Origin of the sequence: Achromobacter sp. Root170 (assembly GCF_001428165.1) — a bacterium.
Classification (GTDB): domain Bacteria; phylum Pseudomonadota; class Gammaproteobacteria; order Burkholderiales; family Burkholderiaceae_B; genus Achromobacter; species Achromobacter mucicolens.
Genome location: NZ_LMHN01000001.1, coordinates 867,179 through 1,093,998, shown reverse-complemented (window position 1 = coordinate 1,093,998; position 226,820 = coordinate 867,179). Strand labels below are relative to the sequence as shown.

205 protein-coding genes, 1 pseudogene and 1 other annotated feature (2 of these 207 running past the window's edge) are annotated in these 226,820 nt (G+C 66.1%); of the genes and pseudogenes, 114 read left to right on the top strand and 92 right to left on the bottom strand.

The window, feature by feature from the left end:
* The 5 genes from ASD87_RS05010 to ribA all read left to right on the top strand — a co-directional run.
* Positions 1-410, top strand: the 3' portion of a protein-coding gene (locus tag ASD87_RS05010; protein ID WP_056317932.1) for a glycine zipper 2TM domain-containing protein. The gene continues 88 nt to the left of window position 1, outside the view; only the last 410 of its 498 coding nucleotides appear in the window; the start codon falls outside the window, past its left edge; it ends in the stop codon at positions 408-410.
* Between the two features lie 157 nt (positions 411-567).
* Entirely contained in the window at positions 568-1,224 is a 657-nt protein-coding gene (locus ASD87_RS05005) for a response regulator transcription factor (protein WP_056317929.1), read from the top strand.
* A gap of 1 nt (position 1,225) precedes the next feature.
* Positions 1,226-2,617 (top strand): ATP-binding protein, encoded by a 1,392-nt coding sequence (locus ASD87_RS05000; protein WP_056317927.1) that lies wholly within the window; start codon positions 1,226-1,228, stop codon positions 2,615-2,617.
* A gap of 106 nt (positions 2,618-2,723) precedes the next feature.
* Positions 2,724-3,143 carry a YgiW/YdeI family stress tolerance OB fold protein gene (locus ASD87_RS04995; RefSeq protein ID WP_056317924.1) on the top strand — a complete coding sequence of 140 codons (420 nt, stop codon included), beginning with the start codon at positions 2,724-2,726 and terminating at the stop codon, positions 3,141-3,143.
* 131 nt (positions 3,144-3,274) lie between these two features.
* Complete coding sequence (gene ribA, locus ASD87_RS04990; RefSeq protein WP_369818500.1) at positions 3,275-3,856, top strand: GTP cyclohydrolase II RibA; 582 nt, start codon at positions 3,275-3,277, stop codon at positions 3,854-3,856.
* A 203-nt stretch (positions 3,857-4,059) separates the two neighbouring features.
* Here the strand turns inward: ribA and ASD87_RS26845 are convergent, their stop codons facing one another.
* Positions 4,060-4,275, bottom strand: coding sequence for a hypothetical protein (locus ASD87_RS26845; RefSeq protein ID WP_142055212.1), 216 nt, complete (start codon positions 4,273-4,275; stop codon positions 4,060-4,062).
* A 556-nt stretch (positions 4,276-4,831) separates the two neighbouring features.
* On the opposite strand from ASD87_RS26845, the gene ASD87_RS04985 reads away from it, so the two are divergent.
* The 5 genes from ASD87_RS04985 to arsH all read left to right on the top strand — a co-directional run bounded on the left by ASD87_RS04985 (position 4,832) and on the right by arsH (position 8,814).
* The gene (locus ASD87_RS04985) at positions 4,832-5,797 is read left to right on the top strand and encodes a tripartite tricarboxylate transporter substrate binding protein (RefSeq protein ID WP_056317921.1); all 966 of its coding nucleotides are present in this window, start codon (positions 4,832-4,834) and stop codon (positions 5,795-5,797) included.
* Between the two features lie 416 nt (positions 5,798-6,213).
* Complete coding sequence (locus ASD87_RS04980; protein WP_056317918.1) at positions 6,214-6,540, top strand: helix-turn-helix transcriptional regulator; 327 nt, start codon at positions 6,214-6,216, stop codon at positions 6,538-6,540.
* Between the two features lie 20 nt (positions 6,541-6,560).
* The gene (gene arsB / locus ASD87_RS04975) at positions 6,561-7,640 is read left to right on the top strand and encodes an ACR3 family arsenite efflux transporter (protein WP_056317915.1); all 1,080 of its coding nucleotides are present in this window, start codon (positions 6,561-6,563) and stop codon (positions 7,638-7,640) included.
* A gap of 45 nt (positions 7,641-7,685) precedes the next feature.
* The gene (gene arsC, locus ASD87_RS04970; RefSeq protein ID WP_056317912.1) at positions 7,686-8,108 is read left to right on the top strand and encodes an arsenate reductase (glutaredoxin); all 423 of its coding nucleotides are present in this window, start codon (positions 7,686-7,688) and stop codon (positions 8,106-8,108) included.
* On the top strand, positions 8,101-8,814 hold the full coding sequence (gene arsH, locus ASD87_RS04965; RefSeq protein ID WP_056317910.1) for an arsenical resistance protein ArsH: 714 nt from the start codon (positions 8,101-8,103) through the stop codon (positions 8,812-8,814). Before arsC ends, arsH begins: the two co-directional genes overlap by 8 nt.
* Before the next feature lie 16 nt (positions 8,815-8,830).
* Here arsH and ASD87_RS04960 read toward each other — a convergent pair whose 3' ends face one another.
* On the bottom strand, positions 8,831-9,535 hold the full coding sequence (locus ASD87_RS04960) for a ribonuclease activity regulator RraA (RefSeq protein WP_056317907.1): 705 nt from the start codon (positions 9,533-9,535) through the stop codon (positions 8,831-8,833).
* Positions 9,536-9,619: 84 nt separating this feature from the next.
* Positions 9,620-10,816: a pyridoxal phosphate-dependent aminotransferase gene (locus ASD87_RS04955; protein WP_056317902.1), complete on the bottom strand. Its 1,197-nt coding sequence runs from the start codon at positions 10,814-10,816 to the stop codon at positions 9,620-9,622.
* A 316-nt stretch (positions 10,817-11,132) separates the two neighbouring features.
* On the opposite strand from ASD87_RS04955, the gene ASD87_RS04950 reads away from it, so the two are divergent.
* Both ASD87_RS04950 and ASD87_RS04945 read left to right on the top strand, forming a co-directional pair.
* The gene (locus tag ASD87_RS04950) at positions 11,133-11,591 is read left to right on the top strand and encodes a universal stress protein (RefSeq protein WP_056317900.1); all 459 of its coding nucleotides are present in this window, start codon (positions 11,133-11,135) and stop codon (positions 11,589-11,591) included.
* A 13-nt stretch (positions 11,592-11,604) separates the two neighbouring features.
* Positions 11,605-13,395: an adenosylcobalamin-dependent ribonucleoside-diphosphate reductase gene (locus ASD87_RS04945; protein WP_056317896.1), complete on the top strand. Its 1,791-nt coding sequence runs from the start codon at positions 11,605-11,607 to the stop codon at positions 13,393-13,395.
* A 32-nt stretch (positions 13,396-13,427) separates the two neighbouring features.
* On the opposite strand, the gene ASD87_RS04940 is transcribed toward ASD87_RS04945, so the two are convergent.
* The 3 genes from ASD87_RS04940 to ASD87_RS04930 are packed head-to-tail and all read right to left on the bottom strand — an operon-like array spanning position 13,428 to position 15,728.
* Positions 13,428-14,411: a zinc-binding alcohol dehydrogenase family protein gene (locus ASD87_RS04940; protein ID WP_056317894.1), complete on the bottom strand. Its 984-nt coding sequence runs from the start codon at positions 14,409-14,411 to the stop codon at positions 13,428-13,430.
* The gene (locus tag ASD87_RS04935; RefSeq protein WP_056317892.1) at positions 14,408-14,857 is read right to left on the bottom strand and encodes a universal stress protein; all 450 of its coding nucleotides are present in this window, start codon (positions 14,855-14,857) and stop codon (positions 14,408-14,410) included. The genes ASD87_RS04940 and ASD87_RS04935 overlap by 4 nt, the downstream gene beginning before the upstream one ends.
* Positions 14,858-14,888: 31 nt before the next feature.
* The gene (locus ASD87_RS04930; protein ID WP_056317890.1) at positions 14,889-15,728 is read right to left on the bottom strand and encodes a universal stress protein; all 840 of its coding nucleotides are present in this window, start codon (positions 15,726-15,728) and stop codon (positions 14,889-14,891) included.
* Between the two features lie 283 nt (positions 15,729-16,011).
* Between ASD87_RS04930 and ASD87_RS04925 the strand changes: the two genes are divergently transcribed.
* The gene (locus ASD87_RS04925; RefSeq protein ID WP_082586192.1) at positions 16,012-16,437 is read left to right on the top strand and encodes a universal stress protein; all 426 of its coding nucleotides are present in this window, start codon (positions 16,012-16,014) and stop codon (positions 16,435-16,437) included.
* A gap of 81 nt (positions 16,438-16,518) precedes the next feature.
* On the opposite strand, the gene ASD87_RS04920 is transcribed toward ASD87_RS04925, so the two are convergent.
* Positions 16,519-17,892: an MBL fold metallo-hydrolase RNA specificity domain-containing protein gene (locus ASD87_RS04920; RefSeq protein ID WP_056317888.1), complete on the bottom strand. Its 1,374-nt coding sequence runs from the start codon at positions 17,890-17,892 to the stop codon at positions 16,519-16,521.
* Positions 17,893-18,058: 166 nt separating this feature from the next.
* Here ASD87_RS04920 and ASD87_RS04915 point away from each other — a divergent pair, with 166 nt between their 5' ends.
* From ASD87_RS04915 to ASD87_RS04885, 7 genes are all read left to right on the top strand, one after another.
* Positions 18,059-18,514 carry a CBS domain-containing protein gene (locus tag ASD87_RS04915; protein WP_056317885.1) on the top strand — a complete coding sequence of 152 codons (456 nt, stop codon included), beginning with the start codon at positions 18,059-18,061 and terminating at the stop codon, positions 18,512-18,514.
* Between the two features lie 29 nt (positions 18,515-18,543).
* Positions 18,544-19,059 carry a flavodoxin family protein gene (locus tag ASD87_RS04910; protein ID WP_056317884.1) on the top strand — a complete coding sequence of 172 codons (516 nt, stop codon included), beginning with the start codon at positions 18,544-18,546 and terminating at the stop codon, positions 19,057-19,059.
* A 161-nt stretch (positions 19,060-19,220) separates the two neighbouring features.
* On the top strand, positions 19,221-20,309 hold the full coding sequence (locus tag ASD87_RS04905) for a PAS domain-containing sensor histidine kinase (RefSeq protein WP_056317882.1): 1,089 nt from the start codon (positions 19,221-19,223) through the stop codon (positions 20,307-20,309).
* Entirely contained in the window at positions 20,306-20,959 is a 654-nt protein-coding gene (locus tag ASD87_RS04900; protein ID WP_056318770.1) for a response regulator transcription factor, read from the top strand. Before ASD87_RS04905 ends, ASD87_RS04900 begins: the two co-directional genes overlap by 4 nt.
* 184 nt (positions 20,960-21,143) lie before the next feature.
* Positions 21,144-21,878 (top strand): helix-turn-helix domain-containing protein, encoded by a 735-nt coding sequence (locus ASD87_RS04895; RefSeq protein ID WP_056317880.1) that lies wholly within the window; start codon positions 21,144-21,146, stop codon positions 21,876-21,878.
* Positions 21,879-21,918: 40 nt separating this feature from the next.
* The gene (locus ASD87_RS04890) at positions 21,919-22,437 is read left to right on the top strand and encodes a hypothetical protein (RefSeq protein WP_156403377.1); all 519 of its coding nucleotides are present in this window, start codon (positions 21,919-21,921) and stop codon (positions 22,435-22,437) included.
* The gene (locus ASD87_RS04885; protein WP_056317876.1) at positions 22,434-24,236 is read left to right on the top strand and encodes an alpha/beta hydrolase; all 1,803 of its coding nucleotides are present in this window, start codon (positions 22,434-22,436) and stop codon (positions 24,234-24,236) included. Before ASD87_RS04890 ends, ASD87_RS04885 begins: the two co-directional genes overlap by 4 nt.
* Before the next feature lie 6 nt (positions 24,237-24,242).
* On the opposite strand, the gene ASD87_RS04880 is transcribed toward ASD87_RS04885, so the two are convergent.
* The 4 genes from ASD87_RS04880 to ASD87_RS04865 form a co-directional block, all read right to left on the bottom strand.
* Positions 24,243-25,268, bottom strand: a complete 1,026-nt coding sequence (locus ASD87_RS04880) for an HAD family phosphatase (RefSeq protein WP_056317873.1) — start codon at positions 25,266-25,268, stop codon at positions 24,243-24,245.
* Between the two features lie 90 nt (positions 25,269-25,358).
* Positions 25,359-26,501 carry a formylglycine-generating enzyme family protein gene (locus tag ASD87_RS04875; RefSeq protein ID WP_056317870.1) on the bottom strand — a complete coding sequence of 381 codons (1,143 nt, stop codon included), beginning with the start codon at positions 26,499-26,501 and terminating at the stop codon, positions 25,359-25,361.
* Between the two features lie 56 nt (positions 26,502-26,557).
* Positions 26,558-27,880, bottom strand: a complete 1,323-nt coding sequence (locus ASD87_RS04870) for a tetratricopeptide repeat protein (RefSeq protein WP_056318767.1) — start codon at positions 27,878-27,880, stop codon at positions 26,558-26,560.
* Between the two features lie 133 nt (positions 27,881-28,013).
* Positions 28,014-28,796: a hypothetical protein gene (locus ASD87_RS04865; RefSeq protein ID WP_056317866.1), complete on the bottom strand. Its 783-nt coding sequence runs from the start codon at positions 28,794-28,796 to the stop codon at positions 28,014-28,016.
* 371 nt (positions 28,797-29,167) lie between these two features.
* On the opposite strand from ASD87_RS04865, the gene ASD87_RS04860 reads away from it, so the two are divergent.
* Together ASD87_RS04860 and ASD87_RS04855 are read left to right on the top strand one after the other, a co-directional pair.
* Positions 29,168-30,829, top strand: coding sequence for an arylsulfatase (locus ASD87_RS04860; RefSeq protein ID WP_056317863.1), 1,662 nt, complete (start codon positions 29,168-29,170; stop codon positions 30,827-30,829).
* 119 nt (positions 30,830-30,948) lie between these two features.
* Complete coding sequence (locus ASD87_RS04855; protein WP_056317861.1) at positions 30,949-31,884, top strand: SMP-30/gluconolactonase/LRE family protein; 936 nt, start codon at positions 30,949-30,951, stop codon at positions 31,882-31,884.
* A 7-nt stretch (positions 31,885-31,891) separates the two neighbouring features.
* On the opposite strand, the gene ASD87_RS04850 is transcribed toward ASD87_RS04855, so the two are convergent.
* Positions 31,892-32,377 (bottom strand): DUF6644 family protein, encoded by a 486-nt coding sequence (locus tag ASD87_RS04850; RefSeq protein WP_056317859.1) that lies wholly within the window; start codon positions 32,375-32,377, stop codon positions 31,892-31,894.
* A 13-nt stretch (positions 32,378-32,390) separates the two neighbouring features.
* Entirely contained in the window at positions 32,391-32,777 is a 387-nt protein-coding gene (locus ASD87_RS04845) for a DUF6152 family protein (protein WP_056317856.1), read from the bottom strand.
* A gap of 537 nt (positions 32,778-33,314) precedes the next feature.
* Here ASD87_RS04845 and ASD87_RS04840 point away from each other — a divergent pair.
* The 3 genes from ASD87_RS04840 to ASD87_RS04830 all read left to right on the top strand — a co-directional run bounded on the left by ASD87_RS04840 (position 33,315) and on the right by ASD87_RS04830 (position 36,127).
* The gene (locus tag ASD87_RS04840) at positions 33,315-34,664 is read left to right on the top strand and encodes an APC family permease (protein ID WP_056317853.1); all 1,350 of its coding nucleotides are present in this window, start codon (positions 33,315-33,317) and stop codon (positions 34,662-34,664) included.
* A 108-nt stretch (positions 34,665-34,772) separates the two neighbouring features.
* The gene (locus ASD87_RS04835; protein WP_056318766.1) at positions 34,773-35,579 is read left to right on the top strand and encodes a methyltransferase domain-containing protein; all 807 of its coding nucleotides are present in this window, start codon (positions 34,773-34,775) and stop codon (positions 35,577-35,579) included.
* A gap of 83 nt (positions 35,580-35,662) precedes the next feature.
* Positions 35,663-36,127: an Rrf2 family transcriptional regulator gene (locus ASD87_RS04830; RefSeq protein ID WP_056317851.1), complete on the top strand. Its 465-nt coding sequence runs from the start codon at positions 35,663-35,665 to the stop codon at positions 36,125-36,127.
* A 6-nt stretch (positions 36,128-36,133) separates the two neighbouring features.
* On the opposite strand, the gene ASD87_RS04825 is transcribed toward ASD87_RS04830, so the two are convergent.
* The 7 genes from ASD87_RS04825 to ASD87_RS04795 all read right to left on the bottom strand — a co-directional run bounded on the left by ASD87_RS04825 (position 36,134) and on the right by ASD87_RS04795 (position 42,995).
* On the bottom strand, positions 36,134-37,441 hold the full coding sequence (locus tag ASD87_RS04825; RefSeq protein ID WP_235512598.1) for a type II toxin-antitoxin system HipA family toxin: 1,308 nt from the start codon (positions 37,439-37,441) through the stop codon (positions 36,134-36,136).
* 16 nt (positions 37,442-37,457) lie between these two features.
* Positions 37,458-37,802, bottom strand: a complete 345-nt coding sequence (locus tag ASD87_RS04820; protein ID WP_056317850.1) for a helix-turn-helix domain-containing protein — start codon at positions 37,800-37,802, stop codon at positions 37,458-37,460.
* Between the two features lie 123 nt (positions 37,803-37,925).
* Positions 37,926-38,879 carry an LD-carboxypeptidase gene (locus tag ASD87_RS04815; RefSeq protein WP_056318760.1) on the bottom strand — a complete coding sequence of 318 codons (954 nt, stop codon included), beginning with the start codon at positions 38,877-38,879 and terminating at the stop codon, positions 37,926-37,928.
* 245 nt (positions 38,880-39,124) lie between these two features.
* On the bottom strand, positions 39,125-39,991 hold the full coding sequence (locus tag ASD87_RS04810) for an RNA pseudouridine synthase (RefSeq protein WP_082586190.1): 867 nt from the start codon (positions 39,989-39,991) through the stop codon (positions 39,125-39,127).
* Between the two features lie 506 nt (positions 39,992-40,497).
* Positions 40,498-41,625, bottom strand: coding sequence for an AI-2E family transporter YdiK (ydiK, locus tag ASD87_RS04805; protein ID WP_255357242.1), 1,128 nt, complete (start codon positions 41,623-41,625; stop codon positions 40,498-40,500).
* Positions 41,626-41,757: 132 nt separating this feature from the next.
* The gene (locus tag ASD87_RS04800; RefSeq protein WP_056317848.1) at positions 41,758-42,114 is read right to left on the bottom strand and encodes a hypothetical protein; all 357 of its coding nucleotides are present in this window, start codon (positions 42,112-42,114) and stop codon (positions 41,758-41,760) included.
* Positions 42,115-42,227: 113 nt separating this feature from the next.
* A complete protein-coding gene (locus ASD87_RS04795; RefSeq protein WP_056317846.1) occupies positions 42,228-42,995 on the bottom strand; it encodes a hypothetical protein in 768 nt (255 codons plus the stop codon).
* A 137-nt stretch (positions 42,996-43,132) separates the two neighbouring features.
* On the opposite strand from ASD87_RS04795, the gene ASD87_RS04790 reads away from it, so the two are divergent.
* The 4 genes from ASD87_RS04790 to ASD87_RS04775 all read left to right on the top strand — a co-directional run bounded on the left by ASD87_RS04790 (position 43,133) and on the right by ASD87_RS04775 (position 51,457).
* Positions 43,133-45,973, top strand: a complete 2,841-nt coding sequence (locus tag ASD87_RS04790; RefSeq protein WP_200952113.1) for an ATP-binding protein — start codon at positions 43,133-43,135, stop codon at positions 45,971-45,973.
* Complete coding sequence (locus ASD87_RS04785) at positions 45,970-47,187, top strand: EAL domain-containing protein (RefSeq protein WP_056317844.1); 1,218 nt, start codon at positions 45,970-45,972, stop codon at positions 47,185-47,187. Before ASD87_RS04790 ends, ASD87_RS04785 begins: the two co-directional genes overlap by 4 nt.
* A gap of 8 nt (positions 47,188-47,195) precedes the next feature.
* Positions 47,196-50,465, top strand: a complete 3,270-nt coding sequence (locus ASD87_RS04780; protein WP_082586188.1) for a hybrid sensor histidine kinase/response regulator — start codon at positions 47,196-47,198, stop codon at positions 50,463-50,465.
* Between the two features lie 323 nt (positions 50,466-50,788).
* The gene (locus ASD87_RS04775; RefSeq protein ID WP_056317838.1) at positions 50,789-51,457 is read left to right on the top strand and encodes a response regulator transcription factor; all 669 of its coding nucleotides are present in this window, start codon (positions 50,789-50,791) and stop codon (positions 51,455-51,457) included.
* A 29-nt stretch (positions 51,458-51,486) separates the two neighbouring features.
* Here the strand turns inward: ASD87_RS04775 and ASD87_RS04770 are convergent, their stop codons facing one another.
* Both ASD87_RS04770 and poxB read right to left on the bottom strand, forming a co-directional pair.
* Positions 51,487-52,530 carry a DNA-binding protein gene (locus tag ASD87_RS04770; RefSeq protein ID WP_056317834.1) on the bottom strand — a complete coding sequence of 348 codons (1,044 nt, stop codon included), beginning with the start codon at positions 52,528-52,530 and terminating at the stop codon, positions 51,487-51,489.
* A 139-nt stretch (positions 52,531-52,669) separates the two neighbouring features.
* Positions 52,670-54,397: a ubiquinone-dependent pyruvate dehydrogenase gene (poxB, locus tag ASD87_RS04765; protein WP_056317831.1), complete on the bottom strand. Its 1,728-nt coding sequence runs from the start codon at positions 54,395-54,397 to the stop codon at positions 52,670-52,672.
* A 205-nt stretch (positions 54,398-54,602) separates the two neighbouring features.
* On the opposite strand from poxB, the gene ASD87_RS04760 reads away from it, so the two are divergent.
* From ASD87_RS04760 to ASD87_RS04750, 3 genes are all read left to right on the top strand, one after another.
* Positions 54,603-55,721, top strand: a complete 1,119-nt coding sequence (locus tag ASD87_RS04760; RefSeq protein ID WP_056317828.1) for a site-specific integrase — start codon at positions 54,603-54,605, stop codon at positions 55,719-55,721.
* A 114-nt stretch (positions 55,722-55,835) separates the two neighbouring features.
* Positions 55,836-57,386: a sensor domain-containing diguanylate cyclase gene (locus tag ASD87_RS04755; protein ID WP_056317825.1), complete on the top strand. Its 1,551-nt coding sequence runs from the start codon at positions 55,836-55,838 to the stop codon at positions 57,384-57,386.
* Between the two features lie 237 nt (positions 57,387-57,623).
* Positions 57,624-59,378, top strand: a complete 1,755-nt coding sequence (locus ASD87_RS04750) for a diguanylate cyclase (RefSeq protein ID WP_056317824.1) — start codon at positions 57,624-57,626, stop codon at positions 59,376-59,378.
* A 23-nt stretch (positions 59,379-59,401) separates the two neighbouring features.
* Here the strand turns inward: ASD87_RS04750 and ASD87_RS27175 are convergent, their stop codons facing one another.
* A complete protein-coding gene (locus ASD87_RS27175) occupies positions 59,402-59,554 on the bottom strand; it encodes a hypothetical protein (RefSeq protein ID WP_174245449.1) in 153 nt (50 codons plus the stop codon).
* 315 nt (positions 59,555-59,869) lie between these two features.
* On the opposite strand from ASD87_RS27175, the gene ASD87_RS04745 reads away from it, so the two are divergent.
* The 4 genes from ASD87_RS04745 to ASD87_RS04730 all read left to right on the top strand — a co-directional run bounded on the left by ASD87_RS04745 (position 59,870) and on the right by ASD87_RS04730 (position 63,256).
* Positions 59,870-60,460, top strand: coding sequence for a TetR/AcrR family transcriptional regulator (locus tag ASD87_RS04745; protein WP_056317821.1), 591 nt, complete (start codon positions 59,870-59,872; stop codon positions 60,458-60,460).
* A gap of 54 nt (positions 60,461-60,514) precedes the next feature.
* Complete coding sequence (locus ASD87_RS04740; RefSeq protein WP_056317820.1) at positions 60,515-60,994, top strand: nuclear transport factor 2 family protein; 480 nt, start codon at positions 60,515-60,517, stop codon at positions 60,992-60,994.
* 261 nt (positions 60,995-61,255) lie between these two features.
* Positions 61,256-61,726, top strand: coding sequence for a tripartite tricarboxylate transporter TctB family protein (locus ASD87_RS04735; protein ID WP_056317818.1), 471 nt, complete (start codon positions 61,256-61,258; stop codon positions 61,724-61,726).
* Between the two features lie 3 nt (positions 61,727-61,729).
* Entirely contained in the window at positions 61,730-63,256 is a 1,527-nt protein-coding gene (locus ASD87_RS04730) for a tripartite tricarboxylate transporter permease (protein ID WP_056317816.1), read from the top strand.
* 115 nt (positions 63,257-63,371) lie between these two features.
* Here ASD87_RS04730 and ASD87_RS04725 read toward each other — a convergent pair whose 3' ends face one another.
* Entirely contained in the window at positions 63,372-63,680 is a 309-nt protein-coding gene (locus ASD87_RS04725) for a SelT/SelW/SelH family protein (RefSeq protein WP_056317812.1), read from the bottom strand.
* 87 nt (positions 63,681-63,767) lie between these two features.
* On the opposite strand from ASD87_RS04725, the gene ASD87_RS04720 reads away from it, so the two are divergent.
* Positions 63,768-64,970: a multidrug effflux MFS transporter gene (locus tag ASD87_RS04720; RefSeq protein WP_056317810.1), complete on the top strand. Its 1,203-nt coding sequence runs from the start codon at positions 63,768-63,770 to the stop codon at positions 64,968-64,970.
* Between the two features lie 54 nt (positions 64,971-65,024).
* On the top strand, positions 65,025-65,819 hold the full coding sequence (locus ASD87_RS04715; RefSeq protein ID WP_056317806.1) for an enoyl-CoA hydratase: 795 nt from the start codon (positions 65,025-65,027) through the stop codon (positions 65,817-65,819).
* 28 nt (positions 65,820-65,847) lie between these two features.
* Here the strand turns inward: ASD87_RS04715 and chrA are convergent, their stop codons facing one another.
* Positions 65,848-67,104 (bottom strand): chromate efflux transporter, encoded by a 1,257-nt coding sequence (chrA, locus tag ASD87_RS04710; RefSeq protein ID WP_056317803.1) that lies wholly within the window; start codon positions 67,102-67,104, stop codon positions 65,848-65,850.
* A 242-nt stretch (positions 67,105-67,346) separates the two neighbouring features.
* On the opposite strand from chrA, the gene ASD87_RS04705 reads away from it, so the two are divergent.
* Positions 67,347-67,826, top strand: a complete 480-nt coding sequence (locus ASD87_RS04705) for a carboxymuconolactone decarboxylase family protein (RefSeq protein ID WP_056317802.1) — start codon at positions 67,347-67,349, stop codon at positions 67,824-67,826.
* A gap of 21 nt (positions 67,827-67,847) precedes the next feature.
* Here the strand turns inward: ASD87_RS04705 and ASD87_RS04700 are convergent, their stop codons facing one another.
* Positions 67,848-69,272, bottom strand: a complete 1,425-nt coding sequence (locus tag ASD87_RS04700; protein ID WP_056317799.1) for a PLP-dependent aminotransferase family protein — start codon at positions 69,270-69,272, stop codon at positions 67,848-67,850.
* Positions 69,273-69,384: 112 nt separating this feature from the next.
* Between ASD87_RS04700 and ASD87_RS04695 the strand changes: the two genes are divergently transcribed.
* The 3 genes from ASD87_RS04695 to ASD87_RS04685 all read left to right on the top strand — a co-directional run bounded on the left by ASD87_RS04695 (position 69,385) and on the right by ASD87_RS04685 (position 71,228).
* Positions 69,385-69,840 (top strand): GNAT family N-acetyltransferase, encoded by a 456-nt coding sequence (locus ASD87_RS04695; RefSeq protein WP_056317796.1) that lies wholly within the window; start codon positions 69,385-69,387, stop codon positions 69,838-69,840.
* The gene (locus ASD87_RS04690; protein WP_056317793.1) at positions 69,837-70,487 is read left to right on the top strand and encodes an FMN-dependent NADH-azoreductase; all 651 of its coding nucleotides are present in this window, start codon (positions 69,837-69,839) and stop codon (positions 70,485-70,487) included. Before ASD87_RS04695 ends, ASD87_RS04690 begins: the two co-directional genes overlap by 4 nt.
* A gap of 258 nt (positions 70,488-70,745) precedes the next feature.
* Positions 70,746-71,228 carry a hypothetical protein gene (locus ASD87_RS04685; protein ID WP_056317790.1) on the top strand — a complete coding sequence of 161 codons (483 nt, stop codon included), beginning with the start codon at positions 70,746-70,748 and terminating at the stop codon, positions 71,226-71,228.
* Positions 71,229-71,252: 24 nt separating this feature from the next.
* Here ASD87_RS04685 and ASD87_RS04680 read toward each other — a convergent pair whose 3' ends face one another.
* The gene (locus ASD87_RS04680; RefSeq protein WP_056317786.1) at positions 71,253-72,830 is read right to left on the bottom strand and encodes a TerC family protein; all 1,578 of its coding nucleotides are present in this window, start codon (positions 72,828-72,830) and stop codon (positions 71,253-71,255) included.
* A 395-nt stretch (positions 72,831-73,225) separates the two neighbouring features.
* Positions 73,226-73,648, bottom strand: coding sequence for a hypothetical protein (locus ASD87_RS04675; protein WP_156403376.1), 423 nt, complete (start codon positions 73,646-73,648; stop codon positions 73,226-73,228).
* Positions 73,649-73,762: 114 nt separating this feature from the next.
* Here ASD87_RS04675 and ASD87_RS04670 point away from each other — a divergent pair, with 114 nt between their 5' ends.
* From ASD87_RS04670 to ASD87_RS04630, 9 genes are all read left to right on the top strand, one after another.
* Positions 73,763-74,521 carry a gluconate 2-dehydrogenase subunit 3 family protein gene (locus ASD87_RS04670; RefSeq protein WP_056317780.1) on the top strand — a complete coding sequence of 253 codons (759 nt, stop codon included), beginning with the start codon at positions 73,763-73,765 and terminating at the stop codon, positions 74,519-74,521.
* On the top strand, positions 74,514-76,286 hold the full coding sequence (locus ASD87_RS04665; protein ID WP_056317776.1) for a GMC family oxidoreductase: 1,773 nt from the start codon (positions 74,514-74,516) through the stop codon (positions 76,284-76,286). Before ASD87_RS04670 ends, ASD87_RS04665 begins: the two co-directional genes overlap by 8 nt.
* Positions 76,283-77,263, top strand: coding sequence for a c-type cytochrome (locus tag ASD87_RS04660; protein ID WP_056317773.1), 981 nt, complete (start codon positions 76,283-76,285; stop codon positions 77,261-77,263). Before ASD87_RS04665 ends, ASD87_RS04660 begins: the two co-directional genes overlap by 4 nt.
* A 74-nt stretch (positions 77,264-77,337) precedes the next feature.
* Positions 77,338-77,390 (top strand) — a sequence feature (sul1 is cis-regulatory element that is thought to sense ions involved in sulfur or methionine metabolism; They are found in Alphaproteobacteria).
* A gap of 91 nt (positions 77,391-77,481) precedes the next feature.
* Positions 77,482-78,948 carry a SulP family inorganic anion transporter gene (locus tag ASD87_RS04655; RefSeq protein WP_056317769.1) on the top strand — a complete coding sequence of 489 codons (1,467 nt, stop codon included), beginning with the start codon at positions 77,482-77,484 and terminating at the stop codon, positions 78,946-78,948.
* A 111-nt stretch (positions 78,949-79,059) separates the two neighbouring features.
* Positions 79,060-79,827, top strand: coding sequence for an endonuclease/exonuclease/phosphatase family protein (locus ASD87_RS04650; protein ID WP_056317766.1), 768 nt, complete (start codon positions 79,060-79,062; stop codon positions 79,825-79,827).
* Positions 79,824-81,014 carry a cardiolipin synthase ClsB gene (gene clsB, locus ASD87_RS04645; protein ID WP_056317762.1) on the top strand — a complete coding sequence of 397 codons (1,191 nt, stop codon included), beginning with the start codon at positions 79,824-79,826 and terminating at the stop codon, positions 81,012-81,014. Before ASD87_RS04650 ends, clsB begins: the two co-directional genes overlap by 4 nt.
* Positions 81,011-82,012, top strand: coding sequence for a lysylphosphatidylglycerol synthase domain-containing protein (locus ASD87_RS04640; protein ID WP_082586187.1), 1,002 nt, complete (start codon positions 81,011-81,013; stop codon positions 82,010-82,012). Before clsB ends, ASD87_RS04640 begins: the two co-directional genes overlap by 4 nt.
* 8 nt (positions 82,013-82,020) lie before the next feature.
* On the top strand, positions 82,021-83,151 hold the full coding sequence (locus ASD87_RS04635) for a DUF3182 family protein (RefSeq protein WP_056317758.1): 1,131 nt from the start codon (positions 82,021-82,023) through the stop codon (positions 83,149-83,151).
* Positions 83,138-83,896, top strand: a complete 759-nt coding sequence (locus ASD87_RS04630) for a S9 family peptidase (protein WP_056317755.1) — start codon at positions 83,138-83,140, stop codon at positions 83,894-83,896. The genes ASD87_RS04635 and ASD87_RS04630 overlap by 14 nt, the downstream gene beginning before the upstream one ends.
* A 19-nt stretch (positions 83,897-83,915) precedes the next feature.
* Here ASD87_RS04630 and ASD87_RS04625 read toward each other — a convergent pair whose 3' ends face one another.
* The 6 genes from ASD87_RS04625 to ASD87_RS04600 form a co-directional block, all read right to left on the bottom strand.
* On the bottom strand, positions 83,916-85,025 hold the full coding sequence (locus ASD87_RS04625) for a DUF748 domain-containing protein (RefSeq protein WP_056317753.1): 1,110 nt from the start codon (positions 85,023-85,025) through the stop codon (positions 83,916-83,918).
* Between the two features lie 168 nt (positions 85,026-85,193).
* A complete protein-coding gene (locus ASD87_RS04620) occupies positions 85,194-85,880 on the bottom strand; it encodes a hypothetical protein (RefSeq protein ID WP_056317749.1) in 687 nt (228 codons plus the stop codon).
* 21 nt (positions 85,881-85,901) lie between these two features.
* Positions 85,902-86,330, bottom strand: coding sequence for a PRC-barrel domain-containing protein (locus tag ASD87_RS04615; protein ID WP_056317745.1), 429 nt, complete (start codon positions 86,328-86,330; stop codon positions 85,902-85,904).
* 232 nt (positions 86,331-86,562) lie between these two features.
* Positions 86,563-86,904 (bottom strand): YqjD family protein, encoded by a 342-nt coding sequence (locus ASD87_RS04610; protein ID WP_056317742.1) that lies wholly within the window; start codon positions 86,902-86,904, stop codon positions 86,563-86,565.
* 89 nt (positions 86,905-86,993) lie between these two features.
* A complete protein-coding gene (locus ASD87_RS04605) occupies positions 86,994-87,194 on the bottom strand; it encodes a hypothetical protein (protein ID WP_056317739.1) in 201 nt (66 codons plus the stop codon).
* A 39-nt stretch (positions 87,195-87,233) separates the two neighbouring features.
* Positions 87,234-89,006 (bottom strand): thiamine pyrophosphate-requiring protein, encoded by a 1,773-nt coding sequence (locus ASD87_RS04600; protein ID WP_056318750.1) that lies wholly within the window; start codon positions 89,004-89,006, stop codon positions 87,234-87,236.
* 251 nt (positions 89,007-89,257) lie between these two features.
* On the opposite strand from ASD87_RS04600, the gene glgA reads away from it, so the two are divergent.
* From glgA to treY, 8 genes are read left to right on the top strand one after another with little or no spacing between them, the layout of a single operon-like run.
* Positions 89,258-90,826: a glycogen synthase GlgA gene (gene glgA, locus ASD87_RS04595; protein WP_056317736.1), complete on the top strand. Its 1,569-nt coding sequence runs from the start codon at positions 89,258-89,260 to the stop codon at positions 90,824-90,826.
* A 12-nt stretch (positions 90,827-90,838) separates the two neighbouring features.
* On the top strand, positions 90,839-94,036 hold the full coding sequence (locus tag ASD87_RS04590) for an alpha-1,4-glucan--maltose-1-phosphate maltosyltransferase (RefSeq protein WP_056317732.1): 3,198 nt from the start codon (positions 90,839-90,841) through the stop codon (positions 94,034-94,036).
* On the top strand, positions 94,033-97,410 hold the full coding sequence (gene treS, locus ASD87_RS04585; protein ID WP_369818496.1) for a maltose alpha-D-glucosyltransferase: 3,378 nt from the start codon (positions 94,033-94,035) through the stop codon (positions 97,408-97,410). Before ASD87_RS04590 ends, treS begins: the two co-directional genes overlap by 4 nt.
* Positions 97,407-99,605 (top strand): 1,4-alpha-glucan branching protein GlgB, encoded by a 2,199-nt coding sequence (gene glgB, locus ASD87_RS04580; RefSeq protein ID WP_056317729.1) that lies wholly within the window; start codon positions 97,407-97,409, stop codon positions 99,603-99,605. The genes treS and glgB overlap by 4 nt, the downstream gene beginning before the upstream one ends.
* A gap of 4 nt (positions 99,606-99,609) precedes the next feature.
* Entirely contained in the window at positions 99,610-101,721 is a 2,112-nt protein-coding gene (glgX, locus tag ASD87_RS04575; protein ID WP_056317724.1) for a glycogen debranching protein GlgX, read from the top strand.
* Positions 101,718-103,505: a malto-oligosyltrehalose trehalohydrolase gene (treZ, locus tag ASD87_RS04570; protein ID WP_056317721.1), complete on the top strand. Its 1,788-nt coding sequence runs from the start codon at positions 101,718-101,720 to the stop codon at positions 103,503-103,505. Before glgX ends, treZ begins: the two co-directional genes overlap by 4 nt.
* Positions 103,502-105,622: a 4-alpha-glucanotransferase gene (gene malQ, locus ASD87_RS04565; protein WP_056317717.1), complete on the top strand. Its 2,121-nt coding sequence runs from the start codon at positions 103,502-103,504 to the stop codon at positions 105,620-105,622. The genes treZ and malQ overlap by 4 nt, the downstream gene beginning before the upstream one ends.
* The gene (treY, locus tag ASD87_RS04560; protein WP_056317715.1) at positions 105,619-108,246 is read left to right on the top strand and encodes a malto-oligosyltrehalose synthase; all 2,628 of its coding nucleotides are present in this window, start codon (positions 105,619-105,621) and stop codon (positions 108,244-108,246) included. The genes malQ and treY overlap by 4 nt, the downstream gene beginning before the upstream one ends.
* Before the next feature lie 123 nt (positions 108,247-108,369).
* Here the strand turns inward: treY and ASD87_RS04555 are convergent, their stop codons facing one another.
* Positions 108,370-108,549, bottom strand: coding sequence for a hypothetical protein (locus tag ASD87_RS04555; protein WP_056317712.1), 180 nt, complete (start codon positions 108,547-108,549; stop codon positions 108,370-108,372).
* A 177-nt stretch (positions 108,550-108,726) separates the two neighbouring features.
* Positions 108,727-109,638 (bottom strand): EAL domain-containing protein, encoded by a 912-nt coding sequence (locus tag ASD87_RS04550; RefSeq protein ID WP_056317711.1) that lies wholly within the window; start codon positions 109,636-109,638, stop codon positions 108,727-108,729.
* A gap of 258 nt (positions 109,639-109,896) precedes the next feature.
* Here ASD87_RS04550 and ASD87_RS04545 point away from each other — a divergent pair, with 258 nt between their 5' ends.
* Positions 109,897-112,020 carry an FUSC family protein gene (locus ASD87_RS04545; protein ID WP_056317709.1) on the top strand — a complete coding sequence of 708 codons (2,124 nt, stop codon included), beginning with the start codon at positions 109,897-109,899 and terminating at the stop codon, positions 112,018-112,020.
* Between the two features lie 115 nt (positions 112,021-112,135).
* Complete coding sequence (locus tag ASD87_RS04540) at positions 112,136-112,972, top strand: universal stress protein (protein ID WP_056317706.1); 837 nt, start codon at positions 112,136-112,138, stop codon at positions 112,970-112,972.
* 78 nt (positions 112,973-113,050) lie between these two features.
* Here ASD87_RS04540 and ASD87_RS04535 read toward each other — a convergent pair whose 3' ends face one another.
* The 3 genes from ASD87_RS04535 to ASD87_RS27170 form a co-directional block, all read right to left on the bottom strand.
* On the bottom strand, positions 113,051-114,007 hold the full coding sequence (locus tag ASD87_RS04535) for a 2-hydroxyacid dehydrogenase (RefSeq protein WP_056317703.1): 957 nt from the start codon (positions 114,005-114,007) through the stop codon (positions 113,051-113,053).
* Between the two features lie 149 nt (positions 114,008-114,156).
* Positions 114,157-114,309: a DUF3309 family protein gene (locus tag ASD87_RS26520; protein WP_076520934.1), complete on the bottom strand. Its 153-nt coding sequence runs from the start codon at positions 114,307-114,309 to the stop codon at positions 114,157-114,159.
* 47 nt (positions 114,310-114,356) lie between these two features.
* A complete protein-coding gene (locus tag ASD87_RS27170) occupies positions 114,357-114,521 on the bottom strand; it encodes a hypothetical protein (protein ID WP_167427925.1) in 165 nt (54 codons plus the stop codon).
* A gap of 182 nt (positions 114,522-114,703) precedes the next feature.
* On the opposite strand from ASD87_RS27170, the gene ASD87_RS04530 reads away from it, so the two are divergent.
* A complete protein-coding gene (locus tag ASD87_RS04530; protein WP_056317700.1) occupies positions 114,704-115,756 on the top strand; it encodes a DNA topoisomerase IB in 1,053 nt (350 codons plus the stop codon).
* On the opposite strand, the gene ASD87_RS04525 is transcribed toward ASD87_RS04530, so the two are convergent.
* The gene (locus ASD87_RS04525) at positions 115,757-116,038 is read right to left on the bottom strand and encodes a hypothetical protein (protein WP_226849307.1); all 282 of its coding nucleotides are present in this window, start codon (positions 116,036-116,038) and stop codon (positions 115,757-115,759) included.
* Positions 116,039-116,258: 220 nt separating this feature from the next.
* Between ASD87_RS04525 and ASD87_RS04520 the strand changes: the two genes are divergently transcribed.
* The 3 genes from ASD87_RS04520 (at position 116,259) to ASD87_RS04510 (ending at position 117,876) form a co-directional block, all read left to right on the top strand.
* Positions 116,259-116,486 (top strand): four-helix bundle copper-binding protein, encoded by a 228-nt coding sequence (locus ASD87_RS04520; RefSeq protein WP_369818495.1) that lies wholly within the window; start codon positions 116,259-116,261, stop codon positions 116,484-116,486.
* A gap of 74 nt (positions 116,487-116,560) precedes the next feature.
* Positions 116,561-116,902 carry a YqjD family protein gene (locus ASD87_RS04515; RefSeq protein WP_056317694.1) on the top strand — a complete coding sequence of 114 codons (342 nt, stop codon included), beginning with the start codon at positions 116,561-116,563 and terminating at the stop codon, positions 116,900-116,902.
* An 83-nt stretch (positions 116,903-116,985) separates the two neighbouring features.
* Positions 116,986-117,876, top strand: a complete 891-nt coding sequence (locus ASD87_RS04510) for an SDR family oxidoreductase (RefSeq protein WP_056317691.1) — start codon at positions 116,986-116,988, stop codon at positions 117,874-117,876.
* Between the two features lie 7 nt (positions 117,877-117,883).
* On the opposite strand, the gene ASD87_RS04505 is transcribed toward ASD87_RS04510, so the two are convergent.
* Positions 117,884-118,504: a DUF4142 domain-containing protein gene (locus tag ASD87_RS04505; RefSeq protein WP_056317688.1), complete on the bottom strand. Its 621-nt coding sequence runs from the start codon at positions 118,502-118,504 to the stop codon at positions 117,884-117,886.
* A 31-nt stretch (positions 118,505-118,535) separates the two neighbouring features.
* Positions 118,536-119,126 carry a hypothetical protein gene (locus ASD87_RS04500; RefSeq protein WP_056317684.1) on the bottom strand — a complete coding sequence of 197 codons (591 nt, stop codon included), beginning with the start codon at positions 119,124-119,126 and terminating at the stop codon, positions 118,536-118,538.
* Positions 119,127-119,296: 170 nt separating this feature from the next.
* Here ASD87_RS04500 and ASD87_RS04495 point away from each other — a divergent pair, with 170 nt between their 5' ends.
* Complete coding sequence (locus tag ASD87_RS04495) at positions 119,297-119,563, top strand: hypothetical protein (protein WP_056317678.1); 267 nt, start codon at positions 119,297-119,299, stop codon at positions 119,561-119,563.
* Between the two features lie 41 nt (positions 119,564-119,604).
* On the top strand, positions 119,605-119,913 hold the full coding sequence (locus tag ASD87_RS04490; protein ID WP_056317674.1) for a DUF378 domain-containing protein: 309 nt from the start codon (positions 119,605-119,607) through the stop codon (positions 119,911-119,913).
* A gap of 28 nt (positions 119,914-119,941) precedes the next feature.
* On the opposite strand, the gene ASD87_RS04485 is transcribed toward ASD87_RS04490, so the two are convergent.
* Entirely contained in the window at positions 119,942-120,157 is a 216-nt protein-coding gene (locus tag ASD87_RS04485) for a hypothetical protein (RefSeq protein ID WP_056317672.1), read from the bottom strand.
* 150 nt (positions 120,158-120,307) lie between these two features.
* Between ASD87_RS04485 and ASD87_RS04480 the strand changes: the two genes are divergently transcribed.
* A complete protein-coding gene (locus ASD87_RS04480; protein WP_056317667.1) occupies positions 120,308-120,682 on the top strand; it encodes a hypothetical protein in 375 nt (124 codons plus the stop codon).
* A gap of 6 nt (positions 120,683-120,688) precedes the next feature.
* On the opposite strand, the gene ASD87_RS04475 is transcribed toward ASD87_RS04480, so the two are convergent.
* On the bottom strand, positions 120,689-122,074 hold the full coding sequence (locus ASD87_RS04475) for a sigma-54 dependent transcriptional regulator (protein WP_056317664.1): 1,386 nt from the start codon (positions 122,072-122,074) through the stop codon (positions 120,689-120,691).
* Between the two features lie 175 nt (positions 122,075-122,249).
* On the opposite strand from ASD87_RS04475, the gene ASD87_RS04470 reads away from it, so the two are divergent.
* Entirely contained in the window at positions 122,250-123,254 is a 1,005-nt protein-coding gene (locus ASD87_RS04470; RefSeq protein ID WP_082586186.1) for a sigma-54-dependent Fis family transcriptional regulator, read from the top strand.
* Between the two features lie 157 nt (positions 123,255-123,411).
* Entirely contained in the window at positions 123,412-124,857 is a 1,446-nt protein-coding gene (locus tag ASD87_RS04465; RefSeq protein ID WP_056317661.1) for an RNA polymerase factor sigma-54, read from the top strand.
* A 55-nt stretch (positions 124,858-124,912) separates the two neighbouring features.
* Here ASD87_RS04465 and ASD87_RS04460 read toward each other — a convergent pair whose 3' ends face one another.
* From ASD87_RS04460 to ASD87_RS04450, 3 genes are all read right to left on the bottom strand, one after another.
* Positions 124,913-125,278: a hypothetical protein gene (locus ASD87_RS04460; RefSeq protein ID WP_056317659.1), complete on the bottom strand. Its 366-nt coding sequence runs from the start codon at positions 125,276-125,278 to the stop codon at positions 124,913-124,915.
* A gap of 133 nt (positions 125,279-125,411) precedes the next feature.
* Entirely contained in the window at positions 125,412-128,408 is a 2,997-nt protein-coding gene (locus tag ASD87_RS04455; RefSeq protein WP_056317657.1) for a GAF domain-containing protein, read from the bottom strand.
* A 97-nt stretch (positions 128,409-128,505) separates the two neighbouring features.
* Positions 128,506-129,786 carry an MFS transporter gene (locus ASD87_RS04450; protein WP_056317654.1) on the bottom strand — a complete coding sequence of 427 codons (1,281 nt, stop codon included), beginning with the start codon at positions 129,784-129,786 and terminating at the stop codon, positions 128,506-128,508.
* A gap of 106 nt (positions 129,787-129,892) precedes the next feature.
* On the opposite strand from ASD87_RS04450, the gene ASD87_RS04445 reads away from it, so the two are divergent.
* Both ASD87_RS04445 and ASD87_RS04440 read left to right on the top strand, forming a co-directional pair.
* Entirely contained in the window at positions 129,893-130,792 is a 900-nt protein-coding gene (locus tag ASD87_RS04445) for a LysR family transcriptional regulator (protein WP_056317651.1), read from the top strand.
* Between the two features lie 154 nt (positions 130,793-130,946).
* Entirely contained in the window at positions 130,947-132,599 is a 1,653-nt protein-coding gene (locus ASD87_RS04440) for a mucoidy inhibitor MuiA family protein (RefSeq protein WP_056317648.1), read from the top strand.
* 4 nt (positions 132,600-132,603) lie between these two features.
* Here the strand turns inward: ASD87_RS04440 and ASD87_RS04435 are convergent, their stop codons facing one another.
* Both ASD87_RS04435 and ASD87_RS04430 read right to left on the bottom strand, forming a co-directional pair.
* A complete protein-coding gene (locus ASD87_RS04435) occupies positions 132,604-133,914 on the bottom strand; it encodes a ferric reductase-like transmembrane domain-containing protein (protein ID WP_056317645.1) in 1,311 nt (436 codons plus the stop codon).
* A 153-nt stretch (positions 133,915-134,067) separates the two neighbouring features.
* Positions 134,068-135,294, bottom strand: coding sequence for an EAL domain-containing protein (locus tag ASD87_RS04430; RefSeq protein WP_056317642.1), 1,227 nt, complete (start codon positions 135,292-135,294; stop codon positions 134,068-134,070).
* Positions 135,295-135,607: 313 nt separating this feature from the next.
* Here ASD87_RS04430 and ASD87_RS04425 point away from each other — a divergent pair, with 313 nt between their 5' ends.
* The 8 genes from ASD87_RS04425 to ASD87_RS04390 all read left to right on the top strand — a co-directional run bounded on the left by ASD87_RS04425 (position 135,608) and on the right by ASD87_RS04390 (position 144,829).
* Positions 135,608-136,741, top strand: a complete 1,134-nt coding sequence (locus tag ASD87_RS04425; protein WP_056317640.1) for a 3-deoxy-7-phosphoheptulonate synthase — start codon at positions 135,608-135,610, stop codon at positions 136,739-136,741.
* Positions 136,742-136,854: 113 nt separating this feature from the next.
* Positions 136,855-137,346 carry a hypothetical protein gene (locus tag ASD87_RS04420; protein ID WP_056317637.1) on the top strand — a complete coding sequence of 164 codons (492 nt, stop codon included), beginning with the start codon at positions 136,855-136,857 and terminating at the stop codon, positions 137,344-137,346.
* A gap of 321 nt (positions 137,347-137,667) precedes the next feature.
* Positions 137,668-138,390, top strand: coding sequence for a response regulator transcription factor (locus ASD87_RS04415; RefSeq protein WP_056317634.1), 723 nt, complete (start codon positions 137,668-137,670; stop codon positions 138,388-138,390).
* Between the two features lie 7 nt (positions 138,391-138,397).
* On the top strand, positions 138,398-139,267 hold the full coding sequence (locus tag ASD87_RS04410; RefSeq protein ID WP_056317632.1) for a CoA ester lyase: 870 nt from the start codon (positions 138,398-138,400) through the stop codon (positions 139,265-139,267).
* A 327-nt stretch (positions 139,268-139,594) separates the two neighbouring features.
* Positions 139,595-141,226, top strand: a complete 1,632-nt coding sequence (locus ASD87_RS04405; RefSeq protein WP_056318739.1) for an ATP-binding cassette domain-containing protein — start codon at positions 139,595-139,597, stop codon at positions 141,224-141,226.
* 134 nt (positions 141,227-141,360) lie between these two features.
* Positions 141,361-142,230 carry an archaetidylserine decarboxylase gene (gene asd / locus ASD87_RS04400; protein WP_056317629.1) on the top strand — a complete coding sequence of 290 codons (870 nt, stop codon included), beginning with the start codon at positions 141,361-141,363 and terminating at the stop codon, positions 142,228-142,230.
* Between the two features lie 107 nt (positions 142,231-142,337).
* Positions 142,338-143,558 carry an alpha-hydroxy acid oxidase gene (locus tag ASD87_RS04395; RefSeq protein WP_056317628.1) on the top strand — a complete coding sequence of 407 codons (1,221 nt, stop codon included), beginning with the start codon at positions 142,338-142,340 and terminating at the stop codon, positions 143,556-143,558.
* Positions 143,559-143,659: 101 nt separating this feature from the next.
* Positions 143,660-144,829: a metallophosphoesterase gene (locus ASD87_RS04390; protein WP_056318737.1), complete on the top strand. Its 1,170-nt coding sequence runs from the start codon at positions 143,660-143,662 to the stop codon at positions 144,827-144,829.
* A 15-nt stretch (positions 144,830-144,844) separates the two neighbouring features.
* Here ASD87_RS04390 and ASD87_RS04385 read toward each other — a convergent pair whose 3' ends face one another.
* The gene (locus tag ASD87_RS04385) at positions 144,845-145,300 is read right to left on the bottom strand and encodes an Lrp/AsnC family transcriptional regulator (RefSeq protein WP_056317626.1); all 456 of its coding nucleotides are present in this window, start codon (positions 145,298-145,300) and stop codon (positions 144,845-144,847) included.
* Positions 145,301-145,312: 12 nt separating this feature from the next.
* Complete coding sequence (locus ASD87_RS04380; RefSeq protein WP_156403391.1) at positions 145,313-146,134, bottom strand: MetQ/NlpA family ABC transporter substrate-binding protein; 822 nt, start codon at positions 146,132-146,134, stop codon at positions 145,313-145,315.
* Positions 146,135-146,297: 163 nt separating this feature from the next.
* Between ASD87_RS04380 and rocD the strand changes: the two genes are divergently transcribed.
* Together rocD and rocF are read left to right on the top strand one after the other, a co-directional pair.
* Positions 146,298-147,533, top strand: coding sequence for an ornithine--oxo-acid transaminase (rocD, locus tag ASD87_RS04375; RefSeq protein ID WP_200952111.1), 1,236 nt, complete (start codon positions 146,298-146,300; stop codon positions 147,531-147,533).
* Positions 147,534-147,584: 51 nt separating this feature from the next.
* The gene (rocF, locus tag ASD87_RS04370; RefSeq protein WP_056317621.1) at positions 147,585-148,523 is read left to right on the top strand and encodes an arginase; all 939 of its coding nucleotides are present in this window, start codon (positions 147,585-147,587) and stop codon (positions 148,521-148,523) included.
* Positions 148,524-148,551: 28 nt separating this feature from the next.
* Here the strand turns inward: rocF and ASD87_RS04365 are convergent, their stop codons facing one another.
* On the bottom strand, positions 148,552-149,292 hold the full coding sequence (locus tag ASD87_RS04365) for an IclR family transcriptional regulator (protein ID WP_056317620.1): 741 nt from the start codon (positions 149,290-149,292) through the stop codon (positions 148,552-148,554).
* A 222-nt stretch (positions 149,293-149,514) separates the two neighbouring features.
* Here ASD87_RS04365 and ASD87_RS04360 point away from each other — a divergent pair, with 222 nt between their 5' ends.
* Entirely contained in the window at positions 149,515-150,723 is a 1,209-nt protein-coding gene (locus ASD87_RS04360) for an ABC transporter substrate-binding protein (protein ID WP_056317617.1), read from the top strand.
* A 13-nt stretch (positions 150,724-150,736) separates the two neighbouring features.
* Complete coding sequence (locus ASD87_RS04355; protein WP_056317615.1) at positions 150,737-151,798, top strand: alcohol dehydrogenase; 1,062 nt, start codon at positions 150,737-150,739, stop codon at positions 151,796-151,798.
* 59 nt (positions 151,799-151,857) lie between these two features.
* Here the strand turns inward: ASD87_RS04355 and ASD87_RS04350 are convergent, their stop codons facing one another.
* Together ASD87_RS04350 and ASD87_RS04345 are read right to left on the bottom strand one after the other, a co-directional pair.
* Complete coding sequence (locus ASD87_RS04350) at positions 151,858-152,370, bottom strand: RES family NAD+ phosphorylase (RefSeq protein WP_056317613.1); 513 nt, start codon at positions 152,368-152,370, stop codon at positions 151,858-151,860.
* Complete coding sequence (locus ASD87_RS04345; RefSeq protein ID WP_056318733.1) at positions 152,367-152,837, bottom strand: antitoxin Xre/MbcA/ParS toxin-binding domain-containing protein; 471 nt, start codon at positions 152,835-152,837, stop codon at positions 152,367-152,369. Before ASD87_RS04345 ends, ASD87_RS04350 begins: the two co-directional genes overlap by 4 nt.
* 266 nt (positions 152,838-153,103) lie before the next feature.
* On the opposite strand from ASD87_RS04345, the gene ASD87_RS04340 reads away from it, so the two are divergent.
* Both ASD87_RS04340 and ASD87_RS04335 read left to right on the top strand, forming a co-directional pair.
* On the top strand, positions 153,104-153,481 hold the full coding sequence (locus ASD87_RS04340; RefSeq protein ID WP_056317611.1) for a DUF423 domain-containing protein: 378 nt from the start codon (positions 153,104-153,106) through the stop codon (positions 153,479-153,481).
* 60 nt (positions 153,482-153,541) lie between these two features.
* A complete protein-coding gene (locus tag ASD87_RS04335; RefSeq protein ID WP_056317608.1) occupies positions 153,542-154,450 on the top strand; it encodes a DMT family transporter in 909 nt (302 codons plus the stop codon).
* Positions 154,451-154,471: 21 nt separating this feature from the next.
* Here ASD87_RS04335 and ASD87_RS04330 read toward each other — a convergent pair whose 3' ends face one another.
* Positions 154,472-155,110, bottom strand: coding sequence for a glutathione S-transferase family protein (locus tag ASD87_RS04330; protein ID WP_056318730.1), 639 nt, complete (start codon positions 155,108-155,110; stop codon positions 154,472-154,474).
* A gap of 5 nt (positions 155,111-155,115) precedes the next feature.
* The gene (locus ASD87_RS04325) at positions 155,116-156,279 is read right to left on the bottom strand and encodes a PQQ-dependent sugar dehydrogenase (protein WP_056317605.1); all 1,164 of its coding nucleotides are present in this window, start codon (positions 156,277-156,279) and stop codon (positions 155,116-155,118) included.
* Positions 156,280-156,430: 151 nt separating this feature from the next.
* Here ASD87_RS04325 and ASD87_RS04320 point away from each other — a divergent pair, with 151 nt between their 5' ends.
* Positions 156,431-157,042 carry a glutathione binding-like protein gene (locus tag ASD87_RS04320; RefSeq protein WP_056317602.1) on the top strand — a complete coding sequence of 204 codons (612 nt, stop codon included), beginning with the start codon at positions 156,431-156,433 and terminating at the stop codon, positions 157,040-157,042.
* A 22-nt stretch (positions 157,043-157,064) separates the two neighbouring features.
* Here the strand turns inward: ASD87_RS04320 and ASD87_RS04315 are convergent, their stop codons facing one another.
* A complete protein-coding gene (locus tag ASD87_RS04315) occupies positions 157,065-158,021 on the bottom strand; it encodes a LysR family transcriptional regulator (protein WP_056317600.1) in 957 nt (318 codons plus the stop codon).
* Between the two features lie 118 nt (positions 158,022-158,139).
* Between ASD87_RS04315 and ASD87_RS04310 the strand changes: the two genes are divergently transcribed.
* From ASD87_RS04310 to ASD87_RS04300, 3 genes are read left to right on the top strand one after another with little or no spacing between them, the layout of a single operon-like run.
* Positions 158,140-159,117 carry a tripartite tricarboxylate transporter substrate binding protein gene (locus ASD87_RS04310; RefSeq protein WP_056317597.1) on the top strand — a complete coding sequence of 326 codons (978 nt, stop codon included), beginning with the start codon at positions 158,140-158,142 and terminating at the stop codon, positions 159,115-159,117.
* A gap of 9 nt (positions 159,118-159,126) precedes the next feature.
* Positions 159,127-160,578, top strand: a complete 1,452-nt coding sequence (locus ASD87_RS04305; protein WP_056317595.1) for an amidohydrolase family protein — start codon at positions 159,127-159,129, stop codon at positions 160,576-160,578.
* Positions 160,579-160,594: 16 nt separating this feature from the next.
* Positions 160,595-161,338: an aspartate/glutamate racemase family protein gene (locus ASD87_RS04300; protein WP_056317591.1), complete on the top strand. Its 744-nt coding sequence runs from the start codon at positions 160,595-160,597 to the stop codon at positions 161,336-161,338.
* A gap of 57 nt (positions 161,339-161,395) precedes the next feature.
* Here ASD87_RS04300 and ASD87_RS04295 read toward each other — a convergent pair whose 3' ends face one another.
* From ASD87_RS04295 to ASD87_RS04270, 6 genes are all read right to left on the bottom strand, one after another.
* Complete coding sequence (locus tag ASD87_RS04295) at positions 161,396-162,097, bottom strand: ABC transporter ATP-binding protein (RefSeq protein ID WP_056317588.1); 702 nt, start codon at positions 162,095-162,097, stop codon at positions 161,396-161,398.
* On the bottom strand, positions 162,097-162,864 hold the full coding sequence (gene livG / locus ASD87_RS04290) for a high-affinity branched-chain amino acid ABC transporter ATP-binding protein LivG (protein ID WP_056317584.1): 768 nt from the start codon (positions 162,862-162,864) through the stop codon (positions 162,097-162,099). Before livG ends, ASD87_RS04295 begins: the two co-directional genes overlap by 1 nt.
* The gene (locus ASD87_RS04285) at positions 162,861-164,096 is read right to left on the bottom strand and encodes a high-affinity branched-chain amino acid ABC transporter permease LivM (RefSeq protein ID WP_056317580.1); all 1,236 of its coding nucleotides are present in this window, start codon (positions 164,094-164,096) and stop codon (positions 162,861-162,863) included. Before ASD87_RS04285 ends, livG begins: the two co-directional genes overlap by 4 nt.
* Positions 164,096-165,022, bottom strand: coding sequence for a high-affinity branched-chain amino acid ABC transporter permease LivH (livH, locus tag ASD87_RS04280; protein WP_056317577.1), 927 nt, complete (start codon positions 165,020-165,022; stop codon positions 164,096-164,098). Before livH ends, ASD87_RS04285 begins: the two co-directional genes overlap by 1 nt.
* Positions 165,023-165,213: 191 nt before the next feature.
* Entirely contained in the window at positions 165,214-166,329 is a 1,116-nt protein-coding gene (locus ASD87_RS04275) for a high-affinity branched-chain amino acid ABC transporter substrate-binding protein (protein ID WP_056317574.1), read from the bottom strand.
* A gap of 453 nt (positions 166,330-166,782) precedes the next feature.
* On the bottom strand, positions 166,783-167,337 hold the full coding sequence (locus tag ASD87_RS04270; RefSeq protein WP_056317572.1) for a queuosine precursor transporter: 555 nt from the start codon (positions 167,335-167,337) through the stop codon (positions 166,783-166,785).
* A 520-nt stretch (positions 167,338-167,857) separates the two neighbouring features.
* On the opposite strand from ASD87_RS04270, the gene ugpB reads away from it, so the two are divergent.
* The 4 genes from ugpB to ASD87_RS04250 all read left to right on the top strand — a co-directional run bounded on the left by ugpB (position 167,858) and on the right by ASD87_RS04250 (position 172,306).
* Positions 167,858-169,171: a sn-glycerol-3-phosphate ABC transporter substrate-binding protein UgpB gene (ugpB, locus tag ASD87_RS04265; protein WP_056317569.1), complete on the top strand. Its 1,314-nt coding sequence runs from the start codon at positions 167,858-167,860 to the stop codon at positions 169,169-169,171.
* Positions 169,172-169,412: 241 nt separating this feature from the next.
* Positions 169,413-170,294, top strand: coding sequence for a sn-glycerol-3-phosphate ABC transporter permease UgpA (gene ugpA / locus ASD87_RS04260; protein ID WP_056317567.1), 882 nt, complete (start codon positions 169,413-169,415; stop codon positions 170,292-170,294).
* A gap of 21 nt (positions 170,295-170,315) precedes the next feature.
* The gene (gene ugpE / locus ASD87_RS04255) at positions 170,316-171,167 is read left to right on the top strand and encodes a sn-glycerol-3-phosphate ABC transporter permease UgpE (protein WP_056317563.1); all 852 of its coding nucleotides are present in this window, start codon (positions 170,316-170,318) and stop codon (positions 171,165-171,167) included.
* A 50-nt stretch (positions 171,168-171,217) separates the two neighbouring features.
* Entirely contained in the window at positions 171,218-172,306 is a 1,089-nt protein-coding gene (locus ASD87_RS04250) for a sn-glycerol-3-phosphate import ATP-binding protein UgpC (protein WP_056317560.1), read from the top strand.
* A gap of 172 nt (positions 172,307-172,478) precedes the next feature.
* Here the strand turns inward: ASD87_RS04250 and ASD87_RS04245 are convergent, their stop codons facing one another.
* Positions 172,479-173,606, bottom strand: coding sequence for a branched-chain amino acid ABC transporter substrate-binding protein (locus ASD87_RS04245; RefSeq protein WP_056317555.1), 1,128 nt, complete (start codon positions 173,604-173,606; stop codon positions 172,479-172,481).
* 269 nt (positions 173,607-173,875) lie between these two features.
* Here ASD87_RS04245 and ASD87_RS04240 point away from each other — a divergent pair, with 269 nt between their 5' ends.
* Positions 173,876-174,469: an alpha/beta hydrolase gene (locus ASD87_RS04240; RefSeq protein WP_056317550.1), complete on the top strand. Its 594-nt coding sequence runs from the start codon at positions 173,876-173,878 to the stop codon at positions 174,467-174,469.
* Between the two features lie 103 nt (positions 174,470-174,572).
* On the opposite strand, the gene ASD87_RS04235 is transcribed toward ASD87_RS04240, so the two are convergent.
* The 5 genes from ASD87_RS04235 to ASD87_RS04215 form a co-directional block, all read right to left on the bottom strand.
* Complete coding sequence (locus ASD87_RS04235) at positions 174,573-175,073, bottom strand: Dps family protein (protein WP_056317547.1); 501 nt, start codon at positions 175,071-175,073, stop codon at positions 174,573-174,575.
* 144 nt (positions 175,074-175,217) lie between these two features.
* Positions 175,218-176,168, bottom strand: a complete 951-nt coding sequence (locus ASD87_RS04230; RefSeq protein WP_056317544.1) for a LysR substrate-binding domain-containing protein — start codon at positions 176,166-176,168, stop codon at positions 175,218-175,220.
* Positions 176,169-176,246: 78 nt separating this feature from the next.
* On the bottom strand, positions 176,247-178,337 hold the full coding sequence (gene recG, locus ASD87_RS04225; protein ID WP_056317541.1) for an ATP-dependent DNA helicase RecG: 2,091 nt from the start codon (positions 178,335-178,337) through the stop codon (positions 176,247-176,249).
* Between the two features lie 39 nt (positions 178,338-178,376).
* Positions 178,377-178,763 carry a Rid family detoxifying hydrolase gene (locus ASD87_RS04220; protein ID WP_056317538.1) on the bottom strand — a complete coding sequence of 129 codons (387 nt, stop codon included), beginning with the start codon at positions 178,761-178,763 and terminating at the stop codon, positions 178,377-178,379.
* A gap of 96 nt (positions 178,764-178,859) precedes the next feature.
* A complete protein-coding gene (locus ASD87_RS04215; RefSeq protein WP_056317535.1) occupies positions 178,860-179,786 on the bottom strand; it encodes a LysR family transcriptional regulator in 927 nt (308 codons plus the stop codon).
* Between the two features lie 94 nt (positions 179,787-179,880).
* Here ASD87_RS04215 and ASD87_RS04210 point away from each other — a divergent pair, with 94 nt between their 5' ends.
* From ASD87_RS04210 to ASD87_RS04200, 3 genes are read left to right on the top strand one after another with little or no spacing between them, the layout of a single operon-like run.
* On the top strand, positions 179,881-181,239 hold the full coding sequence (locus ASD87_RS04210) for an acyclic terpene utilization AtuA family protein (protein WP_056317534.1): 1,359 nt from the start codon (positions 179,881-179,883) through the stop codon (positions 181,237-181,239).
* Complete coding sequence (locus tag ASD87_RS04205) at positions 181,236-181,619, top strand: hypothetical protein (RefSeq protein WP_056317531.1); 384 nt, start codon at positions 181,236-181,238, stop codon at positions 181,617-181,619. The genes ASD87_RS04210 and ASD87_RS04205 overlap by 4 nt, the downstream gene beginning before the upstream one ends.
* Positions 181,620-181,656: 37 nt before the next feature.
* On the top strand, positions 181,657-182,619 hold the full coding sequence (locus ASD87_RS04200) for a tripartite tricarboxylate transporter substrate binding protein (RefSeq protein ID WP_056317529.1): 963 nt from the start codon (positions 181,657-181,659) through the stop codon (positions 182,617-182,619).
* A gap of 100 nt (positions 182,620-182,719) precedes the next feature.
* Here the strand turns inward: ASD87_RS04200 and ASD87_RS04195 are convergent, their stop codons facing one another.
* Complete coding sequence (locus ASD87_RS04195) at positions 182,720-183,496, bottom strand: ferredoxin--NADP reductase (RefSeq protein ID WP_056317527.1); 777 nt, start codon at positions 183,494-183,496, stop codon at positions 182,720-182,722.
* Positions 183,497-183,845: 349 nt separating this feature from the next.
* Between ASD87_RS04195 and ASD87_RS04190 the strand changes: the two genes are divergently transcribed.
* The 3 genes from ASD87_RS04190 to ASD87_RS04180 all read left to right on the top strand — a co-directional run bounded on the left by ASD87_RS04190 (position 183,846) and on the right by ASD87_RS04180 (position 187,485).
* Positions 183,846-184,889, top strand: coding sequence for a Fe(3+) ABC transporter substrate-binding protein (locus tag ASD87_RS04190; protein WP_056317526.1), 1,044 nt, complete (start codon positions 183,846-183,848; stop codon positions 184,887-184,889).
* Positions 184,890-185,033: 144 nt separating this feature from the next.
* Complete coding sequence (locus tag ASD87_RS04185; protein ID WP_056317523.1) at positions 185,034-186,704, top strand: iron ABC transporter permease; 1,671 nt, start codon at positions 185,034-185,036, stop codon at positions 186,702-186,704.
* A 4-nt stretch (positions 186,705-186,708) separates the two neighbouring features.
* The gene (locus ASD87_RS04180) at positions 186,709-187,485 is read left to right on the top strand and encodes an ABC transporter ATP-binding protein (protein ID WP_056317520.1); all 777 of its coding nucleotides are present in this window, start codon (positions 186,709-186,711) and stop codon (positions 187,483-187,485) included.
* A 52-nt stretch (positions 187,486-187,537) separates the two neighbouring features.
* Here the strand turns inward: ASD87_RS04180 and ASD87_RS04175 are convergent, their stop codons facing one another.
* Positions 187,538-188,515 carry a tripartite tricarboxylate transporter substrate binding protein gene (locus tag ASD87_RS04175; protein ID WP_056318727.1) on the bottom strand — a complete coding sequence of 326 codons (978 nt, stop codon included), beginning with the start codon at positions 188,513-188,515 and terminating at the stop codon, positions 187,538-187,540.
* A 207-nt stretch (positions 188,516-188,722) separates the two neighbouring features.
* Between ASD87_RS04175 and ASD87_RS04170 the strand changes: the two genes are divergently transcribed.
* Both ASD87_RS04170 and ASD87_RS04165 read left to right on the top strand, forming a co-directional pair.
* Positions 188,723-189,469 carry an SDR family NAD(P)-dependent oxidoreductase gene (locus ASD87_RS04170; protein ID WP_056317518.1) on the top strand — a complete coding sequence of 249 codons (747 nt, stop codon included), beginning with the start codon at positions 188,723-188,725 and terminating at the stop codon, positions 189,467-189,469.
* Between the two features lie 55 nt (positions 189,470-189,524).
* Positions 189,525-189,989, top strand: a complete 465-nt coding sequence (locus tag ASD87_RS04165) for a RidA family protein (RefSeq protein WP_056317515.1) — start codon at positions 189,525-189,527, stop codon at positions 189,987-189,989.
* 6 nt (positions 189,990-189,995) lie between these two features.
* Here the strand turns inward: ASD87_RS04165 and ASD87_RS04160 are convergent, their stop codons facing one another.
* The 5 genes from ASD87_RS04160 to ASD87_RS04140 all read right to left on the bottom strand — a co-directional run bounded on the left by ASD87_RS04160 (position 189,996) and on the right by ASD87_RS04140 (position 194,412).
* Positions 189,996-190,901: a LysR family transcriptional regulator gene (locus ASD87_RS04160; RefSeq protein WP_056317512.1), complete on the bottom strand. Its 906-nt coding sequence runs from the start codon at positions 190,899-190,901 to the stop codon at positions 189,996-189,998.
* 54 nt (positions 190,902-190,955) lie between these two features.
* The gene (locus ASD87_RS04155; protein ID WP_142055386.1) at positions 190,956-191,828 is read right to left on the bottom strand and encodes an alpha/beta fold hydrolase; all 873 of its coding nucleotides are present in this window, start codon (positions 191,826-191,828) and stop codon (positions 190,956-190,958) included.
* Positions 191,829-192,001: 173 nt separating this feature from the next.
* Entirely contained in the window at positions 192,002-192,592 is a 591-nt protein-coding gene (locus tag ASD87_RS04150) for an ABATE domain-containing protein (protein ID WP_056317508.1), read from the bottom strand.
* 102 nt (positions 192,593-192,694) lie between these two features.
* A complete protein-coding gene (locus ASD87_RS04145) occupies positions 192,695-193,600 on the bottom strand; it encodes a pirin family protein (protein WP_056317505.1) in 906 nt (301 codons plus the stop codon).
* Positions 193,601-193,713: 113 nt separating this feature from the next.
* Positions 193,714-194,412 carry a pirin family protein gene (locus tag ASD87_RS04140; RefSeq protein ID WP_056317502.1) on the bottom strand — a complete coding sequence of 233 codons (699 nt, stop codon included), beginning with the start codon at positions 194,410-194,412 and terminating at the stop codon, positions 193,714-193,716.
* 181 nt (positions 194,413-194,593) lie between these two features.
* Between ASD87_RS04140 and ASD87_RS04135 the strand changes: the two genes are divergently transcribed.
* On the top strand, positions 194,594-195,505 hold the full coding sequence (locus ASD87_RS04135; RefSeq protein WP_056317499.1) for a LysR family transcriptional regulator: 912 nt from the start codon (positions 194,594-194,596) through the stop codon (positions 195,503-195,505).
* A 30-nt stretch (positions 195,506-195,535) separates the two neighbouring features.
* Here the strand turns inward: ASD87_RS04135 and ntrC are convergent, their stop codons facing one another.
* From ntrC to rdgB, 5 genes are all read right to left on the bottom strand, one after another.
* Positions 195,536-197,041 carry a nitrogen regulation protein NR(I) gene (ntrC, locus tag ASD87_RS04130; protein WP_056317494.1) on the bottom strand — a complete coding sequence of 502 codons (1,506 nt, stop codon included), beginning with the start codon at positions 197,039-197,041 and terminating at the stop codon, positions 195,536-195,538.
* Entirely contained in the window at positions 197,041-198,105 is a 1,065-nt protein-coding gene (glnL, locus tag ASD87_RS04125) for a nitrogen regulation protein NR(II) (protein ID WP_056317491.1), read from the bottom strand. Before glnL ends, ntrC begins: the two co-directional genes overlap by 1 nt.
* A 187-nt stretch (positions 198,106-198,292) precedes the next feature.
* The gene (gene glnA, locus ASD87_RS04120; RefSeq protein WP_056317488.1) at positions 198,293-199,705 is read right to left on the bottom strand and encodes a type I glutamate--ammonia ligase; all 1,413 of its coding nucleotides are present in this window, start codon (positions 199,703-199,705) and stop codon (positions 198,293-198,295) included.
* A 183-nt stretch (positions 199,706-199,888) separates the two neighbouring features.
* A complete protein-coding gene (gene hemW, locus ASD87_RS04115) occupies positions 199,889-201,109 on the bottom strand; it encodes a radical SAM family heme chaperone HemW (protein ID WP_056317485.1) in 1,221 nt (406 codons plus the stop codon).
* A 34-nt stretch (positions 201,110-201,143) separates the two neighbouring features.
* Positions 201,144-201,767, bottom strand: coding sequence for an RdgB/HAM1 family non-canonical purine NTP pyrophosphatase (gene rdgB / locus ASD87_RS04110; protein WP_056317482.1), 624 nt, complete (start codon positions 201,765-201,767; stop codon positions 201,144-201,146).
* 203 nt (positions 201,768-201,970) lie between these two features.
* On the opposite strand from rdgB, the gene ASD87_RS04105 reads away from it, so the two are divergent.
* Positions 201,971-203,824, top strand: a complete 1,854-nt coding sequence (locus ASD87_RS04105; RefSeq protein ID WP_235512597.1) for an EAL domain-containing protein — start codon at positions 201,971-201,973, stop codon at positions 203,822-203,824.
* A gap of 150 nt (positions 203,825-203,974) precedes the next feature.
* Here the strand turns inward: ASD87_RS04105 and ASD87_RS26515 are convergent.
* Positions 203,975-205,408: pseudogene (locus ASD87_RS26515) on the bottom strand (methyl-accepting chemotaxis protein); the annotation flags it as partial.
* A 231-nt stretch (positions 205,409-205,639) separates the two neighbouring features.
* Between ASD87_RS26515 and ASD87_RS04100 the strand changes: the two are divergent.
* Positions 205,640-206,800, top strand: coding sequence for an acyl-CoA dehydrogenase family protein (locus ASD87_RS04100; RefSeq protein ID WP_056317477.1), 1,161 nt, complete (start codon positions 205,640-205,642; stop codon positions 206,798-206,800).
* A gap of 16 nt (positions 206,801-206,816) precedes the next feature.
* On the top strand, positions 206,817-208,190 hold the full coding sequence (locus tag ASD87_RS04095) for an MmgE/PrpD family protein (RefSeq protein WP_056317476.1): 1,374 nt from the start codon (positions 206,817-206,819) through the stop codon (positions 208,188-208,190).
* Positions 208,191-208,318: 128 nt separating this feature from the next.
* On the opposite strand, the gene rph is transcribed toward ASD87_RS04095, so the two are convergent.
* A complete protein-coding gene (rph, locus tag ASD87_RS04090) occupies positions 208,319-209,053 on the bottom strand; it encodes a ribonuclease PH (protein WP_056317474.1) in 735 nt (244 codons plus the stop codon).
* A 184-nt stretch (positions 209,054-209,237) separates the two neighbouring features.
* Here rph and ASD87_RS04085 point away from each other — a divergent pair, with 184 nt between their 5' ends.
* On the top strand, positions 209,238-210,170 hold the full coding sequence (locus ASD87_RS04085) for a YicC/YloC family endoribonuclease (protein WP_056317471.1): 933 nt from the start codon (positions 209,238-209,240) through the stop codon (positions 210,168-210,170).
* Positions 210,171-210,191: 21 nt separating this feature from the next.
* Here the strand turns inward: ASD87_RS04085 and ASD87_RS04080 are convergent, their stop codons facing one another.
* Together ASD87_RS04080 and ASD87_RS04075 are read right to left on the bottom strand one after the other, a co-directional pair.
* Positions 210,192-211,751 (bottom strand): amino acid permease, encoded by a 1,560-nt coding sequence (locus ASD87_RS04080; RefSeq protein WP_082586184.1) that lies wholly within the window; start codon positions 211,749-211,751, stop codon positions 210,192-210,194.
* 157 nt (positions 211,752-211,908) lie between these two features.
* The gene (locus ASD87_RS04075; protein WP_369818494.1) at positions 211,909-213,408 is read right to left on the bottom strand and encodes an AMP nucleosidase; all 1,500 of its coding nucleotides are present in this window, start codon (positions 213,406-213,408) and stop codon (positions 211,909-211,911) included.
* Here ASD87_RS04075 and ASD87_RS27080 point away from each other — a divergent pair.
* Positions 213,377-213,580 (top strand): hypothetical protein, encoded by a 204-nt coding sequence (locus ASD87_RS27080; RefSeq protein ID WP_056317467.1) that lies wholly within the window; start codon positions 213,377-213,379, stop codon positions 213,578-213,580. The two genes, ASD87_RS04075 and ASD87_RS27080, sit on opposite strands and share 32 nt — an antisense overlap.
* 201 nt (positions 213,581-213,781) lie before the next feature.
* The gene (locus tag ASD87_RS04065) at positions 213,782-214,378 is read left to right on the top strand and encodes a C40 family peptidase (protein WP_056317465.1); all 597 of its coding nucleotides are present in this window, start codon (positions 213,782-213,784) and stop codon (positions 214,376-214,378) included.
* 119 nt (positions 214,379-214,497) lie between these two features.
* Here ASD87_RS04065 and ASD87_RS04060 read toward each other — a convergent pair whose 3' ends face one another.
* Positions 214,498-215,268: an SDR family oxidoreductase gene (locus ASD87_RS04060; protein ID WP_056317463.1), complete on the bottom strand. Its 771-nt coding sequence runs from the start codon at positions 215,266-215,268 to the stop codon at positions 214,498-214,500.
* A gap of 166 nt (positions 215,269-215,434) precedes the next feature.
* Between ASD87_RS04060 and gmk the strand changes: the two genes are divergently transcribed.
* From gmk to ASD87_RS04045, 3 genes are read left to right on the top strand one after another with little or no spacing between them, the layout of a single operon-like run.
* Positions 215,435-216,067, top strand: coding sequence for a guanylate kinase (gene gmk / locus ASD87_RS04055; protein WP_081101052.1), 633 nt, complete (start codon positions 215,435-215,437; stop codon positions 216,065-216,067).
* 44 nt (positions 216,068-216,111) lie between these two features.
* Entirely contained in the window at positions 216,112-216,315 is a 204-nt protein-coding gene (gene rpoZ, locus ASD87_RS04050; protein WP_006219679.1) for a DNA-directed RNA polymerase subunit omega, read from the top strand.
* Positions 216,316-216,337: 22 nt separating this feature from the next.
* Positions 216,338-218,632, top strand: a complete 2,295-nt coding sequence (locus ASD87_RS04045; protein WP_056317456.1) for a bifunctional (p)ppGpp synthetase/guanosine-3',5'-bis(diphosphate) 3'-pyrophosphohydrolase — start codon at positions 216,338-216,340, stop codon at positions 218,630-218,632.
* A 54-nt stretch (positions 218,633-218,686) separates the two neighbouring features.
* On the opposite strand, the gene glnQ is transcribed toward ASD87_RS04045, so the two are convergent.
* The 3 genes from glnQ to glnH all read right to left on the bottom strand — a co-directional run bounded on the left by glnQ (position 218,687) and on the right by glnH (position 220,956).
* Entirely contained in the window at positions 218,687-219,415 is a 729-nt protein-coding gene (gene glnQ / locus ASD87_RS04040) for a glutamine ABC transporter ATP-binding protein GlnQ (RefSeq protein ID WP_056317453.1), read from the bottom strand.
* Positions 219,412-220,068, bottom strand: coding sequence for a glutamine ABC transporter permease GlnP (gene glnP / locus ASD87_RS04035; RefSeq protein WP_056317451.1), 657 nt, complete (start codon positions 220,066-220,068; stop codon positions 219,412-219,414). The genes glnQ and glnP overlap by 4 nt, the downstream gene beginning before the upstream one ends.
* Before the next feature lie 135 nt (positions 220,069-220,203).
* Positions 220,204-220,956, bottom strand: a complete 753-nt coding sequence (gene glnH, locus ASD87_RS04030) for a glutamine ABC transporter substrate-binding protein GlnH (RefSeq protein WP_056317448.1) — start codon at positions 220,954-220,956, stop codon at positions 220,204-220,206.
* A 168-nt stretch (positions 220,957-221,124) separates the two neighbouring features.
* Here glnH and ASD87_RS04025 point away from each other — a divergent pair, with 168 nt between their 5' ends.
* Entirely contained in the window at positions 221,125-222,159 is a 1,035-nt protein-coding gene (locus tag ASD87_RS04025) for a C45 family peptidase (RefSeq protein WP_056317447.1), read from the top strand.
* Positions 222,160-222,184: 25 nt separating this feature from the next.
* Here the strand turns inward: ASD87_RS04025 and ASD87_RS04020 are convergent, their stop codons facing one another.
* The 3 genes from ASD87_RS04020 to nudC all read right to left on the bottom strand — a co-directional run.
* Positions 222,185-225,808 (bottom strand): hydantoinase B/oxoprolinase family protein, encoded by a 3,624-nt coding sequence (locus tag ASD87_RS04020; protein ID WP_056317444.1) that lies wholly within the window; start codon positions 225,806-225,808, stop codon positions 222,185-222,187.
* Positions 225,809-225,896: 88 nt separating this feature from the next.
* Positions 225,897-226,406, bottom strand: coding sequence for a winged helix DNA-binding protein (locus ASD87_RS04015; RefSeq protein ID WP_056317441.1), 510 nt, complete (start codon positions 226,404-226,406; stop codon positions 225,897-225,899).
* A 137-nt stretch (positions 226,407-226,543) separates the two neighbouring features.
* Positions 226,544-226,820: the 3' portion of an NAD(+) diphosphatase gene (gene nudC, locus ASD87_RS04010; RefSeq protein WP_056317439.1), read on the bottom strand. 494 nt of this gene lie beyond the right edge of the window; only the last 277 of its 771 coding nucleotides appear in the window; its start codon lies off the right edge, out of view; the stop codon is at positions 226,544-226,546.

The window sequence follows — 226,820 nt, the reverse complement described above, 5'->3', positions numbered from 1 at the left end:
GCTGCGCCAATCCCTCCGCGTCCTCACGCGTCTACACCTTCGACCAGGCGCAGCGCGCCCAGACCGTCACCCTCGGCTACGTCATTGGCGTGCGGCCCGTCACCATCCAGGCCAGCCAGACCTCGGGCATGGGCATGATCGCGGGTGGCGCGCTGGGCGCCGTCGCCGGCAACGCCGTGGGCGGCGGCTCCGGACGGCGCATCACCACCGTCGGCGGCGCAGTCGGCGGCGCCATGGCGGGCAACGCAGTCGAAAACGCCAGCATGCGCCGCGCGGGCCTGGAAATCACCGTGCGCCTGGATTCAGGCGACGTGCGCGTCATCACACAGGAAGCGGACGTGCCAATCTCGACCGGCCAGCGCGTCCAGGTGGTCACCCAGGGCGGCGTCAGCCGCGTCGGCAGCATCTGACACATCGGGATCTTCGCATCCGGCTCGCGATTCGGGCCGGATGCGGAGGATATGGCATCTAATCTCCGCGTGGCATGCGGAGATTAATTGCGCGTGCCGAGAAAGCGCGCCATGGGCGTCTTAAGATTCTCTTCATCCTGTCGCGTATAGTCGGCGCATGCGTATCCTACTGGCCGAAGACGATGTATCCCTGGGCGAGTCGATCGAATCCTGGCTGGAGCTCGACGGCTATGTGGTCGACCGTGTGACACGCGGCGATCTTGCCGAAACGGCGCTGGCCGCCCACGACTACCACTGCGTGTTGATCGACCGCGGGCTGCCCGGCGTCTCGGGGGACGACCTGCTGCGGCGGCTGCGCGCGCGTCGCGACAACGTGCCAGCCATCATGATCACCGCCCGCGACGCAGTGCCCGACCGTATCGAAGGCCTGGACCTCGGCGCGGACGACTACCTCGTCAAGCCTTTCGACCTGGACGAACTGTCGGCGCGCATCCGCGCTGCGCTGCGCCGCCGCGACGGCCACGCCACCCCTGCGCTCGAGCACGGTGGCGTGTTGCTGGACGTGGCGGCCAAGCAGGTGCGCTTCAATGGGGCGCCGGTCGAGCTGACGGCGCGCGAATTCGCCATCCTGCACGCGCTCATCCGGCGGCCGGGCCATATCGTGTCCCGCGCGCAACTGGAAGAGGCGCTCTATGGCTGGGGCGACGAAGTCGAAAGCAACACGATCGAAGTGCACATCTACAACCTGCGGCGCAAGCTGTCTTCGGACCTGATCAAGACGGTGCGCCGCCAGGGCTATCGGCTGGCGGACTGAGATGCGCTGGCGCAACAAGACTCCCCGGGCCGAGCGCGGCTATTCCCTGCGCCGGCGCCTGATCGGCACGACGCTCGGATCCAGCATCCTGGTGGGGCTGGTCAGCACGGTGATCGTGCTGGCCATCGCGCGCAAGGAGGTCAACGACGCCTATGACGACTGGCTGGAAGAGGGCGCGAGGCTCGTCCTGGCACTGGGCGAGGGCAGCATCGGCCGGACGGCGGGCCAGCACGCCGCTGGCGACACGCAGCCGGCGCTTCGGCTGGACTATCAACTGGTCTCGCGCACGGGAGACGTTCTGCTGCGGGGCGAAGACGCGCCCAAGCGGCCGTTCGTGCCGCCGGACCGGCGCGGCGACCGCTATTACGACGTACGTGCCGACGGCGAGGACTGGCGCGTCTATGTGCGCCATCATGACTCCCTGGGTTTCTCGGCGCAGGTCGGTCAGGAGATGGACGAACGCACCGATCTCATCTGGGACATGCTCGAGTCCTTGGCATGGCCGCTGGTTGGCCTGTGGGTCCTGCTTGGACTGATCAACTGGTTCCTGATCTGGCGTCTGCTCAAGCCGCTTGCGCGCATGGCGCGCGGCATCGAGACCAAATCGCCGTCCGACCTGTCGCCGGTGGCCGAAGAGAGCAGGGCGCATGAAGTGCAGTCCATCACGGCAGCCTTGAACCGTCTGCTTGGCCGGTTGGACCACGCGCTTGAAGCCGAAAGGCGCTTCACGGCGGATGCGGCGCATGAGCTGCGCACGCCGCTCGCGGCCCTGGCGTCGCGGATCCAGGTCCTGCAACGCAGCCATCCGGCCGACGAGGCGCCGGCGCTGGCCGCGCAATTGCAGCGCCTGCGCGCCGACATGATGCGCACGACGAGCCTGGTCGAAAACCTGCTGCAACTTGCCCGGCTGGATCCGCAATCGGCCGACGCCATGCCGCGCGAGCGCATCGACGTCCCCGGCCTGCTGCAGGATGCGGTGGACGCCTGCGCGCCCGCGGCGACGGCGCGCGGCGCTACGATCACGATTGCGGCGCGCGAAAAGGAGTTGGTCGGCAACCGGGACGCGCTCTTTACCGCCTTGCGCAACCTCATCCATAACGCGGTGTCGTACGGCCGCGAGGGCGGACAGGTGCGGGTCGCGGCCGAACGCGCCGGGCAGCACGTCGAGCTCAGCGTGAAGGACGACGGGGAGGGCGTGGCCCCGGCCGATCTGGAGCGGCTGACGCAGCGCTTTTACCGCGTCCTGGGCACAAACGTGCCGGGCAACGGCCTGGGTCTGTCCATTGTGGCGCGCGTGGCCACCATGCATCGCGCAGAACTACGCTTCGGCCCGGGTCTGGATGGCCGCGGGTTGGGCGTCACGCTGCTGCTGCCGCTAGACATGAACGGGTGACGCAAGAATCCGCGTCCCCGCGCAGGGATAAGGTCTGCTTCATCTTCGGGGCGTCAAATGGCGCCATGTTCAACAGCGAAGCGCAATCCGCGCAAGGAGCCGCAGCATGACCCAGATCTCTCGTCGTTCCTCATTCATCCGCACGTTCCTGGCCAGTGCCATCCTCGCTGGCGCCACCGTGGCGGGCGTGGCGCACGCCCAGGGCTACACGGGCCCCAGCACCGGCAAACCCGCTGCCCAAGGCTACAGCGGCCCCAGCACGGTTGCCGTCACGACGGTCAAGGAACTCCTGGTCAATGGCCGGGACGACCAGAACGCCATCCTGCGCGGCCGCATCGTGTCGCACGACGGTGACGATCACTACACCTTTGACGACGGCACGGGCCAAATTCGGGTCGAAATCGATCACGAGGACTTCCCGGCGGGCCAGAAGATCGACGACAAGACCCAGGTCGAGTTGCGTGGCGAACTGGACCGTGACCGCAACAACGTCGAGTTCGACGTCGACAGCGTCCGCGTGATGTAAAGCGCGCGCGGCGGGCGCATACGTTATCCTGTCGACCTCCGTTTCGATACCCGTGCCCGTTTGTCGTGAATCCCGTAACGTCCCCCGCCGCGATCCAACTGCCCGAAGCCTCCATCCGCGCCACCGTCCGGTTGCCCATCCGCCTTGCCGATGGCACCGAGGCGCTGGCGCTGGCTTACAGCTTTCATGGCCTGGCCGACGCGCGCGATCACCTAGCCCTCAAATTCGGGCAACCCGGCCCGCGACCGCTCGTCCGGCTGCACTCCGAGTGCATGACGGGCGATGTCTTCGGATCGCTGCGCTGCGACTGCGGTCCCCAGCTTCAGGAAGCGTTGCGCCTCATGAGCCAGGAGGGCGGCTATCTGCTGTACCTGCGCCAGGAAGGGCGCGGCATCGGCCTGTATTCCAAGCTTGACGCCTACCGGCTGCAGGAACTGGGCTACGACACCTACACCGCCAACCTGGAACTGGGCCACGGCCTGGACGACCGCGACTACACGCCGGCCGCCCAGATGCTGCGGGCATTGGGCGTCGACAATCTTGAACTGCTGACAAACAATCCCGACAAGCGCACCCAGCTCGAACGCATGGGCATCCAGGTCAGCGGTTGCCGCCTGACGGGCGTATTTCCAAACGAGCACAACAAAGGCTATCTGCTGGCCAAGGCGCTGCGCACGCAGCACCGCATCGAACTCGGTCAGACCGAGGAGTGACGAAGCGATACGCCCGGCAGCCCCGCCCGGCATAAGGAGAAACCCTTATACTCTGGGCCGGTCGTTGGGCCGCACGCCGGCGGGGCGCGCAACTCGCCCGACCGTGGCGACTACGTGATCGCCTACGCATTGCCCGGCAAGGTGTAAGCCGCGCGGCAACGCAAGGATCTGGGCGCTCCGCGGAGCGCCCATTTTTTTGCAATCTAACCGCTGTGGCGATGCTTGCCGGTCTTGATGAACAAGTCGGAGAATGCCTCCCAGTCGTTCAGATAGACGAAAAGCTCTCCCTCATCGCCTTCGCACATCGCCGACCCTCGGCTGCTTTCCTCCCAGAATGTGTAGAACGGGAGGCGACGGATGTCTTCGAGACGCACCAGACGGTCTTTCACGACAGGCAAGCCAAAATAGGTTGTGGTCATTTCCCGGGCCTTGGTGATGTGCGCATTGGCCGCAAAGTCCAGCTGGCGATGGCGTGCGCGGTGGGCGGCTTTGGGGTCAACCGATCCTGGACAGACGGGATCGGCGACCGGCGAGGAAAAAGCTTATCCGGGAAGCGAATCGCCAAGAAGAGCTAAAGGCGGTAGTTCGGCCGCACTGCTTCAGGGCGTTCATCGCGAAACCTGGAACCAAACGACCATCGAACGCAATGGCCGGCATATGGCCACGCCGGTGCCGCCCGCTGCGCCGACTTACGCGATGGGCAGCAGATCCTTGTCCGGATCGTAGGGCAGGGAAGGGAGCACCATGGGATTCAGCAGCATCGCGGACAAGGGCGCGACCAGCGCAATCGGATTGCCCTTAGCTGAACCCGCAGATCAAAACGGCATGAATCGCAGGCGTCGCCGGCATCGCCGTGGGCAATGGCGATGCCTTTTTGCTTCATTTCTTGCAGAAGAGTTCTGCGGAATATGGCGGAGATCGGCGGCTGGGCGATCGATACACTTTCAGGCGGAGACAACTGAAAAAGAGCAACACATGCCTATCGTCACACGCCGCCGCATACTGCTGGGCAGCGCAGTCCTCAGCGTACTGTTTTCGTTCGGAGCTGCCGCGCAAACCGCTTATCCGTCGAAACCTGTCCGCCTCGTCGTCCCGTATCCACCGGGGGCCGCCACCGACGCCATCTCGCGCGCGTTCGCCCAACAACTGGGCACGATCATGGGCCAACCGGTCGTCGTCGAAAACCGGCCAGGCGCTGGCTCTGCCATCGGCATCATGGCCGTCAGGAACAGGCCCGCGGACGGATACACCTTGCTAGTCCACGCCGAAGGCTTCTACAGCGCAAAAATCACGACACCCGCCGCGGATTATGCGTTCTCCGACTTTGAAATCCTGGCGCCGCTGGGCCAGAGCAGCTACGCCTTCATCGTGCCGTCCGAGCGAGGCTGGAACCGCCTGGAAGACTTGAAGGGCATTAACCGGGAATTGGATATTGGCGTCGCCGACCTCGGCGTGGGCACATACTCCACGCTTGCGGCGAGGCTGGCTTCAGGGCTGCGGACGCAATACCGTCCGATTCCGTTCAAGGGCGGCGCGGAAGGGCTGACGGCGATTCTTGGCGGGCAGATCGACGGCTACTTCACCACGATCGGCACCACCCAAAGCGTCAAGGACAATCCGCACGTCAAGGTGCTGGCCTATACGGGCCGCGCAGGAAGCGTCAGTCATTTGCCCGGGGTGAAGACGTTTGCCGAGCTTGGCGTGCCGAACATGGTGTTCCACAGCAGCTACAGCGTTGCCGTGCGCAGCGAAACGCCAGAGCCCGTCAGGACGAAGCTGGCGGAGTTTGTGCGTCAGGCTGCCACGTCAGCGGCGATGGAAAAGGCGCGGCGGGATTTGTATTTGGACGGATATGAGGGGTCGTTGGACGACTACAAGCGAGAGCTCACGGGGTTGGCCGATGAGTTCGCGGCAAGCGCCAAGGGGCAGAAAAAGGAGTAGCCAGTGGTTGTTCTGGATGGGTTGGCGACGATGATGGCTCCGAGCTGCGCAGGTCCGTAACCAATGTGGTGCTCGCTCCAGGCTAAGTTCGCATAATGTGTATTATGTAAAGTCAAAGATATTGGTGGATAGAACGCTTGGCTTCCCTAAGTAGTCACGCAGCCCCAAACAATCTCCTGTTCCCATGTCTATCCGGTCTGCCAGCCCTGCGTTAGCCGCCGCGCCCCTGTTCGGCGCCAGCGCTTCCTTCGTAAAAGCTCTGGTCCACACACCCATCCTCATCGTCACGAACCGTCGACGCACACGCATCAGCACTTCCCGGATATTCACCACAGACATCCTCACGGTCGCGCAAGCAAGAAAGGAAGTTCACAGGGCTCTCGCTAATAGTTCAACAATCGTTGTATGATCGAACAATGAACGAAGAGCAAGCCATCTCCGCGCTAGGCGCCCTCGCCCATCCTCAACGGCTGCGGACCTTCCGCGCACTGGTCGTGGCGGGTCCGCCGGGACTGATGCCCAGTGTCCTCGCAGACCAACTGGGCGTTGCGCGCAATACCCTGTCCTTTCACCTGAAAGAACTGTCCACGTCGGGCCTGGTCACCGTCGAGCAACAGGGGCGCAACCTGATCTACCGAGCCGACTTCTCGAAGATGAGCGGACTGCTTGGCTATCTGACTGAGCACTGCTGCGCGGGCACGGCCTGCGAACCTTCCCTGCGTGCGGCTTGCACGACCTGCTGATCAAACCCGGAGTAAACCCGATGTCGTCCACCACACAGGCCGCGCCCGCTCAGCGCCCGCGGCCCGGGATGAATGTTTTCGAGCGCTATCTCACCCTATGGGTGTTTCTCTGCATCGTGCTCGGTGTGACGCTTGGGCAACTGATGCCCGCGTTGTTCCAGACGATTGGCCGCCTTGAAGTCGCTCAGGTCAACTTGCCGGTGGGGATTCTGATCTGGGTGATGATCATTCCCATGCTGCTCAAGGTGGACTTCGGCGCGCTCGGCCAGGTCAAGCAGCACTGGCGCGGCATTGGCGTGACGCTGTTCATCAACTGGGCCGTCAAGCCGTTTTCGATGGCCTTTCTGGGCTGGCTTTTCATCCGCCAGATTTTTTCGGCCTGGTTACCCGCCGACCAGCTGGATAGTTACATTGCCGGCTTGATCCTGCTGGCGGCGGCGCCGTGCACTGCCATGGTGTTCGTCTGGAGCCGCCTGACCGGAGGCGATCCGGTGTTCACGTTGTCCCAGGTCGCGTTGAACGACACCATCATGGTGTTTGCCTTCGCGCCCATGGTGGGCTTGCTGCTCGGGCTGTCGGCCATCACTGTGCCGTGGGACACGCTGCTGGTGTCCGTCGGGCTGTACATCGTGATTCCGGTGGTGCTTGCCCAGCTCTGGCGCCGCGCCCTGCTTCGCCGCGGTCAGGCGGCATTCGACGCCGCGCTGGCGCGCATCGGGCCGTTCTCGATGGCGGCGCTGCTGCTGACGCTGGTTCTGCTGTTCGCTTTTCAGGGCGAAGCCATCATTGGCCAACCTTTGATCATTGCGATGCTGGCGGTGCCGATTCTCATCCAGGTGTTTTTCAATTCGGGCCTGGCGTACTGGCTTAACCGCCGCGCGGGAGAAAAGCACAGCATTGCCTGCCCTTCCGCGCTGATCGGTGCATCCAATTTCTTCGAACTGGCCGTGGCGGCTGCGATCAGCCTGTTCGGATTCCACTCTGGCGCGGCATTGGCCACTGTGGTGGGCGTGCTCATCGAGGTGCCCGTAATGCTGCTCGTCGTGCGGATCGTCAATCGGACCAAGGGGTGGTACGAGGCCGGCGCCATCCGGCGCTGAGTGGTGGCCGCCGGCCTGCCCGACATTCCTTAGATAGAGGTTTTCATGAGTTCCATCACGATTTATCACAACCCGGCCTGCGGCACGTCTCGCAACGTCCTCGGGTTGATTCGCAACAGCGGCGAAACGCCCACGATCATTGAGTACCTGAAGACGCCGCCGGACGCCGCCACGCTGCGGTCGTTGATTGCCGATATGGGCATCCCCGTTCGCGAGCTGCTGCGCCCGAAAGGCACGCCTTACGACGAATTGGGGCTGTCCGATCCGAAGTGGACAGACGACCAACTGATCGGCTTCATGCTTGAGCACCCGATCCTGATAAATCGGCCGATCGTCGTGACCCCGCTGGGTACGCGGCTGTGCCGGCCGTCGGAGGCCGTGCTGGACATTCTGCCTCAGGCTCAACGCGGCGCCTTCACCAAAGAGGATGGAGAACCGCTGATCGATGCGGAGGGCAACCGTGTCTGACGTGTTTGCGGATCTGCCGAATATCGATCCCGCGTACTTCAAGGCGCCGGCTCCGGCCGCGCTGTTCCCGCCGGCGCGGGCCACGCATGCGCCGCGGTTCCTGCTCTTGTATGGATCGCTGCGCGAGCGCTCGTACAGCCGGTTGGTCGCCGAAGAAGCGGCGCGCTTGCTCGAAGCCCTGGGCGGCGAAACCCGGCTCTTCAATCCCGCCGGGCTGCCGCTGGTCGATGACGCCACCGAGAATCATCCCAAGGTCCGAGAGCTTCACGAGCTTGTCCAGTGGGCCGAAGGCATGATCTGGAGCTCGCCCGAGCGTCACGGCGCGATGACGGGATTGATGAAGACGCAGATCGACTGGATCCCGTTGTCGGTGGGCGCCGTGCGGCCCACCCAGGGCAAGACGCTGGCGGTCATGCAGGTTTCGGGCGGATCGCAGTCGTTCAACGCGGTGAACCAGATGCGTATCCTGGGCCGTTGGATGCGGATGTTGACCATTCCCAATCAATCGTCCGTCGCCAAGGCCTACCAGGAGTTCGACGACCGCGGGCGCATGAAGCCCTCCCCTTACTACGATCGGATCGTCGATGTGGTCGAAGAGCTGATGAAGTTCACGTTGCTCACGCGGGATACAAGCCCTTATCTGGTGGATCGCTACAGCGAACGCAAGGAAGCCGGCATGAAGAGCCGGCTTCCTTGCGTCGCTTAGACCGGAATTTCAGGCATTACCCCTTCTTGGACGCGGCATACTTCGCCCTGTTGGCTTCGTTCGGCGGATACAAGCCCGGCAGCACGGCGCCGTTGTTGACTTCGTCCATGATCCAGCCTTCAAAGCGCTCCTGCTCAACGGCTGCGTCGACCACGTCGGCCAGCAGCGCGGCTGGAATGACGACGGCGCCGTCCTGGTCGGCGACGATCACGTCATTGGGGAAGACGGCCACGCCACCGCAGGCGACGGGCTGCTGCCAGTCCACGAAGGTCAGGCCGGCCACCGAGGGCGGCGCTGCCGCTCCGCTCGCCCACACGGGCAGCTTCGTTCCCAGTACACCGGCCAGGTCGCGCACGACGCCGTCGGTTACCAGGCCAGCCACGCCGCGCTTTGCCATGCGGGCGCACAGGATGTCGCCCCAGATGCCGGCGTCTTTCACGCCCATGGCGTCGACCACCGCGATGCAGCCGGAGGGCATCTGCTCGATGGCGCCGCGGCTGGATTTGGGCGAGGACCAGGATTCCGGCGTGGCCAGGTCTTCGCGGGCGGGCACGAAGCGCACGGTGAACGCGCGGCCGACGATGCGGTCCAGGCCCTGGGCCAGCGGGAACGCGCCGCGGATCCAGACGTTGCGCAGCCCTTTCTTCAATAGGATGGTGGTCAGCGTGGCCGTCGTGACGCCGGAAAGCGCCTTGAAATAAACCTCATCGGAAACCGTCATGTATTTCTCCAGGTGAAATTGGAACTGGCGCTCAGCTTGAGCGCGCGCTTTCCCGTGATGCCCAAATCGATTGTTCCAGCCTTGTTAGTCAAGGGTGTCGCAAGTATCGCGCAGACGTTTGCACGCCTGCGCCAGCCGCTCGTCCGACGTCGCAAATGAAATGCGAAAGTAGCCTTCGGCGCCAAATGCGCTGCCCGGCACGACGGCAACATGCGCCGCTTCGAGAAAGAACTGGCTGACATCCACGTCGCTTTTGAGCACCCTGCCCTGCGGTGTCGTGCGGCCAATCAGCCCTTCGCAGGACGGAAACAAGTAAAACGCGCCTTCTGGCGTGCGGCAGTGAATGCCCTCGATCGCATTGAGCGCATCCAGGCAGTCGTCGCGCCGGCGCTGGAACGCCTGATTGCGCGGTATCAGGAATTCCAGTGGGCCATCCAGCGCCGCGGTTGCCGCCGCCTGAGCGACCGAGCATGGGTTGCTTGTGCTCTGCGATTGAATCGTCGCCATGGCCTGGATCAGCGGCCGGGGTCCCGCGGCATATCCGATGCGCCAACCCGTCATGGCATAGGCCTTGGAGACGCCATTGACGGTCAGTGTGCGGGGGTGGAGTTCAGGGTCCACAGACGCGATGGTCGAGAACTGCCAGCCTTCATAGCGGATGTGCTCGTACATGTCGTCCGTCATGATCCACACGTGCGGATGACGCGCCAGTTCAATGGCAAGCGCCGCCAGATCGGCGCGCGAGTAGCCGGCGCCCGTGGGATTGCTGGGCGAATTGAGAATGATCCATTTGGTCTTGGCCGTGATCGCGTGGCGCAGCTGTTCCGGCTTGATCTTGAAGTCCTGCGAGGCCGGGCAAGCGACCTCGACGGGCACGCCGCCCGCAAGCCGCACCATGTCCGGGTAGGACACCCAATAGGGAGCCGGGATGATGACCTCGTCTCCCGGATTGATGGTCGCCAGGAGCGCATTGAAGATGACCTGCTTTCCGCCCGTGCCCACGCTGATTTCCGCGGGATCGTAGGAAATGCTGTTGTCGCGCCAGAACTTGCGGGCGATCGCTTCCTTCAATTCGCGCGTTCCGTCGACGTCCGTGTAGCGGGTGGCGCCGGCGTCGATGGCCTCTTTCGCGGCGACGCGGATGTGCTCCGGGGTCGGGAAATCAGGCTCGCCCTGCGATAGGCCGATGACGTCGATGCCGCGCCGCCGCATGTCCCCCGCTATTTTGGTAATGACCAGTGTGGGGGAAGGCTTTACTGCGCCAAGGAGGTGGGAAAGCATCGTCGTCTCGCGGGTCTGGATCGATCAATGCAGGAAGTCTAGAACTGCGATTAGTCCATGAAAAGCGATATATTTCACAGCTGAGCATCAATTATTTCGATTAGATGCGGGCTGCCAGAGACAAAATCGCAGGCACGATACGCGCTGTCGCTGCCCCCGTGTCTGTGTCACGGGCGGGATCGCACCGCGTGCGGCGTCCCAGAGTCAGTCTCGAACCCTTCGGGTATCCGCTGGCGCTCACAACTTGACCGGAATCAATATTTTCGCCGCGCGTCCGCTGATACTGGTTTCGTGCCCAATTTTCACGGAGACCAGCATGTACGAGCGAATCCTTGTTCCCATCGACGGCAGCGCCACCTCGCAGATCGGCTTGAACGAGGCCATCCGGCTGGCCAAGCTGACCGGGGCGCGCATCCGTCTGATACACGTCATCGACGAGCTGTCCTTTGCCCTGACCACCGATGCCTATAGTTATCACGCGGGCGAACTCCTGGATCTGATGCGCCGCAACGGCGCGAAGATGCTGGAGACGGCGCAAGGCACCGTCCGCGATGCAGGCATCGAAGCGGATACCGCGCTCTACGAGAATCTGGACCGGACCGTCCAGCAGCGGGTGCTGGATGAGGCGGCAGCATGGAAAGCCGATCTGATCGTGATCGGCACGCACGGCCGCCGCGGCGCGCGGCGTCTGCTTCTGGGCAGCAGCGCCGAAGGCATCCTGCGCGGGGCGTCGGTGCCGGTCTTGCTGCTGCGGGCTCCCGAAGGCGTTTCCTGATCCGGGGCGTTTCATGCTCCTGCCGCAGCCGGCGTGCGTGAATGTGCTGCTTGACCGGTACGCGGCGTGCGCAGAGCACGATGCCGCGCAGGTGTACGCTCGCGTCGCCCTGGCGCTCGCCCAGGCGGAGACGCCGGCACGGCGGGCGTCCGCCGCCGCGGCGTTTCTTCAGAACATGCGGGACGGCGCGATCGGTGCGGGGCGGATCATGGCAAACGCCGGCACGCAGGCACACGCGACCATGGTCAATTGTTTCGTGCAGCCGGTGGGTGGCCCCGATGCCTCACTCTCCTTCCAGGCCGGTCTGCAGCAGGCGCTTGAGACATTGGCCATGGGCGGCGGGGTCGGGTACGATTTTTCGTCGCTGCCCCCGCTGGCGGCGGGATCCCCTGGGCGGGCAGACGCCCCGACGGTCCACGAAGCAATCGATCAGTACGACGCGGCGTGCGCCCGCCTGGCATTCGAGGGCAGCCGCCGCGGCGCCCAAATGGCGGTTCTATCCTGTGCGCATCCCGACATCCTCGATTTCGCCCGGGCCAAGCACGGCCGCCGGCGCTGGCGCACCTTCAATATTTCGGTCGCGGTCAGCGACGCGTTTCTTGCCGCGGTGCAGCGCGACGAGCCCTGGCCGCTGGTTCATCGCACCCCGCCCGGCCAAGCGGCGATCGACGCGGGCGCATTCCAGCGAACCGACGGCCTTTGGCAGTATCGCCAGGATTCGGCACGGCGCTTATGGGATGCCATCGCGCGCGAGGCCGTCCACAGCGCCGAACCGGGGTTGCTGTTCATCGACACCATCGCGCGCGCCAACAACCTGCACGCCCTCGAGACGATCCGGGCAACCAATCCGTGTGGCGAGCAGCCGCTGCCCGACTATGGATGCTGCGTGCTCGGCCCCATCAACCTGACACGCTTGGTCGAGCACCCATTTGGACTGGGCGGCCCCGCCAACGTGAACCTGGCAAAGCTGGCCAGCATGGTCCGCATACAGGTGCGCATGCTCGATAACGTGATCGCGTTGACGCATTGGCCCCTGCCCGCCCAACAGGCGCAGGCATTGTCCACGCGCAGGATAGGCGTGGGTGTGACCGGGCTGGCGGACATGCTAGCGATGCTGCAATTGCGGTACGACAGCGCCGCCGGCCGCCAGGCCGCAAGCGAAGTGGCCCGGTGCATCCGGGACAGCGCCTACGCGGCGTCGGCGGCACTGGCCCGGGAACGCGGGCCGTTTCCCCTTTACCGCGCAGCGGACTACCTGTCGGACGGCGCCATCGGCGATGCGCTTGCCGCCGAGGTACGCGTTGCCGTGCGCCGGCATGGGTTGCGAAACAGCCATCTGGTGTCGTATGCGCCCACCGGCAGCGTCAGCCTTGCCTTTGCGGACAATTGCTCCAGCGGGATCGAACCGGCTTTCGGCTGGACTTACCGCCGCCGCGTGATGCTGGGCGCCGCTGCGGTTGACGTGCCGCTTGAGAACCATGCGTGGCGCCAATGGAACCTGCATTTTGCCCGCAAGCCTTTGCCCGACTATTTCCGCACCGCGCAGCAGGTAGCGCCTGAAGACCACGTGGCGATGGTGGGCGTCTTGCAACCTTTCGTGGACGCCTCCATTTCGAAGACGGTGCCCGTGCCGTCCGACTGCAGCGTCGAACGCGCGCAGGCGTTGTTCATGTCAGCATTCAAGCTCGGGCTCAAGGGGATTACTCTCTTTCGGCCAGACCCCGCGCTTGCGGCGGTGCTGGGCACGGCAACCTCGGGGGCTGACGCCCTGGCAACGCCAAGCGCCTGCGAAGGGTGCGCATGAGAGCCCCCCCGGCACCCGGGATCCGCTGCGCCTCAGGGCAGCAGCACGGCCGTCGCCTGGATGCGCCCCGCCCGCAGGTCGTCCAACGCGCGATTTGCGTCCTCAAGCCGATACGTGCGGACATCGGCACCCAGATCCCACGCGTGCGCCTTGCCCAGAAATTCTCTTCCGTCCTCACGCGTCAGGTTGGCGACGGACGAGAGCGAACGTTCGCCCCAAAGCAGGCGGTAGGGAAATGCCGGGATGTCCGACATGTGGATGCCCGCGCACACCACGCATCCGCCCGGGCGCACCGCGCCCAGCGCTGACGGCACCAGCGCGCCGACCGGCGCGAACAAGATCGCCCCATCCAGGGGTACTGGCGCGGGTTCGCTGCTGTTGCCAGCCCAAGTCGCGCCCATCGCAAGCGCATGCGCTTGCGCTGCCACATCGCCGGTGCGGGTAAAGGCGTACACCTCGCGGTTCAGATGGCGGCAGGCCTGTGTCAGGAGCCGTGCCGCAGAACCGAAACCGTAAAGCCCCAGCCGCTGGGCATCGCCGGTTGCCCGCAATGCCCGCCAGCCAATCAGGCCGGCGCAGAGCCACGGCGCCATCCGCGCCGGGGCTCTGGCCGCTGGCAAGGGAAACAAATAGTCAGCATGCGCCAGCATGTGCGTGGCAAAGCCGCCGTCCTGTGTGTAGCCGGTAAACAGAGCCTCGCTGCAGAGATTTTCCAGGCCGGCGCGGCAGAACGTGCATTGTCCGCACGTGCGCGCCAGCCAGGCCGCACCCATGCGGCGCCCCAGCATCGCCGTGTCGACGCCAGCCCCGACCGATTCCACGACGCCTACGACTTCATGGCCCGGAATGATGGGATACCTGAGGTTGGGCAGCTCGCCGTCCAGGACATGCAGATCCGTGCGGCAGACCGCGCATGCCAATACGCGCAGTCTGACCTGGCCGGCGCCGGGCTGCGGCGTCTCGCGTGTTTCCAGCGTCAGGGGCAGCCCCGGCGCTTGCAGGACCATCGCCTTCATGGGGTGCGGACCAGCAAGACGGGGACAGGCGCCATCCGCACGACGCCTTCCGCGCTGCTGCCCAGCATCGCGCGGCGCAGGCCATGGTGGCCATGCGTGCCCAACACGATCAGGTCCGCGTTGAAGGCCTGCGCGGCCCGCAGGATGCGCGCGGGCGTCGGCATGGCGTCCTCATCCAGAAGCGTCGCCTCTGCGTTGACGCCGGCCGCCGCGGCGTCAGCCTTGGCGCGCTTCAGCAGGTTGGCGCCTGCTTCTTTCCGGCTGGCCTTCAGCGTGCGCAGGGCATCCTCGGCGTAGGGGTTGTCCTCCAGGACTGCCGGCGGATCCTCCAGCGCATGCACGACAAGGAGCGAGGCGCCGGCTTCCCGGCTGATCCGGATCGCCTCCTCCAATGCCCGGTCGGATGCGTGCGAGCCGTCGATGGCGGCAAGGATACGGCGGTACATGGGCTATCCAGATCGGCGGCGCAGCAATCGCCTAATGGGACAGAAGGACGGGAACCGTCATCGCGCTGAGCAGCGACCGCGTGGCTCCGCCCATCACAAGCTGCCGCATCCGGCTGTGCCCATATCCGCCCATCACGATGAGATCCGCACTGAAATCCGCGGCCGCCGTCAGAATCACGTCGCCGATGTCTCCGTGGCGGACGTCGCGCATCTGGTGGACGGGCTGGGGAAACCCGTGGCAGATGCAGTAGGCGACGAGGTCCTCGAAGGGAACGTCCGAAGGCTGCTGCAAGGGGAATCCCTCGTCCAGGGACAACACCTGCAAAGCCGCGGCATTGCGCAGCAGCGGCGCGGCGTCGGCGATGGCCCGCGCCGCCTCGCGGCCGCGGTCCCAGCAGTACAGCACCCGGCCGCCGATCGTGCTGAACGTCCCGGCGATGGGCAGCACGATGACGGGCCGGCCCGAGGTGAGGATCACCTGCTCGACGAAATCGTTGCCCGTGGCCGCTTCGAGATCCTTCAGGTTGTTCTGCCCCACCACGACGACATCCGAGGAACGCGCGTGCCGGGAAACGCACTCCGCGGGCGTGCCCCACTCGCCTTGCCGCCATGCCGCCGCAACGCCGGCGTGCTCGGCAGCCTCGCTGAACGCCTTCTGGACGGCAGTGCGCGCCTTTTCGTGGATCTGGACCGCCCGATCCATCCCCCTCACCCACAACCCGGCTTCGTCATAGAAATAGCCCGGCGCGACGTAGCTGGCGTATATCCCTGTCAGGTGGGCGTCATGGGCCTTGGCCAGACGCAGACAGAAATCGAGCCGGCGCGAACAATCGGCGCCCTGGTCCAGATGGACAGCGATTCGACGGAACATGGTGACCTCCGGTGGCAGTAAGTGGCTGAGGACTGCCTGCACGCGTCTCACACGCTGCGGCGCTCCCTTGACTGGCTGGCGGGGCAACGTCCTCTTGCATAGGCTTCATCTTGCGCGGGTGCGCCTGGCAAATATTGACCTTCGTCAACGCGCGAGCGGGGACGCCGCTGTCGGGGTGGGGCCGAAACCTTGATTCCAGTCAATGGCCGGGGCATCATTCGCGTCATGATGGTTGCAGGCAGCCGAGGCTGCGCCTTTCCTACCCCCAAATGTTGAGGCCACTGTGAAGAACGTACTCATTCCCATCGACGGCTCCGAAAACGCCTTGCGTGCCGTGAAGTACATGATCGATCACATCCGTGAGCATGGCGACTGCGCGATCCACCTGCTGAACGTGCAAATACCCATTGTGTCGGGCGCCGTCCGCGCGTTCGTCACGCCGGAAATGATCCGGGACTACTACGAGGATGAATCCAGCGCCGCGCTCGCCGAGGCGCGGTCGGTCCTGGATGCCGCCGGGGTCAGCTATCAAACGCAGATGCGCGTGGGGCCCGTGGCCGCAACGATCACCACCTATGCCGCCGAACAGCACTGCGACCACATCGTCATGGGTTCGCGGGGGCTAGGAGCCGCAGGCAGCCTGCTGCTCGGGTCGGTGGCGCTGAAAGTGCTGCACACCGCCCACATACCGGTCGTCATGATCAATTGACCAGGCGGGCCCGGCCTTGCCCGCCCGCTGTCCGGGCGGCCTGGGCCGGGCCCGCCCTTCCCTGCCGAGCGCCGCGCCGGATCAGTTCAACACGGCGGTTTCGGACGGCTCGACAGGATGGCAGCGCCAGCCAAGCTCGTCCTTGATGCGCAGGCGCAGCGCGTCGGCGGCCGCGGGTTCTCCGTGCACGATGTAGGTATGCCGGGGCGCGCTTGAGAATCCACGAAGCCAGCGCAGGATCTCGTCGGCGTCCGCATGCGCCGACAACATCGACAGGTTGTCCACCTCGGCGCGCACCGGCACATATTCTCCATGTATCTTGACTTGACGGGCGCCATCCAGCATGGCGGCCCCGCGCGTTCCCATCGCCTGGAAGCCGGCAAAGAGGATCGTGTTTCTAGGGTCTCTGGCGTAGTGCTTGAGATGGTGAATGACCCGTCCGCCCGTGGCCATGCCGCTGGCCGAAAGAATGATCTTGGGCATTGGCGAGCGGTCCAGCGCCTTGGATTGTTCGACGTCAGTGACGCAGGTGGCAACGCCGAACGCGGCCCTGGCATCCGCACGCGGCAATCGCTGATCGGCGGTATGCCGTAGATAGACGTCGACCGCGCTGCTGGCCATCGGACTATCCAGGTAGATGGGCAGATCGCGAGGGATGCTTCCGGCCAGCCTGAGCCGCCACAAATGAAACAACAGGAGCTGGGCTCGGCCGACGGCAAACGCCGGAATCACAAGGGAGCCCCCTCGCCGGATGGTGCGCTGGATGATGCCGGCCAGCGTGTCCGGCACGCTTTGCGTGCCGTGGCTGCGATTGCCGTAGGTCGATTCGACAATCAGATGATCCGCCTGCGTCACGGACGCGGGCGGCGGCATCAGCGGGTCGTCATAGCGGCCCAGGTCGCCGGAAAAAACCAGTCGTCCACCCGGGTAATCGAGTTCGACGATGGCGGCGCCCAGGATGTGGCCGGCGCGCGAGAACCGGACCTGCATTCCCCCCGGAAGCGGCGTCGGCGCATCGAACGGGACCGGGCGGAGCGCGGCGATCGCTCTGCGCGCGTCGGCTACCGTGTACAGCGGCAGCGCGGGACGATGGCGCGACAGGCCGTGGCGGTTCAGGTAATCGGCATCGGCTTCCTGCAAGTGGGCGCTATCCAGCAAAAGCAATTCGCACAGGTCGCGCGTCGCTTCGGAGCAATAGATCGGGCCGGCGAAACCCTCCCGCACGAGCCTGGGCAGATACCCCGAATGGTCCAGGTGCGCGTGCGACAGCAGCACGGCTTCGATTTTCGAGGGCGCCACGGGAAACGGCGCCCAGTTGAGCAGCCGTAGCGGCTTGAGTCCCTGGAACAACCCGCAATCCATCAGGATCAGCCGCCCGGACGCATCCAGCAGATGACGCGAGCCGGTCACGGTGCCGGCGGCCCCGCAAAAGTGTATGCGCAGCTTCTGTGTCATGGATCGACTCCTGACTGTCTGACCAAGTTTTCGCTAATAAGCAGCATTGATGTGGCAGGCCCATCCTTGCTTGACCAATATCAAGATAACCGCCGGGCGCGAGATCAACATAGGACCGACAAGCCAACAGGCGTGGGGCGTGCCCCCGCCACCCAGGAGAAATGCCATGAAAGCGCGCGACCTCATGACCGCGACCCCATACTGCGTATCCCCGCGTACCCCGGTTTCGCAGATTATGCGTGCCATGCTGGATCGAGACATTAGCGCCGTGATGGTGACGGGCGACGACGGCGCGTTGATCGGTGTGGTCAGCGAAGGCGATCTGGTGCGGCGCCAGGACAGCGCGCATCAGAGAAAGGTGAACCACTGGCTATCGCTCCTGGCAGAAGGCGAGGCACTGAATCTGGAATTTCTGCACAGCCTTCAACTGGGCGAGCAGACGGCATCGGCCGTGATGAGCAGCCCTGCCATCACGGTGGATGAGTCCGCCGACCTGTCCGAAATTGCAGATGTGCTGCTCAAGCGCGGGATCAAGCGGGTTCCCGTGGTCCGGCAGGGAAAACTGGTCGGCGTGGTCAGCCGCCGGGACATTCTTCAGGCGCTGCTGGCCCAGGAAGTCTGAGGCCGTCGTTGCGGCCAGGAGTGAACGCCATGCGGATCGGCATCGTCTTTTATTCACGCACCGGCACAGGACGCACCGTGGCCGAGCGGCTGGCATCGATCACGGGATGGGAGGTCCACGAAGTGCGGGACGCATCGCCACGCATCGGTCTTGCCGGCGACCTTCGCTGCGTCACCGATTGCCTCTTCAAGCGCCAACCCGAGATTCGCTATGCCGGCCCTGCCCTGGACCAGTTCGACCACGTGATCCTGATCGCGCCAGTCTGGCTGCGATCGCTCGCGGCCCCCATGCGCTCGTTCCTGATGACGCAGGGGCGGCTGATCAAGACCTACTCCGTCATTTGCGTGATGTCGGGCTATGGCGGATTCCGGGCTGTCGATGACATCGCCGCCGTCGTGGGCGCAAAGCCCCGCGGCATTCTTCTGCTCAAGCAGTACGACGTGCTGGCCGAAGAGTGCGACGCGTCCCTTTGCCGGTTCAAGGAAAGGACGCTCGCGGCCTGGGAATCGGACGGGAGCGACTCGCTGCTGTCGGCCGTTGACTAAGCGGCGCTCGGGCACCAGTCCAAGCCCCGCTGACCAGATCCGCCGCCTGCACTAGTGCACGTGGCGGTAGCCCACGCGCGACGCTCGCCGCTTGCGGAATTGTGTGTTGCAATGGACAAGTTCCCCCTGGAAGGGCGATCCCGGCACCCACATATCCAGCAATGAAGCTCTCCTCTGGCGCGCCTCCGCTGCTCGATATCATCCAGTCCGCCACAGAACCGATCATCACGATCGACGCGTTGCAACACATCGTGATGTTCAACGCTGCGGCGGAACGCGTGTTCATGCTTTCCGCCGACCAGGCCATCGGCGCCAGCGTGGACATCCTGATCCCGCTGCGCTTTCGAGCCGTTCATGCCAAGCATGTCGGCCGCTTCATGACCACCGGAATTTCCGATCGCCAGATGGGCCTGGGCGCGCCGCTATGGGGCCTTCGGTCCAACGGCGAAGAGTTTCCGATGGAGGCTTCGATATCGCAAACCTGCACCAGCGCCGGCGTGTACCTGTCGATCTTTCTGCGCGACATCACGGAGCGCCAGCGTATCGACCAGGCCTTGAGAGCGTCCCGGGACGAGCTGACCCGCCTGTCCAATGCCCTGCTTCACGTGCGCGAGCAGGAAAAGAAGCACATTGCGCGCGAGCTCCATGACGACCTGGGCCAAAGCCTGACGGCGCTGACGATGGAGCTGTCCCAACTTGAACCGATTCTGGCGTCCGACAACGTCGAGGCACGCGAGCGCGTGCGGTCCATGCGGCAGCTCATCAAGGCCACGTTCAAATCGCTGCGCCGCATCGCCTCTGACCTGCGGCCCGTCATGCTCGACGACCTTGGACTGGCAGCGGCGGTCGAATGGCTGGTGGCCAATTTCGTTTCGCGCTATGGCGTGGATACGGAATCGGACATCCGGATCGGCCCCGCCGAACCGGCAAAGCAGGTCGCCACCACCCTGTTCCGCGTCGTGCAGGAGGCGCTGACCAATATCGCCAAGCATGCGCAGGCCAGCGCCGTCCATGTGCGTCTTGTCTGTGACGACTCGCATTGCGCGCTGACCGTGTCCGACAACGGCGTTGGCGCCACACCGGAGAGTCTGGCCAAGAAGTTGCCCCTTTCGCTTGGCCTGCAGGGCATTCGCGAACGGGTCCGCCTGCTGGGCGGCGATGTTTCCGTTCATACCCGCAGGAAAGGCGGGTTTCGCCTGGAGGTGCGCATCCCGGTCCGCCCACCCGACTCGCAATGGGAGGCGACATGATCAACGTCATGCTTGCCGACGACCATACATTGCTGCGCGAAGGCCTGAGGCGGCTGCTCGAGCAGGCCGCAGATATCCGCGTCGGCGGCGAAGCCGGCAACGGCAACGAAGCGCTGAACCTTCTGGCCGAGGGGCAATGGGATCTTCTGGTGCTGGACATGTCGATGCCCGGGCGCGACGGCGTCGATCTGATCCGGCACATCAAAAACTCCCACCCGGACGTGCCCATCCTGGTGCTCACGATGCACGGCGAGCAGCAGTACGCCGTCCAGGCGATCAAGGCGGGTGCGGCGGGCTACCTGACCAAGGACAGCGCCAGCGAAGAGCTGGTGCAGGCGGTGCGCAAGGTGGCCGGTGGCGGGCGGTATCTGAGCCAGTCGCTGGCTGAAAGCATTGCATTTGACCGGTACGGGCATGCGGAATCGCTGCCCCACGCGCTCCTTTCCGATCGGGAATTGTCGGTTTTCCGCCATCTGGCGTCGGGCATGAACAATTCGGACATCGCGCAACTGCTGTTCGTGAGCGTCAAGACGGTCAGCACGTATAAAAGCCGGATACTGCTCAAGCTGCACTTGCGCAACCAGTCGGATCTGGTCCGTTACGCGATACGGCACCGGCTCGTCGACGATGACGACGCCCCTTCTCGCTAAGCACGCTGTAGGAATTTGCCTACATCTGTAGGCGTCGTCGGCCAAAACGTGGCGATCTGCGCTGATAGCGCACGGCAGCGCGGCATCCGATACTAGCCCCCAAAGCGATACCGACAAGGCGATACGGACAAGGCGATCGGCCTGCTGCCGCGTCACCGCCACATGCCCCCGAGGAGCCGCGGCCATGGACTCACCCATCGTTGTCACAAACTACACGGACAGTGCGCCAGGCGTGTCCGCCGATTGCGACCGTTGCGCCCTGGCCCGGATCTGCCGCGCAGGATCTGACGCGGCCAGGCCCCCCCTGAGCGACACGGTTCGCTGCCGGCGGCTGATTCACCGCGGCGAATCTGTCTACCGCGCGGGAGACGCGTTGCAGAACCTATATGTGCTGCGGTCAGGGTCGGTAAAGCTGCGCGCGACCAACCGGGCCGGCCTCGAGCAGATCATGGGCTTTCCGTCGGCGGGCGCGTTGCTGGGCCTGGATGCCATCGAGAGCGGCACCCATCGCTGCGATGCCATCGCGCTGGAGGATTCGCTCGTCTGCGTACTGCCTTTCTCGGACATCATGGGCAGATGCCGGAATGATTTCTCGTGCGCGCAGCAGTTCCACCGCTTGATCGCTCACGATATCGATCAGTACCGGCGGCTGTTGCTGACCCTGGGGTGCATGAAGACCGAGCAGCGGGTCGCCGATTTCCTGGTGGGAATGTCGGACCAGATGTCGGCCAATGGCTACTCTCCCCTCGCCTTCACCTTGAAGATGACGCGCGAGGACATCGCCAATCATCTGGGCATGAAAGTCGAGACGGTCTGCCGCGTGCTGGGCCGCCTGCAGGAGGCGTCGCTGGTCAACGTATCCCGGCGACAGCTCCAGATCCGCGACGTCGATGCGCTGCGGCAGATGAGCAGCGGGTAGGCGTGCCTGCGCCTTGCAGGATGTCGTTCGGAACTTGAGTTTGGTCAACATCCCGGTCGCGGGCAGGCCTATTCTGGCTGGAGCAAGCCGGTCGGCCGCCGAAGTGCCGCGTCGAGCGGTTACGCCTGACCTGGAGGATGACCTTATGCAACCCGACTATGAACCCTACGTGGCGCTATACAAATACGGAATTCATTCTGCGCTGGCCGCGGCCACCGGTTATTTCGAATTCGCGCGGCAACTGCGCTCGCTGCAGCTCAAGACCGACAAGGAAATGCTGGCATTCGCCCAGGAAGCCAATGCCCAGGTCAACGCTGCGACGTCTCTGACCGCCATGTGCGCCCTGCACCAAAAATTGATGACGGATCTGATGGGCCGCGAGTTCAGTTATCTGAAGGAAATGGAGAAGATCGCGCGCGAGACGTCCACCATGACCGCCGCAGCCCTGCGTGAGAGCAAGAATCCCTGGCAAGAAAGAATGTCGCAGATCGCGGAAAGCACGGCCAAATTCCTGGCCGACGGCAACGCCGTGGCCGCAATGACACGCGCCAGCCAATGACGCATGTGAGGGTCGCGAAGGCGCATCCGGCCGCGGAACCCGTTACCGACCCGTCGGCATCGGCGCCGCCTGGCGCGGACAACGCGCTGGCGGCGCTGGACTATTTCAGAGCGGCGCTCATCGCGCAGCTGACGGGCGGCATTTCACCAAGCGCCCTTGCGCTCGCGATGGCCGACTGGCTGATCCACCTGGGGGCCGCGCCTGGCAAGCAGATCGGATTGGCGCTGCAGGCGGGAAACGCCATCCAGGCGCTCAGCGCGCATGCCGCGATGGCCCTGGCGGGCCGCCCTCACGTCTGTCCCGAAGCTGCCCTTGACCGCAGGTGCGCCGCGCCGGCCTGGCGGGCTGAACCCTTCCAATATTGGCAGCATTGCTTTTCCGAAGCGCGCAAGTGGTGGGCCGAGGCCACGACCCATGTGCCGGGAGTCTCCGCCCATCACGCCGACGTCGTTTCCTTCTGCGCAAGCCAATGGTGCGACGTCTTTGCGCCGGCCAACTTTCCCTGGTCCAACCCCGAAGTGATTGAGCGTACGGTGACCGACAAGGGCCTGAACCTGGTTCAAGGGATGGGACATCTGGCAGAGGACGTGCGGCACAGGCTGTTGGGCCTGCCGGAGCCCGGCCTGGAACGGTTCGAGGTGGGCGTCAACGTGGCGGTGACCCCCGGCACGGTGGTGTACCGCAATCACTTGATCGAACTGATCCAGTACGCGCCCTCCACGCCTCAGGTCCGTCCGGAGCCCATTTTGATCACGCCGGCGTGGATCATGAAGTACTACGTGCTGGATCTGTCGCCCGAAAATTCCCTGATCCGCTACCTGGTGGCGCAAGGGTTCACGGTGTTCTGCATCTCATGGCGCAATGTCGATGCGCGCGACCGCGACCTCTGCCTGGACGACTACCGCCGCCTGGGCTTCATGGCGGCAATGGCGGCGGTCAATCGATGCGTGCCCGGCCAGCGCGTGCATGCCGTGGGGTACTGCCTGGGCGGCACGCTGCTGGCCATCGCGGCCGCGACCATGGCAGGCGACGCGGACGACCGCCTTGCCACGATCTCCCTGCTGGCGGCGCAGACCGACTTCACCGAGCCCGGTGGCCTGGGCTTGTACATCGACGCGAGCGAGGTGCATATGCTGGAAAGCGTCATGTGGGCGCAAGGCTACCTGTCCGCCGGGCAAATGGCTGCGGCCTTCCAGTCCTTGCGGCCCATCGAGGATGTCGCCAGCCGAGCGGTGCAGACCTATTTTCTGGGTCAGCGCATCCTTCCGAACGACCTCGTCGCCTGGAATGCGGATTCGACGCGCATGCCGTACCGGATGCATGCGGAGTATCTGCGCAAAATGTTTCTGAACAACGAACTGGCGGCCGGACGATTCGAGGTGAACGGCCGCACGATTGCCTTGCGCAACATCCGCACGCCCATCTTTGCGCTGGGTGCGGTCAACGATCACATCGCGCCCTGGCGTTCCGTATTCAAGATCCATTACCTGACGGACGCGGACATACGCTACGTCTTGACCAGCGGCGGCCATAATGCCGGCGTCGTGAGCGAGCCGGGGCATCCGGGCCGCTGGCACCGGCTTTCCGCAGGGCCGAAGGATGATCTGCGCGCGGGTCCGGACGAATGGCTGGCCACGACCATGCAATGCGGGGGGTCGTGGTGGCCGACGTGGACCGAGTGGCTGGCGCATCGCTCAGGGCCCTTGCGGCCCGCACGGTCCGGCGTTGCCGGGCGGCGGCCCGACGACGATCCTGGCGCGCCGATGGCCGCGCCGGGCAGCTACGTCATGCAGAAATGACGCGTCTCAAGGCCACGGTTGCGCGTAGATCCGTTTCCACTCCTTCTCCATGTCCACGACCGTCCAGCCTCTGGCGGGCGCCTCGTCCAGCGCCTTGTCGAGCCGGCCCACGCTGGAGTGCCGGTCGTAGGCCCACTCGCGCTTGGCGTCGGTGTGGTGCACGATGCCTCCGAAGCGTCTGCCTGGCCCGGTCGTCGTCCACTGCAGCATCTGCAAGTCGCCGTCGGAATTGCCGAACGCCATGATCGGACGCTTGCCGATGTGGCGCTGGATCGCCACGGGCTTGCCCGGGCCGTCGTTGTTGAAGTCCAGCTTAGGCAGCCGCATGAGTTCGAATCCACTGCCGTTCGTCACGAATTCGCTGCCAAACAGGGTGCCAATCACCTGCTCGGGCGGGATGCCGTAGGCCTGCGCGGTCCAGGCGCGCATGAACTCCGTTTCCCCGCCCGACACAATGTAGGTCGTGAAACCGTTGGCGCGCAGGTAGTCCAGCAGTTCGCGCATCGGCGCGTACGTCATGCTGTCGTAGGGCAGCTTGGTGCGCGGGTGGCGGGCGGTGTCCAGCCACTGGTCCACGCGCTGCGTGTACTGGCCCACCGGCATGCCGGTGTTGGTTGCCAGCAAGATCTCCATCATGCCGTGCACGCCCGATCGGGCCACGGCCTCGTGGTCGCCCTGCAGCACCGCCATGAAAGGCTGGCGGGTATACCAGTCCGGATGTGACGGCGCCAGCGCATGCACTTCATCCATCGAGAACATGACCTGGAAGTAGATGGGCTTCTCGCTCCACAGCGTGCCGTCGTTGTCGAACACCGCGATGCGGTCCTCGGCGGGCACGAATTCCGGGCTGGCCGGGTCGGTGACCGCCTTCACGAACGCCACGATCGCCGTGCGGGAGGGGCCATCGGTCCAGGACGACAACCCGGCTTGGCTCTCGCGGCCGGATGACGCGCACCCGGCCAGCAGGAAAAGAACCCACAGCCAGATCCAGGCCAGCCGCCGCGCATATTGGTGTTCGAATGAAGCGTGCATGATCTTCCCCCTGGAATGCGCGCAACGCGCGCGGGCCCTGCCAGACCGGCGGCAACTGCCTGCCCTGCCCGCTTCCTGCCTGGCGCACAATCAACGGCTGGCGATGCTGCCCTGCGCTGCCTGCGCCATCTTCCATTGCTGCGGCGTCATGACGGTCCGGAACCCGATGTGGGACATGGGATTGAGCGGGTCCGTGCCGCGCCGTGCGCTGGCGCGGTAGCTGATGCAATAGGTATCGCTGCACAGGAAGGACCCGCCCCGGGTCACCCGCTTGGGCGCCGATGCCGGCATGCCGGGTTCGTCAGGGTCGAAGCTGCTCGCCGGCCCGGCGGGGTCTTGCGGCGGCTGGCGATATTGCGCCTGAATCCTGAAAGCGTCCGCGCGGTACCAGTCCGACGTCCATTGCCAGACGTTCCCGGCCATGTCGTACAAGCCATAGCCATTGGGCGAAAAACTGCCCACGGGCGTGGTGCCGACCTGCACTTTTTCATCTTTCACGACCGGAAACGGTTGCGCCTGGCGCGTGTCCCAGATGTTTGCCATGGCCCGGCCTTGCGGCGACAGCTCGTTGCCCCACGTGTAGGTCGCCTGCGCGAGGCCGCCGCGCGCGGCGAACTCCCATTCGGCTTCGGTCGCAAGCCGCTTGCCCGCCCACTTGGCGTAGGCCTGCGCATCTTCATAAGACACCTGCACCACCGGATGGTCGTCCTTGCCGGCGATGGTGCTGTGCGGCCCCTCGGGATGCCGCCAATTCGCGCCGGGAACAAAACGCCACCAGCGCGAGTAGTCCCGCAGCGACACCTCGGTCTGCGTGCCGACGAACACCATGGCGCCCGCCTGCAACGCACTGTCGTCCGGGCGTGGCGTCCCCGCGGGAAGCTGGACGCGCAGGTCTTCCCAGCGCGGCTTTTTCTCGGCGGTCGTGACATAGCCGGTCGCCTCGACAAAGCGGCGGAATTGCGCGTTGGTGACATCATGAACGTCCATCCAGAACCCGCTCACGCGCACCTTGTGCGCCGGCCGCTCGTTCGGTTGCGACATCTGATGATCGTTGCCCATCAGGAACTCATGGCCGGGGATCCACGCCATTCCTGCCGGGCCTTGCTTGCCGTCTCCCAGCTTGACGACGGGAACGTCCTTCGCGGGCGCGGAGACCGCGACATAGGCGCCGATGACGCCTGCCGTGCAAAGGATGGCTGCCACTGCAATTCCAATACTGGCTCGTCTTTTCATGCGCTTTCTCCGTCAGGCGCGCATAGCCGGCACCAGGCCGCCGTGCGTGCCGCCACCTACAGCGCTGCGGCCCGCGCGGCAAGCGCGCGGTTGCCTGCGCTGCCGGGCTTGAGGGCCATGCGTTCGGCAGTCAGCACCTTGGCCAGAGAGCGCGCGCCGTCGCGCAACGCCGCTTCCACCAATGTCAGCGCCAGCACGTCGCGCTGCGCGTGGCTGCCGCCGAATCGATGCGCAACAAGACGCACGTCCCGCAGCAGGTTGACGGCAAGCGCGTAATCTTGCCGGGCGAACGCGGCCAGCGCGTGCGCCACGGGCAATCCCACATCCCGGGTCATCATCGCGTTCGTGCCCGTGCCGTCCGCCGCCGTTTCCATCGACTCGATGAGCGCCTGGGCGGCAGCGCCGTCACCCGCGCCCAGATACGCCATCAGCGCATGCACGTCATTGAAGGCGTAGAACCCGGCGCCGCCACGCGTCTGCCAGACATCGGCAAGTTGGCGCCATCGCGAGCCGGCATCCACGCCTCTCAAATGCAGACGCCACAGCATGGCGGAGGCGTCGATCAGATCCAGCACCTGGCCCGTGGAAGCTTCGCGCAGCCTGCTGTCGTACAACGCCAGCACGTCGCCAATCTCGTCGCGATCCAGCTGAAACAGAGCCAGATGCCACCAGTTGTGGATGGCCAGCATGTTGTCCTCGGACCAGTCGCCCCGTCTTCCGTTCAGCCAGGCGATACCCTCGTCGATCCGGCCCTGCATTTCCAGGACGTGAGCGACGGCGTGCACGGCCCAGGGATCGCGCGGGTTGAGCTCCAGCGCACGGCGCCCTTGCGCCTCGGCTGGCCCGTACAGGTTCGTCTCTTCCAAGCCGAACGCGTGCATGCCCAAGACGTAGCCGTAGTCGGGCATCGAGCGGTCCCAGGCGGGCAGGATGCCGGCGACGCGGTCGCGCAGCATGGTCGAGCGGCCGAGCAGGAAATCGCCAATGTGGCCAACCTGCAGCGCCAGCGTGTCGTGCGGATAGTCAGCAAGGATGTCGGCATAGCGCCGCAAGGATCGGGAGAATTCCCCGTCGAGCCAGGCGCGGGCCGCGGCGGCGTGGCGGCGTTCGCGATCGTTGGCAATGTCGTAGAGCGCTTCGGCGGCTTGCACGCTTTCGCGCAGCAGCGGTTCGACGCATTTGTCGCTGGCGGTGATCATCATTCCCGCGCGCAGCAGATGGCCCATCACGAAAACGGGGTCATCGGCCAAGGCCTCGTCAATGACGCCCAGCGGATCGCCGTAGTAGCCATGAAACAGGCTTTGCGCCCGCTCGTAGGCGGCCATTGATGCCGGTTCATCGCTGGAAACCGGGTTGCCCCGTACATCGCTCAGCGCCATGGTGGTCTCCCAGAGGCCGGCCCGCGACGGGCTGGGAAAATCTTCAAAAATATAAGCATGGTTGCGGCGTTCCGGCAAAACGCAGTTGCGCTAGTGCGGTTGCACCGGACGCGCGGGTCCCCGCCACCCGATGTCAGTGACTGCCGTCCGGATTGCCCATGCTTGCGCGCTGCGCGACCAGCAAGGCGTCGCTCTGGTCGATGCGTATCGTGCCGATCCGCGGAAATTCGAAGTCGACGATGATGTAGAGCGCCGCGGTCATCACCACGCCATAGATGCACTGATGCAGCAACGTTTGCCGCTTGGCGGCCGCCAGGTTCACGCCCACCAGAAACGCGCCCGTCAACGCCAGAAAGCCCAGGAACACGTACGCCGCGAGAGGTGGGTGCACCTTCTGGGCGGCGGACAGCGAGGTCGCGGCGTCGAACATGTCGTTCACGGCGGCGACGTACGACGCGGCCAGCGGCGGCGGTACGCCGTTTTTCGTCGCGGCGATCGACGCGCGCCAGATATCCTGTTGCATCGCGGACGCCTTGGCCGCGATGCCCACACGCTCCGTCAGGTCCGCGACACGGCGCTCATACCGTATCCGCTGGTCGACGTACGCGCGGAATTGTTCGCGCACGCCGGGCTGGTCGGTGGGGGCCAGCAGATCGATCCGCAGCCAGGCCGTGCCAATGGCGTTGACCTCCTGGATCACCAGATTGCGCCGCTCGGCCATGCGCTGCGCGGCGCCCGAAAAGGTAAACGCCACCAGCAGTCCCAGCAGCGCAAACACCGATGCCTCGATGGCGGCGACGCCTGCGCCACCCTGCTCTTGCAGCCTTCGGCCCAACCGCCTTCCGAAAGCGATGGCGCAAAACAGCGTCACGAAAAATGCCAAGGCCAGCCCCGCCAGCAGAAACGAGTAGTCCATATGATCCCCGCTTGTCCGGTCACCTAAATGCGCCCGCCGGCCGCACGCCCACGCGCGCCGGGACGCGACAACGATACGAGCTACCTGCCGTGCCTGGCAACGTTGTGGCGCTGGCCCAGAGTAAGCTCACTGCCCAGCTTTGGCCGCGTGGTGCGCGCGCTCCAGTCCGTGCGGATCATCGGAACGCCGCGATGCGCGCGCGGGCAAGAATTTCGTTGACACGCGCTGTTAGAGGATGAAAATTATTGCGGTTCAGCCCACCCGAAGTGCGTATCCGGGCATGAACGCTCCCCCAAGTACGTAGGCCAATGTGAACCGCACGGTTTGCAGCGTCGTGCGGTTGGTTTCACTCTCAAACAGCGGAGTTGAAAATGGCGACCAAACGAACTTTCACTTGTGGTGCCGCAGCGCTTTTCCTGGCCAGCGCGGTACTTTGCGCACCGGCTGTCGCGCAGGACCCGCGCAAACCCAACATCATCCTTCTCGTGTCGGACGACACCGGACTTGGCGATCTCGGTCCGTATGGCGGCGGCATCGGGCGCGGCATGCCGACGCCCAACATCGACCGGCTGTCGAGCGAAGGCATGACCTTCTTTTCGTTCTATGCGCAGCCCAGTTGCACCCCCGGCCGCGCGGCCATGCAGACTGGCCGCATTCCCAACCGCAGCGGCATGACGACCGTGGCGTTCCAAGGCCAGGGCGGCGGTTTGCCCGCAGCGGAGTGGACGCTGGGATCGGTGCTCAAGACCGCGGGCTACAAGACGTTCTTCACCGGCAAGTGGCACCTGGGCGAAGCCGACTATGCCCTGCCCAACGCGCAGGGATATGACGAGATGAAGTACGCCGGCCTCTATCACTTGAATGCCTACACCTACGCCGATCCCACCTGGTTTCCTGACATGCCCGCCGACGTGCGGGAAATGTTCCAGCGGGTCACCAAGGGTGCGCTGTCCGGCAACGCGGGAGAGAAAGCGCGCGAGGAATTCAAGATCAACGGCCAGTACGTCGACACGCCCATGGTGAACGGCCGTGAAGGCGTCGTCGGGATTCCGTTCTTCGACCGCTACGTGGAGAAGGCATCGCTCGACTACCTGGAGCGCAACGCGAAGTCCGAGCAGCCGTTCTTCATGAGCATCAACTTCATGAAGGTGCACCAGCCCAACATGCCGGATCCGGACTACATCCACAAGTCCCTGTCCAAGAGCAAGTACGCGGACTCGGTTGTGGAGCTGGATTCTCGCATCGGCCGCATCATGGACAAGATCCGCGAGCTGGGCTTGGACAAGAACACGCTGGTGTTCTACACGACGGACAACGGCGCCTGGCAGGATGTCTATCCCGACGCGGGCTACACGCCGCTGCGCGGCACCAAGGGCACGGTGCGAGAAGGCGGCAACCGGGTGCCGGCCATCGCCTGGATGCCGGGCAAGATCGCGGCGGGCGTCAAGGATCACAGCCTGGTGGGCGGCCTGGACCTGATGGCAACCTTTGCCGCGGTGGCGGGCGTGAAGCTGCCCACGAATGACCGCGAGGACAAGCCGATCATCTTCGACAGCTACGACATGTCGCCCGTGCTCTTCGGCACCGGAAAGTGCGATCGCAAGGCGTGGTTCTATTTCACGGAAAACGAACTGTCGCCGGGCGCCGTGCGCGTGGCCAACTACAAGGCGGTCTTCAACCTGCGCGGCGACGACGGCGCGGTGACCGGCGGACTGGCCGTGGACACGAACCTGGGCTGGAAAGGCGCAGAGTCCTACGTCGCGACGGTGCCCCAGGTATTCGATTTGTGGGCCGATCCGCAGGAGCGCTACGACATTTTCATGAGCAACGTCACCGAACGGACGTGGACGATGGTCATGATCAACGACGCCGTTGCCCCGCTGATGAAGACCTACATCGACTATCCGCCCCGCAAGATGCAGAGCGAAGGCTATACCGGTCCACTGACGCTGTCGGCCTACGAGCGGTTCCAGTACATCCGCGAAAGCCTGGCCAAGGACGGCTTCACCCTGTCATTGCCCAGCGGCAACTGACGCCCCGCGCCGCCCGCGCCGGGACGAGGGGCCGTCCAGGCAGGCGGCTTGCTGCTGACGATGGATGGGCACGGCGGCGCCACCCCGGCAAGCTGCCGCCTGCCTAAACAGGAGGCTTTATGTGGGAACCCACCGAGCGCTATCCCGATCCGGCCATTGAGGTCCTGGATCCCCGATTCCAGACGATCCGGCTCACCAACGCCGGCGTCGAGCGATTGGCGAGCGGCATCCGGTACGGCGAAGGCCCGGTGTGGTTCGGTGACGCGAGGTGCCTGGTCTGGAGCGACATCCCCAATAACCGTCTGATGCGCTGGGACGAGGAAACGGGCGCCGTATCGGTGCACCGCAAGCCCTCCGGGTACATCAACGGCAACACGCGCGACCGTCAAGGCCGGCTGGTCAGCTGCGAGCATGGCGGTCGACGCGTGGTCCGCACCGAATACGACGGCTCGCTGACCGTGCTGGCCGACCGTTTCGAGGGCAAGCGCTTGAACGCGCCGAACGACGTAGTCGTGCACAGCGATGGGTCGGTCTGGTTCTCCGACCCCCTATTCGGAATTCTCTCCAACTACGAAGGCTTTCAGGCGCAACCCGAGCTGCCGACGCATGTTTACCGCCTGGATCCGGACTCCGGCCGGCTGGACGCCGTGGTAAGCGGCATCCACAACCCCAACGGCTTGTGTTTTTCGCCGGACGAGCGCCTGCTGTATGTCGTGGACAACGGTTCGACGCCGAATCGCATCCTGGTCTACGCGGTGGGACAGGACGGGTCGCTGGACGACGGCCGCACGTTTGTCGAGGCAAGCACCGACGCGATTCCCGACGGCATACGCTGCGACACCGACGGCAATGTCTGGGCGGGCTGGGGCCCGGGCCCGGCCTTGAGCGGGGTGATGGTATTTGCGCCCGACGCCACGGCCATCGGCCGCATCGCCCTGCCCGATCGGTGCGCCAACCTTTGTTTTGGCGGGGCGCGCCGCAACCGGCTGTTCATGGTCACCGGGCAATGTCTCTTCGCGCTGTATGTGAATGCGCAGGGGGTCGGGTACTGCTGATGCCGGCCTACAGAAAGCCGATCCAGCGCCCCGCCACCAGACAACCCAGCCACAGCACCAGAGAGGCCGCCGCCTGAATGCGCAGCGCGGGCGACGGCGGACTTCCATTTGCTACGCTTGCCCAAGCCCTGCCCCGATTCACCAGCCAGGCGTTGACCACGCCTGCCGCCAGCAAGCCCATCTTGGTCAGGAATGCCGGGTTGTACAGGTAGTCGAGCGGCCGCACCGAGAACAGCAGCGCCCCCGTCAACACCGCCAATGCCAAGCCCGTTGCGGCCGTGCGCGCCAACACGGGCGCCAGGACGGCCAGCGCACCCGGCTTGAGTACTCCGAGCAGGCGCAGATCCAGCGGAACGATCGAACCGATCAGTAGACCAATGGCGCCGATATGGGCGGCGTTGATGAGCAGATAGAGAACGCCGGACCGGCGCAGCCACAGCGCTGGCGGCACGGATTGAAGCTGTTCGAGCGCAAGTCGTAGCAGGTCAGGCATCCACGGCCCGCGGTCAAGGCTTCTTGATGCGGCTGGGATAGATATCGTAGGTCTTGCCGCCAACGGTCACCTGGACCGCCTTCATGCGCTTGGCTGCGGCGTCCTGGTCTCGGTTGCCGACGGCGGTGATGGCATCGCCAGGTTTGGCGGAGCCTTCCACGAAACCGGCTTCCTTCGTCTGACTTGGATTGCCAAGCTCGACGGTCCAGACGCCATCCTTGGCCCGCACCTTGAGCGAGGGATGCGGTGGCGCGATCTGCACCTGCTCGACCGTGCCCTGCAGCGTCATCTGTTCGGATTCGGCCCACGACCAGCCGTGATGCGCCAAGGCCGATGGAGCAGCGCCGGTCATGGCGAACAGCGCCAAGGCGGCAAACAACGCGTGTCGGGAAAGCTTCATGTCGATGCTCCTGTGGTTGCGGTGGCATGCCATTCCCCGCGCCGCGACGCAGGGTTGAGCGCACGAAAAAGCAGGATAGCAGCGCGTTTCCAACGTGCGAGGAAATTTATTGAACGCGCGCGGACAAAAAAACGTGGGCCGTACTTAAGAAATTACTTTAGATATTCAACTTTAACTTCGAATTTTTCATTGGAGATATTTTCATTCAATATCAATAGCTTGAAGACTAAATATAAGATATTGCATGAATATTGAAATCTGGTGATCTCTGTTTTTGGATGACGCCCGGACCCAGGAAAACCCTGCGGAACTTTCCGCCGCCGGTCACGGTCGCTTTATGTTCAGGCAATTGTCAGCATATGCCGACATTTGCCCTGAGCATCCGTCCGCGCGTCCACCCCGGGAGAATTGCATGTCATCGCTCCGCTCGCGTTTGCCCGCGAATTTGTCCAACACTCTCACCACGCGCCCCCCGGATTTCCTGCTTGTCCCTCGCCTGCCGCTACGCGCCAATCCATGTCTGCGGCGCGCACTCCCATGAGCGCCGTCCCTGATACGGTGAACAGCCCCGCGCCCACTGGCCTGTCGGTCATGGACGCGACCATGGTCCTTGTGGGCGTGGTCATCGGCATCGGCATCTTCGGCTTTCCCCCTCTGGTCGCGCAGCACGCGCATTCGGAAGCGGTCTATATCGGCCTCTGGTGCGCGGGCGGACTTGTCATGCTGGTCGGCGCGCTTTGCTACGCGGAACTCGGCTCGGCGTATCCCGGCGCGGGTGGCGAATACCTTTATCTGACCCGCGCTTGGGGACGGCGCGTCGGGCTGATGTTCGCCTGGGCGCGATGCTCCGTCATCCAGACCGGCGCAATCGCAGTCGTGGCATTCATCTACGGGGATTACGCGCAGCGGCTTCTGCCCCTGGGATCCCTGGGCCCCGCTGTGCACGCGGCCATCTCCGTCGTCGTTCTGACGGGCCTGAACATGATCGGCACGCGTTATTCAAAACGGCTGCAATGGGTTTTCACGGTGCTGACCCTGATTGCGCTGGCCGCGGTGCTGATCGCCAGCCTGACCGCGTCGGGCGGCGAGTCTGTCGCTGCCGCGTCACCGGCCCCGCTGTCGGGCAATACCGCCGGGCTGCTCGGCATGGGGATGGTCTTCGTGCTGCTGACCTATGGCGGCTGGAACGAGGCCGCGTATCTCAGCGGCGAACTGCGCGATCCCGGGCGCAACATGAGCCGGGTGCTGCTCATCGGCACGGCGGTTGTCACCGCCGCCTACGTGCTGACCAACATCGCGCTGCTTGAGATCTTCGGACTACAGGGACTGCGGGACACGCCCGCCCTGGGTGCCGAGGTCATGCAGCTGGCCGCAGGACCCTATGCGGCGGCGCTGCTCAGCCTGACCATCTGCGCCACGGCGCTCAGCACCATCAACGGCACCATCATTACCGGCGCGCGGGTGTACTACGCGCTGGGCCGCGACGTGCCCCGGCTGCAGGCGCTGGCGGGCTGGAGCGCGCGCAACGAGACGCCTGTCAGCGCGCTAGTCGTTCAGGGCGTGATCACCCTTGCGCTGGTGGCGCTGGGCGCGTTCAGCCAGAACAGCGTGCAGACCATGGTGGCCTACACGGCGCCGGTGTTCTGGCTTTTCATGATGCTGGTCGCCGCCTCGGTCTGGCGCCTGCGCCGCCTGGACCCCGACCGCCCTCGTCCTTTTCGCGTTCCGCTCTTTCCGCTGCCGCCCTTGCTGCTGGCGCTGACCTGCGCCGGACTGGTCGTGTCCAGCGCCATGTATGCCGGCGCGGGCGCCCTGATCGGGCTGGCGGTGCTGGCGGCCGGCGCGCCACTGATGCGCCTGCTCAAGCCCGCCCAGGCCGCAAGCTGACTGGCTCTTCCCCTGTCCTCCACCGTCCAAGGAACCCTCACCATGCCACGCTCCCTCGACCATTCGAAAACCGCGTCCCAGGTATTCACCCCGCGCCTGCGCCTTGCGATGCTGGCCTCGGCGATGGCGTTCACGCTGCTGAGCGCGGGCGCCGCCATGGCGCAGACTGCCACTGCGCCCGCCAAGGCCGGCGCCCAGAAAGGCTACGTGCCCGACGTCGGCCAGGAAGGCAAGGACGTCATTTGGGTGCCTACCCCGCAGACCCTGGTGGACAAGATGCTGGACATGGCCAAGGTCACCCCCAAGGACCGGCTGATGGACCTGGGCTCGGGCGACGGCCGCACGGTCATCACGGCCGCACAGCGCGGACTAACCGCGCAAGGCATCGAATACAACCCCGACCTGGTCGAGCTGTCGCGCCAAAATGCCAAGCGCGCGGGCGTGGCCGACCGCGCCACGTTCGTGGCGCAAGACCTGTTCACCACCGATCTGTCCCAGGCGGACGTGATCACGATGTTCCTGCTCTCGACCATCAACGAGAAGCTGCGCCCTAAACTGCTGGAGCTGCCGGCCGGCACGCGCGTGGTGTCAAACACCTTCCGCATGGGCGATTGGGAGCCGGATGCCTCGGAAACCGTCACCGAGAACTGCCAGACTTATTGCACGGCGCTCCTGTGGATCGTGCCGGCCAAGGTGCAGGGCAAATGGGATCTGGGCGGGCAGACGCTGCAGCTTGACCAGCACTACCAGATGCTCTCGGGCAAGCTGGGGTCCGTGCCGATCTCCGACGCCCGGATGGACGGAAAGTCGATCACCTTCACCGCCAATGGCGTGCGCTACGCGGGCGAGGTGAACGGCCGCAGCATGAGCGGAAGCGCGGCCGGCAAGGGGGAATGGCAGGCCAAGCGGATCTGATCGATGCCCTTGCCGCGGGGCGCGGCTGTTCGGGTGCCGCGCCGCGTTGACCATGGCTGCCGTCATGCAATAGCATCTGTTGCATGAGAAGAGACAGCAAGCTTTCCGGCGTATTGCACGTTCTGCTGCATATGGCCGAGCGCCCCGGTCCCATGACCTCCGATGACCTGGGCCGCGTCATGCAGACCAATCCTGTCGTCATCCGCCGCATCATGGGCGGCCTGCGGCAACAGGGCCTGGTCCGGTCCGAAAAAGGTCATGGCGGCGGATGGACGATTTCGTGCGATTTCAAAGCGGTCACGCTGCGCGATATCTACGAAGCGCTGGGCGCGCCCGAGATCTTCGCCATGGGCAACCGCAGCGAATCGCCCGGATGCTTGGTCGAAGAGGCGGTCAATGCGTCGCTGGACGACGTGTTCGAACAGGCCCAGCAACTGCTTCTGGACCGGCTCGGCAAGGTCACGCTGGCCGAACTGAGCCGGGATTTTCACGCGCGCATGGTCGAGCGCGGTCAGGCGTACGACCCGCACGCCGTTCACGAGGTTTGAGCCGCCCTATTCCCACGGCTGGCGCCACGCCATCAATGAGGCCTCGACGTGTTCGATTTCGGCCTGTGACATGCCAGCTTCTTCGTAGAAACGCCTGCGCTCGCCCACCACGTCCCGCACGCGGTCGATGATCGACCTGGCGGCTCCTTCCGACCGGAGTCCGAAACGCCGGTACTCGGTCAGGCAATTGGCAAACGTGCTGTCGCGGCCGGCGGAGCCGATGTGAAGGTAGTGCCGCGCCGAACCTTCCTGGGTCACCACATCAAAAAGCGGCGACAGCCGGTAGGTGCGCGCATCTTCGTCTTTCAGAAATCCGACATTCTTCAGATGGTCGTCGGTGTTGTGGACCGCGACGTTCAGGATCATGCGCGCGTATAGTTCGAGCAGATCCTGCACGGGATTGGACGAGATACGGCGCGCCACGTCGGCCAGGCGCGCGTAGGAATACGTGGCCTTGCCGCGCGGGCCGTCGAGCTCGCGTTTGCCGATATTCACCGACGGGCTGATGAGCGATGCGCCGCTGAGGAAATGCCGCCGCGCGATGACCGGGTCCGCGCCCTGCCTGACCGGCAGCAGCTCGCGATCGAATCGGTGCGTCAGCAGCACGGCGCCCAGATGCGTTTGCGCCAGGCGGATCTGCGGCACGTTCAGGCCGATGGCCTTGGCCATCTGCAGGTTCGCGTATTCCACCCGCTGGCGGTCGTAGGATTCGCCCTTGCGCGGAAACTTGGCAATCCACATTTCGCCCGCCTCGTCCCGCACGATCGTCTTGGGCCGCGCCCCGCCGATATCCCATGAGCTGCCCAGGATGTCGCGATACAGCCCCTTGGGCTTGATGCCCTGGTCGATGTCGGTCAGCAGGTCGGCCAACGAATCCAACTGGCTGACTTCGGGCAGCCGATAGGTCTTGCGCATGTTGGGCGTCAATTGCCGGGCGCTGAAAAAAAGCGCCCCCACGCCCATGCCCCGCCCCTTGAGCAGCACTTCGTTCTCTGTCACGCGGGCGCCCGCGTTGTCCACGCGCATTACGTTGCGGCCCCAGGCATCCGGCGCGGCGTCGAAAATCGCGCCCAGCGTCTGGTACCGGCTTTCGGTCCGGAAGGTGGTGGCGGAGTCGGTTAGCGGCAGATTGAGCGGATCCAGCGAAAACGCCCGTGGATCGTTCACGTAGGACTGCACGTAGGTGAATTCGGCGAAGAAGTGATTCTCGTCGCTGTCATCCAGGGTCAGAACGCCAGCCAGCACGGCCTCGCCCCGGATGTCCACATAGACGAAAAGCTCGCTTTCGACGGTTTTGGTTTTCTTGGCAGGCACGATGTTGACCACCGCGTTACAGGCTGGACGGATCGGCGCGATGCGAATGCTGCGCCTTGCCGCTGCCCCGAGCGGGACGGCGCATGGCGTCAAGCCGTTTGCCCACGCCATCGAGGTCCGGGTCGCCCAATGCGAACACCTGGTCGCCAAAGCCGTACAGCAACAACGCTTCAACGGCGAGCGCCAGGGAAACGCCGCCATCGCCGCGTTCCAGCCGGTTGATGGTGGCGCGCGACACGCCCATGCGGCTGGCCAGCATGGCCTCGGTTTCATTGCGGCGAAGGCGCGCGGTGCGGATGTGCGCGCCCAGGCGAGCCAAAGCCTCGGCGGCCTCGAAACTGGGTCCGATTTTCTTTTTCATGCCGCAATAATAGCGCCATGATTGACTTTATGCACTATTAATGAGGCAATCCGTGGCCAATTCGTGACCAATTAATGGCGCATAAATATGACTTATGCGCCATTAATGAGGCATTTCAGCGCTTTAGCCAGCGGCTGCACGGATCACTGCCTGATCCAGCCGCAACCCTGCCCGCGCGGTGTCCAACGTGACGCGCGCCCCGAGCGGCAGGGTCAGGTTCGGATCGCCGTGTCCACTGGGCCAGCCAGCCAGCACCGGAATGCCTCGAGCGCCGAACTGTTCGAGTATCAGCGGATACAGCAGGCTCTGCGCCTGCGCGTCGTCCAGGTTCGTCCCGATGATGCGGGTGAAATTGCCCACGATCACACCTTGGACGCCGTCGAACTTGCCTGCGGCCGCCAGTTGGCTCAAGAGCCGGTCCACGCGCGGCAGCGCCTCGTTGACGTCTTCAAAAAACAGAATCGAATCGCGCGTGTCGATCTCGTGCCGGGAACCGATTAGCGCGGCAATAAGCGCCAGGTTGCCGCCCACCAGCCGCCCGCTTGCGGTGCCAGCCACCAGTTCCATGGCCCGGCCGTCCGGGGGCGGCTGGATCCACGCGCCTTCCCCGATCTGGCCGCTCAGCATCGCCAGCAGATGCGACTCGGTGGGTTCGCCCTTGCCTGCCACCAGATCCTGCGCCAGCATCGGCCCATGAAACGTGACAAAACCGGCGTGGCGCTGCATGGCCAGATGCAAGGCCGTGATGTCGCTGTAACCGATGAAGGGCTTGGGGTGTTGGCGCAGCAGCCCGTAATCGAGCCTGTCCAGCAAGCGCCATGAGCCAAAACCGCCTTGCAGACACCACACCGCGCCGATGTCCGGCGCGGCGAACGCCGCGTGCAGGTCATCCAGGCGCTGTACGTCGGTGCCCGCCAGGTATTCATACGGAGCGTCGAGCCGGGTGCGCGACGCCGGCATGATCACCGGAAAATAACCCCGGTCTTCGAGCCATTGCGCGGCAAGGTCGCTGGCGTTGGGCGCGGCGGATGCGGGCGCCACGATGGCGACCTTCGCACCCGGCCGCAACTCCGGCACGGGTGCTGCCGAGGGTTTCGCGTGCGACGGCGGCGGCGCGGGGGGGCGGTTCAGAGCACCCGGCGAGGACGTTTTCCGGCCGCCGGCGCAGCCCGCCAGGCCAAGCCCCGACAGGCACAGGGCGCCAGCATTGAACAGCATCCGCCGGCGTCTGACGTCCGGCAGACCGGCATCCTGGTGCGACCCGGATACCGGACTGGGCCGGTTCAGGAGATTGGCGAACGGGGGGCTGGTCGGTCCGCGCATCAGAATCGCTCGTACTCCAGCCGGTAGCGCCATTGCCCGGCCGCAAGGCCTGCCATCGGCAAGCGCCCGATCCGCAGCCGCCGCAGGGCCAGCAGGCGCAGGCCTGCCGCTTCGCACACCGCTTCAATAAACCCGGGCATCGGCGACTTCAGCGCAAAGCGCAGATGGGTTTCGTTTTGCCAGCTCACCTTCATCGGGGTGGCCGGGCGGCCCTCATAGGCCATGCCGCGCTGCATGCGGACCAGATCGGCCTCGCTGAGCTGGCCTTCGACCTGGGCGACGTACTCCTGCTCGACGTGTCGGCCTTCGTCAACCAGCTTGCGCGCCACCGCGAACTCCTGCGTGTACACGACCAGACCGCTTGCCGCGCGCTCAAGCGGCGTCACCAGCTTGAGTCCATTGAACATGCGCTTCAAGTAACGCTGCCCGGAACGGTCGCCGGGCATCAGGTTCTCGGGCAGGATCAGGTCGCGTGCCGAACCGGGCTGGTCGTCAGCGTACATGCCCGCTGGCTTGTGGATCAGGATGGTGACCGGACGGCCCTCTTCGAGCTTGGCGCCGGGCAGCAGGCTGACCGTCTGCGAGGCCGTGACCCGCAAACCGGGCTCTTCCTGCACCTTGCCGTTGACCGTGACCCAGCCTCCTTCGATGTAGCGCTCGGCATCTGCGCGTGAACACGGCAGCTCCGTGGCCAGCCGCTTGGCCAGCCGCTCGGAGTTCGCGGCAGCGGGGGCTTGGGCGGGACGCTGGCCACGCGATGGCCTCGCGCTGGCTTGAGGCGCGCGATCTTGAGGCGCGCGATCCGGTCGGCTGCCTTGCCGGCTATCCGCGCCGCCGGTGCCGGGCTTTGCGGCGCGGCGCTTCATCCCTGGCTCGACCGGCAGTTGCGCCCGGCCGGTCCCGCCGCTTGGGGCAGAACGAGCCGGCTTGGCCGGCGGGCTGGCGCGGCCGGTTGTGCCGCTTTGGGCAGGACGGGCCGGTGCGTTGCTTGCAGAACGCGCTGGCCGCGTCGACGCCGCCGGACGGGCGGGCCGATCGGCGGCGCGTTTCACGCCGGATTTGGCCTCGCTGGGGCTTGTGGCGGAAGGCTCGCGGCGGGGTGTTCCCGCCGCAGGGGCGGACGGCCCGGACCTGGGCGGACGAGCACTGCGGGTTCCCGTGGCGCGCTTGGCCGGACGGGACGACAGGCTGAGCGTGCCGGGCTTGGTGGGACGCAAGGTGCTGCTCATCGTCCCTCCTCCTGGCACAGCGAATTGAAGCGGTAAAGGAATGGGTCAGAAGCGCCTTTGGGCGCCGCGATCAGAAGCTTGGTCATCGGTATTGCCGGGTATTGCGAAAAGCGGGCCACATGGCCCGCACCTTGAGACGGATGTTACGCCCTTTTCTGCCCAAGTCCCTCGGGCGGCTCCGGCTCCAAGTCTGGCGCCTGCGCACCGGCCTGCACGGGCGGCGGCACCTCGTCGATCCAGGCCTTCAACAGCGTCGACGTCACCGCCAGGATGACCGGGCCAATGAACAACCCGACAATGCCGAAGGCGAACATGCCCCCCAGCACGCCGGACAGGATTAGCAGCATCGACAGATTCACGCCGCGCTTGATGAGCAGCGGCCGCAGCAGGTTGTCCAAGGTGCCCACCACGATGGCCCAGACCAGCAGCACGGCGGCAGCCAGCTTCATGTCGTTCTGGAACAGCCAGGCGACGCCGCCCAGCATGGGCAGGAAAGGTCCCAGTTGGGCCAGGCACAGCATCACCATGAGGGCAGTCAGGATCCCCGCCGCCGGCACCCCGGCAATCCACAGGCCAATGCCGCCCAGCGCCGATTGCACCACCGCCGTGACCACGATGCCCAGCGCCACCGCGCGGATCGCGGACGCGGCCAGCTTGATCGCCGCCACGCCACGCGGGCCGGCCAGCCGGTTGGAAAACCGCAGCGCAAAGTCCGCTGCGGCGTCGCCCTTGCTGTACAGAATGCCGGCGATGATCACCGTGATCAGCATGTGCATCACGAACACGCCGACGATCGCCGCATGGCCCAGCAACCAGTGCGCCGCGGTGGTCAGGTAGGGTTCGATGCGCGCCAGCAAGCCGCCGGCGCCGGCGTCGGAAAGCGCCTGCCATTCCTGGGCGATCCGTGGGCCCGCCAGCGGTATGCCGCGTACCCACGACGGAGGCGCCAGCAACGCATAATCGGGCAGGCGCTTGACCGCCGCCATGATGGTGCCGCCGTGCAGCGCCAGCGTCGAGATCGCCTGGTACAACGGCAGCACGATCACGAACAGCAGGATGAGAAGCATCGCCACCGTTGCCAGCCAGCGCCGGCCGCCGCAATGCCGCTGGATCGAGAGCAGCACCGGCCAGGTGGCGACCACGATGGTCGTGGCCCAGATGAGGCCCGGCAGGAAGGGCCTAAGGACGTACAGGCTGCCGATCATCAAAGCCAGCAGCATGACGATGACGAGCAGGATGCGGGCTATGTCGACGGACTGGCGTGGTATCACCCGAACCTCCTGGCGAGGCTGCCGCCCCGGTTGCGGTGGATGAGGACCGGCGGCGCCCATCCGTGCCAGCCAACGCGCTGAATCGAATGTATTCGAAAACGCGCAGAATCTGAATGGAAACGTGGGTAGACGCTACGAGGCGCCTAGCAACGCGCGAAACCGGCTGCGGATTGCGCCGGCGTATGCCCAGCACCAGACCGCGAGGGCCAGCATCGCCACCGTGAAATAGGCGCGTGCGCCCTCGGGCACGGGATTCAGTTGCGACAGCGTGGGGAATGGCTCGAAGCCGATGAAGTCGGTGGCGGCCAGGGTGCTGAAGATAAGCGCCAGCACGGATCCGGTAAACCGGGGGCGCTCTCCCCGTGTGTCGGGAGCGGCAAGAAAGCACCAATGAATCCAGCGCGCGAACTGGATGGCCACGGCAACCAGGGGAATGAGTAGCGCAAGCTGTAGCACCAGCAGCGCCAGAATGACTTGAGTGGGAAGCATGCGCGGATTTTATCGGATCCGGCGTGGGCTTGAGATTGGTTCCGCCGGGGCGCTTGAGCTCGAATCCGCGCGGGCTTGAGGCCCCTGCTCTACGGCGGAGTGATGGGGCGCGACTATGTCCCCAATTGGAATTCGCGCCAGTTGGAACCGGCGCTGGTCAGCCAATCCTGCACGTACTGCAGGCTGAGCGCGATGGATAGCGCCTCTCCCTGGAACAGCACGTCGGGCTGCGCGCGCAGCCAGTTGAAGTCTTCGATCCTGCGGATGTCCTGCGCCAGAACCTTCAGGCCTTGGCGGGACGCTTGCCCAAGCAGGCTGAAGAACCGCTCTTGCAGAGGACGGCGGGTGCAGATGCCTTCGGGAATGCCGACGCGCAGCCCCGTGGCGCGAAGCGTGCCGAACGATGCTTGCGCCGAGGGCAGCAAACGCACCCGCAGCGCGGGCCGCAGTTCCTGGTAACCATGAAAAAGCGTCGCGCCGTGCGCCAGGCGGTCGCTAAGGGGAACGTTGTATGTGACTTTGCCGCAGGGGTAGATCGGCAGGCTGGGATGGGATTCTTGTGGGGTTTCGCGTAGTTGATCGCCCGCGACGGCGCCAATGCGCAGGTCTTCGCATAGCTGGCGGGGCAGCAGGATGTCCGAGTTGACGTTCAGCGGATGGTCGATGGACAGTGGCGCCATGCAGCCTGCAGCCCGGAAAACCCGCCCCGCGCGGCGCAGGGCGTCGGCCGAGGCGGCGTTGGCAAGCAGCGCGGGACCGTGCCAGCTTTGGCCGCCGACCAGCGCCATTTCGCGAACGACGCCTTTGGCGTCCAGGACAGGTTGGATACGTAACGGCTCGCTGACGAGGGTGGCGGATTCGGCCAGGTTGATAGCGTTCATAAGTCGATGAGTCTATGGATGGCAAATTCATAAACCAATCGAAAAACTACGATTCAGGCAGCGATTGCGCCCCAGGCGTGGTGCATTTTCAAAATATTCTTATATCCGCCGTCTAGCGCGATGCCTACGATGGCCGCATGCCAATCAAGGATCCAAAGACCCCCGCGCCAGACGTCCAGCCAGTCCCCCGAGCTCCCACGCTGCTCCTGCATCTCTTCGCCGCCGCGCTGCTGGCCTGCATCGCGGCGGCGGCCGTGTTTCTGCTGTATTGGTCCTTTACCAGCACGGCTTCCACGTACCGCCGGCAAATGAACGCCGCCGCGTATAACGCGCAGATCTTCTTCGACCAGCGCGAGGCGCTGCTCCGGTCGCTGGCTTCCAGCCTGGTGCGCAACACCGATGCCGCGCCCGCCTCCGACACCCCATCGCACTTCGGCAACACGCGGCAGATCCAGGTCTTTCCGCTACACGAAGACCCGAACGTCTACGATTGGGCGCTGATCCTCACGCCCCGCGTCCTTGACGACATCGCCTTCGCACATACCCGTCTGCTGTTCACCTCCGGCCGCAACGGCCAGACCACGTACGTCGCGCCGCGCCCTCCCCGGCCCCCGGCGCGCGGGCCTGCCCGCATCCCCCAGCTGGGCGCCGACGAACAAACCTGGATCGCCCGGGCGCTGGCGGCGGCCGATCCAGGCGCGGCGCACGACCGGCGCACCGCCATCACCTGGTTGAAGCCATCCACGCACAACGCCAACCCGCTCTACCTGTACACCCCCATCGACCCCAACACACCGCGCGCCGGATGGATCGGCCTGGAGCTCGGCGACCTCGACGAGGCCATCGACCTGTCCTCGCTTCGCGGGGGCAACTACATCCTGCACGACCAGCACGACGCGCCTGTCCTGCACAGTCCCGCCGACCCGCAGGTGCTGGCGGGCCTTAGCCGTTACGGCGGCCGGGAAGACGCATTCGGCTGGTGGGGGCCGGGTCTGATGCCCCGCTTCGTCGTCCTCAGCAAATCCGTGGGTGAAGCGGGCTGGCGGCTTGTTTACTACACGCCCATCAGCCGCATCCTGGGCGACATGGCGTTCGCCATCCAGGCAGTACTTGGTGGCGCCTGTCTGCTCTTTGCGGCCGTCATTTTCGGCATCCGGCACATCCGCAAGAAACTCGTCGCCCCGGCCCTGCGGCAATACGAAGCCCTTGCCGATAGCGTGTCCCTGAATCGCAAGCTGGTCGAAGTCGCGCCCGTGGGACTGTGCCTGTTGCGCCGCGCCGATGGCGTGCCGCTACTGGCGAACGAACTTGCCAAGGACTGGCTGCTGGGCGATACCGGGCTGCTGTCCCGGCTGCTCTCAGAAAACGACTTCAGCGCAGACCGGGAATACGTCCTGAACGACGGGCGATGCTTGTACCTGACCTTCGCGCCAATCACTTATCACGCCGAGGACGTCATCCTCTGCGGCATCAACGATGTCACCGCGTTCAAGCGGGTCGAGCAATCCATCACCCAGGCCAAGCTGCACGCGGACGCCGCCAATCACGCCAAGACGGTGTTCCTGACCACCATGAGCCACGAGATCCGAACGCCCCTGTTCGGCATTCTCGGCACCCTCGAACTGCTGAGCCTGACCGCCATGGACAGACAGCAACAGCAATACCTGGAAACCATGCAGCAGTCCTCGGCAAGCCTGCTGAGCTCCATCAACGACACGCTCGACCTGTCGCGCATCGAGGCCGGCTACCTCACGCTCGAAACCGCGGAGTTCTCGCCCGTTCAGATGCTGGACAGCGTCATCGGCACCTACGGGGCGCGCGCCGAAGCCAAGGGTCTGCAGCTGTATGCCCTGGCCGACGTGACATCGCCGCCGCTGGTCCTGGGCGACGCGATGCGCGTACGCCAGATCCTGAACAACCTCGTTAACAACGCCATCAAGTACACCAGTTCGGGTCAGGTGGTGTTGCGCCTTCAGACGCTCAGCCAGGACGCGCATGGTGCGACGCTGAAGTTCCAGGTGGCCGATACCGGCATGGGCATCTCTGCAAAGCACCACGCGCGGCTCTTCGAACCCTACTTCCGCGCCGAAGGCGGACCCAACCAGAACGTACCCGGCACCGGCCTTGGACTTGCCATTTGCCGGCGGCTTTCAGAGATGATGAACGGCACACTCAGCGCCGTCAGCGAGCCAGGCCTGGGCACCAGCATGTCACTCGTCCTGACGCTTCCGCGCGTCGGCGGCGCGCAACCGGAAATGGGCGTCCGGCTGGATCCCCGGCCGGTATTCGTGCGGGGCGCCAACAACGAGGTGGTCACCAATCTGTGCCAGTGGCTGCGGCATTGCGGCGCCCTGGCCATGCCGTTCAAGGACGCGCTGCATGGACGGCGCGAAGGCAGCGTGCTGGTGGAAACATGGTCGCGGGACTTCATTCCAGCAGCCTGGCGCGGAGCCCGGGTCATTGCGCATCCGCCGGGCATCAAGCCGCAGCCGACGATCAACAGCTGGACCGCCGACAGTCATAGTCTGACCAGCATCGTCGGCGCGGTCCGCCTTGCACAGGACAGCGCCGCCACGAAGGCACCTCCTGCCCCCCCGGCATCCTGCGATTCGCTCGACATGCACCTGCTGGTCGTCGAGGACAACCCGGTCAGCCGGCAGATCCTTCGAGAACAGCTGGAACATCTGGGCTGCACCGTCGTCCTGGCGGCAGACGGCAACGACGCATTGGCGCTGCCCGAACTTCCTGATTTCGACGCCATCCTGACGGACCTGCAGATGCCCGAACTGGACGGCTACGCGCTCACCCGCACACTGCGCAGCCAGGGTTACACCCGGCCGATCGTGGGCATCACCGCCAGCGCATTCACCGAAGACCTGCGGCGCAGCGCTGAAGCCGGCATGACGACCGTGCTGCTCAAGCCGCTGCCCATTTCGGCGCTGTGCAAGGCGTTGATGACGCTGAAGGAAGCCGCATGACCAAAACGCTGTCCGAGTACAGGGTCCTGATCGTGGACGACCATCCGCTGCAATGCGTCCACCTGGCAGATCAGCTGGCAGCGGCCGGATTCGGGCAGGCGGACGTGGCATCGTGTGCCGAGACCGCCCTGGCCCAGACCGAGTTGCATGCGTACCACCTGGTCCTGATCGATCTGAACATGGCCGGCATGGATGGCGTGCAATTCATAGACCGGCTCGCCAGGCAGCGCCGCTCGCCCGCGCTGGCAATCGTATCGGCCTGCCTGCGGCGCATCATCGAAAGCGTCGCCTTGATGGCACGTGAAAAGGGCCTGGACGTGCTGGGCACCTTTTGCAAGCCTTTCACCGCGCAAGACGCCAGCCAATTGGCCAGCCAACTGTGCCGGGACCGTCAGCAGTCAATGCCGGGCCGCGCCGGGACCGGGCCCGCCTCGGACCGCACTGCCCTGGAACACGCGCTGCACCACGGACAGTTGCAGGCCTGGTTTCAGCCCAAGCAGTCGCTGGCCACTGGGCGCTTCGTGGGGACCGAGGCGCTGGCGCGATGGCTGCACCCCAAACTGGGTTGCCTGTCGCCCGGCGCCTTTCTTCCCGCCATCCGCCGCCTGGGCCTGGACAAGGCGCTGCTGCGGCAAATCCTGCAAGACGCGCTGCGCGGGCACTTGCAGTGGGGGCAGCAAGGCTTTCGCGTTCCGGTCTCGGTCAACCTGCCCACGCAGTTCCTGGACGACCCGGATCTACCCGACGAACTAGAGGAAATGGTGTTGACCCACGGGGTGGCGCCGTCGGAAGTCACATTCGAATTGCTCGAGGACGAGACAACGACGGCACAAGGCCAATACTATATGGGCGCCAGCCGGTTACGCCTGAAAGGTTTCGGGTTGGCACAAGACGACTTTGGCCGAGGTTACAGCTCCATGTACAGCCTGATTTCGACCCCGTTCACCGAACTGAAGATCGATCGCGCCTTTGTCAGTGGCGCCGCCAGCGACGAAAGCCAGGCGGCGGCCCTCAGGTCGTCCGTGCAGTTGGGCCGGCAATTGGGGCTTCAGGTCACGGCCGAGGGCGTCGAAACTGCCTCCGACCTCGAGTTCCTGCGCCAGATCGGTTGCCACTGCGCCCAAGGATTCCTCATTTCGGCCGCGGTGGACACCGACGGCTTCAGCCAGCTTCTCGCCCGAGAGCGGCGCGCCATGACTCCGCCCGCGCGGTAAGGCCGACCATGCGTAAGCCGGACACCCCGTTTGCCCGAATCACTCGCACCTCGCGCTGGTTGAACTTCGCCCTCTTCGGCATCCTTCCCTTTGCGCTGATCCTGATCGGCGCGCTCTATTGGGGTTTGAATCGCATCGTCGACCAAGAGCGTGACCGCCTGAAGCTCGATTTCTCCATACTGGTCGGGTACGTCCAGGCGCAGGAGCAATTCCTGGGCAGGCTGCGCGCGCATAACGCATCCCTTCCCGAAGAAAGCCTGTCGACGAACATCAATCTGCACGCGACCGAGGTGCCGGAACGCTTCGGCATGCAGATCTTCGAAGGCCAGCACACCTATGCGGAAATGGCGTTTTCGCTAGCGTGCGAGCAGGCCACGGACTGTCCCACGGCGGGCCGCCGGCTCGCCAACCTGGGCGAATTCCTGGCCGACTTCTACTCCAGCTTCTGGGCCGCATCCTACTACCCGGCTTCCACGGTATTTCTGGTCAACCAGGCGGACAGCATCAGCATGAGCGTGCCTGCCGTGGATGCCGTGTCGGGGTATGACCGGCTGAACGCCGCCGCATTCCTGGCGGTGACGGACGCGGTCAGGACGGAATTGCGCCGTCTTCAGACAGTGCGACAACGACTTATCGACCAGGACCTTCCCAGCCACCGCGAACTGCCAGGAACCGGCCGCGTGCATTGGTTCCGATCGGAAGCGCTGCCTGGCAGCATGCTGGGCATCATTTATGCCGACATGCCGCAGTCGGTCTGGTCCACGGCACAAGGCAGGACATCGGCCGTGTATGCCACCACGCAATTCAACCACCAGCGGATCAACATCTTTGAAAAGACGCTGCGCAAGCCGCTGCATGGCGGATTCTGGCTGACCCACCGCGATGAAGGCCTGCTGCTGGGCGAGGCGCCGGGCCCGGCGGCGTCCCGGGATGGCCTCGAATACACAGCGGACGGCATCGTGCTGCGCGTCACGGATCCTTCCGGCATGTGGACGGGCACCTACCGCATCAGCTATGGCGCGTTTTTCCAGGACAACTTGTGGCTGCCGGCCATCGCGGGCCTGCTGCTTCTGCTCAGTCTTGGCGCCGGCATCGTGTCCTCGCGCTGGTACAGCCGTCATGTCATTACGCCGGCGTCCAATGCGCAGCGCGACATCGTCGAAAAGGAAGAATTCAGCCGTACATTGATTGAAACCGCACCCGTGGCGCTGTGCGTGCTGGCGCGGCCGATGGGACAGGTGGTGTTCGGCAATAGTCTCGCGCTTCAATGGCTGGGCGCCGAGCCCGGCCGCGAACTGGACAATTCACCCAAGACCAACCTCTTCCTGCGGCAAGTCCTGGGCGCGACGGGACCGGGCACCATCGCCAGTTTCGAGGCCACGGACGGACGTCCGCTGTACGTCGCCTACGCACCCACGCGCTACAACCACCAGGACGTCGTGCTGTGCGCCTTTTCCGACATCAGCGCCCGGGCCGTGATCGAGCAGGCCCTGACGGAGGCCAAGCGCGAGGCGGACAAGGCCAACGAAGCCAAATCGACTTTCCTGGCCACCATGAGCCACGAGATCCGGACGCCGCTGTATGGCGTGCTGGGCACGCTGCAGCTCATGAGCCTTACCGCGCTGGACGAGGAACAGCGGCAGCACCTGGAACGCATGCAAAGCTCGTCCGCGATCCTCTTGCAGCTCATCAGCGATGTCCTGGACATCACCAAGATCGAAGCCGGGCAGCTCGCGCTGGAGTATTCGGACTTCAATCCGCGCGAGCTGGTCGAGGAATGCACCAACGCCTACGCGGCAATGGCCGAACAGAAGGGGCTGCTGCTGTTTTGCAGTGTGGACGTTGACGTGCCCGACTGGATGACCGGCGACCCCGTGCGCATCCGCCAGATCCTCAGCAACCTGCTCAGCAACGCCATCAAGTTCAGCGATTCCGGACACGTGATCGTCCGCCTGACGGTGGGTCAAGTACTGGACGGCAAGACGCATCTGCGGCTGCAAGTGGTCGACACAGGCATCGGAATTCCCAAGGAGGGCCAGGCGCAGCTGTTCGTTCCCTTCTATCAGATCGACAGCGGCTCGCACACGGTGCGCGGCGCCGGCATTGGCCTGTCGATATGCGCGCGGCTGGCCGGTCTGATGGGCACCAGCATCCGCGTCACCAGCGAACTTGGCCTGGGCAGCAGCTTTTCCCTGGACCTGCCGCTGTCTGTAGCCGCCGGCCAGGCTGCCAGCCCGCCCGACCTGAGCGGCATGAACGTGTACGTTCGCAGCCCGCACCACGAACTGTCCGACAACGTCTGCCAATGGCTCAAGCGCTGGGGCGCCGCCGCGGCCCCCGCGAGCGATCCCCTGCCCGCCGCCACGCCGGACGACATCCTGGTCGACGTGCTTTACACCGGGGGCGCCGACCTGGCGGACTGGCCCGGCCACCATGTGCTGGCCAGCGCAAGCGGCAAGCCGCCCACCGCGCGGACCGTCAAGGTGATCGCCAGCGTCGAGCACATCGCCGCCGGCATGTTGGCGGCGGTTCGCGGTGAAGTCGCCTTGCCCGGGGACGCCGACAGCGGCGCGTATACCCCGCTGGGGTTGTCCATTCTCGTCGCCGAAGACAACCCGATCAACCAGGCCACCCTGCAACATCAGCTGGAGCAGTTGGGCTGCGAGGTCACGCTGGCGTCCGACGGCGCCGAGGCGCTGATGCTGTGGGGGCTTGCCCGCTACGACGTCGTGCTGACCGACGTGAACATGCCGCGCATGAATGGCTATGAGCTCGTCCAGGCGTTGCGGGCCCAGGGCGCCACCGTTCCCGTCATCGGCGTGACCGCCAATGCCATGCGCGAAGAAGAGGAACGGTGCCTCGCGGCCGGCATGACGTCGTGGCTCGTCAAGCCCATCAGCCTTTCCACCCTGCGGCGGCATCTGCTGGGAAGCGGCGCGCAGCCGGCCGACGCGGCCGAAGCCGCTGCGCAGCCGCGCGCCACGCGCCAACCCGAACCCGAGCCTGCCGTGCCGGAAAAGTACCGCGCATTGTTTATCAGCACGATGGAAGCGGACGTCACGCAGATGGTGCGGGCCCTTGAAATCAACGACCAGCGTCTGCTGGGCCGCACCTTGCACCGCATGCGAGGCGCGCTGAGCGTCATGCAGATGACGGCGATCACGGAACGGCTGGAGGCACTGGAAGACTTGCTGCGCGGCACGGGTCTGGATGCCGTGGCGCAGGCCGAGGGTCACGCGGTGGTGCAACTGCTGCGCAACACCTTGGCGGAAATCTAGCCTTCATTCGGTCCGCTTATTGGCCTTGCGCCGGCTTGCTTTCGAAGCTTATCGATGTATCGGTTGACGATCCGAAGGTAGATTCAGCGGCTTTATCTCTTTCCCCGCCCGCCTGCCTCACGCCCATTCAGCCTGCAGCCCAACCGCTTCTGCTCGCCTTTTCAGTGGAGTTTGAACATAAAATGGTCACCGACGGAAGTATCGAAAGTCCTGGCGCCCTTAGCCTGGTGGGGCCAGCCAAGGAACGGCTTCCCCCTGCGGCATCGCAAGCCGGACACGAGGAATCACCAGGTGCATTCGAACATCAACGCGATGGCGGGTCCATGATGAAGCTTTCGTCTGACCAGGATGTGCGAATCATCGTCGCCGACGATCATCCCATCATTTCTCTTGCGCTTGCGGATTCCCTGAACGAGGTGCCCGGTTTCACGGTCGTCGCCACCGCGCGCTCGGGACTCGAACTGGTCACTGCGGTGCAGGACCATCCCTGCCATCTGATCGTCACCGACTTTTCAATGGCCGCCCGGTCCGGCGATGAAGACGGATTGCGGCTCATCGAACGTCTGCAACGCCTGTTTCCGGAAATTCCCATCGTCGTCTTCACGATGCTGTCCAACAGCGGCATCCTGAACCAGCTTCGCCAGGTGGGCGTAACGGGCATCGTCAGCAAGGAAGAGCCCATCGACGAGCTGGTGTCGATATGCATCCGCGCGCTGACTGAAAGCGGCCCCATCCTGTCCAACAGCATCGGCCAGCGGCTCAGCCAGAATGACGTGACGATGGGACGCGCCGGCAGAACAAAAGGGCTGTCGCCCAAAGAGCTCGAAGTGGTCCGAATGTTTGCGCAAGGCCTGTCCGTGACAGAGATCGCAAAGCGCCTTCACCGGTCGGTAGCCACCATCGGCACGCAAAAGCAATCGGCCATGCGCAAGCTGAACATCGAGACCAACGCCGAACTGCTCAGGTACGCGGACGAACAAGGGTTCTCTTGATGTAGTCGCGTCAAACGGCGCGCCATGAATCACTTGGGTTGAGCCGGCTCAGGTGTGTGCGCCGGCTGCGTGGGGTGTGACGACGCTTGCATCGCCAGCAAACGCGTCGTCAGTTCGCCGAACTGGACGTCCCGGGATTTCAGCTGCGCCATCAGACTATCCACCTGCGCGGATGCGCCCGCCAGGCGTTGCGCCAAATCCGATTCCCGCGCCTGGCTGGCTTGAAGCGCTTGGGCCGCCGCCACGGTCTCGGCATGCCGTTCGCGCTGGTCGGCCAGCGCCTGCGCCTGAAGGGCGGCAGCTCGCTGCTCGGCCGCACGTTGTTGCTCCTGGACGGCGGCAAGCGCGTCGCGTAGCTGGTCTGCCTGCTGTTGGGCGGCAACCAGGGATGCGTCCAGACGAGTCTGCAAGCGCTTAACCGCGCCCCGCTCCGCATCCAGCTCGTTCAGCCAGCGGCGCTCGTGGGCAGCGTGGCGCGCATCCAGGGCGGCAATTGCCTGCGCGTGCCGGTCGCGGTCCTGCTCGGCGTCGGCCAGCAAGGCCTTGTTGGCGGCGCGGACGTCCTCCAGACGGGTTTGCGTCGCGGCCAGCGCCGCGTCACGCTGGCGCAATTGCGCTTCGGCGGCTTGCAGACGGTTTTCTGTGGTGGCCAATTGCGCCCTGGCGACCTCCAGCGCTTCCTGCAGGTGCTTTTCGCGCTCGATCAGCTGCGCCTCGCGTAGTTCAAGCTGTTCGGCCTGCGCGGCAAACCGCTCCCCTTCCCGGGCCAATTCCTCCCATCGTTCCTCATATGCCCGTGCCTGCTCAGCCCTGGCCGCCGCCAGCGCGGCTTCCCAGAAATGCGTGGCGGCTTGAGCGATGGGGTCCGGTACTGCGGTGGGTGCGGCAAACGCACGCGGATCCTGGATGCGTGCGCCCAGCGCGCGGAACCAGGATTCCAGGTGCGGACTGACGGTATTGGGCGAGCCCCGGCCGATTTTCTGGCGAACCCGCTCGATGGTGGGCCGGGCGCCCTCCAGCAACAGCGCATCCGCAGCGCTCCAGACGTCCGATTCCGTAATGCCAGTGGCCATGATGATTTGCGTCGCCGAGGTGGGGTGGATTAGTCACGATAATGGAACCTTATCGTGATTTAACTTGCATATACGTTATATATCTTACAGCATACGTATTATTTAATACATAACGCGATTTGCGGCCTCCGCCCTTCCCTCAACGTCCAAGATTCGTCCGGGCAAGCTCAACGACCTCATCGCCGCGGCCGTTCATGATGGCTTTGAGCATGTACAGGCCAAATCCCTTGGCTTGCTCGAGCTTGATCTTGGGTGGCACGATCAGCTCTTGCGCCGAAACCACGACGTCGACCAGCGCGGGACCGGGGTGCGCCAGCGCTTCCGTCAGCGCGGCGTCCAGCATTTCCGACGACTCGACCCGGATGCCCCGGACGCCGACGGCTTCTGCCATCGCCGCGAAATTGGGGTTCTTGAGGTCTGTGCCGGTATCCAGGAAGCCCTCCGCTTTCATTTCCATGGAAACAAAGCCGAGCGCGCCGTTGTTGAAGACGACGATCTTCACAGGCAGCTGCAACTGGGACAGGGACAGGAAATCTCCCATCATCATGGTGAATCCGCCGTCGCCCGATAGCGAGATGACCTGCCTGCCTGGCGCGGCCGCCTGGGCGCCGATGGCCTGCAGCATGGCGTTGGCCATCGAGCCGTGGTTGAACGAGCCCAGCAACCGGCGCTTGCCGTTCATGGAGAGATATCGCGCAGCCCACACGGTGGGCGTGCCGACATCCACCGCGAAGATCGCGTCCTCGTTTGCGAGCGCGTTGACGCGGTGCGCCAGGTATTGCGGATGGAGCGGCCTGCCAGCCGGCGCGGGCACGGCGAGGCTATCGAGGTCTTTGCGTGCATGCCGGTAATGATCGAGGGCAGCGTCAAGGAATGTCTGGTCCTGACGCTCGTCAAGCTGATCGAGCAGCGCGGCAATGGTTTCGCCGACGTCGGCGGCAATGCCCAACGACAGCGGTGCGCGCCGGCCGAGGGCAGCGGGGTCGCGATCGATCTGGACGATCTTTGCGTGCTTGGGATAGAAAGGCCGGTACGGAAAGTCCGTGCCCAGCATCAGCAGAAGCTCGGCGTTTTCCATGGCTTGGTAACCGGACGAAAAGCCGATGAATCCGGTCATGCCGACATCGAACGGGTTGTCCCACTCGACGTGCTCCTTGCCGCGCAATGCGTGAATGATGGGCGCTTTGAGGCGCTGTGCCAGCGCGATCACGGCGTCGCGGCTGCCGGCGCAGCCGCTGCCCGCCAGAATCGACACCTTTCGCGCCCCGTTGAGCAGACCGGCCAGTTGCTGCACGGCCGCCGCGTCTGGACGCAAGTGCGCACGCGCGGGCGGCGCGGGCCAGAACGCGGGCGCATCCGCGGGCGCCGCAGCAAGCGCCACATCGCCCGGTATTACAAGGACCGCCACGCCCTGCCTGCCGACCGCCGTGTTGATAGCGCGTGCCAGCACCCCTGGCAATTGCGCAGGGTTCGATACCAGCTCGACGAAGTCGGCGCATTCCTTGAAGAGTTCCTGGGGATGCGTCTCCTGGAAATACCCCAACCCGATTTCAGAGGACGGAATGTGGGCTGCAATGGCCAGGACCGGAAGGCGGCTGCGTTGGCAGTCAAACAATCCGTTGATCAGATGCAGATTGCCCGGTCCGCAACTGCCTGCGCATACGGCCAGCGATCCGGTGACGGCTGCTTCCGCGCCTGCGGCGAATGCGGCGGTCTCTTCGTGCCGGGTGTGCATCCATTCGATTCCGCCAAGCCGCCGAAGACTATCGTTCAGTCCATTGAGACTGTCGCCAGTCACACCCCAAATGCGGCGTACCCCGACGTCGGTAAGCACTTTGACAAGAAAATCTGCAACGGTTGCGGCCATGGAAGGCTCCTTGAAGAACCGCCGCCGGGAACGCTACCGCTACTGACTGCCCTCAGCGCCGGAAGTTGACTTGCGTGCGGGAAATCGTAGCACCGCGCACCACGCCTGGCCGATGGCGGCCGCAGGCGCCTCCACCGGCTAACATGACGGGATTGTTCAACTGATCCCTCACCCAGGAGACGGCATCTGCCGTGCGCGCGGAAACATGAATGACCTGCCAGGCGCGGCGCCGGCGCTGACACGCGCCCTGGCGCGGTTGGATCCGGATAGCCTTGACCGCCACGCGGACGCCGCGGTGCGCGACCTGTTGCGCGAAGGCAGTTCCCCCAACACGGCTGCCAGCTATCGCACGGCGATCCGTTACTGGTCGGCCTGGTTCGGGCTGCGTTATGGCCGGTCGTTCGCCTTGCCTGTGTCAGAGGCCGCGGTCATTCAATTTGTGGTGGACCACGCGCAGCGGTCTTCCGGGGACGGTCTTGAATGGGAGTTGCCGCTGGAGCTGGACCGGGAACTGGTGCGCCTGAAGGCAAAGGGACGGTTGGGCGCGCCCAGCCTGAACACGCTGCTGCAACGCCTGTCGGTGTTGTCCAAGGCGCATGAGTTGCTGGGCCACCCGAACCCCTGCCGCGCCGCCGCCGTGCGCGAGCTGGTGTCCAAGACGCGCCGCGCGTACGCCCGCCGCGGCGTCGCGCCCGCGCGCAAGGAAGCCCTGACGCGCGAGCCGCTTCAAGCCATGCTGGACACCTGCGACGACTCGTTGCGCGGCAAACGCGACCGCGCCCTGCTCCTTTTTGCCTGGGCAAGCGGCGGCCGGCGCCGGTCCGAAGTGGTGCAGGCCACCGTGGAGAACACGCGCCGCGCGGGCGATGGCTATCTGTATACGATGGCGCATTCCAAGACGAACCAGACGGGCGCCCTTCGGGCGCAGGACCAGAAGCCGATATTGGGCAAGGCCGCGCAGGCGCTGGCGGACTGGCTGGCCGCAAGCGGCATCCGCCAAGGGCCGATCTTCCGGCGCGTGCGGCGCGGCGATGTGGTGGGCGAGCCGCTGGCCGCCGCGGCGGTGCGCGACATTGTTCTGGAACGCAGCCGGCTGGCCGGACTGGACGGCGCGTATTCGGCACACAGCCTGCGGTCCGGGTTTGTCACGGAGGCCGGGCGGCGCAACGTGCCGTTGGGCGACACGATGGCGATGACCGGCCACGCCAGCGTGGCGACGGTGATGGGATATTTCCGGGCTGGCGCCGCGGCGCAATCTCCGGCCGCACGCCTGCTGGACGACCCGCAGGGGCCAGACCTACAGGATCCCCCCGGCCTGCCGTAATGGTGGGAGTGACCGTACAATCACCGCGCCCCGGCCTTTACGCCGATCGATGCCCATCGGATCGGATGCAACCGCCCAAGGCACCGGCTTGTCCCCTGCCCGTCCCAGACCCCCATGCAAATCAATCTTCGCGGGCTTGTGCTTGCGCTTACCGTCTTCAGCGCCATCGCGGCCACGGCCAATGCCCTGTATGCAAGCTATCTGGTGCAGCGTGAGCAGTTGATCGAGAACACCCTCGAATCGAACCGCGTCTACGCCACGAAGCTGGCGGAAAGTGCGGCCAGCTTCCTGCGGTCCGCACAGCAGCAATTGGGCTACAGCGCCCGGCACATGCCCGAGCTGATGGGATCGCCGGATCGCCTTGCCGCCGAAGTGATGCGCGTGCAGCAACAGACCGATAGCTTCAACTCGGTAGGTGTCGTGGGGGTGGACGGCACTGTCCTGGCGACCACGCAGACCTTCCGGAGCTTTCTGGGCGTGCAGATCGACAGTCCGGGCAGCCGCGCCGCCCTGCGGGCCCGCCAGCCCATGATCAGCAAGCCCTATGTGTCGGTTGCGGGCAATCTGCTCGTCAATGTGTCGCATCCCATCTTTTCGAACGACGGCCAGTACCTGGGATACGTGGGGGGCACGATTTACCTGCGCAATGAAAGCGCCTTGCATGAGCTGCTGGGCAATCACCATTACCACGATGGATCGTATCTGTACGTGGTCGATGGCGACGGGCAGCTTATCTATCACACCGATGCCTCTCGCGTGGGCGAGACGGTGCTGTCCAATCCGGTGGTGGCATCGGTGGTCAAAGGCAACGCCGGGGCAATGCGCGTCATCAATACCAAGGGCGTGGACATGCTGGCCGGGTATGCGCCGGTGCCCATCAGCGGCTGGGGCGTGGTGGCGCAGCGCCCTGCGCAGGTCACATTGGAGCCGATCCACGATCTTATCTGGGCGCTGTTGGGCTATGCCGCGCCGCTAGCGGTGGCGTTCCTGCTGGCCATCTGGTGGTGCGCCCGCATGATTTCGCTACCGCTGTCGCAACTGGCGACGAACGTGGAGCATCAGGACGTCAGCGAGGCGATGCAGCGAGTGCATTCCGTCAAGGCGTGGTACTTCGAGGCCGAGCGCCTCAAGCGCGCCGTGATCGCCAGCTTCACCAGTCTGCAGGACAAGATTGGCAAGCTGAACCTGGCCAGCATCACCGATCCGTTGACCGGCCTGCGCAACCGCCGCGGCACCCAGGATGCGGTGGACCAGATGCAGGCCGGCGGCACGCCGTTTTCGGTGGTGGCGCTAGATATCGACCATTTCAAGCGAATCAACGATACCTACGGCCACAACGTGGGCGACGAGGTGATTCGAGACATGGCGCAGATCATGCGCGAATGCTCGCGTCCGTCCGACGTGCTGTGCCGCAACGGCGGCGAGGAGTTCCTGATCCTGTTGCCCGGCGTGGCCGCGCGGGAAGCGGTCCATGTCGCCGAACGGCTGCGCACGCATATCGCCGAGCGCCCCTTGCACGGCGACAATCGCGTCACCGTGTCGGCCGGCGTGGCGCAATGGCCATCGAGCGGGCCGGATGTGGACGAAGCGTTCCGTGCTGCCGATGCCGCGTTGTATGTGGCCAAACAGCAGGGCCGCAACCGGGTGGTGATGCACGAGGCGTGATGCCTGGGAATGCGAGGCGGCAGGTCGCCGGCACGCGTGCCCTGTCTGCGCGCGGCACGGCGCGACGAAAAGTCGATGGCGCAAGTTTTCGCAGATAAACGCAATTAACTGCGTTGGAACGAAATAATCTTGCCCCCATAAACTGAAATAAGCCATCTCCTGCCAAAACCCCGGTCTTCAAAGGGGCAATTACAGTATCCTGCGCAGCTTCCACTTTGCCTGGACCTGCACGCCGAGATGTTGCGCCCTGCCGTCGCGCCAAAATCCCTGGAATGTCATTTCATCGCGCTGGCCGTCGGCGTGCTGCTGCTGGTGTCGGTGCTTGCCGGCATCCTGCTTTATCAGAATTGGCGATCGTATGGGGCGGCTGCGGACGCGCGGCAGGCATTCTCGTCGGTGCGCGCGACGATCCGCGTCATGGAGCATGCCTCGGCGGAGCGCGGCCCCATGAACGCAGCGCTGGGGTCCGCCCTGCCCGTGCCGCAGCACGTCATGGATTCCCTGTCAGCGGCCCGCGCGCGCACGGACGCCCTGATTGACGCGCTGCTGGCGCTGCATGCCGGCGCCGACGGCGCCGCAAAGCGCGGCGAGATTCAGCAAATTCGCCAGGCGCTGGCCACCGCGCGGCAGGACATCGACCAGCTCATCGCCACGCCGCGCGATCAGTTGTCGGGACAAATGTTGTGGGACGCGGTCAGCGGCATGGTTCGCATCATTCCGCAGTGGCAGGCCAGCCTGGCCGCCAACGCGGGATGCGTCATGCGCAGTGAAGCCAATGCACCCAGTTTGCTGACGCTGGCACTACTGGCCAGCGAGCTGCGCGAACAGGCAGGACTGCTGGGATCCACCTATACGCCCGCGCTGAGCCGCCACCGGAAGCTGACGGCCGAGGAGCAGTTCCGCATTGAACGCGTCCTGGGCCGGATCGACGAGCTGCGCGCGCTCATTGAAGCCCGCATGGCGACGCAGCCCGATGTGCGGGCCTCCGAGGTCTATGCCCGCATGCAGCAGCGCTACTTCGGCGACGGCCTGGCCTATCTGGCGCGTGTGCGCGGGCAGGCATCGCGCCAGTCCGACGAGCCGGCCGTGTCGACCGCCGCGCTGGCGGCAGCCTATGTGCCGCTGATGGGCGCCATCACGGAATTTCGCGACGTGCTGCTGGACGAGATGGGACGCCATATCGAGGCGCATCGCATGGCCGCTGCGCGGCTGCTTGCCGTGACGCTGGCGGCCACCGCGCTGCTGGTGGCCGCCCTTGCCGTGGCGCTGGTGCAATTTCGCACGCGCGTGATACAGCCCTTTGCGCAGGCCACGCGCATCATCGGATCCATTGCCAGCGGCTCGGCGCCCGCCAACATTGCGCACGGCAATCATCATGGCGAAGTGCAAGACATGTTCAATGCGCTGCGCGTGCTCAAGGAAAAGTCCGCCGCGCAGAAGCAGCTTGAAGCCGAGCGCGACCGGTTGATTGCGGATCTGGCGCACTCCGCCGAAACGGACTATCTGACCGGGCTGCTGAATCGGCGAGCCTTTGAAAAGCGCTTTGAGGCGGCGCGCGCGCATTGGGACGAGAGCCAGCCGATACTGGCTTTCATCCTGTTCGACATAGACCACTTCAAGACCATCAACGACACGCACGGGCATGCCAGCGGCGACCTGGCGCTCAAGGCCGTGGCGCAGCTGTGCCACACGACGTGGCGTCAGTCGGATGTCGTTGCGCGGGTGGGCGGGGAGGAATTCGCGGTGCTCTGCCGCACGCGTAGCGCACAGCAGGCGATGGAGATGGCGCAGCGGATGCGAGACCGCATCCGGACCTGCTCAGTCACGTCGGCGACCGGCGTCCCGTTCGGGCTGACGGCCAGTTTTGGGGTGGCGTGTATTTCGTGGAGCCATGCAGAAAGCGTCAGCGGCCTTTTTCGGGCCGCTGACGAACTGCTTTATCTGGCGAAATTGAACGGGCGCGATCAAGTCCAGCAACGCACCCTGGGGTGAAAGCAGGGTCCGGGCTTACAGGCTTAGTTCTTCACGCGCGAGACGTCGGCCTTTTTGGGCGTGTCGGCGTGGGACGGCGTGTCGTGCCGGTCGGACTGCTTGTTGGCCTCGGGGGCCTTCCAATTCAACGGGGGGATCTCGAAGCTTCCCTTCTTGGCAGTCAATTGATGAGACATAAGCATGCTCCTGGACAGGCGCATGGCTTCCCCCGCCGAGCATTGCGCACAGATTCAGGCGGGCCATGAATGCCGCGGGTGCGGGGGAGCATTCAGGAGCAGGCGTCGCCGGGATTCGAAACTACTGGCTTGTTCTTATAATTTTGCCGATAGATAAAAGATTTTAGCAGAATTTTGGCAGAAATAGCAAGCTAAATTGCGGGGCGTCGCCCTGCGAGCGCGTTCGGCTTTCGGAACCGGGACCGAAAAATCGCGTTGACGACGGAGAATGATCGTTCTACTATCTGCCCATTGCAGATAGAACGATCATTCTCCATGACTGAAGCTCATACCGATTCCCATACCGAATCCCGCGCCGACGTGCAGGAAAAGTTGTTGCGCGCCACCGAGTCCCTGATCTATGCCGGGGGCATCAACGCCACCGGCATGGACCTCATCGTCAAGACGTCCGGCGTGGCACGCAAGAGCATCTACAAGCACTACGGCACCAAGGAAGTCCTGGTGGCCGCGGCGCTGTCGGCCCGCGATGAGCGCTGGATGCAGTGGTTCATCGATGCGACGACGCGCGCGCCCTCGCCGCGCGATCGCGTGCTGTCGATCTTCGATGCGTTGCGCGAGTGGTTCGCCTCGGAAGGCTTTCACGGCTGCGCCTTCATCAATGCCGCCGGCGAAATCGGCGACCCCGACAGCCCCATCCGCGCGGTGGCGCGGCGCCACAAGGAGCGTCTGCTTGCGCATGTGCAATCGCTGGTGCAAGCGGCTGGCGTGGCGCAGCCCGAGGAGTGCGCGCGCCAGTTGCTGGTGCTGATCGACGGCGCGATTGCCGTGGCCATGGTCACGGGCGATGCATCGATCACGGACAGCGCCGAGCGCGCGGCCGCAGCGCTTCTTAAGGCCAACGCCTGACCCCATCCACGTTTCCTTCCTGATTCCCTCCCCCCCGACCATGAGGCTCACGCCATGACATCGTCCCCTGAAGTCCGTCCGCCCCTTCCTCCCTTTACGCTCGAAAGCGCCATCCTGAAAGTGCGCCTGGCCGAAGACGGCTGGAACACCCGCGACGCGGACAAAGTTGCCCAGGCCTACAGCCTGGACACCCGCTGGCGTAACCGCGCCGAGTTCGTGCATAGCCGCGAAGAAGCGCGCGAATTTCTTTCGCGCAAATGGGCGCGCGAACTTGAGTACCGGTTGATCAAGGAACTGTGGGCCTACACCGGCAATCGCATCGCAGTGCGCTATGCATACGAGTGGCGCGACGACTCGCGAAACTGGTTCCGCTCGTACGGCAACGAGAACTGGGAATTCGGCGAGGACGGCTTGATGATCCACCGCCATTCCAGCATCAACGACCTTCCCATCAAGGAAGCCGACCGCAAATTTCACTGGCCGCTGGGACGCCGTCCGGACGATCATCCCAGCCTGTCCGACCTGGGCATGTAAACGCCCTGCACGGCTCTCGCGCGGGCCTGCAGCGCCTGGGCGGCCCGCGTGCCGCGCAGGCGCTTGACGCGCGCATTTCCCTTCAAGAAAGCCTAGGGATTTCCCCCGTTTTTTTGTGGCTATCGCGACACCCGCGCGCAACTTTCGCACGCCTTGAAAGGTGAACGGAAGTTTGGATTTTTAGACTCCCGCATTCATTGCAGTGTCAGCTTTTGTTCAGACCTCAGTCAGGCAAAAGCACAACAACGGGAGGAAAAGACCATGCAATCAAAACGCAGCGCCGTGCGGCGCGAGGCGTGGGCTGCGGGCACGATGATCGTGCTGGGCCTGGGCGCCATCGCGCAGGCGTCAACCTACACATTGGGAACCCTGGACCGCATGGGCCCGGGCATGTTCCCGGCCATTCTGGGCGTGCTGCTGGTGCTTCTTGGCTTGGCCATCGCCAAGATGGCGGCTTCGCCCGTGGCCGCCGAGGAAGATGCCGAAGAAGTCGCGCCGCCCGAATGGCGCGGCTGGGGCTGCATCATCGGCGGCCTGCTTTCCTTCATCCTCATCGGCAAGTTCGGCGGCCTGGTGCCGGCGACGTTCGTGCTGGTCTTCATCTCTGCCATGGGCGACCGCCAGCATACCTGGCGCTCCGCAGCCATCCTTGCCGCCGGCGTCACGGTGCTTGGCGTGGCCGTGTTCTCCTGGGCGCTGCAACTGCAGTTTCCGTTGTTCCGCTGGGGTTGATCCATGGAAATCTTCAATAACCTGATGCACGGGTTTTCGGTCGCTTTCGCGCTGGACAACCTGATGTGGGCCATCTTTGGCGTGTTCATGGGCAACCTGATCGGCGTGCTGCCGGGCATGGGCGTGCTGGCCGCCATTTCGATTCTGCTGCCCCTGACCTACACGATGACGCCCACCGCGGCGCTGGTGATGCTGTCCGGCATCTACTACGGCTCGCAGTACGGCGGCGGCATCACGTCGATCATGTTGAACCTGCCCGGCACGGCGTCGCACGCGGTGGCCTGCCTGGACGGCAATCCGCTCGCGCGCAACGGCAAGGCGGGCTCGGCCCTTTTCATGCTGATGTTCTCGTCGTTCTGCGGCGCGTCTGTCGGCATCCTGGCAATGATCCTGTTCTCGCCGCTGCTGGTCGACGTCGCGTTCAAGTTCGGTCCCGCCGAGTACTTCTCTATGATGATGCTGGGCCTGCTGGCCGGCGCAACGCTGGCCAAGGGTTCGGCGATCAAGGGCGTGGCGATGGTGGTGGTCGGCCTGCTGCTGGGCGTGGTGGGCACGGACGTGAACACCGGCACAATGCGCTTTCACTTCGGCATTCTGGAACTGTCCGACGGGCTGCAGATCGTGGCGCTGGCCATGGGGCTGTTCGGCGTGGCGGATTTCCTGAAGAACATCAATCGCATCGGCGGCGACAGCAAGGTCACCTCGACGAAGGTGAGCATGAAGTCCATGCGTCCGGAAGCCGGCGACATCAAGCAGTCGCGCGGCGCGCTGGTGCGCGGTACGGCGATCGGTGCGGCGTTCGGCATCCTGCCGGGCACGGGTCCGACCATCGCGTCGTTCATCTCGTACGCCACGGAAAAGAAGGTTGCCCGTGAACCGCGCCGCTTTGGCCGCGGGGCCATCGAAGGCATCGCCGGTCCGGAAGCCGCAACCAGCGCTTCGACGCAGACCAGCTTCATTCCGACGATGAGCCTGGGCATCCCTGGCGATCCCGTCATGGCGCTGATGCTGGGCGCGCTGATCATTCACGGCATCCAGCCGGGTCCGCAGATGATGGTCGAGCACGCCGACATGTTCTGGGGGCTGATCGCCAGCTTCTGGGTCGGCAACGTGCTGCTGCTGCTCCTGAACCTGCCGCTCATCGGCATGTGGGTGCGTCTGTTGACGGTTCCCTTCCGCTATCTGTTCCCTGCCGCACTGTTCTTCGTCTGCGTGGGGGTGTACAGCACGAACAACAACCTCTTCGACGTGGGGATGGTGACCTTGTTCGGCGCCGCGGGCTACGCGTTGATCCGGCTGCGGTTCGAACCGGCGCCGCTGCTGCTCGGCTTCGTGCTCGGGCCCATGGTGGAAGAGAACTTCCGCCGCGCCCTGCTGCTGTCGCGCGGTGAGCTGTCGATCTTCGTGACGCGGCCCATCAGCCTGGGCTTCATCCTGGCCTGCGTGGGGCTGATCGCCCTGCTGGCCGTGTCGGCGCTGCGCCAGCGCAAGGCGCGCGAAGCGCTCAGGCACGCGGAGTCTGCCGCGTAGACGCAAATCAAGAATCGGGGTAGTGCTGCTTTGGCCGGTCTCAAAAGGACCGGCCTTTTTTTGCCTGGCTGCCCGGTCAGCGATGCGGCTCAGCGATGCGTGCACGCGTTCCGGGTCAGCTTTCCGGCGCGGCGGTATGGCCGTCGATGTGGCCAAGCGGGCGGCCCGGATCCAGGCGGTCGCGCACGCGCTGCTTCAGCACCTTGGCGTCGGGGAAGCCGCCGTCGCGCTTGCGGTCCCAGATCAGATCGCCGTCGTAGGTGATCTGGAAAATTCCGCCGGTGCCGGGCTGCAGCGCCACCTCGCCCAGATCCGTCGAAAACGTGGAAAGCAATTCCTGCGCCATCCAGCCCGCGCGCAGCAGCCATTGGCACTGCGTGCAATACAGGATGACGATGCGAGGGCGCAAGGCAGACGGGTTCATGGGTACGGCATTCTACGCCTGCGCGGGCGGAGGCGATCATGGATAATGTCGGGTTTTCCCGGGTCTGCAATGGGCCCAGAGCCTCGTATGAAGTCTGCCTTGACGCCCCGAGGCCAGCGCTGGCTGATCGGTCTTTTGATGGGACTGGTCACGCTCACGCCGATGGCCATCGACATCTACCTGCCTTCCCTGCCCGCCATGGCATTGGCGTTTGGCGAGCCCATCGGCGCCTTGCAATCCAGCATCACCCTGTTCATTTTTGCGGTGGGCGTGGGCCAGGTGCTGATCGGCCCGCTGGCCGACCGCTATGGCCGCCGGCCCGTGGCCCTGTGCGGCGCCGTGGCATATCTGGCAGGCTCGGCGCTGGGCGCGTCGGCAACGTCCCTCGAGGTGTTTTACGCGGCGCGCGTCATCCAGGGACTAGGCGCGTGTTCGGCATCGCTGGTCGCGTTTGCCGCCGTGCGGGATTGCTTTACCCCGGCCGTCGGCGCGCGCGTCTACAGCTATCTGAACGGCGCGCTATGTTCCGTGCCCGCGCTGGCGCCGATGGTGGGCGGCGTGCTGGCCCTGCATGCAGGCTGGCGCAGCACGTTCGTCTTCATGACGGTGTTCGCGCTGGCATTGGCGGCGCTGCTGGCCGTGCGCTTCGAGGAAACCCGGGCCAAGCTGGCGCACCGGCCAGGCGCGCTGTACAGCCTGCCCCGCTATGCGTCCATCGTCACCAGCGGACGGTTCCTCTACTTTGCGTGCTTCGGCATGGCGGGCATGGCGATGATCCTGGTGTTCGTGTCGGCTGCGCCCGTCGTGCTGGTCGAGCAGCTTGGGTACAGCGAGCTGGGCTTTTCGGCATGGTTTGGGGCGAATGCAACCATCAACATCGCGGCGTTTTTCCTGGCGCCCGCCTTCATCGCGCGCCATGGCCGCTACACCATGGTGCGCGTCGGCATGGCCGCCCTCCTGCTGGCGTCGGTCCTGCAGGTCAGCGCGTGGCTGTGGATGCCCCTGTCGGCCTGGGTCTTCATGCTGCCGGTCACGGTGTTTACCGTCGGATTCTCGCTGGCGCTGGGATCGGGGCTGAGCCTGGCGCTCGAGCCTTTTGCCGACCGGGCGGGCACTGCCGCCGCCGTGTATGGCCTCTTCCAGATGAGCGGGTCGGCGGTGATCGCCACCCTGCTGCTGGACAGCGGCATGGCGCCTCAGGCGGCCATGGCGCTGGTCGGCGCGGTCATCGTGGCGCCGCTGCTGCTGCTCTCGCCGGCGTTGGGCCGGCGCCTGGCCGCCGGTTCCTGAGCCAGTGGGTGCGGGGCGTGCGCTAGTATCCAGGAACAACCACCTGGAGGCGACATGTCCATCGAAAAACCCGCGGACGAACCGGTGCTGCTGCGCAGCGCCGAAGGCGGCGTCGTCACGCTGCGCCTGAACCGCCCATCCCAGTTCAACGCCTTGTCCGAGGCGATGCTGGCCGCGTTGCAACAGGCAATCGACACACTGGCATGCGATGCCGACGTCCGCTGCGTGGTGCTGGAGTCGGCCGGCCGCGCGTTCTGCGCGGGCCATGACTTGCGCGAGATGCGCAGCCAGCCGGGCCTTGATTACTACCGGGCGCTCTTTGCCCGATGCGGCAGCGTCATGCAAGGCTTGCAGGCGCTGCCCGTCCCGGTGATTGCCAAGGTGCGCGGCATTGCAACCGCCGCGGGATGCCAACTGGTCGCGAGCTGCGATCTGGCGGTGGCCGCCGACACGGCGAAGTTCGCCGTGTCCGGCATCAATGTCGGTCTGTTCTGCGCCACGCCTGCAGTGGCCCTGACCCGCAACGTGTCTGCCAAGCGCGCCTTCGAGATGCTGATGACTGCGCGCTTTATCGATGCTTCCCAGGCTGTGGACTGGGGGCTGATCAACGCGGCGGCGCCCGAGAGCGAATTGGATGCCCGTGTGCGCACGCTGGTGGACGACATCCTGGCCAAGAGCCCGGCGGCCGTGCGTTACGGCAAGCGGATGTTCTACAAGCAGCGGCAGATGGCCCTGGCCGATGCCTATGATTACGCGGGCGACGTGATGGCCCGCAACATGATGGAGGCGGACGCGTGCGAAGGCATCGACGCCTTCCTGCAGAAACGCCCGCCGCGCTGGACGTCGTGACGACGCGCCGGCGGCTGGCGCCGGCGCGTTAGACCAGCCAGCCGAGCGACCAGCCGCTGACGGCCGCCAGCAGCACCACCCATAACGGCGACCAGCGGGCATAGACCAGCAACGCGAACAGCAACAGCGCGAGGCCAAAGTCGGCCTTGCCCAGGATTGCGCTGGTCCAGACGGGGTCATACAGCGCGCCGAGCAGGATGCCGACGACGCTGGCATTGACGCCGGCCACCATGTTGCGCACACCTGGCCGGCGCCGCAGCGTGTCCCAAAACGGCAGCGCCGCGGTAAGCAGCAAGGCGCCCGGCACGAAGATGACACAGAGAAGCAGCAAGCCGCCCGCCCATCCGGACAAGGGGCCGGACGACATCGCGCCCAGGAAGGCCGCGAAGGTGAACAAGGGCCCGGGCATGGCCTGGGCCGCACCGTAACCGGCCAGGAAATCCGCGCTGGACACCATGCCGGTGGAGACCGACGCCGTCTCCAGCAGCGGCAGCACCACGTGCCCGCCGCCAAAGACCAGCGCGCCGGCGCGATAGAAGCCGTCGATCTGGCCCGCCAGCGCGCCGCTGGAGATGAGCGCCCAGAGCGGCAGCCCCGCCATCAGCACGGCAAAGAGCACCAGCGAGGCCACGCCCGCCGCGCGCGATACGCCGGAAGGCGCGTGGGACAGGACGGGACGGGCCGGCAATTGCAGGAAGGCCGCACCGATCACCGCGCCCAGCACCACGGCGCCGATCTGCGCCAGCGCGGCCGGCAGCACCACCGTGAGTAATGCGGCGGCGACCGCCAGCGCGGCGCGGGATCGGTCCGGGCACAGCGAACGGCCCATTCCCCAAACCGCCTGCGCAACGATGGCCACGGCCGCCACTTTCAGCCCATGAATGGCCGCCGACCCGGAAAGCCAGCCGTAGTGGGCAAGCCCCATCGCAAATCCGATCAGGGCGAGCGCCGAAGGCAGCGTAAAGGCGACCCAAGCGGCCAGCATGCCGGCCCACCCGGCGCGGCGCAGGCCGATCGCCATGCCGACCTGACTGCTGGCCGGGCCCGGCAGAAACTGGCACAGCGCGACCAGGTCCGAAAAGGTGTAATCGTCGAGCCATCGGCGCCGATCGACAAATTCGGTGCGGAAGTAACCCAGATGCGCGACCGGTCCGCCAAAGGACGTCAGGCCCAGGCGCAGGAACACCAGAAACACTTCAAGACAGGACCCTCGGTCCGTCTGGGCGCGCGCGCCGGTGGCCGGCTTGCTGTCGACATGTTCGTCATGGGGGGATGGGTGCGGCATCGGCTCGGGCTTCGTGGGGAATCGGGGCGGCGATTTTATAAAAGGCCCCAGCACCAAGCTTATAGCCGGGCCACGGCCGGGATTCAATCGGATAAATGTCAGGAATTGGCGCTTGGCGGGCGCACCGCCCAACGCATCATGGCCCATATCAAAAATGGGTTCTTGGCACTTCAGCGGTAGGCCAATCGGCGCCATCATTTGCCGGTCATTCCCCCATCCCATTGCAATAGAAAGGTCTGAACATGAGCCAACGGTTGAATTATTTCCAGGTGTCCGAAGTCCTGTCGAAGAAGTATCTGGACTTCAGCATGGCGCTGAAGAAGACGCCTGTGGTCCAGGAGCTTGGCTCGCTGGTCGATATCCGTGCCTCGCAGATCAACGGCTGCGGATTCTGCCTGGACATGCACGTCAAGGAAGCCACGATCAAGGGCGAGCGAGCGCTGCGCCTGCATCACGTCGCCATCTGGCGCGAATCGCCCCTTTTCTCGCCGCGCGAACGCGCCGCGCTGGAATGGACCGAGGCGCTTACGACGCTGCCGCCGCACGGCGTGCCGGACGAGATCTACGATGCCGTGCGGGCGCAGTTCACGGAAACCGAACTGTCGGACCTGACCTTCCTGGTGGTCGGCATCAATGGCTGGAACCGGCTGAACGTCGCATTTCGCACCGAGCCCGGGTCCGCGGACAAGGCCTATGGCCTGGACAAGGCCGGCTTGAACTGACCGGCGCTCTCCTGCCGCGACTCACATGAGCTGCAGGATGCGGCGCGCCAGTTGCTCCGCCTGCTCGGCCGAGACGATATTGGTGAAGCTCATGAGCAGGCCGGCGCGTGCGTCCGGCGCCGCCGACCAGTGCGACAAGGCATGGGCGTACAGGCCCTGCCGCAGCATGCGCGCCGCAAGTTCGCGATCGGTCTGATGGCCGTCCAGCCGCGCCACCAGGTGCATGCCGCCCGGCTGCGGATCGATGCGCAACCGGTTGCCCAGCACGCTGGACAGCGCCGCGGCCGTGGCCTCGCGCCGTTCGCTGTACAGCCGGCGCATACGCTGGATATGGCGCGCGAAGTGTCCTTCGTTGATGAACGAGGCCAGCACGGCCTGCGTCAACGCCGGCGCGCCGCCCGCCAGCAGCATGCACAGACGCTCGAAGCGCGGCGCCTGCTCCTCGGGCACCACCAGGTAGGCGAGCCGCATGCCGGGAAACAGCACCTTGCTGAAGGTGCCCGAATACAGCACGCGACCCTGGCGGTCCAGGCTTTTCAGGGCCGGCAGCGGACGGCCGACGTAGCGGTATTCGCCGTCGTAATCGTCCTCCACGATCCACGCGCTGCTGCGTTCAGCCCAGTCCAGCAGCGCCTGGCGCCGGGGCAGCGACAGCGACAGGCATAGCGGACTTTGGTGTGCGGGCGTCACGACCGCCGCCCGGGCCCGCGGCTCCTGCGCAATGCCCGCCTCCACGACCAGCCCTTCCCCGTCCACCCGCACCGGCACGGCCTGCATCCCAGCCTGCGCCAGCAGCGCCCGCGTGGGCGGATAGCCGGGGTCTTCCACCCAGACCGAATCGCCGGGCTTGAACAACGCCTGCATGATGAGCTGCAGGGTGTTGTTGTAGCCCGACGTGATGAACACCTGGCTGGGCGTGCACTGGATGCCGCGCGCCACCTGCAGGTAGGCGGCCGTCGCGGTCCTGAGCGCGAGCAAGCCCGAGGGATCGGGGTACGCAAGGTCCGGCGGCTGCATGCCGCGCAGATGGCGCGCGCCCAGACGCGCCCAGATCTTGCGCGGAAAGGCGTCGAGCGCGGGCAGCCCCATCTGAAAAGGCAACGGTGCGGCCGGACGTTGCCAGCCGTCTTCCGGCGCCTCAGCGGGCCGGGCCTTTGCGGCGGGCGCGGAGCGCGCAACCGGTTGCAGGTTGGGAGCGACCACGGTGCCGGCCTGGCCGCGCGCCTGGATGTAGCCCTCGGACGCCAGCAGCGAATAGGCGACCTCGATGGTGCCGCGCGCCACGCCGATTTCCTTGGCTAGCGCGCGTGCCGACGGGATGCGGTCGCCGGGTTTGAGGGTGCCCTCGGCGATGGCGCCCCGGAACCGCTCATAGATCTGGCGGTAGAGCGGATGACCGGCGGCGTCAGAGACGGTTTGCAGACCGTCGGGGGTTGCAGGAATCATGGCATAGTCCGTAAGCGCATTTATGGCCCTTCAAATTATGGCATGTGGTTTTTAAGATTCTTACTCACGGTGGGCGTACGCTTCGCGCCCTGAACTTCGAACTACTGATCCCATGCACACATCCACGGAACCGTCCTTGCGCCATCTGGAGACCCCGGAAGAATGGCAGGCCTGCCTGCCGCTGATGCGCGAGCTGCGACCCCATCTTGCCCACGACGACGCGTTTGTCGAACGACTGGCCCGCATGCACCAGCAGAACTATCGCCTGCTCGCCGTCATGCGCGACGGCGAGGCGCTGGCGCTGGCGGGATACCGGTATCAGGAAAACCTGATCTACGGGCGGTTCCTGTACGTGGACGACCTGGTGGTGGCGCCGTCGGCGCGCGGCAGCCGCTGGGGCGCCCGGCTGATCGCCGAGCTGGATCACCTGGCGCGCGGCGCGGACTGCGACAAGCTGGTGCTGGACACCGGGCTGGGCAACGCGCTGGCGCAACGCTTCTACTTCCGGCAGGGCCTGTTGACCAGCGCCATCCGGTTCAGCAAATCCTTGAAAGGAAACACCCAATGAGCATTCTTCGTATCCGCTGCAGCCCGCGGGGGCTCGATTCCGAGAGCTATCGCCTGTCCCAGCGCATCGTCGACCGCCTCGTGCGTTCGGCGCCGGCCGGCGGCCTGGAGGTCGTGGAGTTCGACGCCACCACCCTCACCCATGCGGACAGCGACTATGCCGCGGCGCTGGCCGCGCCGGCGGATCCTGCCGCCGACGTGCTCGGGCGCGGTTCGCTGCACGCGTCGGGCGCGCTGATCCGGATGCTGGAAAACGCCAGCCACGTCGTGCTGGCCACGCCCATGCACAACTTCACCGTCCCCTCCGCGTTGAAGGCATGGCTGGACCTTGTCGTCCGGGTGCGCAATACGTTTCACATCACGCCGCAGGGCAAGGTCGGATTGCTGGCGGACCGCCCCGTGTTTGTCGCGATCTCGTCGGGCGGGACCTTCAGCGGCGAAGAGGCCCGTCAGCCGGACTTCCTGACGCCATACCTGCGGCACGTGCTGGCGACCATCGGGTTGAAACAGGTGACGTTTGTATCGGTGGAGGGAACGGCCCGTGGGCCGGCTTATCTTGCTGCTGCTCGCAAGCAGGCCGAACGCGCCGTCGATGACATTTCTTTCGCGCGTGTAGTGGCTGGAGCGCCTTTCCCGGTGCCCGCGTGAACACCCAGTTCTGCGCGGATGCGCTGAAACGCCTGATCCGGCTTCGGCCGGATACCGGCCGGATGGCGCCTGTCCGGCCCGCCGGCGGCCGGTGGCGCAATCCCTTCGGGCGATCCGATCGGGCCGCATTGACACGCTTGATTTAGCCGCTCTACGCTAGCCCGCACTTGTGGTCCAACTTGGGCGTGGTCCTGCCCCGGCGCACCAAGGTGCGGGAGGCGCAACATGACGCTATGCAGGCCTGGAGCAATCGCATGCGTGCTGCTGTGGCTGAGTGTCCTCGCGCCAGCCGGTGCGCAGGCGGCATGCAGCGACAAGACCTTGCGCGGGATGTCGGACGCGGGACGCAGCGTGGCGACGATTGCCAAACGCTGCGGGATGAGCGCGGCAGCGGTGAAGGAACGCCTGGGCGCGGGCGAAACCAAATCGAACCGCGCGCCGCCCGAGGCCGCTGCGCCCGCCGCCGCGGGGGCAGCCGACGCCGGATCCGCGGCATCCCCGGCCGCGCCAGCCGCGACCTCCGCCGCCAACACCACAAAGACCGCCAAGCCGGCAAAGGCGCCCGCCGAGCCGCCAAAACACCCGCCGGGCACCATCCTGGAATTGTGCGGATGCTACGGCAGCATGGAATACGGCTTCACAGAGCCGAACGCGCAATGCGTGAGCGGCAAGGCCGTGGCGACGCGGTGTCCGGGCTATTGCCCGGTGAACCGGTCGCCATGGCGCCGCATCTGCAGTTGAGGCGGTGGCGAGCCGCCCTGTGCGTCAGTCGGCCGCGCTGACTTCGGGCTGGTGCGGACGCGCATGCACCTGGTCGATTCGCAGGCCGTCCCGCCGCGTCACTTCGAACCCCCAGTCACGCAGCATTACGGTGTCGCCCGTTTCGGGGATCCGGCCGCCCGCGCGCAGCAGGCATCCGGCCAGCGTTGCATCGGGATAGTCGTCGGCAAGCGCCGGCGCTTCCAGGAGACGTGCGGCTTCGTCGACGGACAAGCGGCCGCCCAGCAGCCACGAGCCATCGGAAAGCTGCAGGGCGTCCGGGTGGTCTTCCTGGTGTTCAGGCAAGTCGCCCGCCACCGCTTCCAGCACGTCCAGCGGCGTGACCAGGCCTTCGCACACGCCGTGTTCATCGACGACGATCAGCATGTGATCGCGCGAGGCGCGCAGTTCATCCAGCACCTTCAGCACCGGCGTGGTTTCCATCACGTAGCGCGGTTCGCGCGCCAGTTCCACCAGGTCGATCGGGCCGGGGTTCTGCAGCAGCGGCAGGACCTCCTTGAAGTGAAGCACGCCCAGTACATTGGCCGGATCCCCCGCGCACAGCGGCAAGCGCGAGTGACCGGTGGCGAACTTGCGAATGATCACGTCGGGCGTGTCGGACACATCCAGCCACGTCATGTCGCCGCGCGGGACCATGATGGAGCGGATGTCGCGCGTGCCGATGGACAGCACGCGCTCGATCATCGAGCTTTCCTCGGGCGCGAAGGCCGGCTCGTCCCCGGCGCCGTCCACCAGCGCGACCACTTCATCGGCTTGAGACACCGGCTGGCCGGCACGGCCGCCGCGCAAGAGGCGCAGCACGGCCTGCGCCGTGCGCTGCCGGCGGCCAAGCGCATGCGTGCCTCGGGCGCGGTTGCGGCGGGCCAGCTGGTTGCACAGCTCGATCAGGATCGAGAAGCCAATGGCCGCATACAGGTAACCCTTGGGAACGTGGAAGCCCAGGCCTTCGGCGACCAGGCTGAAACCGATCATCAGCAACAGGCCCAAACACAGGATCACGACCGTCGGGTGACGGCCAACGAATGCCATCAGCGGGCGGCTGGCGATCATCATGACGGCCATTGCGAGCACCACGGCGATCATCATGATGCTCAGTTCCTGCACCATGCCCACGGCGGTGATGACGGAGTCCAGCGAGAACACGGCGTCCAGCACCACGATCTGCAGAATGACCTGCCAGAAGACGGCGTGCTGCGGCTTTTGCCCCTGGTCGTGGCTGGCGCTGCCTTCCACGCGTTCGTGCAGTTCCATCGTGCCTTTGAACAGCAGGAACAGGCCGCCCAGGATCAATATCAGGTCGCGTCCGGAGATTTCGGCGCCCAGCACGGTGAAAAGCGGCGCGGTCAGCGTGACCACCCAGGCAATACTGGCCAGCAGGCCCAAACGCATCACCAGCGCGAGCGTCAGGCCAATGAGGCGTGCGCGGTTGCGCTGTTCGGGCGGCAACTTGTCCGCCAGGATGGCAATGAACACCAGGTTGTCGATGCCCAGCACAATTTCAAGAATGACCAGCGTCGCCAGGCCAAGCCAGGCGGTGGGGTCGGACATCCAGTCGAAAATCATCAGGTTTCCACGGAAAGCGTAAGCGAGCGCGCGTTCGGGGCGCGCCGACGGGAAGGGAGTGCATCAAGAGCGCACCGCGATCGTTGCAGAGGTGCGCGATTGGACGTGACCCGGCGAGGCGGCGCGCGGCCGCCCAGACGCGGCGTTGCCGCGGTGGCGATCAGGGAGGCGGCGCGCGGGCAGACAAGCCTTGCCGCGGCAGTGTGAGGAGAAGATGTCGGGCGCCGGCAGAAGTGCGGCGCCCTGCTAGGAGGAGGGTCTTCGTTCATAGAAGGCGGATGGCTCCAGGCTGCCGGGGCAGCGACGCATCGGAATATCCGCCGGGCTCTCTTTCTTACAGGATCCTGAATCTTACCTGAAACACGGCATTGCGCGAATGGGGGCCGCTACTACGCTCATTGGCCGCGCAGGTCAGCCGTGCCGCCAGAGCCCGACGACGCGCCGGAGCCCGGCATGCCGCCGTGCCCTGTCGAGCCGGTGTTGCTGCCCGGCGTGCCCTTGGCGCCTCGCGTGTCCGCGCCGGCGTCGTCTTGCCGCGGACTCGTTCCGGCCCGCGCGGGCTCGTCCCGGCTGGGGTCGCGCTGTTTCTGTTTTGCGTCCTTATGGTTTGCGCCCTTGTCTTGCGCGCCCTGCGTTTGCGCGGGCGGCTGTTGCGCGCCGGACGGCTGGTCCCGCTTGGACTGGCCGGTGGCGCTCATGCCGGGCGTCGTCATCTGCGCCTGCGCAACCAACGTTTTTTCAACGCGCTGCGCCGACGCGCCGGTGGCAAGCAAGCCGCTCATGACGGTAGCGCACAGATACAGAATCGGGTGTTTCATGGTTGCTCCTTGGTCGACAGCGGTGACACACTGAGCCCCAGGCCAATAAGCTGACGCGGGATCTCTGTTCATCCAGGGGCAAGTGGCGTGCCTGCCCCACCGAGGGAGCGATACATGCGTGATCAACCAGTACCCGGCCGGCGGGGGCTGCTCAAGGCCCTTGCCGTCGGCGTCCCCGGCGCCGCCTGGGCGCCCCGCGCAATCAGCGCACCGGACCATCCCCCTTCTGCCCCCCAGCCGGACGCTGCCGCGACCGGCGCCGCGCCCAACCGGACGCTCAAATTTTTCAATGCGCAGGAAGCCTTGACGATGGACGCCATCGCCGCGCGGCTGATTCCGGCCGACGATCTGGGTCCGGGCGCCAAGGAAGCGGGGGTGACGCTGTTTCTTGACGGCCAGCTTGCCGGCGCCTGGGGCGCGGGCAGCCAACTCTACCGCCAGGGTCCTTTCGAACCGGGCACGCCGGAACAGGGCTACCAGCTTTCGTTCACACCGGCCGAGATGTTCCGGCGCGGTCTGGCCGCGCTGGACGCGGCGGCGCGCAAAGCGGACGGCAAGCCGTTCGCGGAATTGGATGCGGTCCGCCAGGACGCCTGGCTGCGCGACATGCAGGAAGGCAAACCCGACTTCTCGCCCCTGCCCTCTGGTGTGTTCTTCCAGGCGTTGCTGGAAGGCACGATCGAAGGGTTCTTTTCGGACCCGCTCTATGGCGGCAATGCGGACATGGTGGGGTGGAAGCTCGTGGGGTTTCCGGGCGCGTTTGCCTCGTTTTCCAACGACATCGAGCGCCACGGCGTGATCTGGGCCGGCCAGCCGGTGTCCATTGCCAACGCCACGAGCCACAAGATGACGCCCGGAGGCAAGCATGGCTAAAACGCTACCGGCGGTCGACGTGGCAATCATTGGAGGCGGATGGACCGGTTCCATCATCGGCAAGGAGCTTGCCGCCGCCAAGCAACGGGTCGTGGTGCTGGAACGCGGCGAGGCACGGTGGCCGTCGCCTGACTTTCAGGGGCCCAACGTCCACGACGAACTCAAGTACACGCGCCGCCACGAACTGCACCAGGACGCCGCGACCGAAACCTACACGTTCCGCAACAACACGGACCAGAAGGCGCTGCCGATGCGCCGGTGGCAATTTGCCTACCCCGGCACGCATCTGGGCGGCGCGGGCAATCATTGGTCGGGCGCCTACTACCGCTTCGATCCCACCGACTTCGTCATGCGCAGCCATTACAACGAGCGCTATGGCAAGGACATCTTCGACAAGGAACTGACCTGTCAGGACTGGGGCATCACCTATGACGAGCTGGAGCCGTACTTTGATCGCTTCGATTACCTGATCGGCGCTTCCGGCCAGGCGGGCAACATCAAGGGCGAGAAACAGGAAGGCGGCAACCCGTTCGAGCCGTGGCGCTCGCGCCCCTACCCCAACCCGCCCATGAAGGTGCCCTACGCGCCGGCGCTCTTTGGGCAAGCCGCACGCAAGCTGGGCTATCACCCTTACGTGCAGCCGTCCGCGCTTTGTACGCGGCCCTATGTGAACACCGAAGGCCTGCACATGAGCGCGTGCGTGTACTGCGGATTCTGTTCCAACTTTGGTTGCGAGCACTTCGCCAAGGCCTCGCCGCAGGTGTGCATCCTGCCGGTGGCCATGAAGATGGAGAATTTCGAGATCCGCACCGGCGCGCATGTGCTGCGCGTGGAGCTGACGCCGGACAAGAAGCGCGCCCGGGGCGTGACGTACGTGGATGCCGGTGGCGAAGAAGTCTTCCAGCCGGCCGAAATCGTCGTGCTGTCCGCGTTCGGCATCAACAACGTGCGGCTGCTGTTGCTCTCGGGAATCGGCAAGCCCTTCGATCCGGCAACCAACACCGGCGTCGTGGGCCGCAACTACACGCACCAGACCACCTCGGGCGTGAACCTGTTTTTTGATGAGTCGGTCAACATCAACCCGTTCATGGGCGCCGGCGCGGTGGCGGTGACGATGGACGACTTCAGCGCCGACAACTTCGACCATGGGCCCGTGGGCTTCGTCGGCGGCGGCTATCTGCAGATTCAGGTCGTCAGCGGCGCGCCGATCGGCTTTCATCCCACGCCCAAGGGCACGCCGTCGTGGGGCTCTGAATGGAAGAAGGCAGTCGCGCGCTACTACAACCATGCGGCCAACATCACCATCACCGGCTCGGCGCAGCCCTGGCGCGGCGGCTACCTGAGCCTGGATCCCACCTACAAGGATGCGTGGGGCCTGCCGCTGTTGCGGGTGACCTACGATTTTCCCGACAACGACATCCGCATGTCGGCCTTTCTGACGGAAAAAGGCGACGAGATCGCACGCGCCATGAAGGGCATCGTCCGCACCGAACCGGGCCCGCGCAAGCGGCCGTTTTCGGCGACCGCGTATCAGTCGACCCACCTGACGGGCGGCGCGGCGATGGGCGACGATCCCAACACCAGCGTCGTCAACCGCTACGGTCAGTCGTGGGACGTGCCCAACGTGTTCGTCACGGGCGCCGCGCTCTTTCCGCAGAACTCGGGCTACAACCCGACAGGCACCGTGGGCGCCACCGCCTACTGGATCGTAGAGAAAATCAAGGCGGACTATCTGCGTTCGCCGGGCCCGCTGGTGTCATCATGATCGAACATCGCAAAGGCATCATCTTCACTGTCGGGTTGATGGTCGCGGTGCCGGCCATCACGCTCATCGCGACCGTGCACCAGATGATGGGCGCGGGCGGCGACGAGGCGATCCGGGCCTCGGCCGTGCCGCAACCGCCACCGCCCGCCGCGAGTCCGGCGCCGCAGGCGGCCGCGCCGGCGGGGCAAGCGGCGGCTCCGGCTGCACCGGGCGCCGCGCCGGCCTCGCCGGGTCCCGCCGCGGGATCGGGCGCGGCGGCGCCTGCCGCCGTATCGGGCGCGACGGCGCCTGCCGCCGTATCGGGCGCCCAGCCGCCTGCCCCCCTGAAACCCGTGCCCGGACGCAGCGCCACCGATTTCACTGCGTCGCGCCCGGATTGGGAAAAATGGCTGCGCGAGGCCGATCCCGAAGCAGGCAAACAGCTGGCCGCGAACGGCAAGCCCGGTGCGGGGGTGCAGGCCTGTGTGGCCTGCCATGGCCCGGCCGGCATCACACCCACTGGCGGCATCTTCCCCAACCTGGCGGGCCTGCGTAGCGAGTATCTGGCCAAGCAATTGGGCGACTTCCGATCCGGCACGCGGGTGCAACCGCTGATGAACACCATCGCGCGCGCGCTGACCGAAGAGGAAATCGGGCAGGTGGCGGCCTACTACGGCACTCTCGCCGGCCCGCCGCTGCACGTGGGCGAGTTCGGCGGCGAGGCGGCGCGCAAGCTGGATGTCGAAGGCGACGGCGCGCGCGCCCTGCCCGCCTGTGCCAATTGCCATGGTCTGCGCGGCATGGGCGAGGGCCCGTTGCTGCCGCGGCTGGCCGGGCAGTCTCGGGAATATTTCACCGACCAGATGAACGCGTTTCGGAATGGATCGCGCCAGAACGACGATGTCGGCGTGATGCGGGCGTTTTCGCAGCGCCTGACCGACGCGGAGATCCAGGCGCTGGCGCAATACTACGCCGGCCCGGCGCCCGCGCCGCGGTAGGCGCCGGTTAGGCAGTACAATTCCGTCCGCCGCACCCGCAACGGGTGCGCGGCCGCGACGCTGTCGCGATCCCAGATGGACCCGGCTTGCCGGGTGGCTCGGCCGGGCGCCTATCCCTCGGACAACCTGCAAGCCCAACGGGCGTTCGCCCTTGACCTGCCGCACACGCTGCGGCGCGACCCACGCCCGGCGCTTGCTCAAATCTGCTTAGCCAATCAATGTCAGTTCTTTCCAAGCTTCGCCGCGACTGGATGGCCAATCCGCGCGCGGACGTTCTGTCGGGGGTGCTCGTCGCCCTTGCCCTGATTCCAGAAGCCATCGGCTTTTCCATCATCGCCGGGGTCGACCCCAGCGTTGGCCTGTATGCCTCGTTTTCCATCGCGTTCATCATCGCGTTCATGGGCGGGCGGCCGGGCATGATCTCGGCCGCGACCGCCGCGGTCGCGGTCCTGGTCGCGCCGCTGGTGCGCGAGCACGGCGTCGGCTACCTGTTCGCCGCGACCGTGCTGATGGGCCTGCTGCAGATCGCCGCCGGATTCCTGCGGCTGGACCTGCTGATGCAGTATGTGTCGCGATCGGTCGTGACCGGCTTCGTCAATGCGCTGGCCATCCTGATCTTCGTGGCGCAGCTGCCGCAATTGATCGGGGTGACATGGGTCACGTACGCCATGGTGGCCGCCGCGCTTGCCATCATCTATCTGCTGCCCCGGCTCACCACGGCCATCCCATCGCCGCTGATCGCCATCATCGTCATGACGGCCGTCTCCATCCAGGCGGGCCTGGACGTCAACACGGTGGGCGACATGGGCGCGCTGCCCTCTGCCCTGCCGTCGTTCATGGTTCCCGATGTGCCCTTCACGCTGGAAACCCTGCGCATCATCCTGCCGTACTCGTTGACGATGGCCGCGGTGGGACTGCTGGAATCGATGATGACCGCGCAGATCGTGGACGACATGACCGACACCGCCAGCGACAAGCGCCGCGAATGCAAGGGCCAGGGCATTGCCAACCTGGTCACGGGCTTTCTGGGCGGCATGGGCGGCTGCGCCATGATCGGCCAGTCCGTCATCAACGTGCGCGCCGGCGGCCGCACGCGTCTGTCCACCTGCGTGGCGGGCGTCTTTCTCTTGTTCCTGATCGTGGCGCTGGGCCCCCTTGTGGCGCAGATCCCGATGCCGGCCCTGGTGGCCGTGATGATCATGGTGTCGATTGGCACCTTCAACTGGCGCTCCTTGCGCAACCTCGGCTCGCATCCCTGGCAGTCGTCGGTCGTCATGCTGGCGACGGTCGCCGTGGTGGTCTGGACGCACGACCTGGCACGCGGCGTGCTGGTGGGCGTGGTGCTGAGCGGTCTGTTCTTTGCCGGCAAGGTCAAGGGGCTGCTGCACGTGTCCACGTCGCTGTCCGAGGATGGGCGCACGCGTATCTACCGCTATTCGGGGCAGATCTTTTTCGCCTCGGCGTCGCGGTTCTCGGCGGCGGTCGACTTTCATGAAGCCGTGGAGCGCGTGGTGATCGATCTGACGGGCGCGCACTTCTGGGACATTTCGGCCGTTGGCGAACTGGACAAGGTGACGCTCAAGCTGCGCCGCGCGGGCCATCAGGTCGAGGTCATGGGACTGAACGAGGCCAGCGCAACGCTGGTCGGGCGTTATGCCCAACCCGGGGCGCAGTCGGGCCACTAGCGCGCCGTCGCGGCCGATGCCTTCACGGCCTCGGCCCCGGATCAACACGTTTGGTTACTTCCCGGGCACGCCGCTTGCTCACTCCGCCAGATCGCATCTGCCGGAGTTTTCATGCCCGCTTCGCATTCCCTCGACGCCACGACGCTGACGGTGTTGACGGTCAACACCCATAAGGGCTTTACCAGTTTCAACCGCCGCTTCATGCTGCACGACCTGCGTGAGGCGCTGCGCACCGCCTCCCCGGACGTGGTCTTTCTGCAGGAAGTCCTGGGCGAACACCAGACGCACGCCGGGCGCCACGATTCCTGGCCGGCGCAGTCGCAGTATGAATTTCTTGCCGACACGTTGTGGACGGACTTCGCCTATGGCCGCAACGCGGTCTACCCCGAAGGACATCATGGCAACGCGATCCTGTCGCGCTACCCGATCGAAAGCCACGAGAACCATGACGTGAGCGTCGACGGCCATGAGGGACGGGGCCTGTTGCACTGCGTCTTGCGGCCCCCTTCCCTTGCGTCGCCCGTGCACGCCATCTGCGTGCATCTGGGGCTGCTCGAGCGCCACCGGGGCGAGCAATTGCGCCGGCTGTGCGAGCTGGTGTCCCACGGCGTGCCCGCCGACGAGCCGCTACTGATTGCAGGCGACTTCAACGACTGGCGGCTGCGCGCGGACACGCTGATGCGCGATTGCGGCACGCAAGAGGTATTCACGTCGCGTCTGGGCCGGCCCGCGCGGACCTTCCCGGCGCGCTGGCCGTTGCTGCGGCTGGACCGCATCTATGTACGCAGTGTGCGCGACTGGAAGCCGGTGCCGCTGGCATCGCGCGTCTGGTCGCGCCTTTCCGATCATGTGCCGATTTGTGCGGAGATTGCGCTATGAACCTGGGCTGGCGCGAAAACAACCAATATACCCTGCTGGAAAACGGCACGGAATACTTTCCCGCCGTCGTCGAGGCCATCGACGCGGCCAAGAGCGAAGTGCTGGTGGAAACCTTCATCCTGTTCGACGACACCGTCGGCCGGGATATCCAGCAGGTTCTGATCCGCGCCGCCAAGCGCGGCGTCAGCGTGGACCTGCTGGTCGACGGCTACGGGTCCGACGAGCTGAGCGAAGAATTCATCGGCGCGATGACCGAGGCCGGCGTGCGCTTTCACGTATTCGATCCGCGCCCGCGCTTTCTGGGCGTGCGTACGAACGTGTTCCGGCGCATGCACCGCAAGATCGTGGGCATCGACCGCGAGCGCGCGTTCATCGGCGGCATCAATTTTTCCGCGGACCATTTGCCCGACTATGGGCCGGAAGCGAAGCAGGACTACGCCGTTCTGGTTGAAGGGCCGCTGGCGGCCGACATTGCCGACTACGCGCGCGCGCAGCTGGGCAACGGCAAGCGGCGGCTGCGGCGCCGCCCCGCCCGGATGGATCCCCTGCCCGCCGGCGACGGCGGCGGGCGGCTGGTGGTGCGCGACAACATCAGCCATCGCAGCGACATCGAACGCTACTACCGGGCGGGCGTGCGCTCGGCGCGCTCGGACGTGCTGATCGCCAATGCCTACTTCTTTCCGGGATACCACCTGCTGCGCGACCTGGTGAAGGCCGCCCGCCGCGGCGTGCGCGTGCGGCTGCTGCTGCAGGGCGAGCCGGATGTCCTGGTCGCCCGCCTGGCCGCGTCGATGCTGTACGACTACCTGATCGATTCGGGCGTGGAGATCCATGAGTACTGCAAGCAACCGCTGCACGGCAAGGTCGCGTGCGTGGACGATGACTGGTCGACGATTGGTTCGAGCAACCTGGATCCGCTGAGTCTGGCGCTGAACCTGGAGGCCAACGTCGTGGTGCGGGACGCGTCGCTGAACGCAGCCCTGCGCAAGAGCCTGGACCGGCTGATTGCCGAAGACTGCCGGCCGGTCGAGATGGCCAAGAACTCGCGGCGCCGGCTGCGCCGCCTGTGGCTGGGCGTGGTGGTGTTCCACTTTTTGCGGCGGTTCCCCGCCTGGGCGGGCAGCTTGCCGGCCCACAAGCCGCGCCTGCAATCCATGACGGCGGATACCGGAAGGGAGACCGCATGAAGATCCTGCATTCGTCACCCATGCGGGCGTTGAGGCGCCGCTGGCCCCGGATCAAACGCGTGCTGCCCGTGCTGGTGCTGATCGTGGTCGCCGGGCTGCTGTACTACTTCGGCCGCTCCGTGGACTGGCCCCAGGTGTGGGTCGCCATGCGCAAGATTCCCGGCCAGGCCATCGCCATCGCGGCCGGACTGGTGGTTGCGGGCTACCTTGCGTACGGCAGCCTGGACCTCCTGGGCAAGAAATACACGCGCCACCACCTGCCCGCGCCCAAGGCGCTGGGCGTGGCGATGCTCAGCTACGCGCTGAACCTGAACCTGGGCGTGCTGGTGGGCGGCCTGGGAGCACGGCTGCGGCTTTACACGCGGCTGGGCTGCCGCAAGTCTGTCGCGACCCGCGTCGCCTTGTTTGCGGCGGCATCGAACTGGATCGGCTATGCGTGGCTGGCGGGCATCGTGTTCGCATTGGGCGTGGTGCCGGTGCCGGCGGGCTGGGAAATCGGCTCCGGCATGCTGCGCATCCTGGGACTTGCGCTGCTGGCGTTGGGCATTGCGTACGTCGTGACGTGCGCACGGGCCCGGCGCCGCAGCGTCACGTGGATGGGCCACCACATCACGCTGCCGCGCGCCCGCATGGCCGTGGCGCAATGCGCCCTGGCGGCGCTGTCCTGGTCCCTGATGGGCGCCATCTGCTACGTGCTGCTGCAGGGCAAGGCAAGCTACCCGGCGGTGCTGGGCATCCTGCTTTGCACGAGCTTCGCGTCGGTCATCACCCGCGTGCCCGGCGGGTTGGGCACCACCGAGGCCATCTTCGTGGCCGCGCTGGGATCCCAGATTCCGCCCACCGAAGTGCTGGGCGCGGCCTTGGCCTACCGGGCCGTCTATGCGTTGGCGCCGCTGTGCCTGGCGCTGATCGCGTATCCCCTGATCGAGCTGAAATTGGGCATGCGTCGGCGCAAGGCGGACGCCGCTCCCCCAGGCCAAGCAAGCCGCGTGCAATGAGGACCGCCATGAGTAGACCCCGACCCGACTCCGCAGGAACCGTCGCCGCCTATCCGCGGCGCGCCGCTGCGTCCGAACACGATATCGCCTCGCAGGAGGCGCTGGCGTTGCGCGTTGCCGCCTTGCTGGGACGGCGGTTCGCCCCGGACTTCCGGCCGACCCGCAATCGCGGCGAACCACCGCCCTACTACGTGCCGGATCGCAGCATCACCAGCCTGGCCCGCGCGGCAAAGCTGGGCATCACGCGCGCGGCCGACCTGTTCGGCGGCGTGACGCCGCATGCCTTCGTCGCCACCAAATCCATCACCCATGGCGTCGTCGACGCCCAGGCGCGGGTGCCGCAGGGGTGGGCGCGATCATTGGCCGGCGCGCTCGAGGAGGTCGTGCTTCGCGGCTTCACCGCCTTCACGCTGGAGGACGCCTACCGGGCCGGGGAACGGCTGCTGCAGGAAGGCGCATTCCGCGTCAAGCCAGCCGACGCCACTGCGGGCCGCGGGCAGATCGTCGTGCGCAACGCGCAGGAATTGCGAGCCGCGCTGAGCGAACAGGACGCCGCATCCGTGCGCCGCCTGGGCCTCGTGCTGGAGGAGGACCTGGCGCAGATCGAGACCTACAGCGTGGGCTGGGTGCGCGTGGGCAAGCTGGAAGCGTCGTACGTGGGCACGCAGTGCCTGACGCCCGACAACAATGGCGTCTCCGTGTACGGCGGCTCGAATCTCACCGTTGCCCGCGGGGGCTTCGACGAGTTGCGGGCGCTGAACCTGACCGACGAAGAACGGCAGGCGGTGGACTTGAGCTGCCGCTATGACACGGCGGTATCCACCGCCTATCCTGATTTCTTCGCGTCCCGGCGCAACTACGACGTGGGCGTGGGCCGCAATGCCCGAGGCGAACCGCGCGCCGGCGTGCTGGAGCAATCGTGGCGGGCGGGCGGCGCCAGCATTGCGGAACTGTCCGCGCTGCAGGCGTTCATGCTGTCCCCGTCGCTCAAGTCCGTGTCCGCCTTCACGCGCGAGCGCTACGGCACGGACGAGCCGCCGCCCACGTCCGAGCAATATGTGTATCGCGGCGAAGATTCCGCCGTCGGTATGATCACCAAATCCGGGGGCATTCTGGAGGACGACGATGGCCGCCTTTAGCGACCCAATCGAAATCGACGTGGCGGACCAGCAGCTGGCCGGCACGTTTCTGACGCCCGAGAGCAAGGTGCCGGGCGTGCTGTTCATTCACGGCTGGGGCGGCGACCAGAAGTTCGACCTGGCCCGCGCCAAGGGCATCGCCGCGCTGGGATGCGTGTGCCTGACGTTCGACCTGCGCGGCCATGCCGCCACGCAGGCGCAGCAGATGCAGGTGTCGCGCGACGACAACCTGCGCGACGTCATGGCGGCCTACGACCGGCTTGCGGCGCACCCGTCGCTGGACAGCGGCTCGGTCGCGGTAGTGGGCAGCAGCTACGGCGGCTACCTGGCCGCCATTCTGAGCGGACTGCGCCGCGTGCGCTGGCTGGCCCTGCACGTGCCCGCGCTGTACCGCGACGACGAATGGATGCTGCCCAAGAACCAGCTCAACCGCGAAACCCTGCGGGCGTATCGCAACACCCATATCGAGCCCGAAAGCAACCGCGCGCTGGCCTCTTGCGCCACCTTCACCGGCGACGTGCTGATCGTGGAAGCCGAGCACGACGTGTACATTCCGCACTCGACGATCATGAACTACCGTTCGGCCTTCCGGCGGTCCCATTCGATGACGCACCGCATCCTGGATGGCGCGGATCACGCCCTCAGCGACAAGGCCTCGCAGCAGGCCTATACGTCGATCCTGGTGAATTGGGTGACCGAAATGGTCATGGGCGCGCGGGTCGGCCGGCCGCGCCCGCTGCCTTAGGCGGCTACCCGGCGACGGCTCAGGGCTTGGCGGGGCTGAGCAGGTCCGACAACGCGTTGCCCAATTCCTTGACGGCGCCCGCGACCCCTTCCGCGGCGCCTTCGGCGCCCACCCCAATGGCGTGTCCGAAGCCTTGCGCCACCTGCGCCGCAAAGCCGCGCGTGACCGAGAACTTCGGATTATCCAGGCTCCCCGCCAACGCGAAGTCGAACCGGACCGTGCCGCTCTTGTCCTTCATGGCCGCCAGCACTGCCTTGCGCGGCAACGAGAACAGGCTGCCGTCGCCGCTGAACTTCAGGTTGTGCAAGGCCACGGCACCCGAGGCCTTCAGCTCATGGCGGGCAATCGACGTCTTCATGTCCAGGTCCATCGAACCGCCCGACAGCGAGCCGGCGCCGTTCTCGGCCAGATAAGGCGCGGCATGGCGCACGTCCATGTTGCGCGCCGCGACCGTGATGTCGGCGTCCGTGCCGCCGATCACCACTTTGCCCCGCGCGCGCACCGTCGACTCGCCATTTCGGTTGTCCTCGACCTTGCCGGTAAATTCCATGTCGCTGGACGTGCCATCGCCAGGAATGACCACCGGCTGCAGCCGCGCCTGCACGTCCTTGAAGGGAATGCGATGCGGCGGCTTTGAGACAGCCCCGTCCAGGTATTCCAGCCGGCCATCGCGCAGGATCAGCTCGGCGACGCGGATCGGCCCGTTGCGCCGCGTCTTGCCATCCCCCACGCCCGCCCGCAGCGCCGCCTGCAGCGCGGGAGAGATCTGCATGTCGCCGTCCGGACTGCGCACCACGGCGAAATCGAACCCGTCAATGATGATGCGCTTGAACACGGCTTCGCGGCGCAGAAAGGCGGTCCACTCCGGTTCAAGTTCAACGCGCTGGGCGCGCGCGCCGGGCTGGCCAGATGCGCCGGGTACGGTGACGTCGGTCAGCACTACCTGCCGCAGGCCGACCTGCACGTTGCCGACCTGGCTGCGGGGGCCCAGAATGCTGGCGATGCGCTGTTCGACCACGCGGGTGGCGGCCAGCGCCAGCACCGCAAGGACGGCTACGATCAGAAGCAGTATCGCCAGGGCGGTGCCCCAGCCTGACCGGCCACGCGCGTCGGCTGCGTTCGAACTCATCTTGGTTTCCGAAGTTGTACAAATCACCGGCGCCGCCGGCGCCACACCCCTTGCACCATAGCGAGGCGCGGCGGCCTGCGCAACCTAGAGCATCGTCCGGGATGCGGAATCATTCATCAATGCTCGAAAAGGATGAGACGGCGCCTGGCCTCACCGTCTCGATGCTGGTCAAACGAGCTCGCGCCGCCAGGACAGGCGCCAGTAGCGTTCGGGACGGGATGGCAAAGCGCCAAGCTGCCCCGCCTGCACGTCTGCCGCCAGGCTGTTGCGCGCAGCCAGGGCGCGCTGACGGGCACGCGTGACGTCGCCCTCGGCGCAAGCGTCGAACGGCGAAGCCAGGATCCGATGGCGAAGCAGACTGGCCAGCCGCTCCTGGACCGCGCCCGGCTCGGCGTCCGCGACCTCTTCATAGGCGATCCACTCCACGCGCAGAAACAGCGCGCGCGCGGTCAGGCATGCATCCGACACTTGCAGCTGCGCCGGCCCGCAAAGCCCCAGCGGCATCAGGATCACCCGCGGCCGCAGCGCGGACAGCGCCGATGCCAGGGCGCCCGTCAACCGCCCGGCCCTGCCGCTGTCCGGGTGCGGATCTTCCACCATATCCATCTGCACGCCGCGCACGCCCAGCAGCGACAGCGCCCGCGCGCTGCTGGCCTGGCGGGCAAGGACGGCGTCGCGGACGCTTGCAAGACGGTCGGCGCTATCCTTGCCTTTGGCGCAACCAGCGGGCAGCGGCAGGCCCGAATACACCGTGAGCACGGTGCTGTCCGCACGCGCCGCCAACAGGCCTGCGCAGCCGCAGACGGCGTCGTTAAAGCAGGGAGAAACCGCAATCAGTCTGCCTTCCCGGAGCATGGTTTCCTCTGGGACGACGGCTTACCAATACGGGGGCTGGTTGTAATACTGATGAATGCCTCTGGCCCAGGTTTCGTCCGCCATGCTTGGCCAATTGTCCTTGTCGAACCCGTCGGCGTTCTTGAGCACCTCCTTGTCCACGTTCAGCACGAAGCACTTGCGGTCGGTATCCAGCGTCAGCGCGCTCCACGGAATGGCGTACAGCTTGTCGCCAATGCCCAGGATGCCGCCACGCGAAAGGACGGCATACGCCACGCGCCCGTGCGGCACGTCCAGCATGATTTCCTGGATGCTGCCCAGCGATTCGCCGGCCGGGTTGTAGACGTCGTTCCCTTCAAGTGTGCTGGCCGCCATGATCTGCGGACCGGGGCCGCTGGGATCGTTTTTCGGACCGCCCACGATCTTGGTTTCGCTTTGCGCCTGGCCGGCGCCTGTCAACGGATGGTTCATGGTGAGTCTCCTTCAGTGAAGCGTCTTGCATGGCGAACGGTTCGGCATGCAGGTCACCCTCCAAGCAAGCCCTGTGCCACACCGCCGTGCGGCTTGGCGCCCCGGCCTTGCGCCGGTCCGGCCTGGACAAGATGGCAGTTCTTACATGCGGCCCCACAAAAATGCCGGGGCCGGCCCTGCGTGAGCAGGATCGGCCCCGGCCGGCGCGCGGGTCGAGCGGCGCGGGTTGGCGTCAGCGCCGGTTGCCGCGGTCCGACATCATGCAGATGCCGGCCAGCACGCCCAGCAGCACGGCGCCTGCGATGCTCTTCCAGGCGTTTTCATGCACGTATTCATCTGTGGCGTGCGACACCACGCGCGCCCGGTCCCAGGCCGCGCGCTCCCATCCGCGGGCCTGATCGCGTGCGGCGTCCAGCTGATGCTTGAGCTTGTCGCGGGCGGATTCGATCTCCGACCCGCTGTAGCTGGCGGTGCTTCGCAGCAAATCCTCGGTGCCTGATATCAGGTCGCGCATCGTCCGCGAAGACGAGTCCGAGGTGTGGAACATGTCGCGCAGCCTATCTCGTTTGTTCATGTGTACTCCTTTGAAAAGTGCGGATCGCTCCCCCCGCGGCACGGCGCACGCGAGGCGCGGCCCGCAAGCCGCAAGCCGTGCGGGACCGGTCACAGCCGGTCGATACCCGGCGTCTGCTGGGGGTCGACCCCCGGCATGGGATTGGGAATGCTGTCCGGAGGCCAGTGCCCCTTCTCATCCTTGCCCGAGCCGGGCGCGTCGGGCTGGGGTTGTTCGGCGGGCGCCTGTTCCGGGGTCTTCTGTCCGCCCTGTCCGGGCGGTGGGGAACGCGTCCCCTCGGTGTTTGCCATGATGTGCTCCTGAAATGAAAAGACTGATGCAATCGGCTGTCAACTTGCCCACCATTGCTTGATCGTCGCGCGCAGCGCCGCGCCGCCCGTGGCGGCGTCTTCCTGGCGCAGCGCCTTGAAATACGCGCCGATCTGCTTGGCCGGGATGTGAGGCGGCAACGGCGGCATCTCGGGATCGGTCACCATCTCCAGCACGACAGGACGTCCCGCCGCCAAGGCGCGGTCCCACGCCGGTCCGACGTCGTCGGGACTGTCCACCCGGATGCCCTCCAGGCCCAGCATCCGGCCGTATTCCGCGTAAGAAAACTTCGGCAACCACTGCGAGTCCGGAAAACGCGGGTCCCCGCCCATCACTCGCTGTTCCCACGTCACCAGGTTCAAATCGCCGTTGTTCAGCACCATGACGATCAGAGTGGGATTGCTCCAGTCCTGCCACCGGTGGGCAATGGTGATGAGCTCGTTGATGCCCAGCATCTGCATCGCGCCGTCGCCTACCAAGGCGATGACAGGGCGATCCGGGTAGGCAAGCTTTGCCGCCACCGCATAGGGCACGCCGCAACCCATCGTGGCCAGCCCGCCCGACACCGAACCCATCATGCCGGCCTGAATGTCGACGTTGCGCGCATACCAGTTGGCGGCCGAGCCCGAGTCGCAGGTCAGGATGGCCCGCGCAGGCAACCGCTTGGACAACTCCAGGAACGGGCGCTGAGGATTGATCGGCTTGGCATCGACCATCGCTCGGGCATGCACCGTTTCGCGCCAGGCGGAAACCTGCTTCTCGATACGCTCGCGCCAGCGCCGCGTTTTCTTGGGTTCCAGCAGCGGTATCAGCGCTTCCAGCGTCAACCGGCTGTCGCCCACCAGCCCGATCTCCACGGGATAGCGCAGGCTGAGCTTGCGGCCGTCGCGATCGATCTGCACGGCGCGCGCCTGGCCTTCCTGCGGCAGGAATTCCGCATACGGGAACGAGGTGCCCACCATCAGCAGCGTGTCGCACTCGTTCATCATGTCCCAGCTTGGCTGCGTGCCGAGCAGTCCGATGGCGCCCGTCACGTAAGGCAGGCAGTCCGGCAGCACCGCCTTGCCCAGCAGCGCCTTGGCCACGCCCGCGCCCAGCAGCTCGGCGACCTGGCCGACCTGTTCGCCCGCCTGCAGCGCGCCCGCGCCCACCAGGATTGCCACCTTCTCGCCGCGATTCAGGATGTCGGCGGCGTTGCGCAGCGCGTCCGGGCCGGGCACGGCGGCGTGGGAGGTCACGCCGATGCCTGTGTGCACCGTGCCATGCTCGCGGGGCGGCGCCGGCACGGCCGGCAAATCCTGCACGTCGTTGGGAAAGATGACGCAGGTCACGCTGCGGCGCTCCAGGGCAATGCGCATGGCGCGGTCCACCATATGGCGCGCTTGCTCGGCCGTCGTCGCCATCTGCACGTAATCGTGCGCGACGTCCTTGAACAGGCTGATCAGGTCCACTTCCTGCTGGTAGTCGCCGCCCAGCGCGCTGCGGGCCTGTTGGCCCACCAGCGCCACGACCGGCTGATGATCCAGCTTGGCGTCATACAGACCGTTAAGCAGATGGATGGCGCCGGGCCCCGAGGTCGCCAGGCATACACCGACCTGCCCCGTGAATTTGGCATGGGCGCACGCCATGAAAGCGGCGCTTTCTTCGTGGCGGGCCTGTACGAATTCCAGCGGCTCCTGCGTGCGGCCAAAGGCGCCGATGAGCCCGTTGATGCCGTCGCCGGGATACCCGTACACCGTGCGCACGCCCCACTGCGACAGCCGCTTCAACACGAAGTCCGACACTGTTTCCATACGTTTCTCCATGCGGTCGTCGTTGAAAGCGTCTCCATGCAGCAACCGCCGTTCCTGCCCCGGATTGGAATTTGGGCGCAGGGGCGCAGATAAAAATTACAAACCGGCCGTAGCGGGCGTCCGGCCGGCGTCGTCGTTCCATCGTTTGGATGACCCGCATTTGTGCTGCATTGCGCAATTTTTCTGGTGCCTGCGGGTTTGGGCACACGGCTTGCGTAAGGGAAGGCCTCGGCGTATCAACTGGAGCAAGCATGGCGAAGACAAGAACCCTGATTGTGGCGGGAGAAGCTTTTCCGCTGGCCAAAACGGGCGGACTGGGAGATGCCATTACCGGCATGGCCCGCGCGTTGATGGAGGCGCGAATGCCTCTGAGCGTGCTGCTGCCTGCCTATCGGGGCGTGCGCGCCAAGCTGAACCGCGTGCGCGAAGTGGCCACGCTTGATGATCTGCCTGGCGGTCCGGCCGTCCTGCTGGAAGGCAAATGCCCCCAATCCGGCATCGACTATCTGGTGCTTGAGAACGATGCCCTGTACGACCGTGGCGGCCTCTACGCCGACGAGAACGGGCGCGAGCACCCCGACAACGGCTTGCGCTATGCAGCGCTTGCGCACGCCGCCGTGCGCGTGGCGGCGGGCTTGCCGGGCGTTGCACGCCCCACGCTGGTGCACGCGCACGACTGGCATGCCGGCCTGGTGCCGCTGCTGCTGCGCGCGGCCGACCTGCGCGACGTGAAAAGCGTGATGACCATTCACAACCTGGCGTTCCAGGGGCTGTTCCCGATGGCATGCGCCGACGAGTTTGGCGTGCCCGAATGGGCCCGCACCGACGACGGCGCTCAGGCCTGGGGGCAGCTTAACTTCCTGAAGGCCGGCATCCGCTACGCGGACCGCGTCACCACGGTCAGCCACACCTACGCCCGCGAAATCATGACGCCGCAGTTCGGGTGCGGCCTGGAAGCGCTGCTGCGCAGCCGTGCAGACGATCTGCTGCCGATCCCGAACGGCATCGACGACGTGCTGTGGAACCCTGCCCACGATCCGTATCTGCGCAGCCATCGCTATTCGGTGCGAGACCTGACCAACAAGATTCATTGCAAGGCGGCGCTGCAACGGGAGTTTGGCTTGCGCCCGGATCTGGGCGCGACGGTGATGGGGATGGGCAACCGCCTGACGGAACAGAAGATGGCGGACGTGGCGGTGCATGCGCTTCCCGACGCGCTGGACCGTCACCCCAATCTGCAGATCGCCATCCTGGGTCAAGGCGATCACCGGCTGGAAGAAGCCTTGCAGGACATCGCGCGCCGCTATCCGGGACGCTGCGCCACGCATATCGGCTACGACGAGGGCATCGCCCACCGTCTGCACGCCGGCTCCGACATCCTGCTGCATGCCAGCCGCTTCGAGCCCTTTGGCCTGACGCCGCTGTATGCGATGCGCTACGGCACCCTGCCGATCGGCTCGCGGGTAGGCGGCATGGCCGATACGATCCAGGATCCCGGTCCGCGCGCCCCGCTGTCGGCCATGGCATCGGCCACCGGCGTACTCTTTGAAGGCGACACGCCGCAGGCCATGAGCGCCGCGATCGATCGCGCCATCGACCTGCGCGGCCACGGCATTCTCTGGCGGCTGATGCAGCGCAACGCGATGAGCAGCGATTTCGGCTGGCGCGCCGCGGTCAGCCTGTACGCCAGCCTGTACCGCTCGCTTGTGGAACCCGAGTATCGCGATGCGGCGCCCGCCTCGGCCCTGCAACCCGAAGACGTTGCCGCCGTCAGCCGCCGCCAGCCGCGAGCGGGTGGCGCACTGCCAGCCGCCATCTAAGGAGCCAGCCCGGTGCCCCGTTCCACCGTCCCCGCGCCGTCCCGCGCCCCGCTACGTCTTTATCACGCCCGCTCTGGCCTGCCGGAGGGCCACTCCGACCTCCAGGCCCTGTGCCAACGCCTCGCGCAACGCGGGTTCAATGCCGTGCTGGCGCCGGCGCCGTGGCTGACCGGGCCAGAGCCGGGCTCGAATGCCGCGCGCGATGCGGACACCGCGCGCGTGGACGGTAAGGACACGCCGATCACTCAGTGGTACACCGAGGTCGCGGCGCAGTTGACGGCCCACGGGTTGTCGCTGTTCGTCGACGTGATCCTGGACCGCAGTGCGCGGCATGCCGTGGCGACCACCGCCGAACCCGGGTGGTACCGGTCACTTCATGAAGAACCCGCGCGCGATCCGCGACTGACGCCAGAGGAGCGCGGGGTGCTGCACCTGCCTGAAGGCCCCCTGCCGCCCGGCTTTCTGCCGGCGTGGACGGCGCGTCTGCTCGGCTGGACCCGCAGCGGGGTCAAGGGCCTCGTGTTCCAGGCGCCTCACCGGCTGCCGGCAGAGGCGTGGCGGGAACTGGGGGCCGCGTTGCGCGCGCAGAATCCGGATGTGCGCCTGTTGGCCTGGACACCCGGCCTGTCGCCCGCCGACCTGGCGGGCCTGCGGGACGCGGCGTTCGACGCCGCGTTTTCTTCCCTGCCCTGGTGGGACTTCAAGTCGTCGTGGCTGGCGGAAGAGGACGCGCGCCTGCGCGCCATTGGCGACGTCATTGCGGCGCCGCCGCAATCCGGCGCGCAGTGGCCGTCTGAATACGGGCTCAGCGCGCTCTGGAGCGCGGCGGTGTCGGGCGATGGACTCATGCTGACGGACGAGGACGAACACCGCCTGCCGGACGTGCAAGCCGTGAACGCCTGGTTCGACGGCTCCCGGCTCAAGGGCCCGTTGTGCCTGCTGGGCGGCCGGGACGGCAGCTGCACCGTGATGCTGCGCGATGCGGGCGACGGCGCGACACTGGCGCTCGCCATCAATCCGTCGCCCACGCAGCACGCGGGCGTGGATTGGGATGCCCTGGCGCCGATGTTGCCGCCGGCCGATCTCGTCCCCTTTACTCCACCGGCCGGTTTGCAGAGGCAGGCCGATTCCCTGGCCGCGGGCGACTGCGCGCTGCTGATGTTCCAACCCACCCAGCCGGTCCGCGACGCCGTGCGTCACCACCGGACCCGCGCCGACGACCTCGCCAACCAGCGCGTAGCGCTGGAGAACATCAGCCCTGCCGTCGATGGCGGCCTCTATCCGGTCAAGACCATACCGCACGCGCGAGTCGCCGTGCAGGCCGACATCTTCATGGACGGGCACGACCAACTCGCGGCCGAGGTGCGCTGGCGGGCCAAGGACGAGGCGCGCTGGCACACCGTCCCGATGACGCGCGGCCTGAACGACCGCTGGGAAGGCGCATTCCGCCCTCGCCGCATTGGGGCCCATGAATTCGTGGTGGCCGCCTGGTTCGACGCCTGGCATACGTTTACCCATGACATCGAGGTCAAGCACCAGGCGGGCCGCGATATCAGCCTGGAGATCCACGAAGGCCTCGCACTGCTGCGCGACGCCCTGGCGCGCGCCGACGCCGGCTCGCCCGCCGGCGCGGACGCCGAGCCCGTGCGCCGTGCGCTGGCGGCCTTCGCGGACGCCGACCTGGCCCATCCCGTCCCGCCGACGCAAGCGCAGGTCGACGTGCTGCTGGACCCGGCGTTGGCGCATGCCATGCACGCGCTTGACGACCACCCGTTCGAAGCGGTCACCGCCACGGCCTACCCAGTCTGGGTGGACCGCAGCCAGGCCGTCCATTCCAGCTGGTACGAGCTTTTCCCGCGGTCTCAGGCGGCCGAGCCCGGGCGCCACGGCACGTTCGACGACGTGGTCGCGCGGCTGCCGGACATCCGCGAGATGGGCTTTGACGTGTTGTACATGCCGCCCATCCACCCGATCGGCCAGCGCAACCGCAAAGGCCGCAACAACAGCCTGCGCGCCGAGCCCGGCGACGTGGGCAGTCCCTACGCAATCGGTGCGCAGAGCGGCGGCCACGACGCCATCGAGCCCGCGCTGGGCACCCTGTCCGACTTCCTGAACCTGGTGGATGCGGCCGCTCAGCATGGCATGGAGATTGCGCTGGACTTCGCCATCCAGTGTTCGCCGGATCATCCGTGGCTGACGCAGCATCCGGACTGGTTTTCGTGGCGGCCGGACGGGTCGATGCGCTACGCCGAGAATCCGCCGAAAAAGTACGAGGACATCGTCAACGTGTCCTTCTACGGCGGCCAGAACCGCCGCGGCCGCAAGCTGGGATTGTGGCGCGCGCTGCGCGATGTGGTGCTGTTCTGGGTGAACCACGGCGTGCGCATCTTTCGGGTCGACAATCCCCACACCAAGCCCCTGCCGTTCTGGCAGTGGCTGATCTGCGAAGTCCACGCGCAGCATCCGGACGTGATCTTCCTGTCCGAGGCCTTCACGCGCCCCAAGATGATGTACCGGCTGGCCAAGATCGGCTTCACGCAGTCGTACACGTACTTCACGTGGCGCAACGAGCGGGCCGAGCTGGAAGCCTACCTGCAAGAGATTTCGTCGCCGCCGGCGGCCGACTTCTTCCGTCCGCACTTCTTTGTGAACACCCCGGACATCAACCCGTTCTTCCTGCAGACCTCTGGACGCCCGGGCTTTCTGATCCGCTCGGCGCTGGCCGCGTTGGGCTCGGGACTGTGGGGCGTGTACAGCGGGTTTGAACTCTGCGAAGGCGCGCCGCTGCCGGGCAAGGAAGAGTACCTGGACTCCGAGAAGTACGAATTGCGCCAGCGCGACTGGCACGCCCCGGGCAACATCCGGGCCGAGATCACACGGCTGAACCAGATCCGGCGCGCCAACCCGGCGTTGCAGACGCATCGCGGCCTGACGCTGGCCGCCAGCAGCAACAACCGGGTGCTGGCCTTCTACAAATCCACGCCCGGCCACGGCAACGTGGTGCTGGCCGTCATCAGCCTGGATCCGTTCCAGGCGCAGGAGACGCGCGTCGAGGCGCCATTCTGGCTGTTCGGCGAATCGGACGCCGGTCAGCTGTCCGCCGAAGACCTGCTGACCGAAACCCGCGAGACCTGGCATCAGAAGCACCGCAGCCTGACGCTGACCCCCGACCAACCCTATCGCGTGTGGCGGCTTTCGCTGCATGGATGAAGCCCGCGTCCAACGCCATGATGAGTAAAGCCCAACCCATTCAGGATGATCCCCTCTGGTACAAGGACGCCGTCATTTACCAGCTTCACGTCAAGTCGTTCTTCGACTCGAACGGCGACGGCGTTGGCGACCTGCCCGGCCTGATTTCCAAGCTGGACTACATCGCCAGCCTGGGCGTGAACACCATCTGGCTGCTGCCCTTCTACCCGTCGCCCCGCCGCGACGACGGCTACGACATCGCGGACTACCGCGGCGTGCACCCGGACTACGGCACCATCGCCGACGTGCGCAAGCTGATCCGGGCCGCGCATGCCCGGGGCCTGCGCATCATCACCGAACTGGTGGTCAACCACACGTCGGACCAGCACCCGTGGTTCCAGCGCGCCCGTGCGGCCAAGCCCGGTTCGGCGGCGCGCAACTTCTATGTCTGGTCCGACAACGACAAGGCGTACGCCGGTACGCGCATCATCTTCTGCGATACCGAAAAGTCGAACTGGACCTGGGATCCAGTGGCCAACGCCTACTTCTGGCACCGCTTCTATTCGCACCAGCCCGACCTGAACTACGACAATCCGCAAGTGCTCAAGGAAGTGCTGTCCGTCATGCGCTATTGGCTGGACATGGGCGTGGACGGGCTGCGCCTGGACGCGGTGCCCTACCTGGTGGAGCGCGAAGGCACCAACAACGAGAACCTGCCCGAGACGCATGACGTGCTCAAGCAGATCCGGGCAGTGATCGAGGCCGAGTACCCCGGCCGCCTGCTGCTGGCCGAAGCCAACCAATGGCCCGAGGACGCGCAGGAGTATTTCGGCGCGGGCGACGAATGCCACATGTCCTTTCACTTCCCGCTGATGCCGCGGATGTACATGGCCATCGCGCAGGAAGACCGCTTTCCGATCACCGACATCATCCGCCAGACGCCCGATATTCCGCCGACCTGCCAGTGGGCCATCTTCCTGCGCAATCATGATGAGCTGACGCTGGAGATGGTGACGAGCCGCGAGCGCGACTATCTGTGGAACGTCTACGCGGCCGAGCCGCGCGCCCGCATCAACCTCGGCATCCGCCGCCGGCTGGCGCCGCTGCTGGAACGCGACCGGCGCCGCGTCGAGCTGATGAACAGCCTGCTGCTGTCGATGCCCGGCACGCCGGTTCTTTACTACGGCGACGAACTGGGCATGGGCGACAACGTCCACCTGGGCGACCGCGATGGGGTGCGCACGCCGATGCAATGGTCGCCCGACCGCAATGGCGGCTTTTCGCGCGCCGATCCCGAGCGGCTGCCATTGCCCGTGCTGATGGGCCCGCTGTACGGCTACGAGGCCGTCAACGTCGAGGCGCAGCAGCGCGACCCGCATTCGCTGCTGAACTGGACGCGGCGCATGCTGGCCCAACGCGGACAGAGCCGAGCCTTTGGGCGCGGCACGCTGCGCTTCATCTACGCCGGCAACCGCAAAATACTGGCCTATCTGCGGCAGTTCGAAAGCACCACGATCCTGTGCGTGGCGAACCTGTCGAATGCGGCCCAACCGGTCGAGCTGCACATGCAGGAGTTCTCGGGCCGGGTCCCCGTGGAAATGCTGGGCGGCACGCCCTTCCCCGCAATCGGCGAACTGCCCTATCTGCTGACGCTGCCGCCCTACGGCTTTTACTGGATGGACCTGAGCCAGGACGCCGCGCCGCCCGGATGGCACGCGACGGCGCCCGCCCAGATGCCCGAACTGATTACCCTGGTGCTCAAGAACCGGGGCGGCGCGGCGCTGACCGACGCGTCCCGCGCCACGCTGGAGCGCGAGATCCTGCCGCAGTATCTGGCGCGCCAGCGCTGGTATCCGGGGTCGGAGGCGCCAGCCCGCGCACGTCTGGCCTACGCCACGCCGTTCGCCTCGGCCGAGGGGGAATTCTATTGGGCCGAGATCGAGCCGGAGGACGGCACGACGGGCATGCGCGCTCAAGCGCCCTTTGTCCTGGTCTGGGACGAGACCGCCGTCATCCAGTACGCCATCGCCCGTGTGCGCCGCGGCGCCGAAGTGGGCGTCCTGGCCGACGCCTTCCTGCAGCCGGGCTTCGTGCGCAGTACGCTCCGCGCGATGCAGGCGAGCGCGGAACTTGACGGACGCAGCAGCGGCAAGCCGGGCGACAAGCCGGGCGTGATCCGCTTTCTGCCCGAGGCGGGGCTGGCCGGCATGGATTTCGACGGCGACCTCGACATGCACTGGCTGTCGGGCGAACAGTCCAACAGCTCGGTCATCGTCGGCAATGCCGTCATCCTGAAGCTGATCCGCAGCGTGCAGCCGGGCCTGTCGCCTGAAGCCGAGATGACCCGCTACCTGACGCGGGCCGGCTACGGGAACATTCCGCCGCTGCTGGGCGAGGTGCAACGCGTCGACGCCGAGGGCGTCGTGCACACGCTGGCGGTCGCGCACGGCTACGTCTCCAATGAGGGCGATGCCTGGAGCTGGACGCTGGACTACCTGAAGCGCACGCTGGCCAACGCCCTGCTGGTTGGCAGCTCGCCCGAGGAGTTCGAGGAAACCCTGGAAGGCTACGCCGTCATGGCCGGCACCATCGGAGAACGGCTGGGCCAGATGCACACGCTGCTGGCCGCGCCAACCGATGATGCGGACTTCCAGTCGCGAGCCGCCAGCCAGACGGATGCGGACAAGCGGGCCGAGCAGGTGCTCGCGCTGCTGGACCGCGCCGAAAAGAACCTGCGCGCGACGCTGGACAAGCTTGAAGAGCCGTCGCATGCCTGCGCGGAGTGGTTCTTCGAGCATCACGAGCGCCTGGCCAAGCGCGTCACCGAGATGGCGCAGGCCGAGGTGGGCGCGCCGTGGCTGCGCATACACGGCGACTTCCACCTGGGCCAGGTGCTGGTCGCGCAGACCGACGCATACCTGATCGATTTCGAAGGTGAGCCGATCAGCAGCCTGGAAGTGCGGCGATCGCTCGCTTCTCCGTACAAGGACGTGGCCGGCATGTTGCGCTCGTTTGACTATGCGGCGGCGTCGATTGCGCGGACGGACCTGATCGGCGGCGCGCATCTGGACGCCAATGCGGGTGCGGACGACGTGCCCGCGCCGCCCGTCGCGCCGGCCGAACAGCGCGACGCCCTGCTGGCGCGTTTCCGCCAGCGGGCCTCGGACGCGTTCCTGCAGGGGTACACCAGTGTGCGCGGCGGCGACCTTGCCGCCACGGGGGATCGCGAGGAGACGCTGCTGATCCTGGCGCAACTGGAGAAAGCCGCCTACGAGGTCAGCTACGAAGCGGCCCACCGGCCCGACTGGATTTCGATTCCCCTGTGCGCCCTGACCGAACTGGCGCGCGGCGTCCTGCTGTCGGCCGCCATCGATGCCGAAGGAAAAACGTCATGACCGCAGGCTTTGCCTCTCCCGCCGCTGCCACCGACGGCCACATCGACGCGCAGGAGCTGACCGCGCTGGCCCATGGGCTGCACGACAACCCTTTCGGGGTGCTGGGACCGCACGACGGCTGGGTACGCGTCTTCGTTCCTGGGGCTTCAGCCGTGGCGGTCCTGGATCAGGATGGTGATCGCACGCCCCTGGAGGAACAGGCGCAGGGACTCTACGTCGGCCGCGTGACGTACGCGCAGGCCGGCGACGGGGCTTCCTACCGGCTGGCGATCCGCTGGCCTGCCGCCGAACAGGTCACCGCCGATCCGTATGCCTTCGGCGCCCTGCTGGATGACGCCACGCTGCAACGCCTGGCCCAAGGCGCGTGGCGCGAGGCCGGCGAGGCCCTGGGCGCGCACTTGGTTGAAGTGGACGGCGTCAGCGGCCTGCGCTGCGCAGTCTGGGCGCCCAACGCCCGGCGGGTTGCGGTGGCGGGCGATTTCAATGGCTGGGATGCGCGCCGCCACGGCATGCGTCTGCGCCACGCTGCCGGGGTGTGGGAAATCTTCATTCCCGGCGTACGCCCCGGCGACCGCTACAAATTCGCCATCACCGACCGCAACGGCAATCAGTTCATGAAGGCCGATCCGATGGCGCGCCGCAGCGAGATGGCGCCGGCCACGGCCTCGATCGTGGACGACCCCGCGCCCTACGCCTGGTCCGACGACGACTGGATGCAGTCGCGCGGGGCGCGCCAGTCTCCCGGCGCGCCCGTGTCGATCTACGAGGTCCACGCCGGATCGTGGAGCAGTGTCGAAGCGGGCCCCTGCGCCTGGGACCAGATGGCGGACAAGCTGCCGGGCTATGCCCGCGCCATGGGCTTCACGCATCTGGAATTGATGCCGATCATGGAGCATCCGTTCGGCGGCTCGTGGGGCTATCAACCGCTGGGCATGTTCGCGCCAACGGCGCGCTACGGGCCGCCCGAGGCCTTCGCCCGGTTCGTCGACCGCTGCCACGCCGCCGGGATCGGCGTCATCCTGGATTGGGTGCCCGCGCACTTTCCCGACGACGCGCATGGCCTGGCCACCTTCGACGGGACCTCGCTGTACGAATACGAAGATCCGCGCGAGGGCTATCACCCCGACTGGCACACCATGGTCTACAACCTGGGGCGCAACGAGGTGAAGGCGTTCATGATCGCCAGCGCCATGCACTGGCTACGCCGGTTCCACATCGACGGGTTGCGTGTGGACGCGGTGGCGTCGATGCTTTACCGCGACTACAGCCGCCGGCCCGGTGAATGGATCCCCAACCGCTATGGCGGCCGCGAGAACCTTGAGGCCGTCCAGTTTCTGCAGGAGCTGAACGACACCGTGCGCCACGAGGTGCCGGACGCCATCATGGTTGCGGAAGAGTCCACCGCGTGGCCGGGCGTGACTGCGCCCGTGTCCGAAGGCGGTCTAGGATTCCACTACAAATGGAACATGGGCTGGATGCACGACACCCTGCGCTATCTGGCGCAGGATCCGATCCATCGCCGTTACCACCACCACGACATCACGTTCGGCATGGTGTACGCGTACAGCGAGCGCTTCATCCTGCCGCTGTCGCACGACGAGGTGGTGCACGGCAAGGGGTCGCTGCTGGGCAAGATGCCCGGCGACAAGCAGGCGCGGCTGGCCAACCTGCGCGCGTACTTCGGCTTCATGTGGGCGCATCCCGGCAAGAAGCTGCTGTTCATGGGCGGCGAGCTGGCCCAGCCCACCGAATGGAACCACGACGCCACGCTGGACTGGAACCTGCTGGACGACGCGGGCCATCTGGGCATGCAGCGTCTCGTGGCGGACCTGAACCGCCTGTATCGCGACCTCCCGGCGCTCCACGCGCGAGACGCGGACCCCTCGGGGTTCGCATGGACGATCATGGACGACCAGGACAACAGCGTCGTCGCCTTCATCCGCACCGACGGCCAGCAGCACGTGCTGGCCGTGTCGAATTTCACGCCGGTCACCCGGCACGATTACCGCATCGGGGTTCCTCGGGCCGGCCGCTGGGCTGAACTGCTGAACACCGATGCGTCCCAGTACGGCGGGTCCGGCCAGGGCAACCAGGGCGGGGCCAACACCGGCGACATGGCTGCCCACGGGCAGCCGCAGGCCCTGTCGCTCACCCTGCCGCCCCTCTCGACTCTCTTCCTGATGCACGAAGGCTGAATCCATGGATCCGTCCCAACTGACCCGAATCACCGGCGGCCAGCCCCAACCGCTGGGCGCCACCAGCGATGGCCTGGGCGTGAACTTCGCGGTGTTTTCCGCGCACGCCACCCGTATCGAGCTGTGCATTTTCGATCCCAAGGGGCGCAAGGAATTGCGCCGCTTCGACCTGCCGGAGTGCACGGACGAAATCTGGCACGGCTATCTGCCGGATGCCCAGCCCGGCCTGCTGTACGGCTACCGCGCCCACGGCCCGTACGATCCGCAAAATGGGCACCGCTTCAACCCGAACAAGCTTCTGCTCGACCCTTATGCGCGCCAGCTGAGCGGCCCGCTGCACTGGAGCAATGCGCTCTTTGGCTACCGCATGAATCACTCGCGGCAGGACCTGAGCTTCGACCGCCGCGACAGCGCCCCCGCCATGCCCAAGGCCATCGTGGCCGATGAGGTGCCGTTCAACTGGGGCAACAGCAAGGCCCCGGACACGCCCTGGAACGACACGACGATCTACGAAGTTCACTTGCGCGGCGTGTCGATGCAGCGCGAGGACCTGCGCCAGCCGCTGCGGGGCACCTGCGCGGCCCTGGCCGATCCGCATTTCATCGAGCATCTGCAGCGTCTGGGCGTGACGGCGGTGGAACTCTTGCCGGTGTATGCCTTCCTGCAGGACCACTTCCTGACCGAGCGCGGGCTGCGCAACTACTGGGGCTACAGCACCCTGTCCTACTTCGCGCCGGAACCGGCGTACCTGATGCAGCACCCCAACGAACTGCGGCTGGCGATCCGCCGTCTGCACGCGGCGGGCATCGAGGTGATCCTGGACGTGGTCTACAACCACACCTGCGAAGGCAACGAAATGGGCCCGACGCTCTCCTGGCGCGGCCTGGACAACGCCAGCTACTACCGCCTCATGCCGGGGCAAGAGCGCTACTACATCAACGACACGGGCTGCGGCAACACGGTCAACATGTCGCATCCGCGGGTGCTGCAGATGGTGACCGACTCGCTGCGGTACTGGGCCACCTCTTACGGGGTGGACGGCTTTCGCTTCGACCTGGGCGTGACGCTGGGCCGCGAGGGCAACGGCTACGACCCCGGCTCGGGATTCTTCGACGTGATCCTGCAGGATCCGGTGCTGTCCAGGCTCAAGCTCATCTCCGAACCGTGGGACATCGGCCCGGACGGCTACCAGCTGGGCAACCACCCGCCCGGGTTCGCGGAATGGAACGACAAGTTCCGCGACACCACGCGCCGCTTCTGGCGCGGGGATGAAGGCATGCGCGGCGAGATGGCGGCGCGGCTGTGCGGGTCGCGCGACATCTTCGACCGCCGCCATCGCCGCCCTTGGTCCAGCGTCAACTACGTGGCCTCGCACGACGGCTTCACGCTGGCCGACATCGTCAGCTACGACGGCCGCCACAATGAGGCCAATGGCGAGGACGGCAATGACGGCCACTCCGAGAACTTCAGCCACAACTGGGGCGCCGAAGGGCCCACCGACGATCCGCAGATCCTGGAGACGCGCGGCCGCGTCCAACGTGCGCTGCTGGGATCGGCCATGCTGTCCGACGGCACGCCGATGCTGCTGGCGGGAGATGAATTCGGCAACAGCCAGGAAGGCAACAACAACGCCTACTGCCAGGACAACGCCATTTCCTGGCTGGACTGGACGCAGGCGCAAAGCGATGCCGGCCGGGCGCTCAGCCGCTATGTGGGACGCCTGACGGCCCTGCGCCGCGCGCATCCCAGCGTGCGCAGCGCCCGCTATGGCGATGCGGGCCAGGAGGTCCTGCCGGGCGTCCCGGCCATTTCCTGGTTCGACGCATCGGGCGCGCCGCTTGAGGGCCCGGCGTGGGACGCCGAACAGGAGCGCGTCATGGGCTTGCGCCGTGCCGCGCTGCGCCCCGAGGGCGGCGCCGACGTGACGCTGTTGCTGATGAACCCCACGCACGAAGCCGTGACCTTCACGCTGCCAGAAGCCGGATTCGCCTGGTCGTTGGAACTGGACTCGGACAAGCCAGCCGAGCCCGCGCCATGGGACGAGCCAACGGTGACGGTGGCGCCCCATAGCCTTGTCTTGATGGGACAGCGGGCGGAATCTGGAGACGCGACATGACGCATCCGTACTCATTCGGCGCCTTGCCGCTGGAAAGCGGCGTCACCCGCTTTCGGCTGTGGGCGCCGAGCGCCCCGCCCGGTCTCTTGCTGGAGGTCGAGGGCCATCCCCCGATTCCGATGCGGCCCGGCCCGGACGGCTTTGCGCAAGCCGATGTGGACTGCCCGGCGGGCGCCCGCTACCACTATCGGCTGGACGACGGCACCGTCATGCCCGATCCCGCCTCGCGTCTGCAGGACGGCGACGTGCATGGCGACAGCATTGTCGTGGCGCCCGGCGCGTACCGCTGGCGCCACCCGCAATGGACCGGCCGCCCGTGGGAAGACACCGTCATCTACGAAGTCCACGCGGGACTGGCCGGCGGCTACGCGGGCCTGATCGCGCGGTTGCCCGAATTGGCCGACATGGGCATCACCATGCTGGAGCTCATGCCCATCGCCGATTTTCCGGGAGAGCGGAACTGGGGCTATGACGGCGTGCTGGCCTATGCGCCCGACACCGCGTACGGTTCGCCCGACGATCTGAAGAACCTGATCGACACCGCGCATGGATTGGGCATGGGCGTGATGCTGGACGTGGTCTACAACCACTTCGGCCCGGACGGCAATTACCTGTCGGCCTATGCCGCGCCCTTCTTTCGCACCGATATCGACACGCCGTGGGGGGCCGCCATCGACTTCCGGCAGGAGGCCGTCAGCGCCTTCTTCAAGGAAAACGCGCTGTACTGGCTGACCGAATACCGCTTTGACGGCCTGCGCCTGGACGCTGTCCATGCCATCGCCGGACACGAGTGGCTGCACGAGCTGGCCGGCTTCGTGCGCGACAACGTCTCGGCCGAGCGCCACGTGCATCTCGTCGTCGAAAACGACGACAACCGCGCCAGTCTGCTGCGCGGCGATTTCGAGGCGCAATGGAACGACGATGCGCACCATGTGCTGCACCATCTGCTGACCGGCGAATCGCGCGGTTACTATTCCGACTACGCCGAAGCGCCCGCGCAGGCGCTGGCGCGCTGCCTGGCTGAAGGCTGGGTGTATCAAGGCCAACCCTCCGCCTATCGGGGCAACCAGCCGCGTGGCGAGCGCAGCGCCGACCTGCCGCCCACCGCCTTCGTGCTGTTCCTGCAGAACCATGACCAGACCGGCAACCGCGCGCGCGGCGAACGCCTGACCGAGCTGGTGGACAACCCCCAGCGTCTGCGTGCGGCCGTCGCGCTGCAATTGCTGGCGCCGCAGATCCCGTTGATCTTCATGGGCGAGGAACGCGGATCGCGCGCGCCGTTCCTGTATTTCACGAGCCACACCGATCCCGAACTGGCGCAGGCGGTGCGCGACGGCCGGCAACGCGAATTTTCGGCCTTTCCCGAGTTCGCCGGCGATACTCCCGCCGCGCAGTTGCCCGATCCGAACGACGAGTCCACCTACCACGCCAGCTATCCCTGGCAGGACGAGCCAGATGCCGCCCAGTGGATGCGCGACTACACGGCGCTCTTGCAATTGCGCGCGCGCATGATCGCGCCGCGGCTGGCGGGCGCGGTCAGCCTGGGCGCCGCGGCGGTGGGCGACCGTAGCGTGTTTGCGCGCTGGGAATTGGCCGATGGCGCCCGCCTGACGGTCTACGCGAACCTGGGCCCCAATCCTCAGACCGTGCCCGATTCGCTCATGCCCGGTCCGGACGTGTTCGCGACCCTGCTGTTCGAATCGCCCGCGGGCGGTCGGGACCGGCTCGCGCAAGGCGAACTGTGCCCGGACAGCACCGTCTGGCTGCTGGAGGACGCGGCATGAAGCGCACCAGTGCCGAGCCGGATGGCCTGTCCGCGCTGGCCGCCGAGGCCGGCATCGCGGAGCATTGGACCGATGCGCGCCAGCGCCCGCAGCGCGTCGCGCCGGAAACCTTGCGCGCGCTGCTGGCTGCGATGGACCTGCCGGCAGAGACGTCCCGGGACATCGCCGACAGCCGCCAGCGCTTGGCGGAACAGGCGGCGGACGCGCTGCCGCCCATGCTGGTGACGCGGTGCAACGCCCGCACGCCGCTACCCAAGACTGCGCGCGGCCCCTATCGCATCCTGTGCGAATCCGGCCACATCCTGAACGGCCATATTCAGGCGGGCGCGGACGGTATCCCGTTCCTGGTCGCACCTGACGAGCCTGGCTACCACCGTCTGCTGTTGACGTCAGCGCAGGCCACGCTGGCAGTGGCGCCGCGCGAGGCGCCGAGCCTGGCCGATCTGACCGGCGCGGCCAGCCCGCGCTGTTGGGGTCTGGCCGCACAGGTCTACAGCCTGCGCCAGGACGCGCGCGCCGACATGCCGCGCACGCACGGTTTCGGCGATTTTGGGGCGCTGCGCGAACTGGCGGTGGCCGCTGGCGAGCAAGGCGCGGACATGCTTGCCATCAGCCCGGTTCACGCGATGTACGCCGCGCAACCCGAGCGGTCCAGCCCGTATTCGCCGTCCAACCGCCTGTTCCTGAACGTGCTGTTCGCCGATCCCGCCCCCGTGCTGGGCCAGGATGCGCTGCAGCGCGCGCTGGCCGGCGTCGCCCCCGCGGCGTTGACCGCGCTGGACGAATTGGCGCGCATCGACTGGCCGGCCGCTGCGTCGATCCGCTTGCAAGGGCTGCGGTCGCTGCATGCCGAATTCGCCACCCACGGCGGCGTCAGTGAGCGGGCGCGCTATGCGCAGTTTTGCGCCGAGCGCGGCCAGGCCCTGCGCGACCACGCGATCTTTGAAGCGCTGCATGCGGCGCAACGCGCGCCCGGCGGGACGATCCCCGCGTGGCAGCGCTGGCCTGCCGCCCTGCGCGATCCCGCCTCGTCGCAGGTTAAACGCTTTGCCGAGGACCATGCGCCGGACGTGGACTTTCACCAATTCGCGCAGTGGCTGGCGGCAGAGAGCCTGGCGGCGGCGCACGCCGCGGGCCGCGAGGCCGGCATGCGGCTCGGCTTGCTCGCCGATCTGGCCGTGGGCGCCAGTCCGGACGGCAGCCACGCCTGGAGCCGTCAGGCCGACCTCATGCGCGGCATGTCCGTGGGCGCGCCGCCCGACATCTACAACCCCCTCGGACAGTACTGGGGCCTGACCGCCTTGTCGCCGCGCGCGCTGCACACCCAGGGCTACGCCGCCTTCATCGATATGCTGCGCGCCGTGCTGGCGCATACCGGCGGCGTGCGCATCGACCACATCCTTGGAATGGCGCGTCTGTGGCTTGTTCCGGAGGGCGCGTCGCCCGCCGATGGCGCCTACCTGCGCTATCCGCTGGACGACATGCTTGCGCTGATCTCGTTGGAGGCCTGGCGCCACCGCGCCTGCGCCATCGGCGAAAACCTGGGCACCGTGCCGGAGGGCTTTGACGACCGGCTCAAGGACAACGGCGTGCTCGGCATGAACGTGCTCTGGTTCATGCGTCAGGCGCCGGACGCCCAGCCGGGTCCCGACGCCCCGGCCGGTTTCACGGCGCCCGCCGAGTGGCCGCGCAACGCCGTCGCCATGACGACGACGCACGACTTGCCCACCCTACGCGGCTGGTGGGACGAGCGCGACATCGACTGGCGCGTGAAACTGGGTCTGCTCGGCGCCGACGACAGCGAGGAAAGTCTTCGCGCCGGACGGGCGTTGGACCGCGAACTGCTCTCGCGGGCGCTGGACCCAAGCCTGGCAACGCCGCCCGCCGAAGCGCCGGTGCCCGCGCTTCTGCAGTTCGTGTCCTCCAGCCCGTGTCCCCTGATGTTGATTCCGATGGAAGACGTTGCCGGCGTGCTGGACCAGCCAAACCTGCCCGGCACCATCGACACCCACCCCAATTGGTGCCAAAGGTTGCCGCTAAGCATCCGCGCGACCTTTGCCGATCCCGACACGCAGGCCCGCCTGGATGCCGCGCGCGCCGGAAGGAGACAATCTTGAGCACACCGCAAGCCACCGCCCGGCTGCAACTGCACGCAGGCTTCACGCTCGACGACGCGTGCGCCCAGGTGGATTACTACGCGGACCTGGGGGTCAGCCATCTGTATCTGTCGCCCATCACCCGCGCGCGAGCGGGCTCCACGCACGGCTACGATGTCATCGACCACGCCGTAGTCAGCCCGGAACTGGGCGGCGAACCCGCCCTGCTCCGGCTGGCCAGCGCCGCGAGGGCACGCGGCCTGGGCCTCATCGCGGATATCGTGCCCAACCACATGGCGGCCCATCCCACCAACGCGTGGTGGCGCGACGTGCTCGCCAACGGCGCGGCAAGCGCGTGGTCCGCCTACTTCGATATCGACTGGAATCGTCCCGCGCCGGCGCTGCGCAACAAGGTCCTGCTGCCCGTGCTGGGCGACCCGTACGGCGCGTCCTTGGAACGCGGCGCGATCACGCCGCAATGGGACCCGGATGCCGCCGCCCCCGAGCTGGACGTGCATGGCCAGCGCTATCCGCTGACCCCGTCGTCCGTGCCGCGCGGCGCCGCACGCGAAGCGTGGCTGCGCGAACACGACCCCGCCGAGGCGCCCGGCCGCCAGCGTCTGCATGAACTCCTGGAACGCCAGCACTACCGCCTTGCGTGGTGGCGCACCGCGCCCGACCAGATCAACTGGCGGCGCTTCTTCGAAATCAGCGAACTGGTCGGCGTGCGTGTCGAGGACGAGGCGGTCTTTGACGCCGTCCATGCGCTTGTCCTGCGCCTGTACGCCCAAGGCGTGCTGGACGGCCTGCGCATCGACCACATCGACGGGCTGGCGTCGCCCGGCGGCTACTTGCGGCGGCTGTCGGCGCGTCTGGCGCAAGCCAACGCCAGCCGGCCCGCTGCGCTGCGCCAGGACCAGCCGTATCTGGTCGTGGAGAAGATCCTGGCGCATGACGAGGCGCTGGATCCTCGCTGGCAGACCGACGGCACCACGGGCTACGACTTCATGGACCAGGTGAGCGCCGTGCTGCATGACCCGCAGGGCGAGGCGCCGCTGCGCACATTCTGGCAAGAATTGACAGGCGACGACCGCGACGCCGCCGAGCAGCTGCGCGCGGCGCGCGTGCGCATGCTGGTGCGGCACTTCCCCGCCGAACGGCAGGCGCTGGTCGGCTGCCTTGAACAGATCGCCAGCCAGGACGTGCGCACGCGCGACTGGACCGCAACAGCGATCGACCGCGCGCTGAGCGCCCTGCTGGCGGCCTTTCCCGTCTACCGCACTTACGCCGAGGACGAGGGCAGCAACCCCGCGGACGCGCATCGGCGCAACACCGCAGTTCAGGGCGCCGCGTTGGCGCTGGCGGCTCGCGAGGGTTCGGCGGACGCCACGCTGCTGGCGCAGATCGCCGAATGGTTCAATGGCCAGCCGGAGCACGCCACTGCACTACGACGCTTTCAGCAACTGACGCCGCCCCTGGCCGCGAAGGCGCTGGAGGACACCCTTTTCTACCGTTACGGGCCGCTGCTGTCTCGCAACGAGGTCGGCGCGTCGCCCGCGCGCTTCTGCCTGTCCGGCGACGAGTTCTTTCAGGCCTGTGCCGCCCGAGCCCGCACGCATCCCCGCGCCATGCTGGCCACCGCCACGCATGATCACAAGCGCGGCGAAGACACGCGGGCCCGTCTGGCCGTCCTGACGGAAATGCCGCAGCGCTGGCTGGAAGCGGCGCGTGGCTGGAACGACGCCATGCCTGCCGGCATGACGCGTGCCGACCGCTACATGCTCATCCAGACCCTGGTCGGCGCCTGGCCCTGCGACTGGCGCGCCGATCCGTCCGATTGGCCGGCCGACCGCCTGCAACCCTGGCTGGACCGTGTCGCCCAATGGCAGGAAAAGGCGCTGCGCGAAGCCAAGCTGCACACCAGCTGGACCGACCAGGACCCGGCGTACGAAGCGGCCGCAAAGGCATGTCTGAACTGGCTGGGCCACGACGCTGACGGCCGCGCCGTGCTGGCCAGCATTGCGGCCTTTGCGCTGGAAATCGCACCCGCCGGCATGGTGAATAGCTTTACCCAGACGCTGCTGCGCTGCACGTTGCCGGGCGTGCCGGACCTCTATCAGGGTACGGAACTCTGGGATTTCAGCCTCGTCGACCCGGACAATCGCAGGCCGGTCGACTACGGCCTGCGCGCCCGGCTGCTGGCCGAAGGGTCGCGCGACGTGGCAATGGACCTGTCGGAATCGGCTTGGCGCATGGGCGCGGTCAAGCAGGCCCTGATTCACCGCCTGCTCCTTGCCCGCCAGCGTACCCCCGCGCCGTTTGCGGCAGGCACCTTGCACGCCCTGCAAGCCGAAGGCAGCCAGGCGGACCACGTGCTGGCCTACGTGCGCCAACATGAGGGGCAGACGGCCCTTATCGTCGGGGCGCGCACCTGCGCGTTGCAGTTGACTGGCTATGTAAACGGGGATCCGGGCGCGGCGCGGGCGTTCTGGGGCGATACGGCACTGCGGCTGCCTGCGGCAAGCCCGGTGTTGTCCTGGCACGACCCGCTAACCGGGCGCCGGGTGCGCGCGGGCGCCGATGGCCTGCTGCCGGTATCGGAAGTGCTGCGCGATGGCCCGGCGGCGTTGTGCCTGTCTGCGTGAGCGCGAGACGGCCTTTCAAACGCAATTCGGCCCCGGATACGCCACGGAGGAGGCGCGGCCGGGGCCGTCAGGCACTACGCAGACAACCACGCGCTGGTCACGCGGCTGGCGTAGCCAGCACGTTTAGCGCTGGGTCCTGTTCTGCTGGCCTGAAGTCTGACCTTGTTGATTCCGGTCTTTCTCCATTTGCTGACCCGATTGCCCAGGCTGTTGGCCCGGCGACTGATTGCGGTCCCGCGGATTTTCCTGGGACTGTTGCTTTTGCGGTTGCTTCTGCTGGTCGGGTTGGTTCTGGTTGGCCATTACAAGTCTCCTAGTAAGCGGAGATATTCCGCCCAGATACCAGAGCAACCGGCGTGCCCAACGCAGGCGCGGCGGGCGGGTCCAGGGCAGGCATTTTCAGGGGACGGGGCCGGGGCTGGGCAATTCCCGCGCCGGTCGGTAAAAACTACGCTCGCGCAGGACGACGGCAGGCGGCGACTACGCCACCGTGCGCATGACAACGGGGCGTGTGGACTCACTTTCCTGGCTGGGACCATCGAAAGCATCCAGCCACGACGACGCATAAGCGGCGGGCGCGGCCAGCGGCTCGCCGCCGTCGCGTTGCGTGCGCAGGCGCAAGATCAGTTCGTCCAGCGGCATGGGCCGGCCCAGCGAAAAGCCCTGCCCGTAGCGGCATCCGGCCGCACGCAGCGCGGGAATGTCGGCCACGTTTTCCACCCCTTCGGCAACCACGCGCCAGCCCAGCCGGGTAGCCAGCTCCGCGGCGGTGCGCAGCACCTCGAAAGCCACGGCGCTGCGGCGCATCCGCGTCACGAAATACTGGTCGATCTTCACCTCCGACAGCGGAAGCGCCGACAGCAGCTTGAGCGACGCATGGCCGGTGCCGAAATCGTCCAGGCTGACTTCGCAACCCGCCTCTTCCAGCCGAAGCAGCGACGCGCGCAGCACGTCCAGATCATGGATGGGTTGGTCTTCGGTCAATTCCACGCGCACCAGCGAGGGTGGCAATTCAGCGGACCGCACGCGATCCAGCAGGAAATCGATGCAGCGCGCCTCGGAAAGCGTGGTGGCCGGCGCATTGATCGCCAGCGGCACCGCCAACCCCAGGCGGCGCAGTGTCTGGAGCGCATCGATGACCCGCACGCAGACGCGCTCGAACAGCACGCAGTCCAGCCCTAGCCGGTTCACGGCCGGGATGAAGTCCGACGGCATCACGATGCCCAGTTGCGGATGCTGCCATCGGACCAATGCTTCGGCCGATACGATCCGGCCCGTCAGCAGGTCCACTTGCGGCTGCAGGAGCACGCGCAGCCCGTCCCGGCTGGTGATCATGGCGGTAATTTCCGCATCGCTGACCACGGAATTTTGGCAAGGCTCAGTGTTGATCATGGCTTGCTCCAGATGCGCTCCGACGTGACGCCTGCGCTGTCCGGGCGCAGATCGGGACACGATATTCGGGCATTCTGCGCTCACTCCGCCATAAAGTCACACACATGTAACCAGAGGTGTTAAGGTGCGGAAATTCATGTTTCACGCGGCGTTGCGGGCCCCCTGCAACATACGCCTGACGGTGTCTTGTCGACATGGTAGGGTTGCCGTCTTCGGGCCCGGCCCGCGTTCCATTTCCGCTGTATTTCCCCTCTTCGCGTGACTAGTCTGCTTACCCGTTGGCGCGCTTCCCTGCGCAATGTGCTGTGGCTCGACGCCCTGCAAGCCGCCGCCATCAGCGCGGCCCCCGTCATCCTTGCCGTGCTGGTGCACGAACCGCGGTTGGGCTGGACCGCCATCGCGGCGTTCTGGGCCTGCTTCGGCGACCCCGGCGGCCCCTTGCGCAAGCGCGCGGGATCGATGCTGGCGCTGGGCCTGATCGGCGCCTTGTTCTGCCTGCTGGCCAGCGCCAGCGCGGCGCACCTCTGGCTGCTGTTGCCTCTTACGTTTGTCTGCTGCACGTTCGGCGGGCTGCTCCGCGTGCTGGGACCGGCCGCCGCCATCGTGGGAACCCTGCTGTCGGCCGGCTTCGTCGTGGCCGCCGAGCTGCCCGCGCCGACGCTGATGGAAAGCCTCTGGTACACGCTCTTCTTCCTGGCGGGCGCGGTCTGGGCCATCCTGATGACGGCGCTCGTCTGGCGCCGCCGTCCCTGGAAGGACGCGACCCATGCGGTCGCGCACTGCTACCGGGGGCTGGCCGATTTTTCCGACGCGCTGGCTCGCATGTATTCGGGCCTCGCACCCGCCGCGGGGCAACAAGCCTGGACCGCCGTCGTCAAGCCCCAGCGCAGCGCCCAGCGCGCCGCGCTGGAAGCCGCCCGCGTCCGCATTCGCGAAGTGCTCGATGCCCGGCCATCGCGCCGGGCCCGCGCGCATCAATTGATGTATCTGCTGGACAGCGCCGAGGACAGTTTCATCGCACTGGTCGCGGCCGCCGACCTGCTGGAATCGAACGCCCCGCGCTGGCTAGGCCGTAGCGCCGGCGCCCACTTGTCGCACGCCCTGCACCGCTACGGCAGCGTCTGCGACGCCATCGCCAGCACCTCCGATGTCAGCGATGCCAAGCAGGCCGATTGCCTGCGCGAGCGCCTGGCCCACTACAACGCCGGGCTGCGCGATCTGCGCGGCGGCGCAATGGCCTACGCGCCCGACCTGGCCACCGTGGTGCCGGTACTGGACCGCCTGCTGCATACCGCTCAGGCGGTCTCCCACACCCTTTTCGACCAGGGCGCCGCACCCGCCGCGCCCGCCCAACGCGCCCGAGACGCAAGCGGCGCGCGCCAGGCCTGGCAAACGTTGCGCCAGAACCTGCGGTTCGAATCCGATGCTTTCCGCCATGCGTTTCGCGTCGGCGTGGGCGCCACCATTGCCGTCGCGCTGTCCAAGACCTTTGCCGTCAACCACGGCTACTGGATGTCGCTGACGCTGGTCTTCATCCTGCAGCCGTATTTCGCGACGACGTGGCAACGCACCGTCGAGCGCGTTATCGGCAGCGTGGCGGGCGCCATCGGCGCCTCGTTGCTGGGACTTCTGCTCAGCACGCCGCTGTCGGTGGCGCTGGCGGTGCTGCCGATCGCGCTGGGCACGTTTGCCGCGCGCACCATCCATTACGCGCTCTTCACCTTTTTCCTCACCTCGCAGTTCGTGCTGGTCAGCCACATCCAGCAGCCCGAGATCTACGAGCCCATGCTGGCCGCGCTGCGCGCTTTCAACAGCGTGCTGGGCGGCATCCTGGCGCTGCTGGTGGGCTTTCTGGTCTGGCCCGAGAAGGAACCGCGGCAGCTTGCCGGCGCCCTCGCGCGAGCGCTGCAGCGGCACGCGGACTACGCGTTGTCCCTCACGCAGGAAAAGAGCGGCGACGCGTCTTCGCAGGACATCGTCGGCCTGCGCAGGCTTGCCTGCCTGTCGGCCGACAATGCCGAGGCTTCCCTACAGCGGCTTCAGCAGAATCCGGTGCATCGCGAGCGCAACGTGGACACCGCGGTGAACCTGCTCAACGCCATGCGCCGCATCACGGCGGCGGGCACGGTGCTGGAAATTCAGCCAGCGCTGCCCCCGGCGTCAGCGGCGGCCGCCGCGCTGCGCGACTACGGCGCGGTGCTTGCGCACGTGCTGCACCCCGAAGGCCCCACCCCACCCGGAGACGCACGCCGCATCGGCGTCCCGCCGGTCATCGCCGACGCCGAACCGGCGCTCGCCGCCCCGCTGGACCGCATCGCCCAGCAGGCGCGCCAGATCCGGCAACTGCGCGAACGCGTGCAGCGCGACGAAACGGCGCAATAACGGCCTCTCATTGCGCCGGCGAGGCCAAACTCAGACAGGTTTGACGCACATCAATGGAGCCTGCGGGCGAAACGGCAACCATACGGTGGCACGCTTTTAACCAAGGAGGCCCACCATGTACCGCCGCATTACCGTCCACCTGGACCACGGGTTTGACTGCGCCCGCCGCACCGCGCTGGCGCTGGGACTGGCCAAGCGCCACAAGGCCGAACTGGTAGGGGTCTACGCCAGCTCCGCGCCGCCGCAGTACTACTACGGCGAATCCGTCATGATGTCGCGCACGCTGAACATCATGAAAAACCTGCAGGCACAGAATCGGGGTGCGGTACAGAACGCCTTTCTGGAAGCGGCAGCGGCCGCCGACGTGCCGGCCGTCGTCCGGGCCGGCGAATCCTCGCCCAGCGCCACCGTTGCCCTGCACGGCCGGGCCAGCGACCTCATCATCGTCAGCCAGCAAAACCGCGACGACGTCGAAGCCGCGCACGAAAACGAATTCGTTGAACAAACCTTGCTGACCGCCGGCCGCCCCGTCATGGTGCTGCCGTCCAGCGGTGATTTTCCGGTGGTCGGCGATCGCGTCCTCTTGTGCTGGGACGGCAGCCGCGAAGCCGCCCGCGCGCTGGCCGATGCGGCACCGCTGCTACAGGGCGCCTCGCATGTGGTCGTGCTGACCATGGACGAAGGGGCCGCCACGCGCAACGTCGAATCCATCCCCTTCGAAGACCTGGCCACCTATTGCGTCGCGCATGGCATCCCCGCGCCCGATCACGTGCGCCGCGACATCAAGGGCGTCGGCGTGGGCAGCACCATCCTGAATGCCGCCGCGGATTACAGCGCGGACCTGATCGTCATGGGCGCGTACGGCCACAGCAAGTTCCGGGAATGGGCCATGGGCGGCGCCACCGCTTCCATCCTCAAAAGCATGACCGTGCCCATCATGTTCTCGCACTAACGCGCATCCCCTGCCCGTCCACACGAAGCCGCGCCCCTCACCGGGCGCGGCTTCGGTGCATTCCGGAGCGGAGCAGTATCAGGCCGCCTCGGGCTGCGCGTCGCGAACCGGCGTTAGCACCGGCTTGCCCGCAAAATGCGCCGTGGCGTTTTCCAAAAACAGCGCAACCGTGGCGGCCACGGCTTCGGGCGAGCGGCCCGCGCTGTGCGGCGTCAGCACCACGTTGTCCAGTTGCTTGAGCGCATCGGGTATGGACGGCTCGCCGTCCACCACGTCCAGGCCGGCGCCCGCGATGCGCCGCTCGGCCAGCGCCGCGATCAGCGCGTTGGTATCGACCACGCTGCCCCGCGCGATATTGATCAGATACCCATCCGGACCCAGCGCCTCCAGCACACTGGCATCAACCAGGTGATGCGTGCCGGCGCCGCCCGGGGTGGCCACCACCAGAAAGTCCGATTCCGCGGCCAGCGCGCGGGGGTTGTCGAAATAGGTGTAGCCCGACTCCGGCCGGGCGCGGCGGTTGTAATACCCGACGCTCATGCCGAACCCATTCGCGCCCCGGCGGGCGATTTCCAGGCCGATGGTGCCCAGGCCCAAAATGCCCAGCCGCTTGCCGCTGACCTGCGGCCCCATGAAGCCGCTCCAGTGGCCCTGCCGGACCCAGGCGTCCGCCTGCGGCAGCCGGCGCGCCGCGCCCAGCAGCAGCGCCATTGCGTGATCGGCGACAGAAACCGCATTGGCGCCCGGACCGTTCGTCACGACAATGCCGCGCGCATGCGCCGCCAAGAGATCGATGTTTTCATAGCCGACGCCCAGCGAACAAACGATGCTCAAGTTCGGCAGCGCGGCCATTTCGTCGGCCCGCAGGCCAGTGGCGCCACGCGTCAGGACGGCGCGGATCTGCCCGCCATGCGCCTGGATGGCTTGCGCGCGGGTCTGGTCGGTGGTGGCGAGAATCGGGCGAAAGCCCTGGGATTCGATGACGGGAAGATAGTCCTGAACGCTGTCGATCAGGATGAGTAAGGGGATGCTCATGGGGCTGCGGGATCTAGGTGGGTTGCTGCTGAAACCCGCAGATCTTACGCCCGACGCGGCGCGCGCGCCAGGACGGCAGGGCCGCCCCGGGCCCTGCTGGCGGCCCGCCAGACGCGCTGGCGTCCGGCGGCCATCGGCGTGTCATGGCGCTATATGCGTCCCATCAACAGCAGCACGATGAGCACGATCACAACGATGCCCAAGAGGCCGCTCGGGTAGTAGCCCCAGCTACGGCTATGAGGCCAGGCGGGGACGGCGCCGATGAGCAACAGGATCAGGATGATCAGCAGGATGGTCGACATAATGACTCCTTGGATTTATTGATTTGAGTTGTGGAAGGGGCGAAGGATCAGGCGTCTTTCGGCGGCACGATTTCCTTGACGGGCGGGGACAGCGGCGGCAAGTCCACGTCCGGCTCATCGGTATCCGGGTCTACCGGCAAGTCCCCGGGCGGCGAGCCGGGCGGGATCGGATCCGGCTTCGGCGGCACATGTAGTTGCAGGACGGTTTGCATTGCACTCTCCTCTGAAGATTCTCTCGCGGGCAGCGCGGCCGGTCGGCGGGCGTTTCCGGCGGCGCGATTGCCGACAAGGCATTCAGCAAGCGGCGTGCCCAAAGCCTTCCACGCCCGCGATCGCCGCCGCCGGGAACGCGGCATGCTGTAGCCCAGCGCTACCGCGCGCACCCGGAGATTGAATGAGCACCCGCACGCAAAAGGACCCGGATCCGTTGCCCGTCGAAGAGGCATCGCTGACCTATGTGGACGACACGCAGCCCGGCTATACCCGCGTGCGCGTCAACGCCCATACGTTTCACTATCTGGACGAGAAAGGCGCGCGCATTACCGACGAGGCGCAGATCCAGCGCATCAACGCCCTGGCCATCCCGCCCGCGTACGAAAACGTATGGATCTGCCCGCTGGCGGACGGGCATCTTCAGGCCACGGCGCGCGATGCGCGCGGCCGCAAGCAATATCGCTATCACCCCGGCTGGACGGCGGTGCGCGACGCCACCAAATACAAGAATCTGCTGTCCTTCGGCCACGCGTTGCCCCGAATCCGGCGTCACGTCGAGCGCGACATGAAGATACCGGGTCTCACGCAGGACAAGGTGGTCGCGACCCTGGTCCGCCTGCTGGAGATCACCCTGATCCGCGTTGGCGGGCGCGAATACGCGCGTGCCAACAAGTCTTACGGCCTGACAACGCTCAAGCGCCGTCACACGACCGTGGCCGGCAGCCGTTTCCGGTTCAGATTCCAGGGCAAGAGCGGCGTGGCCCACGACGTCACGGTCACGGACCGGCGCGTGGCGCGCATCATCAAGCAATGCCTGGACATCCCGGGCCAGCAGCTGTTTCAGTATCTGGATGCCGACGGCGACAAGCGCCCTGTCGATTCGGGCGCGGTCAACGCCTACCTGCGTAACGCCGGCGGCGGCGAATACACCGCCAAGCACTATCGCACCTGGGCCGGCTCCGTGATGGCCTTTGCCGCGCTGCAGGCGCGCCCGTTCGAAGACGAGCGCCGCGCCAAGCAGGAGGCGGTGGATGTGATCAAAGCCGTGTCAAAACGGCTGGCGAATACGCCCGCCGTGTGCCGCGCGTGCTACGTGCACCCGGCCATTATGGAGGCCTACCTGACCGGCACGCTGCCCGCGCGCACGGCCGCCCCAGCAGGGCCCCGCGGGCTCAGCGCCGACGAGCGGCGCCTCCTCGCCTTTCTTCATGAGCAGGACGCCGGCGATGCGTAATCAGAGAATCGAGGAGCGCGCGTTCTTGGCGCGGGGCTGCGGGGCGGAGCCGTCGGCCCAATTGGATTCGGTCTTGTTGTCGACCACCTCGCGCTTGTCGCGCGCGGCCTCGTCGGGTGTATCGGCATCGGGTTTATCCGGTAGATTTGGCACGTCGACGGGACCGCTCGGCGGCAGTATCTTAGCGTTGTCCTGCGCGGATTTGCCGGCGCGCGCCGGCGAGGTGGTTTTGGATGTGGACGAAGGTTTCACGGTGTTCTCCCGCCAGTTGCGAACCTTCATCCTACGGCCCCTCGCCCGCAGGAAAAACTGTCAAGACCTTCAAATTGCAAGCGGATGTGCCGCCGCGCCAGCCGCGCCTGTGTGGCCGGGCGGCCGCGGCCGCTCACAAGGAGATGCAATGCGAGACCCAAACTTCGAACAATGTGTGCAAGCCTGCTATGAATGCGCGGTAGCGTGCGATCAATGCGCGGCCGCGTGCCTGCGGCAGAATCCGGCGCAGATGCGCGCAAGCATCGCCTTGTGCACCGATTGCGCCGAAGTCTGCCGTTTGTGCGCGGCCATGCTGGCCCGCGGCGGAGAATTCGCCCAGGCGCTCTGCACCTTGTGCGCGCTGGTCTGCGATGCCTGTGCGCGGCAATGTTCCACGCACGACGCCGAGCACTGCCAGATCTGCGCGGGCGCCTGCATCGCCTGCACGCTGGCATGCCGAGACATGGTCGAGGCGTAAGCCTCGCCCCGCCGCGCGGCCGCCCGGGCCGGCCGCAACGGCGCATTTTTCCGCCCGACAGTCAGGAGCTTTCGATGGCCACCACGAATACCCCCATGCCTTCCGACTTCCCCGAGAACGGCCCCGACAATCGTGGCGCCTACAGGCGCTCGCGGCATCCGGAAAGCTGGATCGACGAGTTGGAAGCCACGCTCAGCGACACTTCGGCAACGGACCTTGAAGCCCTGAAGGCGCGCTTGAACGACCAGCTGCAAGCCACGCGCCAGAGCCTGCGCGAGGCGTCCGACAACGCCCATGACCTCATGCGCGAGACCCTGGACTGCACCGAGGACTACATCCACGCGCGTCCCTGGCAGGCAGTCGGCCTGGTGGCGGGCGCGGCTTTTCTGCTGGGCGTCATCGTCGGCCGCCAGTAGGCCGTTCCCGTGCGGTCGCCGGGAACGGCGTTTGCTCGACTTCCACTGCAAGGCGCATCCCGCGCCGCCCAATGGGAGAACACATGAGCACCCCCAAAAGCGCCCAGACCGGCGACCGCCCTCACCCCACCCCGCCCATGCCGGCGCAGCACCTGGACGAACAGCCAGGCGTTGAAGCCGACATGGTGCTCAAGCCCCAGTATCAGGCGCCCGGCTACAAAGGCAGCGGCAAGCTGCAAGACAAGGTTGCGATCATCACCGGCGCCGACTCCGGCATCGGCCGGGCCGTCGCCGTCCTGTTTGCCCGCGAAGGCGCGGACGTCGCGGTGATGTACCTCGATGAACACGAGGACGCCCGGGAGACCAGCCGCGCCGTGCAGGCTGAAGGCCGCCAGTGCCTGCTGATCCCGGGCGACGTCCAGGATTCTGCCTTCTGCAACGAGGCCGTCGCGCAGGTGGTCAAGCACTTCGGCAAGCTCGACATCCTGGTCAACAACGCGGCCTACCAGCGACACACCGAGACGCTGCCGGAAATCAGCGACGAAAAATGGGACAAGACGCTGCGCACCAACATCAGCGCCTATTTCTACATGGCGCGCGCCGCGCTGGAACACCTGAAGCCCGGCAGCGCCATCATCAATACGGGATCAGTCACGGGTCTGAATGGCAGCGGCCAGTTGCTGGACTACTCATCGACCAAAGGCGCCATCCACGCGTTCACCCGTTCGTTGGCCTCGAACCTGGCCGAAAAGGGTATTCGTGTGAACGCGGTCGCGCCCGGTCCCGTCTGGACGCCGCTCAATCCGGCCGACCGAAGCGCCGAAGACATCAAGTCATTTGGTGAAAAGACCGATCTGGGACGCCCCGCTCAGCCGGAGGAAATCTCGCCCGCCTACGTCTTTCTGGCATCGCCCGAATGCTCGAGCTATATCACGGGCATCGTGCTGCCCATCACGGGCAGCGCGGGCGACTGAGCGATCCTCACTTCTCCGGCACCACCGACGCCGGCGCGGCGCGCGACGCCGGGGAAACCGGCGGCGCTTCGCCCTTCGGCGCCGGATGGATCTTGTCGCCATTGACGGCGGGCTCGCGACCCAACGCGCGGCTCATCGCGTAGTGATCGCTCAACATCGGCAAGGTGCGCGTCGCAAAGTCGCGCACCTGCGCATCTTCCGACTCCTTGGCGGCTGTTTCGAATAGGCGATTGGCTGTCGCGTGCGCGTCCACGGCAGCCTTCTTGATATACACCTGGTCGAACTCGGCGCCAGTCTTTTCCCGCAATTCATGCAGCGTGGCGCGATCGGGCTCGGCCGGCTGATCGGGCAGCGAGATGTTCTTGGCCGCTGCCAACGCGTGGATCTCCTTGTTCACCGCCGTGTGCTGTTCAAGCATCTTGGCCGCAAACGCGCGCACCTGCGCGTCCTTGGCGCGCTTGCCTGCCAGTTCGGCGGCCTGCACTTCGAAAATTCCCGAACCCGAGGCAGCCTGCAGGAAGCGCGCGTCCGAGGCGTCCAGTTCCGCGGCGTGCGATAGCGGGCCCGCGCCCGCAAGCACAACCGCCGCGGCAAGCGCGGCGAATGACGTTTTAGTGAATGGCTTCATGGTGCTGTCTCCGTGCGTGACTGGGCGGGGCTCAATTGGCGGTGGTCGGCGCTTCCACCCGGCGCGGCGGATCCAGCGGATCAAAATCCTGCCACTTGCCGTCCTGCCATCGGCCATTGGCCCGTTCGATGTCGGTGCCACCCGCGGCGCGCAAGATCTGGCGGGCTTGCTGCTCGCGCCCAAGGTCCACGTGCAGCGCCAGCATGACACCGGCCTGGCGCACGGGCGGGTGCGATTTCTCGGGCTCTCCGGGCGCGGTGCGAACCCGCTTCTTGCGGCCGATCACCCACATGGCGCCCGCCAACGCCCCGATGTAGGCACCCACCCCGGCGGCGGCAATCGTGATGAAGATCGAGGCGGCCAGTTGCGCGGCGATCAGCCCCGCCACCAACGCAAACACCAGCCCCAGCAACGACGCACCGGCCACCGCGCCAAAATGCCCGCCTTTGGCATCGGGGTCCGCGACCCGATCGCCCCCCAGCGGAAAGCGCCCATGCTCGCCAGCAATGCTGACGTAAAAAGTGTGGATGTCATCCTCGGTATAGCCCTCGGCGAACAACTTCTGGGCGGCCAGCGTGGCTTCGTCGAAGGTCTGGAACCGTGCAGCGACAATCAAGGACATGACAATCTCCCGGGGAAAAATTTTCAATCAAGGAGCAACTTCCATACCTGCGCTGCCGAAACCGCCCTGCCCCTCGCGACCTCGGCATGGCGCTTGCTGCCTGCTCCGCACCCGCTGCCGCGCGCACCGCCTGTTCCGATCCCGCGCGCGCCCTTATCCGGAGAATGCCCATGCCCCGTGTACCCGACACCGATATAAACCTTGACGAAAGCGGCCGTCCCGATCTGGGTCCCAGCGATTCTTCAGACTCGGCTAGCGACCTGCCGCGCGACCTCAGGCATACCGATAGCGACTCCCAGGCCACGGGCGAACGCGAGAGCGTCGAGCCGGACTTTCAGGACGACGACGGCGCGGATGTGGCGACCGACCGCGTCACCGACGCGGACGAAGCCGGCCTCTCGCACGACGCGCCCGATCCGGTCCGCAACGGTGGCTGAGGCCAAACCGGCCCCGGCGCCGCACTCCCTGAGGAACGACGATGGAAATATCCCGTACTGAGGAATTGCTACCCGGGTCCGAGCCCGGCGAGGGACTGCCGGCGCCCGAGCCTGCCCGCGGCGAAGCGCGGCGCTGCCTGTCCGTGGTGGATTGGATGGCGCTGATCGCCGTCGTGGCCGGTGGTTTGAACAGCGGTTTGATCGCCGCCGTCAATCTGGATGTGATCGAGAAAATTTTCCCGCACATGGCGGCGGCGCGCACCGTCTACGGCGTGATCGGCATCGCGGCGTTGTATTGCGTCGTGATGCTTTTTCGTCTGGCCGACGAATTGGGCGAACCGGCCCGCTGACAGCAAGCCGTTTCGTCCGCCAAGCGCATTAATTGCCGTCAGGCCGCTTGCCCGGATACTGCCCGCCCTCTTCAAATTCCGGCCCCTTGCGGTTCGGCGTTTTATCCGAATGCCGTTTATAAGGCTGATCGTTTTCGGTCGGCTTATCCGCGCCAAACTGACCGCTCTGGTTTGCCGCTTCCGTATCGTCCTTGGGGGTGTTGGCCTTGGACTTGGCGGGCTGCTGATCGTGTGGGGTCGTCATGAATCATCTCCTTGATACGCGCCATCCGTGAATCGCGCATGGCCTCGCCCCTTCTGCGCAAGTGCCATGCCTGGAAATCCTGGGCACGTTACTTGCTCTAGGGGTAGTCGGGTCCGCCAACTACCGGATCACTTACCCAAGGAGTCAGTCATGAATCTGTCCAAAACGATTTGCCCCGCTTTTGCCCTGTGCTTTTCCGTCCTGGCTTTCCAAGCCTCCGCGCAAACGGGCACGACCGGCGTTCGCACGAACGATCAGATCGACAACCAATACAAAATGGACAAAAAGCAATGCGACGGCATGAAGGGCAATGCCAAGGACGTCTGCCAGAAGCAGGCCGAAGCCACGCGCGACAAGGCCAAGGCCGACGCCAAGGCCGCGAAGGAGAAGGCCGAAGCCTCCCACGACGCGGCCAAGACGCGCAACGATGCCGACTACAAGGTCGGCAAGGAAAAGTGCGATGCCATGTCCGGCAACGCCAAGGACGCCTGCATGGCTGACCTGAAGACCCGCTTCAACAAGTAAGCGGCGTCAGGCGGATTCCCGGGACGGTCCACCCGTCCGGGAATTCTCGCCGGGCAGCACGTAGCCTGCTGCCGCGTATTCCTCAAGACGGTTGTAGAGCGTCTTGGGACTGATCCCCAACACTGCAGCCGCCTGTTTCTTGACCCCATTGCATCGCTCGAGGGTGGCCAGGATCAGACGACGATCGGCTTCGGCCAAGGTCTCGCCAACCGGCACGCTGACTTGCCCGCCGGCCGACTCGCCCGCTGGCGATACCTGCGGCACAAGCATGTCCAGATCCAGCACATCCCCATCGGCCATGATGAACGCGCGCCGCACGAAGTTCTTCAGCTCGCGGACGTTGCCTGGCCATTCATACTGCGCGAGTGCGGCCGCCGCCTCGGGCGAGAAATCCTTGTTCTTGCCGGATTCCTCGTTGAGCGCATGCAGAAAGCGCTGCGCCAGAAAGAGGATGTCGCTGCCGCGGTCGCGTAGCGCCGGCAGCTCGATGGGAAAAACGCTCAGCCGGTAGTACAGGTCTTCACGCAGCTTGCCCTCTTGCACGGCCTGTTCCGGATTCCGGTTGGTCGCAGCCACCACGCGAATGTCGCAGGCAATTTCCCGGTTGGTGCCCACGCGCATGAATTGGCCGGTTTCCAGCACGCGAAGCAGCTTGACCTGCAGGTCAAGCGGCATTTCGGTGACTTCGTCCAGGAACAACGTGCCTCCGTCGGCGCGCTCGAAGTACCCCTTGTGCTGGCGGTCCGCGCCGGTGAAACTGCCGCGCTCGTGCCCGAACATTTCACTTTCGATCAGGTTGGGCGAGATCGCGCCGCAATTGACCGCGATGAACGGCCGCTGCCGGCGGGGGCTGAGTTCGTGGATGGCGTGAGCGGCCAGCTCCTTGCCGGTGCCGCTTTCGCCGATCAGCAAGGTGGTGACCGTGGTGGGCGCCACGCGCCCGATCTGACGATACAGCGTCTGCATGCGTTCGGACTTGCCATACAGCTTGCCGAACCGGCCCGGTTCTTCGAACGGGGTGCCGGGCATTTCGCCGCCCGAATTGGTCATGATCCGCTTCAGGATCTCTTCGAGGCGCTCCATGCAGATGGGCTTGACCAGATAGTCGGTCGCACCCAGACGCAGGGCCTGCACGGCGTTGTCGACAGTACCGTGGCCGGTCATCACCACCACTTCTGCACTGTGCACGGCAACGTTCTTGAAAATGTCCATGCCGCTGCCGCCCGGCAGCCGGACGTCCGTCAACACCAGGTCGGGCGCTTGCCGTTCGAGCTGGATGAGGGCGTCCTTGACGCTGGCCGCCAGGGCCACCGAAAACCCGCTTTCTCGGCCGATTTCGGCCAGTGTTTCCCGTATGGCATCGTCGTCATCGACGATAAGCAGGTGAGGCATGCTATCTCCGTATCCCTTCCATAACCGTCAGAATAGTCACTATGAGGTCGGCCGGCGCAAATATCTGCCAGTTTCCAACAACGTTTTCCAATACTTGCAACTCGTCGCAATCAGACAGCGGACCGCCCTCTACGATGCGATTATTGCAGGCCCGCTTTCGGGACTAGGAATCAGCATGGCCAGTCGAAATACCGCTACACGCGCCAACGCGCCTTCCCCCACTTCCGTTTTTGCGGACACCAGCGGCATGTCGCCGCAAATGCGCAAACTGGGAAACCAGATCGCACTTGCCGCGGCTACCGATGCAAGCGTGTTCATTATCGGCGAAAGTGGGGCCGGCAAGGAAATCGTTGCCCGCGCCATCCACGAGGCGAGCGAACGCCGCGACCAACCCTTCGTCGCCGTCAATTGCGGCGCGATCAGCGGATCGCTGGCGCATGCCGAGTTGTTCGGCCATGAGAAAGGCAGCTTCACGGGCGCCGTGTCGCAAAATGCCGGGTACTTCGAGTACGCAAGCGGCGGCACGCTGTTTCTGGATGAAGTGACGGAAATGCCGCCGGACATGCAGGTGCATTTCCTGCGGGTGCTTGAAGTGGGCACGTATCAGCGCGTGGGCGGCACGGACCTGCTGCGCGCCAATGTGCGCGTCATCTGCGCCAGCAACCGGGACCCGGCCGCCTCCGTTGCGGATGGCCGCCTACGCCAGGACTTCCTGCACCGTCTGCTGGTGATTCCGCTGCGCGTGCCGCCGCTGCGCGAGCGCGGCGACGACGCCCTGCTGCTGGCGCACCAATTCCTGGATACGCTCAATGCGCAGCACGGCACGCAAAAGACGTTTTCGCCGGCCATGCTAGAGGCGATCAAGGCGCACGACTGGCCGGGCAACGTGCGCGAACTGCGCAACGTGGTTCAGCGCGCGTACATCATGGCCGATGCCCAGCTGGACGCTGACTTGGCGACGCGAAACCGCGGGCCCAGCCAGGCACAGGTCCGCGACGGCTCGCTGAACTTTCCGGTGGGCATGCCGCTGGGCCGCGCCCAACGCGAATTCATCCTGGCCACGCTGGCCCACCATGCGGGCGACAAACGCCTGGCCGCCGAGACGCTCGGGGTCAGCCTGAAAACGCTCTACAACCGGCTGGACGTCTATGAAAAGGACGAGCCCGAAAAAGCTGCCTGAGCAGTTCTTACCACCGGCTTTGTAATACTGGCTCAGCATGCCGCGTTCCCGGGGCGCCTTCGCCCCTTGAACGAGGCTGGCACGATCTTTGCGTATAGAAGGTGAATGAGCCGCCTTCCGGCGGCTGCCCCTTCAGGAGACTCGATTGGGCCACCCCATGCAAGAACTTCGCCTGCGCCAGCAAATGACGCTCGCGCCGCGTCTGCAACAGTCCGTCAAGCTGCTTCAGATGTCGGCGCTTGAATTCACCACGGCCGTGCAGCACGCGCTGGCCTCAAACCCTTTTCTCGAAGATCCGGACGATTCGGACCCCGAGTCGGCGGCCCCGGCTGCGCCTGGCGTCCGCGGCGAGACGGCGGACATGGAAGGACAGCCCGCCCCGGAGCCCGTTGCGGCCTCAGACAGCCCGGAGGGCGACGAGCCTCCGCCCGACGCGCCCGCCTATTCCGGCGACTACCCCACCCACACGTCCTCCGGCGGCGACAGCGATCTGGGCCAATGGGCCTGCGCCAACGTGTCGATGCGCGATCGGCTGTCCTTCGAACTGGGCAACTATCACCTGCAGCCGCGTGATCGCCTGCTGGCGGAGTTCATCATCGACGCGCTGGACGACGATGGCTACCTGCGCACCCCGCTCTCCGCGCTTTGCACCTCCGCGGATGCGGACATCAGCCCGCTTCCGGAGGAATCCGAATGGATGGCGGCGCTGCGCCTGGTGCAGCAGCTGGACGCCCCCGGCATTGCCGCGCGCGACTTGCGCGAGTGCCTGATCCTGCAACTTGCCGCGCTGCCGGACGAAGACGACGACACGCGCGCACTGGCCCAGAAAATCGTCCAGGAACATCTGGAGCGGCTGGGCAAGAACGATTACGTCGGTCTGCGCCGCGCGCTGGGATGTGGCGATGACGCCCTGCGCGACGCCTGCGCGCTGATCCGCCGGCTGGACCCCAAGCCCGGCGGCCGCTACAGCGGCGACACGCCGGTGTACGTGGTGCCGGATGTGTTCGTGGACAAATGGCAGGGACGCTGGCGCGTGCTGCCCAACCGCAGCGCCATGCCGCGCGCGCGGTTGCACAGCGCCTATGCGGATCTCTTTCGCCGCGCCCGCCTGGACGACCGCAGCCCCATGGCGCAGGAACTCCAGGAAGCGCGTTGGCTGGTGCGCAATGTGGAACAGCGCTACACCACGATCCAGCGCGTGGCCGAGGCCATCGTGAAGCGCCAGCAGATGTTCTTCGAATATGGCGAAGTGGCGCTGCGCCCGCTCATGCTGCGCGAAGTGGCGGACGACCTGAACATGCACGAGTCCACCGTCTCGCGCGCGACCGTGAGCAAGTACATGACCACGCCGCGCGGCGTTTTCGAATTCCGCCACTTCTTCTCGCGTGAATTGGCCACGGAGTCGGGCGGATCGTGTTCCGCAGCCGCAGTGCGTGCGCTCATCAAGGAAATGGTGGACGCCGAAGATCCGGCAATGCCCCTGTCCGACGTGGCACTGACGCAGCAACTGGCCTCCAATGGCATCCTGCTGGCCCGCCGCACCGTGTCGAAGTACCGCGGCCAATTGCGCGTGCCGCCCGCCGAGCTGCGCCGCCAGCACTGATCAGCCCTGCGGCCATAAAAAAGGCTTCCTTGCGGAAGCCTTTTTGTTGGGCTGCTTACTTGCTGCCGCCCGTGTTCGGATATCCCGGAGGAGGCGTAGCGCCAGCGGCCGGGGTCTTCGGCACGTTGTCATTGGCCTCGCGCTTGCGATTGGGCATTTCCGACCCATGCTTGTCCGACTTCATGTGACCGCTCTTGTCCAGGTTCGGCGGCGTCGTGCCCGTATTGGGCGCGGCGTTCGGAGCGGGGGGAATCTGTCCCGGGGGCACCTTGGTATTGGGCGGCACGGCAGCCCCGTCGTTCGGCGTCGTGGACGGCGAAGTCGGGGGGGTGCTGCGGCCCGTGGACTGGGCATAGGCACCGCCAGCGGTGGCAACGCCGGCAATCAAAGCAAACGCGCAGGTCATGGCACGGTATTTCATAGCGTAGCTCCTTCCTTGGTTGAAATGCACCGGCCTAGTCGCAAGCCCCGTGCCTGACCCCCTGCCCGCCTTCTCCCCTATTGGTAGTCCTCCATGCGGGGCATTTTTTACCTGCGTTTGCAACACTTGACCCTCAGCCTGCCCGTTGCGGCCCCGCGCTCTCCTCCAGCATGCGCTGCACGCGCTCGCCCAGCGCATCCAGCGAGAACGGCTTGACGATGAGTTCCATGCCTTCTTCCAGGAACCCGCCCGCGCTGGCCGCGCTTTCGGCGTAACCCGTCATGAGCAGAACCCGCAGGCCGGGATGCGCGACGCGCGCGGCGTCGGCCAGTTGGCGGCCGTTCAAATTGGGCAGGCCCACGTCGGTCACCAGCAGGCTCAGGTTGCGCGTGGCGGTCACCAGCTCAAGGCCGGCTTCGCCATCGCCGGCCGTCAACACATGCAGCCCCATGTCCACCAGCGACTCCCGCACCATTTCCCGCACGTTCATATCGTCTTCCACGACGATAACGAAGGCCTGGCCCGCCGACGCCGCCTTCGCGCCCGTCGCCCGCGGCGTTTCGGCCGCCATTTCCGGCACGCCCTGATGGCGCGGCAGATAGAGGCGAACCGACGTGCCGACGCCTTCGGCGCTTTCCAGCACGGCACTGCCGCCCGCCTGCTTGGCAAAACCGTAGGTCATCGACAGACCCAGACCCGTGCCCTCGCCGAGCGGCTTGGTCGTGAAGAACGGATCGAAGGCGTGCGCCAGCACGTCGGGCGACATGCCGCACCCCACGTCCGACACCGTGACCTCGACGAACGCGCCGGGATTGACGCCCGGGTTCTGGCGCAGTGACGCGGCGTCCAGGTGCGTATTCGCCGCGGCAATGGTCAATACGCCGCCGTTCGGCATCGAGTCGCAGGCATTGATCACCAGGTTGAGCATTGCGTTCTCGAACTGGTTCCGGTCGCAGTTCACAGGCCACAGACCCGGCTCCAGATCGAAGACCAGGTTCACACGCTCGCCGGTGTAGCGATGGAACAGGTCCGTCATGGAATGCAGCGTGGCTTCCACACTGAACGGCTTGGGGTCGATCGGCTGGCGCCGCGAGAACGTCAGCAGCCGCTGCGTCAGATGCGCGGCCCGGTTCGCGGAATCCATGGCCACGGTGATGAAACGCTGCGCCTGTTCCGGCACGCCGGCCGTCAGCTTGCGCTGCACCAGATACAGCGCGCCCGTGATCCCTTGGAGCATGTTGTTGAAATCGTGCGCGATACCGCCCGTCAAGCGACCCACCGCTTCCATCTTCTGCGCCTGGCGCAGCGCATTCTCGGTGTCGGCCAAGGCTTCCGCCTGCGCCTTCAGGTCCGAATCGTCGCGGCCGGCCACATACAGGCTGTCCTCGGACCACGACATGCTCCACGTGATCCAGCTGTAGCCCCCTTCGCGCCGCAACACCCGGTTTTCCACGTGCCGGGCAGGTTGCGCACCGTTCGCCTTGGCGTGCGGCGACCAGGCGGCGCGGGTCGCCTCCAGGTCATCGGGGTGGATCAGCTCTGACAGACCCATCGACAGGAACTGGTCGGGGTTCCAGCCCAGGATGGTTTGCACCGCGGGATTCACGCTGGCAAACCTGCCGCGGCCATCGATGACCGCAAGCAGCTCGGGCGACATCCGCCAGATGCGGTCCCGCTCCGCGATGGCGTGCTCGACCCGCTGCTCCAGCATGCGCGCATACTGAGACCGCTCGACGGCATCGCACATCCGTTCGGCCACTTCCTCGATGAAGGCCAGATCCGCGGGCTTGAGCCGGCTGCTGGACAAGGGGCGGACCACCATCGCCCCGCCCTGCCGCGCCCATCGGCGCATCGGCACCACGATGGCCGACGGCCGGACGTCGCCGCCCTCTTGCGCCACCAGCGGCTGCAGGTAGGTTGTGCGCCCATTGCGCACCGCCTCGAAAAAGTCGTCGCCCAGTTGTTCTGTCGCCAGCGGCTCCTGGCGCGCCACGTACACGTCGGACTGCCAGGACGTGGACACGACGGGCGCCGCGCCGTCGCCGGCCCAATCCAGAACTGCCACCAGGCCCAGCGACAGGTGCTGCCCCAGCCCCGCGCAGGCGGTCTCCTCGATCGCGGCCTGGAGGTGCAGCTCACGCATGCGGTCGCCCAGCGCCAGCAGGAAATTCTTGCGATGCTGGCCTTCCCACAACTCGGTCTCGGCAGCCTTGCGCGCGGAGACGTCCAGGAAAAGCGCCATGATCCGGTCGGGCCCTTCCTTGCGCGCCCGCGCTTCGTACCATGCATCGTTGGGCGCGGGAACGGCAAATTCGAACTGGGTCGGCTCGCCTGTTTCCACGACCTGGGCGAACGTATCCAGGATCTGGCTGGGCACGCCCGGAATCATTTCACGCAGCGTATGGCCCAGCGTGTCGCCTTCCCGCATGCCGCTCTGGCGTTCGAAGGCCGGGTTCACTTCAAGAAAGCGGAAGTCGGCAATGCGGCCATCCTCGCCGCGCAAGGCCTCGGCCAGGAAGAATGCCTCCTGCATGCCCTCGAACATGGCGCGCCAGCGGTCGCCGCTGCGGCGCAAGGCCACGTCGAGCAGATGCCGTTCGATGGCCAGGGCGGCGCTACGCGTGACGAGCGCAATGGCGTCGATGTCGTGTGCCGACGGCAGTCGGCTTTCGTCGTAATAGTTGGAGAACACGCCCAGCAGCCGCCCGTCCGGCGCCTTGATCGGGGTCGACCAACAGGCACGCAGGCCGTGCGCCGCCGCCACGTCGCGCCATGCGGCCCAGCGAGGATCCCGGGAAATGTCTTCCACGTAGACCGGGCTGCCCGAATGCGCCGCAGCGCCCCAGGGGCCGGCCTCCGGTCCGATCATCACCCCGCTTACCGCAGCGTTGAATTCATCCGGCAGGCTGGGCGCGGCGCCATGCACCAGCCTGCCCCCCTTGTCGTCCACCAGCGCGATGGACGCGCGAAGTTTCACGCTCGATTGGGCCTCGATGGCGTGAAGCACATGTTCTAGCACCTGCTGGAGCGGCACGCCGGCAGCGATTCGCTCCAGCATGATGCGTTCGTCTTCAAGACGAGCTAGCGTGTCGGTCCATGGCAGGGACACGCGGTCTTGCTTGGTCAGCATGTTTCCCCCTATCGCAATACGGAATGTACGCGATAGGGACGCGCGTGGGGCAACCCAGCGTAACGCGACGCTACCCTTCCTGGAAAAAAAGAGGCGGTCAGGCGGGCCCCGCCACCCCTGCCGCCGGGTCACGGCGCCCCGTGCGCCAGGCAAGGCCCGCGCTGATCGTCAGTGCGGCCGCCAGCAGGCCGCCGGCCATCGCCGCCACGCCGTGCCAACCGCCAACCGTCCAAAATTGGCCGCCCAGCGCGCCCAGGACGCTGGACCCAACGTAATAGACCAGCAGATATAGCGAGGCGGCTAGCGCCTTGTAGCCTCGAGCCATCTGACCCACCCAGCCGCTCGCGACGGCATGGGCCGCAAAAAAGCCGAACGTGAAGACCACGATGCCCGCGACCAGCACAGGCAGCGAATCCGAGAGCGTCAGCACCAGGCCGGCCAGCGCAAGCCCCGACGCGGCGGACAGCATCGCGCCGCGCCCATGACGGTCGGCCAGGCGGCCGAACCACGTAGACGCGAAGATGCCTACCAGGTAGACGACGAAGATGAAGCCGATGAAGGTCTGGCTAAGCGAGAACGGCGGGAGCAACAGCCGGAAGCCGACATAGTTGTAGACGGCCACAAAGGCCCCCATCAGCAGCCCGCCCATGGCGAACAGTGCGCACAGCGGCCCATTCTTCAAGTGCGCGCCGGCGCCGGCCCGCACGTCCGACCAGACGCCTGCCCACCCTTGGCCGCGCCGCGGCGTGAAGCGGCGCGAGGCCGGCAGGAGCCACAGGAACAGCACGGCCGCGACGATGCCCAGCAGTCCCAGCGTTCCCATCGCCGCGCGCCACCCGAAGTGATCGGACACCAGGCCGGTGATCACCCGTCCCGACAGCCCGCCAAACGCGCTGCCGCTAATGTAAAGCCCCATCGCGAAGCCCAGCGTGCCCGGTTCGACCTCCTCGGCCAGATAGGCCATCGCGACAGCCGGCACCCCGCCCATCGCCACCCCTTGCAAGGCGCGCAGGGCCAGCAGGCTCTGCCAGTCCGGCGCGACCGCCGCGACGGTGCCAAGAATGGCGGACGCGAACAGCGACCACGCCATGACGCGCTTGCGCGGCAGCGCGGCCGAAAACAGGCCGACAAAGAAAATGGCGATCGCCAGCAAACCCGTGCACAGCGACAGCACCAGGCTGCTCTGCGCGGGCGAAACCTGGAAAGCCTGGGTGAACAGCGGCATCAGCGGCTGCACGCAATACAACAGCGAAAACGTGGAAAAGCCGGCGGCGAAGAGCGCCCATTGGGCGCGGCGCAGACCCGGCGTGCCGCGCGCCAGATACGCCGGCGCCGAAACGCCGGGGTCTGTTGCGTGACTTGCAGAAGGGGTAGACATCAGGATTCTCGAAAAACACCCGGGCAGGAGCCCGTGGAGAACAAGGTAGACATTTCCCCTGCATATGTCCAATATATGAAACCGCTCCTGTCTATATTTAAAACCGATGGAACTGCGTCACTTGCGGTATTTCACCGCCGTCGCCGAGGAACTGCACTTCACGCGGGCGGCCGCCCGCCTGGGCATCGGCCAGCCCCCGCTCAGCCAGCAGATCCAGCAATTGGAGCGCGAGATCGGCACGCCGCTCTTTCTGCGCCTGCCCCGCGGCATCGCGCTGACCGAAGCCGGCGTGCAATTTTTGGACGACGCCCGCGCCATCCTGGCCAGCGCCGACCGCGCCGTCGATATGGCCAGGCGGCTGGGGCGCGGCGAACGCGGCGCCATCACGGTCGGCTTTACCGCGTCGGCCGTCTTTCATCCCTACCTGCCCCGGGCCATCCGCGCTTTTCGCGACCGCTATCCGGACGTGCGCATCACGCTGACCGAAAGCAATACCGTCACGCTGCTGCGGGGCCTGCGCGCGGGCGACGTGGACGTGGCGTTTGTCCGCCCGCCCTATGTGCTGGACGCCGAATTCGAATCGGAGCGGGTGCTCGATGAGCCCATGCTGATCGCCCTCCCGCCGGACCATCCGCTCAGCAGGAAGCGCGCGGTCCCGATCGCCGCGCTGGCCGAGGAGGACTTCGTGCTTTATCCGCGGCCCATCGGCGCGGGCCTGTACGACGCCATCCAGTCCGCCTGCCAGCGCGCCGGCTTTGCCCCGCGCGTCATCCAGGAAGCGCCGCAGATGGCGTCGATCGTGAGCCTGGTGGCGGCTGGCGTGGGTATCTCCATCGTGCCCGCCGCGATGCGGCACATGGGCGCGCAGGGCATCGAGTACCGTCCCATCAAGGGCGATGCGCCCCATGCGCTGCTGGACATGGCCTACCGGCGCCATGACCGCTCGGTAGCCGCCGAAAACGCCGTTGGCATGCTGCGCCGGCTGGCGCATCCAGAACGGGAGTGAAGCCGAACTCCGGGCGTGGCCGTATCGGCCTGTCGCGTTTGTCATTTTCTGTAAACCTGCGGCGCGGGGCTGCGACTAGACTCTCGCGCTTGCGGGCGATGCGTCCCCTGGAATCCGCGATGCCGGCCGCGCCCAACTTTTCAAAGGTGACCCCGTGAAACGTACCCTTCTGGCCCTGGCCTTTGCAACGATTCCCGGCTTCGCCGCTGCCGCCGCGCTGCCCTCCGCCATCGGCGCGGTCACCGTCTATCAGGACCGTGCGGTCGTCACCCGCGCCGCCAGCAGCGACCTGGCCGCCGGCGAACACGAACTGATCCTGGACAACCTGCCCGCCTCGCTGCAGGAAAACTCGCTGCAGGTGTCCGCCAAGAGCACCGGCCAGGCGACCCTGCTGGACGTCAAGGTCAGCGACGTCTACCAGACCGACACCGCCAACGAACGCGTGCGGTCGATCGAAGCGCAACTCGACAAATTAACTGCCCGGCAAGCCGCGCTCGACGACGAAGCCGCCGTGCTCGACAACCAGCGCGAACTCATCCTGATGATGCAGCGCGGCGCCACGGAACCTGCCAAGGATGGCGCCCGAATCACCCTGGATGAACTGAAGGCGATCCAGACGCTCAGCGCCGAGTCGCTGGCCACGACGCTGGCTGGCCTGCGCCGCGTCACCGAACAGAAGACCGCGCTGGAGCGCGAAATGACGGCACTGCAAACCCAGCTTGGCCAGGTCCGCGGCGACGCCGGCCGGCGCACCAAGAAGGTGGCGTTGCGCGTCGGCATGGCACGCGCCGGCAAGCTGGACCTTGCGCTGTCGTATGCCGTGGCGGGCGCGCGCTGGACGCCCGCCTACGATGCGCGCCTGCGTCCGGCCGATCGCCAGGTGGACCTGGGCTATTTCGGTGTCATCCGTCAGAACACGGGCGAAGACTGGAACAACGTGAAGCTGACGCTGTCCACGGCCCGGCCGTCGCTGGGCGGCGGCGCGCCCACGCTGCGCCCGTGGATCATCGACGTGGCCGCCCCTCCCCCGCCCCCGCCGCCCCGTCCCGCCGCCGCGCCGGCCCCTGCTGCCGTCCAGGCCGAGATGCACGCCAAGCGCGCGCCGCGCGCCCGCGAGATGGAAGACAGCGCCATGTTGCCGGAGCCGCAACCCGAGGCCATCGAGCTGTCAACGGCCCAGGTCCAGAATGCGGCAACCAGCGCGTCGTTCCAGATCCAGAACCCGGCAACGCTGCTGTCGGACAACACCACGCAGCGCGTTGCCATCGCCACGGCCAAGCTGCCGGCCACCTTGCAATACCAATCCACGCCCGCACTGCGCGAAACCGTCTACCTGACCGCGCAAGCCAGCAACAACACCGACTTTCCGTTCCTGGCGGGTCCGCTCAATACCTTCCTGGACGATGCCTTTGTCGCCACGGGCGCCATGAAAGCGGTCATGCCCGGCGAAAAGCTGGAACTGGCGCTGGGCGCGGACGAGGGCATCTCCATCAAGCGCCAGCTGGTCAACCGCTACACCGAGAGCACCGGCTTTTCGGGCAGCGGCAAGCGTGTCACCTACGAGTACAAGATCACCGTCAAGAACAACAAGTCGACCAAGGAACAGGTGACCTTCAAGGATCACCTGCCCATCTCGCGCAACGAGAAAATCGTGGTCAAGCTGCTGTCGCCCGCCGACCGCGACATCAAGCGCGAAGAGGACGGCAAGCTGGTGTGGGACTGGGAGCTCGAGCCGGGCAAGTCGCGCGAGACGGTGTTGAAGTTCTCGGTGGACTACCCGGGTGATATCGACGTGTCCGGCCTCTGACGCGCTAGCGCATCTGGAAGGCTTCCTGGTGGAACAGTTGCCGCACCGGCATGCCCCGCCGGTGCAAGCCGTCTTTCAGCGCGTCGGCAAAGCCCGTCGGACCGCAGAACCAGACACTTGGCCAGGGCGTCCCTTCCTGTCTGGCCTGCGCCAGCTCGGCGGCCGTCAAGGGCCGGTGCTCGTCGCTGTAGCGCACGTCCAATTTCACGCTTGGAACGCGCGCGCACAACTGGCGCAACCGGTCGGCGAAAGGCGCATCGGTCGCATTGCGGGCGCAGTAATACAAGGTGGCGTCGGGCGCGTCCGCGGGCCGCGTCTGCAAGGCCTCAAGCCATGAAATGAAGGGCGTCACGCCGATGCCAGCGCCCACCCAGATCTGCCGGCGGCCCTCGTCCCGGCGAAAGTCGAAACAGCCGTATGGCCCTTCAATGGTCACCGCCTGCCCGGCCGCCAGGCTCTTCTGCAGGCGCCGCGTGTAATCGCCGAGCGCCTTGATCGAAAACTGCACCCTGCCCGAGCCATCGTCGGCGCCCGACACCGTGAAGGGGTGCGCGCCTTCCTTGCGATCCGCGGTCAGGAAGGCAAACTGCCCGGCGCGGTGATGCCAATCGCCCTCGACACGACAGGTCACGCGCAGGATGTCATCCGACAGATGCTGCACCTCCAGCACGGTGCCCTTGTAGCGGCGCGCCCGCCCGATGCGGCCCGTCAGCGCCATGACAGCGCAGATGGATCCGACCGCGGTCGCAAGGCCAACCAGCCACCCCGCCGGCTGCGACCACCACGCGGCGGGCGTGAGCACGACGCCATGAAACGCCGCCACCAGGAAGATCACGGCGGCAATGCGATGGACCTGGCGCCACACGTGGTACGGGAACCGGCGCCACAGCGTTAACAGCACCATCGCCACCAGGATCCAGACGGCGTATTCGCCCAGATCCTTGGCCGATCCCCGGAACATGTCCAGCATGGCCGCGGCGCGGGGCGTCTTGGGAACCGGATCGAAGATGGCCAGCAGCAGCGGCTTGGCGAGTTTGATGAGGTAGTGCGCCGCCGCCAGCGCGGTGGCCAGGATGCCGCACCACTTGTGCAGCCGGTACATCTTGTCCAGGCCATCCAGCCGCTTTTCCAGCCAGACCGGCCTGACCGACAGCAGCATGATGAGCGCCATCAGCACATAAGCCGCCAGACCTGTCAGCAAAATCAGTTGGTCGCGCCACGTCCATACGTTGAAGGCGGCGGGCGGCTGCAGCCGCAAGGCAAGCGCCCAGGCCAGGACGCTGACGGCAAGGATCGTGAAAAGGATTCGGCGCATTGGCATCGCTCCCAGTAAATCGGCGGCCGTGCCGAACCGAGACAGGCCGCAGACATAATGGTAGTTTCGCCCAGCGCCGCTATTTCGCGTACCTGAGCCGTTCTTTGACGGGAATCAAGCCCATCCCGGCAAAAAATGCCGCGCCGCCCGCGCTCAATGCGCCCGGCAATACTCGATGAATTCGTCCGCGGACAACGGCATCGAAATCCCATAGCCCTGCGCCAGGTCGCATCCCAGTTCGCGAAGCAACTGCACGTCGCGGTCCTGCTCCACCCCTTCGGCAACCACGCGCCGCCCCAGCACCCGCCCCATTTCGATCGCCGCCGCCACGACGGCACGCGAGGCTGGCTCGCGGTGCATGTGGACGATGAAGTCCCGGTCGATCTTCAGTTCGTTGAACGGCATGGCCGAGAACAGGCGCATGGAGGCGATGCCCGCGCCAAAATCGTCCATCGCCAGCTCGAAGCCCCGCACGCGCAACAGGTTCAGCGTGGACGACAGCGCCAGCCAGTCGGTCACGGGCTCATCTTCGGTAAGTTCGACCTTGATCAGACGGGCCGGCAGCCCCGCCTGCCCCACCTTCTGCTCCAGCAGGCCGGGCAGGTCGCGCGAGCAAAGCGTGGAGGCCGACGCGTTGATCGCGATCGGCACCGCGACATCCGCGTCCTGCAGCCGGCGCAACACCTCCAGCACGCGGTCGGTGACGCGGCTGAACAACATGCGGTCCATGCCCAGCCGATGCGCCGCAGGAACGAAGTCCGCCGCGGAGATCGCGCCCAGCTTCGGATCCACCCAGCGCGACAACGCTTCGGCCGCCACCACGCGCCCGGTCGACAGGCTGATCTGGGGTTGCAGCACCACGCTCATGTTGGTGCCCGAGAGCAGCGCCTGGCTCAGCGCCGCCTCCATCACCTCGCGCCGCACGGACTTGGGTTTGTCCGGCGAGGCCGACTCGTCGTCGATGCTGCGCAGCGCGTTCTTGATGGCCTGCTGCATCGCCACGCGCGACACGGGCTTTGAAAGCGCCTGCGCGGAAGGGCAACCGGCCTGCAGGGCCAGCCGCACATGCGACTGGAGCAATTCGTCGCTCAGGCTGCTGATCCAGATGATCGGCGGCATGCTCTTCAAGCGCCCGGCGTCCACCAGCCGCCGCAGGTCGTTGGGAAGGCGCGTGCCGTCGCCCTCGCCCATCACGATGTCGCTGATGAGCACGTCATGGTATTGGCGCGTGATCGCGCCCACCGCCTCGATGCTGCTTCCCAAGCCCGCCACGCGGCGGTAGCCCAATGCCAGCAACATGTTCTGCAGATAGGCGCGTTCGACGGGATGGTCTTCTACAAGAAGAATCCGTCGGGACGATCCGGCATCGGGTTTTGGCATTGCTGACCGTCCTGAACTGTGCCTACGGAAAGAAGCCATGCGCGGCCCCCGCCTGCGCCTGCCGCTGGCCGGCAGCGCCGGCCTGCTGAGAGCGTGCATCAATGCTAAAACATCCGCGCGAAAAGTGTCCTTATCGATAACGGGTTAATTCAGTTCGCCGCCGATAGACGTAGCCGCCGGATTATCCGCCGTCCGGCTCCATACATTGGGGCCTGTCCCCGCAAGCGGACATGGCGATGGCACCCATCCGCCTCCACCGTCCGCGGGTGCGATAATGGCGGACTTTCCCGCATCTACGGCACGGAGCTTTCCCTTGACCCGCATTGACGACCCCCTGCACGACCGCGAGGTCGGCGCCGCCGACGCCACCCAGGACAACACCCGCACCGACGACACCCGCATCAGCGCGGTGCGCCCGCTGATCTCGCCTGCGCTGCTGCAGGACGAACTGCCGGTGTCGCCCAGCATCCAGAACCTCGTCGAGCAAAGCCGCGCCGAGATCGCGGACGTGCTGCACGGCCGGGACGACCGCCTGGTGCTGGTCGTGGGCCCATGTTCCATCCACGATCACGCGCAGGCCATGGAGTACGCGCGCAAGCTGCGCGCCGCCGCCGACGAGCACAAGAAGGATTTGCTGATCGTCATGCGGGTGTATTTCGAAAAGCCCCGCACCACCGTCGGTTGGAAGGGCTACATCAACGACCCGCGCCTGGACGGCAGCTTCCGCATCAATGAAGGCCTGCGCCGCGCCCGCGAGCTGCTGCTGGACATCGGCGGCCTGGGTCTGCCGATTGCCACCGAATTTCTCGACCTGCTCAGCCCGCAGTACATCGCCGACCTGATCGCGTGGGGCGCCATCGGCGCGCGCACGACCGAAAGCCCCAGCCATCGCCAGCTCAGCTCCGGCCTGAGCTGCCCGCTGGGCTTCAAGAACGGCACCGACGGCGGCGTGCAGATCGCAGCCGACGCCATGGTCGCCGCCAGCGCCAAGCATGCGTTCATGGGCATGACCAAGATGGGCATGGCCGCCATCTTCGAAACCCGCGGCAATCAGGATACCCACGTCATCCTGCGCGGCGGCAAGCAAGGCCCCAACTACGATGCCGCCAGCGTGGACGCGTGTTGCGCCGCCCTGCGCAAGGCGGGCCAGCGCGAACAGGTCATGATCGACTGTTCGCACGCCAACTCCAACAAGTCGCACGTGCGCCAGATCGACGTGGCCAACGACATCGCCGCCCAGGTCGCCCAGGGCGACAGCCGCATCACCGGCGTCATGATCGAAAGCCACCTCGAGGAAGGCCGCCAGGACCTCAAGCCCGGCGAACCGCTGCGTCACGGCGTCTCCATTACCGATGCATGCCTGGGCTGGACCCAGACCGAGCCCGTGCTGGCGGCGCTGGCGCTGGCCGTGCGCCAGCGCCGCGAAAAACTGGCCGCCCGCGGCTGATCCTGTCGCCGGGCAGCGGCCGCCCGCCGCTGTTACAGCACATTCCTGAAACAATTGGTATCATGCGGGGCTTCGGGGTCTCTCGACCCCTCCCCGCTTCCCTTCGCTCAGGTATGGATCGTTCTCGCCTTGTCGCGGCCGCGCCGGCCGCATCGCCCCCCGTGCGCCACAGCATTTTCATCTACACCGAAGAACAACGCGGCAACCAGATGGTTGAGTCGCGCATCCTCGGCATGATGTCCGACGTTTCCGGGTCGGAAAAACTCATCGTCGTGCAGGATCCGTTTCACGGCTTCAAGTACGTCTACCGGATTGACCACGAAAGCAACAATCTCGACGCGGCCGCCATCACCGAAATCGACGAATCGCTGTTCAACGGCAAATCCTCGATCGAGATCAACGCCATGTCCTACCGCCTGGGCACGGCCGAGAACGCGGTGAAGCTGTTGCGCGGCAAGACGCGATGGATCCAGGACAAGGGTTCGGTGCTGTCGGTGCTGCTGCAAAATGCTGCTGCGCGCAAGACGCGCTTTGCACCGGGCCGGATCGAACGCGATCGGATGCGCAAAGTGCCCGATGGCGTGCCGGTCGAATTACTCCCTTAGTCGGCCAGGACGGTATCCGCGCTGTTTTTCTTATCCACAGAATTTGTGGATAAGAAAAACGCAAACGCACGGCTGATGGCCTTTCGGGCGATGCGCACCGGGCTGCGCAATTTTTGACCAGCCCCTTTTTGCCCACGGACTGGATCGCATCCTTGATCCATGACGCGCCGCCGCAACGGCGGGGATGATATTCTGCGCGCAAGCACGCGGGATACGCACACCGTCATCCCCTGATTTCCGCGCGCACGCGGCCCCCTATCGAATTCAAAGCATGACGAGAACATCCCTGTTCGCCCGAGGAGCGCGCAAGCGCGCCGCGCCGTGACGATCATCGTCGTCGACGACCACGGAGATTGGCGCGATTCCATCGCCGAGTACATCCAGGACCTGGGCCTGGACAAAGCCATCCTCACCGCGGGCTCGCTGGCCGAGCTGGACAGCCTGTTGCTTACCGTCACCCCCGCCATCCTCGTGCTGGACGCCATGCTGCCGGACGGCGACGGGCTTGCGCGGGTATCGCACCTGCGCACCACGTATCCGTCGATGGGCATCATCATGCTCACCGGGCGCCTCTTGAGCGAAGACAAGGTATCGGGCCTGAGCCTGGGCGCCGACCACTACCTGACCAAGCCCGTGAATCTGGCCGAGCTGGGGGCCACCCTGGTGGCGCTGTCCCGGCGCCTGCGCGTCGTGCCGGCCGCCGACACCGAGGACGCGCAGTCGGACGCCTGGCGTTTTGACCCGGCGCGCCGCACGTTGACCACGCCCAGCCAGATAAGCGTCGACATCACCGACACCGAAAGCCGGCTGATCGGCGCGCTGATCCAGGCCGCGCCGCTGCCGCTGACGCGCGCGCGCCTCGTCGAAGCACTGGGCGCAAGCGTCGAGGCCTACGACACGCATCGGCTGGATGCCCACATGCACCGGCTGCGGCGCAAGCTGCGCGCGCTGGCCGGCGGCGACCTGGGCATACGCACCGTCTATGGCGTGGGCTATGTCTGCACCACGCCCGTTACCATCGTGGGCAGCCTGCCCAAATCCTGAGACCGCCATGACCGCCCCGCTCCGCCCCCGCCGTTCCGTTCTCTACATGCCCGGCGCCAACGCGCGCGCGCTCGACAAGGCGCGCACGCTCGATGCGGACGCGCTGATCCTGGACCTGGAAGACGCGGTGGCGCCCGATGCCAAGGAGCAGGCCCGGACACAGGTTGCCGCGGCGCTCCGGGAAGGCGGCTACGGGCGGCGCGAGTGCATCGTGCGCGTCAACGCACTGGATACGCCCTGGGGCCTGGACGACGTGCACGCCATTGCGCAGGCCGGCGCCCATGCCGTGCTGCTGCCCAAGGTCGAGAGTCCGGCCCAGTTGGCGGCGCTGGCGCAAGCGCTGGACGCGGCCGGCGCGCCCGCCGGCCTGCCGCTGTGGGCCATGGCCGAAACGCCGCTTGGCTTTCTGCGTCTGGACGCCATTGCAGGCGGCCACGCACGGCTGGCCGCCATCGTCGTCGGCACATCGGATCTGGTCAAGGACCTGCACGCGCGTCACACGCCTTCGCGCGACGAGACGCTGCTGGCACGCTCGCTTGCCGTCATGGCCGCCCGCGCGCACGGCCTGGCCGTGCTGGACGGCGTGCACCTGGACCTGAACGACGACGCCGGGCTGCAAGACGCATGCCGGCAAGGCCGCGATCAAGGCTTTGACGGCAAGACGCTGATCCATCCCCGCCAGATCGCCGCCGCGAACGCGGCCTTCGCGCCGACGCCCGAGGAACTGGACACCGCACGCCGGCGCCTCGAGGCATGGACTGCGGCGCAGGCCGAGGGCAAGGGCGTGGCGGTCGTCGACGGCGCATTGGTCGAGAACCTGCACGCGCAAGAGGCCGAGCGCGTGCTGGCGCTGGCGCAGGCGATCGGCGCGGCTTAAACGCGGCCTTGCGGCAACGCCGGCTGCGCGGCGCGGCCTACGGGGCCGAAGGTGCGCGCCCGGAGCTTCCCGCCCGGAGCGCTGTCCGCCCGAGGCTCCCCGCCCGGAGCTTCCCGCCCAGAGCTGCCCGCCCGGAGCTGTCCGCCCGAGGCTCCCCGCCCGGGTACAATCCCCCCTCGCGTTCGGAGTTGGGTTGCTTCCATTCCGTTCATGCTTCGCGCCGGCGCGCATGTTGCGCGCGCCCGCCCGCCCCGCTTTCCGCCCTTTGCACCGCGCCGCTGGCCGGCGCCTTGCCGCGCGCCCGTCGCGCCATCCCGTTTCGTAGTCATGATCCGCTTCCAACAAGTTTCACTCATGCGCGGCGTCAAGCCGTTGCTCGACAAGGTCGACCTGCTTCTGAACCCCGGCGACAAGATCGGCCTCATCGGCGCCAATGGCGCGGGCAAGTCGAGCCTGTTCGGCCTGTTGCGCGGCACGCTGCACGCCGACCAGGGCGACCTGGACTATCCCGCGTCGTGGCGTGTGGCGCACGTCGCGCAGGAGACGCCCGCGCTGGATCGCCCCGCCATCGAATACGCCATTGACGGCGACACCACGCTGCGCAAGCTGGAAGCGGAACTGGCCGCGCTGGAAGCCGAGCCGGAAAGCGCGGAGAACGGTCTGCGCATGGGCGAGATCTATGCCGCGCTGGCCGACGCCGATGCCTACACGGTGCATTCACGCGCCGAGCAGTTGCTGACCGGCCTGGGCTTCACGCAGGCGCAGATGCACCTGCCGCTCACGAGTTTTTCAGGCGGCTGGCGCATGCGCCTGAACCTCGCGCAGGCGCTGATGTGTCCGTCCGACCTGCTGCTGCTCGACGAGCCCACCAACCACTTGGACCTGGACGCCATCATCTGGCTGGAAGACTGGCTCAAGCGCTATCCCGGCACGCTCATCGTCATTTCGCACGACCGGGACTTCCTGGACGGCGTGGTGAACGTGATCGTCCACATCGACGAACGCAAGCTCAAGCGCTACTCCGGCCATTACTCGTCGTTCGAGCGCCAGCGCGCCGCGCAGCTTGAACTGGCGCAAGGCATGATGGAAAAGCAGATGCGCCAGCGCGCGCACCTGCAATCGTTCATCGACCGCTTCAAGGCGCAGGCCAGCAAGGCGCGGCAGGCGCAGAGCCGGATCAAGGCCCTGGCGCGCATGGAAGAAGTGGCGCCGCTGCGCGCCGCCGCCGAATTCTCGTTCGAGTTCCGCGAGCCGCTGCGCGCCCCCAATCCGCTGCTGACGATGGACAAGGTCAGCGCGGGCTACCGCATCGAGGACGAAGCGACCGAAGCCGTGTCCGACAAGATCATCGTGTCGGGCATCAACTTTTCGTTGCAGGCGGGCCAGCGCATCGGTCTCTTGGGCATCAACGGCGCGGGCAAATCGACCTTTATCAAGACCATTGCCGGCGAGATCGAGTCGCTCGCCGGCGAAACGCAGTTCAACAAGGGGCTGTCCATCGGCTACTTCGCCCAGCACCAGGTCGAGATGCTGCGCCACGATGAATCGCCGCTGTGGCACATGACCAAGATCGCACCCACCGTGCGCGAACAGGAACTGCGCAACTTCCTGGGCAGCTTCAACTTCAACGGCACGATGGCCACCAGTTCCATCGCCCCCTTCTCCGGCGGCGAAAAAGCGCGCCTGGCGCTCGCGCTCATCGTGTGGCAACGCCCCAACCTGCTGTTGCTGGACGAACCCACCAACCACCTGGACCTGGAAACCCGCGAGGCCCTGACCGACGCGCTGGCGCAGTTCGAAGGCACGCTGGTGCTTGTCTCGCACGATCGCCACCTGCTGCGCGCCACCACCGACCAGTTCATCATCGTGGCCGACGGCAAGGTCAACCCGTTCGATGGCGACCTGGACGACTACAAGGACTGGCTCTACAAGACCAAGCTGGCCGCCAAGGCCGCCTGAGCGCTTTTTGCGCGCCGCGCCCGGCCAACCGCGTTACAATCGCGCCGAATTGCCGGACTCCAGCTTCAACCTGGCCCGCGCGGCACCTTCAACCACGTCCCGCTGCATGCGGGACGCGTTTTTTAGCGCCCTAGATGCCTATCAAAGACCAACTTTTTCTTGCCAGCCAGTATCTCGCGCCGCACCACCTGGTGTCGCGCTTCTTCGGATACGCATCGGACTGCCGCGAACCCGCGGTGAAGAACTGGATGATCTCGCGTTTCGTCCGCAAGTACGGCGTGAACATGAGCGAGGCGCTGCAAGAAGACCCCTTGGCCTACGACTGCTTCAATGACTTCTTCACGCGTGCGCTGAAAGACGGCTCGCGGCCGCTGGACGAAGAGCCGGGCGCGGTGGTGTGCCCGGCCGACGGCGCCATCAGCCAGATGGGCGCCATCGAACAGGGCCGCATTTTCCAGGCCAAGGGCCACAGCTACGGGCTTGCCGACCTGCTGGGCGGCGACACCGAGCGCGCCGCGCCCTTTCAGGGCGGACAGTTCGCCACCATCTACCTGTCGCCCAAGGACTATCACCGCGTCCACATGCCCGTCGCCGGCACGCTGCGCGAAATGATCCATGTGCCGGGCCGTCTGTTTTCCGTCAATCCGCTGACCGCCCGCAACGTGCCGCGCCTGTTCGCGCGAAACGAGCGCGTGGTGTGCATCTTCGACACCGAACACGGTCCCATGGCGGTCGTGCTGGTGGGCGCGATGATCGTGGCGTCCATCGAAACCGTGTGGGCGGGTCTGGTCACCCCGCACAAGCGCCGCATCAAGTCCGTGCGCTACGACGCGGCCGCCCGCGCGCCCATCCATCTTGAGAAAGGCGCCGAGATGGGCCGCTTCAAGCTGGGCTCCACGGCCATCGTGCTGTTCGGGCCGGACAAGATCCGTTGGGCCGATACGCCCTCCGTGCTGGGTCCGGTACGCATGGGCGAACTGCTGGCGCTGCCCGTCCAGGTGTAAATCACCCCGATGCCGCTTTTTCGCCTAGAGCGAACAAGCTGCTTTGGTTTTATTCGCTTTCAGCCGCAAACGGGCGTTGTTAGATTACGGGCTTTTACCGGCCCGCCATGACCACAACCGCCCTGCCCGCCGCCGCGCCTCGCGCCACTGCCCGTCCGCTGTCCCGCGCACTGGGGCGCATGCTTTCCCTGGACGATTTCGAGACTGCGGCGCGCCGCCGCCTGCCGCGACCCATCTTCGGCTACATCGCTGGCGCGGCCGAAGACAACCAATCCCTCAAAGGCAACCGCGACGCGTTCGCCCAGTACGCGTTCACCCCGCGCGTCCTGGTCGATGTCTCGCGCCGCACGCAGCAGACGGAACTGTTCGGCCGCACCTACGCGTCGCCCTTTGGCATCGCGCCCATGGGCATCAGCGCGCTGTCGGCCTACCGGGGCGACATCGTGCTGGCCCGCGCGGCGCGCGAGCAGAACGTCCCCGCAATCCTGAGCGGCACGTCGCTGATCCCGCTTGAAGCCGTCATTGAAGAAGCGCCCGGCACCTGGTTCCAGGCCTATCTGCCCGGCGATCCCGCCAAGATCGATGCGCTGATCGAACGCGCGCGGCGCGCGGGCTTCGAGACGCTGGTGCTGACCGTCGACATCCCCGTGTCCGCCAACCGCGAGAACAACGTGCGCACGGGGTTTTCCACGCCGCTCAAGCCCAGCCTGCGCCTCGCGCTGGACGGCCTGGCGCGCCCGCGCTGGCTGGCCGGCACGTTCCTGCGCACGCTGCTGGCGCACGGCATGCCGCACTTTGAAAATTCCTTTGCCACGCGCGGCGCACCCATCGTCTCGGCGTCGGTGCTGCGCGACTTCACGGCGCGCGACCACCTCAGCTGGGAGCATGTCGCGCGCATCCGCAGGCAATGGCCGGGCACGCTCATCATCAAGGGCATCCTGCATCCACGCGATGCGGCGCTGGCCCGCCAGCACGGCGCGGACGGCATCATCGTGTCCAACCACGGCGCGCGCCAGCTTGATGGCGCGATCTCGCCGCTGCGCGCGCTGCCGGGCGTGGTGGCGCAAGCAGGCGCGATGACGGTGATGATGGACAGCGGCGTGCGGCGCGGCACGGATGTGCTCAAGGCGCTGGCGCTAGGCGCGCGCTGCGTGTTCGTCGGCCGCCCGTTCAACTACGCCGCGGCGGTGGGCGGACAGGCGGGCGTCGCGCACGCCATCGGATTGCTGCGCGCCGAGGTCGACCGCAACATGGCGATGCTGGGCATCAACCGGCTTGATGAAATGGACGCCAGCCTCATCTGCCGGGAAGGCGAGCTGCCGGCCTGACCAGACCGGCGCGCGGTGCAACGCGCCACGCGCCGGCGGGGCATAGAATGGCGGTTCCCTGGTTTTCTGCGCGTCGTTCCGCGGCGCGCCTGCCCGCTGCCGTGTCCCTGCGCCAATCCTCATTCTTCCTGCGGTTCCTGACCCTGGGCGCCCTCGCCCATGTGTACGTCGGCGCCCGCCTGATTCCCGATCTGCTGCTTGGCCGCGAAGGCGACGCCGCCGCCATTCTTTTCCTGGTGCTGTCGTGCGTGCTGATCCCGATGGGCATGCTGGCGCGTTCGTCCGTCAATCCGCCATGGGGGGACCGCATCGCCTGGGTCGGCCTTTTGGCAATGGGGCTGTTCTCGTCGCTGTTCGTGCTGACGGTGCTGCGCGACGCGCTTCTACTGATCCTGTGGCTGGGCAACCTGGCGGCGGGCGCCAGCCTGCCCTGGACCGAACTGCGGCGCGCCAGCGCATGGACGGTCATCGTGCTTGCGCTGGCCGGCACGCTGGCGGGCTTTTACAACGCGCGGCGGCGCGCACGCGTGGTCGACGTGGACGTGCCCATTGCCGGCCTGCCGCAGGACCTTGACGGCTTCACCATCGTGCAGATCAGCGACATCCACGTCGGTCCGACCATCAAGCGCCGCTATGTCCAGGCCATCGTCGACGCGGTCAACGAACAGCTGCCAGACATGATCGCCATCACGGGCGACGTGGTGGACGGCAGCGTCGAGCAGCTTGCCGCGCAGTCCCGGCCGCTGGGCGATCTGCGCGCGCCTTTCGGCGTGTACCTGGTCACCGGCAACCATGAATACTATTCGGGCGCGGCCCCGTGGATTGCGGAATTCCGACGCCTCGGCCTGCGCGTCCTGCTGAACGAACACGCCGTGATCCATCCGTCGGGCCTGCCCGTGGTGGTGGCGGGCGTCACGGATTACAGCGCCGGGGCCTACGATCCGCATCAGCGCAGCAATCCAAGGGCGGCGCTGGCCGGCGCGCCCGCCGACGCCGCCGTCCGAATCCTGCTTGCGCACCAGCCGCGCAGCGGGGCCGCGGCCGAGCCGGCGGGCTACACGCTGCAGCTCTCCGGCCATACCCATGGCGGGCAGTTCTTTCCGTGGGGATTCTTCGTGCGCTTCCAGCAGCCCTTCACCGCCGGGCTGCACCGGCTGGGAAAGATGTGGGTCTACACGAGCCGCGGCACCGGTTACTGGGGGCCGCCGAAGCGCCTGTGGGCGCCGTCTGAGATAACGCGGCTGCGGCTGCGCACCGCTACGTCGCGCTGACCGCAAGGCGGTCGCTCAGGCCGCCTCGGGCAGCGGCCCGCGTTCCAGATAGCTGGTCAGCGCGATGTCGCTGGTGGTGTTGCTGATGCCTTCGATCTGATGGATGCGGGCCAACAGCAGTTCCAGCGCCTGGGTGTCGCGCACCCTTACCTTCAGCAGCATGGCGCTCTTGCCCGTAATGGTGTGTATCTCTTCGACTTCGTTCAGTTCGGCCAGACCCAGCACCTGTTGGGTGATGGTCCAGTTGATCGTGTCCACATGCACGAAGGCCAGCAGCGGCCGGCCCATCTTCGCGCCATCGAGCTTGGCGGCAATGCCCTTGATGAGGCCATCGCGCTTGAGCCGCTTGACCCGCTCGTGCACGGCGGGCGCCGACAGGTTGAGCAGCTTGCCCAGCTCCGCATAGCTGGGCGTGGCGTCGTCGGCCAACAGCGTCAAGAGTTTCCGGTCGCGGTCATCGAGGTCAGACATGGGAATGCCCCCTTACCAGGGGAAGGAAATGAGGTCGCCGTAAAGACGCTTGAGCGTGGCCTTCACTTCGGGCGAGTTCTGATAAATGGCAATGAACTTCAAAAGGCGCGGATCCTGCGCTTTTTCGGGCTTGGCCACCCAGCGGATGGCGTAGCGCCGGATGCTGTCCGGGTCGGTATTGTCAAAGGCCAGGCCGTCCTTTTCGTTCAGGCCCGCCTGCTTGGCGAAGGTCGTGTAGGTGACCGACGCGGTCACATCGTCGAACGTGCGGGCCGACTGCGAACCTTCGATCTGCACGAACTTGAGCTTCTTCGGATTGGCCACCACGTCCTCCAGGCTGGCCTGATGCGCCACACCCGGCTTGAGCGTGATGAGCCCCATCGACTGCAGCAGCAGCAAGGCGCGGCCGGTGTTGACCGGGTCGTTGGGCACTGCGATCGTGGCGCCCTCGGGCACCGGATCGCCCTTTTTCAGCTTCTTCGAAAAGAGCCCGATGGTCGTGGAATAGCCGTACGCAATGGGTTGCAGGTTGGCGCCGCGCCGCTGGTTGAAGAGTTCAAGAAACGGCGCATGCTGAAAGAAGTTGGCGTCCACCGAACCATCGGCCACCGCGATGTTGGGCAGCACCCAGTCGTTGAACTCCACCAGCTTGACGTCCAGACCCTGCTGCTTTGCCTGCGCAATGGCCAATTCGGTGGCTTCGTTGGCCACGCTGGCGATGACGCCGATGCGCAGAGGCTGTTCCTGCGCGGCTGCGGGCGCAATCACAGCAAATCCCAGCGCCGCCACCGCGGCCCCCCGCGTCAATTTCTTAAGCAATTGGTGCACAAGCATGTCAGCCATCCACAGATTCGGAACGCCGGACGACGGTCCGGCACAGGCGCTATTGTGCAGCACCTGGCGCCCCAGGCCCCGGAAAGGCCTTTGTCACGCAATGGCAATGCCAAGCCGCCCTGGCGGCGCTAAGATGGCCTGAGTACGCCCTTGGGAGACGTTCATGAGTGCCGTGATGACCCCCCAGCCCAGCGCGCAGTCAGCGGCCAGCCGCCGCGACCGCATCGAAGACCAGTTGGGCGCGCACAACTACCATCCGCTGGATGTCGTGCTGGCGCGCGGCAGCGGCGTCTGGGTCCATGACGTCGACGGCCGCCGATATATGGACTGCCTGGCCGCGTACTCCGCCGTCAACCAGGGCCACTGCCACCCGCGCATCCTGGCCGCCATGACCGAGCAGGCGCAAAAGCTCACGCTGACCTCGCGCGCGTTCCGCCATGACCAGATGGCGAGCTTTTACGAAGACCTGGCGCGCCTGACGGGCGCCCACAAGATCCTGCCGATGAACAGCGGCGCCGAGGCCGTCGAAACCGCCATCAAGGCGGTGCGCAAGTGGGGCTACGAGGTGCGAGGCGTGCCCGAGGGCCAGGCCGAGATCATCGTGTGCGCCAACAATTTCCATGGGCGCACGCTGGGCATCGTGGGGTTTTCAACCGATCCCGACGCCTACGGCCATTACGGTCCGTTCGCGCCCGGGTTCAAGGTCGTGCCGTTCGGCGATTTTGAGGCCTTTGACGCCGCCATCAGCGACCGCACCGTCGCTTTCCTGGTCGAGCCGATCCAGGGCGAAGCCGGCGTCGTCCTGCCGCCACCGGGTTATTTCAGCCGCGTGCGCCAGCGCTGCACGGAGCGCGGCATCACGTTGATCCTGGACGAGATCCAGACCGGTCTGGGGCGCACGGGCAAATTGCTGGCCGAGGAACACGAAGGCATCGAGGCCGACGTCACCCTCATCGGCAAGGCGCTGTCGGGCGGCTTCTATCCCGTATCCGCCGTGCTGTCCAACGCGGAGGTGCTTGGCGTGTTCCAGCCCGGGCAGCACGGCAGCACCTTCGGCGGCAATCCGCTGGCGTGCGCCATCGCGCGCGCCGCGTTGCGGGTGCTGACCGAGGAAGGCATGATCGAGAACGCGGCCGTGGTTGGCGCCCACTTCCTGGAGCGCCTGCGCGCCCTGCCCGGTCCGGTGCGCGAGGTCCGCGGACGCGGCCTGATGCTGGCCGTCGAACTGGAGCCGGACGCGGGCGGCGCCCGACTGTGGTGCGAACGCTTGCAGGCGCGGGGCTTGCTGGTCAAGGACACCCACGGCCATACCCTGCGCCTGTCGCCGCCGCTCATCGTCACGCGCGACGAGGTGGACTGGGCGTGCGATCAACTGGCGGCGGTGCTGTCGGCCGCCTGACGTTCACGCCCGCGCACGGCAAGTCTTGAACCGCAACACGGAGCACGCGAATTGACGAACACCCCCACCCTGCCCACCGACGTCACCCTGATCGGCGCGCCGACCGACATCGGCGCCGGCGCCCGCGGCGCCTCGATGGGCCCGGAAGCGCTGCGCGTCGCGGACCTGGGCCCGGTCATCGAAGCGCTGGGTTTTCAGGTCCGCGACCGCGGCAACCTGTACGGACCCGCCAACCCCTGGCTGCCTCCCGTGGACGGATACCGGCATCTGGAGGAAGTGACGGCGTGGAACCGCGCCGTGCACGATGCGGTCCACGAGGAACTGGCGCTTGGCCGCCTGCCGGTGCTGCTGGGTGGCGACCACAGCCTGGGAATCGGTTCGGTCAGCGCCGTCGCGCGCCATTGCCGCGCCGCGGGCAAAAAACTGCGCGTGCTGTGGCTGGACGCCCACGCCGACTTCAACACCCATGCCCTCACGCCCACCGGCAACCTGCATGGCATGCCCGTGGCCTGCCTGTGCGGCAACGGGCCGGCGCCGCTGATCGGCATGTCCGGTGAATGCCCGGACATCGAGCCGTCCTGCGTGCGCCAGATCGGCATCCGCAGCGTCGACCCGGGCGAAAAACGCCTGCTGCACGAGGCTGGCCTCGAGGTCTTCGACATGCGCTACCTGGACGAGATGGGCATGCGCGCCACCATGCAGGCTGCGTTGGCCGGCCTGGACGCCGATACGCATCTGCACGTGAGCTTCGACGTGGACTTTCTGGACCCCGAGATCGCGCCGGGCGTGGGCACCACGGTCATGGGCGGCCCCACCTATCGCGAAGCGCAGCTTTGCATGGAGATGATTGCCGACACCGGTCTCATGCGTTCGCTGGACGTGGTGGAACTGAATCCCGCGCTCGACGTGCGCAACCGGACGGCCGAGCTGGCGGTGGACCTCATCGAAAGCCTGTTCGGCAAATCCACGCTGGTGCGCCGGGGGCCCTGAAGGGCCGCGAGCGCGCTGGACCGGCGCGCTACCCCTCGCGGTCGCGGCGGATGGCCTCTGCCGCCTCGCGCAGGTGCAGCAGGTTTTCCTCGCGCTGCGCCCACACGCGCGGCGTGGGGCCCGCCACGCATAGCGCATACCATTCGCCCCCAAGATCCAGCGCCACCGCCAGACCGGTCAGGTCGACGACGCTCTCACCCACGTTCGACGCCCAGCCTTGCTCGGCCGCGCGCTCCACATCGGCCAGCAGGGTTTCGCGCGTGGTCAGCGTGTGGTCCGTGTAGCGGGTGTATTGCGCCGCGGCCAGCACCTGCGCGCGCTCGGCGGCGGGCAAGCGCGCCAGAATGGCCTTGGCGACCGAGCTGGTGTGCAGCGGCCGCCGCTCGCCCGCACGCGCGGCATAGTGCACCGGCTGGGTGGATTCCACGACGTCCAGGAACACGACGGCGCCATCCTGGATCTTGCCCAGCATCACGGTCTCGTTCGCGGCGTCGCGCAGCGCGGCAAGACGCGGACGCACCAGGTCGAGCCACGGATCGCCCGTGAGGATCTGCGCGGCCAGGCCGTGCAGCTTGGCCGTCGGGTAATACCCGGCGCGGCGCCGGACCTCGTACAGATAGCCTCGGGCCACCAGCGTGCGCACAAGGGCCAGACAGCTGGACATCGGCGCGCCCAGGCCCTGCGCCAGTTCGGTGAGCGGCATGGGACGCCGGGTCTGCGCAAACAACTCCAGCAGCTCCAGTGTGCGGGCAACCAGCTTGACTTCCACGGCGTCTCCCTCCTTCGCGGCAACGGATTCTGTCCACGCGGACTAGGGTGTTCCACCGTGTTGACTTTTCATGGACAGGTACCTAAATTCTTGCACAGGAATTTACATTCACCAATATGAAATAAATTTCAGCCGGCTGGAGCACCGGCGCCGCCTTCCCGAGTTACCGCGTCATCCGACAGATCAATAAAACGGCCCATTCCAGGGTTGGGAGACAGACAGATGCGTATCAAACCCGTGTTGGCGGCCTTGGCCGCCACTTTGGCCGCCTGCGCGGCGCAGGCCCAGTCCGACGTCGTGCGGCTTGGCGTATCCAACGATCGTTCCGGCATCTATTCCGACCTGGGCGGGCTCGGGTCCGAGACGGCCGTACGCATGGCCGTGGAAGACTTCGGCGGCAAGGTCGCCGGCAAGACCGTCGAGGTGGTCGGCGCGGACAACCAGAACAAGGCCGACGTGGCCTCCGCCCTGGTGCGACGCTGGTTCGACACCCAGAACCTGGTCGCGGTGGTTGACGGCGGCGCCAGCTCGGCCGGACTCGCGGCCCAGGGCGTCGCCCGGGAAAAAGGCGGCACCGCGCTCATCAGCGGCGGCTTTGCCGGCGATTTCAGCGGCAAGCAATGCAGCAACCTCAGCACGCAATGGGCGCCGGACACCTACGCGCTGGCCAACGCCGTGGTCAAGAGCGTGGTCGAGGACGGCGGCAAGAGCTGGTATTTCATCACCACCGACTACGTGTTCGGCAAATCGCTGGAAAGCAATGCATCGCGCTTTGTCGAGCGCGCCGGCGGCAAGGTCGTGGGCAGCACGCGACACCCGCTGGGCGCCATGGACTTTGCCTCGTTCCTGGTCCAGGCCCAGTCGTCCAAGGCCGACGTCGTGGGCCTGGCCAGCGCCGGCGGCGACCTGGTCAACCTCATCAAGCAGGCGCAGGAGTTCGGGCTGGCGGGCGGCAAGCAACGCATGCTGACGTTCCTGACGTTCATCAACGACGTCCACGCGATGGGCCTGCCGGTCGCGCAGGGCCTCACCTTTCCCACCGGCTTCTACTGGGACGCGGACGAGGACACTCGCGCGTGGACGCAGCGCTGGCAGAAGAAGATGGGCGTCACCCGCGCGCCGTCCATCGTCCAAGCCCTGAGCTACGTGGCCACCACCCACTACCTGCAGGCCGCGCAGGCTGCGGGCAGCTTCGACGGCGCGGCGGTCAACCAGAAGATGCGGGAATTGCCCATCACGACCAAATTGATAAAGAATGCCCGGGTGCGCCCCGAAGACGGCCGCGTCATCATGGACCTGTATCTGGTCGAGGTGAAAAAGCCCGCCGAGTCCAAATACCCGAACGACTACTACCGCATCCTGTCCACGGTGCCCGGCGAAAAGGTCTTCGTGTCACTCGCCGACAGCGAATGCCCCCTGGTCAAGAAATAGAAAGGAGACAACCATGAAGTGCTATTGCGTCGTCAATTTCCGCGAGCCCTTGCAGGAAATGGATCAGCCCACGCCCACCCCGCAGGGGACGCAGGTGCTGCTAAAGGTGCGCGCGGCCGGCGTATGCCACAGCGATATCCACCTGTGGGAAGGCGGCTACGACCTCGGCCAGGGACGCACCCTGTCGCTCAAGGACCGCGGCGTGTCGCTGCCGCTGACGATGGGCCACGAAACGGTCGGCGCCGTCGTGGCGGCCGGGCCCGACGCGCAAGGGCTTGCCACCGACCGCAACTACCTCGTCTATCCGTGGATCGGTTGCGGCAAGTGCGCCTCGTGCGCGGCCGGCATGGAAAACCACTGCACCGCGCCGGCCTGCCTGGGTGTGCATCGCGCCGGCGGATACGCCGACCACATCGTGGTGCCGCATCCCCGCTACCTCATCGACATCGGCGGCCTCGATCCCGCGCAGATCGCGCCGTACGCCTGCTCGGGCCTGACAACGTATTCCGCATTGAAAAAGATCGGCGCAGACGTCTACCGCGAACATCCCGTGGTGATTTTCGGCGCGGGCGGACTGGGCCTGATGAGCCTGACCCTCATCAAGGCACTGGGCGGCGCGGGCGCCATCGTCGTCGACATCGACCCGGCCAAGCGGCAGGCGGCGCTGGACGCGGGCGCGCTGGCGGCCATTGACGGCGCCGCGCCAGACGCCGCGCAGCAGATCATGAAGGCCGCGGGCGGCAAGCCGGTGCAGGCCGCGATCGACCTGGTCGGCGCACCCGCCACCACCTCGCTCGCGTTCGACTTCCTGACCAAGGGCGGCAAGCTCATCATCGTGGGCCTGTTCGGCGGCGGCTCGACGTGGCCGATCGCGCTGATTCCGATGAAGGCGCTGTCGATCATCGGCAGCTACGTGGGCAACCTGACCGAACTGAAGGAACTGATGGAACTGGTGCGGGCGGGCAAGGTGCCGCCCATGCCAGTCCACCGCCATGCGCTGGCCGAGGCGGACAGCGTGCTGACCTCGCTGCGCGAAGGCAAGGTCGTGGGACGCGCCGTGCTGACGGTCGATTGACACATCCGCGGTCATTCCCATGCGGCGCGCCCGGCATCGGGCGCGTCGTCTGTTGAAAGCTATGCGGGCCGCAGGCGCGGATCGTAGATGAAGCGTTCGCGCCGCACCACCACGATGTGCTCGGCATCCGGATGCGCCGGGTTGACGAGAAAATTGCAGTCCGGCACGCCGCGATACGGGACGATGGCGCTGGGCAGTTCCAGCAGCGCCGACACGCCCGACGCCACCCAGTTATCGCCCACGGCCTGCGAGGCCTCCGCGAAAGGCACCGCATCCCAGAACGGATAGTCGTCCTGAAGCTGCGCCAGCGACAGCGACTGGCGCGCTTCGAAGACGGCAGCGGGCACGGCCAGTTCGATCAGGTAGCGGTTCGCCTGCTGGGACGCGCGCGCGGCAAAGTGCACCACCGTTTCCAGCACCGACAGCGCGACGCTGGCCGAGGCATACACGACGGGCGTGCCCGGGCTGTTGTAGCGTCCGCCCACGGCGGCAGCGCCCGCCCCGCTCAGGTCGTCCGCCCGGTATTTGCCCGCCGTGGTGCCGATGCGCCAGAGCGAAACGTAGTCCGTCATGCGTAGACGCCCGCTGCGGCACGGGCAAGCGTGTCTTCGACGATGCGGCTGCTGGCGTCCGAGGTCAGAAGCGACAGCGGCTTGACGTTGCCCAGCGCGGGCACGGGCGTATTCAGCCACAGCACCGCTTCCTCGTCGCTGCCCAGCACCTGGCGCGCAACGCGCACCACGCGGGCGACGCGGGCAAGCCGGTCGGATTCGCCCAGCGGGAGCGCCTGGCCTTCACGCGTCCACCGCGACAGCGACGCCGCCTTGACCTCCGTGATGGCCATGATCTCGGACTTGGGGACCTGCAGATAATCGGCCGCATCGTCGACCATCTGCGCAGGCAGGCCGCGATGCACGTCGCGCGCGATGTCGGTCAGGGGGCTGTCGACCAGGCCGCGGAACAGCTGGCGGGCGCGCGGCGGACGCTTGGCGGTGGCGCCGCGCTTGGTCGGCGATTTATCGGCAAGGGCGATGGTCATGGTCTGCTCCGGGCGCCGCGCATGGGCGGCAAACCGGGGGACCGGCCACGCCATGAGCGGCTGAATTACCAAATTGAATTTATAATATCCCATTTGGAAATGCCCGCGCAAGGCGCTGCCGGGGCCGCCGCCACGAGACAAACCCGGCATCGGCGTGCCAGGCGGCGGCGCTTCCGTTGGACGCGGCGCGCCGCCCGTCACTCCCCCTGTTTCGGCCTATCATAGGCGGCAAATTTCCCCCCTCGCATTTCTCTCAAGGACAGGCAATGACGGACCGGCAGCTCACGATACTCGCGGCGCTCAATCTCATGGTGGCGGTGGGCGCCGGTGCCTTCGGCGCGCATGGCCTCAAACGCATCCTGACGCCAGAAATGCTGGCTGTCTGGCAGACCGGGGTGATGTACCACCTGGTCCACGCCCTCGGTCTTTTCGTCATCGCGCTGCTCGGCGCGCGTTTCGGCTCGCCCCTGCTGTCGGCGGCAGGCGTCGTGATGTTTGTCGGCATCGTGCTGTTTTCGGGCAGCCTGTATGTGCTGACGCTGACCGGCAAAGGCTGGCTGGGCGCCGTCACGCCGTTTGGCGGAACGGCATTCCTGGCCGCGTGGGCCATGGTCGCCTGGGCTGCCTACCGCGCGCACCCCTGAACCGATACTTCCCCGTGATTCGTTCCCGGCGGCAGGAACCGCCGCTCTTGCAGATCTCTGATGTCAACAACCGCCGCATTACCCGCCGTCCGTGAACACTCCGCCGCCGCAGGCATCGCCTGTGTGGCGGGCGGCATCTTCTTTCTGACCCTCAGCGATGCCAGCGCCAAATGGCTGGGCGCAACGTACAACCCGCTGCAGATCCTCTTCATGCGCGCGCTGATCGCGCTGCCTTTCGTGACCGCCCTGGCGTTGTGGCTGGGCGGCCGCCGCGTGCTGCGCACGATGCATCCCGGACTGCACCTGACGCGCGGCGCCATCAACGTTATCTCGGCCAGTTGCTTCTACCTGGGATTGCAGGCGCTGCCGCTGGCCGAGACCACCGCCATCGCGTTCGCCGCGCCGTTGTTCGTCACGGCGCTTTCCGTGCTGATCCTGAAGGAACGCGTGGACGGCAAGCGCTGGCTGGCCGTGCTGGCGGGTTTTGCGGGCGTGCTGATCGTGGTGCGTCCCGGCACGCAGGCCTTTCAGGCGGCCACATTGCTGCCGCTGACCACCGCCCTGCTCTACGCGGTCATGATGATCACGGCGCGCGGCATCAACCGCGCCGAAGGCATGCTGACCATCACCTTCTACATCGTGCTGGGCCAACTGGTGTGGAGCTCGCTGGGGCTGGCGTGGGTTTGGCGCGCGCCGGCCGCCGAAGACCTGCCGTACTTCGGCGCGGTGGCCTTGTTCAGCACACTGGGACTGACGCTGATCACGCAGGGATTCCGTATCGGACCGGCGTCCGTCGTCGCCCCCTTTGACTACACGGGTCTCGTCTGGGCCACGATCCTGGGATGGGTCTTCTGGCGTGAGGCGCCCGACGCCTACGCGTACCTGGGCGCCGTCTTCATTGCAGGCAGCGGCGTGTACATCGCCGTTCGCGAGGCGCGGGGCAAGTCGCGCCGCCGCGCCGCGCGCTGACGGCTGCCCTGCCCGCCAGCACTATTCGGTGGGCGGCGGAAAGTGCCGCTGCAACACCTTTGCGACGTTCGGCTCTTGTTCGGCCTCGCGCGCCACCGCCGTCAGCGCCGGGCACATGGCGCCGAACCACGACGGTCCCGGACGCCAGTGCGTCATGACCGTCACGTACAAGTCCAATGCCGAAAAGCGCCGCCCCAGCATGTGCGGCGCGCCGGCCTGGCGTTCAAGCTCCTGCCACAGCTCGGCGCGGCGCGTGTGCACGCGCTCACGCAGCAGGTCGGCCCCCGCGCCCGGCGTCGTCCATTGCGCGGGCTCATCGCCGTAGGTGAAGGTGGGATACACCGCCGCCACCAGCCGCATCAGCAGGTTAAGAAATCGCGCCCGCTCCGGCTTGTCCGGCGCGGGCGCCAGCCCGGCCTGCGGCGCCACATCGTTCAGGTGCAGGATCATCGCCGCGCTTTCGGTCATCACCTCGCCGTCGGGCAGGATGAGCGTGGGCACCTGCCCCAGCGGATTCAGATGCAAAAGCCGGTCCCGCTCGGGGCCCGGCTTCAGATATGGCACATCCGTCAGCGTGTGCGGCACATTGGCCAGCACCAGCGCCATCTCGACAATGGCCGAGCCGCAACCCGCGGACCCAATGAGCTCGTAGGATTTCATGGCCGTCACCCTCCCGTTTCGGCCGGCGCCACCCGCAGCAATTCGCCAGGCGAGGCGTCCGTCAGCACATAAACATAACCGTCCGGCCCCTGCCGCACGTCCCGGATCCGCCGCTTGCGGTCGACCAGCAGCCGTTCCTTCTCGACCACGCGATTGCCGTCGACAGTCAGGCGGATGAGGTTCTGATTGCCCAGCGCGCCGATGAAGAGCGAATTGCGCCAGGCCGGAAACCGGTCCGCGTCATAGAACGCCATGCCGCTGATGGCGGGCGATTTCGGCCACCAATGGATCGGCGGCTCCATGCCCGGCAGGGTTTCGCCCTTGGCTTCCGGAATGGCGAAGCCCGAATAGTTGATGCCGTAGGTGGCCAGCGGCCAGCCGTAATTCTTGCCCGGCTTCACGACATTGATCTCGTCGCCGCCACGCGGCCCGTGTTCGTTTTCCCAGAGTTCGCCGGTCCAGGGATTGAGCGCCATGCCCTGCGGGTTGCGATGGCCGTACGACCAGATCTCGGGGCGCGCGCCCGGCTTACTCACAAAGGGGTTGTCCGCAGGCACGGAGCCATCCGTCTTGAGCCGCACGACCTTGCCTTGCAGCTTGTCCAGGTCTTGAGCCGTCGGGCGCTGATTGTTCTCGCCCAGCGCGATATACAGGTAGCCCTTGCCGTCGAACACCAGGCGCGATCCGAAGTGCTGGCCGGACGACAGCTTGGGCTCCTGGCGGAACAGCACCTTGAATCCCTCAAGGCCGCTGGCGTCATCGGCCAGCCGTCCACGCCCCACGGCCGTGCCGCTCTTGTCGCCATCCGATTCCGCATACGCCAGGTACACGTAGCGGTCAGTCGCAAAGTCAGGCGACAGCGCCACGTCCAGCAGTCCCCCTTGACCGCGCGCGGCAACCTGCGGCACGCCAGAGAGCGGCTTGGACAGCCCGCCGGGCGTGCGCAGCAGCCGCAGGTTCCCGGGCCGTTCGGTGATCAGGATGCCGCCATCGGGCAGGAACGCCATGGACCAGGGGTGATCCAGGCCGCCGACGACGGGTGTCACGCGGGCGGGCGCCGACGGCGGTTCCTGCGAGGCTTGTGCAACGGCGGGCGCGGCCGCAAAGGCCACGGCCAAGGATAGGATCAGGGGAATTGCGCGCGTGCTCGCGGCGGTGCGTGACTGCATGGACATCTCCGGCGGCGACAGATTGAAAAGCAGGCGCGCAAGGCATGACAGCGATACGCGGGGGCCGCTCGCAATTGGCACACCCGGTTGGCGTACCATAGCGCCCACGGACGGGAGCTCTCCCGTTCTTGCTCTCAGGAGACTCGACCAGATGAAACTGTACTACATGCCCGGCGCGTGCTCGCTCGCTTCCCACATCGTCCTCGAGTGGATCGGCAAGCCGTACGAGACGCACAAACTCAGCCGTGAAGCGCTGAAGGAGCCGGAGTTTCTGCGGATCAATCCGCTGGGCGCCGTGCCCGCGCTGACCGATGGTGACTGGACCCTCACGCAGAATGTCGCCATCCTGGAGTACCTGGCCGAACTGGCCCCGGAAATCCCCCTGCTGGGCGACGGCACCGCGCGTTCGCGCGCCGAAGTGCGCCGCTGGGTCGGCTTCATCAATTCCGACGTCCACAAGACCTTCTCGCTGCTGTTCGGCGCGCAGCGCTACCTGAAGGACGAAGGCGCGCAAAAGGAATTGGCGGGCTCCGCGTCGGCGCTTCTGACCAAGCTGTTCGGGCAGCTGGATGCGCAATTGGCGGGCAAGTCCTATCTGGCCGGCGCCGCGCCGTCTGTGGCAGACGCGTATCTGTTTGTCGTGCTGCGCTGGGCCCACGCGAAGGAAATCGACCTGTCCGGCCTGAACCATCTGCAGGCGTTCTTCGACCGCATGCAGGCCGACGCGGGCGTGCAGGCCGCGCTGAAGGCCGAAGGCCTGTAACGGCTGCCGCTGCCCGGCTCGCCTACGCAGGCGCCGCGCCGGGCAGCGTCTCGCTTTCCAGGATCTTTTTCACGGCGGCCAGGAAGCGCCGCGCCAGCAAGGGCGGCGCGCTCAGGTTGGAATGCGTCGCCCAGATTTCCACGCTGGCCTCGGGCTCGATCGGGCGAAGCGCCATGTGGGCGGCCTGGTCCGGCGTGACGCACCATGCGTCGACCAGCGCCGGTCCCAGCCCCTGCTGCACGAACGAACAGGCCGTCACGGGCGAATGCACCTCGACCGCTGCCGCGCAGCGCGGGCCCTCTCCAAAGAATGGCTGCAGCGCGCGTCCTAGCGGCGTGTCGCGCGGATAGCCGATCCACGCCGCCGACGAAAAGTCTTCCGGCTGCACCACCTCATGACTGGCCAGCGGATGCCCGGGCGGCAGCACGCAGACCACCGGCACGCGCGCCAGCCGCACGGACGTCAGGTTGGGATGATCCGGCGGCTGCATGGAAATGCCGATGTCGGCCTGACCCGACAGGAAATACGCCGCCAGTTCGTCGAAAGTCACGCTGCGGTAATCCACGCGCGCGCCTGCATTGCGGCCGCGAAACCGCTCCAGCGCCATCGGGATCAGACGCTGCCCGAAACTGGCGCTGGCCACGATCTTCAGCATCCCCGCGCCCGACTGGCCGAGGCTGGCGGCCAGGTCGTTCACCCGCTGAATGCCGCCATACACCTGCTCGACCTCGGCATACAGGCGCCGGGCTTCGGCGGTGGGCGACAGCCGGCTCTTGACCCGCTCGAACAGCCGGTAGCCCAGGCGGCTTTCCGTCAGCGCCAGCACCCGGCTCACCGCCGGCTGCGACACATGCAGCATGCGCCCCGCCCCGCTGATCGACCCGGCCATCATGATCGCCCGGAACACCTCGATCTGACGTAGGTTCAGTGGCCTTCCGGCGCTGGGGCCGACTTCGTCGGCATACGCATCCGCATCCATTTTTTCCCCTTTTCCGATAACGGGGGATTATAGGTTTGAGACATTTTTCGATGACGCAGTGCCGCATGCCCAGGTGTAATCTGCCCGCTCCACAAAACAAAACCAGGGGAAATCCATCATGCGCAGCACGCTCCTTCGCAGTCTTTCCATGGCGGCCCTCAGCGTCGCCTTCATCGGCGCCGCCTCGGCCGCCGGCTATCCCGACAAGCCCATCACCTTCGTGGTCCCGTCCGCCGCCGGCGGATCGCCCGACGTGCTGTCGCGCCTGATCACGACCCAGATGGCCCGCGACACCGGCGCCACGATGGTCGTCGAGAACCGCCCCGGCGCGGCCGGCAACATCGGCATCGCGCTCATCAAGCGCGCCGCCCCGGACGGCTATACCGTCGGCTACGGCAACATCAATACCCTGGCGGTCAACCGCTCGCTCTTCAAGCGCCTGCCGTACGACGTGGACAAGGACCTGACGCCGGTCGCGCACATGTTCGACCTCTACAACGCGCTGATCGTGCCGGCCGAATCGCCCATCAAGAGCGTGCAGGACCTGATCGACCGCGCCCGCAACGAGCCGGGCCGCCTGTCGTACGGCGCCTCGGGCGTGGGCACCACCGGCCACATGGGCGGCGAGCTGTTCAAGAGCATGGCCAAGCTGGACGTGATGTTCATCCCCTATAACGGCGGCCCCGCCGCCATCCAGGATCTGCTTGGCGGCCGCCTGGACTACCTGTTCGTCAACACCTCGGAAGCCGCACCGCTCGTCAAGAGCGGCAAGGTCCGCGCCATCGGCGTCAGCAGCCTGAAGCGCCTGTCGCTGATGCCCGACGTGCCGACGCTGGACGAATCCGGCCTGAAGGGTTACGAAACGGTCGCCTGGGGTGGCGTCGTGGCCCCCAAGGGCACGCCCGATGACGTGGTCGCCACGCTGAACGCCGCCATCCAAAAGGCGCTGCAGGCGCCGGAAGTGCGCCAGGGCCTGGCCACGCTGGGCGCCGAACCGGCGTCCGGCTCCCCCGCCGAGTTCAAGCAGCTGATCGATCGCGAAACCGCCAAGTGGCAGCAGATCATCGACAACGCCGGCATCGAAAAACTCGACTGAGCATTCTTCATGACGGCAGACACCTTGCAGGCTGACTTCATCGTCGCGGGCGCCACGCTCATCGACGGATCGGGCGGGCCCGCCACCGCCGGCGACCTGGCCGTGCGCGGCGGGCGCATCGAGGCGGTGGGCAGCTTTGCCCATCCCGCCGGCGTGCCGGTCATCGATGGCCGGGGCCTGGTCCTGGCGCCGGGCTTCATCGACTCGCACACCCACGACGACGGGTATCTGCTGGCCCATCCCGACATGCTGCCCAAGGTGTCGCAAGGCATCACCACGGTCGTCACCGGCAACTGCGGGATCAGCCTGGCGCCCCTGGCGCGCAAGCAGATCCCGCAGCCGCTGGACCTGCTGGGCCCGCCGTCGCTCTTTCGCTTTGGCACATTCCGGTCCTGGATGGACGCGCTGAGCGACACGCCCGCCGCCGTCAACGTGATTCCGCTGGTGGGGCACACCACCTTGCGCGTCGCCGTCATGGACGACACATCGCGCGCGGCCAATGGCGCGGAACGCGCCGCCATGCGCGAACTCATGCAGGAGGCGCTGGACGCCGGCGCCTTCGGTGTGTCCACCGGCACCTTCTATCCGCCGGCCAGCGCCGCGCCCACGGACGAGATCGTCGACGTGTGCCAGCCGCTGCGCGGCCGCGCCGGCATCTATGCCACCCACCTGCGCGACGAGGCCGATCACATCGTGCCGGCCATCGAAGAGGCGCTGCACATCGGTCGCGAAATCGATTGCCGCGTCGTGTTTTCGCACCACAAGCTGGCCGGCGAACGCAACCACGGGCGCACCCGCGAAACGCTGGACCTCATCAGCCGCGCCGCGGCCTCGCAGCCCGTCTGCCTGGACTGCCACCCCTACCCCGCCACCTCCACCATGCTGCGGCTCGATCGCGCGCGGCTTGCCAGCCGGACGATGATCACCTGGTCCAAGGGGTACCCCGAGGCGACGGGCCGCGACTTCAGCGAAGTGATGGCCGAACTGGGCCTGGACGACGAGGGCACCGTGGCCCGCCTGGCCCCGGCCGGCGCCATCTACTTCCTGATGGATCCCGCCGACGTCAACCGCATCTTTGCCCATCCGCTGACCATGGTCGGCTCGGACGGGCTGCCCTTCGATCCCCATCCGCACCCCCGCCAATGGGGTACCTTCACCAACGTCCTGCGCACGATGGTGCGCGAGCAGAACCTGTTGTCCCTGGAATCGGCCATCCACAAGATGACGGGGTTGGCTGCCCACCAATACGGCGTGGCCGGGCGCGGCCTGCTGCGAGAGGGGTATCATGCTGACCTGGTGCTGTTCGATCCCGCCACCGTTACCGACGTGGCCACTTTTTCAGCGCCCATTCAGGCAAGCCGGGGCATCCACGCCGTGTGGGTCAACGGCAAGCAGGTCTGGGACGGGGAACGGACCGGCGCCGAACGCCCGGGCCAGGTGCTGTCGCCCGGTCAAGCATGAGCACGGAGTACATAAAGTGAAGACGTTTTCCCAGGGCTGCTACCTGGGTGTATTGGGCGGAATGGGGCCCATGGCCGGCGCGGCCTTTGCCCTCCGCCTGGCGGCGCTGACGCCCGCCACGGTTGACCAGCAACACATTCCCACCCTGCTGCGCAACGATCCGCGCATTCCCGACCGATCCAGCGCCTACATGGCCGGCGGCGAAAATCCGCTGCCCCACATGGTCGACGGCGTGCGCTTCCTGGAACAGGCCGGCGCCCGGCTCATCGCCATCCCGTGCAACACCGCCCACCTGTGGTTCGACGAGATCGCCGCGTCCACCAGCGTGCCGGTGCTGCACATCATCGAGGCGGTCATCGAAGACCTGCGCCGTCTGGGCCTGCCCCGCGGCCGCATCGGCCTGATGGGCACCGCCGCCACGCTAAAGCTTGGCCTGTACCAGCGGCACCTCGAAGCCCAGGGGTACGAGTGCATCGTGCCTGACGACGACGAAGTCGAACGCTTCTGCATGGGCTCGATCCGCGCGGTCAAGGGCAACCAGCTCGAAGACGCCTTCGCCCCCGCCGCCGAATGCATCGCCCGCCTGAAGGCGCGCGGCGCCGACGCCGTCGTCCTGGGCTGCACGGAACTGCCCCTGGCCGTGCCGCACGCCCTGCGCCCCAGCCTGGGCGTGACCCTCACCGACTCCATCGACGCCCTGGCCCGCGCCGCCATCGCGCACTACCAGGCCGACCAGCCCGCCGAACGGATCGCGGCGTAAGGGCAGCAAAAAAAAGGCGCATCTTTCGATGCGCCCACTTCCTTCGCGGGGAAGAGGTCAACCGCCCAGGTAAGCCTTGCGGACCTGATCGTTGACCAGCAGATTGGCGCCGGTGTCCTGCAGGACCACGCGGCCGTTTTCCAGCACGTAGCCGCGGTCCGCCACGCCCAGCGCCTTGTTCGCGTTCTGCTCGACCAGGAACACGGTCACGCCCTGCTCCCGGATCTCGCGGATGATGTCGAAGATCTGGGCGATCACCAGCGGGGCCAGGCCCAGCGTCGGTTCGTCCAGCAACAGCAGGCGCGGCCGGGTCATCAGCGCGCGGCCGATGGCCAGCATCTGCTGCTCGCCGCCCGACATCAGGCCGGCGCGCTGGCTGGCGCGCTCTTTCAAGCGAGGGAACAAGCCGTAGACGTGGTCGATGCCCGCCTCGATCTCGTCGCGCTTGGAAAAGAAGCCGCCCATCATCAGGTTCTCGGCGACGGTCAGGTCCTTGAACACGCGACGGCCTTCAGGCGAAATGGCGATGCCACTGCGCATGATGTGGTGCGTGTCCTTGTTCGTGATGTCTTCGCCTTCGAACGTGATCTTGCCTTCGCGCGCACGCGGATTGCCGCACACCGTCATCAGCAGCGTCGTCTTGCCCGCGCCGTTGGCGCCGATCAGCGTGACGATCTCGCCCTTGTTCACGTCGACCGACACGCCGTTCAATGCCTGAATGGCGCCGTAGAAGGTGTGTATGTTTTCCAGCTTGAGCATCATTCCTCCCCCAGATACGCCTTGATGACGCGCTCGTCGTTGCGCACCTGATCCGGGGTGCCGGTCGTGATGGGCTTGCCGTGTTCCATGACCAGAATCCGGTCCGAAATGCCCATGATGAGGCTCATGTCGTGCTCGATCAGCAGCACTGCAACGCCAAATTCGCGCCGCAGCTGGTCGATCAGCGATTGCAGGTCGCGCTTTTCCTGCGGATTCAGACCCGCCGCGGGTTCGTCCAGCATCAAAAGGCGCGGCTTGGTGATCATGCAACGCGCGATCTCCAGGCGCCGCTGGTGGCCGTAGGCCAGATTGCCGGCTTCGCGGTTGGCGAATTCCCGCAAGCCCATGAAGTCCAGCCACTGCGCCGCGCGCGCCAGCGCCTCGGATTCGGACTGGCGATAGCCCTTGGTCTTGAGCAGCCCCGGCAACAGGCGCGATTCGACCTGCGTGTGCTGCGCAACCAGCAGGTTCTCCAGCACCGTAAGCTGCTTGAACAGGCGCACGTTCTGGAACGTGCGCACCAGGCCGTGGCGCGCCACCTTGTGGCTGGCAAGACCCGTGATGGGCTTGCCGTCCATGATGATCTCGCCGGCGGTGGGTGCGTAGAACCCGCCCACGCAGTTGAAGACGGTGGTCTTGCCGGCGCCGTTCGGGCCGATGATGGCAAAGACCTCGTCGGTCATGACCTCGAAACCCACGCTATCGACGGCCAGGAGGCCGCCGAACCGCATGGTCAGGCCGGATACTTTCAGCAATGCCTCGCTCATTTAGCCAGCTCCACGTGGGGACGCTTCATGGGCAACAACCCCTGCGGACGCCACATCATCATCAACACCATCACCAGACCGAACATCAGCATCCGGTATTCGGCGAACTCGCGCGCCAGTTCGGGCAGCACGGTCAGCAGGATGGCAGCGAGGATCACGCCTACCTGAGAACCCATGCCCCCCAGCACCACGATCGCCAGGATCAGCGCGGATTCGATGAACGTGAAGGACTCCGGATTCACCATGCCCTGGCGCGCCGCGAAGAACGCGCCGCCAAAGCCGGCAAACATGGCGCCCAGCGTGAACGCGGACAGCTTGATGCGCGTGGGGTTCAGGCCCAGCGAACGGCAGGCGATCTCGTCCTCGCGCAGCGCCTCCCAGGCGCGGCCGACCGGCATGCGGATCAGGCGCGTGGACACGAACAGCGTCACCAGCGCCAGCAGCAGCGCCATCATGTACAGATAGATCACCATGTCCTGGTTCTGGAACGTCAGCCCGAAGAAGTCGTGGAATGTCGTCCCACCCTCGGTGCTGGGGCGGCGCGTCATTTCCAGGCCAAAGAACGTGGGCTTCGGGATACCGGAAATCCCGTCCGGACCGCCGGTCATCTTGTTCAGGTTGATCAGCAGCAGGCGGATGATTTCACCGAAACCCAGCGTAACGATGGCCAGGTAGTCGCCGCGCAGCCGCAATACTGGAAAGCCCAGCACAAAGCCGAACAGCGCGGACATGGCGCCCGCAAACGGCAGCGCTTCCCAGAAGCTCCAGCCGCCCCAGTGGTAGAGCAGCGCGTAGGTGTAGGCGCCCACCGCGTAAAAGCCCACGAAGCCCAGGTCCAGCAGCCCCGCAAAGCCCACCACGATGTTCAGGCCCAGGCCCAGCATCACGTAGATCAGCACCAGCGTGGCGATGTCCACGGAACTGCGCCCCGCGAAGAACGGCCAGATCACCGCGATGGCCAGCAGCAAGAACATCAGCGGCTTGTGGTTCCTGGCCGGGGCCGAGGACAGCGTCGGCAGGCTGGTCTTGAGCTTTTTGAACGGAATGGCCAGCCAGGGCCGCAGCAGCTGGAAGACGAACACCACGGCGGCGGCCAGCGCCACCAGCGACCAGTTCGACTCCATCGACGTGCGCGCACCCTGGCGGATGAGCTGCAGGCCAAAGACCGGGGTGACGATGACCGCCGTCAGCACGGCCGCCATCGTGGCGTTTTTGAGATTGTTGGTCGACATCAGACTTTTTCCACCTCAGGTTTGCCCAGCAGCCCGGTGGGACGGAACAGCAGAATCAGGACCAGCAGCGAGAACGCCACGATGTCCTTGTACTGCGACGAGATGTACGCGGCCGCGAAGGTCTCGGCCAGGCCCAGCAGCACACCGCCCAGCATCGCGCCAGGAATGCTGCCGATACCGCCCAGCACCGCCGCCGTGAACGCCTTGATGCCCGCCAGAAAGCCGATGAAGGGATTGAGCTTGCCGATGGTGATGGCGATCAGCACGCCGCCCACCGCCGCCAGGATCGCGCCCATCACGAACGTGAACGAGATCACGCGGTTGGTGTCGATGCCCAGCAGATTGGCCATGTGCATGTCCTGCGAGCAGGCGCGCGAGGCGCGGCCCATGCGGGAATACTTGATGAACAGCGTCAGCCCGATCATCAGCACCACGGTGACCACGATGATCATGATGCGCGAATACGGCACCGTGACGTCGAAGTCCGATCCCATGTGGAACTGCACGGCGCCGGACACCAGCGAAGGCACGGCCATGTCGCGCGCACCCTGACCGAGGGCCACCCAGTTCTGCAGGAAGATCGACATCCCGATGGCGGAGATCAGCGCCACCAGCCGGGGGCTGCCGCGCACCGGACGATACGCCACGCGCTCGACCGAAAAGCCGTAGATGCCGGTGACCGTGATGGCCACGAGCAGCATGGCCGCGATGATGAAGGGGGTTGGCAATCCGCTATTGGTGCCGATGGCCGTCAAGGTGACCAGGCCCACATAGGCGCCGATCATATAGATTTCGCCGTGGGCGAAGTTGATCATACCGATGATGCCGTAGACCATTGTGTAGCCGATGGCGATCAACGCATAGATCGCTCCCAGGGACAATCCGTTGAAGAATTGCTGGGTCAGTTGGGGTATGAGATCAGACATGATTCTATTGCTCCAAATGGTTCCGGCCCCGGTAGAGAGACCCGGAGCCGGAAACCTGGGCGTATTTTATAAGGGCCTGTCGTCGCCGCCTTGCCGGCCGCACAGCGCTTTTGGCGCATCGCTACGCGGATTTCGGCAAGACGGAGACGGCAGGCCCTACACGCCGGCAACACGCCGGCGGGATCGCGAGTTTACAGCTGGGTCTTCTTTCCGTCCTTGTCCCATTTATAGACAGCGAACTCGAAGTCCTTCAGATCGCCCTTGGCATCGTATTCGACCTTGCCGATGCCGGTATTGAAGGTGGTCTTGTGCATGTAGTCGGCAACCTTGGCGGGATCTTCGCCAACGGCGTTGATGCTGTCGGCCAGGATCTGGACCGCGGCGTAGGCCGGCATCTGGAAGGCGCCGTCCGGATCGCGCTTGGCGTCCTTGAAGGCCTTGACGATGCTTTCGTTGCCCGGCAGCTTGGTGAAGTCGGCGGGCAGCGTCACGAGCAGGCCTTCGATGGCCGGGCCGGCGATTGCCACCAGGTCCTGGTTGGCCGTGCCTTCCGGACCCATGAACTGGACCTTCAGGCCCTGTTCGCGCGACTGGCGCAGCAACAGGCCGAGCTCGGGGTGGTAGCCGCCGAAATACACCAGATCGACGCCAGCCGACTTGAGCTTGGTGATGATGGCCGAGTAGTCGCTGTCGCCGACGTTGATGCCTTCGAACATCGCAACGTTGACGTTCTGCTTGGCCAGCGCGTCCTTGACCTGGGTGGCCACGCCCGAACCGTAGGTCTGCTTGTCGTGCAGCACGGCGACCTTCTGGGGCTTGAGCGTCTTGGCGATGTAGTTGGCGGCGTAAGGACCTTGCTGGTCGTCGCGGCCGATCGTGCGGAAGAAGAAATGCGGCTTGATGGTGTCGGTGACCAGGGGCGACGTGGCGCCCGGGGTGATGCCGACGATGCCCTCTTCCTCGTAGACCTTCACGGCGGCAACCGTGACGCCCGAGCATGCATGGGCCACAGCGAACTTGGCGCCGGAGTTGACCACGCGGTTGGCGGCAGGCACGGCCTGCTTGGGTTCGCAGCCGTCGTCGATCAGGATGGGTTCGAGCTTCTTGCCCTTGACTCCGCCCTTGGCATTGATGGTTTCGATGGCGGTCAGCGCGCCGGCCTGGATCTGGTCGCCGTATTGCGTGTTGGGACCGGTCATGGGCTGGGGAATGCCGATCTTGATCGTGTCGGCGGCGTGCGCGGCGCCAGCCAAGGCAAGTGCCCCAAGCGCCATGGCTACCGGGGTAAGGCGATTCAGAAACTTCATGCGGAGTTCTCCAGCGAGGTTTTGAGCGGCTCTGTCCAACACGGTTTATCGGGAGAGTACCCCTTTGTCCGCATTGCCCGTCGCCGGCTTCTTGGGCAAAAACACGGTGTGGCCGGTATTCTGAAAGCAAGCCGTCATACTGTCACTGCGTGTAATCCCCAATATTTCACGCGCGGCATTTAATCGTGACGCATAGGCCGCGTAAAGGCGTGAAATCAATGGAGAAATCGCAATTCCGGCCGCAAAGTTGGCTGGCGTTTCGCTGGGATTTATGCTTGCCGGTTTATATGAAAAATCATTAATACGGCGTTTAATCGCATATTTAAATACAGTCCTTACGCAGGACTTACTACAACCGCATCAATTAATACTCGCGGCCATTAATAAAAAGCCGCGCGTCCTGCGCTGCAGGCAGCGAGGCACGCGCGGCTTCAAGAGCAAAAACAGGGGGAATCAGGCGTTCGCGGGCCTTGCCAGATTCCACATCAATGCCCGGAACGGCGCCAGCATGCTGATATTGACGACCAGCTTGATGGCCAGGTCGCCCAGCATCCACGTCACCCAGGGCGCGCCGGTGGCAGCGAACGCCACGCTGAAGAATACCGCCGTATCCAGGATGGCGCCCAGCACGCCCGACGCCAGCGGCGCGCGCCACCAACGCTGGTCGCGCAGGCGGTCGAACACCTGAATGTCGACGAGCTGCGCACATATATAGGCCAATCCCGACGCCAGCGCGATGCGGGGCGACGCCACCCACACCGACACCGCGAGCGCGGCGGCAAAGCCGAACCACACCACACGCCGGGCCGCGGCCGGGCCAAAGCGGCGGTTCAGGACGTCGGTGACCAGGAACGCCACCGGGTAGGACAGCCCGCCCCACGTGAGCCAATCGTTAAGCGGCACCTGCACCAGGATATTGGAGCCGACCACCACGGCCAGCATGCACAGCACCGAGATGCCGAACTGCAGGCGGGTCATGGCGGGAAAACGCACGGCGGCCGTTGTCATCGCACGCACCCCGGCGCCCACCGCGGCTGACGGCGAGCGCCCGCCGAACGGCCGTTCACGTCCCCTTCTTGCCCACATTGACGTGTCCTGGCCACAACACCTGGCATGTTCCGAGTCGCGGCCGCGAACACGCCACACGCGATGCGCGCGGACCGTTCGGCAAAGGCGCGCGCGAAGCCCGTCCCGCATGGCCGCGGCGCCCGCGCATCCTGGTTAATGTCAATGACATGAACGCCCCCGGCGGCGCATACTCTGCGGGCCTGCCGCGAGGCCCGCGCGGCCGTCCCGCTGCCATCGCCAATGAACGCAATCGAAAGTTCGTTTTCCATAGGCGGCGATTGTAAACGGTCGGCTCCCTGCACAAGGAATCGCAAAATGTTCGTTCGCGCCTAAAACGCGCAATTTGACAGGCGTTTGTAGGGATGTGAAAGTCACGGTTTTGTCACAAACAATTCATAAGGTGTCGTGTTTCATGCGGCCGGACAACCCGTTCGCAACACGCCCAACTGGAGAACCCTTTATGCGATCCCATCGTATTGCACTGACCTTTGCCGCCATCATGACGGCTTTCGCCGGCGCTTCCGCGCAAGCAGCCACCGAGATCCAGTTCTGGCATTCGATGGAAGGCGCTCTGGGCGACCGCGTCAATGGCCTGGTCGACGAATTCAACAAGAAGAACCCCGACTACCAGGTCAAGGCCATCTACAAGGGCAACTACGGTGAATCCATGAACGCCGGCATCGCCGCGTTCCGCGCCGGCAACGCCCCGGACATCCTGCAGGTCTTTGAAGTCGGCACCGCCACCATGATGTACGCCAAGGGCGCCATCAAGCCGGTGCAGCAGATGTCCGAAGAAGCCGGCAACCCGATCGATCCCAAGGAATTCATTGGCGCCGTGGCCGGCTATTACTCGTCGGCCGACGGCAAGCTGGTGTCGATGCCGTTCAACAGCTCGACCGTCGTCTTCTACTACAACAAGGACGCCTTCAAGAAGGCTGGCCTGGACGCCGACAATCCTCCCAAGACCTGGGAAGAACTGGCCGCCGCCGGCCAGAAGCTGAAGGCCGCTGGCCAGGAATGCGGCTACACCACGTCGTGGCCGTCCTGGACCCAGCTCGAGACCTTCTCGGCCTGGCATAACGTGCCGTACGCCACCAAGGACAACGGCTTCGGCGGCCTGGATGCGCGCATCGCCATCAACACCCCGCTGCACGTGCGCCACCTCGAGAACCTCGCCAAGCTCGGCAAGGAAGGCATCTTCATGTACGGCGGCCGCGGCGACGAGCCCAACTCGCTGTTCATCAGCGGCAAGTGCGCCATGATCACCGGTTCGTCCGGCCTGCGCGCCAACATCGCCAAGAACGCCAAGTTCGAGTTCGGCACCTCTACGCTGCCCTACTACGCCGACGTGCAAGGCGCCCCGCAGAACACCATCATCGGCGGCGCCTCGCTGTGGGTCTTCGCCAACAAGAAGCCCGAAACCTACAAGGGCGTGACCGCGTTCTTCAAGTTCCTGGCCAGCCCCGAAATCGCCGCCCGCTGGCACCAGCAGACCGGCTACGTGCCCGTCACCAAGGCCGCGTACGAGCTGACCAAGAAGGAAGGCTTCTACGACAAGAACCCGGGCACCGAAGTGGGCGTCAAGCAATTGAACGTCGAAACCACCGCCCAATCGCGCGGTCTGCGCCTGGGCTTCCTGCCCCAGATCCGCGAGATCGAGGACGCTGAAATCGAACGCATCGTCTCGGGCAAGGTTGCCCCCAAGGACGGCGCCGAGAACATCGTCAAGCGCGGCAACGAGCTGCTGGAAAAGTTCGAGAAGAGTGTAAAGTAACGCCCTTTCGCGCGGCTTGACCGCCGCCTTGTCAATCGGCATTTTCCATGCCGTGACAAGGACCCTGTTGCGACAAGGACAAACGAGGCTTAAAGCCCTGGTTTTTAAGGGGCTTTAAGCCTATCGTGTTTTTATGAGTGCCGGTGCTTTCGGGCTCCGGGCGCCACGCGCGGCATGCGTGCTGGCGGTTTCAGGCGGCGGTTATTTCAACCGCCGCTTTTCTGTACCTTGGGTTCCCCCTATGGAAAAACGCGTTGTATTCGGGCACAAGACCTTGCCCTATCTGCTGCTCCTGCCGCAGCTGATCATTACCGTGGTGTTCTTCTTCCTGCCCGCCGGACAAGCCATGTGGCAGTCCATGCGCCTTGAAGATCCCTTCGGTCTGTCCTCGCAATTCGTCGGCCTGGACAACTTCATGGACCTGTTCTCGCAACAGGCCTACCTGGATTCGTTCCGCGTCACCGCCGTGTTCTCGGTGCTGGTGGCCGGCGTGGGCCTTGGCGTGTCGCTGGTGCTGGCCGTGATGGCCGATCGCGTGATCCGCGGCGCCGGGCTCTACAAGACCCTGCTCATCTGGCCGTACGCCGTGGCGCCCGCCGTCGTCGGTGTGCTGTGGCTGTTCCTGTTTTCGCCTTCCGTCGGCATCCTGGCCGTGGCCCTGCGCAAGTCGGGCGTGGACTGGAACCCGCGCCTTGACGGCAACCAGGCCATGGTCCTGGTGATCGTCGCCGCGGTCTGGAAGCAGGTGTCGTACAACTTCCTGTTCTTCCTGGCCGGCCTGCAATCGATCCCGCGCTCGCTGATCGAAGCCGCCGCCATCGACGGCGCCAGCCCCGCCCGCCGCTTCTGGACCATCGTCTTCCCGCTGCTGTCGCCCACCACGTTCTTCCTGCTGGTGGTCAACATCATCTATGCATTCTTCGACACCTTCGCCGTGATCGACACGACGACGCAGGGCGGGCCCGGCACGTCGACCTCGATCCTGGTCTACAAGGTGTACAGCGACGGCTTCCGCGGCCTGGACCTCGGTTCGTCCGCCGCCCAGTCCGTCGTCCTGATGTTCATTGTGATTGCCTTGACGGTCGTGCAGTTCCGCTACGTCGACCGCAAAGTGCAGTATTGATTTTGTTCGAGGCTGATAACAATGGTTGAACGCCGTCCCTGGCTGGATATTCTGGCCCACGTCATTCTGCTCTGCGGCGTGGCGATGGTGGCATTTCCGCTCTACGTCACTTTCGTCGCGTCCACCCAGACCGCGCAGGAAGTCGCTCAGGCGCCGATGTCCCTGATTCCCGGTCCGCACTTCGTGGACAACTACATGAAGGCCCTCTTCGGCGGCTCGTCGGGCGGTTCGTCCGGCGCGCCCGTCGGCCGCATGATGTACGTGAGCCTGATCATGGCGCTGGCAATCTCGATCGGCAAGATCGCGATCTCGCTGCTGTCTGCATTCGCGGTCGTGTACTTCCGCTTCCCCGGCCGCATGTTCTTTTTCTGGATGATCTTCGTCACGCTCATGCTGCCGGTCGAAGTCCGCATCGCGCCCACCTACAAGGTCGTGGCCGATCTGGGCCTGCTCAACAGCTATGCGGGCCTGACCTTGCCGCTGATCGCGTCGGCCACGGCCACGTTCCTGTTCCGCCAGTTCTTCCTGACGGTGCCGGACGAGCTCATCGAGGCTGCCCGCATCGACGGCGCGGGGCCCGTGCGGTTCTTCCGCGACGTGCTGCTACCCCTGTCCAAGACCAGCATCGCCGCACTGTTCGTGATCCAGTTCATCTACGGCTGGAACCAATATCTGTGGCCGCTGCTGGTCACCACGCAGGAAGACATGTATCCCGTCGTCATCGGCATCAAGCGGATGATCAGCGGCGGCGACAGCGTGACCGAATGGAACATCACCATGGCCACCGCCATGCTCGCGATGATCCCGCCGGCGCTGGTCGTCATCCTGATGCAGAAATGGTTCGTCAAGGGTCTGGTCGACACTGAGAAGTAACGCCGCCCCATCCGCGCCCACCCGAACACGACTCTGAACACGAATAACTCATGGCTACTCTCAGCTTCCGCAACGTCAAGAAAACCTACGCCGGCAACGTGCCGGTCATCCATGGCATCGACATGGATGTCAAGGATGGCGAATTCATCGTCATCGTCGGCCCCTCGGGCTGCGGCAAGTCCACGCTGATGCGCATGGTCGCCGGCCTGGAAACCGTGACCAGCGGCGACATCGTCATTGACGACAAGGTCGTCAACACGCTGGAACCCGCCGAGCGCGACATCGCGATGGTGTTCCAGAACTACGCGCTCTACCCGCACATGACCGTGTTCGAGAACATGGCCTACGGCTTGAAGATCCGCAAGTTCTCCAAGGACGAAATCAAGAAGCGCGTCGACGCCGCCGCGCAGATCCTGGAGCTGGGACACCTCTTGGACCGCCGTCCGCGCGCCCTCTCGGGCGGCCAGCGCCAGCGCGTGGCCATGGGCCGCGCCATCGTGCGCGAACCCAAGGTGTTCCTGTTCGACGAGCCGCTGTCCAACCTGGACGCCAAGCTGCGCGTGGCGATGCGCCTTGAGATCATGAAGCTGCACCGCCGCCTGGGCACCACCAGCCTGTACGTGACGCACGATCAGGTCGAGGCCATGACGCTGGCGCACCGCATGATCGTCATGTACCAGGGCGTGCCCGAGCAGATCGGCACCCCGATGGAAGTCTTCGAAAAGCCCGCTTCGACGTTCGTGGCCGGCTTCATCGGCTCGCCGCCCATGAACCTGATGGAAGTCCAGGTGTCCGGCGACGGCACCGTGCAGACCGCCGACGGCAACCAGCTCGAGATCTCGCCGCTGCAGGTCCCTTCGCAGGTTCGCGGCCGCAAGGTCATCATGGGCATGCGCCCCGAGCACATGCTGCTGAACACGCAGGGCATCCCCGCCGAAGTCGAAATGGTCGAGACGCTGGGCTCGGAACAGCTCGTTCACTGCCGCTGCGGCAAGAGCACGCTGGTCGTGCGCTGCACGACGCGCCAGCTGTCCGAGTCGTCCGCCAAGGTCGGCATGCAGGTCAACGTGGGCCCGGACGGCCGCCACGCCCTGCACTGGTTCGAGGCCGACACCGGCCGCCGCGTCCAGGGCCTGTAAGCGGCGAGGCCTCCGCCCCTGCCCCTAAGGCGCAATAACAAACCGGGCCGCAAGCTGATCGCTTGCGGCCCGGTTCTTTTTTGCGGCGTCTGATGCGTATGGCCTGACGCCCCATACGCGGCGCGTGCCGTTCGCGTGACAGCGGGCCGCTAGCGGCCCGCCGCACTGCGCTTTACTTGTAGACGGTCTTGGAGCCGTCCTTGTGCCACGTGAAGACGTCGAACTCGAAGTTCGTCAGGTCACCCTGCTTGTTCCACGACACCTTGCCGATCGGCGTATCGAAGGAATTGGCATGCAGGTACTTGGCGACCTTGGTCGGATCGTCGGAACCCGCGCCCTTGATGCCGTCGGCGATGACCTGCGTGGCGGCGTAGGCCGTCATCTGGAAAGCGCCGCTGGGATTGCGCTTTTTCGCCTGGAACGCCTTGACGATGTCGGCGTTGGCGGCGTTCTGCGTGAAGTCGGCCGGCAGCGTCAGCAGCATGCCTTCGACGGCGTCGCCCGCGATGGCGTTGATGTCCGGGTTGCCCGTGCCTTCCGGACCCATCCATTTGGCCTTCACGCCCTGCTCGGCCGCCTGGCGCAGCAGCAGGCCCATTTCGGGGTGGTAGCCGCCGTAGTAGACGAAGTCCACGCCCTGGCTCTTGAGCTTGGTGATGACCGCCGAGTAGTCGCTGTCGCCGGCGTTGATGCCTTCAAACACGGCGACGGTCACGCCGCCCTTTTCCAGGTCGTTCTTGACCGCGGTGGCGATGCCCTGGCCATACGACTGCTTGTCGTGCAGCACGGCGACCTTCTTGGGCTTGATCTTGTCCAGGATGAACTTGGCGGCGGCGGGGCCCTGCTGGTCGTCGCGGCCGATGGTGCGGAAGATGAACTCGTAGTTCTTGCCGTCGGTCAGGGCCGGCGACGTGGCCGACGGGGTGACCATGACCACGCCTTCGTTGTTGTAGATGTCGGCAGCGGCGATGGTGGCGCCCGAGCACACGTGGCCCACGACGAAACCGATCTTGCTGTTGACGACGCGGTTGGCGGCGTTGGGACCCTGCTTGGGTTCGCAACCGTCGTCGATCACCACGGTTTCCAGCTTCTTGCCGTTGACGCCGCCGGCGGCGTTGATGCGCTCGACCGCGGTATCGACCCCTTCACGGACCATATCGCCATACTGCGTGACCGCACCGGTGGTGGGGCCGACGACGCCGATCTTGATGGTCTGCGCGTGCGCGGCCGCGCCAAACGTCAAACCAGCGGCGACGCCCAGCGCTGCGATGACCGGGGTCAGACGGAATACTGGCTTCATGAGTGGACTCCTCGAATGACTTGTAATCGTTGATCCATCAACGGGCTGACGGCCGGATAACGTAGATGTCATGCCCGTTGGCGGGTGCATTTGCACGGCAAGCATACACTGAAATATCGCGGCTTTTGGCCGTGTTTGCGCAGGGTTTTCCGCGGTTTTGTGATGCACTGCGGCATGCTGCGGGGCACCTCGGCTTATTCCAAACGCCGTATATGCAAAAGACCATTAATTCGTTTGAGTTACTAACGCGCGGCGGCATCATGTGCCGCATGAGACTCCAACCGATAATCGTCCCGGGCTGGAAAAACTCCGGCCCCGATCACTGGCAATCCCGGTGGCAGGCCCTGTTGCCAAACGCCCGGCGGATCGAGCAGCACGACTGGGAAAACCCCTGCGCGGCCGATTGGATATCCCGTCTGACGGCCGAGGTGGACGAAGCCCGCAGTCCGGTCCTGCTCGTGGCCCACAGCCTTGGCTGCCTGATCAGCGCTTCGCTGCCGGTGCCGCTGCGCGCCAAGGTCGCCGGCGCGCTGCTGGTCGCGCCCGCCGACGTCGAACGCCCGGACACCCCGGCGTGCCTGCGCGGCTTCGCGCCCATCGCACGCCAGCCGCTCTCGTTTCAAAGCGTGGTCGTGGCCAGCGACAACGACCCCTATTGCACGCTGGAACGCGCGCATGCGTTCGCCGCGGACTGGGGCAGCCGCATCGTCGTGCTGGCTGGCGCGGGCCATATCAATGCCGAAAGCGGACTCGCCGACTGGCCGCAGGGCTTGAAGCTGCTCGGGGCGCTTCGACGCCGGGCATCCTGGCGGATTCCCCCGCCGCCCAAGCGCATTCCGCCCGTGCCGCTGTACGACTTCTGACGCAAACCGCGCAAGCAAAAAAATGGCCGCCCGATCAGGGCGGCCAATAGGTTGGCGCGTATCGCGCCGGCCGCCTCCCCGTGACGGGAAGACGGCCATCGGATCACTGCAGCAGGCTGCGCAGCATCCACGCATTCTTTTCGTGCACGTCCAGACGCTGCGTCAGCAGGTCGGCCGTGGGCTGGTCGTTGGCGGCGTCGGCCTTTTCAAAGGCAGCGCGCGCGGTCTTGGCGACCGATTCGTTGCCGTCGACCAGCAGGCGCACCATTTCCAGCGCGTCCGGCACCGAGTCCGGCTCGGCGATCGAGGACAGCTTGGCGTATTCGCGGTACGTGCCCGGCGCGTAGTGGCCCAGCGCGCGGATGCGCTCGGCGATGCTGTCCAGCGCGGTCCATTCTTCGGTGTACTGCGTCATGAACATCTGGTGCAGCGTGTTGAACATGGGCCCCGTGACGTTCCAGTGGAAGTTGTGCGTCATCAGGTACAGCGTGTACGAATCGGCCAGCAACTTGGACAGTTCACCGGCAACCGCGGCGCGGTCCTTGTCCGAAATACCGATGTTGATGCGCGGAACGCTCGAGGTCTTCTTGGTGGACTTGGCCATTGCTAGCTCCTATGGAAAAAGGCGGAAATAAGAATACCACTGCAAATACGACAGAACGGGTGTTGCGGCAGAGCCGTTCTCAATATGGCCTGCGACCGATTGACGCGGCGCAAAGACGCGCCGCGCACTGGCGGCCGCGGCCGCTCAATCCTGCACCGCAGCCGCTTCGCCAGCCAGCATCTTCACGCCCGGCAGATCGCATTCATAGACGGCCTGCGCCAGCGCCTCGATCGCCGCCAGACGCGGGAAGCTGCGCCGCCAGGCAAGCACCACGCGGCGTTCGGGCACATGACCTTCGAACGGCAGGTAGCGCAACAGGCTGTTGGAGGGCGGGTTCTCGGGCACGGCGGTGACGGGCAGCACTGTGACGCCGATCCCGGCCGCGACCATGTGGCGGATGGTTTCGAGCGAAGAGCCTTCGAAGGTACGCTGGATGCCGTCGCTGGCCGCCGAGAAGCGCGACAGTTCGGGACAGACTTCAAGCACCTGATCGCGAAAGCAATGGCCGCTGCCCAAAAGCAGCATGGTCTGCTGCTTCAGATCCTGGGCGTCGATGGCCTTGCGCTTGGCCAGTTCATGATCGTTGGGCACCGCCACGACGAAGGGCTCGTCGTAGAGCGGCTGCATGACCAGGCCGGCTTCGGGTAACGGCAAGGCCATGATGGCGCAATCGATTTCGCCCTGGCGCAGCAGTTCCACCAGCCGCACCGTGAAGTTCTCCTGCAGCAGCAGCGGCATCTGCGGCGTACGGCCGATCTGCACGGGCACCAGCTTGGGCAGCAGGTACGGACCGATGGTGTGGATGACGCCAACCCGCAGCGGGCCGGCCAGCGGGTCGTGGCCTTGCCGGGCGATCTCCTTGATGCTGGCGCTTTCTTCCAGCACCTTCTGCGCCTGCGCGACGATGCGCTGGCCGATGGGCGTCACCCCGACCTCGGAGCCGCCGCGCTCGAACAGGGTCACGCCCAGTTCGTCTTCCAGCTTGCGGATGGCCACGGACAGCGTCGGCTGGCTGACGAAACAGGCCTCGGCCGCGCGGCCAAAGTGCCGCTCGCGGGCGACGGCGACGATGTACTTCAGTTCGGTGAGAGTCATGGTGGACTACGCCCCCGGGGTTATGCGCCGGCTCCGAGGCCGGCGGTAGAGGATTCAAGGTGAATGTCGGGCCGCATGTCAGGTCCGCAGGAAGTCTTCGCGGCCGCGCATCCAGCGGGCCAGATGGGCCTGGACGGCGTCTGGATGCTCGGCGCGCAGCCACACGGCAGCATCGCGCGCGTCTTCGGCAATCGCGGCGTCGGTTTCCAGATCCGCAAAGCGCAGGAGCGCCATGCCGGACTGGCGCGTTCCCAGAAATTCGCCGGGACCGCGCTGTTCAAGGTCGCGCCGCGCGATCTCAAAGCCGTCGGAGGTCTCGAACATGGCGCGCAGGCGTTCTCGCGCAACCTGGGACAGCGGCGTCTGGTAGAGCAATACGCAAACGGACTCGGCCGTGCCGCGCCCCACCCGCCCGCGCAGCTGATGCAGCTGGGCAAGGCCGAATCGCTCGGCGTGCTCGATCACCATCAACGATGCATTGGGCACGTCGACCCCGACTTCGATGACGGTCGTGGCGACCAGCAGATCGATCTCGCCGTCGCGGAAAGCCTGCATCACCGACGCCTTCTCGGTTTGCGGCAGGCGCCCGTGTACCAGTCCGATCCGCAGGTCCGGCAGGTCGGCGCGCATGCCCTCGTAGGTGTCGACGGCGGTCTGCAGTTCAAGGGCCTCGCTTTCCTCGACCAGCGGACAGACCCAATAGGCCTGCTGGCCGCCGCGCGCCGCCTGCGCGATATGGGCAATGACCTCTTCCCGGCGCGCGTCGGAGACCAGCTTGGTCACCACGGGACTGCGTCCGGGCGGCAGCTCGTCGATCACGGACACGTCCAGATCCGCGAAGAACGTCATGGCCAGCGTGCGGGGAATGGGCGTGGCGCTCATGTTGAGCTGATGCGGCACGATGCGGCCGCGCACGGTTTCGCCCTTGCGCGTGAGGGCAAGGCGCTGGCCCACGCCGAAGCGATGCTGCTCGTCGACGATGGACAGGCCCAACCGGTGGAATTCGACATGGTCCTGGATCAGCGCCTGCGTGCCGACGACAAGCTGCACGCTGCCGTCAGCTGCCGCAGCGGCGGCTTCCCGGCGGGCCTTGGCCGAAAGGCTGCCGCTCAGCCACGCGACATTCACGCCCAGCGGCTGCAGCCAGGACACCAGTTTGCGAAAGTGCTGCTCGGCCAGGATTTCCGTGGGCGCCATCAGCGCCACCTGCGCGCCGCCCGCAATGGCCTGCGCGGCCGCGATGGCGGCCACGACGGTCTTGCCGCTGCCCACGTCGCCCTGCAACAGACGGTGCATGGGATACGGCTTGGCAAGGTCCGCCGAGATCTCCTGCACGACACGCTGCTGCGCGCCGGTCAGCTTGAACGGCAGCGTTTCGTACAACCGGGCGACCAGGCCCCCTGCCCCGTTCTGCGCCGGCAGCGACTCGGCTTCCTTGATGCGGCGCGCCGCGCGGGCGGCGGCAAGCGACAGCTGCTGCGCCAGCAGTTCGTCGAACTTGATCCGCCGCCACGCCGGGTGCACGCGATCCAGCAAGGCCTGTTCGGATTCGCCCTGCGCAGGCGTGTGCAGCGCACGGATGGCGGGCTCGAAGGGCGGAAGGTCGTAGCGGGCGCGCGCCTCGTCCGGAAGGGTGTCGGACAGGTCCGCGGTATTGAGCGCCTGCGCGATGGCGCGCCGCAACGCCGGCTGCGGCAATCCTTCAGTGGTGGGGTAGACGGGCGTCAGGGCGGTCGGAAGGGGCGAATCGGCGTTGGTCAGCCGAGGATGCACCATCTCGCGTCCGAACAACCCGCCGCGCACTTCGCCACGGGCGCGCAGCCGCTTGCCAACCGTGACTTGTTTCTGTTGGCTGGGGTAGAAGTTCAGCCAGCGCAATTGCAGTTCGCCGCTGTCGTCCGCCAAGGTGGCGGTCAGCTGGCGCCGCGGCCGGTACAGGACCTCGGATTTGGTGATCTCGCCTTCAACCTGGCCGGCAAAGCCCGGGCGCAGCGAACTGATCGGGATGACGCGCGTTTCGTCTTCGTAGCGCAGCGGCAGGTGCAGCACGAAATCCTCGGGCAGCACCAAGCCCAGGTTACGAAGCTTGCGCTCCGTATCCGTCATCGCTTTGCCGGCGCCGTTCTTGTCGGCGCCGGTACGTTTGGAGGCCACGGCTGCGGCCGGCATGTAGGAACGAACCCCTGGTATGAAACGTCCGGGCGCGCCTTACAGGACCATGATCGCTTCGACTTCGAACTGGGCGCCCTTGGGCAGGCTGGCCACGCCGATCGTCGAACGCGCCGGGAACGGCTGCGGGATGATCTCGGCCATGATGGCGTTGGCCGCCGTGAACTTGCCCAGGTCGGTCAGGAACAGCGTGAGCTTGACCACGTTGTCCAGCGTGCCGCCTGCAGCCTTGATGACTTCCTGCATGTTGGCAAACGCCTGACGCACCTGCGCGTCGAAGTTTTCAGAGACCAGGTCGCCGGTGCCGGGCTCCAGGCCGATCTGGCCCGAGAGGTAGACAGTCTTGGTGCCGCTGACGGCAACCGCTTGCGAGTAAGGGCCAACGGCGGCAGGCGCGCTGTCGGTATGGATGATTTGCTTGCTCATGGGCGGAATCCTTCTGGTGACGGATAGAAGCTACAACTATCGAAGTTTAATCAGCAATAGACGTTTGCGAAAGTGGCGGATTGCCGTAAAGATGGCCTAGGTCTGATCCAGCGCACCCGGCGGATGACCGGCGCCGCCGATATCGCCCCGATGCGCGATCAGCAGATCGGCCAGCGCCTGCGCCGCCACCGACAGGCTGCGGCCCTTGCGGCGCACTAGATAAAGTGGCCGCGTCAACGCGCGGCCCGCCAGCGGCACGATACGCAGATCGTCGCTGCGGAAATGAAAAAGCGTCATGGCGGGCACCACCGATACGCCAAGTCCTGCGCGCACCAACCCCGTGACGGTGGCCAGGTGTTCGACCTCGAAAACCGGCAACGGCGCCTCGGCGCCCAACGCTTCGTCCAGATGTTTGCGCACACTGCTGCCGCGCGCAAGCTGGATGATGGGATGACGCAGCACGTCGCGCAGCCGTACGCGCGGCTGGCCAGCCAAGGGATGGTCTGCGCGGCACACCAGAAAATAGCGGTCCGCGTGCAGGAATTCGCTGTCCAGATCCGTCATGTCCGGCCGCCGCGAGGCCACGGCAAAATCGGCCACGCCGCTTTGCACCATGTCCAGGCACGGATCGAGCAAGGCGTCGCGCAGATCCAGCACGATGCCCGGGTGATCCAGCTGAAACCGCGCCAACAGATCGGGCAGCCAACCCGCCGCCAGCGAAGGCAGCGCGGCCAGCGTCACCCTGCCCCGGCGCCGGTCCGCCAGGTCGCGCAGGTCGCCCATTGCCAGGTCCATGTCCGCCAGCAGCCGGCGCGCGGTCGCATCCAGCACACGGCCTTCGGCAGTCAGCTCCACGTGCCGCGTGTTGCGGTCAAAGAGCCGCACGCCGGCGGCGTCTTCCAGCGACCGGATCAGCGCGCTGAACGCGGGCTGCGTCAGGTGGCAGCGCTGCGCGGCACGCGTGAAGTGCCGTTCATCGGCCAGGGCCACGAAGGCGCGCAATTGGCGGGACGATAGATTCATGGGTTTCTTGTATTAATCGATCCGATTTTTCTATTTTACGGATGATCGCGCCTTGCCTATAGTCGTCCCAACCCTGAACGCGCCTGGACTGCTCATGTCTCAAACTCCCTTGCTCATCGGCTGCGCCTCCGGATTTTCCGGCGACCGCAGCGATGGCGCCGCGGCCGTGGTCCGCACCCTGGCCGCCCAAGGCGGCGGCACGCTGATCTTCGAGACGCTGGCCGAACGCACGCTGGCGCTGGCGCAGCTGGCTCGCAACGACGACCCGAACCGCGGCTATGAACCGCTGCTGGACGAGCTGGTGGGGCCGATCCTGGCCGATTGCCTGCGCCACGGCATCAACATCGTCAGCAATTTCGGCGCGGCCAATCCGCCCGCCGCGGCGCGGCGCATCGCCGAACTGGCGCGCGAACAGGGCCTGCCCGTGCCGCGTATCGCGGTGGTGCACGGCGACGCGCTCAATGGCGCCGAACACCGCGACCTGCTGGCGCAGCGCCTGGGTGCCGCGCTGGGCGGCCTGGACATCGTCAGCGCCACCGCTTACCTGGGCGCCACCGAGATCGCCGAGGCGCTGGCCGCCGGCGCGCAGATCGTGGTGGCCGGCCGCGTGGCGGACCCTTCGCTGACGCTCGGCCCGGCGCTGGCGCATTTCGGCTGGGATCCGGCCGACTGGCCGCGGTTGGGCCGCGCCACCATGGCGGGCCACATGCTGGAATGCGGGCTTCAGGTCACCGGCGGCTACTTTTGCGTCCCGGGCCTGAAAGAGGTTCCCGACGTGCACGCGGCCGGTTTCCCGATCGCGGAGATCCAGGCCGACGGCGAGTTCGTGATCGGCAAGGCCGACGGCACGGGCGGCGCGGTCGATGCGCGCACGGTCAAGGAACAACTGCTTTATGAAGTGCACGATCCGGCGCGCTACCTGACGCCCGACGTGGTGGCTGACCTGAGCCAGGCGCACGTGGTCGAGCTGGGCGGCAATCGGGTCGCGGTTCATGGCATTACCGGCCACGCGCGGCCGGCGGAACTGAAGGTAAACGTCTGCTATCGCGGCGGCTGGCTGGCCGAAGCGGAAATCTCGTACGCAGGCGTGCAGGCCGAGGCGCGCGCCCGGTTGGCGGCCGACATCGTCCAGAAGCGCCTGGGCGCGGATTTCAAGCTGCGGGCGGATCTGATCGGCGCCATCAGTATCCTGGGCGACGACGCCGGCGAGATGCGCCGCGCGCTTGCCGATAGCCATTCCCGCGACGTGCGGCTGCGGCTGGCCACTGAAAACGCCGACCGCGCACAAGCCGAACGCGTGCTGCGCGAAGTGACCGCGCTTTATACCTGCGGACCGGCGGGCGGCGGCGGCGTGCGCACCGCCCTGCGCCCGCGCCTGAACATGATGTCCTGCACCATTCCCCGCGAGGCCGTAAAGAGCGGCTGGACCTTCCTGGAGGAGATCGCGCCATGAACCAGACTCTGCTCGCCGTGCCGCTGTACCGGCTGGCTCACAGCCGCTCCGGGGACAAGGGCGATATCTCGAACCTGAGCCTCATCGCCTGGGACCCCGAATGCTTTGACGTGCTGACCGCGCAAGTGACTGAATCGCGCGTGGCGCAATGGTTCGCCTACCGCCACCCGAAACGCGTGACGCGTTATGCGCTGCCGATGCTCAATGCCATGAACTTCGTGCTGGAGGGTGTGCTGGATGGCGGCGTCAACGACGCGCTGAACCTGGACACCCATGGCAAGAGCCTGTCTTTCAGATTGCTGGACATGACGGTGGAGGTCAGCCCCGAGCTGGCGAGCCGGCTGCCAGACATACCCGGCGACCGCCCCGCGGCCGCCTGATTTCAGTTCCGATAAAAAAACACCACAGGAGACATACATGCGCATCACTACCAAGGGCCGGCTGGCCCTGCTGCTGGCCGCCGCCCTGCCCTTTTCGGCCATGGCGCAATTTCCCGCCAAGCCCATCACTTTCATCGTGCCGTTCGCGGCCGGCAGCGCGACCGACCAGATCGGCCGGGCCATCGGCCAGGGCGTCACCGAGCAGACCGGACAGGCGGTCGTGATCGAGAACAAGCCCGGCGCCAGCGCCATGATCGGCGCGGCCGCCGGCGCCCGCGCAACGCCCGATGGCTATACCGTGCTCATCACCACCAACACCACGCACGCGGCCAACGAGCACCTGTACAAGTCGCTGACCTACGATCCCGTCAAGGATTTCGCGCCCCTCACACTGCTGGGCAAGGGTGGGCAGATCATGGTGGTCAACCCCAGTTCGTCCGCCAAGACGGTGGGCGACTTCCTGGCGCAGGCCAAGCAGTCGCCGGGCAAGCTGAGCTTTGGCAGCGGCAGCTCCAGCAGCCGCATCGCCGGCGAGCTGTTGCAGCAGATGGCCAATGTGCAACTGCTGCACGTGCCGTACAAGAGCAACCCGCTCGCGGTTACCGACCTGCTGGGCGGCCAGATCGACATGATGATCACCGACACGGCCACGGGTCTGCCGCAGGTCAAGTCCGGCAAGCTTCGTGCGCTGGGCGTCACGGGCAAGGCCCGCTCGCCGCTGGCGCCCGACGTGCCCACCATCGCGGAAGCCGGCGTGCCCGGCTACGAAATGGGCTACTGGTTTGCTGCCTACGCGCCGGCCGGCACGCCGCCCGACGTGGTCAAGCGCCTGAACGAACTGCTGGTCAATGCCACCAAGGCCAAGGCCGCCCAACAGTTCTACGCACAGACCGGCACGGACGCCGCCAGTTCGTCGCCCGAGGAACTGGCCACGTTCCAGCAAGCCGAGTCCAAGAAGTGGGGCGAGATCATCAAGAAGGCAGGCATTCAGCCCGAATGATTCACGCCAGGCGTGGCGTTGCCGCTTCACGCCAAAACAAACAACCCATCGCGATGTGCGATGGGTTGTTTGTTGAAGCCGCGAACGGAAGCGGTCTGGCTTATTTGTCCACGAAGGCGCGTTCGACGACATAGTCGCCCGGCTGGCCCACGCCCGGCGACACCGTGAAGCCGCGGCTGTCGAGCATGGCGCTGATGTCGGCCAGCATGTGCGGGCTGCCGCAGATCATGGCGCGATCGGTTTCGGGGTTGATCTGCGGAATGCCGATGTCGGCGCAGAGCTTGCCGTTTTCAAGCAGTTCGGTGATGCGGCCTTGATTGCGGAAAGGCTCGCGCGTGACGGTGGGGTAGTACACCAGCTTGTCGCGCACGATATCGCCGAAGAATTCGTTGTTCGGCAGTTCGTTCTCGATGTAGTCGGCGTAGGCCAGTTCGCTGACCCAGCGCACGCCGTGCACCAGAATGACCTTGTCGAAGCGTTCGTAGACGTCCGGGTCCTTGATGATGCTCATGAAGGGCGCCAGGCCGGTGCCGGTGCCGAACAGGAACAGATGCTTGCCGGGCTTGAGGTCGTCGACGACCAGCGTGCCGACGGGCTTGCGGCTGACGAGAATGGTGTCGCCCTCTTTCAGATGCTGCAGGCGCGAAGTGAGCGGGCCGTTCTGCACCTTGATGCTGAGGAATTCGAGGTTTTCTTCGTAGTTGGCGCTGGCGATGCTGTAGGCCCGCAGCAGCGGCTTGCCTTCGACTTCGAGGCCGATCATCACGAAGTGGCCATTGTGGAACCGCAAGGCCGCGTCACGCGTCGTGGTGAAGGAAAACAGGGTGTCGTTCCAGTGGTGCACGCTAAGTACGCGCTCTGTGTTGAAAGCAGCCATGTCGTATTCAGTAAGGGCGGACGGTGGTCGGACGGGGCCCGGCTGCGCCGCGAAGGTCATTCCGAGCCGCAAAAAAAGGCCGCGGTCGGCATTAGGGTTGTCCCTATTCTACAAGGTCTCGTTGATAACTGCTCTCATTATTCCGTAATACCCTTATTCCAAGTTGACGGGGATCAACGTCTTGCAGGGACGGCTTACGAGCAGTTGAACGGCGCAATGCTTCCTGTTATTGTCGCTCTCTCTTTTGATAATCATTTTCGTTAGCAGACTGCTTTGCGTGGCGGCGCCTTCCTGAGCGCAGCAGGCGCGCGGCAAAAAATTCGTTTCGGCCCTAGCTGGAGTTCCCCTCATGATCAATCGTCCCCAATTGAATTCGCTGCTGCGCGCGCTCGCGCTGGCTGGCGCCGCCGCCTTCACCGTGTCGGCCAACGCCGCCGAGGAAGTCAGCCTGTACACCACCCGGGAACCCAAGCTGATCCAGCCGCTGCTGGATGCCTTCACCAAGGAAAGCGACATCAAGGTGAACACCGTCTTCGTCAAGGACGGCCTGCTCGAGCGCGTGAAGGCCGAAGGCGCCAAGTCGCCCGCCGACGTGCTGATGACCGTGGACATCGGCAACCTGCTCGACCTGGTGGACGGCGGAGTGACGCAAGCCGTCAAGTCCGACACGCTCAATTCGGTCATTCCCGCCAACCTGCGCGGCGCCGATGGCAAATGGTATGCCCTGTCGTTGCGCGACCGCGTGTTGTACGTCGAAAAGGACCTGAAGCTCGAAGCGTTCCGCTACGAAGACCTGGCCGACCCCAAGTGGAAGGGCAAGGTCTGCATCCGCTCGGGCCAGCACCCCTACAACACCGCGCTGGTCGCCTCCATGATCGCGCATGACGGCGCCGAAGCCACCGAAAAGTGGCTGCGCGGCGTCAAGGCCAACCTGGCCCGCAAGGCCGCCGGCGGCGATCGCGACGTGGCGCGCGACATCCTGGGCGGCATTTGCGACATCGGCCTGGCCAACGCCTACTACGTGGGCCACATGAAGAACGCCGAGCCCGGCACCGACGCCCGCAAGTGGGGCGACGCCATCAAGGTCATCCGCCCGACGTTCGCCAACGCCAAGAGCGGCGGCACGCACGTGAACGTCAGCGGCGCGGCGGTCGCGGCGCACGCCCCCAACAAGGCCAACGCCGTCAAGCTGCTGGACTTCCTGGTGTCCGAACCCGCCCAGGCCATGTACGCCCAGGCCAATTACGAGTATCCCGTCCGCAAGGGCGTGAAGCTGGACCCGGTGATCGCAAGCTTCGGTGAACTGAAGGTCGATCCCCTGCCCCTGACCGAGATCGCCAAGCATCGCAAGCAAGCCAGCGAACTGGTGGACAAGGTCGGCTTCGATAACTGATAAGCTGCCGCACCGCGCTGCCGGCGTGCAGCGCGTGACCACGGCAACGACACGCGCGTGCCCCTGAACCGGGGCCGCGCGTAGGGCCTGTTCCCGCTTTTTGGGGGGAACAGGCCTTGCCTTTGATGCAACCGACTTTGAAGCATGTATACAGAATCCTTGCCCAGGCCGCTGCGGCTGCGCTGGTCTGAACGCGGAACCGGCTGGCTGGTTGGCGCCGGCCTGATCGCGTTGGCGGTGCTTGCGCCGGTCTTGACGCTGGGCTGGTGGGCGCTGGGCGGCAGCCTTGGGCACTGGCAGCACCTGGCCAGCTATGTGCTGCCGCAGGCGATGGCGAACACGGTGATGCTGCTGGCCGGCGTGGGTATCGTCGTGACGTTGCTGGGCACCGGGGCCGCCTGGCTGGTGACCGCCTACGAATTTCCGACGCGCCGGATGCTGACCTGGGCGCTGTTGCTGCCCCTGGCCGTGCCGACCTACATCATTGCGTTCGCCTACCTGGATCTGCTGCATCCCATCGGCCCCATCCAGTCGGCGATCCGCGCCCTGCTGGGCTACGACAGCCCGCGCGAGTTCCGACTGCCCGATTTGCGCTCCATCTACGGCGCCATCTTCGTGCTGGGCTTCGTGCTGTATCCCTACGTCTACCTGAGCACCCGCGTCATGTTCATGACGCAGGCGGCCGGCCTGCTTGAAGCGGCCCGGACGTTGGGCGCGGGCCGTGTGGCGGTGTTCTGCCGCGTCGCCCTGCCCCTTGCCCGTCCCGCGATCGTGGTGGGCGTGAGCCTGGCCCTGCTCGAAACGCTGAACGATATCGGGGCCTCCGAATTTCTCGGCGTGCAAACGCTGACCGTCTCCGTCTACACCACCTGGGTGACCCGTTCGGACCTGGCCGGCGCGGCGCAGATTGCGCTGACCATGCTGGCGATCGTCATCGGGCTGATCCTGCTGGAACGCCACGGCCGCAAGCGGCAGCGCTATGCCAACACGCAGCGCATGCGTCCGATGCAGCCGCGCCGGCTGCGGGGCGCCGCTGCCGCGGTGGCGGCCGTGCTGGGCTGGATTCCGGTGCTGGTGGGCTTCGCCGCGCCGGCGCTGTATCTGGTCGTGGAAACCTACAAGCGCCTGCATCTGGTGGGCGGCGTATCGGACCAGTTGATCGGCGGCCTGACCAACACCCTCATCGTCGCGTCCAGCGCCACGGTCGTCACCCTGCTGTGCGGCCTGATCGTTGCGTGGGCGGGCCGCAGCCTTCGCGAAAGCGCCGGGTTCAACCCGGGCCGCGCGTGCGCCCGCGTCGCCAGCCTGGGCTACGCGGTGCCCGGCACCGTGCTGGCCATTGGTCTTCTCACCCCGTTCGTGTGGATCGACACCGCCGTCGCGCGCGTCTTCGGCGGCACGGGCCTGTTGCTGATGGGCTCGATGGGCGCGCTGGTCTGCGCCTACGCCATCCGCTTCCTGGCGATTTCGACCGGGGCGGTGGAAGCCGGGCTGGCGCGCATCCCGCCGTCGCTCGAGCAGGCCTCGCGCCTGCTGGGCGAAACGTCGGCCGGCACCCTGCGCCGCGTCCATTTGCCCCTGCTGCGTCCGGCGCTGGCGGCCAGCGCGCTGCTGGTGTTCGTGGACGCCATGAAGGAACTGCCCGCCACCCTGCTGCTGCGCCCCATGAATTTCGACACCCTTGCCACGTGGCTGTACGCGGAAGCCGCGCGCGGCACGTACGAAGAAGGCGCCGTGGCCGCGCTGGCCATTGTCCTGGCTGGCCTGCTGCCGGTCATCCTGCTGGCGCGCACCAATCTGAAAATGGGACATTGACATCGTGCCCGATCTGTTAGAAATCGACCATATCTCCCTCGCCTACGAGACGCCCGCGGGCGTCAAGCCGATCGTGCAGGACTTGTCGCTGGGCCTGCCCGCCGGCCACATCGGCTGCCTGCTGGGCGAATCCGGCTGCGGCAAGACCACCGTGCTGCGCGCCATTGCCGGCTTCGAGCCGGTGCGAGCCGGCCGCATCCTGCTGGACGGCACGGTCATCTCATCGCCCACCGAACAGGTTGCGCCCGAACTGCGCCGCGTGGGCATGATGTTCCAGGACTACGCGCTATTTCCCCACCTGACCGTCGGCCTGAATGTGGCGTTCGGACTGCGCAAGCTGTCGCGGCAGGATCGCGCCCGCCGCGTCGAGGAAATGCTGGAACTCGTCGGCCTGGCGCATGCCGCCAGCAGCTATCCCCACGAGATCTCCGGCGGCCAGCAGCAACGCGTGGCATTGGCGCGCGCGCTGGCGCCGTCGCCCGACCTGCTGCTGCTGGACGAACCGTTTTCGAACCTGGACGTGGACACGCGCGAGCGTCTGGCCTTCGAGGTGCGCGAGATCCTGAAGACCACGGGCCACACCGCGATCCTGGTCACGCACAACCAGGCCGAAGCCTTCGCGATCGCCGACCGCATCGGGGTGATGGCGAAGGGCCGTATCGCGCAGTGGGACACGCCCTACAACCTGCACCATCACCCGGCCGACGCCTTCGTGCGCGACTTCATCCGCCGCGAGGCGCTTGAAGAGCAGCGCGAACAGGCGCTGGCGCGCGGCCGCTAGCCGCGGTCCCGGCGCCCCCGGCGCCAGCCGTGCCGGGACCGCGCCTGGCGGATCAGTCCGCCGACAGCTTCACCTTCTGCGACAAGGCCTTGAAGGCCACATGCTGGCTTTGCGTCAGACGCTCGACTTCCTGCGGGGTCGAGCCATAGGGCATGAAGCCGGCCTTCTCAAGCTTGTCCTTGACGTCCGGCATGGCGAGCGCCGCCTGGAAGGCTTCGCTCAACGCGCGCGTCACCTCGGGCGACATGCCGGCCGGCCCATACACCGCAAACCACGGATCCACCACCGCCCCTGAATAGCCCAGTTCGGCCAGCGTCGGCACGTTTGGCAATGCCGGCGCACGCTTGCTGCCCGTCACCGCCAGGGCGCGGATCTTGCCCGCATTGATGTGCGGCAGCGATGCGGGCAGGTTGTCGAACATCACCGGCAGGTGCCCGCCCAGCAGATCGTTCAAGGCCTGGGCGCTGCCCTTGTACGGCACGTGCTGCATGCCAGCCCCGGTCACCTGGTCGAACATCACCCCCGCAAGGTGCATGGACGTGCCCGTGCCGGGCGTGCCGTACGACGTGTTGGGATTTGCCTTGGCGTAGGCCACCAGATCCTTGACGCTGTCCACTTTTACGGACGGCCCCACCTCCAGCACCACGGACGAGGCGCCCAGCATGCTGATTCCCGTGAAATCCTTGGTCGGATCGAACGGCATCTTCGGGTACACGAAGGGATTGAGCGCATTCGTCGAGATCGCGCCAAAGCCGATGACGTAGCCGTCCGGCGCCGCCTTGGCCACGGCATCCATCCCGATGTTGCCGCCCGCCCCGGGACGGTTCTCGACGATGACAGGCTGCCCGAGTTTCTCGGCCACCTTCTGTCCCGCCGTGCGCGCGACCAGATCGGTGGTCCCGCCGGCGGTATACGGCACGATGAAGGTGATGGGCTTGGCCGGATAGCCGGCGGCGTGCGCCGGCATGGCGCATTGGATCAACGCCAGCGCGGCCAATCCGCGCAGCGCATGATGGGTATTGCAACGCATGATGTCTCCCTCCCGTTTGTTGTTGATGCACGGGTAGCGCATCTTATCGCCGGACGGCGCCGCCGCCCAGCGGCGACGCCCGCGCTTGTTCCGCCAAGTATCAATTCATGTTCCGCCACGGGCGTTTATTGCCTGGCCGCCCGCTCCTATAGTTCGTCTCACTGTCTGAGCGCGCAGGCATCGCAAAAGCCAAACCGGAGTATTGAAATGTCGAACAAGACTGTAGTGATCACGGGCGCGTCCAGCGGAATCGGATTTGCCCTCGCGCAGGCATACCTGCGCCGCGGCGACAACGTGGTGGGCAACGCCCGCAGCCAGCAGGGATTGGATGCGGCTGCCGAGCGCCTGGCGCACGAAGGACTGGGCCTGCCCGACCGCTTCCTGGCTGTCGCCGGCGACATCGCCCTTGCCAGCACCGCCCGCGCCATCGTGCGCCAGGCCACCGAGCGGTTCGGCCGCATCGACGTGCTGGTCAACAACGCCGGGATCTTCATTCCCAAGCCGCTGGGCGAGTACACCGACGATGACCTGGACCGCATCATCGACACCAACCTGAAGGGCTTCTTTCACATCACCCAGCAGGCGGCGGCGCATATGTCCGAAAACCGCGAGGGTCACATCGTCAACATCACGGCCAGCATCGCCATGCAGCCCAGCAGCCGGGTCCCCGCGCTGCTGCCCGTGCTGATCAAGGGCGGCCTGAATCACGCCACACGGGCCTTGGCGATCGAATTGTCGGACAGGAACATCCGCGTCAACGCGGTGGCGCCCGGCATCATCGAGACGCCGATGCACGATCCGGCCACGTTCGGCTTCCTGAATTCGTTGCAGCCGGCCGGCCGCATGGGCAAGGTGGAGGACATTGTCGGGGCGGTGACCTACCTGACCGATTCGGCCTACACCACCGGCGCGATCCTTCCGGTCGATGGCGGCGCCGCCGCCGGCCACTGGTAGCAAACCCCAGCGGACACCCGCCGCGCGGCGGGTGTCCCAATGCCAAGAGAGCACCATGACCATTGAAGCCAGACTGGCTGACCTAGGCCTGACCCTTCCGCCCGCCCCCCAGCCACTGGGCCAATACACCGCCGTCAGCCAGGCGGGCGACCTGCTGTTCATCTCGGGCCAATTGCCGCTGCGCGACGGGCGCGTGGTGTGGCAGGGCCGGGTGGGCGCGGAGCTTACTGTCGATCAGGGCCGGCAGGCCGCCGAACTTGCCGCGCTGAACGTGCTGGCGCAGATTCGCCAGCACACCGGCAGCTTCGACCGGCTGGACCACCTTGTCCGTGTCGAAGGCTATGTGGCCAGCGCGCCGGGCTTTCTGGATCAGCCCACCGTGCTGGATGGCGCATCCGGCCTGTTCGCGCGAGTGCTCGGCGATAAGGCCGGCCTCGCGCGCACCGCCAATTCGGTTGCGCAGCAGCCGGGCAACGCGGCAGTGATCCTGGTGGTGATCGCCCAGTTGAAAGGCCGCTGACCTCGCTCAGTCCGCCAGCTTGTCGACCAGAAAATCGACAAACGCCCGGACCCGGCGCGATACGTGCCGGGCATGCGGGTACAGCAACACGAACGGCCGGGTGCTGCCGCCATGTTGCTGCAGCACTTCGGTCAGCCTGCCCTTGCGCAGGTCATCCTCGACCACGAAGCGATACGTCTGGAATAGCCCGGCGCCCGCCCGGGCCAATGTCACGCCGCCCAGCACATCCTCGCCCGTGCCATAGGCGCCGTCGGTCACGATGTCGACCGCTTCGCCGTCCACCTGAAACGTCCACGGAATGCGGCGGCCACTGCTGGGCCGGTCGAACTGGATGCAATCGTGCGCGGTCAGATCCTCCAGCGCTTGCGGCGTGCCGCGCCGGCGCAGGTACTCGGGCGCGCCGACCACCACCAGCTCCGCATCCTCCAGCTTGCGCGCGATCAGCGCCGAGTCGTCGGGCGCGCGCCCGCGCACCGACAGGTCATAGCCGTCATCGGCAAAATCGACATTGCGGTTGCTGATGTGGACGTGCACGTCCACGTTGGGATACTTGTCGCGAAACGCGGGCAGCAGCGGCAGGACGCGGTAATGCGCATAGGGCGTGGGCAAGCTGATGCGAAGGCGCCCCGCCGCGCCCTGCCCGCCCACCTGGCGTTCGGCGTTGACCAGTTGCGCAATGGCCGGGCGCACCTGCTCGAAGTAGGCGCGTCCTTCATCGCTCAGGCGGATATGCCGGGTGCTGCGCACGAACAGCCGGATGCCCAGCCGCGCCTCCAGCCGCGAGACGCTGCGGCTGACGGCCGCCGGCGTCACACCCGCGGCGTTGGCGGCCGCGGTAAAACTGCTGAGTTCCGCCGCCAGGCAGAACATCTCGATGCTGCCCAGCTGCAGGTCGTCAAAGTGGCGCGTCATTCGGGCTCCTGCCGTGACATCCGGCCGGGGAAACCATAGTGCCGCCCTTGCCGGTCAGCGCCCCAACACATCGATGATGCGCTGGGCGATGTAATGGCCGTGAGTTTCCAGCGCGAAGTGGCCGGTGTCCAGCAGTTCAACCACGGCATCCGGATTGTCGCGACGATAGGCCTCGGCGCCCGGCGGAATGAAGAACGGATCGTTGCGCCCCCAGATTGCCAGCGTCGGCACCCGGGCCTGACGGAAGAACGCCTGGAACGCGGGGTATTGCGTCAGGTTGTTCGCATAGTCCAGAAACAGGTCGAGCTGGATTTCCTTGTTGCCCGGCCGTTCAAGCAGGGCCGCGTCCAGCGTATAGCCTTCGGGCGCGACGCTGTCCGGATCCGCCACGCCGTGCACGTACTGCCACTTGGTGCCTTCGAAGTTCAGGATGGCGTCGTGAATGGTCTGGCGGTTGGCGGGCGACGGGTCGTTCCAGTAGGCGCGGATGGGCGCCCACGCGTCGCCCAGGCCGTCGAGATACGCGTTCCCGTTCTGCGACACGAGGCCGGTCACGCGCTCGGGGTGCGCCACCGCAAGCCGCAAGCCGGTCGGCGCGCCGTAGTCGAAGAAATACATCGCGTAGCGGGTCAGCCCCAGTTCGTCCACGAACGCTTCCAGCGACTTGGCCAGGTTGTCGAAGGTGTAGCGGTAGCCGCGCTCGGCCGGGACTTCGGTGAAGCCAAAGCCGGGCAGATCGGGCGCGATGACGCGAAAGTGCGCGGCCAGTTGCGGGATGACATTGCGGAACTGATGCGACGACGTGGGAAAGCCATGCAGCAGCAGGAGCACGGGCGCTTGCGGGTCGCCGGCTTCGCGATAGAAAAAGCGCAGGCCGTCGGCTTGCGCATGGCGGTAATGGACAGTGTGGTCGGACTGGGCGTTCATGAGCATCTCCGGTATTCGGGCAAAGAATGACGATGGGGGGTTTCGAAGCTTCACGGCACAGTCTACGCATTTCGCGTAACCTGTCAACATCAGTTTTACTAGTTACCCGCTCTTGATTTGGCGCGGTCATGAAAAAGCCCGGCATGAGCCGGGCTGGAAACCATCGATCATTGTCATTTCGCCTTGGCGCTGGCGTCCGCCGCCTCGCGCTGCCGGAATGCCGCCACCTTGTGGCGGTTGCCGCACAACGCCATGCTGCACCAGCGCCGTTTGTGCGAGCGCGTACGGTCGTAGAACCAGAGCGAGCACGCATCGCTTTCGCATTTGCGTACCAGGCCGAAGTCGCCATGCGCCAGCAGATCGGCGGCCGCCTCTGCCACCGGCAGCAGCCATTGCGCCGCCGTCTGCGAGGGATAGCGGCGCGACACCACCAGGCTGCCATCGTCTGCCGGCGCAAGCTCGAGGTGACTGCCGCCCGCCGCCAGTGCGCGATTCAGCGCGGAAAGCGCCAGCCGTGCGTGCGCCTTGCGCTGGGCGACCAGCTCTCGGACGGTTTCGCGCAGGCCGCGCGCGCTTTCCAGCAAACCGGACGGCGCGGCGCCCTGCGCGGCGGCGACACCCGCTAGCGACAGCCAGCCCGCCACGTCCGCATCCGACTGCCATCGGTCGACGGGGCCGGCGCTGCTCTGCTCGACGGTGTTGATCATGTCCAGGGCGACGTGGTCGCCCAGTTGTCGGAATTCGGGTGCGTGGCTGGTGTTCATGGTGATCTCCGGCGACAGTGTAACCTTCAAAATTAAATAATAAAAGTTACACGATCACGGACGGCATTGCGCCGCCCTTCACGCATTGTCATCCCGCCCCGCTCAGTTGCGCGGTTCCGGCAGCGGAATGTATTCGGTCTCGTCGCCGGGCACGATCTGATCGAAGCGCGTGCGTTGCCAATCCTGCTTGGCCTGTTCGATCCGATCCTTGCTGCTGGACACGAAGTTCCACCACACGAAGCGCGGACCGTCGAGCGGTTCGCCGCCCAGCAGCGCGAAGCGCGCGGCGGTCTTGGCGCGGATCTGCACCGGCTTGCCCGGGGCAAACACCACCAGGCGACCGCTCTCGTATTCCTGGCCGTCGATTTCCACCGTGCCACTGGCCAGATAGGCCGCGCGTTCTTCGTGCTCGGCCGGCAGCACCGTCGTGGCGCCCGGTTGCAGTTGCAGGTCGCCGTAGAAAAGCGGCGACAGCGTCTTGACCGACGAGGTCTTGCCGAACATCGAACCGGCGACGACCTGGGCGCGCACGCCCTCGCCTTCGACCACCGGCTGCGCATCCAGGCCGTAATGCACGAAACCCGGATCGGTTTCTTCGTGCGCCTTGGGCAGGCCAACCCAGATCTGCAGACCCGAAAGCCGCTGCGGCGCGAGGCGGCTTTCCGGCGAGGAGCGTTCGGAGTGCACGATTCCCCGGCCGGCGGTCATCCAGTTCACTTCACCGGGCAGGATGGTTTGCGTGTTGCCTGCCCCGTCGCGGTGGACCATGGAGCCTTCGTACAGGTAGGTGACGGTGGACAGCCCGATATGCGGATGCGGCCGCACGTCGATGCCGGTGCCGATGTCGAAGTCCGCCGGACCCATCTGGTCCAGGAAGACGAACGGACCGACGCTGCGGCGCTGCATGGAAGGGATGGCGCGGCGGACGGAGAATCCGCCCAGGTCGCTGGTGCGCGGCACCACGACGGTTTCGATCTGGCTTTCGCCGGCTTGGGACAGGGTCGACATGGTGCAATGCTCCGCAATGGATTGGCCTGGGGCCATCTTAATGGCCTCGGTGCAGGTAATGGGGGGTAATTGGGTGAGCCGGGCGGATTCCAGGATCCGCCCGGCGGTTGGCGTCAGGCCAGGTCGAACACCAGCACTTCAGCGTCCTTGCCGCCCGACAGCTCGACGCTGCCGGCGTCGGTGATCGCCACGGCGTCACCGGCATTGAGCGCGGCGCCGTTGACGGTCACGCTGCCGCGGGCCACATGGACCCAGGCGCGGCGGCCGGCGGCCAGCGGCAGCGAGGCCGACTCGTCGCCATCGAACAGACCGGCGTACAGACGCGCGTCCTGATGGATCTTCATCGATCCGTCGATGCCGTCGCCCGACACCAGGGCTTGCAGACGGCCACGCTTTTGCGCATCGCTGAAGGCGCGCTCTTCGTATTCCGGCGCAATGCCAGTCACGTTCGGCTCGATCCAGATCTGCAGCATGTGCGTTTCGGCATCGGGGCGGGGGTTGAACTCCGAGTGCATCACGCCGCGGCCGGCGCTCATGCGCTGGACGTTGCCGGGCTGGATTTCCGAGCCGCTGCCCATGCTGTCCTTGTGAGCGATCGCGCCATCCAGGACATACGTGATGATCTCCATGTCCCGGTGACCGTGCGTGCCGAAGCCGCGGCCCGCGGCGATGCGGTCGTCGTTGATGACGCGCAGCGCGCCAAAGCCCATGTGAGCCGGATCGTAGTAGTTGGCAAACGAGAAGGTATGGAACGAATCGAGCCATCCGTGGTTGGCGTGACCCCGTTCAGCAGCGCGGCGGATCGTAAGCATGGTGAACTCCTGTTTCAATAATATGAATGGTTAGGGCTGCGTCTTGGCTGGGCTTTCCGCCTTGCCGTTTGTCTGCAACCCCGGCATGAGTGATATTCTGCGCGCCCTGACCGCCGGTTTTGGCGCTATATTTTGATGACTTCATTCAAATTTTTTGAATCCCCACTTTTGGCGCCCTTCCATGCAGCCCATCACGCCCGAACTCCTCGTCCTCGTCGACGCCATCGCGCGCCACGGCAGCTTCGCCAAGGCGGCGCGCGAACTGGGTAAGGTGCCCTCCGCCGTCACGTATTCCATCCGCAAGCTCGAAGACGGCCTGGACGTGCTGCTGTTTGACCGCTCGGGGCATCGGGCGCTCTTGACGCCAGCGGGCGAGGCGCTGCTCAAGGACGGCCGGCATCTGCTGCAGTCGCTGGACGAACTGGCCAGCCGGGTCAAGCGCATCGCAACGGGGTGGGAGGTGCAGCTGCGCATTGCGGTCAGCGCGGTGCTGCCGTGGCGGCCCATCTATGACCTGATCGATGAGTTCCATGCGGTGGGCAGCGCCACGACGCTCCGTTTCTCCACCGAAGTCCTGAGCGGCAATTGGGATGCGCTGACCTCGGGGCGCGCGGACCTGGTGATCGGTGCGGGCGCGGCGGGCGAGCCGACGGGTCCCTATCGCTCGCAGGCGATCGGCGTGATGCAATTCGGATTCTGCGTGGCGGCGAACCATCCGCTGGCCGCCCTGCCCCAGCCGCTTAGCCGCGCCGACATCACGCGCTACTGCGCGGTCGTTATTGCCGACACGTCACGCAACCTGCCCGTGCAGTCGCGCGGCATTCTGTCGGATCAGCCGACGCTGGTGATGCCGTCGATGCAGGCCAAGATCGAGGCGCAGGTGCGCGGCCTGGGCTGCGGCTATCTGCCGCTGACGCTGGCCGCGCCCTACCTGGCGCAGGGTCTGCTGGTGGTGTGTGAGACGGATGAGGGCATGTCCCTGACGGAACACGTTGCCTACGCCTGGCGGGCGGAGCCGCCGGGCGAGGCCATGAAGTGGTGGCTGCAGAAGCTGAAGTCCCCGCGCCTTTGCGAGAGCCTGCTCGGGCTATAGACCGGTCCACCGGACCGGCCCATCGCACGGCTATTCGTCTTCGATCCCCAGCTCGCGCAGCTTGCGCGTGATGGTGTTGCGGCCGATCCCCAGACGGGAGGCGGCTTCCACCCGGCGCCCGCGGCTGGCGTCCAGCGCGCTTTGCAAGAGGATCTTCTCAAACTGGCGGGTCAGCGTCGCCATGACGGCCGGTTCGCCGCGCTCCAGCCGGTACTGCGCGTCGCGCAGCAGCGAATCCTGCCAATTGCGCGGCGCGGCGTCGCCTGCGGCTTGCTCGGCGTACGCGCCGGCTTGCACCACGGTGCCCACTCCCGCGGCGGGCGGGGCGGCCCGCAAGGGCGCCGCGCCTGGCTGCGGCTGGTGTTCCATGGCCCGGATCTCGGGCGGCAGGTCCACGCGGTCCACCGTCTGGCCCGGCGCCATCACGGTCAGCCAATGGCAGAAGTTTTCAAGCTGGCGCACGTTGCCGGGAAAGTCGAACTTGGTCAGCACGGCCAGCGCCTCGGGCGTCAACCGCTTGACGGGCACGCCCAGCGTGCGCGCGCTGGCGGTCAGGAAGTGCTGGGCCAGCGCGGGAATGTCCTCGACGCGCTCTCGCAGCGGCGGCAGCCGCAGCCGGATCACGTTCAAGCGGTGAAACAGGTCTTCGCGAAACAACCCCTGCTCGACCCGCTGCTCCAGCGGCTGGTGCGTGGCGGCCACGATGCGCACGTCCACGCGCACGGGTTGCGCACCGCCGACGCGGTAGAAGCTGCCCTCGGCCAGCACACGGAGCAGGCGCGTCTGCAGTTCGATCGGCATGTCGCCGATTTCGTCCAGGAACAAGGTGCCGCCGTGCGCCTCTTCGAAGCGGCCGCGGCGCAGATTGTTGGCGCCGGTGAAGGCGCCGCGCTCGTGGCCGAAGAGTTCGGCTTCCAGCAGATCGCGCGGGATGGCCGCGGCGTTCAGCGCCACGAACGGTCCGCTGGCACGCACGCCGTGGCCGTGCAGCGCGCGGGCCACCAGCTCTTTGCCGGTGCCGGATTCGCCGGTGATCAGGACGGTGACCTTGGATTGGGCCAGCCGGCCGATCGCGCGAAAGACTTCCTGCATGGCGGTGGACGACGATTGCGTCATCATCCAGCGCTCGTTGTTCTGGGACGCCTCGCCCTGCCCCTCCGGACTTTCGGGCTGCGCCGATTCCTGCATGGCGCGCTGGATCAGCGCGACCGCCTCGTTCACGTCGAACGGCTTGGCCAGGTAATCGAACGCGCCGCCCTGGAACGCGGACACGGTGCTGTCCAGGTCGGCGAACGCCGTCATCACGATGACCGGCAGGCCGGGATGCCGCTCTTTCAGTTGGCGCAACAGCTCCAGGCCGTTGCCGCCGGGCATGCGGATGTCTGACACCAGCGCCACGGGCGTTTCACGCGAAAGCGCCTCCAGCACGTCGGCCGATTGGGAAAAACTGCGGGTGGGGACGCCAGCGCGGGCCAGGGCCTTTTCGAGGACCCAGCGGATGGCCTGGTCGTCGTCGACGATCCATACGGGTTTCATCAGTTTGCGGGCTCCATCGGGAGGACCAGGCGAAACTCGGTGCGCCCCGGTCGGGATTCAAATTCGATGATGCCGCCGTGCTGTTGCACGAAGTCCTGCGCCAGGCTCAGGCCCAGGCCGGTGCCGCCCGCCCTGGCCGTGACCAGCGGGTGGAAGATGCGGTCGCGGATGTGTTCCGGCACGCCAGGACCGTTGTCGATGATGGACAGCACCAGCGCCAGGCGGTGCTGACGGTGCGCCAGCATGACCTGCCGCGCGACACGCGTGCGCAGCGTCACCACGCCGGGTTCGGTCTGCGGACCTTGCGGACGCGCCACCAGCTCCTGCGCGGCATTGCGCGCAACGTTGAGCACGGCCTGCATCAGGCGGGCGGCGTCGCCCTTCAGGTCCGGCACCGAGGCGTCGTAGTCGCGCTGGATCGTGACGTCGTTGCGGAACTCGGCCTGGATCAGCGCGCAGACGCGCTCGCAGATTTCATGGATGTTCACCGGCCGCGCATTGAGCGGCACACGTTGCGGACCGCTCAGGCGGTCCACCAGCGCCTGCAGGCGGTCGGCTTCCGAAATGATGACCTGGGTGTACTCGGCCAGGGCCGCGCTGGGCAGCTCGGCCTCCAGCAACTGTGCGGCGCCGCGCAGTCCGCCCAGGGGATTCTTGACTTCATGCGCCAGATTGCGCAGCAGTTCGCGGTGGGCTTCGATCTCGTCCACCAGCCGGTGGTTGCGGTCGGCCAGCACGCGTTGCTCGATTTCGCGCGTTTCGATCAGTACCGGCCAGCGCTGGCCGGTCAGTCCCACGGTGGTCACCGAGACTTCCACGGATTCGGTGGCGCGGCGCAACGAGGCCAGTTGCCTCACGTCGGCGTACCTGCCGCCCGCGGCGCGGTCGATCGATGACTGGATATTCTCAGGGTTGTCGTACAGGGTGGCGGCTGAGTGCCCGCCTAGTTGCTTGCGCGAACGGCCGAAAAGGTCCTCGGCGGCTGCGTTGGCGTATTCGATGTGGCCGCGCTCGTTGACCAGGAAAACTGACGTGGCTAGCAGATCGAGAGCTTCAACATTCATTTTCAACGTACCCGAATGGACAGGGGAAAGCGGAACGCGTCCGCGACGGGCGAGCCGGCCCGACGCCCTGCCCGCCGGCGCGGCGCCGGGCGGGCAATTCATCGGGCGGCTACCTGGTGGTGCGCGTGGTGTGGGCCCTGGTTTCTGCCTACATCATCGCGCTCCCCCCAGCCACGGCCTCAAGACATCAGAGGCTGTAGTACATGTCGAATTCGACCGGGTGCGTCGTCATGCGCAGACGCGTCACATCGGCCATCTTCAGGTCGATGTAGGCGTTGAGCATGTCGTTGCTGAACACGCCGCCACGGGTCAGGAACTCGCGATCCTTGTCCAGGGCTTCCAGCGCTTCTTCCAGCGAGGCGCAGACGGTCGGGATCTTCGCGTCTTCTTCCGGCGGCAGGTCGTACAGGTTCTTGTCGGCCGGATCGCCCGGGTGGATCTTGTTCTGGACGCCGTCCAGGCCGGCCATCATCAGGGCCGAGAAAGCCAGGTACGGGTTGGCCAGGGGATCCGGGAAGCGCGTTTCGATGCGGCGGCCCTTCGGGTTGCCAACGTACGGAATGCGGATCGACGCCGAGCGGTTGCGGGCCGAGTAGGCCAGCTTCACGGGAGCTTCGAAGTGCGGGACCAGACGCTTGTACGAGTTCGTGCCGGGGTTGGTGATGGCGTTCAGGGCACGCGCGTGCTTGATGATGCCGCCGATGTAGTACAGGGCGAATTCAGACAGGCCGGCGTAGCCGTTGCCCGCGAACAGGTTCTGGCCGTCCTTCCAGATGGACTGGTGGACGTGCATGCCGGAGCCGTTGTCGCCAACGATGGGCTTGGGCATGAACGTGGCGGTCTTGCCGTAGGCGTGGGCCACGTTGTGCACGATGTACTTGACGATCTGCGTCCAATCGGCGCGCTGGACCAGCGTGCTGAACTTGGTGCCGATTTCGAGCTGGCCGGGGGCCGCCACTTCGTGGTGGTGCACTTCGACCGGCACGCCCATCTGTTCCATCAGCAGGCACATTTCCGAACGCATGTCCTGGAACGAATCGACCGGCGGAACGGGGAAGTAGCCGCCCTTCACGCCCGGACGGTGGCCGGTGTTGCCGCCTTCGAATTCCAGGCCCGTGGACCACGGCGCTTCTTCGGACTTGATCTTGACGAACGTGCCCGACATGTCGGTGTTCCAGGTCACGCCGTCGAACACGAAGAATTCGGGTTCCGGACCGAAGTAGGCGGTGTCGCCCAGGCCGGAGGACTTCAGGTAGGCTTCGGCGCGCTTGGCCAGCGAACGCGGGTCACGGTCATAGCCCTTCAGGTCCGACGGTTCGACCACGTCGCACGATAGGATCAGGGTCGGCTCTTCGCGGAACGGATCCAGGTTGGCGGTGGAGCAGTCGGGGATGAGGAGCATGTCGGAGGCTTCGATGCCCTTCCAGCCCGGAATCGACGAACCGTCGAAAGCCTGCCCGCTTTCCAGCTTGTCTTCATCGATAGCAGTGGTGGGCACGGAAACGTGGTGCTCACGGCCAACCGTATCGGTAAAGCGGAAATCCACGAATTTCACTTCGTTATCGGCGATCTGTTTCAGGACGTCTTTCGGGCTTGCCATGTCATCTCCATTAGATAAAAGGGTCGAGGGCTTTGCCCGTCGACTGGCATAAAAGAGGGAAGCAATAAGCGTGCCAGGTTTAACCCCGGTATTCCCGGGGGGAGGCAGGTCGGTCTTGGGGAAATGTAGCACCACTATGGTGCAAAAGGTGGGGCACGATCGCCCCATCTTGGTGCTTGCACCTTACAGGAACATTTCCTGAAGGTCATTGAGGAAGCGCCAGCCCAGCGGGGTTGCCCGCAGGCGGGTGGGATCGGCGTCCAGCAAGCCCCGTTTCGAGGCTGCCTCCAATTGGTGCGCAATGACGGCCAGCGACAAACCGGTGCGCTCGTTGAACGCCGTCGCCGCCACGCCGTCTTTCAGGCGTAAGGCATTCAGCATGAACTCGAACGGCAGCTCGTCCGGACCCACGTGGCGGGTTTCGGCCAGGTGACTGCCATCCCGGGCCATCGCGGCCTGCATCCAGGAATCGGGGTTTTTCAGTCGCGCCTCGCGCACGATGCGGTCATGGAACGACAGCTTGCCGTGCGCGCCCGGCCCGATGCCCAGGTAGTCGCCGAATTCCCAGTAATTCATGTTGTGGCGGCTCCGCGCGCCGGGCTTGGCGTAGGCCGAGACCTCGTAGCGCGCCAGCCCCGCCGCGGCCAGTTCGGCCTCCACCGCGTCCTGCATGGCGGCGCTGGTGTCATCGTCGGGCAGGTTCTCGGGCGGAAACTTCGCGAAGACCGTGTTCGGTTCCATCGTCAGGTGGTACAGCGACAGATGCTCGGTGCCGAACGATATGGCCTCGCGCAGATCGGCCGTACAGGCCTCAAGCGTCTGGCCGGGCAAGGCAAACATCACGTCCAGATTGACGCGGGGCGCCGCCCGCTGCGCCATGTCGATCGCCGCGCGGGCCTGCGCGGCATCGTGGATGCGGCCCAGCTTTTTCAACTGGGCGTCGTCAAAGCTCTGAATGCCCAACGAAAAGCGCGTGACCCCGCTGGCCGCGTAATCCCGGAACCGGCCGGCCTCGGCCGTGCCCGGATTGGCCTCCATCGTGATCTCGGCGTCGGGCCACAGGTTCAGGTACGCCCGCAACATCGCCAGCAGTTCGTCCAGGCCGGCGGCCGACAGCAGGCTGGGCGTGCCGCCGCCGATGAAGACGGAAATCACCTGCCGGCCCCAGATGGACGGCAGCGACTGTTCCAGGTCGCTGCGCAGCGCGTCCAGATAGGCGCGCTCGGGAATTTCACCTGGCGCGGCATGCGAGTTGAAATCGCAGTAAGGGCATTTGCGCACGCACCAGGGCACGTGGACGTAGACGGACAACGGCGGCAGGCTGGTCAGCGTGGCGCCAGCAGGCACGACGAGGCGCGACTTAGGCGCGCCCATGTCGTTGCGGATGGGAATGGTGATGGACATGCGGAAAATTCCTGGCGCCTTGCCGGCGCCGTGTTCAAGCGTTGCCCAGCTTGCTGAGCAGCTCGCGCAGCGCCCGGGCGCGGTGGCTGACCCGGTTCTTTTCGTCGGGATCCAGCGACGCGGCGGTCAGCGCCATGTCGGGCAGGTAGAAGTGCGGATCGTAGCCGAAACCGTTGGCGCCTTCGGGCACATCGATGATCTCGCCATGCCACAGGCCCTCGCCGATGAGCGGGCGGGGATCGTTCTCGGAACGCACCAGCGCCAGGACCGCCACGTACCAGGCGCTGCGGTCCTCGACCGACGCCAGGTTGCGCACCAGCAACGCATTGTTGGCCGCATCGGACTTTTCGCCGCCGTGCATCTTGGCATAGCGGGCCGAATAGACACCGGGTGCGCCATCCAGCGAGGCGACGCACAGGCCCGAGTCGTCCGCCAGCGCGGGCAGCCCGGTCAAGCGGCTGGCGTGGCGCGCCTTGGCCAGCGCGTTTTCGACGAAGGTGACGTGCGGCTCTTCGGCTTCCGGCACGCCCAGTTCGCCCTGGGGCACCAGCTCAATGCCCAGCGGCGCGAACAAGGCGGAGAACTCGCGCAGCTTGCCGGCATTGTTGGACGCCAGGACGACGCGGCGCAGGGAGTCGGGAATCTTGGGGGATGTCATAGGGCGGATTGTATAGGGGCGCGCCTGCGGCGGGCGTGCATTCCACGATGATGGCGCGGGTACCACCCCCGGGTGAATTGCTTGTTGACACTTTTGTAACAGCGCCCGAAGATTGCACGTCAACGATTCGGCGCAACAACGCAGACATATTTTGTTGTCAATATGACCCATCTTGTCACTGATCGTTTCTCAATGCCCCGGCGATGAACTCCATTCACGCTTTGCCACGGCCTGCGGCGGCCCGTGCTCCCCATCACCATCCCGGCGGAGCGCCCGCCCACGCCAGCCTGGCTGGCATCCTGCGCGAAAGATTGTTGCGTCCGCGCTTCCAGCCGGTGATCGACCTGTCCCACAGCCGGATCTATGGGCACGAAAGCCTGATCCGCGGTCCCGCCGACACGCCCCTGCACTATCCCGATGCCCTGTTCGCCGAGGCGCGCCGTCAGGGCTTGCACCCTCAGCTTGAACTAGCCAGTTTTCGCGCGGGCGCGCGGGGGTTCGAACAGAACGACGCCGCCGGCAAGCTGTTTCTGAACCTGTCCGGCTCTGCCCTGCTCCATTACTGGACCCTCTGGGGCTACGACATGCCCGCCCGGCTGCTCAAGGATTGCGCCCTGGAGCCCGCCAGCATCGTTGTCGAGCTTACCGAACAGGATCCCCTGTCTGACCGCATGGCCGACCTGCACAACGCGTTCGCGTGCCTGCGCGAAGCCGGCATGCGCATCGCGCTGGACGATTACGGGGTCGGCAATTCCAACCTGCAGCTCTGGGCGGAAACCCAGCCCGAGCTGGTCAAGATCGACCGTTACTTCTTTGACGGCATCGGCCACGACGAGCGCAAGCAGAACATGGTGCGGGCCATCCTGAAGGTGGCCCAGCACCTGGGCACGTCGGTCATCGCCGAAGGCATCGAAACCGCCGAAGACCTGGCCGTCGTGCGTGAGCTGGATATCCGCTACGCGCAGGGTTGGTTCCTGGGCATGCCCGAGGAAATCCTGCTGACCGAACTGACGCCGCCGCTGCGGGATTCGCTGCGTTCCCGCACGTCGGCGCCCGTGTCGCAACGCGCCGCCGGCGGCACCGCCGTCAGCCTGCGCGTCGAAGCGCCGGCTGCGCTGCTGACCAAGCACACCAACGATGACGTGCATCGTCTTTTCATCGAGCACAAGAATCTGCACGCCGTGGCAGTGATCGACGCCGACAACCGGCCGGTCGGCATCATCAACCGGCGCGACTTCTCGGAACACTACGCCCAGCGCTACACGCGCGAGCTCTTCGGCCGCGACGCCTGCTCGACCTTCATGAACGCCGAGCCGGTGCTGGTGGATGTCAACGTGTCCATCGACCAGCTGAGCCACGTGCTGATTTCCGAAGACCAGCGCTACCTGATGGACGGGCTCATCATCACGCGCGACGGCCGCTACGACGGCCTGGCCACCGGTGAAACGCTGGTGCGCTCGGTGACCGAGATGCGGATCGAGGCGGCGCGCTACGCCAATCCGCTGACGTCCCTGCCCGGCAACATCCCCATCAGCCGGCACATCGCCACGCTGCTCGAAGACGCCGCCGACTTCACCATCTGCTACGGCGACCTGAACAACTTCAAGCCCTTCAACGACGTGTACGGCTATTGGCGCGGCGACGACATGATCATGCTGACCGCCGACGTCATCAAGCGGCACTGCGATCCGCAGCGCGATTTCGTGGGACACGTGGGCGGCGACGACTTCGTGGTGCTGCTGCGCAGCCCAGACTGGATGGCGCGCATCGAGCGCATCATTGCCGAATTCAACGAGGAAGCCGTGGCGCTGTATGACGAACAGGGCCGCCGCAACGGCGGCATCGAGGCCGAAGACCGTTACGGCGTGCCGCGCTTCTTTCCGTTCGTGACGCTGGGCGTGGGCGCCCTGACCGTCACGCCCTCGTTATGCGAGCGCATCCGCCCTGAGGACATCGCCTCGGCGGCCGCCCATGTCAAGCACAAGGTCAAACACGGGAATCTGTCGCTCGTGGCCGAGCGCTACACCGGCGCCGCCCTGCCGCCACTCACCGGCTGAGGCCTCGCGCGCCGCAGCCTGCGCCCCCTGCGCGATCTGGAATTTGGCCACGGCCCGGCGCAGTCCTTGCGCCTGGGATTCCAGCGCCGCCGCGGCAGCCGCCGTCTGTTCGACCATTGCGGCCGTTTCCTGCGTGGCACGTTCGATATCGGCCACCGCATGGTTGACCGACGCAATGCCGGCGGCCTGCTCGGCGGTGGCATTGGAGATCTCGGTCACGATCTGCGTCACGCGATCGACCGAGGCCACCATGTCGCGCATGGTGTCGCCCGCCAGATTCACATGACGCACGCCGGCATCCACGCGCGCGGCCGAATCCTCGATCAGGCCCTTGATCTCGCGCGCGGCCTGGGCGCTGCGTTGCGCCAGCGACCGCACTTCGCCCGCCACCACGGCGAACCCCTTGCCCTGCTCGCCCGCGCGGGCCGCTTCCACGGCTGCGTTGAGCGCAAGGATGTTCGTCTGGAACGCAATGCTGTCCACCACGCCCACGATCTCCCCGATGCGCCGCGCGCTATCGGCGATGCCCTGCATGCTGTGCACCACTTCATCGACGGCCTGGCCGCCGCGCTGCGCCAGCTGTGTGGCGCTCACCGCCTGGCGGCTCGCCAGGTCCGCGTTGCCGGCGGTCATCTGAACGGTATGGGCCAACTGCGTCATGTTCGCCGCCGCTTCCTGCAGCGAGCCAGCCTGGCGCGCCGCGCGGTCCGACATATCTGCGCCGCCCGCCGCAATCTCGCCCGAGCCGGTGTGGATCTCTTCCACCCCCAGGCGGACCGAGGCCACGGCGGCCGACAGCCCCGTCTGCATGCGGCGCATGGCCGAATACAGAACACCGATTTCGTTGTCGCCGCGTTGCGTGATCACGCCTGTCAGGTCGCCGTCCGCAATGCGGTCAAAGTGCGCCCCCGCCTCATTCAGCGGCCGCACGATGCTGCGGCGGAATCCCAGCCGGATCAGCATTGCCAGCACCAGGACGAAACCCAGCACGGCCGCCGCCACCACGATCACCCGTTCAAGCGTGCGGCTTGCGCCGGCCACCGCCTCCTGCCCCTGTTCGCGGGCGTAGGCCTGGTAGGCCTCGGCCTGCTTCACATACGCAGCTCCGCTGGCCGGCAGCGCCTTGTCCGTCAGCCGGTTGACCTCGATGCCGTTCCACCCCTGGATCGCGGTGCGCATCGGCACGAGCGTCTGGTCGGCAAAGGCGGCATACGCCGTCAGGACCTGGGCAAACAGCGGCGCGCCCTGGGCGCTGTCGTCCGGGTTGGCGCGCAGGCGCGCCACACTGGCAGCGGCCTGTTTGAGCAGTCCATCGGCCTGGGCCAGCGACGCGTTGCGCGCGTCTTCCAGCCCGCCTTCCATCGCCGTCTTGGCATCCGTGAGCGCCGCGCGCGCCTGGAACAGACGGCTGGTCATGTCGGCCAGATCGCTCGCCCTTTCGATGCTGCCCCGCCCCAGGGCCTCGATATCCGCGCGATTGTCGCGCAGGACCGTGATGCCCGCTGCCGCGGCAAGCGCGAACAGCACAACGAACAAGGCAAGAATGGCCGACAGCGCCGTCGTTACCCTCAGATTTTTTCGCATATCCATCCGTGTGTTGCGTGGCCGCCCGTGCGGCAGTGCAACGGATTATGGACACCCAGTTTGGCAATTTCTTGACACAACCTCGGTTGGGACGTGTCGCACTGCCGTCATGAAGCGGCGCTTTTGCGATCAGGAACCCTGTATTAATGATTTGTGAATTGGCACATGCGCGGCCTTGCGGCACATTCGATCCTGTCCCGAACCATTCCTTCAATCAGAAAAGCCAGTCACATGCTCCAAGCCTCCCACGCCTACCAGGACATTCGCGAAGCCGTCCGCGACCTCTGCGCGCAGTTTCCCTCCGAGTATTTCCGCAAGGTCGACGAAGAACGCGGCTACCCCGAGGACTTCGTGCGCGCCCTCACCGAAGCCGGCTGGCTGGCCGCCCTGATCCCCCAGGAATACGGCGGCTCGGGCCTGGGCCTGACCGAAGCCTCGGTCATCATGGAAGAGATCAACCGAAGCGGCGGCAACTCCGGCGCGTGCCACGGCCAGATGTACAACATGGGCACGCTTCTGCGCCACGGATCCGAGGCCCAGAAGCGCGAATACCTGCCCCGCATCGCCGCCGGGGAACTGCGGCTGCAGTCGATGGGCGTCACCGAGCCCACCACCGGCACCGACACCACCAAGATCAAGACCACCGCCGTCAAGCGCGGCGACCGCTACGTCATCAATGGCCAAAAGGTGTGGATCTCGCGCGTGCAGCACTCGGACCTGATGATCCTCCTGGCGCGCACCACGCCGCTCGATCAGGTCACGCGCAAGTCCGAAGGCATGTCGATCTTCCTCGTTGACCTGCACCATGCGGTCAAGCACGGCATGTCGATCCGCCCGATCCCCAACATGGTCAACCACGAGACCAACGAGCTCTTCTTCGACAACCTGGAAATCCCGGAAGAAAACCTGATCGGCGAAGAAGGCAAGGGCTTCAAGTACATCCTGGACGGCCTGAACGCCGAACGCACCCTGATCGCCGCCGAATGCATCGGCGACGGCTACTGGTTCGTCGACAAGGTCACCGCGTACGCCAAGGAACGCATGGTCTTCGGCCGCCCGATCGGCCAGAACCAGGGCGTGCAGTTCCCCATCGCGCGCGCGCACATCAACGTCGAGGCAGCCAGCCTGATGCGCTATGAAGCCTGCCGGCTGTTCGACGCCCACGAACCCTGCGGCGCCCAGGCCAACATGGCCAAGCTGCTGGCCGCCGACGCGTCCTGGGAAGCAGCCAACGCGTGCCTGCAATTCCACGGCGGCTTCGGCTTTGCCACCGAATACGACGTCGAGCGCAAGTTCCGCGAGACGCGCCTCTATCAGGTGGCCCCCATTTCCACCAACCTGATCCTGTCGTACGTCGCCGAACACATCCTGGGCCTGCCCCGCTCCTTCTGACATGCCAACTTCCGACATGACCGCAGACAAAGACACCCCGCACCTGAGCGCCGAACTCGCCGCCTTTGCCGCCAACCTGCGCTACGAAGACATCCCCGCCCCGGTGCTGCGCCGCGCCGAAGACCTGCTCCTCGATTGCCTGGCGTCCATCCTTGCCGGCGCGTCGGCCCGCGCGGTCCAGGCGATCGACCGCTATGCCGCCGCAATGGGTCCGGCCGATGGCCCCAGCGAAGTCCTGATCACCCGCCGCCGCACCACGCCGCTTTTTGCCGCCATGGTCAACGCGGCGGCCGCGCATGTAGTCGAACAGGACGACGTGCACAACGGCTCGGTCTTTCACCCCGCCGCCGTGGTGTTCCCTCCCGCGCTGGCCGTTGCGCAGGCGCTGGGGTCGTCGGGGCGCGATCTGCTTACCGCCGCCGTGGCCGGCTATGAGGTCGGCATTCGCGTGGGCGAGTTCCTCGGGCGCTCGCACTACAAGATCTTCCACACCACGGGCACGGCGGGCACCCTGGCTGCCGCCGTCACCACGGGGCGGCTGCTGGGCCTGTCCCCTGAACAGATGCTGCACGCGCTGGGCTCGGCGGGCACGCAAGCCGCAGGCCTGTGGGAATTCCTGCGCGACGCCGCCGACTCCAAGCAGTTGCACACCGCCAAGGCCGCCGCCGACGGCATTACCGCGGCCTACCTGGCGCGCGAAGGCTTCACGGGCGCCCGCCACATCCTGGAAGGCCCGCAAGGCATGGCCGCCGGCATGTCCACGGACGCCGATCCCAGCCGCCTGTGCGACCGTCTGGGACAGCGCTGGGCGCTGGCCGAGACCTCATTCAAGTTCCATGCCTCTTGCCGGCACACGCATCCGGCGGCGGACGCGCTGCAACAGGCGCTGCGCGACAACGACCTCACCGAGGCCGACGTCGAGCGCGTCGTGGCGCATGTCCACCAGGGCGCCATCGACGTCCTTGGCCCCGTCGTCAATCCGCAGACGGTGCACCAGTCCAAGTTTTCGATGGGCACGGTGCTGGCGCTGATCGCGCGCCAGGGCCGCGCCGGGCTCGCGGAGTTCGACGCGGGCCTCGACGACCCCGGCGTGGCTGCCTTCCGCGGCAAGGTCGAAATGGCCCTCGACCCGGAAGTCGACGGCGCCTATCCGCAACGTTGGATCGGCAAGGTCACGGTCTACACCCGCGACGGCCGCGTGCTGCATGGCCGCGTGGACGAACCCAAGGGCGATCCCGGCAACACGCTCAGCCGCCCCGAAATCGAGGACAAGACGCTCAGTCTGGGCCGCTACGCCGACGCGGCGACAGAGCAGGAACTGCGCGGCCTGATCGCGACGATCTGGGGGCTGGAGAAGCTGAGCAAGGTTGAGACGCTGCTGCCGCGGTAATGCGGGCGTCTCTGCAAGGTGTCTGACACCCTGCGGGCACAACCGTCAGTTGCCGGTTATCTCACCAGGGTGTCAGACACCGTGTCCGCACGACACACCGTGTTCACACGGCGCACAATTCGCGTGGCTTACGCCAGCGCGGCGCGTTGCGCCTTCACCAGATTGGCGATGCCGTTTTCCGCCAGCACCAGCATCGTGTCCAGCTCCCCGCGCGTGAACGTGGCGCCTTCGCCGGTGCCCTGCACTTCCACGAAGGCGCCGCTGCCCGTCATGATGACATTCACATCAGCGTCGCAAGCCGAGTCTTCCAGGTAGTCCAGGTCCAGCACCACCTGCCCGCGCACCAGGCCCACGGACACCGCGGCCACCGCGTCGCGGATCGGGCTGGCGGCCAGGTCGCCGCGCTTCATCAGCAGCGCCACCGCGTCGGCTGCCGCCACCCAGGCCCCGGTAATGCTGGCGCAGCGCGTGCCGCCGTCGGCCTGCAGCACATCGCAGTCCAGGTGCAGGGTGCGTTCGCCCAGCGCCTTCATGTCGAACACGGCGCGCAGGCTGCGTCCGATGAGGCGCTGGATTTCCTGCGTGCGGCCGCTTTGCTTGCCGCGCGCGGCCTCGCGGTCGCCGCGCGTGTGCGTGGCCCGCGGCAACATGCCGTATTCAGCCGTTACCCAGCCTTCGCCCTTGCCCTTCAGAAAAGGCGGTACCTTGTCCAGGACGCTTGCCGTACACAGCACGTGGGTGTCGCCCGCCTTCACCAGCACGGAGCCTTCGGCGTAACGCGTGAACCCGCGCTCCAGGCTGAACGGACGCAGTTGGTCGGCGGCGCGGCCCGACGGCCGGGCAATGGTGGGGATGGTGGTCACAACGGGCTCCAGACTTGGCTTCGATTCGCGGCATTGTACGGGCAGGCGCGCCGGGACAATCGCGCTTGGAGTATCCTGCCGCGATGTATCCGGTTGAATACACAGACCCGCAGCCCAGACCCTGGGCGCCGCGGGCCCCGGCGCAACCGGCTCCCACCTCAGGAATTATCAGGACTCGCACACCATGATCCGCAGCATGACCGCCTTCGGCAACGCCCGAGCAGACTTAGAACAAGGCACTCTCGCCATAGAACTGCGCAGCGTCAACAGCCGTTTTCTCGACCTGTATTTCCGCCTGCCCGACGAGCTGCGCCACGTGGAAACGCCGCTGCGCGAACTGCTGACGGCCAATCTGGCGCGCGGCAAGGTCGAAATCCGCGTGTCCTTTACCCGTGCGGCCAATACCGATCTGTCCAAGCTGGATCCCGCCTGGCTCGACAGCTTGGCCGAACAGCTGCAGGCCGCGCGCCGCATCATCCCGGACATCGCCTCCCCGCGCCTTGCCGAACTCTTCAACTGGCCCGGCCAGCGCGGCAACGATGCGCTGGATCCGCAGATCTGGGGCGCCGCCTGCCTGCAGGCCGCCCAGCAAGCGCTGACCCAGCTTCAGGAAGGCCGCGAGCGCGAAGGCGAGCGCCTGGCCGGCATGATGCGCGAATGCGCCGACGGCGTCGCGCGCGTGGTGGACATCGTGCAGGCGCATCTGCCGCAACTGCTGGCCGACCACCGCGACCGGCAGGCCGCCAAGCTGCGTGAAAGCGTGGAATCCGCGTTCCCCGGCGGATTCACGCATATTTCCGGCGCCGAACTGTCCGAGCGCCTGTCCCAGGAGGCCAACCTCTTTGCCCTGCGCATCGACGTGGCCGAGGAACTCTCACGCCTGCGTTCGCACCTGGAAGAACTGCGTCATCTGCTCTCGGACGGCGGCGGCAAGGCGGCGGCCGGCAAGAAGAGCGCCGGCAGCGCCGGCAAGCGGCTGGACTTCCTTTTCCAGGAAATGAACCGCGAGGCCAATACGCTGGGCTCCAAGGCAGGCAGCATGGAAGTCACCCGCGCAGCCATGGACCTGAAGCTGCTGATCGAGCAGATGCGCGAGCAGGCGCAGAACATCGAGTAAGGGGCGCCACGCCCCCCCGCCTTACCGGCTCTCGCCGATCGCCGGTTCGCCCCGCAGCGCCGAATCCAGGTATTGGCTGCGGGCGCGAGCGTCCGGAAAGCGCATGTCGCGGTAATTGACGAACCGCGAACCGCGCGTCAGCCGGTAGCCGGCCCAGATCAGCAGGAAGAGCGGAATGCCGATGTAGGTGGCGACCACACCGCCCCAATCGATCTTGTCCTGCAGGAACGCCTGGTAGTTCTGGCCCAGCGTGATGATCAGGCACAGCACGAACGCGAAAATCGGTCCAAAGGGAAAGAACGGGGACACATAAGGCAGATCCGCGAGGCTGTTGCCCTGCTTCACGTAGCCGCGGCGGAAACGGTAGTGGCTGATGGCGATGCCCAGCCACGCGATGAATCCCGTCATCCCCGAGGTATTGAGCAGCCAGATATAGACGGCGTTGGGGCTGAAGATGAACGTGAAAAAGCACAGCGCCGCCACGACGGTGGTGGCCAGCAGGGCCCACAGCGGCACGCCGCCGCGCGAGATCCGGCCAAAGATGCGCGGCGCCTTGCCTTCCCGGGCCAGGCTGTAGAGCATGCGCGTGGCCGCGTACATGCCGGAATTGCCCGCGGACAGCACCGACGTCAGCACCACGGCGTTCATGACGGACGCGGCGCCCAACAGGCCGGCGCGCTCGAAGATCAGCGCGAACGGGCTGACGCTGATGTCCTCGACGTCGTTGCGCAGCAGGTGCGGATCGGTATAGGGAATCAAGAGGCCGATGACCAGGATGGCCGCCACGTAGAACAGCAGAATGCGCCAGAACACCTGGCGCACCGCGCGCGGCAGATTGCGCGCCGGATCCTTCGATTCGCCCGCGGCGATGCCGATCAGTTCGGTGCCCTGGAAGGAAAACCCCACCACCATGGCCACGCCGATCAGCGCGGCGAAGCCGCCGGCGAACGGCGCGTCACCCACCGTCCAATTGGCCAGGCCGCCCGTCTCGCCGCCGCGGATGATGCCCAGCAGCATCATCACGCCCATCGTGACAAAGGCCAGCACGGCGATCACCTTGATGAGCGCGAACCAGAATTCCGCCTCGCCAAAGCCGCGGGCGGACATGGCGTTCAGTCCGAATGTGATCGCCAGGAACAACGCGCTCCAGTAAAAGCCGGGCACGTCGGGAAACCAGTACGCCATGACGAGCTGCGCCGCCACCAGGTCGACCGCGACGGTCACCGCCCAGTTGTACCAATAGTTCCACCCCAGCGCGAAGCCGAAACCATCCTCGACATAGCGCGCGCCGTAGGTTGAAAACGAACCCGACACGGGCATGGCGGCCGCCAGTTCGCCCAGGCTGGTCATCAGGAAATACACCATGATGCCGATCAGCACGTAGCCCAGCAGCGCGCCGCCAGGGCCGGCCTTGGCGATCGTCGCGCCGGACGCCACGAAGAGGCCGGTGCCGATCGACCCGCCCACCGCGATCATGGTCAGGTGGCGCGCGGACAGCGTGCGCCGCAATTCGGACGGCCTGCCCGCCTGCGCGTTGCGCGTGCCGCCGGAGCGGCGGTCATCGTGTTCCGATGGAGCCAAAATGCGTTCCTTCACGTCTGGATGGCGCTCGCGCAACGCCGCGCGAACGCCCTGGGATTACCGAGCAACGCGCGAGAATAGCGCAATCGGCCCCGACATGAAAAATCGCGGGCTGCGGGGGACGGATCAGCCGTTCAGCCTTCCGGCAGCGGCCCGTTTATTGAAACGCTGTTTCCATGAACGTGCGCAGCTTGCGCGAATGCAGCCGCTCGGGCGGCATGTCGCGCAGGCGCTCCAGCGCCCGAATGCCAATCTCCAGATGCTGGTTGACCTGACGCCGGTAGAAGGCGCTGGCCATGCCCGGCAATTTCAGTTCGCCGTGCAAAGGCTTGTCGGACACGCACAGCAAGGTGCCGTAAGGCACCCGGAAACGAAAGCCGTTGGCCGCGATGGTGGCCGATTCCATGTCCAGCGCAATCGCGCGCGACTGTGCAAAGCGTTCCACCAGATCGACGTGGTCGCGCAACTCCCAGTTGCGGTTGTCGATCGTGGCGACGGTGCCCGTGCGCATGATGCGCTTCAGGTCCCACCCGGACAGCCCGGCCACTTCTTCGACCGCCTGCTCCAGCGCCACCTGCACCTCCGCCAGGGCCGGGACCGGCACCCAGGTGGGCAGATCGTCGTCCAGGACATGGTCTTCACGGACGTAGCCGTGCGCCAGGACATAGTCGCCCAGCCGCTGGGAATCCCGCAGGCCCGCGCAATGGCCCAGCATCAGCCAGGCGTGCGGGCGCAGCACGGCGATGTGGTCGGTGATTGTCTTGGCGTTGGACGGCCCCACGCCGATATTGACCAGCGTGATGCCGGAATGATCGCCGCGCACCAGGTGATAGGCGGGCATCTGCGGCAGGCGCACCGGCTGGACTTCATCGCCGGGACCGCTTTCGCCGCGCCGCGTGATGCGGTTGCCGGGCTCGACCAGCATTTCATAGTCTTCGTTGCCGCTGGCCATCAGGGCGCGGGCCCGGGCGCAGAACTCATCCACGTAGAACTGGTAATTGGTGAACAGCACGAAATTCTGGAAGTGCGTCGGCGCGGTCGAGGTGTAGTGCTGCAGCCGGTGCAGCGAATAGTCCACGCGCTGCGCGGTGAACGGCGCGAGCGGCTTGGGCTCGCCGTCCTTGCCGCGCCACGAGCCATTGACGATGGCATCGTCCGTGACCGCCAGGTCCGGCACGTCGAACAGGTCGCGCAGCGGGCGCTTGAGCGCCTCGAGGTGCTCGCCCTCCACGTAGGCGCCCTCTGGAAAGGCGAAATGCAGCGGAATCGGCGAATCGGACTCGCCCACTTCGACCGCGACCCGATGGTTCTGCAACAACTGGCCGACCTGCTCGATCAGGTAGTCGCGGAACAGCGCCGGCTGGGTGACAGTAGTTTGGTAGTAGCCCGGTTCGGCCACGTGGCCATACGAAAGCCGGGTGTCGATGGGGTCGTAGGTTTCCACCACGATGCGGATGGCCGGATAGTAGGCGCGGAATCGCGCGCTGCCGTTGCCGGTGCCCTTCAGGACCTCTCGGAACGCGGTACGCAGGAACGCGGTGTTGCGCGCATAGATTTCAACCAGCCGGTCGACGGCGGACACGGCGTCCTGGAAGGGTTCGAAGGGCAAGGCCTCGGGCCGGTTCATGGAGGACAAAGGGTGCACTGCGTTCATCATTGAGCTTTACTCCGCCTTCTTATTTGTCTTGCCTGCATCCTCGGCCGCGCGCGGCGGCAACGCCGCCGGGCCGATGCGGTCGATTATGCCCGAGGCGATGGGCATTGAAATGTCATGCGGCGTTATTGGCGGGCGCATCGTCGCCGCCCAGCCGCGCACGCGCCAGAACTGACGATGCTGTTACGTCGCGCGGTGGGCGTGCGGTAACAGCGGGCGGCGAATTATGCTGCATTGCACTACAAATGTAATGAAACATTATTACACTATAATCATGAGGCGTTTCTTGCGTTCCGCCTGTAAACCGCTCCCCTTTCCGCCGGCTTGCCTGTCAAGGCAAAGCCATGCCGCCCACTCCGATTTTTGAAGTGACGTAATGACGCCGCCCACGCGAAAGTTTCGCTTTACCCAATTCCGCACTCCCGCATTTCTGTCAGCGCCCCTCTTGGCCCTGACCCTGTCCTGGATTCCCGGCGCCGCCCACGCCTCGCTGGCCGCCGAACAAGCCCGCCCCACCCTCAGCGGCCTGCGCCTGGCGCAAGAGCCCACGGTCCTGACGCTGCGCGAACGCGTCGTGCAGGCCGGCCTGGAGGCGATCGGCACGCCCTACAGCTGGGGCGGCGACGATGCCGACGGCTTCGATTGCAGCGGCCTCGTCCTGTATGTCTTCCGTGAAATCGCCGGCCTGGAGCTGCCCCGCACCGCGCGCGCCCAGCGCAGCGAAGGCAAGACCGTCTCGGCCAAGAAGGAATTGCGCCCCGGCGACCTGGTGTTCTTTGCCACCCGCGGACGCGGCGTGACGTCCCACGTCGGCATCTATATTGGGCAGAACAAGTTCGTCCACGCGCCGCGCCGCGGCACGAAAGTCCGGGTGGACGACATGAAGACCGCCTACTGGTCCAAGCGCTACCTGGGCGCCCGCGCCTACCTGGATACCCCGCCCAAGCAGTTGCTGGCCCAGGCCTCGCGCTAAGCGCGGGACGGTTGGACGGCGTCTGACCGGCGCCGGGGGAGATCAAAAAAAAACGCCGGCATGCGCATGCCGGCGTTCTCGTGCCTGGCCGTCCTGGCCAAGCGTGCCGCCCTGCCGGGTCAGCCCCGGCCCACGAAGGGCATGTTGGTGGCCATGAGCGTCATGAACTGCACGTTGGCATCCAGCGGCAGACGAGCCATCGCGGCGACCGCCTGCGCCACGTGAGCGACGTCCATGCGCGGTTCCACCTTGGTGCTGCCGTCCGCCTGCAGGATGCCGGCGGCCATGCGCTCAGTCATTTCAGTGGCGGCGTTGCCGATGTCGATCTGGCCGCACGCGATGTTGTACGGGCGGCAATCCAGGGAAATCGACTTGGTCAGCCCCGTCACCGCATGCTTGGTGGCGGTATAGGCGATGGAGAACGGCCGGGGCGCATGCGACGAAATCGAGCCGTTATTGATGATGCGGCCGCCGCGCGGATGCTGCGCCTTCATGATGCGGATGGCCGCCTGCGCGCACAGGAACATGCCGGTCAGGTTGGTGTCCACGACCTCGCGCCACACGGCAACCGGCAATTCCTCGATCGGCACGGCCGGAGCGCCCCGCCCGGCGTTATTGAACAGCACGTCCAGGCGGCCGTATTCGCGCTGGGCGGTGTCGAAGAGATCGCGGACCGCCTGCTCGTCGGACACGTCCGTGGGCACGACCAGCGCCCGCAGCCCGTCCTCGCCCGCCGCCGTGCGGGTGGCCTCCAGCGGCTCACGCCGGCGGCCCGCCAGCACGACCCGGTAACCCTGCGCCAGGAATTCCAGCGCGACTGCGCGGCCTATGCCGGTACCGGCGCCCGTGACCAGGGCGACGCGGGGCGGATCGATCTCGTTCGTGTTCATCGGATTCTCCGTCTTATGAATGCGCGAAATCCTACCCGAATCGCTTTACGGATGCTGCAAGCGAAGGTTCCAAGCGCAACACACTTTCAACATTCCGGCGCGCGCGGCCACCCGCGCGATTTGCTATTCTTCGAGTCTCAGCATCACACGCCGGTCACATTCATTCATGCACGCCACTCCCGGAAACGTCTTCATGGTCGTCGCGCCCAGCGGCGCCGGCAAGTCCAGCCTCGTGAAGGCCCTGCTTGCCCAAGACCCCTCCATCCTGCTTTCCATCTCCTGCACCACGCGCGCTCCCCGCCCCGGCGAGGAAGACGGCCGCGAATACCGGTTTGTGTCGCTGGACGATTTCAAGCGCATGCGTGAAGGCCAGAACCTGCTGGAATGGGCCGAGGTCCACGGCAATTTCTACGGCACCCCGCGCGACCGCATCGACGAGGCCACCGCCCAGGGACGCGACGTGCTCCTGGAAATCGACTGGCAAGGCGCGCGCCAGGTAAAGCAGCGTTTTCCCCGCGCGATCGGCATTTTCGTGCTGCCGCCGTCCATCGACGAGCTCGAAAGCCGCCTGAAGGCGCGCGGCCAGGATGAGCCGCACGTGATTGCCCGCCGGCTCATGGCGGCAGGCGGCGAAATCGCCCACGCGCCTGAATGCGAATATGTTATTATTAATCAAGAATTTAGCGTAGCCCTGTCGGAGCTGACCCAAATCGTCAGCGCCGCACGGCTGCGCTTTTCGTCTCAGGCCGCCCGCCACGCCGAGTTGTTTGCGCAACTTGGCATCCCGGCCGAACACTGAGCCGAACGCATTCTCTCCATCATCCATCAGCACCAGGTGTCCTAATGGCTCGCATCACTGTCGAAGACTGTCTGAATCAAATCCCCAATCGTTTCAAGCTCACGCTGGCCGCGACGTACCGCGCCCGTGAATTGGCGCAAGGCCACGCCCCGCGCCTGGACAGCAAAGACAAGCCCACGGTCACTGCCTTGCGCGAAATCGCTGGCGGCCTCACCGGCGTTGAAATGCTGCGTAAAGTTCCCACCTGATACGCGCCGGGGAGCTGCAAGCATGGCTTTTCCCGGGCTGAAGTACGCTTCATCTGGTCTGCTTGCCGCACTGCGTGCCGGCTCCCGTCTTGGGCGCCGCACGGGCAAAAAAGACAAGAATTCCCCCACGCCACCGTCCGTCGCCGCGCAAGAAGCGGCGGACGCGACCGGATCTCCGGTCGCTTCGCTGGCGCCGCTGACCGAAATCATCGGCAGCTATCTCGACAAGAACGATGTTGAGCGCGTGCGCGAAGCCTATCGCTTCGCGGACCAGGCGCATCTTGGACAATTCCGCGCCAGCGGTTCGCCCTACATCTCTCATCCCATCGCCGTCACCGAAATCTGCGCAGGCTGGAAGCTAGACGTCAACGCGCTGTCTGCCGCCCTGCTGCACGACGTGATGGAAGACCAGGGCATCGCCAAGCACGAACTGGCCGAGAAATTCGGGCCGGAAGTCGCCGAGCTGGTCGATGGCCTGTCCAAGCTTGATCGCCTGGATTTCGCCACCAAGGCCGAGCAACAGGCAGAGAGCTTCCGGAAAATGCTGTTGGCGATGGCGCGCGACGTGCGCGTCATCCTCATCAAGCTCGCCGACCGCCTGCACAACATGCGCACGCTGGACGCGGTCAATCCCGAAAAGCGCCGCCGCATCGCGCGCGAAACGCTGGATATCTATGCGCCCATCGCGCATCGGCTGGGCCTGAATCTGCTGTTCCGCGAGCTGCAGGACCTCTGCTTTGCCGCGATGTACCCGAATCGCTACCAGGTGCTGTACAAGGCGGTCCTGGCGGCGCGCGGCAACCGCCGCGAGGTCATCACCAAGATCGCCGATTCCGTGCGCGCCGCCCTGCCGGCCGCCGGGATCGAAGCCGAGGTCAGCGGCCGCGAAAAGACCCTGTTCGGCATCTACCGCAAGATGGTCGACCAGAAAAAGTCTTTCTCGGACGTGCTGGACATCTACGGGTTCCGCATCGTGGTCCATACGCTGCCCGAGTGCTATCTGGCGCTGGGCACGCTGCATCAGCTGTTCCGCCCGGTGCCCGGCAAGTTCAAGGACTACATCGCCATCCCCAAGGTGAACGGCTACCAGTCCCTGCACACGACGCTGGTCGGCCCCTACGGCACCCCGGTGGAATTCCAGTTCCGCACGCGCGACATGCACCATGTCGCCGAGGAAGGCGTGGCGTCCCACTGGCTGTACAAGGGCGCGGACCTGACGCTCAATGACCTGCAAAAGCGCACGCACCAGTGGCTGCAGTCGCTGCTGGACATCCAGAGCCAGACCGGCGATTCCGGCGAATTCCTCGAACACGTCAAGGTCGATCTGTTCCCTGACGCCGTGTACGTGTTCACGCCCCGCGGCAAGATCATTTCCCTGCCCCGCGGCGCCACGCCCGTCGACTTTGCCTACGCCATCCACACCGACATCGGCAACCAGGCGGTCGCGGCCAAGGTCAACGGCGAATTCGTGCCGCTGCGCACCGAACTGAGCAGCGGCGACACCGTCGAGATTGTCACGTCGCCAGCCTCGCGTCCCAATGCGCAATGGCTGAACTATGTGCGCACGGGTCGCGCGCGCTCGGAAATCCGCCACTACCTGCGCACGGTCAAGTACGAAGAGTCCGTGGCTTTCGGCGAGCGGTTGCTGGCCCAGGCCATGCAGGAACTGCACATGCCCCTGCCCGCCACCGACGACCCCGGCTGGCAAAAACTGGCGCGCAGCACCGGCGCCAGCTCGCGCGAGGAAATCCTGGCCGACATCGGCCTGGGCAAGCGGCTGGCCGCGGTGGTTGCCCGCCGCTTCGCGCCGGAACACCAGCTTGTCGCCACCACGGCTGCCGCGGTGGACGAACTGACCTCGGCACGCAGCGCCCCCATCCTGATCCAGGGCAACGAAGGCCAGGCGGTGCAACTTGCGCCTTGCTGCGGCCCGCTACCCGGCGACCCGATCGTGGCCGGGATGCGCATGGGTCATGGGCTGGTGGTGCACACGGCCGATTGCCCCGTCGCGTTGCGCCAGCGCCTGCGCGAACCCGAGCGCTGGATCAACGTGGGTTGGGATGCGCAAACGGCCAAGCACCTGGCCACGCGCCTGGACATCGTCACCCGCAACGAACGCGGCGTGCTGGGCCGGCTGGCGGCGGAAGTCACCGCGGCCGATGCCAACATCGTGCATGTCACGATGCACGACGACGCCGTCGCCACCGTGTCGCTGCACCTGACCATCCAGGTCGACAGCCGCAAGCACCTGGCGCAAGTCATCCGAGCCATCCGGCACGTGCCCCAAGTGCAGAAGATCGTCCGCGTGAAGGGTTGACGCGCTGCCCCAAGAAAAAAGGCGTCCGGCCACAAACCGGACGCCTTTTGCTTTTCAGGTCACGTGCTGCAGGAAATCCTTCAGACGCTGGCTGGGCGGATTGCTCAGCAATTCTTCCGGCGGTCCGTCGTGCGCGATCTTGCCCCCGTCGATGAAGATCAGCCGGCTGCCGACCTTGCGCGCAAATTCCATCTCGTGCGTGACGACCACCATCGTCATGCCCTCCTCGGCCAGATCCCGCATGACCTTGAGCACCTCATGGCGCAGCTCGGGGTCCAGCGCAGACGTGGGCTCATCGAACAGCATCAGCTTGGGCATGATGGCCAGCGCGCGGGCGATGGCCACGCGCTGCTGCTGCCCGCCGGAGAGTTCGGCCGGATAGTGCTTCATGCGTTCGGCCAGGCCCACCTTGACCAACAGGCTCTCGGCCAGCTCGCGCGCCTCGGCGCGGCTCTGGCCACGGGTATGGATGGGTCCGAACATGACGTTTTCCAGCGCCGTCATCTGCGGGAACAGATTGAACTGCTGGAACACCATGCCGGCTTCGCGCCGGATCTCGCGCACCGTCGCCGCATCGCCCTTCACACTGAGGCCGTCCACCAGCAGGTCGCCGTCGTTGATCGTCTCCAGCACGTTGATGCAGCGCAGGAAAGTGGACTTGCCCGACCCCGACGGCCCGACCACCACCACGACCTCCCCGGCATCGATGTTGAGCGAGATGCCGTTCAGCACCGTCGAGTCGCCAAAGCGCTTGGTGACGTTATGAAATTCAACCATGCTCATATGATGCGCATCCTCTTTTCGACCAGATGCAGGGTCAATGCCATCAAGCCCGTGAGGATCAGGTAGATGATCGCCACCGCGGACCAGATTTCGACCGCCCGGAAATTGCTGGCCATGATTTCCTGCCCTTGCCGGGTCAGCTCCGCCACGCCGATCACGATGAACAGCGAAGAATCCTTCAGGCTGATGATGCACTGGTTGCCCAGCGGCGGAATCATGCGCCGGAAGGCGACCGGCCCGATGATGTGCAGCAGGATCTTGTAAAAGGGCAGGCCCATTGCCTGCCCTGCTTCCTTCAGCCCCTTGTGGACCGACAGCAGCGATCCGCGCACGATTTCCGAGATGTACGCCCCCGAGTTGATGATGAGGGTGGCGATCGCCGCGAATTCGGCGTCCACCCGGATGTCCGCCAACAGCGGCAGCGCAAAGTAGATGAACATGACCTGCACCACGATGGGCGTGCCGCGGATGACCGCGACGTACACCTGCGTGATGCCCGAGAGCACCGCGTTTCCGTAGGCCCGCGTCACGCCCGAAAGCGCGCCGAGCAGGAAACCGCCCGCCAGGCCCCAGAAGGTGATCTTGATGGTCATGAGCGTACCCGTCAGCAGATTGGGTAACGCGTCCTCGATGACAGCCCAGTCAAACTCCACGATCTTCCCCCAATGGCGCGCGCGGGCGCGCCCACATCATGGCGGACGCGCCCGCGGCAAGGGTGGCGGCTATTGCCGCGCCCTTGACCGCGGTTCAGGCGGCGCGTCCGTAGAAAATGCCGCTTGCCGCGCCGGTCAGGGCTTCTTGCCGAACCACTTGGTGTAGATCTTGTCGTACTCGCCGTTGGCCTTCAGCGTGGCGAGCGCCTTGTTGACCTCGGGCACCAGTTCGCTGCCCTTGGGGAACGCAATGCCGTAGAAGTCGCCGCTCTTGACCGAGCCGACCACCTTCACGCGGCCCTTGCCCGCGGTATTGGCGTAATACTGGACGTTGGGCGTGTCGTGCACGGCGGCGTCCACGCGGCCGGTTGCCAGTTCGAGATAGGCGTTGTCGATGTTCGGGAACAGCTTGAGCTTGGCATCGGGCACCTGCGCCTTCAGGAAGTCCACCGTCGCCGTGCCGGTCTTGACCGCAACGGTCTTGCCGGACAGGGACTTGGCGTCCTTGATGTCGGTGTTCTTTTCGCCGACCAGGATGGCCAGGCCGCTTTCGTAATAGGGATCCGAGAAATCGATGACCTTCTTGCGATCGTCGCGTATCGTGATACCGGCCAGCGCGGCGTCGATGTTCTTCGTTTGCAAGCCGGGAATGATGCCGGCGAAGTCCATCGGCTGCAGCTTGTACTTGAGGTTGAGTTCCTTCGCGATGGCCGCCCACAGGTCCACGTCGAACCCGACGTAAGTGTTGCCCTGCTTGAATTCGAACGGCACGAAAGCGGTATCGGTGGCCACCACCAATTCCTTGCCCTGGGCCTGGACGGCGGAAGTGGCGCCGAACAAGGTCAGGGACAGGCCCACCATTGCGGCGGCGACTTTACGTTTGATCATGAAACTCTCCTCTTGGGGAGCGCAGGGCACCCCGGGCTTGTTGTAAGGGCATGATTCCTGGGTCGCGCCGGGATCGCCAGCGCAACTTACCGACGATCTTAACGCAACAATCCACGCCCCGGCGGGTGGCGGACCCCTTACAATCCGCGAGACATCCGGAGGTTTTCGATGGCCTACAAATATGTGCGCATCGCTGGAAACCGCCGCCAGGTCGGTCTGGCGCTGGGCAAGCTGGCCCGCCCCATCATGGGGACCTATCTGGACCAGAGCGGCACCTGGAGCGCCCTGCGCCCGTGGCGCGGCCACCCGTTCGTCGATGAACTGGCCCAACAGGCGCAGGCCGCCCTGCCGCAGATCTGGGAAGAACTCGAAGGTCTGGCCGAAGGCTTGCGCATGCCGGTCAACGACGTGCTGCTATGGCATTGCCGCGGAGATCTGCTGCACAGCACCACGGATGGCTGCACGTCGGTCGCCATGCGGGCGGCAGACGGATCTCGCTGGATCGGCCACAACGAGGACGGCGATCCCTTTCTGTATGGCCGCTGCCACCTGGTGGATGTCGCGCTGGACGATGCGCCCGGCTATCTGAGCTTCTATTACCCGGGCTCCCTGCCCGGCCACACGTTTGCCGCCAACCGCGCGGGCCTCGTGCAAACCATCAACAACCTGCGTACCCGGCAGCGGCATGCGGGCGTACCCCGCATGTTCCTGGCGCGGGCCGTGCTGGACTGCACGACGCTGGACGAGGCCGTGACGCTATTGCGCGAGCAGCCCCACGCGGGCGGATTTCACCATCTGTTGGGCGCGGCCGGAGATGCGCGCGTGCTCAGCGCCGAGGTGACGCCGGGATCGGTGTCGATCCAGGAAGTCGGCCGGCGCTACGGCCATGCCAATCACATGGTGCACGCTGCCACGCGAGGCCAGGCGCAGCTCGTCACCGACTCGTCGCGGGCCCGGCAGAACCGGATCGAAGGCCTGGTGGATGGGTGGTTGCCGGAATCGACCCACGCCGACATGCTTGCCGCCCTGCTCGATACCCAGGGCACGCTGCCGATCCTGCGCACGGCGAAGGACGACCCCGACGACGAGAACACGCTGGCCACGGCGATGTTCGAAATCACCGATGAGGCCGTCGTCCTGCGTGTTTACGACCGCAAGGCGCGCGCGGATATCGCGCTGGACGTGATGTCCGATCCCGAATGAACGGGACCGGACATCGCGGCGGGCATTACTGCGCGCCGTAGCCGCCGCCTCCCGGCGTTTCCACGACGAACACATCGCCCGGCCGCAGCTGCGCGCTGTCCTGGGGACCGAGTTCCTCGATGGTGCCGTCCGCGCGTTCAACCGTATTGCGGCCCATGGCGCCCGGCTGGCCGCCGGCCAGGCCGAACGGCGCATAACGCCGGTTGTTCGACAGGATGGCCGCGGTCATGTCTTCCAGGAAGCGGATGCGGCGCACGCCGCCGTCGCCGCCCGGATACCGGCCCGCGCCGCCCGAGCCCTTGCGGATCTCGTACGACTCCAGACGCACCGGGAATCGGAACTCCAGCACTTCCGGATCGGTCAGGCGCGAGTTGGTCATGTGCGCCTGCACCACCGACGTGCCGGCAAAGCCCTCGTCGTGCGGACCGGCCGCGTCGATACGGACCGGACCGGCGCCAGTGCCGCCCGAAATGGTCTCGTAGTACTGATGACGCGCATTGCCGAACGTGAAGTTGTTCATCGTGCCCTGGCTGGCGGCCAGCACCCCCAACGCCCCGTATAGCGCGTTGACGATGCACATGGAGGTCTCCACATTGCCCGCGACCACCGAAGCGGGCGGGTTCGGGCGCAGCATCGACCCTTCGGGCAGGATGATGGTCAGCGGCACGAGGCAGCCGTCGTTCAGCGGGATGTCGTCATTGACCATCGTGCGGAACACATACAGCACCGCGGCCACGGCAATCGCACCGGGCGCGTTGAAGTTGTTGTCCAGCTGCGGCGACGTGCCCGTGAAATCCACCACGGCGCTGCGCGCCTCGTTATCCACACGCACCGCCACGCGGATGACCGCGCCGTTGTCCAGCGGATACTCGTAGCTGCCGTCCTTGAGCACCGAGATCACGCGACGCACCGCCTCTTCGGCGTTGTCCTGCACGTGGCCCATGTAGGCGCGCACAACCTCCAGGCCGAAGTGATCGCACATGCGCAACAGCTCTTGCACGCCCTTTTCGTTGGCGGCGATCTGCGCGTGCATGTCGGCGATGTTCTGGTCCGGATTGCGCGCCGGCCAGCGGCCCGACCCCAGGATCTGGCGCGCGGCTTCTTCGCGGAACTCGCCGTTCTTGACGAGCTGGAAGTTCGTGAACAGCACGCCTTCGTCTTCGACCGTCTTGGAGTCCGGCGGCATGGAGCCCGGTGTGGTCCCGCCGATATCGGCATGGTGGCCGCGCGATCCCACGTAGAACAGGATCTCGCGCCCCGCCTTGTCAAACACCGGCGTGATCACCGTGACATCAGGCAGGTGCGTGCCGCCGTGGTACGGGTCGTTCACCACGTACGCGTCGCCCGGCTGCATCTTGCCGGCGTTGGCGTTCATGACCGTGCGCACCGATTCGCCCATGGAACCCAGATGCACGGGCATGTGCGGCGCGTTGGCGATCAAGCGCGCCTGCGCGTCGAAGATGGCGCAGGAGAAGTCCAGACGCTCCTTGATGTTGACCGAGTACGCCGTGTTCTGCAGGCGGTAGCCCATCTGTTCAGCGATCGACATGAACAGGTTGTTGAACACTTCAAGCATGACGGGGTCGGCCTGCGTGCCGACCTTGCGTTGCTCGGAACGCGCCTCGACGCGGCGGATCACGAAGTGATCCTGCGACGTCAGTTCGGCCTGCCAGCCGGGTTCCACGATCGTGGTCTGGTTGGGCTCGGAAATGATGGCCGGTCCCGCGACCACGTCGCCGCCAGCCATGTCTTCACGCACATACAGCGGCGTATCGCGCCAGGCGCCCGCGCTGTACATGCTGACCACGCGGCGCGCGGCCAGCGCGCCTTCGCGGGTGCGCGACGTAGCCGCTTCGCCCACGCGCTCGCCGCCGCCCGTGGCCTCGACCGAAATGGTCTCGACCACCAGCTCGCGGTTGGGCATCAGGAACGAATAGCGCTGGCGATAGGCCGCCTCGAAGTCGCTGCGCGCCTGCGCCAGATCCGAGAACGCCACTTCCAGCGCGGTGTCGGTGCCGCGATACTTCAGGTGCAGGCGGCGCTGCACGGAGATGTCCGGCTCGGCCACATGCTGGCGGCGCAGTTCGCCGACCGCCTGGTCTGCCAGTACATCCAGTTCCGCCTTCAGCTCGCCCATCAGGGACGCGTCCAGCACCTTTTCGACGGTCTTCTGGCGCATGTCCGTCTGATCCGCCAGGCCCATGCCATAGGCCGACAGCACGCCGCCCAGCGGGTGCGCAAAGACCGTCGTCATGCCCAGCGCGTCCGCCACCAGGCAGGCGTGCTGCCCCCCCGCGCCGCCGAACACGGTCAGCGCGTATTCGGTCACGTCGTGGCCGCGCTGCACCGAGATGCGCTTGATGGCTTCGGCCATGTTGCCCACCGCGATCTGCAGAAAGCCCTCGGCCAGCTGCTCCGGCGACATCTCGCGGCCGGTGGCCGCAAACACTTCGGCGGCCATGGCGGAAAAGCGTTCGACCACGGCGTCGCGGTCCAGGGGCTCGTTTGCCTCGGGGCCAAACACGTTCGGGAAGAATTCGGGTTGAATCTTGCCCAACAGCACGTTGCAGTCCGTGACGGCCAGGGGGCCGCCGCGGCGATAGCACGCCGGGCCCGGATTGGCGCCCGCGGAATCGGGCCCGACGCGCAGTCGCGCGCCGTCAAAATGCAGGATGGAGCCGCCGCCGGCCGCGACAGTGTGAATGCTCATCATGGGCGCGCGCATGCGCACGCCGGCCACCTGGGTTTCGAATTCGCGTTCAAACTCGCCCGCGTAGTGCGACACATCGGTGGACGTGCCGCCCATGTCAAAGCCGATCACCTTCGGAAAGCCTGCGATTTCGCTGGTCCGAACCATGCCGACGATGCCGCCGGCCGGACCGGACAGGATCGCGTCCTTGCCGCGGAAACGGTGGGCATCGGTCAAGCCGCCGCTGGACTGCATGAACATGAGACGGATGCCGGGCAGTTCGCCGGCCACCTGGTCCACGTAGCGCTTCAGGATGGGCGACAGATACGCATCCACCACGGTCGTGTCGCCGCGCGAGACGAACTTGATCAGCGGGCTGACCTCGTGCGACACGGACACCTGCGTGAATCCGATCTCGGCGGCGATGCGCGCGGCCTGCTGCTCGTGGCCGGTGGCGTGCCACGCGTGCATGAACACTATGGCCACCGCGCGGATGCCGCTGTCGAACGCAGCCTGCATGTCACGGCGAAGGCCGGCTTCGTCCAGCGGCCGAATCACTTCGCCGTCGGCCGCCACGCGCTCGTCCGCCTCGACCACGGCTTCGTACAGCATCTCGGGCAGCAGCACGTTGCGGTCAAAGAGCCGCGGGCGATTCTGGTAGGCGATGCGCAAGGCATCGCGGAATCCGCGCGTGGTGACCAGCAAGGTGCGCTCGCCCTTGCGCTCGAGCAGCGCATTGGTCGCCACCGTGGTGCCCATCTTCACGCACTCGACCTGATCGGCGGGCACGGGCTGTCCGGGTGCGATGCCCAGCAGCTTGCGGATGCCGGCAACGGCCGCGTCGCGGTATTGCTCGGGGTTTTCCGACAGCATCTTCGCCGTGGTGGTCGTGCCATCAGGGCGTCGCGCCACGATGTCGGTGAAGGTGCCCCCACGGTCAATCCAGAATTGCCACTTCATAGGTATCCTCGAAAACAAGAGACCGCCGCAGCGCGTTCGGCCGCGGTCGGGTTGCGGATGAATCGGGGCCCTGCCCCGGATGTTGGATTCAGAGAGAGGTCGCGGCCCTGGCCGCCTGGTCATACAGGCCGGAAAGGGCGCGCAGCGTGTGCGCCAGTTGCCGGCTGAATTCAAGACCGCCCCCGCCCGGGCCGTCCAGGCCGGCGGTCAGGCATTGCTCGCGGATTTCGCCGTAGCGCTTCAAGATCGCCGCGCCTTCGGGGGTGACGCTGTAGAAGACTTCCTTGCTGCTGCGCTCGCCGCGCACCACGCCAAGACGTTCCAGCTTTTTGAGCGCATAGCTGACGATATGGGTGTCTTCGACATTGAGCGTGAAGCAGATATCAGCCAGCTTCTTCGGACGCTCACGATGGTAGACATGGTGGAACACCATCACGTCGGTGGGCGTCAGGTCGGGCAGACCCGCCGCAGCCATGCATCGCACCGTCCAACGGTCGAAGGCGTGGCTGGCAATCATGAGCCCGAATTCCACTTCGGACAGGTCGGGCGCGCTGCCGCCGGCAAGATGTGCCGACGACGCTATCAAGGTGGGGCTCATAAAGGGCGCAAGCGAAGATTAATTGGATGAAATACTAATAATTTATCTATATTTCATCAATAAAAAATGGCCGCTGACGGCAAAAAATCCCTCGTTTCGAGGGAATACCCCTACCGATTAGGGCCGCGGTGAAGCCGTCAGGGCGCGTTCCACCCCATGGGCAGATTGGCCCGGATCATCCAGCCGGCAATCGAAATGCGCGCCGCGATCTCGGGCATGGCGTCGCCCGGCCCGAACCAGCGCGCGTCCGCAATTTCGTCTTCCTGGACCCGGATGTCGCCGGAGACGTAGTCCGCGGTGAACGCGACCATCAGCGAATGCGGAAACGGCCACGGCTGGCTGCCGAAGTACTGCAGGTTGCCGACTTTCAGCCCGACCTCTTCGAAGACCTCGCGATGGACAGTCTGCTCGATG

Excerpts from the sequence above, each read along its gene's own strand:
- ASD87_RS05005 (WP_056317929.1), top strand. The coding sequence starts at position 568 with ATGCGTATCCTACTGGCCGAAGACGATGTATCCCTGGGCGAGTCGATC.
- ASD87_RS05000 (WP_056317927.1), top strand. The coding sequence starts at position 1,226 with ATGCGCTGGCGCAACAAGACTCCCCGGGCCGAGCGCGGCTATTCCCTG.
- ASD87_RS04995 (WP_056317924.1), top strand. The coding sequence starts at position 2,724 with ATGACCCAGATCTCTCGTCGTTCCTCATTCATCCGCACGTTCCTGGCC.
- ASD87_RS26845 (WP_142055212.1), bottom strand. The coding sequence starts at position 4,275 with ATGACCACAACCTATTTTGGCTTGCCTGTCGTGAAAGACCGTCTGGTG.
- ASD87_RS04985 (WP_056317921.1), top strand. The coding sequence starts at position 4,832 with ATGCCTATCGTCACACGCCGCCGCATACTGCTGGGCAGCGCAGTCCTC.
- ASD87_RS04980 (WP_056317918.1), top strand. The coding sequence starts at position 6,214 with ATGAACGAAGAGCAAGCCATCTCCGCGCTAGGCGCCCTCGCCCATCCT.
- arsB (WP_056317915.1), top strand. The coding sequence starts at position 6,561 with ATGTCGTCCACCACACAGGCCGCGCCCGCTCAGCGCCCGCGGCCCGGG.
- arsC (WP_056317912.1), top strand. The coding sequence starts at position 7,686 with ATGAGTTCCATCACGATTTATCACAACCCGGCCTGCGGCACGTCTCGC.
- ASD87_RS04960 (WP_056317907.1), bottom strand. The coding sequence starts at position 9,535 with ATGACGGTTTCCGATGAGGTTTATTTCAAGGCGCTTTCCGGCGTCACG.
- ASD87_RS04955 (WP_056317902.1), bottom strand. The coding sequence starts at position 10,816 with ATGCTTTCCCACCTCCTTGGCGCAGTAAAGCCTTCCCCCACACTGGTC.
- ASD87_RS04950 (WP_056317900.1), top strand. The coding sequence starts at position 11,133 with ATGTACGAGCGAATCCTTGTTCCCATCGACGGCAGCGCCACCTCGCAG.
- ASD87_RS04945 (WP_056317896.1), top strand. The coding sequence starts at position 11,605 with ATGCTCCTGCCGCAGCCGGCGTGCGTGAATGTGCTGCTTGACCGGTAC.
- ASD87_RS04940 (WP_056317894.1), bottom strand. The coding sequence starts at position 14,411 with ATGAAGGCGATGGTCCTGCAAGCGCCGGGGCTGCCCCTGACGCTGGAA.
- ASD87_RS04935 (WP_056317892.1), bottom strand. The coding sequence starts at position 14,857 with ATGTACCGCCGTATCCTTGCCGCCATCGACGGCTCGCACGCATCCGAC.
- ASD87_RS04930 (WP_056317890.1), bottom strand. The coding sequence starts at position 15,728 with ATGTTCCGTCGAATCGCTGTCCATCTGGACCAGGGCGCCGATTGTTCG.
- ASD87_RS04920 (WP_056317888.1), bottom strand. The coding sequence starts at position 17,892 with ATGACACAGAAGCTGCGCATACACTTTTGCGGGGCCGCCGGCACCGTG.
- ASD87_RS04915 (WP_056317885.1), top strand. The coding sequence starts at position 18,059 with ATGAAAGCGCGCGACCTCATGACCGCGACCCCATACTGCGTATCCCCG.
- ASD87_RS04910 (WP_056317884.1), top strand. The coding sequence starts at position 18,544 with ATGCGGATCGGCATCGTCTTTTATTCACGCACCGGCACAGGACGCACC.
- ASD87_RS04905 (WP_056317882.1), top strand. The coding sequence starts at position 19,221 with ATGAAGCTCTCCTCTGGCGCGCCTCCGCTGCTCGATATCATCCAGTCC.
- ASD87_RS04900 (WP_056318770.1), top strand. The coding sequence starts at position 20,306 with ATGATCAACGTCATGCTTGCCGACGACCATACATTGCTGCGCGAAGGC.
- ASD87_RS04895 (WP_056317880.1), top strand. The coding sequence starts at position 21,144 with ATGGACTCACCCATCGTTGTCACAAACTACACGGACAGTGCGCCAGGC.
- ASD87_RS04885 (WP_056317876.1), top strand. The coding sequence starts at position 22,434 with ATGACGCATGTGAGGGTCGCGAAGGCGCATCCGGCCGCGGAACCCGTT.
- ASD87_RS04880 (WP_056317873.1), bottom strand. The coding sequence starts at position 25,268 with ATGCACGCTTCATTCGAACACCAATATGCGCGGCGGCTGGCCTGGATC.
- ASD87_RS04875 (WP_056317870.1), bottom strand. The coding sequence starts at position 26,501 with ATGAAAAGACGAGCCAGTATTGGAATTGCAGTGGCAGCCATCCTTTGC.
- ASD87_RS04870 (WP_056318767.1), bottom strand. The coding sequence starts at position 27,880 with ATGGCGCTGAGCGATGTACGGGGCAACCCGGTTTCCAGCGATGAACCG.
- ASD87_RS04865 (WP_056317866.1), bottom strand. The coding sequence starts at position 28,796 with ATGGACTACTCGTTTCTGCTGGCGGGGCTGGCCTTGGCATTTTTCGTG.
- ASD87_RS04860 (WP_056317863.1), top strand. The coding sequence starts at position 29,168 with ATGGCGACCAAACGAACTTTCACTTGTGGTGCCGCAGCGCTTTTCCTG.
- ASD87_RS04855 (WP_056317861.1), top strand. The coding sequence starts at position 30,949 with ATGTGGGAACCCACCGAGCGCTATCCCGATCCGGCCATTGAGGTCCTG.
- ASD87_RS04850 (WP_056317859.1), bottom strand. The coding sequence starts at position 32,377 with ATGCCTGACCTGCTACGACTTGCGCTCGAACAGCTTCAATCCGTGCCG.
- ASD87_RS04845 (WP_056317856.1), bottom strand. The coding sequence starts at position 32,777 with ATGAAGCTTTCCCGACACGCGTTGTTTGCCGCCTTGGCGCTGTTCGCC.
- ASD87_RS04840 (WP_056317853.1), top strand. The coding sequence starts at position 33,315 with ATGAGCGCCGTCCCTGATACGGTGAACAGCCCCGCGCCCACTGGCCTG.
- ASD87_RS04835 (WP_056318766.1), top strand. The coding sequence starts at position 34,773 with ATGCTGGCCTCGGCGATGGCGTTCACGCTGCTGAGCGCGGGCGCCGCC.
- ASD87_RS04830 (WP_056317851.1), top strand. The coding sequence starts at position 35,663 with ATGAGAAGAGACAGCAAGCTTTCCGGCGTATTGCACGTTCTGCTGCAT.
- ASD87_RS04820 (WP_056317850.1), bottom strand. The coding sequence starts at position 37,802 with ATGAAAAAGAAAATCGGACCCAGTTTCGAGGCCGCCGAGGCTTTGGCT.
- ASD87_RS04810 (WP_082586190.1), bottom strand. The coding sequence starts at position 39,991 with ATGAAGCGCCGCGCCGCAAAGCCCGGCACCGGCGGCGCGGATAGCCGG.
- ASD87_RS04800 (WP_056317848.1), bottom strand. The coding sequence starts at position 42,114 with ATGCTTCCCACTCAAGTCATTCTGGCGCTGCTGGTGCTACAGCTTGCG.
- ASD87_RS04795 (WP_056317846.1), bottom strand. The coding sequence starts at position 42,995 with ATGAACGCTATCAACCTGGCCGAATCCGCCACCCTCGTCAGCGAGCCG.
- ASD87_RS04790 (WP_200952113.1), top strand. The coding sequence starts at position 43,133 with ATGCCAATCAAGGATCCAAAGACCCCCGCGCCAGACGTCCAGCCAGTC.
- ASD87_RS04785 (WP_056317844.1), top strand. The coding sequence starts at position 45,970 with ATGACCAAAACGCTGTCCGAGTACAGGGTCCTGATCGTGGACGACCAT.
- ASD87_RS04780 (WP_082586188.1), top strand. The coding sequence starts at position 47,196 with ATGCGTAAGCCGGACACCCCGTTTGCCCGAATCACTCGCACCTCGCGC.
- ASD87_RS04775 (WP_056317838.1), top strand. The coding sequence starts at position 50,789 with ATGATGAAGCTTTCGTCTGACCAGGATGTGCGAATCATCGTCGCCGAC.
- ASD87_RS04770 (WP_056317834.1), bottom strand. The coding sequence starts at position 52,530 with ATGGCCACTGGCATTACGGAATCGGACGTCTGGAGCGCTGCGGATGCG.
- poxB (WP_056317831.1), bottom strand. The coding sequence starts at position 54,397 with ATGGCCGCAACCGTTGCAGATTTTCTTGTCAAAGTGCTTACCGACGTC.
- ASD87_RS04760 (WP_056317828.1), top strand. The coding sequence starts at position 54,603 with ATGAATGACCTGCCAGGCGCGGCGCCGGCGCTGACACGCGCCCTGGCG.
- ASD87_RS04755 (WP_056317825.1), top strand. The coding sequence starts at position 55,836 with ATGCAAATCAATCTTCGCGGGCTTGTGCTTGCGCTTACCGTCTTCAGC.
- ASD87_RS04750 (WP_056317824.1), top strand. The coding sequence starts at position 57,624 with ATGTTGCGCCCTGCCGTCGCGCCAAAATCCCTGGAATGTCATTTCATC.
- ASD87_RS27175 (WP_174245449.1), bottom strand. The coding sequence starts at position 59,554 with ATGTCTCATCAATTGACTGCCAAGAAGGGAAGCTTCGAGATCCCCCCG.
- ASD87_RS04745 (WP_056317821.1), top strand. The coding sequence starts at position 59,870 with ATGACTGAAGCTCATACCGATTCCCATACCGAATCCCGCGCCGACGTG.
- ASD87_RS04740 (WP_056317820.1), top strand. The coding sequence starts at position 60,515 with ATGACATCGTCCCCTGAAGTCCGTCCGCCCCTTCCTCCCTTTACGCTC.
- ASD87_RS04735 (WP_056317818.1), top strand. The coding sequence starts at position 61,256 with ATGCAATCAAAACGCAGCGCCGTGCGGCGCGAGGCGTGGGCTGCGGGC.
- ASD87_RS04730 (WP_056317816.1), top strand. The coding sequence starts at position 61,730 with ATGGAAATCTTCAATAACCTGATGCACGGGTTTTCGGTCGCTTTCGCG.
- ASD87_RS04725 (WP_056317812.1), bottom strand. The coding sequence starts at position 63,680 with ATGAACCCGTCTGCCTTGCGCCCTCGCATCGTCATCCTGTATTGCACG.
- ASD87_RS04720 (WP_056317810.1), top strand. The coding sequence starts at position 63,768 with ATGAAGTCTGCCTTGACGCCCCGAGGCCAGCGCTGGCTGATCGGTCTT.
- ASD87_RS04715 (WP_056317806.1), top strand. The coding sequence starts at position 65,025 with ATGTCCATCGAAAAACCCGCGGACGAACCGGTGCTGCTGCGCAGCGCC.
- chrA (WP_056317803.1), bottom strand. The coding sequence starts at position 67,104 with ATGCCGCACCCATCCCCCCATGACGAACATGTCGACAGCAAGCCGGCC.
- ASD87_RS04705 (WP_056317802.1), top strand. The coding sequence starts at position 67,347 with ATGAGCCAACGGTTGAATTATTTCCAGGTGTCCGAAGTCCTGTCGAAG.
- ASD87_RS04700 (WP_056317799.1), bottom strand. The coding sequence starts at position 69,272 with ATGATTCCTGCAACCCCCGACGGTCTGCAAACCGTCTCTGACGCCGCC.
- ASD87_RS04695 (WP_056317796.1), top strand. The coding sequence starts at position 69,385 with ATGCACACATCCACGGAACCGTCCTTGCGCCATCTGGAGACCCCGGAA.
- ASD87_RS04690 (WP_056317793.1), top strand. The coding sequence starts at position 69,837 with ATGAGCATTCTTCGTATCCGCTGCAGCCCGCGGGGGCTCGATTCCGAG.
- ASD87_RS04680 (WP_056317786.1), bottom strand. The coding sequence starts at position 72,830 with ATGATTTTCGACTGGATGTCCGACCCCACCGCCTGGCTTGGCCTGGCG.
- ASD87_RS04675 (WP_156403376.1), bottom strand. The coding sequence starts at position 73,648 with ATGAAACACCCGATTCTGTATCTGTGCGCTACCGTCATGAGCGGCTTG.
- ASD87_RS04670 (WP_056317780.1), top strand. The coding sequence starts at position 73,763 with ATGCGTGATCAACCAGTACCCGGCCGGCGGGGGCTGCTCAAGGCCCTT.
- ASD87_RS04665 (WP_056317776.1), top strand. The coding sequence starts at position 74,514 with ATGGCTAAAACGCTACCGGCGGTCGACGTGGCAATCATTGGAGGCGGA.
- ASD87_RS04660 (WP_056317773.1), top strand. The coding sequence starts at position 76,283 with ATGATCGAACATCGCAAAGGCATCATCTTCACTGTCGGGTTGATGGTC.
- ASD87_RS04655 (WP_056317769.1), top strand. The coding sequence starts at position 77,482 with ATGTCAGTTCTTTCCAAGCTTCGCCGCGACTGGATGGCCAATCCGCGC.
- ASD87_RS04650 (WP_056317766.1), top strand. The coding sequence starts at position 79,060 with ATGCCCGCTTCGCATTCCCTCGACGCCACGACGCTGACGGTGTTGACG.
- clsB (WP_056317762.1), top strand. The coding sequence starts at position 79,824 with ATGAACCTGGGCTGGCGCGAAAACAACCAATATACCCTGCTGGAAAAC.
- ASD87_RS04640 (WP_082586187.1), top strand. The coding sequence starts at position 81,011 with ATGAAGATCCTGCATTCGTCACCCATGCGGGCGTTGAGGCGCCGCTGG.
- ASD87_RS04635 (WP_056317758.1), top strand. The coding sequence starts at position 82,021 with ATGAGTAGACCCCGACCCGACTCCGCAGGAACCGTCGCCGCCTATCCG.
- ASD87_RS04630 (WP_056317755.1), top strand. The coding sequence starts at position 83,138 with ATGGCCGCCTTTAGCGACCCAATCGAAATCGACGTGGCGGACCAGCAG.
- ASD87_RS04625 (WP_056317753.1), bottom strand. The coding sequence starts at position 85,025 with ATGAGTTCGAACGCAGCCGACGCGCGTGGCCGGTCAGGCTGGGGCACC.
- ASD87_RS04620 (WP_056317749.1), bottom strand. The coding sequence starts at position 85,880 with ATGCTCCGGGAAGGCAGACTGATTGCGGTTTCTCCCTGCTTTAACGAC.
- ASD87_RS04615 (WP_056317745.1), bottom strand. The coding sequence starts at position 86,330 with ATGAACCATCCGTTGACAGGCGCCGGCCAGGCGCAAAGCGAAACCAAG.
- ASD87_RS04610 (WP_056317742.1), bottom strand. The coding sequence starts at position 86,904 with ATGAACAAACGAGATAGGCTGCGCGACATGTTCCACACCTCGGACTCG.
- ASD87_RS04605 (WP_056317739.1), bottom strand. The coding sequence starts at position 87,194 with ATGGCAAACACCGAGGGGACGCGTTCCCCACCGCCCGGACAGGGCGGA.
- ASD87_RS04600 (WP_056318750.1), bottom strand. The coding sequence starts at position 89,006 with ATGGAAACAGTGTCGGACTTCGTGTTGAAGCGGCTGTCGCAGTGGGGC.
- glgA (WP_056317736.1), top strand. The coding sequence starts at position 89,258 with ATGGCGAAGACAAGAACCCTGATTGTGGCGGGAGAAGCTTTTCCGCTG.
- treS (WP_369818496.1), top strand. The coding sequence starts at position 94,033 with ATGAAGCCCGCGTCCAACGCCATGATGAGTAAAGCCCAACCCATTCAG.
- glgB (WP_056317729.1), top strand. The coding sequence starts at position 97,407 with ATGACCGCAGGCTTTGCCTCTCCCGCCGCTGCCACCGACGGCCACATC.
- glgX (WP_056317724.1), top strand. The coding sequence starts at position 99,610 with ATGGATCCGTCCCAACTGACCCGAATCACCGGCGGCCAGCCCCAACCG.
- treZ (WP_056317721.1), top strand. The coding sequence starts at position 101,718 with ATGACGCATCCGTACTCATTCGGCGCCTTGCCGCTGGAAAGCGGCGTC.
- malQ (WP_056317717.1), top strand. The coding sequence starts at position 103,502 with ATGAAGCGCACCAGTGCCGAGCCGGATGGCCTGTCCGCGCTGGCCGCC.
- ASD87_RS04555 (WP_056317712.1), bottom strand. The coding sequence starts at position 108,549 with ATGGCCAACCAGAACCAACCCGACCAGCAGAAGCAACCGCAAAAGCAA.
- ASD87_RS04550 (WP_056317711.1), bottom strand. The coding sequence starts at position 109,638 with ATGATCAACACTGAGCCTTGCCAAAATTCCGTGGTCAGCGATGCGGAA.
- ASD87_RS04540 (WP_056317706.1), top strand. The coding sequence starts at position 112,136 with ATGTACCGCCGCATTACCGTCCACCTGGACCACGGGTTTGACTGCGCC.
- ASD87_RS04535 (WP_056317703.1), bottom strand. The coding sequence starts at position 114,007 with ATGAGCATCCCCTTACTCATCCTGATCGACAGCGTTCAGGACTATCTT.
- ASD87_RS26520 (WP_076520934.1), bottom strand. The coding sequence starts at position 114,309 with ATGTCGACCATCCTGCTGATCATCCTGATCCTGTTGCTCATCGGCGCC.
- ASD87_RS27170 (WP_167427925.1), bottom strand. The coding sequence starts at position 114,521 with ATGCAAACCGTCCTGCAACTACATGTGCCGCCGAAGCCGGATCCGATC.
- ASD87_RS04530 (WP_056317700.1), top strand. The coding sequence starts at position 114,704 with ATGAGCACCCGCACGCAAAAGGACCCGGATCCGTTGCCCGTCGAAGAG.
- ASD87_RS04525 (WP_226849307.1), bottom strand. The coding sequence starts at position 116,038 with ATGAAGGTTCGCAACTGGCGGGAGAACACCGTGAAACCTTCGTCCACA.
- ASD87_RS04520 (WP_369818495.1), top strand. The coding sequence starts at position 116,259 with ATGCGCGCAAGCATCGCCTTGTGCACCGATTGCGCCGAAGTCTGCCGT.
- ASD87_RS04515 (WP_056317694.1), top strand. The coding sequence starts at position 116,561 with ATGGCCACCACGAATACCCCCATGCCTTCCGACTTCCCCGAGAACGGC.
- ASD87_RS04510 (WP_056317691.1), top strand. The coding sequence starts at position 116,986 with ATGAGCACCCCCAAAAGCGCCCAGACCGGCGACCGCCCTCACCCCACC.
- ASD87_RS04505 (WP_056317688.1), bottom strand. The coding sequence starts at position 118,504 with ATGAAGCCATTCACTAAAACGTCATTCGCCGCGCTTGCCGCGGCGGTT.
- ASD87_RS04500 (WP_056317684.1), bottom strand. The coding sequence starts at position 119,126 with ATGTCCTTGATTGTCGCTGCACGGTTCCAGACCTTCGACGAAGCCACG.
- ASD87_RS04495 (WP_056317678.1), top strand. The coding sequence starts at position 119,297 with ATGCCCCGTGTACCCGACACCGATATAAACCTTGACGAAAGCGGCCGT.
- ASD87_RS04490 (WP_056317674.1), top strand. The coding sequence starts at position 119,605 with ATGGAAATATCCCGTACTGAGGAATTGCTACCCGGGTCCGAGCCCGGC.
- ASD87_RS04485 (WP_056317672.1), bottom strand. The coding sequence starts at position 120,157 with ATGACGACCCCACACGATCAGCAGCCCGCCAAGTCCAAGGCCAACACC.
- ASD87_RS04480 (WP_056317667.1), top strand. The coding sequence starts at position 120,308 with ATGAATCTGTCCAAAACGATTTGCCCCGCTTTTGCCCTGTGCTTTTCC.
- ASD87_RS04475 (WP_056317664.1), bottom strand. The coding sequence starts at position 122,074 with ATGCCTCACCTGCTTATCGTCGATGACGACGATGCCATACGGGAAACA.
- ASD87_RS04470 (WP_082586186.1), top strand. The coding sequence starts at position 122,250 with ATGGCCAGTCGAAATACCGCTACACGCGCCAACGCGCCTTCCCCCACT.
- ASD87_RS04465 (WP_056317661.1), top strand. The coding sequence starts at position 123,412 with ATGCAAGAACTTCGCCTGCGCCAGCAAATGACGCTCGCGCCGCGTCTG.
- ASD87_RS04460 (WP_056317659.1), bottom strand. The coding sequence starts at position 125,278 with ATGAAATACCGTGCCATGACCTGCGCGTTTGCTTTGATTGCCGGCGTT.
- ASD87_RS04455 (WP_056317657.1), bottom strand. The coding sequence starts at position 128,408 with ATGCTGACCAAGCAAGACCGCGTGTCCCTGCCATGGACCGACACGCTA.
- ASD87_RS04450 (WP_056317654.1), bottom strand. The coding sequence starts at position 129,786 with ATGTCTACCCCTTCTGCAAGTCACGCAACAGACCCCGGCGTTTCGGCG.
- ASD87_RS04445 (WP_056317651.1), top strand. The coding sequence starts at position 129,893 with ATGGAACTGCGTCACTTGCGGTATTTCACCGCCGTCGCCGAGGAACTG.
- ASD87_RS04435 (WP_056317645.1), bottom strand. The coding sequence starts at position 133,914 with ATGCGCCGAATCCTTTTCACGATCCTTGCCGTCAGCGTCCTGGCCTGG.
- ASD87_RS04430 (WP_056317642.1), bottom strand. The coding sequence starts at position 135,294 with ATGCCAAAACCCGATGCCGGATCGTCCCGACGGATTCTTCTTGTAGAA.
- ASD87_RS04420 (WP_056317637.1), top strand. The coding sequence starts at position 136,855 with ATGGATCGTTCTCGCCTTGTCGCGGCCGCGCCGGCCGCATCGCCCCCC.
- ASD87_RS04410 (WP_056317632.1), top strand. The coding sequence starts at position 138,398 with ATGACCGCCCCGCTCCGCCCCCGCCGTTCCGTTCTCTACATGCCCGGC.
- ASD87_RS04405 (WP_056318739.1), top strand. The coding sequence starts at position 139,595 with ATGATCCGCTTCCAACAAGTTTCACTCATGCGCGGCGTCAAGCCGTTG.
- asd (WP_056317629.1), top strand. The coding sequence starts at position 141,361 with ATGCCTATCAAAGACCAACTTTTTCTTGCCAGCCAGTATCTCGCGCCG.
- ASD87_RS04395 (WP_056317628.1), top strand. The coding sequence starts at position 142,338 with ATGACCACAACCGCCCTGCCCGCCGCCGCGCCTCGCGCCACTGCCCGT.
- ASD87_RS04385 (WP_056317626.1), bottom strand. The coding sequence starts at position 145,300 with ATGTCTGACCTCGATGACCGCGACCGGAAACTCTTGACGCTGTTGGCC.
- ASD87_RS04380 (WP_156403391.1), bottom strand. The coding sequence starts at position 146,134 with ATGCTTGTGCACCAATTGCTTAAGAAATTGACGCGGGGGGCCGCGGTG.
- rocD (WP_200952111.1), top strand. The coding sequence starts at position 146,298 with ATGAGTGCCGTGATGACCCCCCAGCCCAGCGCGCAGTCAGCGGCCAGC.
- ASD87_RS04360 (WP_056317617.1), top strand. The coding sequence starts at position 149,515 with ATGCGTATCAAACCCGTGTTGGCGGCCTTGGCCGCCACTTTGGCCGCC.
- ASD87_RS04355 (WP_056317615.1), top strand. The coding sequence starts at position 150,737 with ATGAAGTGCTATTGCGTCGTCAATTTCCGCGAGCCCTTGCAGGAAATG.
- ASD87_RS04350 (WP_056317613.1), bottom strand. The coding sequence starts at position 152,370 with ATGACGGACTACGTTTCGCTCTGGCGCATCGGCACCACGGCGGGCAAA.
- ASD87_RS04345 (WP_056318733.1), bottom strand. The coding sequence starts at position 152,837 with ATGACCATCGCCCTTGCCGATAAATCGCCGACCAAGCGCGGCGCCACC.
- ASD87_RS04340 (WP_056317611.1), top strand. The coding sequence starts at position 153,104 with ATGACGGACCGGCAGCTCACGATACTCGCGGCGCTCAATCTCATGGTG.
- ASD87_RS04335 (WP_056317608.1), top strand. The coding sequence starts at position 153,542 with ATGTCAACAACCGCCGCATTACCCGCCGTCCGTGAACACTCCGCCGCC.
- ASD87_RS04330 (WP_056318730.1), bottom strand. The coding sequence starts at position 155,110 with ATGAAATCCTACGAGCTCATTGGGTCCGCGGGTTGCGGCTCGGCCATT.
- ASD87_RS04325 (WP_056317605.1), bottom strand. The coding sequence starts at position 156,279 with ATGCAGTCACGCACCGCCGCGAGCACGCGCGCAATTCCCCTGATCCTA.
- ASD87_RS04320 (WP_056317602.1), top strand. The coding sequence starts at position 156,431 with ATGAAACTGTACTACATGCCCGGCGCGTGCTCGCTCGCTTCCCACATC.
- ASD87_RS04315 (WP_056317600.1), bottom strand. The coding sequence starts at position 158,021 with ATGGATGCGGATGCGTATGCCGACGAAGTCGGCCCCAGCGCCGGAAGG.
- ASD87_RS04310 (WP_056317597.1), top strand. The coding sequence starts at position 158,140 with ATGCGCAGCACGCTCCTTCGCAGTCTTTCCATGGCGGCCCTCAGCGTC.
- ASD87_RS04305 (WP_056317595.1), top strand. The coding sequence starts at position 159,127 with ATGACGGCAGACACCTTGCAGGCTGACTTCATCGTCGCGGGCGCCACG.
- ASD87_RS04295 (WP_056317588.1), bottom strand. The coding sequence starts at position 162,097 with ATGCTCAAGCTGGAAAACATACACACCTTCTACGGCGCCATTCAGGCA.
- livG (WP_056317584.1), bottom strand. The coding sequence starts at position 162,864 with ATGAGCGAGGCATTGCTGAAAGTATCCGGCCTGACCATGCGGTTCGGC.
- ASD87_RS04285 (WP_056317580.1), bottom strand. The coding sequence starts at position 164,096 with ATGTCGACCAACAATCTCAAAAACGCCACGATGGCGGCCGTGCTGACG.
- livH (WP_056317577.1), bottom strand. The coding sequence starts at position 165,022 with ATGTCTGATCTCATACCCCAACTGACCCAGCAATTCTTCAACGGATTG.
- ASD87_RS04275 (WP_056317574.1), bottom strand. The coding sequence starts at position 166,329 with ATGAAGTTTCTGAATCGCCTTACCCCGGTAGCCATGGCGCTTGGGGCA.
- ASD87_RS04270 (WP_056317572.1), bottom strand. The coding sequence starts at position 167,337 with ATGACAACGGCCGCCGTGCGTTTTCCCGCCATGACCCGCCTGCAGTTC.
- ugpB (WP_056317569.1), top strand. The coding sequence starts at position 167,858 with ATGCGATCCCATCGTATTGCACTGACCTTTGCCGCCATCATGACGGCT.
- ugpA (WP_056317567.1), top strand. The coding sequence starts at position 169,413 with ATGGAAAAACGCGTTGTATTCGGGCACAAGACCTTGCCCTATCTGCTG.
- ugpE (WP_056317563.1), top strand. The coding sequence starts at position 170,316 with ATGGTTGAACGCCGTCCCTGGCTGGATATTCTGGCCCACGTCATTCTG.
- ASD87_RS04250 (WP_056317560.1), top strand. The coding sequence starts at position 171,218 with ATGGCTACTCTCAGCTTCCGCAACGTCAAGAAAACCTACGCCGGCAAC.
- ASD87_RS04245 (WP_056317555.1), bottom strand. The coding sequence starts at position 173,606 with ATGAAGCCAGTATTCCGTCTGACCCCGGTCATCGCAGCGCTGGGCGTC.
- ASD87_RS04240 (WP_056317550.1), top strand. The coding sequence starts at position 173,876 with ATGAGACTCCAACCGATAATCGTCCCGGGCTGGAAAAACTCCGGCCCC.
- ASD87_RS04235 (WP_056317547.1), bottom strand. The coding sequence starts at position 175,073 with ATGGCCAAGTCCACCAAGAAGACCTCGAGCGTTCCGCGCATCAACATC.
- ASD87_RS04230 (WP_056317544.1), bottom strand. The coding sequence starts at position 176,168 with ATGACTCTCACCGAACTGAAGTACATCGTCGCCGTCGCCCGCGAGCGG.
- recG (WP_056317541.1), bottom strand. The coding sequence starts at position 178,337 with ATGCCGGCCGCAGCCGTGGCCTCCAAACGTACCGGCGCCGACAAGAAC.
- ASD87_RS04220 (WP_056317538.1), bottom strand. The coding sequence starts at position 178,763 with ATGAGCAAGCAAATCATCCATACCGACAGCGCGCCTGCCGCCGTTGGC.
- ASD87_RS04215 (WP_056317535.1), bottom strand. The coding sequence starts at position 179,786 with ATGAATCTATCGTCCCGCCAATTGCGCGCCTTCGTGGCCCTGGCCGAT.
- ASD87_RS04210 (WP_056317534.1), top strand. The coding sequence starts at position 179,881 with ATGTCTCAAACTCCCTTGCTCATCGGCTGCGCCTCCGGATTTTCCGGC.
- ASD87_RS04205 (WP_056317531.1), top strand. The coding sequence starts at position 181,236 with ATGAACCAGACTCTGCTCGCCGTGCCGCTGTACCGGCTGGCTCACAGC.
- ASD87_RS04200 (WP_056317529.1), top strand. The coding sequence starts at position 181,657 with ATGCGCATCACTACCAAGGGCCGGCTGGCCCTGCTGCTGGCCGCCGCC.
- ASD87_RS04195 (WP_056317527.1), bottom strand. The coding sequence starts at position 183,496 with ATGGCTGCTTTCAACACAGAGCGCGTACTTAGCGTGCACCACTGGAAC.
- ASD87_RS04190 (WP_056317526.1), top strand. The coding sequence starts at position 183,846 with ATGATCAATCGTCCCCAATTGAATTCGCTGCTGCGCGCGCTCGCGCTG.
- ASD87_RS04185 (WP_056317523.1), top strand. The coding sequence starts at position 185,034 with ATGTATACAGAATCCTTGCCCAGGCCGCTGCGGCTGCGCTGGTCTGAA.
- ASD87_RS04175 (WP_056318727.1), bottom strand. The coding sequence starts at position 188,515 with ATGCGTTGCAATACCCATCATGCGCTGCGCGGATTGGCCGCGCTGGCG.
- ASD87_RS04170 (WP_056317518.1), top strand. The coding sequence starts at position 188,723 with ATGTCGAACAAGACTGTAGTGATCACGGGCGCGTCCAGCGGAATCGGA.
- ASD87_RS04165 (WP_056317515.1), top strand. The coding sequence starts at position 189,525 with ATGACCATTGAAGCCAGACTGGCTGACCTAGGCCTGACCCTTCCGCCC.
- ASD87_RS04160 (WP_056317512.1), bottom strand. The coding sequence starts at position 190,901 with ATGACGCGCCACTTTGACGACCTGCAGCTGGGCAGCATCGAGATGTTC.
- ASD87_RS04155 (WP_142055386.1), bottom strand. The coding sequence starts at position 191,828 with ATGAACGCCCAGTCCGACCACACTGTCCATTACCGCCATGCGCAAGCC.
- ASD87_RS04150 (WP_056317508.1), bottom strand. The coding sequence starts at position 192,592 with ATGAACACCAGCCACGCACCCGAATTCCGACAACTGGGCGACCACGTC.
- ASD87_RS04145 (WP_056317505.1), bottom strand. The coding sequence starts at position 193,600 with ATGTCGACCCTGTCCCAAGCCGGCGAAAGCCAGATCGAAACCGTCGTG.
- ASD87_RS04140 (WP_056317502.1), bottom strand. The coding sequence starts at position 194,412 with ATGCTTACGATCCGCCGCGCTGCTGAACGGGGTCACGCCAACCACGGA.
- ASD87_RS04135 (WP_056317499.1), top strand. The coding sequence starts at position 194,594 with ATGCAGCCCATCACGCCCGAACTCCTCGTCCTCGTCGACGCCATCGCG.
- ntrC (WP_056317494.1), bottom strand. The coding sequence starts at position 197,041 with ATGAAACCCGTATGGATCGTCGACGACGACCAGGCCATCCGCTGGGTC.
- glnL (WP_056317491.1), bottom strand. The coding sequence starts at position 198,105 with ATGAATGTTGAAGCTCTCGATCTGCTAGCCACGTCAGTTTTCCTGGTC.
- glnA (WP_056317488.1), bottom strand. The coding sequence starts at position 199,705 with ATGGCAAGCCCGAAAGACGTCCTGAAACAGATCGCCGATAACGAAGTG.
- hemW (WP_056317485.1), bottom strand. The coding sequence starts at position 201,109 with ATGTCCATCACCATTCCCATCCGCAACGACATGGGCGCGCCTAAGTCG.
- rdgB (WP_056317482.1), bottom strand. The coding sequence starts at position 201,767 with ATGACATCCCCCAAGATTCCCGACTCCCTGCGCCGCGTCGTCCTGGCG.
- ASD87_RS04105 (WP_235512597.1), top strand. The coding sequence starts at position 201,971 with ATGAACTCCATTCACGCTTTGCCACGGCCTGCGGCGGCCCGTGCTCCC.
- ASD87_RS04100 (WP_056317477.1), top strand. The coding sequence starts at position 205,640 with ATGCTCCAAGCCTCCCACGCCTACCAGGACATTCGCGAAGCCGTCCGC.
- ASD87_RS04095 (WP_056317476.1), top strand. The coding sequence starts at position 206,817 with ATGACCGCAGACAAAGACACCCCGCACCTGAGCGCCGAACTCGCCGCC.
- ASD87_RS04085 (WP_056317471.1), top strand. The coding sequence starts at position 209,238 with ATGATCCGCAGCATGACCGCCTTCGGCAACGCCCGAGCAGACTTAGAA.
- ASD87_RS27080 (WP_056317467.1), top strand. The coding sequence starts at position 213,377 with ATGGAGGACAAAGGGTGCACTGCGTTCATCATTGAGCTTTACTCCGCC.
- ASD87_RS04075 (WP_369818494.1), bottom strand. The coding sequence starts at position 213,408 with ATGATGAACGCAGTGCACCCTTTGTCCTCCATGAACCGGCCCGAGGCC.
- ASD87_RS04065 (WP_056317465.1), top strand. The coding sequence starts at position 213,782 with ATGACGCCGCCCACGCGAAAGTTTCGCTTTACCCAATTCCGCACTCCC.
- ASD87_RS04060 (WP_056317463.1), bottom strand. The coding sequence starts at position 215,268 with ATGAACACGAACGAGATCGATCCGCCCCGCGTCGCCCTGGTCACGGGC.
- gmk (WP_081101052.1), top strand. The coding sequence starts at position 215,435 with ATGCACGCCACTCCCGGAAACGTCTTCATGGTCGTCGCGCCCAGCGGC.
- rpoZ (WP_006219679.1), top strand. The coding sequence starts at position 216,112 with ATGGCTCGCATCACTGTCGAAGACTGTCTGAATCAAATCCCCAATCGT.
- ASD87_RS04045 (WP_056317456.1), top strand. The coding sequence starts at position 216,338 with ATGGCTTTTCCCGGGCTGAAGTACGCTTCATCTGGTCTGCTTGCCGCA.
- glnQ (WP_056317453.1), bottom strand. The coding sequence starts at position 219,415 with ATGAGCATGGTTGAATTTCATAACGTCACCAAGCGCTTTGGCGACTCG.
- glnH (WP_056317448.1), bottom strand. The coding sequence starts at position 220,956 with ATGATCAAACGTAAAGTCGCCGCCGCAATGGTGGGCCTGTCCCTGACC.
- ASD87_RS04025 (WP_056317447.1), top strand. The coding sequence starts at position 221,125 with ATGGCCTACAAATATGTGCGCATCGCTGGAAACCGCCGCCAGGTCGGT.
- ASD87_RS04020 (WP_056317444.1), bottom strand. The coding sequence starts at position 225,808 with ATGAAGTGGCAATTCTGGATTGACCGTGGGGGCACCTTCACCGACATC.
- ASD87_RS04015 (WP_056317441.1), bottom strand. The coding sequence starts at position 226,406 with ATGAGCCCCACCTTGATAGCGTCGTCGGCACATCTTGCCGGCGGCAGC.